The 230686-nt window shown below is 71.8% G+C and carries 198 protein-coding genes, 1 tRNA gene and 1 riboswitch (2 of these 200 running past the window's edge); of the genes, 71 read left to right on the top strand and 128 right to left on the bottom strand.

The window, feature by feature from the left end; translation table 11 throughout:
• The 5 genes in view from tkt to pgl are tightly spaced (at most 34 nt apart) and all read left to right on the top strand, a layout consistent with a single transcriptional unit that may run on beyond the window.
• A protein-coding gene (tkt, locus tag OG927_RS07580) for a transketolase (protein ID WP_056783613.1) crosses the window boundary here: on the top strand, nucleotides 1-1854 show its 3' portion. The gene continues 234 nt to the left of window position 1, outside the view; the window shows 1854 of its 2088 coding nt (coding positions 235-2088); its start codon lies off the left edge, out of view; it ends in the stop codon at nucleotides 1852-1854.
• Between the two features lie 34 nt (nucleotides 1855-1888).
• Complete coding sequence (gene tal, locus OG927_RS07585) at nucleotides 1889-3007, top strand: transaldolase (RefSeq protein ID WP_056783618.1); 1119 nt, start codon at nucleotides 1889-1891, stop codon at nucleotides 3005-3007.
• Between the two features lie 5 nt (nucleotides 3008-3012).
• Nucleotides 3013-4545, top strand: a complete 1533-nt coding sequence (zwf, locus tag OG927_RS07590; RefSeq protein ID WP_056783621.1) for a glucose-6-phosphate dehydrogenase — start codon at nucleotides 3013-3015, stop codon at nucleotides 4543-4545.
• Complete coding sequence (gene opcA / locus OG927_RS07595) at nucleotides 4542-5573, top strand: glucose-6-phosphate dehydrogenase assembly protein OpcA (RefSeq protein WP_056783626.1); 1032 nt, start codon at nucleotides 4542-4544, stop codon at nucleotides 5571-5573. The genes zwf and opcA overlap by 4 nt, the downstream gene beginning before the upstream one ends.
• Entirely contained in the window at nucleotides 5570-6352 is a 783-nt protein-coding gene (gene pgl, locus OG927_RS07600) for a 6-phosphogluconolactonase (RefSeq protein WP_056783629.1), read from the top strand. The genes opcA and pgl overlap by 4 nt, the downstream gene beginning before the upstream one ends.
• A 202-nt stretch (nucleotides 6353-6554) precedes the next feature.
• Here the strand turns inward: pgl and OG927_RS07605 are convergent, their stop codons facing one another.
• The 15 genes from OG927_RS07605 to uvrA form a co-directional block, all read right to left on the bottom strand.
• Nucleotides 6555-8063, bottom strand: a complete 1509-nt coding sequence (locus OG927_RS07605) for a PH domain-containing protein (protein ID WP_056783632.1) — start codon at nucleotides 8061-8063, stop codon at nucleotides 6555-6557.
• Entirely contained in the window at nucleotides 8060-8563 is a 504-nt protein-coding gene (locus tag OG927_RS07610) for a PH domain-containing protein (protein ID WP_056783635.1), read from the bottom strand. The genes OG927_RS07605 and OG927_RS07610 overlap by 4 nt, the downstream gene beginning before the upstream one ends.
• 4 nt (nucleotides 8564-8567) lie before the next feature.
• Nucleotides 8568-10220, bottom strand: a complete 1653-nt coding sequence (pgi, locus tag OG927_RS07615; RefSeq protein ID WP_330319878.1) for a glucose-6-phosphate isomerase — start codon at nucleotides 10218-10220, stop codon at nucleotides 8568-8570.
• A 239-nt stretch (nucleotides 10221-10459) separates the two neighbouring features.
• A complete protein-coding gene (locus OG927_RS07620) occupies nucleotides 10460-10795 on the bottom strand; it encodes an RNA polymerase-binding protein RbpA (RefSeq protein WP_079099553.1) in 336 nt (111 codons plus the stop codon).
• Between the two features lie 109 nt (nucleotides 10796-10904).
• Nucleotides 10905-11141 (bottom strand): preprotein translocase subunit SecG, encoded by a 237-nt coding sequence (gene secG, locus OG927_RS07625; RefSeq protein WP_056783645.1) that lies wholly within the window; start codon nucleotides 11139-11141, stop codon nucleotides 10905-10907.
• A gap of 115 nt (nucleotides 11142-11256) precedes the next feature.
• On the bottom strand, nucleotides 11257-12033 hold the full coding sequence (gene tpiA, locus OG927_RS07630) for a triose-phosphate isomerase (protein WP_056783649.1): 777 nt from the start codon (nucleotides 12031-12033) through the stop codon (nucleotides 11257-11259).
• A 6-nt stretch (nucleotides 12034-12039) separates the two neighbouring features.
• Nucleotides 12040-13251 (bottom strand): phosphoglycerate kinase, encoded by a 1212-nt coding sequence (locus OG927_RS07635; RefSeq protein WP_056783653.1) that lies wholly within the window; start codon nucleotides 13249-13251, stop codon nucleotides 12040-12042.
• Nucleotides 13252-13361: 110 nt separating this feature from the next.
• Nucleotides 13362-14372: a type I glyceraldehyde-3-phosphate dehydrogenase gene (gene gap / locus OG927_RS07640; protein WP_056783657.1), complete on the bottom strand. Its 1011-nt coding sequence runs from the start codon at nucleotides 14370-14372 to the stop codon at nucleotides 13362-13364.
• 224 nt (nucleotides 14373-14596) lie between these two features.
• Nucleotides 14597-17533 carry a M14 family metallopeptidase gene (locus OG927_RS07645; protein WP_330319879.1) on the bottom strand — a complete coding sequence of 979 codons (2937 nt, stop codon included), beginning with the start codon at nucleotides 17531-17533 and terminating at the stop codon, nucleotides 14597-14599.
• Between the two features lie 219 nt (nucleotides 17534-17752).
• A complete protein-coding gene (whiA, locus tag OG927_RS07650) occupies nucleotides 17753-18742 on the bottom strand; it encodes a DNA-binding protein WhiA (protein ID WP_024494235.1) in 990 nt (329 codons plus the stop codon).
• Nucleotides 18733-19767, bottom strand: coding sequence for a gluconeogenesis factor YvcK family protein (locus OG927_RS07655; RefSeq protein ID WP_124282672.1), 1035 nt, complete (start codon nucleotides 19765-19767; stop codon nucleotides 18733-18735). The genes whiA and OG927_RS07655 overlap by 10 nt, the downstream gene beginning before the upstream one ends.
• Nucleotides 19764-20723, bottom strand: a complete 960-nt coding sequence (gene rapZ, locus OG927_RS07660) for an RNase adapter RapZ (protein WP_056783667.1) — start codon at nucleotides 20721-20723, stop codon at nucleotides 19764-19766. The genes OG927_RS07655 and rapZ overlap by 4 nt, the downstream gene beginning before the upstream one ends.
• Complete coding sequence (gene uvrC, locus OG927_RS07665; RefSeq protein WP_330319880.1) at nucleotides 20720-22930, bottom strand: excinuclease ABC subunit UvrC; 2211 nt, start codon at nucleotides 22928-22930, stop codon at nucleotides 20720-20722. The genes rapZ and uvrC overlap by 4 nt, the downstream gene beginning before the upstream one ends.
• Nucleotides 22931-23113: 183 nt before the next feature.
• Nucleotides 23114-23542, bottom strand: coding sequence for a Rieske (2Fe-2S) protein (locus OG927_RS07670; protein ID WP_209470731.1), 429 nt, complete (start codon nucleotides 23540-23542; stop codon nucleotides 23114-23116).
• A 213-nt stretch (nucleotides 23543-23755) separates the two neighbouring features.
• Entirely contained in the window at nucleotides 23756-26779 is a 3024-nt protein-coding gene (gene uvrA, locus OG927_RS07675) for an excinuclease ABC subunit UvrA (RefSeq protein ID WP_056783678.1), read from the bottom strand.
• Nucleotides 26780-26954: 175 nt separating this feature from the next.
• On the opposite strand from uvrA, the gene OG927_RS07680 reads away from it, so the two are divergent.
• Entirely contained in the window at nucleotides 26955-27644 is a 690-nt protein-coding gene (locus tag OG927_RS07680) for a maleylpyruvate isomerase family mycothiol-dependent enzyme (RefSeq protein WP_124282670.1), read from the top strand.
• Nucleotides 27645-27654: 10 nt separating this feature from the next.
• Nucleotides 27655-28308, top strand: coding sequence for an MBL fold metallo-hydrolase (locus OG927_RS07685; RefSeq protein ID WP_056783687.1), 654 nt, complete (start codon nucleotides 27655-27657; stop codon nucleotides 28306-28308).
• 229 nt (nucleotides 28309-28537) lie between these two features.
• On the opposite strand, the gene OG927_RS07690 is transcribed toward OG927_RS07685, so the two are convergent.
• From OG927_RS07690 to OG927_RS07710, 5 genes are all read right to left on the bottom strand, one after another.
• On the bottom strand, nucleotides 28538-29548 hold the full coding sequence (locus OG927_RS07690) for a TerC family protein (protein WP_056783693.1): 1011 nt from the start codon (nucleotides 29546-29548) through the stop codon (nucleotides 28538-28540).
• A gap of 249 nt (nucleotides 29549-29797) precedes the next feature.
• A complete protein-coding gene (locus OG927_RS07695; protein WP_330319881.1) occupies nucleotides 29798-31768 on the bottom strand; it encodes a TerD family protein in 1971 nt (656 codons plus the stop codon).
• Nucleotides 31769-31952: 184 nt separating this feature from the next.
• Entirely contained in the window at nucleotides 31953-32531 is a 579-nt protein-coding gene (locus tag OG927_RS07700; RefSeq protein ID WP_056783702.1) for a TerD family protein, read from the bottom strand.
• Nucleotides 32532-32667: 136 nt separating this feature from the next.
• On the bottom strand, nucleotides 32668-34788 hold the full coding sequence (gene uvrB / locus OG927_RS07705) for an excinuclease ABC subunit UvrB (protein ID WP_056783706.1): 2121 nt from the start codon (nucleotides 34786-34788) through the stop codon (nucleotides 32668-32670).
• Nucleotides 34789-34827: 39 nt separating this feature from the next.
• A complete protein-coding gene (locus OG927_RS07710) occupies nucleotides 34828-35697 on the bottom strand; it encodes an MHYT domain-containing protein (protein ID WP_056783710.1) in 870 nt (289 codons plus the stop codon).
• Nucleotides 35698-35911: 214 nt separating this feature from the next.
• On the opposite strand from OG927_RS07710, the gene OG927_RS07715 reads away from it, so the two are divergent.
• The 5 genes from OG927_RS07715 (at nucleotide 35912) to OG927_RS07735 (ending at nucleotide 40676) form a co-directional block, all read left to right on the top strand.
• A complete protein-coding gene (locus tag OG927_RS07715; RefSeq protein WP_330319882.1) occupies nucleotides 35912-36784 on the top strand; it encodes a glycerophosphodiester phosphodiesterase in 873 nt (290 codons plus the stop codon).
• A gap of 37 nt (nucleotides 36785-36821) precedes the next feature.
• Entirely contained in the window at nucleotides 36822-37367 is a 546-nt protein-coding gene (locus OG927_RS07720) for a methylated-DNA--[protein]-cysteine S-methyltransferase (protein ID WP_330319883.1), read from the top strand.
• Between the two features lie 81 nt (nucleotides 37368-37448).
• Nucleotides 37449-38765 carry an MFS transporter gene (locus OG927_RS07725; protein ID WP_330319884.1) on the top strand — a complete coding sequence of 439 codons (1317 nt, stop codon included), beginning with the start codon at nucleotides 37449-37451 and terminating at the stop codon, nucleotides 38763-38765.
• 58 nt (nucleotides 38766-38823) lie between these two features.
• Nucleotides 38824-39774 (top strand): pseudouridine-5'-phosphate glycosidase, encoded by a 951-nt coding sequence (locus OG927_RS07730; protein ID WP_330319885.1) that lies wholly within the window; start codon nucleotides 38824-38826, stop codon nucleotides 39772-39774.
• On the top strand, nucleotides 39771-40676 hold the full coding sequence (locus tag OG927_RS07735) for a carbohydrate kinase family protein (RefSeq protein ID WP_330319886.1): 906 nt from the start codon (nucleotides 39771-39773) through the stop codon (nucleotides 40674-40676). The genes OG927_RS07730 and OG927_RS07735 overlap by 4 nt, the downstream gene beginning before the upstream one ends.
• A 67-nt stretch (nucleotides 40677-40743) precedes the next feature.
• On the opposite strand, the gene OG927_RS07740 is transcribed toward OG927_RS07735, so the two are convergent.
• The 10 genes from OG927_RS07740 to OG927_RS07785 are packed head-to-tail and all read right to left on the bottom strand — an operon-like array spanning nucleotide 40744 to nucleotide 49661.
• Nucleotides 40744-41385, bottom strand: a complete 642-nt coding sequence (locus OG927_RS07740) for a nucleoside/nucleotide kinase family protein (RefSeq protein WP_056783736.1) — start codon at nucleotides 41383-41385, stop codon at nucleotides 40744-40746.
• Between the two features lie 55 nt (nucleotides 41386-41440).
• Nucleotides 41441-42805, bottom strand: a complete 1365-nt coding sequence (locus OG927_RS07745) for an ammonium transporter (RefSeq protein WP_056783739.1) — start codon at nucleotides 42803-42805, stop codon at nucleotides 41441-41443.
• A gap of 56 nt (nucleotides 42806-42861) precedes the next feature.
• The gene (locus tag OG927_RS07750) at nucleotides 42862-43827 is read right to left on the bottom strand and encodes an urease accessory protein UreD (RefSeq protein ID WP_056783744.1); all 966 of its coding nucleotides are present in this window, start codon (nucleotides 43825-43827) and stop codon (nucleotides 42862-42864) included.
• Nucleotide 43828: 1 nt separating this feature from the next.
• The gene (gene ureG, locus OG927_RS07755; RefSeq protein WP_056783747.1) at nucleotides 43829-44449 is read right to left on the bottom strand and encodes an urease accessory protein UreG; all 621 of its coding nucleotides are present in this window, start codon (nucleotides 44447-44449) and stop codon (nucleotides 43829-43831) included.
• Nucleotides 44450-44488: 39 nt separating this feature from the next.
• Nucleotides 44489-45256 (bottom strand): urease accessory protein UreF, encoded by a 768-nt coding sequence (locus OG927_RS07760; protein ID WP_124282662.1) that lies wholly within the window; start codon nucleotides 45254-45256, stop codon nucleotides 44489-44491.
• A gap of 4 nt (nucleotides 45257-45260) precedes the next feature.
• The gene (ureC, locus tag OG927_RS07765; RefSeq protein WP_056783755.1) at nucleotides 45261-46985 is read right to left on the bottom strand and encodes an urease subunit alpha; all 1725 of its coding nucleotides are present in this window, start codon (nucleotides 46983-46985) and stop codon (nucleotides 45261-45263) included.
• Entirely contained in the window at nucleotides 46985-47452 is a 468-nt protein-coding gene (locus tag OG927_RS07770) for an urease subunit beta (protein WP_056783759.1), read from the bottom strand. The genes ureC and OG927_RS07770 overlap by 1 nt, the downstream gene beginning before the upstream one ends.
• On the bottom strand, nucleotides 47449-48342 hold the full coding sequence (locus OG927_RS07775; RefSeq protein WP_330319887.1) for a cobalamin biosynthesis protein CbiX: 894 nt from the start codon (nucleotides 48340-48342) through the stop codon (nucleotides 47449-47451). The genes OG927_RS07770 and OG927_RS07775 overlap by 4 nt, the downstream gene beginning before the upstream one ends.
• A complete protein-coding gene (locus OG927_RS07780) occupies nucleotides 48339-48644 on the bottom strand; it encodes an urease subunit gamma (protein ID WP_056783767.1) in 306 nt (101 codons plus the stop codon). The genes OG927_RS07775 and OG927_RS07780 overlap by 4 nt, the downstream gene beginning before the upstream one ends.
• A gap of 54 nt (nucleotides 48645-48698) precedes the next feature.
• Nucleotides 48699-49661: an urea transporter gene (locus tag OG927_RS07785; RefSeq protein ID WP_330319888.1), complete on the bottom strand. Its 963-nt coding sequence runs from the start codon at nucleotides 49659-49661 to the stop codon at nucleotides 48699-48701.
• Between the two features lie 201 nt (nucleotides 49662-49862).
• On the opposite strand from OG927_RS07785, the gene OG927_RS07790 reads away from it, so the two are divergent.
• Both OG927_RS07790 and OG927_RS07795 read left to right on the top strand, forming a co-directional pair.
• A complete protein-coding gene (locus OG927_RS07790) occupies nucleotides 49863-50330 on the top strand; it encodes a fluoride efflux transporter FluC (protein ID WP_330319889.1) in 468 nt (155 codons plus the stop codon).
• Nucleotides 50330-50704, top strand: coding sequence for a fluoride efflux transporter FluC (locus OG927_RS07795; protein ID WP_330319890.1), 375 nt, complete (start codon nucleotides 50330-50332; stop codon nucleotides 50702-50704). The genes OG927_RS07790 and OG927_RS07795 overlap by 1 nt, the downstream gene beginning before the upstream one ends.
• A 98-nt stretch (nucleotides 50705-50802) precedes the next feature.
• Here OG927_RS07795 and OG927_RS07800 read toward each other — a convergent pair whose 3' ends face one another.
• Complete coding sequence (locus OG927_RS07800; protein WP_330319891.1) at nucleotides 50803-51300, bottom strand: cupin domain-containing protein; 498 nt, start codon at nucleotides 51298-51300, stop codon at nucleotides 50803-50805.
• 79 nt (nucleotides 51301-51379) lie between these two features.
• Nucleotides 51380-52051: a winged helix-turn-helix transcriptional regulator gene (locus OG927_RS07805; protein ID WP_241191933.1), complete on the bottom strand. Its 672-nt coding sequence runs from the start codon at nucleotides 52049-52051 to the stop codon at nucleotides 51380-51382.
• Between the two features lie 86 nt (nucleotides 52052-52137).
• On the opposite strand from OG927_RS07805, the gene OG927_RS07810 reads away from it, so the two are divergent.
• A complete protein-coding gene (locus tag OG927_RS07810; protein WP_056783791.1) occupies nucleotides 52138-53349 on the top strand; it encodes a pyridoxal phosphate-dependent aminotransferase in 1212 nt (403 codons plus the stop codon).
• A 359-nt stretch (nucleotides 53350-53708) separates the two neighbouring features.
• On the opposite strand, the gene OG927_RS07815 is transcribed toward OG927_RS07810, so the two are convergent.
• The 3 genes from OG927_RS07815 to OG927_RS07825 form a co-directional block, all read right to left on the bottom strand.
• On the bottom strand, nucleotides 53709-54992 hold the full coding sequence (locus OG927_RS07815; protein WP_319104074.1) for an SWIM zinc finger family protein: 1284 nt from the start codon (nucleotides 54990-54992) through the stop codon (nucleotides 53709-53711).
• A complete protein-coding gene (locus tag OG927_RS07820; RefSeq protein ID WP_330319892.1) occupies nucleotides 54989-57955 on the bottom strand; it encodes a DEAD/DEAH box helicase in 2967 nt (988 codons plus the stop codon). Before OG927_RS07820 ends, OG927_RS07815 begins: the two co-directional genes overlap by 4 nt.
• Nucleotides 57956-58108: 153 nt before the next feature.
• A complete protein-coding gene (locus tag OG927_RS07825) occupies nucleotides 58109-59191 on the bottom strand; it encodes an SPFH domain-containing protein (protein WP_330319893.1) in 1083 nt (360 codons plus the stop codon).
• Nucleotides 59192-59401: 210 nt separating this feature from the next.
• On the opposite strand from OG927_RS07825, the gene OG927_RS07830 reads away from it, so the two are divergent.
• A complete protein-coding gene (locus OG927_RS07830; protein WP_056783800.1) occupies nucleotides 59402-59770 on the top strand; it encodes a hypothetical protein in 369 nt (122 codons plus the stop codon).
• On the opposite strand, the gene OG927_RS07835 is transcribed toward OG927_RS07830, so the two are convergent.
• The 3 genes from OG927_RS07835 to OG927_RS07845 all read right to left on the bottom strand — a co-directional run bounded on the left by OG927_RS07835 (nucleotide 59764) and on the right by OG927_RS07845 (nucleotide 62291).
• Nucleotides 59764-60231: a DoxX family protein gene (locus OG927_RS07835; RefSeq protein ID WP_274922957.1), complete on the bottom strand. Its 468-nt coding sequence runs from the start codon at nucleotides 60229-60231 to the stop codon at nucleotides 59764-59766. The two genes, OG927_RS07830 and OG927_RS07835, sit on opposite strands and share 7 nt — an antisense overlap.
• A 139-nt stretch (nucleotides 60232-60370) precedes the next feature.
• Nucleotides 60371-61105: a class I SAM-dependent methyltransferase gene (locus OG927_RS07840; protein ID WP_056783804.1), complete on the bottom strand. Its 735-nt coding sequence runs from the start codon at nucleotides 61103-61105 to the stop codon at nucleotides 60371-60373.
• A gap of 58 nt (nucleotides 61106-61163) precedes the next feature.
• The gene (locus OG927_RS07845) at nucleotides 61164-62291 is read right to left on the bottom strand and encodes an ADP-ribosylglycohydrolase family protein (protein WP_056783809.1); all 1128 of its coding nucleotides are present in this window, start codon (nucleotides 62289-62291) and stop codon (nucleotides 61164-61166) included.
• 131 nt (nucleotides 62292-62422) lie between these two features.
• Between OG927_RS07845 and OG927_RS07850 the strand changes: the two genes are divergently transcribed.
• Entirely contained in the window at nucleotides 62423-62656 is a 234-nt protein-coding gene (locus OG927_RS07850; RefSeq protein WP_242413196.1) for a DUF6343 family protein, read from the top strand.
• Nucleotides 62657-62741: 85 nt separating this feature from the next.
• Here OG927_RS07850 and OG927_RS07855 read toward each other — a convergent pair whose 3' ends face one another.
• The 4 genes from OG927_RS07855 to rpsA form a co-directional block, all read right to left on the bottom strand.
• Nucleotides 62742-63110: a tetratricopeptide repeat protein gene (locus OG927_RS07855; protein ID WP_079099567.1), complete on the bottom strand. Its 369-nt coding sequence runs from the start codon at nucleotides 63108-63110 to the stop codon at nucleotides 62742-62744.
• A 197-nt stretch (nucleotides 63111-63307) separates the two neighbouring features.
• Nucleotides 63308-63910: a dephospho-CoA kinase gene (coaE, locus tag OG927_RS07860; RefSeq protein ID WP_056783816.1), complete on the bottom strand. Its 603-nt coding sequence runs from the start codon at nucleotides 63908-63910 to the stop codon at nucleotides 63308-63310.
• Between the two features lie 43 nt (nucleotides 63911-63953).
• A complete protein-coding gene (locus OG927_RS07865) occupies nucleotides 63954-64892 on the bottom strand; it encodes a PAC2 family protein (RefSeq protein WP_079099549.1) in 939 nt (312 codons plus the stop codon).
• A 532-nt stretch (nucleotides 64893-65424) separates the two neighbouring features.
• Entirely contained in the window at nucleotides 65425-66942 is a 1518-nt protein-coding gene (gene rpsA, locus OG927_RS07870) for a 30S ribosomal protein S1 (protein ID WP_056783819.1), read from the bottom strand.
• Nucleotides 66943-67332: 390 nt separating this feature from the next.
• Between rpsA and OG927_RS07875 the strand changes: the two genes are divergently transcribed.
• A complete protein-coding gene (locus tag OG927_RS07875; RefSeq protein WP_056783823.1) occupies nucleotides 67333-68157 on the top strand; it encodes a class I SAM-dependent methyltransferase in 825 nt (274 codons plus the stop codon).
• An 89-nt stretch (nucleotides 68158-68246) separates the two neighbouring features.
• Nucleotides 68247-70745: an ATP-dependent helicase HrpB gene (gene hrpB / locus OG927_RS07880; RefSeq protein ID WP_330319894.1), complete on the top strand. Its 2499-nt coding sequence runs from the start codon at nucleotides 68247-68249 to the stop codon at nucleotides 70743-70745.
• 82 nt (nucleotides 70746-70827) lie between these two features.
• Here hrpB and OG927_RS07885 read toward each other — a convergent pair whose 3' ends face one another.
• Nucleotides 70828-72531, bottom strand: coding sequence for a lytic transglycosylase domain-containing protein (locus tag OG927_RS07885; RefSeq protein WP_330319895.1), 1704 nt, complete (start codon nucleotides 72529-72531; stop codon nucleotides 70828-70830).
• Nucleotides 72532-72719: 188 nt separating this feature from the next.
• On the opposite strand from OG927_RS07885, the gene OG927_RS07890 reads away from it, so the two are divergent.
• The gene (locus OG927_RS07890; RefSeq protein WP_330319896.1) at nucleotides 72720-73598 is read left to right on the top strand and encodes a DUF4184 family protein; all 879 of its coding nucleotides are present in this window, start codon (nucleotides 72720-72722) and stop codon (nucleotides 73596-73598) included.
• A 9-nt stretch (nucleotides 73599-73607) separates the two neighbouring features.
• On the opposite strand, the gene polA is transcribed toward OG927_RS07890, so the two are convergent.
• Nucleotides 73608-76322, bottom strand: a complete 2715-nt coding sequence (polA, locus tag OG927_RS07895) for a DNA polymerase I (protein WP_330319897.1) — start codon at nucleotides 76320-76322, stop codon at nucleotides 73608-73610.
• A 184-nt stretch (nucleotides 76323-76506) separates the two neighbouring features.
• Here polA and OG927_RS07900 point away from each other — a divergent pair, with 184 nt between their 5' ends.
• From OG927_RS07900 to OG927_RS07930, 7 genes are all read left to right on the top strand, one after another.
• Nucleotides 76507-78804, top strand: a complete 2298-nt coding sequence (locus tag OG927_RS07900; RefSeq protein WP_330319898.1) for an FdhF/YdeP family oxidoreductase — start codon at nucleotides 76507-76509, stop codon at nucleotides 78802-78804.
• Between the two features lie 62 nt (nucleotides 78805-78866).
• Nucleotides 78867-79337, top strand: a complete 471-nt coding sequence (locus OG927_RS07905) for a PaaI family thioesterase (protein WP_056783843.1) — start codon at nucleotides 78867-78869, stop codon at nucleotides 79335-79337.
• 596 nt (nucleotides 79338-79933) lie between these two features.
• Nucleotides 79934-81169 carry a branched-chain amino acid ABC transporter substrate-binding protein gene (locus OG927_RS07910; RefSeq protein WP_056783847.1) on the top strand — a complete coding sequence of 412 codons (1236 nt, stop codon included), beginning with the start codon at nucleotides 79934-79936 and terminating at the stop codon, nucleotides 81167-81169.
• A gap of 99 nt (nucleotides 81170-81268) precedes the next feature.
• The gene (locus tag OG927_RS07915; RefSeq protein ID WP_056783852.1) at nucleotides 81269-82201 is read left to right on the top strand and encodes a branched-chain amino acid ABC transporter permease; all 933 of its coding nucleotides are present in this window, start codon (nucleotides 81269-81271) and stop codon (nucleotides 82199-82201) included.
• 5 nt (nucleotides 82202-82206) lie between these two features.
• Nucleotides 82207-83943: a branched-chain amino acid ABC transporter permease gene (locus OG927_RS07920; RefSeq protein WP_330321302.1), complete on the top strand. Its 1737-nt coding sequence runs from the start codon at nucleotides 82207-82209 to the stop codon at nucleotides 83941-83943.
• Nucleotides 83944-83948: 5 nt separating this feature from the next.
• The gene (locus OG927_RS07925; protein ID WP_330321303.1) at nucleotides 83949-84914 is read left to right on the top strand and encodes an ABC transporter ATP-binding protein; all 966 of its coding nucleotides are present in this window, start codon (nucleotides 83949-83951) and stop codon (nucleotides 84912-84914) included.
• On the top strand, nucleotides 84911-85627 hold the full coding sequence (locus OG927_RS07930) for an ABC transporter ATP-binding protein (protein ID WP_056783862.1): 717 nt from the start codon (nucleotides 84911-84913) through the stop codon (nucleotides 85625-85627). The genes OG927_RS07925 and OG927_RS07930 overlap by 4 nt, the downstream gene beginning before the upstream one ends.
• A 79-nt stretch (nucleotides 85628-85706) precedes the next feature.
• Here OG927_RS07930 and OG927_RS07935 read toward each other — a convergent pair whose 3' ends face one another.
• On the bottom strand, nucleotides 85707-86363 hold the full coding sequence (locus tag OG927_RS07935; protein ID WP_056783866.1) for an ANTAR domain-containing response regulator: 657 nt from the start codon (nucleotides 86361-86363) through the stop codon (nucleotides 85707-85709).
• A gap of 97 nt (nucleotides 86364-86460) precedes the next feature.
• On the opposite strand from OG927_RS07935, the gene OG927_RS07940 reads away from it, so the two are divergent.
• Both OG927_RS07940 and OG927_RS07945 read left to right on the top strand, forming a co-directional pair.
• Nucleotides 86461-86535, top strand: a tRNA-Leu gene (locus OG927_RS07940).
• 109 nt (nucleotides 86536-86644) lie between these two features.
• Nucleotides 86645-87403: a transcriptional regulator gene (locus OG927_RS07945; protein WP_206431837.1), complete on the top strand. Its 759-nt coding sequence runs from the start codon at nucleotides 86645-86647 to the stop codon at nucleotides 87401-87403.
• Between the two features lie 11 nt (nucleotides 87404-87414).
• On the opposite strand, the gene pyk is transcribed toward OG927_RS07945, so the two are convergent.
• A complete protein-coding gene (gene pyk / locus OG927_RS07950; RefSeq protein WP_330319899.1) occupies nucleotides 87415-88848 on the bottom strand; it encodes a pyruvate kinase in 1434 nt (477 codons plus the stop codon).
• Between the two features lie 304 nt (nucleotides 88849-89152).
• On the opposite strand from pyk, the gene OG927_RS07955 reads away from it, so the two are divergent.
• Nucleotides 89153-90964: a bifunctional metallophosphatase/5'-nucleotidase gene (locus tag OG927_RS07955; RefSeq protein WP_124282808.1), complete on the top strand. Its 1812-nt coding sequence runs from the start codon at nucleotides 89153-89155 to the stop codon at nucleotides 90962-90964.
• A 210-nt stretch (nucleotides 90965-91174) separates the two neighbouring features.
• Here the strand turns inward: OG927_RS07955 and OG927_RS07960 are convergent, their stop codons facing one another.
• The 3 genes from OG927_RS07960 to pepN all read right to left on the bottom strand — a co-directional run bounded on the left by OG927_RS07960 (nucleotide 91175) and on the right by pepN (nucleotide 96952).
• The gene (locus OG927_RS07960) at nucleotides 91175-92629 is read right to left on the bottom strand and encodes a lysine N(6)-hydroxylase/L-ornithine N(5)-oxygenase family protein (protein WP_330319900.1); all 1455 of its coding nucleotides are present in this window, start codon (nucleotides 92627-92629) and stop codon (nucleotides 91175-91177) included.
• Nucleotides 92626-94023 carry a pyridoxal phosphate-dependent decarboxylase family protein gene (locus tag OG927_RS07965; protein ID WP_124282646.1) on the bottom strand — a complete coding sequence of 466 codons (1398 nt, stop codon included), beginning with the start codon at nucleotides 94021-94023 and terminating at the stop codon, nucleotides 92626-92628. The genes OG927_RS07960 and OG927_RS07965 overlap by 4 nt, the downstream gene beginning before the upstream one ends.
• 376 nt (nucleotides 94024-94399) lie before the next feature.
• Nucleotides 94400-96952 carry an aminopeptidase N gene (gene pepN / locus OG927_RS07970; protein WP_124282645.1) on the bottom strand — a complete coding sequence of 851 codons (2553 nt, stop codon included), beginning with the start codon at nucleotides 96950-96952 and terminating at the stop codon, nucleotides 94400-94402.
• A gap of 312 nt (nucleotides 96953-97264) precedes the next feature.
• Here pepN and OG927_RS07975 point away from each other — a divergent pair, with 312 nt between their 5' ends.
• Entirely contained in the window at nucleotides 97265-98158 is an 894-nt protein-coding gene (locus tag OG927_RS07975; protein WP_056783889.1) for an MHYT domain-containing protein, read from the top strand.
• 22 nt (nucleotides 98159-98180) lie between these two features.
• Here the strand turns inward: OG927_RS07975 and OG927_RS07980 are convergent, their stop codons facing one another.
• Both OG927_RS07980 and OG927_RS07985 read right to left on the bottom strand, forming a co-directional pair.
• The gene (locus OG927_RS07980) at nucleotides 98181-98513 is read right to left on the bottom strand and encodes a chorismate mutase (protein ID WP_056783893.1); all 333 of its coding nucleotides are present in this window, start codon (nucleotides 98511-98513) and stop codon (nucleotides 98181-98183) included.
• Between the two features lie 21 nt (nucleotides 98514-98534).
• On the bottom strand, nucleotides 98535-99413 hold the full coding sequence (locus tag OG927_RS07985; RefSeq protein ID WP_330319901.1) for a helix-turn-helix domain-containing protein: 879 nt from the start codon (nucleotides 99411-99413) through the stop codon (nucleotides 98535-98537).
• Between the two features lie 124 nt (nucleotides 99414-99537).
• Between OG927_RS07985 and OG927_RS07990 the strand changes: the two genes are divergently transcribed.
• Entirely contained in the window at nucleotides 99538-101343 is a 1806-nt protein-coding gene (locus OG927_RS07990; protein WP_124282643.1) for a glycoside hydrolase family 35 protein, read from the top strand.
• Nucleotides 101344-101349: 6 nt separating this feature from the next.
• Here OG927_RS07990 and OG927_RS07995 read toward each other — a convergent pair whose 3' ends face one another.
• A complete protein-coding gene (locus OG927_RS07995) occupies nucleotides 101350-102123 on the bottom strand; it encodes a S1 family peptidase (protein WP_056783903.1) in 774 nt (257 codons plus the stop codon).
• A gap of 256 nt (nucleotides 102124-102379) precedes the next feature.
• On the opposite strand from OG927_RS07995, the gene OG927_RS08000 reads away from it, so the two are divergent.
• Nucleotides 102380-103288: a hypothetical protein gene (locus OG927_RS08000; RefSeq protein ID WP_319103314.1), complete on the top strand. Its 909-nt coding sequence runs from the start codon at nucleotides 102380-102382 to the stop codon at nucleotides 103286-103288.
• A 38-nt stretch (nucleotides 103289-103326) separates the two neighbouring features.
• A complete protein-coding gene (locus OG927_RS08005) occupies nucleotides 103327-104466 on the top strand; it encodes an ankyrin repeat domain-containing protein (protein ID WP_330319902.1) in 1140 nt (379 codons plus the stop codon).
• 52 nt (nucleotides 104467-104518) lie between these two features.
• Here the strand turns inward: OG927_RS08005 and OG927_RS08010 are convergent, their stop codons facing one another.
• The 6 genes from OG927_RS08010 to OG927_RS08035 all read right to left on the bottom strand — a co-directional run bounded on the left by OG927_RS08010 (nucleotide 104519) and on the right by OG927_RS08035 (nucleotide 109975).
• On the bottom strand, nucleotides 104519-106210 hold the full coding sequence (locus OG927_RS08010) for a DEAD/DEAH box helicase (protein ID WP_124282641.1): 1692 nt from the start codon (nucleotides 106208-106210) through the stop codon (nucleotides 104519-104521).
• Nucleotides 106211-106408: 198 nt separating this feature from the next.
• Nucleotides 106409-106612 carry a cold-shock protein gene (locus tag OG927_RS08015; RefSeq protein WP_015607926.1) on the bottom strand — a complete coding sequence of 68 codons (204 nt, stop codon included), beginning with the start codon at nucleotides 106610-106612 and terminating at the stop codon, nucleotides 106409-106411.
• A gap of 503 nt (nucleotides 106613-107115) precedes the next feature.
• Entirely contained in the window at nucleotides 107116-107763 is a 648-nt protein-coding gene (locus OG927_RS08020) for a TetR/AcrR family transcriptional regulator (RefSeq protein ID WP_056783912.1), read from the bottom strand.
• A gap of 210 nt (nucleotides 107764-107973) precedes the next feature.
• Nucleotides 107974-108474, bottom strand: a complete 501-nt coding sequence (locus tag OG927_RS08025; protein WP_056783916.1) for a pyridoxamine 5'-phosphate oxidase family protein — start codon at nucleotides 108472-108474, stop codon at nucleotides 107974-107976.
• Nucleotides 108475-108668: 194 nt separating this feature from the next.
• Nucleotides 108669-109235, bottom strand: coding sequence for a HutD/Ves family protein (locus OG927_RS08030; protein WP_330319903.1), 567 nt, complete (start codon nucleotides 109233-109235; stop codon nucleotides 108669-108671).
• On the bottom strand, nucleotides 109232-109975 hold the full coding sequence (locus OG927_RS08035; RefSeq protein WP_330319904.1) for a vWA domain-containing protein: 744 nt from the start codon (nucleotides 109973-109975) through the stop codon (nucleotides 109232-109234). The genes OG927_RS08030 and OG927_RS08035 overlap by 4 nt, the downstream gene beginning before the upstream one ends.
• A gap of 165 nt (nucleotides 109976-110140) precedes the next feature.
• Between OG927_RS08035 and OG927_RS08040 the strand changes: the two genes are divergently transcribed.
• Complete coding sequence (locus tag OG927_RS08040) at nucleotides 110141-111055, top strand: rhomboid family intramembrane serine protease (RefSeq protein WP_124282639.1); 915 nt, start codon at nucleotides 110141-110143, stop codon at nucleotides 111053-111055.
• Between the two features lie 180 nt (nucleotides 111056-111235).
• Here OG927_RS08040 and OG927_RS08045 read toward each other — a convergent pair whose 3' ends face one another.
• The 3 genes from OG927_RS08045 to OG927_RS08055 all read right to left on the bottom strand — a co-directional run bounded on the left by OG927_RS08045 (nucleotide 111236) and on the right by OG927_RS08055 (nucleotide 118367).
• Nucleotides 111236-112696: a glutamate synthase subunit beta gene (locus OG927_RS08045; RefSeq protein WP_056783935.1), complete on the bottom strand. Its 1461-nt coding sequence runs from the start codon at nucleotides 112694-112696 to the stop codon at nucleotides 111236-111238.
• Nucleotides 112689-117248, bottom strand: coding sequence for a glutamate synthase large subunit (gene gltB, locus OG927_RS08050; protein ID WP_056783940.1), 4560 nt, complete (start codon nucleotides 117246-117248; stop codon nucleotides 112689-112691). Before gltB ends, OG927_RS08045 begins: the two co-directional genes overlap by 8 nt.
• A gap of 384 nt (nucleotides 117249-117632) precedes the next feature.
• The gene (locus OG927_RS08055) at nucleotides 117633-118367 is read right to left on the bottom strand and encodes a VIT1/CCC1 transporter family protein (RefSeq protein WP_056783944.1); all 735 of its coding nucleotides are present in this window, start codon (nucleotides 118365-118367) and stop codon (nucleotides 117633-117635) included.
• Nucleotides 118368-118615: 248 nt separating this feature from the next.
• Between OG927_RS08055 and OG927_RS08060 the strand changes: the two genes are divergently transcribed.
• From OG927_RS08060 to OG927_RS08090, 7 genes are read left to right on the top strand one after another with little or no spacing between them, the layout of a single operon-like run.
• Entirely contained in the window at nucleotides 118616-119794 is a 1179-nt protein-coding gene (locus OG927_RS08060) for an ADP-ribosylglycohydrolase family protein (protein WP_330321304.1), read from the top strand.
• A complete protein-coding gene (locus OG927_RS08065) occupies nucleotides 119791-121176 on the top strand; it encodes an ADP-ribosylglycohydrolase family protein (protein WP_330319905.1) in 1386 nt (461 codons plus the stop codon). The genes OG927_RS08060 and OG927_RS08065 overlap by 4 nt, the downstream gene beginning before the upstream one ends.
• The gene (locus OG927_RS08070) at nucleotides 121112-122305 is read left to right on the top strand and encodes an ADP-ribosylglycohydrolase family protein (protein ID WP_056783950.1); all 1194 of its coding nucleotides are present in this window, start codon (nucleotides 121112-121114) and stop codon (nucleotides 122303-122305) included. Before OG927_RS08065 ends, OG927_RS08070 begins: the two co-directional genes overlap by 65 nt.
• Nucleotides 122302-123669, top strand: a complete 1368-nt coding sequence (locus tag OG927_RS08075) for an ADP-ribosylglycohydrolase family protein (RefSeq protein WP_330319906.1) — start codon at nucleotides 122302-122304, stop codon at nucleotides 123667-123669. Before OG927_RS08070 ends, OG927_RS08075 begins: the two co-directional genes overlap by 4 nt.
• Nucleotides 123666-124550, top strand: a complete 885-nt coding sequence (gene rbsK, locus OG927_RS08080) for a ribokinase (protein WP_056783957.1) — start codon at nucleotides 123666-123668, stop codon at nucleotides 124548-124550. Before OG927_RS08075 ends, rbsK begins: the two co-directional genes overlap by 4 nt.
• Nucleotides 124547-125743 (top strand): CaiB/BaiF CoA transferase family protein, encoded by a 1197-nt coding sequence (locus tag OG927_RS08085; protein ID WP_056783962.1) that lies wholly within the window; start codon nucleotides 124547-124549, stop codon nucleotides 125741-125743. The genes rbsK and OG927_RS08085 overlap by 4 nt, the downstream gene beginning before the upstream one ends.
• Nucleotides 125740-126561 carry an HpcH/HpaI aldolase/citrate lyase family protein gene (locus tag OG927_RS08090; RefSeq protein ID WP_319100738.1) on the top strand — a complete coding sequence of 274 codons (822 nt, stop codon included), beginning with the start codon at nucleotides 125740-125742 and terminating at the stop codon, nucleotides 126559-126561. Before OG927_RS08085 ends, OG927_RS08090 begins: the two co-directional genes overlap by 4 nt.
• Before the next feature lie 89 nt (nucleotides 126562-126650).
• Here OG927_RS08090 and lgt read toward each other — a convergent pair whose 3' ends face one another.
• The 11 genes from lgt to hisI all read right to left on the bottom strand — a co-directional run bounded on the left by lgt (nucleotide 126651) and on the right by hisI (nucleotide 135490).
• Nucleotides 126651-127631, bottom strand: a complete 981-nt coding sequence (lgt, locus tag OG927_RS08095; protein ID WP_330319907.1) for a prolipoprotein diacylglyceryl transferase — start codon at nucleotides 127629-127631, stop codon at nucleotides 126651-126653.
• A 73-nt stretch (nucleotides 127632-127704) separates the two neighbouring features.
• Nucleotides 127705-128526, bottom strand: a complete 822-nt coding sequence (locus OG927_RS08100; RefSeq protein WP_330319908.1) for a DsbA family protein — start codon at nucleotides 128524-128526, stop codon at nucleotides 127705-127707.
• A gap of 75 nt (nucleotides 128527-128601) precedes the next feature.
• Complete coding sequence (gene trpA, locus OG927_RS08105; protein WP_056783975.1) at nucleotides 128602-129414, bottom strand: tryptophan synthase subunit alpha; 813 nt, start codon at nucleotides 129412-129414, stop codon at nucleotides 128602-128604.
• A complete protein-coding gene (gene trpB / locus OG927_RS08110) occupies nucleotides 129411-130691 on the bottom strand; it encodes a tryptophan synthase subunit beta (RefSeq protein ID WP_124282635.1) in 1281 nt (426 codons plus the stop codon). Before trpB ends, trpA begins: the two co-directional genes overlap by 4 nt.
• Nucleotides 130692-130827: 136 nt before the next feature.
• Nucleotides 130828-131016: a tryptophan biosynthesis modulator TrpM gene (gene trpM / locus OG927_RS08115; RefSeq protein ID WP_107103173.1), complete on the bottom strand. Its 189-nt coding sequence runs from the start codon at nucleotides 131014-131016 to the stop codon at nucleotides 130828-130830.
• A 32-nt stretch (nucleotides 131017-131048) separates the two neighbouring features.
• Nucleotides 131049-131858: an indole-3-glycerol phosphate synthase TrpC gene (trpC, locus tag OG927_RS08120; RefSeq protein ID WP_209470698.1), complete on the bottom strand. Its 810-nt coding sequence runs from the start codon at nucleotides 131856-131858 to the stop codon at nucleotides 131049-131051.
• 115 nt (nucleotides 131859-131973) lie between these two features.
• Nucleotides 131974-132492 (bottom strand): DUF2752 domain-containing protein, encoded by a 519-nt coding sequence (locus OG927_RS08125; protein WP_079099546.1) that lies wholly within the window; start codon nucleotides 132490-132492, stop codon nucleotides 131974-131976.
• A gap of 79 nt (nucleotides 132493-132571) precedes the next feature.
• Nucleotides 132572-132823, bottom strand: coding sequence for an HGxxPAAW family protein (locus tag OG927_RS08130; RefSeq protein WP_056783989.1), 252 nt, complete (start codon nucleotides 132821-132823; stop codon nucleotides 132572-132574).
• A 94-nt stretch (nucleotides 132824-132917) separates the two neighbouring features.
• Nucleotides 132918-133577: a TIGR02234 family membrane protein gene (locus tag OG927_RS08135; protein ID WP_056783992.1), complete on the bottom strand. Its 660-nt coding sequence runs from the start codon at nucleotides 133575-133577 to the stop codon at nucleotides 132918-132920.
• Between the two features lie 6 nt (nucleotides 133578-133583).
• Nucleotides 133584-135098, bottom strand: a complete 1515-nt coding sequence (locus OG927_RS08140; RefSeq protein WP_056783995.1) for an anthranilate synthase component I — start codon at nucleotides 135096-135098, stop codon at nucleotides 133584-133586.
• 11 nt (nucleotides 135099-135109) lie between these two features.
• Complete coding sequence (gene hisI, locus OG927_RS08145; RefSeq protein WP_056785856.1) at nucleotides 135110-135490, bottom strand: phosphoribosyl-AMP cyclohydrolase; 381 nt, start codon at nucleotides 135488-135490, stop codon at nucleotides 135110-135112.
• An 85-nt stretch (nucleotides 135491-135575) separates the two neighbouring features.
• Between hisI and OG927_RS08150 the strand changes: the two genes are divergently transcribed.
• Nucleotides 135576-136208, top strand: a complete 633-nt coding sequence (locus OG927_RS08150) for a TIGR03085 family metal-binding protein (protein WP_056783999.1) — start codon at nucleotides 135576-135578, stop codon at nucleotides 136206-136208.
• A gap of 51 nt (nucleotides 136209-136259) precedes the next feature.
• On the opposite strand, the gene OG927_RS08155 is transcribed toward OG927_RS08150, so the two are convergent.
• The 3 genes from OG927_RS08155 to OG927_RS08165 form a co-directional block, all read right to left on the bottom strand.
• Nucleotides 136260-137858: a sodium/solute symporter gene (locus tag OG927_RS08155; protein ID WP_274922959.1), complete on the bottom strand. Its 1599-nt coding sequence runs from the start codon at nucleotides 137856-137858 to the stop codon at nucleotides 136260-136262.
• Between the two features lie 224 nt (nucleotides 137859-138082).
• Complete coding sequence (locus tag OG927_RS08160) at nucleotides 138083-139432, bottom strand: PucR family transcriptional regulator (RefSeq protein ID WP_124282633.1); 1350 nt, start codon at nucleotides 139430-139432, stop codon at nucleotides 138083-138085.
• Nucleotides 139433-139632: 200 nt separating this feature from the next.
• Nucleotides 139633-142383, bottom strand: a complete 2751-nt coding sequence (locus OG927_RS08165) for a LuxR family transcriptional regulator (protein WP_330319909.1) — start codon at nucleotides 142381-142383, stop codon at nucleotides 139633-139635.
• A gap of 161 nt (nucleotides 142384-142544) precedes the next feature.
• Here OG927_RS08165 and OG927_RS08170 point away from each other — a divergent pair, with 161 nt between their 5' ends.
• Nucleotides 142545-143318: an alpha/beta fold hydrolase gene (locus OG927_RS08170; RefSeq protein ID WP_056784011.1), complete on the top strand. Its 774-nt coding sequence runs from the start codon at nucleotides 142545-142547 to the stop codon at nucleotides 143316-143318.
• A gap of 114 nt (nucleotides 143319-143432) precedes the next feature.
• Here OG927_RS08170 and OG927_RS08175 read toward each other — a convergent pair whose 3' ends face one another.
• The 11 genes from OG927_RS08175 to hisD form a co-directional block, all read right to left on the bottom strand.
• Nucleotides 143433-143897, bottom strand: coding sequence for a hypothetical protein (locus OG927_RS08175; RefSeq protein ID WP_056784014.1), 465 nt, complete (start codon nucleotides 143895-143897; stop codon nucleotides 143433-143435).
• Nucleotides 143898-143918: 21 nt separating this feature from the next.
• Nucleotides 143919-144098 (bottom strand): hypothetical protein, encoded by a 180-nt coding sequence (locus OG927_RS08180; RefSeq protein WP_056784018.1) that lies wholly within the window; start codon nucleotides 144096-144098, stop codon nucleotides 143919-143921.
• A gap of 160 nt (nucleotides 144099-144258) precedes the next feature.
• Nucleotides 144259-145140: a bis(hydroxyethyl) terephthalate hydrolase gene (gene bdeA, locus OG927_RS08185; protein WP_056785866.1), complete on the bottom strand. Its 882-nt coding sequence runs from the start codon at nucleotides 145138-145140 to the stop codon at nucleotides 144259-144261.
• 234 nt (nucleotides 145141-145374) lie between these two features.
• Nucleotides 145375-146130 (bottom strand): imidazole glycerol phosphate synthase subunit HisF, encoded by a 756-nt coding sequence (hisF, locus tag OG927_RS08190; protein WP_056784022.1) that lies wholly within the window; start codon nucleotides 146128-146130, stop codon nucleotides 145375-145377.
• Nucleotides 146127-146525: a RidA family protein gene (locus tag OG927_RS08195; protein WP_056784027.1), complete on the bottom strand. Its 399-nt coding sequence runs from the start codon at nucleotides 146523-146525 to the stop codon at nucleotides 146127-146129. Before OG927_RS08195 ends, hisF begins: the two co-directional genes overlap by 4 nt.
• On the bottom strand, nucleotides 146522-147247 hold the full coding sequence (gene priA, locus OG927_RS08200; RefSeq protein WP_056784032.1) for a bifunctional 1-(5-phosphoribosyl)-5-((5-phosphoribosylamino)methylideneamino)imidazole-4-carboxamide isomerase/phosphoribosylanthranilate isomerase PriA: 726 nt from the start codon (nucleotides 147245-147247) through the stop codon (nucleotides 146522-146524). Before priA ends, OG927_RS08195 begins: the two co-directional genes overlap by 4 nt.
• Nucleotides 147247-147888, bottom strand: coding sequence for an imidazole glycerol phosphate synthase subunit HisH (gene hisH, locus OG927_RS08205; RefSeq protein WP_056784037.1), 642 nt, complete (start codon nucleotides 147886-147888; stop codon nucleotides 147247-147249). The genes priA and hisH overlap by 1 nt, the downstream gene beginning before the upstream one ends.
• Before the next feature lie 10 nt (nucleotides 147889-147898).
• Nucleotides 147899-148066, bottom strand: coding sequence for a hypothetical protein (locus tag OG927_RS08210; protein WP_056784041.1), 168 nt, complete (start codon nucleotides 148064-148066; stop codon nucleotides 147899-147901).
• Entirely contained in the window at nucleotides 148063-148656 is a 594-nt protein-coding gene (gene hisB / locus OG927_RS08215) for an imidazoleglycerol-phosphate dehydratase HisB (protein ID WP_031098999.1), read from the bottom strand. The genes OG927_RS08210 and hisB overlap by 4 nt, the downstream gene beginning before the upstream one ends.
• Nucleotides 148653-149780 (bottom strand): histidinol-phosphate transaminase, encoded by a 1128-nt coding sequence (locus OG927_RS08220; RefSeq protein ID WP_330319910.1) that lies wholly within the window; start codon nucleotides 149778-149780, stop codon nucleotides 148653-148655. Before OG927_RS08220 ends, hisB begins: the two co-directional genes overlap by 4 nt.
• The gene (gene hisD / locus OG927_RS08225; RefSeq protein WP_330319911.1) at nucleotides 149777-151099 is read right to left on the bottom strand and encodes a histidinol dehydrogenase; all 1323 of its coding nucleotides are present in this window, start codon (nucleotides 151097-151099) and stop codon (nucleotides 149777-149779) included. Before hisD ends, OG927_RS08220 begins: the two co-directional genes overlap by 4 nt.
• A gap of 160 nt (nucleotides 151100-151259) precedes the next feature.
• Between hisD and OG927_RS08230 the strand changes: the two genes are divergently transcribed.
• From OG927_RS08230 to ybaK, 4 genes are all read left to right on the top strand, one after another.
• Nucleotides 151260-152861, top strand: a complete 1602-nt coding sequence (locus tag OG927_RS08230; protein ID WP_056784051.1) for a hypothetical protein — start codon at nucleotides 151260-151262, stop codon at nucleotides 152859-152861.
• A 219-nt stretch (nucleotides 152862-153080) separates the two neighbouring features.
• Entirely contained in the window at nucleotides 153081-154115 is a 1035-nt protein-coding gene (locus tag OG927_RS08235; RefSeq protein ID WP_330319912.1) for a hypothetical protein, read from the top strand.
• 11 nt (nucleotides 154116-154126) lie between these two features.
• Nucleotides 154127-154906 (top strand): LON peptidase substrate-binding domain-containing protein, encoded by a 780-nt coding sequence (locus OG927_RS08240; RefSeq protein WP_056785870.1) that lies wholly within the window; start codon nucleotides 154127-154129, stop codon nucleotides 154904-154906.
• A 17-nt stretch (nucleotides 154907-154923) separates the two neighbouring features.
• Nucleotides 154924-155424: a Cys-tRNA(Pro) deacylase gene (ybaK, locus tag OG927_RS08245; protein WP_330319913.1), complete on the top strand. Its 501-nt coding sequence runs from the start codon at nucleotides 154924-154926 to the stop codon at nucleotides 155422-155424.
• Nucleotides 155425-155566: 142 nt separating this feature from the next.
• Here the strand turns inward: ybaK and OG927_RS08250 are convergent, their stop codons facing one another.
• From OG927_RS08250 to OG927_RS08265, 4 genes are all read right to left on the bottom strand, one after another.
• The gene (locus tag OG927_RS08250) at nucleotides 155567-156343 is read right to left on the bottom strand and encodes an ABC transporter permease (protein WP_330319914.1); all 777 of its coding nucleotides are present in this window, start codon (nucleotides 156341-156343) and stop codon (nucleotides 155567-155569) included.
• A gap of 45 nt (nucleotides 156344-156388) precedes the next feature.
• Entirely contained in the window at nucleotides 156389-157240 is an 852-nt protein-coding gene (locus OG927_RS08255; RefSeq protein ID WP_319100766.1) for an ABC transporter permease, read from the bottom strand.
• Between the two features lie 37 nt (nucleotides 157241-157277).
• Nucleotides 157278-158261, bottom strand: a complete 984-nt coding sequence (locus tag OG927_RS08260; protein ID WP_330321305.1) for an ABC transporter ATP-binding protein — start codon at nucleotides 158259-158261, stop codon at nucleotides 157278-157280.
• Between the two features lie 117 nt (nucleotides 158262-158378).
• Nucleotides 158379-159638, bottom strand: coding sequence for an NYN domain-containing protein (locus OG927_RS08265; RefSeq protein WP_056784073.1), 1260 nt, complete (start codon nucleotides 159636-159638; stop codon nucleotides 158379-158381).
• Nucleotides 159639-159911: 273 nt separating this feature from the next.
• Here OG927_RS08265 and OG927_RS08270 point away from each other — a divergent pair, with 273 nt between their 5' ends.
• Entirely contained in the window at nucleotides 159912-160091 is a 180-nt protein-coding gene (locus tag OG927_RS08270; protein ID WP_056784074.1) for a hypothetical protein, read from the top strand.
• A gap of 79 nt (nucleotides 160092-160170) precedes the next feature.
• Here the strand turns inward: OG927_RS08270 and dnaE are convergent, their stop codons facing one another.
• The gene (dnaE, locus tag OG927_RS08275; protein WP_056784077.1) at nucleotides 160171-163707 is read right to left on the bottom strand and encodes a DNA polymerase III subunit alpha; all 3537 of its coding nucleotides are present in this window, start codon (nucleotides 163705-163707) and stop codon (nucleotides 160171-160173) included.
• A 222-nt stretch (nucleotides 163708-163929) separates the two neighbouring features.
• Between dnaE and OG927_RS08280 the strand changes: the two genes are divergently transcribed.
• The 4 genes from OG927_RS08280 (at nucleotide 163930) to OG927_RS08295 (ending at nucleotide 168689) form a co-directional block, all read left to right on the top strand.
• Nucleotides 163930-165255, top strand: a complete 1326-nt coding sequence (locus tag OG927_RS08280; RefSeq protein WP_330319915.1) for a DUF2252 domain-containing protein — start codon at nucleotides 163930-163932, stop codon at nucleotides 165253-165255.
• Nucleotides 165256-165312: 57 nt separating this feature from the next.
• A complete protein-coding gene (locus OG927_RS08285) occupies nucleotides 165313-166029 on the top strand; it encodes a hypothetical protein (RefSeq protein ID WP_330319916.1) in 717 nt (238 codons plus the stop codon).
• 50 nt (nucleotides 166030-166079) lie between these two features.
• Entirely contained in the window at nucleotides 166080-166895 is an 816-nt protein-coding gene (locus tag OG927_RS08290; protein ID WP_056784088.1) for a DsbA family protein, read from the top strand.
• Between the two features lie 123 nt (nucleotides 166896-167018).
• The gene (locus OG927_RS08295) at nucleotides 167019-168689 is read left to right on the top strand and encodes an alkaline phosphatase D family protein (protein WP_330319917.1); all 1671 of its coding nucleotides are present in this window, start codon (nucleotides 167019-167021) and stop codon (nucleotides 168687-168689) included.
• A gap of 75 nt (nucleotides 168690-168764) precedes the next feature.
• Here OG927_RS08295 and OG927_RS08300 read toward each other — a convergent pair whose 3' ends face one another.
• Complete coding sequence (locus OG927_RS08300) at nucleotides 168765-169343, bottom strand: dienelactone hydrolase family protein (RefSeq protein ID WP_199862846.1); 579 nt, start codon at nucleotides 169341-169343, stop codon at nucleotides 168765-168767.
• A gap of 38 nt (nucleotides 169344-169381) precedes the next feature.
• On the opposite strand from OG927_RS08300, the gene OG927_RS08305 reads away from it, so the two are divergent.
• Nucleotides 169382-170524: a mechanosensitive ion channel family protein gene (locus tag OG927_RS08305; RefSeq protein ID WP_056784094.1), complete on the top strand. Its 1143-nt coding sequence runs from the start codon at nucleotides 169382-169384 to the stop codon at nucleotides 170522-170524.
• 108 nt (nucleotides 170525-170632) lie between these two features.
• Here OG927_RS08305 and OG927_RS08310 read toward each other — a convergent pair whose 3' ends face one another.
• The 5 genes from OG927_RS08310 to OG927_RS08330 form a co-directional block, all read right to left on the bottom strand.
• Nucleotides 170633-172219, bottom strand: coding sequence for a Na+/H+ antiporter (locus OG927_RS08310; RefSeq protein ID WP_056784096.1), 1587 nt, complete (start codon nucleotides 172217-172219; stop codon nucleotides 170633-170635).
• A 112-nt stretch (nucleotides 172220-172331) separates the two neighbouring features.
• Nucleotides 172332-172808: a GNAT family N-acetyltransferase gene (locus OG927_RS08315; protein WP_056784099.1), complete on the bottom strand. Its 477-nt coding sequence runs from the start codon at nucleotides 172806-172808 to the stop codon at nucleotides 172332-172334.
• The gene (locus tag OG927_RS08320; protein ID WP_124282625.1) at nucleotides 172805-173746 is read right to left on the bottom strand and encodes an RluA family pseudouridine synthase; all 942 of its coding nucleotides are present in this window, start codon (nucleotides 173744-173746) and stop codon (nucleotides 172805-172807) included. Before OG927_RS08320 ends, OG927_RS08315 begins: the two co-directional genes overlap by 4 nt.
• Before the next feature lie 23 nt (nucleotides 173747-173769).
• Complete coding sequence (gene lspA, locus OG927_RS08325; RefSeq protein ID WP_330319918.1) at nucleotides 173770-174381, bottom strand: signal peptidase II; 612 nt, start codon at nucleotides 174379-174381, stop codon at nucleotides 173770-173772.
• A 57-nt stretch (nucleotides 174382-174438) separates the two neighbouring features.
• On the bottom strand, nucleotides 174439-175242 hold the full coding sequence (locus OG927_RS08330) for a TraR/DksA family transcriptional regulator (protein WP_056784107.1): 804 nt from the start codon (nucleotides 175240-175242) through the stop codon (nucleotides 174439-174441).
• Nucleotides 175243-175818: 576 nt separating this feature from the next.
• Here OG927_RS08330 and ileS point away from each other — a divergent pair.
• Entirely contained in the window at nucleotides 175819-178968 is a 3150-nt protein-coding gene (ileS, locus tag OG927_RS08335; RefSeq protein ID WP_209470687.1) for an isoleucine--tRNA ligase, read from the top strand.
• Nucleotides 178969-179403: 435 nt separating this feature from the next.
• Here the strand turns inward: ileS and OG927_RS08340 are convergent, their stop codons facing one another.
• From OG927_RS08340 to rsmH, 16 genes are all read right to left on the bottom strand, one after another.
• Nucleotides 179404-180582 carry a DivIVA domain-containing protein gene (locus OG927_RS08340; protein WP_330319919.1) on the bottom strand — a complete coding sequence of 393 codons (1179 nt, stop codon included), beginning with the start codon at nucleotides 180580-180582 and terminating at the stop codon, nucleotides 179404-179406.
• Between the two features lie 49 nt (nucleotides 180583-180631).
• A complete protein-coding gene (locus OG927_RS08345; RefSeq protein ID WP_014045410.1) occupies nucleotides 180632-180928 on the bottom strand; it encodes a YggT family protein in 297 nt (98 codons plus the stop codon).
• A gap of 91 nt (nucleotides 180929-181019) precedes the next feature.
• On the bottom strand, nucleotides 181020-181631 hold the full coding sequence (locus OG927_RS08350; protein ID WP_056784116.1) for a cell division protein SepF: 612 nt from the start codon (nucleotides 181629-181631) through the stop codon (nucleotides 181020-181022).
• Nucleotides 181632-181758: 127 nt separating this feature from the next.
• On the bottom strand, nucleotides 181759-182478 hold the full coding sequence (locus tag OG927_RS08355; protein WP_056784119.1) for a YggS family pyridoxal phosphate-dependent enzyme: 720 nt from the start codon (nucleotides 182476-182478) through the stop codon (nucleotides 181759-181761).
• Nucleotides 182479-182484: 6 nt separating this feature from the next.
• Nucleotides 182485-183216, bottom strand: coding sequence for a peptidoglycan editing factor PgeF (gene pgeF / locus OG927_RS08360; protein ID WP_372450643.1), 732 nt, complete (start codon nucleotides 183214-183216; stop codon nucleotides 182485-182487).
• A 17-nt stretch (nucleotides 183217-183233) separates the two neighbouring features.
• The gene (ftsZ, locus tag OG927_RS08365) at nucleotides 183234-184448 is read right to left on the bottom strand and encodes a cell division protein FtsZ (RefSeq protein ID WP_056784125.1); all 1215 of its coding nucleotides are present in this window, start codon (nucleotides 184446-184448) and stop codon (nucleotides 183234-183236) included.
• Nucleotides 184449-184724: 276 nt separating this feature from the next.
• Nucleotides 184725-185519: a cell division protein FtsQ/DivIB gene (locus OG927_RS08370; RefSeq protein ID WP_056784128.1), complete on the bottom strand. Its 795-nt coding sequence runs from the start codon at nucleotides 185517-185519 to the stop codon at nucleotides 184725-184727.
• A 49-nt stretch (nucleotides 185520-185568) separates the two neighbouring features.
• Nucleotides 185569-186663 carry an undecaprenyldiphospho-muramoylpentapeptide beta-N-acetylglucosaminyltransferase gene (gene murG / locus OG927_RS08375; RefSeq protein WP_056784131.1) on the bottom strand — a complete coding sequence of 365 codons (1095 nt, stop codon included), beginning with the start codon at nucleotides 186661-186663 and terminating at the stop codon, nucleotides 185569-185571.
• 6 nt (nucleotides 186664-186669) lie between these two features.
• A complete protein-coding gene (gene ftsW, locus OG927_RS08380) occupies nucleotides 186670-188139 on the bottom strand; it encodes a putative lipid II flippase FtsW (protein WP_206431833.1) in 1470 nt (489 codons plus the stop codon).
• 116 nt (nucleotides 188140-188255) lie between these two features.
• Nucleotides 188256-189698: a UDP-N-acetylmuramoyl-L-alanine--D-glutamate ligase gene (murD, locus tag OG927_RS08385; RefSeq protein WP_330319920.1), complete on the bottom strand. Its 1443-nt coding sequence runs from the start codon at nucleotides 189696-189698 to the stop codon at nucleotides 188256-188258.
• Nucleotides 189680-190750 (bottom strand): phospho-N-acetylmuramoyl-pentapeptide-transferase, encoded by a 1071-nt coding sequence (mraY, locus tag OG927_RS08390; protein ID WP_056784138.1) that lies wholly within the window; start codon nucleotides 190748-190750, stop codon nucleotides 189680-189682. Before mraY ends, murD begins: the two co-directional genes overlap by 19 nt.
• Entirely contained in the window at nucleotides 190747-192168 is a 1422-nt protein-coding gene (locus tag OG927_RS08395; protein WP_330319921.1) for a UDP-N-acetylmuramoyl-tripeptide--D-alanyl-D-alanine ligase, read from the bottom strand. Before OG927_RS08395 ends, mraY begins: the two co-directional genes overlap by 4 nt.
• 4 nt (nucleotides 192169-192172) lie before the next feature.
• Nucleotides 192173-193903: a UDP-N-acetylmuramoyl-L-alanyl-D-glutamate--2,6-diaminopimelate ligase gene (locus tag OG927_RS08400; protein ID WP_079099544.1), complete on the bottom strand. Its 1731-nt coding sequence runs from the start codon at nucleotides 193901-193903 to the stop codon at nucleotides 192173-192175.
• Nucleotides 193904-193918: 15 nt separating this feature from the next.
• Entirely contained in the window at nucleotides 193919-195922 is a 2004-nt protein-coding gene (locus OG927_RS08405; protein ID WP_124282620.1) for a peptidoglycan D,D-transpeptidase FtsI family protein, read from the bottom strand.
• 4 nt (nucleotides 195923-195926) lie between these two features.
• The gene (locus OG927_RS08410; protein ID WP_056784152.1) at nucleotides 195927-196427 is read right to left on the bottom strand and encodes an FtsB family cell division protein; all 501 of its coding nucleotides are present in this window, start codon (nucleotides 196425-196427) and stop codon (nucleotides 195927-195929) included.
• A gap of 49 nt (nucleotides 196428-196476) precedes the next feature.
• Complete coding sequence (gene rsmH, locus OG927_RS08415) at nucleotides 196477-197442, bottom strand: 16S rRNA (cytosine(1402)-N(4))-methyltransferase RsmH (RefSeq protein WP_056784155.1); 966 nt, start codon at nucleotides 197440-197442, stop codon at nucleotides 196477-196479.
• A 408-nt stretch (nucleotides 197443-197850) separates the two neighbouring features.
• Between rsmH and OG927_RS08420 the strand changes: the two genes are divergently transcribed.
• The 4 genes from OG927_RS08420 to OG927_RS08435 all read left to right on the top strand — a co-directional run bounded on the left by OG927_RS08420 (nucleotide 197851) and on the right by OG927_RS08435 (nucleotide 203442).
• Nucleotides 197851-198414, top strand: a complete 564-nt coding sequence (locus OG927_RS08420) for a beta-class carbonic anhydrase (protein ID WP_056784158.1) — start codon at nucleotides 197851-197853, stop codon at nucleotides 198412-198414.
• Nucleotides 198415-198623: 209 nt separating this feature from the next.
• Nucleotides 198624-199670, top strand: a complete 1047-nt coding sequence (locus OG927_RS08425) for an AAA family ATPase (protein ID WP_056784162.1) — start codon at nucleotides 198624-198626, stop codon at nucleotides 199668-199670.
• Complete coding sequence (locus OG927_RS08430) at nucleotides 199670-201022, top strand: DUF58 domain-containing protein (protein WP_056784164.1); 1353 nt, start codon at nucleotides 199670-199672, stop codon at nucleotides 201020-201022. The genes OG927_RS08425 and OG927_RS08430 overlap by 1 nt, the downstream gene beginning before the upstream one ends.
• The gene (locus OG927_RS08435; RefSeq protein WP_056785880.1) at nucleotides 201019-203442 is read left to right on the top strand and encodes a transglutaminase TgpA family protein; all 2424 of its coding nucleotides are present in this window, start codon (nucleotides 201019-201021) and stop codon (nucleotides 203440-203442) included. The genes OG927_RS08430 and OG927_RS08435 overlap by 4 nt, the downstream gene beginning before the upstream one ends.
• A 774-nt stretch (nucleotides 203443-204216) precedes the next feature.
• Here the strand turns inward: OG927_RS08435 and OG927_RS08440 are convergent.
• The 3 genes from OG927_RS08440 to OG927_RS08450 form a co-directional block, all read right to left on the bottom strand.
• A complete protein-coding gene (locus OG927_RS08440) occupies nucleotides 204217-204624 on the bottom strand; it encodes a DUF3040 domain-containing protein (protein ID WP_056784168.1) in 408 nt (135 codons plus the stop codon).
• Between the two features lie 278 nt (nucleotides 204625-204902).
• Nucleotides 204903-205661, bottom strand: coding sequence for a class I SAM-dependent methyltransferase (locus tag OG927_RS08445; protein ID WP_056784171.1), 759 nt, complete (start codon nucleotides 205659-205661; stop codon nucleotides 204903-204905).
• A 156-nt stretch (nucleotides 205662-205817) separates the two neighbouring features.
• Nucleotides 205818-206339: an SAV_6107 family HEPN domain-containing protein gene (locus OG927_RS08450; RefSeq protein WP_056784174.1), complete on the bottom strand. Its 522-nt coding sequence runs from the start codon at nucleotides 206337-206339 to the stop codon at nucleotides 205818-205820.
• Nucleotides 206340-206627: 288 nt separating this feature from the next.
• On the opposite strand from OG927_RS08450, the gene OG927_RS08455 reads away from it, so the two are divergent.
• The 4 genes from OG927_RS08455 (at nucleotide 206628) to OG927_RS08470 (ending at nucleotide 212099) form a co-directional block, all read left to right on the top strand.
• Nucleotides 206628-207413, top strand: coding sequence for an ATP-binding cassette domain-containing protein (locus OG927_RS08455; RefSeq protein WP_330321306.1), 786 nt, complete (start codon nucleotides 206628-206630; stop codon nucleotides 207411-207413).
• Nucleotides 207385-209472 (top strand): YhgE/Pip family protein, encoded by a 2088-nt coding sequence (locus OG927_RS08460; protein ID WP_209470682.1) that lies wholly within the window; start codon nucleotides 207385-207387, stop codon nucleotides 209470-209472. The genes OG927_RS08455 and OG927_RS08460 overlap by 29 nt, the downstream gene beginning before the upstream one ends.
• A 29-nt stretch (nucleotides 209473-209501) precedes the next feature.
• On the top strand, nucleotides 209502-210113 hold the full coding sequence (locus tag OG927_RS08465; protein ID WP_056784181.1) for a TetR/AcrR family transcriptional regulator: 612 nt from the start codon (nucleotides 209502-209504) through the stop codon (nucleotides 210111-210113).
• A gap of 468 nt (nucleotides 210114-210581) precedes the next feature.
• Nucleotides 210582-212099: a phytoene desaturase family protein gene (locus tag OG927_RS08470; protein WP_330319922.1), complete on the top strand. Its 1518-nt coding sequence runs from the start codon at nucleotides 210582-210584 to the stop codon at nucleotides 212097-212099.
• Between the two features lie 34 nt (nucleotides 212100-212133).
• Here the strand turns inward: OG927_RS08470 and OG927_RS08475 are convergent, their stop codons facing one another.
• From OG927_RS08475 to OG927_RS08500, 6 genes are all read right to left on the bottom strand, one after another.
• Entirely contained in the window at nucleotides 212134-213105 is a 972-nt protein-coding gene (locus OG927_RS08475) for a hypothetical protein (RefSeq protein ID WP_330319923.1), read from the bottom strand.
• Nucleotides 213106-213155: 50 nt separating this feature from the next.
• Nucleotides 213156-214073: a methylenetetrahydrofolate reductase [NAD(P)H] gene (gene metF, locus OG927_RS08480; protein WP_079099543.1), complete on the bottom strand. Its 918-nt coding sequence runs from the start codon at nucleotides 214071-214073 to the stop codon at nucleotides 213156-213158.
• 167 nt (nucleotides 214074-214240) lie between these two features.
• The gene (gene thiE, locus OG927_RS08485; protein WP_330319924.1) at nucleotides 214241-214891 is read right to left on the bottom strand and encodes a thiamine phosphate synthase; all 651 of its coding nucleotides are present in this window, start codon (nucleotides 214889-214891) and stop codon (nucleotides 214241-214243) included.
• Between the two features lie 105 nt (nucleotides 214892-214996).
• A complete protein-coding gene (locus tag OG927_RS08490) occupies nucleotides 214997-215362 on the bottom strand; it encodes an Rv2175c family DNA-binding protein (protein WP_056784195.1) in 366 nt (121 codons plus the stop codon).
• 69 nt (nucleotides 215363-215431) lie between these two features.
• Nucleotides 215432-216664 carry an NAD(P)/FAD-dependent oxidoreductase gene (locus OG927_RS08495; protein WP_330319925.1) on the bottom strand — a complete coding sequence of 411 codons (1233 nt, stop codon included), beginning with the start codon at nucleotides 216662-216664 and terminating at the stop codon, nucleotides 215432-215434.
• A gap of 28 nt (nucleotides 216665-216692) precedes the next feature.
• On the bottom strand, nucleotides 216693-217034 hold the full coding sequence (locus tag OG927_RS08500) for a hypothetical protein (RefSeq protein ID WP_056784199.1): 342 nt from the start codon (nucleotides 217032-217034) through the stop codon (nucleotides 216693-216695).
• A 51-nt stretch (nucleotides 217035-217085) separates the two neighbouring features.
• Nucleotides 217086-217198, top strand: a riboswitch (TPP riboswitch).
• Between OG927_RS08500 and thiO the strand changes: the two genes are divergently transcribed.
• From thiO to OG927_RS08525, 5 genes are all read left to right on the top strand, one after another.
• Nucleotides 217196-218389: a glycine oxidase ThiO gene (gene thiO, locus OG927_RS08505; protein ID WP_330319926.1), complete on the top strand. Its 1194-nt coding sequence runs from the start codon at nucleotides 217196-217198 to the stop codon at nucleotides 218387-218389. It overlaps the preceding riboswitch by 3 nt.
• Nucleotides 218386-218628 (top strand): sulfur carrier protein ThiS, encoded by a 243-nt coding sequence (thiS, locus tag OG927_RS08510; protein ID WP_124282609.1) that lies wholly within the window; start codon nucleotides 218386-218388, stop codon nucleotides 218626-218628. The genes thiO and thiS overlap by 4 nt, the downstream gene beginning before the upstream one ends.
• 2 nt (nucleotides 218629-218630) lie before the next feature.
• The gene (locus OG927_RS08515) at nucleotides 218631-219425 is read left to right on the top strand and encodes a thiazole synthase (RefSeq protein WP_330319927.1); all 795 of its coding nucleotides are present in this window, start codon (nucleotides 218631-218633) and stop codon (nucleotides 219423-219425) included.
• Between the two features lie 128 nt (nucleotides 219426-219553).
• Nucleotides 219554-221479 (top strand): Stk1 family PASTA domain-containing Ser/Thr kinase, encoded by a 1926-nt coding sequence (pknB, locus tag OG927_RS08520; RefSeq protein WP_330319928.1) that lies wholly within the window; start codon nucleotides 219554-219556, stop codon nucleotides 221477-221479.
• A gap of 3 nt (nucleotides 221480-221482) precedes the next feature.
• On the top strand, nucleotides 221483-222376 hold the full coding sequence (locus OG927_RS08525; RefSeq protein ID WP_330319929.1) for a deoxyribonuclease IV: 894 nt from the start codon (nucleotides 221483-221485) through the stop codon (nucleotides 222374-222376).
• Between the two features lie 61 nt (nucleotides 222377-222437).
• On the opposite strand, the gene OG927_RS08530 is transcribed toward OG927_RS08525, so the two are convergent.
• Complete coding sequence (locus tag OG927_RS08530) at nucleotides 222438-223070, bottom strand: sulfite oxidase-like oxidoreductase (protein ID WP_056784216.1); 633 nt, start codon at nucleotides 223068-223070, stop codon at nucleotides 222438-222440.
• A 156-nt stretch (nucleotides 223071-223226) separates the two neighbouring features.
• On the opposite strand from OG927_RS08530, the gene bfr reads away from it, so the two are divergent.
• Nucleotides 223227-223706 (top strand): bacterioferritin, encoded by a 480-nt coding sequence (bfr, locus tag OG927_RS08535; protein WP_030583510.1) that lies wholly within the window; start codon nucleotides 223227-223229, stop codon nucleotides 223704-223706.
• Between the two features lie 51 nt (nucleotides 223707-223757).
• On the opposite strand, the gene OG927_RS08540 is transcribed toward bfr, so the two are convergent.
• Together OG927_RS08540 and OG927_RS08545 are read right to left on the bottom strand one after the other, a co-directional pair.
• On the bottom strand, nucleotides 223758-224027 hold the full coding sequence (locus OG927_RS08540) for a (2Fe-2S)-binding protein (protein ID WP_056784221.1): 270 nt from the start codon (nucleotides 224025-224027) through the stop codon (nucleotides 223758-223760).
• Between the two features lie 159 nt (nucleotides 224028-224186).
• Nucleotides 224187-225533, bottom strand: a complete 1347-nt coding sequence (locus tag OG927_RS08545) for a class II 3-deoxy-7-phosphoheptulonate synthase (RefSeq protein ID WP_056785886.1) — start codon at nucleotides 225531-225533, stop codon at nucleotides 224187-224189.
• A 103-nt stretch (nucleotides 225534-225636) separates the two neighbouring features.
• On the opposite strand from OG927_RS08545, the gene OG927_RS35975 reads away from it, so the two are divergent.
• Nucleotides 225637-225693, top strand: coding sequence for a trp operon leader peptide (locus OG927_RS35975; protein WP_124282800.1), 57 nt, complete (start codon nucleotides 225637-225639; stop codon nucleotides 225691-225693).
• 96 nt (nucleotides 225694-225789) lie between these two features.
• Nucleotides 225790-227733, top strand: a complete 1944-nt coding sequence (locus OG927_RS08550; RefSeq protein ID WP_056784222.1) for an anthranilate synthase family protein — start codon at nucleotides 225790-225792, stop codon at nucleotides 227731-227733.
• Between the two features lie 33 nt (nucleotides 227734-227766).
• Here the strand turns inward: OG927_RS08550 and OG927_RS08555 are convergent, their stop codons facing one another.
• The 3 genes from OG927_RS08555 to macS form a co-directional block, all read right to left on the bottom strand.
• Nucleotides 227767-228774 carry a 2-hydroxyacid dehydrogenase gene (locus OG927_RS08555; protein ID WP_124282606.1) on the bottom strand — a complete coding sequence of 336 codons (1008 nt, stop codon included), beginning with the start codon at nucleotides 228772-228774 and terminating at the stop codon, nucleotides 227767-227769.
• A 140-nt stretch (nucleotides 228775-228914) separates the two neighbouring features.
• Nucleotides 228915-229607: a response regulator gene (locus tag OG927_RS08560; RefSeq protein ID WP_056784228.1), complete on the bottom strand. Its 693-nt coding sequence runs from the start codon at nucleotides 229605-229607 to the stop codon at nucleotides 228915-228917.
• Nucleotides 229604-230686, bottom strand: the 3' portion of a protein-coding gene (gene macS, locus OG927_RS08565) for a MacS family sensor histidine kinase (protein ID WP_056784231.1). Its footprint extends 147 nt past the window's final position; the window shows 1083 of its 1230 coding nt (coding positions 148-1230); the start codon falls outside the window, past its right edge; it ends in the stop codon at nucleotides 229604-229606. Before macS ends, OG927_RS08560 begins: the two co-directional genes overlap by 4 nt.

Raw genomic sequence — 230686 nt, forward strand, 5'->3', positions numbered from 1 at the left:
TCCAGCCTGACGCTGTACATCCAGCTCTACCTGGCCGGGTACGGCCTGGAGCTGGACGACCTCAAGGCGTTCCGCACCTGGGGCTCCAAGACCCCGGGCCACCCGGAGTACGGCCACACCACGGGTGTCGAGACGACGACCGGCCCGCTGGGCCAGGGTGTCGCCAACGCCGTGGGCATGGCGATGGCCGCCCGCTACGAGCGCGGCCTGTTCGACCCGGAGGCGGCCCCCGGCACCTCCCCGTTCGACCACACCGTCTGGGTCGTCGCCGGTGACGGCTGCCTCCAGGAGGGCATCTCGGCCGAGGCGTCCTCGCTGGCGGGCCACCAGAAGCTCGGCAACCTGGTGCTGCTGTGGGACGACAACCACATCTCGATCGAGGGCGACACGGAGACCGCGGTCTCCGAGGACACCCTCAAGCGGTACGAGTCCTACGGCTGGCACGTCCAGCGGGTGGACCAGTCGCCCACCGGCGACCTGGACCCCGAGGGTCTCTACAACGCGCTGCAGGCCGCCAAGGCCGAGACGGAGCGCCCCTCGTTCATCGCGGCCCGCTCGATCATCGCCTGGCCCGCCCCGAACGCCCAGAACACCGAGGCCGCGCACGGCTCGGCGCTCGGCGACGAGGAGATCGCGGCCACCAAGCGGGTCCTCGGCTTCGACCCGGAGAAGACCTTCGAGGTCTCCGACGAGGTCATCTCGCACACCCGTGAGGCCCTGGACCGCGGCCGTGAGGCCAAGGCCGAGTGGGAGAAGTCCCTCGCCGCGTGGCGCACCGCCAACCCGGAGCGCGCGGCCGAGTTCGACCGGATCTCCGCGGGCGAGCTGCCCGAGGGCTGGCAGGACGCGCTGCCGGTCTTCGAGGCGGGTCACTCCGTGGCCACGCGTGCCGCCTCCGGCAAGGTCCTCCAGGCGCTCGGCGGCATCATCCCCGAGCTGTGGGGCGGCTCCGCCGACCTCGCGGGCTCGAACAACACCACGATCGACAAGACGTCGTCGTTCCTCCCGGTCGGCAACCCGCTGCCCGAGGCCGACCCGTACGGCCGGACGATCCACTTCGGCATCCGCGAGCACTCCATGGCCGCGGCCATGAACGGCATCGCGCTGCACGGCAACACCCGCATCTACGGCGGCACCTTCCTGGTGTTCTCCGACTACATGCGCAACGCCGTGCGCCTGTCCGCGCTGATGCACCTCCCGGTGACGTACGTGTGGACGCACGACTCGATCGGCCTCGGCGAGGACGGTCCGACCCACCAGCCGGTGGAGCACATCGCCTCGCTGCGTGCGATCCCGGGCCTCAACGTCGTCCGTCCGGCCGACGCGAACGAGACCACGATCGCCTGGCGCGAGATCCTGCGCCGCTGGACCAAGGTGTTCGGCGAGGGCGCCCCGCACGGTCTGGCGCTGACCCGCCAGGGTGTGCCCACCTACCCGGTGAACGAGGACGCGGCCAAGGGCGGCTACGTGCTCCTCGACGCCGAGGGCGGTGAGCCCCAGGTCGTCCTGATCGGGACGGGCTCCGAGGTCCAGCTGGCCGTCGAGGCCCGCGACGAGCTCCAGGCTGCCGGTGTGCCGACCCGTGTGGTGTCGATGCCGTGTGTCGAGTGGTTCGAGGAGCAGGACCAGGCGTACAAGGACAGCGTGCTGCCGCCGTCCGTGAAGGCCCGGGTCGCCGTCGAGGCGGGCATCGGCCTGACCTGGCACCGGTACGTGGGCGACGCGGGCCGGATCGTCTCGCTGGAGCACTTCGGTGCCTCGGCCGACGCCAAGGTCCTCTTCCGCGAGTTCGGCTTCACCGCCGGGCACGTGGCCGCTGCCGCCCGGGAATCTCTCGCCGCCGTCGCGCGCTGACCCGGTTATACGACTAGTAGGAGATGCAATTCTCATGACAGACGCACTCAAGCGCCTCTCCGACGAGGGCGTGGCGATCTGGCTCGACGACCTGTCCCGCACGCGGATCACCTCCGGCAACCTCGCCGAGCTGATCGACCAGAGTCACGTCGTGGGTGTCACGACCAACCCGTCGATCTTCCAGAAGGCGATCTCGCAGGGCCACGGTTACGACCAGCAGCTCACCGACCTCGCCACCCGCAAGGTGACGGTCGACGAGGCCATCCGCATGATCACGACGGCCGACGTCCGTGACGCCGCCGACATCCTGCGTCCGGTCTTCGACGCCACCGGCGGCCAGGACGGCCGGGTCTCCATCGAGGTCGACCCGCGCCTGGCCCACCACACCGAGGCCACGATCGCCGAGGCCAAGCAGCTGGCCTGGCTGGTGGACCGGCCGAACACGCTCATCAAGATCCCGGCGACGAAGGCCGGCCTGCCGGCGATCACCGAGGTCATCGGCAAGGGCATCAGCGTCAACGTGACCCTGATCTTCTCGCTGGAGCGCTACCGCGAGGTCATGGACGCCTACCTGGCGGGCCTGGAGAAGGCGAAGGCCGCGGGCCTGGACCTCTCCAAGATCCACTCGGTGGCCTCCTTCTTCGTGTCCCGCGTGGACACCGAGATCGACAAGCGCCTGGACGCGATCGGCGGCGACGCGGCGAAGGCCGCGAAGGGCAAGTCCGCCCTCGCCAACGCGCGCCTGGCCTACGAGGCGTACGAAGAGGTCTTCGCGGGTGCCCGCTGGGCGGCCCTCGACAAGGCGCAGGCCAACAAGCAGCGTCCGCTGTGGGCCTCCACCGGCGTCAAGGACCCGGACCTCAAGGACACCCTGTACGTCGACGAGCTCGTCGCCCCGAACACGGTCAACACCATGCCCGAGGCGACCCTGGACGCCGTGGCCGACCACGGCGAGATCTCCGGCAACACCGTCGCCGGTTCCTACGACCAGGCCCGTGCCGACCTCGACGCGATCAAGGAGCTCGGCGTCGGCTACGACGACGTCGTCCAGCTGCTGGAGGACGAGGGCGTCGAGAAGTTCGAGGCGGCCTGGATCGACCTGCTCAACTCCACCGAGGCAGAGCTCAAGCGCCTCGCTCCTTCGGAGGGCTGACCACCTTGTCTGGTGTTCCCGGAGCCAACCCGCTCCGTGACGCCCAGGACCGACGGCTCCCGCGCATCGCGGGGCCGTCGGGCCTGGTGATCTTTGGCGTCACGGGCGATTTGTCCCGCAAAAAGCTGATGCCCGCCGTCTACGACCTGGCCAATCGCGGCCTGCTGCCACCGGGCTTCTCACTCATCGGCTTCGCGCGCCGCGACTGGGAGGACGAGGACTTCGCCCAGGTCGTCCACGACGCCGTCAAGCAGCACGCGCGCACGCCGTTCCGCGAGGAGGTCTGGCAGCAGCTCATCCAGGGGATGCGCTTCGTCCAGGGCAACTTCGACGACGACGTGGCCTTCGAGACGCTGAAGTCCACGATCGAGGAGCTCGACAAGGCGCAGGGCACGGGGGGCAACTTCGCCTTCTACCTGTCCGTACCGCCGAAGTTCTTCCCCAAGGTCGTCCAGCAGCTCAAGAAGCACGGGCTGGCGGACCAGAAGGAGGGCTCCTGGCGGCGTGCCGTCATCGAGAAGCCGTTCGGCCACGACCTCACGAGCGCGCAGGAGCTCAACCAGCTCGTGCACGACGTGTTCCCGCCGAACGAGGTCTTCCGCATCGACCACTACCTCGGCAAGGAGACGGTCCAGAACATCCTGGCGCTGCGCTTCGCCAACACGATGTTCGAGCCGATCTGGAACAGGTCGTACGTCGACCACATCCAGATCACGATGGCCGAGGACATCGGCATCGGCGGCCGGGCCGGCTACTACGACGGCATCGGCGCGGCCCGTGACGTCATCCAGAACCACCTGCTGCAGCTGCTGGCGCTGACCGCGATGGAGGAGCCCGGCTCCTTCCACCCGAAGGCCCTGGTCGCCGAGAAGCTCAAGGTGCTCACGGCGGTGGAGCTGCCCGAGGACCTGGGCAAGCACACGGTGCGCGGCCAGTACGCGCACGCCTGGCAGGGCGGCGAGGAAGCGCTCGGTTATCTGGAGGAGGACGGCATCGACCCCAAGTCGAAGACCGACACCTTCGCCGCGATCAAGCTGACGATCAACAACCGCCGCTGGGCGGGCGTGCCGTTCTACCTGCGTACCGGGAAGCGGCTCGGCCGCCGGGTCACGGAGATCGCGGTCGTCTTCAAGCGCGCCCCGTACCTGCCCTTCGAGTCGGGTGCGACGGAGGAGCTGGGCGGCAACGCCCTGGTCATCCGGGTTCAGCCGGACGAGGGCGTCACGGTGCGCTTCGGCTCCAAGGTGCCCGGTACCTCCATGGAGGTACGGGACGTCACGATGGACTTCGCGTACGGCGAGTCCTTCACGGAGTCCAGCCCGGAGGCGTACGAGCGGCTCATCCTGGATGTCCTGCTCGGCGACGCCAACCTCTTCCCCCGCCACCAGGAGGTCGAGCTCTCCTGGAACATCCTCGACCCGATCGAGGAGTACTGGGACAAGCACGGCAAGCCCGCCCAGTACGCGGCCGGCACCTGGGGTCCGGCCGAGGCCGACGAGATGCTCGCACGCGACGGACGGAGCTGGCGCCGGCCATGAAGATCGATCTCACGGAAACCACGTCCAGCAAGATCAACCAGGCCCTGGTGTCGGCCCGGCGTTCCATCGGGACCCCGGCCATCGGCATGGTGCTCACCCTCGTCGTCGTCACCGACGAGGAGAATGCCTACGACGCCCTCCGGGCGGCGGCCGACTCCTCGCGCGAGCACCCCTCGCGGATCATCGCGGTGATCAAGAGGGTCAGCCGTTCGCCGCGCAGCCGGCGCGACGCGCGGCTCGACGCCGAGATCCGGGTCGGTTCCGACTCGGGCTCCGGCGAGACCGTCGTCCTGCGTCTGCACGGCGAGCTGGCCAACCACGCCCAGTCGGTCGTCCTGCCGCTGCTGCTGCCGGACGCCCCGGTCGTGGTGTGGTGGCCGGAGGACGCCCCGGCGGACCCGGCGAAGGACCCGCTGGGCGCGCTGGCCCAGCGCCGCATCACCGACACGTACTCGGCCGAGCACCCGCTCGACGAGCTCGCGGTGCGCGCGGCGACGTACAACCCGGGTGACACCGACCTGGCCTGGACCCGCATCACGCCGTGGCGCTCGATGCTGGCCGCGGCGCTCGACCAGCAGCCCGCGCAGGTGATCTCGGCGACGGTCGAGGGCGAGTCGGACAACCCGAGCTGCGAGCTGCTGGCCATGTGGCTCGCGGACCGGCTCGGGGTCCCGGTGGAGCGCGCCCTGTCCGGCGGTCCCGGCCTGACGGCGGTCCGGCTCGAGACCAAGAACGGCGTGGTCGTCCTGGACCGGGCCGACGGCTCGCTGGCGACGCTCTCCATCGTGGGCCAGCCGGACCGTGCGGTGGCGCTGAAGCGGCGGGAGACCGCCGAGCTCCTCGCCGAGGAGCTGCGGCGCCTGGACCCGGACAACATCTACGAGTCCACGGTGAAGTTCGGGGTCGAGCGTCTCGGCGGCCCCGCCGAGGCGTCGTCGGTCGGTGCCGGGCACAAGCCGTCGTCCCCGGCCGGGGCAGCGGCCCCGGCGGCGAAGAAGGCCGCGGCCAAGAAGGCGGCCTCGAAGTGAGTGCTCCGCAGCTCGTCGTGCACCGCGACAAGGAGCTGATGGCCCAGGCCGCGGCGGCCCGGCTGATCACGAAGATCGTGGACGCCCAGGCCGCCCGCGGTTCCGCCTCGGTGGTCCTGACCGGCGGACGCAACGGCAACGGCCTGCTGGCCGCGCTCGCCGGGTCGCCGGCGCGGGACGCGATCGACTGGTCGCGCCTGGACCTGTGGTGGGGCGACGAGCGTTTCCTGCCCGGGGGCGACCCGGAGCGCAACGTCACGCAGGCCCGCGAGGCCCTGCTGGACGCGGTGGCGCTGGACCCGTCCCGGGTGCACGCGATGCCCGCCTCGGACGGTCCTCACGGGGGCGACGCGGATGCCGCCGCCGCGGGGTACGCCGCCGAACTGGCCGCCGCGGCGGGCCCGGAGGACCACGGGCCCGTGCCGACGTTCGATGTGCTGATGCTGGGCGTCGGCCCGGACACGCACGTGGCCTCCCTCTTCCCTGAGCTGCCCGCGGTGCGGGAGACCGAGCGCACCGTCGTCGGTGTGCACGGCGCTCCCAAGCCGCCGGCCACCCGGGTCTCGCTCACGCTGCCCGCCATCCGGGCGGCCCGCGAGGTGTGGCTGCTGGCCGCGGGTGAGGACAAGGCCGAGGCGGCGGAGATCGCGCTGTCCGGTGCCGGGGAGATCCAGGCCCCGGCGGCGGGCGCGTACGGCCGCAGCCGCACGCTGTGGCTGCTGGACGCCGCGGCGGCCTCCCGGCTGCCGCGCGCGCTGTACCCGCCGGCCTCCGCGTAGGCACGGTCGACGTCAGGCCCGGTCCGCTCCCTCGAGCGGACCGGGCCTGACGTCGTACCGGGGGCCGTCCTGCGCACAGGGCCCGTGGGGACGCGCGCGCCGGACGTACCGTGCGGCGAGTCCCGGCAGGAGACGACGCCGGGCCGTCCCGAACGGACGACCGCTCCTGCGCCATCGGTGCGGCGCCGGGCCGGCGCGTCCCTCAGGAACGCTCCAGGAACGGCTCCAGCAGGCCCGGGACGGCCTCCGCGGCGAAGGCGAGCCCCTCGGACGCATCGGTGTCGTACGCCGTGTATGCGCCCCCTCCGGCGGCCGTCGTCGCGGTGACGCTGAGCAGCCCGGCCCGGCGCTGGAAGCGGGACTGCTTCACCGTCCAGCCGATGACCCCGGTCCGCTGCAGGGCGGCCGTGGAGCGGCGGAGGCTCCCGGACCGGGTCACGAGGTAGTCGCCGGAGACGGTGTGCCCCAGGGACCGGTAGGCGTCGACGGCCGACAGCACGGCGAGCGGCAGGAACACCACCGCGCAGACCAGCGCGGTCCACAGCAGCACGGGCGTCAGCAGGGCGCCCAGGAGTGCCATGGCCAGCACGGGGAGCAGAACGGCCGCCAGCGCGCGGCGCAGCCGCCGGCCGCGGGCGGAGCGGGGGTGCGCGGTGAGCGGGGCGCCGGTGGGGGCGGCCGGTTCGCGCAGCACCTCGGCGGCGATCGTGTCGGCGAGGGGGCGGGGCACGACCGGGAGCAGGGTGTCGTGGTCGGCGCCCTGCGCCTGTTCGTCCTTGGCCAGGCCCGTGGTGATGGCGTCCACCCGTGCGGCGCCGAACAGCCGTACGCCCAGGGGCTCCACGAGGTCCACACCGCGCAGCCGTCGTTCCTCGACGGAGAGGGAGCGTGAGGTGAACAGCCCGCGCCGGACGCGCAGGGTGCCGCCGGGTTCGCGTTCCAGCCGGTAGTTCCACCACATCTCGACCCAGAGCCCGAGTGCCCCGACGATCCCGGCGGCCAGGGCCACGACGGCCAGGGCCGTGATCGTCCAGAGCAGCGGGGTGTCCCGGAACCGGTCGGTGACCCAGGCGATCACCTCGCCCTGCGCGCCGGCCCATTCGCTGATCTGCAGGACGCCGCCGACTGCCGCGCCGCCGAGCATGGGCGCGACGAAGGAGAGGGGCGCGTAGCGTATCCAGCGCGGGTCGAGGGCTGCCAGCTCGCCCTCGCGGTGCGTCCCCGGGGCCTCGACGGCGGTGCGGTCGAGGAGTTCACGGCGCAGCCGCTCCCCCTCGGCCCGGCTGACGGGGTCGAGCTCCAGGGTCGATTCACCGCCCGTGTGCTCACCGGTGCCGATGCGGACCGTGACCAGTCCGAGCACCCGCAGCAGCGGGTGGGCGGTGAGGTCGACGCTGCGGATCCGTTCGCGGGCCAGGGAGCGCCGTTTGGCCAGCAGGAGCCCGGTGCGCAGGTCGAACTGCCCGGCGCCGACGCGGTAGCGGGTGCGCCGCCAGCGCACGTAGTCCCCGGCGGCGGCGCCGCCGATCAGGAGGACGGCCCCGGCAAGCGCCCAGCCGATGGCGAGCGGGTAGCCGAACCGGCCGGACAGCGCGACCACGGCCGGTACGGCGGCGCCCGCCGCGACCCCGGCCGTGACGAGCGCGGTGACGAGCACCGTGCGCGGGTGGATCCGCAGCCAGCCGGGGTCCTCGGCCGCCGCGGTGCTCATGTGGCGTCCCCCGGGGTGCCCTGCGTGATCCTGGTCAGCCGTTCGGCCAGTTCCGCCGCCACCCCGTGCGCGAGGCCCTCGATCCGCACGGCACCCTTGGCGGACGCCGTGGTGACGGTGACCGTGGCGAGCCCGAAGAGCTGCTCCAGCGGGCCGCGCACGGTGTCCACGGTCTGGATGCGGGACATCGGCGCGATGCGCCATTCCTGCAGGAAGAACCCGGTCCGTACGTAGACCGCGTCGTCGGTGACCTCCCAGCGATGGGTGCGGAACCACCAGAGGGGGAGGAGGACGGCGCACAGCAGGCCCGCGGCCGCCAGGCCGGCGGCGGACGCCAGCAGCCAGGTCCTGGCCGGAGCGATGAACGCCCCCGCCAGGCCCAGCACGGCCACCGGCGCCGCCGTCAGCAGCAGCCACTGGGTCCGCCACCAGCCCGCGGCGCGGGGATCCAGCCTGTTGCGCGGCGGCCGCAGCCGTATCGTCCCCTCCCCCTTCGTCATCGGCTCAGCGCCCCCGCAGCGTGCGGTAGGTCGCGACGAGTGCGGCGGTGGAGCTGTCCAGCTGCTCTGCGCCGGTTCCGTCGGTCAGCACCGGCGCGATCTCCCTGGCGAGGACCTTGCCGAGCTCGACGCCCCACTGGTCGAAGGAGTCGATGTTCCAGACGGCTCCCTGGACGAAGACCTTGTGCTCGTACAGCGCGATCAGCTGGCCGAGCACCGACGGGGTGAGCCGGTCGGCGAGGACCGTCGTCGTCGGGTGGTTGCCGCGGAACGACTTGTGCGGCACGAGTTCCTCGGCGACGCCCTCGGCGCGGACCTCGTCGGGCGTCTTCCCGAAGGCGAGCGCCTGGGTCTGGGCGAAGAAGTTGGCCATCAGCAGGTCGTGCTGCGCGATCAGGCCGGGCAGGAGGTCGCCGACGGGCGCGGCGAAGCCGATGAAGTCGGCCGGGATGACCTTGGTTCCCTGGTGGATCAGCTGGTAGTAGGCGTGCTGCCCGTTGGTGCCGGGAGTGCCCCAGACGACCGGCCCGGTCTGCCACTCGACCGGATCGCCGTCCCGGTCCACGGACTTGCCGTTGGACTCCATGTCCAGCTGCTGCAGGTACGCGGTGAACTTGGACAGGTAGTGGCTGTAGGGCAGGACGGCGTGGGACTGGGCGTCGAAGAACGCGCCGTACCAGACGCCCAGCAGGCCCAGCAGGAGCGGGGCGTTCTCCTCGGCGGGGGCGGTGCGGAAGTGCTCGTCGACGAGGTGGAAGCCGTCGAGCATCTCGCGGAACCGGTCCGGGCCGATGGCGATCATCAGTGAGAGACCGATCGCCGAGTCGAAGGAGTACCGGCCGCCGACCCAGTCCCAGAACTCGAACATGTTGGCCGTGTCGATGCCGAAGTCCGCGACCTTCTCCGCGTTGGTCGACAGCGCCACGAAGTGCTTGGCGACGGCTTCCTGACCGGCCCTCAGCTCGGTGAGGAGCCAGTCGCGCGCGGAGGTCGCGTTGGTGATGGTCTCGATCGTCGTGAAGGTCTTGGACGCGACGATGAACAGCGTCTCGGCCGGGTCGAGCCCCTGCACGGCCTCGTGCAGGTCGGCACCGTCGACGTTCGACACGAAGCGGACGGTGAGGGAGCGGTCGGTGAAGGAGCGCAGCACCTCGTACGCCATGGCGGGACCGAGGTCGGAGCCGCCGATGCCGATGTTGACGATGTTCTTGATGGGCCGGCCGGTGTGACCGGTCCACTCCCCCGCCCTGACCCGGTCGGAGAAGGCGGCCATCCGGTCGAGGACGGCGTGCACGGCCGGCACCACGTTCTCGCCGTCGACCTCGATCACGGCGTCGCGCGGGGCGCGGAGCGCGGTGTGCAGGACGGCGCGGTCCTCGGTGGTGTTGATCTTCTCGCCGCGGAACATCGCGTCCCGCAGTCCGGCGACGTCCGTGGTGACGGCGAGCTCGCGCAGCAGGCGCAGCGTCTCGTCGGTGACCAGGTTCTTGGAATAGTCGATGTGGAGGTCGCCGACCCGGAGGGTGTACGCGGTCCCGCGGTCCGGCGCATCCGCGAACAGCCGGCGCAGATGGGTGTCGCCGAGCTCCTCACGGTGCTTGCCGAGCGCCGCCCACTCGGGCGTCTGGTTGAGCTTGGTTCGGCTTTGTGCGTTCATCCGGGAAATCGCCCACTTCTTCTCGTACCTGCAACATGCCCCGCTGCCCCTCCAACCTAATTGATCCGGGGGGCGCGACGGGCAAGGGCGGGCGGGGCGGACGGCCTACGGATTCCGGCCGGGCACCCCAGGGGTGACCGGCCGGTGAACAGCGTTCAGGAATGGTGCAGGGAGCGAGGGCTCTTCATTGTGCGTACACGGCCCCGCGAGCCCGGCACGAGCCGAACGGGAGAAGACCCTCAGATCTCTCCGCGGAGTTTCGCGAGGGCCTCGGCGAGAATCGCCTCACCGTCGGCATCGCTGCGCCGCTCGCGCACGTACGCGAGGTGCGTCTTGTACGGCTCGGTGCGGGGCGGGGCGGGCGGGTTGTCCCGGTCCTGGCCGGCCGGGAAACCACAGCGCGGACAGTCCCAGGTCTCCGGGACCTGCGCGTCATGGGCGAAGCTCGGCTGCGTCTCGTGCTCGTTCGAGCACCAGAAGGAGATGCGGAGGCGCGGCGCGGACTCGCCGCGCTCGGCCTCCCCCATCGGGCCCGCTCCGACCCGGCTTCCCCGGATCGCGTTGCCACTTGCCACGGTCGTAACTCCCTGCGTGATGGTGCTCGAAGATGCCCCAGTCTACGTAAGGCCCAACGCGCGTCCGGTGTAAGGAGTTACACCCTCACCGGGAATCGCTGACGACGGGTCAGTTGTCCAGCTTGATGAGCAGACCGAGGACCACGATGCACGCGAACCAGACCAGACCGACCACGACGGTAATGCGGTCGAGGTTGCGCTCGGCGACCGAGGAACCACCCACGGAGGACTGCATTCCTCCACCGAACATGTCGGAAAGGCCGCCGCCCTTTCCCTTGTGCATCAGCACCAGCAGCATCAGCAGCAGGCTGAAGACGATCAGGGCGATCTCGAACGCCAAAATCACGGCTGGTCCCTACTTTCCGGAATTCTTCTTGACTGCATGTACGAACAGCGGGGGCCAAGGGGTGATACCCCCTTCGGCCCCCGCTAGGGTACGACGGATCCGCGCTACCGCATACTCACTGGTCGCGGAAGCGAACGATCTTGACGAACTCGTCGGCGTCGAGCGCGGCGCCGCCGATCAGGGCACCGTCCACATCGGGCTGCGCCATGATGGCCGCGACGTTGCCGGACTTCACCGATCCGCCGTACTGGATACGGACGGCGTCGGCCAGCTCCTGGGAGTACAGCTCGGCGAGCCGGCGGCGGATCGCGCCGCAGACCTCCTGGGCGTCCTCGGGGGTGGCGACCTCGCCGGTCCCGATGGCCCAGACGGGCTCGTACGCGATCACGATGGACTCGGCCTGCTCGGCCGGGATGTCCTTCAGGCCTCCGTCGAGCTGCGCGAGGGTGTAGGAGACCTGGTCACCGGCCTTGCGGATGTCCAGGCCCTCGCCGACGCAGAGGATCGGGGTCAGGCCGTGCTTGTACGCGGCCTTCACCTTGGCGTTGCAGATCTCGTCGGTCTCGTTGTGGTACTGGCGGCGCTCGCTGTGGCCGACGGCCACGTACGTGCACTTCAGCTTGGCGAGCATGAGGCCGGAGATCTCGCCGGTGTAGGCGCCGGAGTCCTGCGCCGAGATGTCCTGGGCGCCGTACTTGATCTTCAGCTTGTCGCCGTCGATCAGGGTCTGCACGGAGCGCAGATCGGTGAAGGGCGGCAGGACGGCGACCTCTACGGCGTCGTAGTCCTTGTCGGCCAGGGCGAACGCGAGCTTCTGGACGTGGGCGATGGCCTCGAGGTGGTTGAGGTTCATCTTCCAGTTGCCCGCCATGAGCGGGGTGCGGGTGGTCATTGGGGGTCAGTCCTCCAGTGCGGCGAGGCCGGGAAGCGTCTTGCCCTCGAGGTATTCGAGGCTGGCGCCGCCACCGGTCGAGATGTGGCCGAATGCGTTCTCGTCGAAGCCCAGGATGCGGACGGCGGCTGCGGAGTCCCCGCCGCCGACGACGCTGAAGGCCGGGGAGTCGACGAGGGCCTGGGCGACCGCCTTGGTGCCCTCGGCGTAGTCGGGGTGCTCGAAGACTCCCATGGGGCCGTTCCAGAAGACGGTGGCCGCGTCGGCGAGCTTCGAGGCGTAGAGCTTGTTGGTCTCCGGGCCGTTGTCCAGGCCCATCACACCGGCCGGGATGGCGTCGGCGGCAACGGTGGCGGGGTGGCCCGGGGTCTTGGCCTTGAGGTCCGGGAACTGCGCCGAGACGACGACGTCGACGGGGAGCACGAACTCCACGCCCTTCTCCTCGGCACGCTCGAGGTAGCCGAGCACCGCCGGGATCTGGTCCTCCTGGAGGAGGGAGCTGCCGACCTCGTGGCCCTGGGCCTTGAGGAAGGTGTACGCCATTCCGCCACCGATGAGGATGCGGTCGGCCTTCTCCAGCAGGTGGTCGATCACACCGAGCTTGTCGGAGACCTTGGAGCCGCCGAGGACCACGACGTAGGGCCGCGTGACGTCCTCGGTGAGCTTCTTGAGGACGCCGACCTCGGTGGCGATCAGGCCGCCGGCCGCGTGCGGAAGGCGGGCCGGAAGATCGAAGACCGAGGCGTGCTTGCGGTGGACGGCGCCGAAGCCGTCACCCACGTACACGTCGGCGAGCTCGGCGAGCCGATCGGCGAAGGCGCCGCGTTCGGCGTCGTCCTTCGACGTCTCCCCGGCGTTGAAGCGGAGGTTCTCGATGACGGCGACCCGGCCGTCGGTGAGGGCGGCGACCGTGGCGCGGGCGGACTCGCCGACGGTGTCGGTCGCGAAGGCGACCTCCGTACCGAGCAGCTCACCGAGGCGCGCGGCGGCCGGGGCCAGCGAGAAGGCCGGGTCCGGGGCGCCCTTCGGGCGGCCGAGGTGCGAGGCGACGATGACCCGCGCACCGGCCTCGGCGAGCCGGGCGACCGTCGGCCGGACGGCGCGGATGCGGCCGTCGTCGGTGATCGTGGTGCCGTCCAGCGGCACGTTGAGGTCGGCGCGGACGAATACCCGCTTGCCCGCGACCCCTTCGGCGAGAAGTTCGTCGATCGTCTTCATCTGTTCCGGTACTCCTTGGAAGGACGCATGAGCATGCAAGGGGCTCGGACGGTGCCGCGTTGCGCCGTCCGAGCCCCTTGCTCACATCGAGATGCCTGCCGATCCGAGGATCAGAGCTGGCCGCCGACGAAGACGGTCAGGTCGACGAGGCGGTTGGAGTAGCCCCACTCGTTGTCGTACCAGCCGAGGATCTTCACCGTGCTGCCTTCCTGGACCATGGTCAGGGAGGAGTCGAAGGTGCAGGACGACGGGTCGCCGACGATGTCCGAGGACACGATCGGGTCCTCGGTGTACGTCAGGAAGCCCTTGAGGTCGCCGTCGTCGGACGCCTTCTTGAACGCGGCGTTGACCTCGTCCTTGGTGGTCTCACGCTGCAGGGTCACGACGAGGTCGGTGGCGGAACCGGTCGGGACCGGGACACGCATCGCGATGCCGTCGAGCTTGCCCTTGAGCTGCGGGAGGACCAGGGCGGTCGCCTTGGCGGCGCCCGTCGTGGTCGGAATGATGTTCTCGGCGGCGGCGCGCGCGCGACGCAGGTCCGAGTGCGGGAAGTCCAGGATCCGCTGGTCGTTCGTGTACGCGTGGACCGTCGTCATCAGGCCCTTGACGATGCCGAAGTTCTCGTCGAGAACCTTGGCCATCGGCGCCACACAGTTGGTGGTGCAGGAGGCGTTGGAGATGACGTGGTGGTTGGCCGCGTCGTACTTGTCCTGGTTGACGCCCATCACGATGGTGATGTCCTCGTCCTTGGCCGGAGCCGAGATGAGGACCTTCTTGGCGCCACCCGCGATGTGCTTCTCCGCGTCGGCCTTCTTGGTGAAGATGCCGGTCGACTCGATGACGATGTCGACGCCCAGCTCACCCCAGGGGATGTCGGCCGGGTTGCGCTCGGAGAGCACCTTGATGGTGTGACCGTCGACGGTGATGGTGTCGGCGGTGTGGCTGACCTCTGCCTTGAGACGACCCAGAATGGTGTCGTACTTCAGGAGGTGAGCCGTGGTCGCAGTGTCACCCAGGTCGTTGACAGCCACGATCTCGATGTCCGCACCCTGCTCCAGCAGCGCGCGGAAGTAGTTACGACCGATGCGGCCAAAGCCGTTGATGCCTACGCGGATCGTCACGAACCGATCTCCTCGTTAGGTACGCCGGTTTTCGACGCCGGCGAGTTGTATGGGATGTCCCCGACCGCCTCCGACCCTACCTCTCCGGAGGCCCGGGGGTGACATCGAGTAGGGGCGGAACGGACGGCGAGGCCCGTACTCCCGAGTAGGAATACGGGCCTCCGGTCCTGCGGCCGGGGGACGGGCGGCGACCGTCACCCGCCCCGTACCGCGTCAACGGGGCTTCAGCGCCCCAGACTTCTGAGCGCCCTCCCGATCAGCTGCTTCCGTTCGGCGGCACCGGCCACGTGTTCGAGACCGAATCCGAGGAGCACGGTGTCACGCGTCGTGACGGAGGCCTGCGAGTGGAACAGCGGTCCCGAACGCGTCCAGTCGGCCGTGTTCTCGGGGCTGCCGGCCGGCGCCCCGGGGGTGCTCCAGGGGCCGAGGGCCGTCTCGAAGCCCTCGGTGTCCCGCGCGGTCCCGCCGATGACCAGCTCGGTGTCGTCCACGAAGACCCCGATGCCGCCGGAGCCGGGGTCGGTGACGTACGAGACCGAGAGCTCGACCTGCTTGCCCGCGTACGCGCCGAGGTCCACGGCGACCTGCTGCCAGCCGTTGGAGCTGCCCGTGAACCTGTTCCAGCTGCCGGTGGTCCCGGTGGCGGTGCAGGAGTCGCCGCCGACGGTCAGGTAGCGCGTGAGGAAGGGGTGGAGCTGGGCGTAGTAGCCCTCCTCGCAGTCCGCGGGCACACCGGTGTCGGTTCCGCCGTTGGCGTCGGGCAGGGTCGTCCAGTCGTCCTGGCCCGCGGTGCGGGCCTCGACGACGACGTTGTCGTACCCCTCCTCGGTGTCGTAGCTGAGCTGGAAGCGCAGCCCGGGTGTGTCGGCCGCCCCGGTGCCCGTCAGGTCGACGGTGCGCGAGAGTCTCTTCCAGGAGGCGTCCTGGTGGGTGGCCGCGGCGAACCAGGAGCCCCCGTACGGTTCGAAGGGGGTGCGCACCCCCGGGTAGTCGCCCGCGGCCGCGCTGCGGAACTGCGGGAACTCCTTCGGGTCCAGCGTGTCGGAGGTGACGGTGTACGCGCCCGCCGCGTCCAAGACGTTGCCGGGGGCGTCGGCGAGCTGGACGCCCGTGCCGGCCAGCCGTCCGGCACCGGCGAACGCGGGCGGGGACTTCAGCCCGACCCTGTTGTACGCGCCGAGGTAGTACTGCGAGAAGTCGTCGGTGCCGCCGGCGCCGGTGACGGCCCCGCCCGCCTGCTCGCCCGCGGTGATCAGCTTGCCGCCCTCGTTGACGTAGGACCGCACGGAGAGCATGGTCGTGGCGGCCGGGCGCTGGGCCCCGGTGTACCAGAGGACGGTACGGAAGTGGCTCAGCACCCCGAGGGCGTGCGGGGTGCCCCGGGTGGCGACGTCCCAGACCGCGGCGCGGTGGCCGTTGGCCCCTAGCGCCCCGGTGTACGCGGCGGTGTGCCGGGCGGTGCCGCCCTCCTCGGCGATCACCAGGGTGTCGCCGCGGGGCCGGTCGGCGACCGTGTACGTGAACGGGTCGCTGGAGGTCCGCGCGCCCCCGGCCGTGCGGCCGGTGAACCAGACCGTGACGCGGTCCCCCGCGCCGGCGTCCTCGACCTCGGCGCGGTACTGGTCGAAGTGGAGGTTGTCCTCCCCGCCGTACGTCTCGCCGCCCTTCCACGCCGTCAGCCGCTCGGTGTGCGTACGGCCGCCGTCGATCCGGTAGTTGAGACGCTTGTCGCGGACGGACCGGCGGGCGGTGACCGCCACTTCCTGGTCGCCGCCGCGGGCGTAGGAGGTGGTGAAGGCGTCCGGGGTGAAGTCCGGTGTCGCGATGCCGACCGGGGAGACCGGACGGTCGGGGTGTGCCGCGGACTCGGCTACGGCGAGTGCGAACGGGACGTTCTTGGCGAACTCCTGCTGGACGAGCTTCTCGTCGTCCGGGAAGCGGAAGACCGACGCGCAGTCGGCCGGTTCCCAGGCGTCGTCCGGATCGACCCGGGAGGCCGTGGCGCAGGTCGACATCTCCGGCGTGAACATCATCATCCGGTTGACGTTGGCCGCATGCCCGTCGGCCTCGCCGTTGGTGACGTAGAGCTCGGAGGAGACCTGCGGGCGGTATCCGGGGACCGCGGAGTTCCCGGGTGTTCCGGCGAGTGCCCGGTAGACGATGTCGTCGGGGGTGTCCGTGGCGACCTGCCAGCCCACCCCGTACAGCAGCAGCTGCGCCGCGGAGTGGTAGTTGATCCCGTACTGGAAGCCGATGCGCTTCTGGAAGGCGTCCAGTGCCCGGGTCTCGGGCTCGGAGGCGGGGGCGGTGCCACGGAAGGTCTCGTCGCCGGGGTCCGGCGACGAACCCTCGTTGTCGTGACCCCACTTGTAGGGGAAGTTGCGGTTGAGGTCCACGCCGTCGCCGCCGGTGATCTCGCCGTCGCCGTCGTTGTCGCGGAGGTTCTTGCGCCAGTCCCGCTCGCCGGTGAACGTGTGGTCGTATCCGTCGGGGTTGGCGGAGAGCACGAACCACAGCTCGGTGGTGTCCACGATCTCGGTGATCCGCGGATCCTTGCCGTACCCGTCGAGGTAGTGGTGCATCAGCCGGCGCGTCATCTCCGGGGTGATCCACTCCCGGGCGTGCTGGTTGGACAGGTACAGCGTGGCGGGCCTGGAGCCGTCCCGGATCTTCCCGGCACCCTTGGTGATCTTGAGGGCCAGGATGTCCTGGCCCTTGACGGTCCTGCCGATGCTGACGGCCTTGGTGAGGCCGGGGTTGGCCTGCGCCGTCGCGAGGATCTCCCTCTTCAGGCCGTTCTCGCCGCTGTACGGGCGGAAGACACCGTCACCGGCAGCAGCGACGCGCTTGGCGGCCGCGGCGGAGAGCGTGTGCTCGGTGATCTCCACACCCTTGCCGCGCAGCTCCCCGGCCTGCCGGTCGGTGAGGTACAGCTCGACGGTGGCCGAGCCGCGGTCGGGCACCTGCTCGCTCAGTTCGTGGCCGTCCGTGCCCGCCTCGGCCAGCAGCGGCACCTGGGCCGCGCTCACCTCCGCGTGCCAGACGGACAGCCCGTCGTCCGCGCCGCCGCCCCTCCCCTGGTCGGCCTGCGCCACGGGTACCGCCAGTCCGGCCATCAGCAACGAAGCCGCGGCGAGGATCGCTCGCGCTCTGCGTCTCATGAGCCCCCCATGCAGTTGTCTGCCACTTCCGTCCGCCGGACCGACGGACAGAGGACAGGGTCGTGATGGTCCATGCCCATGTCAATAGGCCCGTGGGGCGGAACGGAGACCGTGCACCGGGCACGGAGACGGGCCGCCGCAGGCCGGGGGGAGATGCCGGGGAAATGCCGCCGCCGGCGCCCTCGCGAGGTACGCCGGCGGCACGAGGTGTGGGGACGCTCAGCCGACGAGGCCGTCGGCCAGCTCCTCGCTGAGGGTGGATTCGGTGCTGGGGATACCGAGGTCTTGGGCACGCTTGTCGGCCATGGCCAGCAGACGCCGGATGCGGCCCGCGACCGCGTCCTTGGTCAGCGGCGGGTCGGCGAGGGCTCCCAGCTCCTCCAGGGATGCCTGCTTGTGCTCCATGCGCAGCCGCCCGGCCGCCGCGAGGTGCTCCGGGACCTCCTCGCCCAGGATCTCCAGCGCGCGCCCCACACGGGCGCCCGCGGCCACCGCGGCGCGTGCCGAGCGGCGCAGGTTGGCGTCGTCGAAGTTGGCGAGCCGGTTCGCGGTGGCGCGGACCTCGCGCCGCATCCGGCGCTCCTCCCAGGCCAGCACCGATTCGTGGGCGCCGAGACGGGTCAGCAGCGCGCCGATCGCGTCGCCGTCGCGGACGACGACACGGTCCACCCCGCGCACCTCGCGGGCCTTGGCGGCGATGGAGAGCCTGCGGGCGGCGCCGACCAGGGCGAGGGCGGCCTCCGGGCCGGGGCAGGTCACCTCGAGGGAGGAGGAGCGGCCCGGCTCGGTGAGTGAACCGTGGGCCAGGAAGGCGCCGCGCCAGGCGGCCTCGGCATCGCAGGTGGCCCCCGAGACCACCTGCGGGGGCAGTCCGCGGATCGGCCGGCCCCGGCCGTCCACCAGACCGGTCTGGCGCGCCAGCTGATCGCCGCCCGCCACCACCCGTACGACGTAGCGGGAGCCGCGCCGCAGGCCTCCGGGAGCCATCACGATCAGCTCCGAGCTGTGCCCGAAGATCTCCAGGATGTCCCGCTTGAGCCGGCGCGCCGCCATCGCCGTGTCCAGCTCAGCCTCGATCACAATCCGGCCGCTCACCAGGTGCAGCCCGCCCGCGAACCGAAGAATCGCCGAGACCTCTGCTTTCCTGCAGCAGGTCCGGGTCACGGGAAGCCGAGAGATTTCGTCCTTCACCGCTGGCGTCATCGCCATGGGCCGATCCTTCCATGCATCCGAAAAATACGGTCGTACGCGGCGGCCAACAGCTCCGGATCATGAATCGGAACACCGTCGGGCGAGGCCACCGGGGCCAGCTCGACCGCGGCTCCGAGCCGCTTGGCGGCATCGGCGAGGGACTCACGGTCGGGCACCGCAGCCTCGTCGGCCAGCACCACGTCCAAGGCGAGTTTAGGGGCGTGTCGTCCCAAAACCTCCAAATGACGCTGCGGTGAGAAGCCTTCTGTTTCACCGGGTTGCGGCGCGAGGTTCAGCGAGAGGACCTTCCGGGCCTTCGTGAGGACCAGTGCGTCGAGCAGTTCGGGCACCAGTAGATGCGGAATCACGGAGGAGAACCAGGACCCCGGGCCCAACACCACCCAATCGGCGTCGAGGACGGCCGCGACCGCTTCCGGGACGGCGGGCGGGTCCGCCGGCACCACGTGGACGGACTGCACCTCGCCGGGGGTCAGCGCCACGGTGGCCTGCCCCCGCACGGTCGCTATGTCCTCGGGGCGCTCCGGGTCGTGCCCCCGCACCAGCGCCTGGAGCTCCAGGGGCACGGCGGACATGGGCAGCACCCTGCCGTGCGCGCCGAGCAGCTTGCCGACCAGGTCGAGCGCCTGGACGTGGTCTCCCAGCTGCTCCCAGAGGGAGACGATCAGCAGGTTGCCCACGGCGTGGCCGTGCAGATCGCCCTTGGACTCGAAGCGGTGCTGGATGACCTGCGCCCAGGTCTGGCCCCAGTCGTCGTCCCCGCAGAGCGCGGCCAGCGCCTTGCGCAGGTCGCCCGGCGGAAGGACGCCCAGCTCCTCCCGCAGCCGGCCGCTGGAGCCCCCGTCGTCGGCGACGGTGACGACGGCCGTGAGGTCGCCGGTGATGCGGCGCAGTGCCGTGAGCGACGCCGAGAGGCCCATGCCGCCACCGAGGGCGACCACCTTGGGCTGTGCGCCCCGCTTGCGGCCGGAGAGCGCCGAGGTGGCTCTGCTCAGCCTGCGCAGGCGCAGATTGCGACTGGTCACTCGCGCCCCATGTCCCGGTGCACCAGCACCGTCTCGATCCCTTCCGTGGCCAGCCGGGCGGCCAGCTTCTCCGACATGGCGACGGAGCGGTGCTTGCCGCCCGTGCATCCGACCGCGATGGTCACGTAGCGCTTGCCCTCACGGCGGTAGCCCGTGGCGATCAGCTGGAGCAGCTCCGTGTACTGGTTGAGGAACTCCTTGGCACCGGGCTGGTCGAAGACGTAGCCGGACACCTCCTCGTTGAGCCCGGTGAAGGGGCGGAGCTCCGGTACCCAGTGCGGGTTGGGCAGGAAGCGGCAGTCCACGACCAGGTCGGCGTCGACCGGCAGGCCGTACTTGTAGCCGAACGACATCACCGTGGCCCGCAGCTCCGGCTCCTCGTCACCGGCGAACTGGGCGTCCATCTTGGCCCGCAGCTCGTGCACGTTGAGGCTGGAGGTGTCGATCACCAGGTCGGCGTCGCCGCGCAGCTCGCGCAGCAGATCGCGCTCCGCCTCGATGCCGTCGACGATCCGGCCGTCGCCCTGGAGCGGGTGCGGGCGCCGAACCGATTCGAATCGGCGTACGAGTGCGTCGTCGGAGGACTCCAGGAAGACGATCCGCCGGGTGACGTGCTTGGACGCCAGGTCCGCGAGGGAGTCCCGGAGGTTGTCGAAGAAGCGGCGGCCCCGTACGTCGACGACGACGGCGATCCGGGCCACGTTGCCCTGGGACCGGGCGCCGAGCTCCACCATCGTGGGGATCAGCGCGGGCGGCAGGTTGTCGACCACGAACCAGCCGAGGTCCTCCAGACACTTGGCGGCGGTGCTGCGCCCCGCGCCCGACATACCCGAGATGATCACCAGCTCGGGGATGGCCGGCACGGCGGCCTCGGCCTTCTCCTTGGTGCTTCCCGTACTCACGTCTGCTGCTCCGTCTGCTCGGTCGTCCTGGCGTTCGTGCGCGTGCTCGGTCATGGCGTGCTGCCCCCGTCGTCCTCTTCGATGATCTCTCCTGTGGCCGTGTTCACGGCCGGTGCGGCCGGGGCGGCCGCGGCGAGGGCGACGGCCACCGATTCCGCTGTCCTGCGGCCTATCCCCGGAACTTCGCAGATCTCGTCGATTGTCGCCTGCCGCAGGTTCTTCACGGAGCCGAAATGCTTGATCAGCGCCTGCTTGCGGGTCCCACCGAGGCCGGCGACGTCGTCCAGGGGGCTGCTGCGGATGCGCTTGGCCCGTTTGGCGCGCTGGTAGGTGATGGCGAAGCGGTGGGCCTCGTCGCGGATGCGCTGGAGGAGATAGAGGCCCTCGCTGGAGCGGGGCAGGACCACCGGGTCGTCGTCGTCGGGCAGCCAGACCTCTTCCAGGCGCTTGGCGAGCCCGCAGACGGCGACGTCGTCGATGCCCAGCTCGTCCAGGGCCCGCTTGGCCGCGGCGACCTGGGGCTGCCCGCCGTCGACCACGACGAGCTGCGGAGGGTAGGCGAAACGCTTGGGCCGCCCGTCGTCCTCACGGGCGTCCTCACGGGTGTCCTCACGGGCGTCACCGGGCGGAGCCGCCTCCGTGGGCGCGGGGGCTCCGGGCTCGGTGCCCGTGGAGGGGGGAGCGTGCGTGGCCACCGTCGCGGCCGGGGACACTCCCGGCGCGGGCACGGGCGCGGGGCCGGGGGCGGCCGCGGACGGCGTCGCTGCGATCGACGGGGCCGCGGACGGGGCCGGTGCGGTCGCTCCCGGCGCGGGCACGGGGCCCGTCCCGGCCGGGGTCTCCTCCCACTCCCCCGTCCGCTCCTTGTCCTGGAGATAGCGCTTGAAGCGGCGGCCGATGACCTCGTGCATCGACCGCACGTCGTCCTGGCCCTCGAAGCCCTTGATCTGGAAGCGGCGGTATTCGCTCTTGCGTGCGAGCCCGTCCTCGAAGACCACCATGGACGCGACCACGTCATCGCCCTGCAGGTGCGAGATGTCGAAGCACTCGACGCGCAGCGGGGCGGTGTCCAGGCCGAGCGCCTCGGCGATCTCCTCCAGGGCACGGGAGCGGGTCGTGAGGTCGGAGGCACGCCTGGTCTTGTGCAGCCCCAGCGCCTGCTGGGCGTTGCGCTGGACGGTGCCCATCAGGTCCTTCTTGTCCCCCCGCTGCGGGATGCGGAGGCTGACCTGGGAGCCCCGGCGTCCCGCGAGCCACTGGGAGACGGCTTCGGGGTCCTCGGGAAGCGCCGGGACGAGCACCTCCTTGGGGACGGAGTCGCCCGACTCCTCCCCGTAGAGCTGCTGGAGCGCGTGCTCGACGAGACCCGCCGTGTCGACGGCCTCGACCTTGTCGGTGACCCAGCCGCGCTGGCCGCGCACCCGGCCGCCGCGGACGTGGAAGATCTGGACGGCGGCCTCGAGCTCGTCCTCGGCGACGGCGATGAGGTCCGCGTCGGTGGCGTCGGCGAGGACGACGGCGCTCTTCTCCATGGCACGCCTGAGCGCCTCGGCGTCGTCGCGCAGCCGGGCCGCCCGCTCGTACTCCATCTCCTCGGCCGCCTGCGTCATGTCCTTCTCGAGGCGGCGGATGTACGTACCCGTCCGGCCCGCCATGAAGTCGCAGAAGTCCTCCGCCAGGTCCCTGTGTTCGTCGGGGGTCACCCGGCCCACGCAGGGCGCGGAGCACTTGCCGATGTAGCCGAGGAGGCAGGGGCGCCCGGTCCGCTCCGCGTTCTTGAAGACACCGGCGGAGCACGTGCGCACGGGGAAGACCCGGAGCATCAGGTCGACGGTCTCGCGGATCGCCCAGGCGTGCCCGTACGGACCGAAGTAGCGCACGCCCTTCTTCTTGGCGCCGCGCATGACCTGGACGCGGGGGAACTCCTCGTTGAGCGTGACCGCGAGGTAGGGATAGCTCTTGTCGTCGCGGTACTTGACGTTGAACCGGGGGTCGTACTCCTTGATCCAGGTGTACTCCAGCTGGAGCGCCTCGACCTCGGTGGAGACCACCGTCCATTCGACGGAGGCGGCCGTGGTGACCATCGTGCGGGTGCGCGGGTGGAGGCCCGCCAGGTCCTGGAAGTAGTTGGCCAGGCGCTGGCGCAGGTTCTTGGCCTTGCCGACGTAGATCACCCGGCGGTGCTCGTCGCGGAACTTGTAGACCCCCGGGGAGTCGGGGATCTGTCCCGGCTTGGGGCGGTAGCTGGAGGGGTCTGCCATGTCTTACACCCTACTTGCGGGCTGTGACAGACCGGCATTCCCCGAGGCCACCGCCCCGGGCCGGCACGGTGGTCCCGAGCGGGCACGGACGGGCACGGCCGACGGGCGTGGGCCCGGTCCGCCCGGACCGTCCGCGGGGCCGGCCGAGGCCCGCCCGCCGGGGACCGCGGGGGGTCCGCCCGGTCAGGCCCCGGGGCCTGCGACGAGCTTGCCGCCCTCCACCGTGACCGGGACGGCGGGAAGCGGCACGGTGGCCGGCCCCTGCAGTGCCTTGCCGGTCGTCATGTCGAAGCGGCTGCCGTGGCACGGGCAGTTGCCCTCGTTGCCCTCGACCTTGTCCAGGAGACAGCCGGCGTGGGTGCACTGCGCGCTGAACGCCTTGTACTGGCCCGCGGCCGGGCAGCTCACGACGACCCGCTGCTCACGGTAGAGCTTCGCCCCGCCGACCGGGACCTCGTCAGCGGCACCGAGCTCGACGGGCGCGGTGGGTGTCGGCGTCTGCGCGTGGCCCAGCTTCGAATCGGTCGAGCAGGCGGCCGCTCCCAGCCCGGCGGCACCGGCGAGAGCGGCGCCCTTCAGTACGGTACGGCGGGCGGCGGGCAGGCCGGACATGCGGTCTCCACTGGTCGGGGGGACAGAGAGCCGCCGTTCCCGCCCGGGCGCCGGGCGCCCGTGGACATCGGGCACAGGCCGCACCCGGAGGCATCGGCGACAGACCCGACGATACCGACGGAGAACGCCGCACCTTCGACCGGCCCCGCCCCCGGGGGCCGGACAACACGGAGGCGGCCCCCGGGTCACCGGGGGCCGCCTCGTAGGGACCTGTCAGGCCTTCCGCGTGCGGGTGGCCTTCTTCGCGACGGCCTTCTCGGCCGCCGCCTTCTTCGTGGTCCTGGCCGTGGCCGAGGCGCGCGCCGGGGCGGTCTTCGCGGCGACCGCCTTCTTCGCGGGCGCCCTGCGGGCCGGCTTGCGGGTCGCGGGGATCCCCGCGGCCTCACTGATCCGGTCCGCCCCCAGCACCGTCTGGAGGAACTTCCCGGTGTGGCTGGCCGGCTCCGAGGCGACCTGCTCCGGGGAGCCCTCGGCGATGACCAGGCCGCCGCCCTTGCCCCCTTCGGGGCCCATGTCGATGACCCAGTCGGCGGTCTTGACGACATCGAGGTTGTGCTCGATGACGATCACCGTGTTGCCCTTGTCGACCAGCCCCGAGAGCACGCTGATGAGCTTGCTGATGTCCTCGAAGTGCAGACCGGTGGTCGGCTCGTCCAGCACGTAGACCGTGCGCCCGGTGGAGCGCTTCTGCAGCTCGCTCGCCAGCTTCACGCGCTGTGCCTCACCGCCGGACAGCGTCGGCGCGGACTGACCGAGCCTGACGTATCCGAGGCCCACCTCGTTGAGCGTGCGCAGGTGGCGGGCGATCGTCGGGACGGCCTCGAAGAACTCCAGCCCCTCCTCGATCGGCATGTCCAGGACCTCGGCGATGGACTTGCCCTTGTAGTGGACCTCCAGGGTCTCCCGGTTGTACCGCGCGCCGTGGCAGACCTCGCACGGGACGTACACGTCCGGCAGGAAGTTCATCTCGATCTTGATCGTGCCGTCGCCGGAGCAGTTCTCGCAGCGTCCGCCCTTGACGTTGAAGGAGAAGCGGCCCGGCAGGTAGCCGCGCACCTTCGCCTCCATGGTCTCGGCGAACAGCCTGCGGACGTGGTCGAAGACTCCGGTGTACGTGGCCGGGTTGGACCGGGGTGTGCGTCCGATCGGCGACTGGTCGACGTGAACGACCTTGTCGACCAGATCGTCCCCGTCGACCCGGGTGTGGCGCCCGGGCACGGACTTGGCGCCGTTGAGCTCGCGCGCGAGGTGGGTGTAGAGGATGTCGTTGACCAGGGTCGACTTCCCCGAACCGGAGACACCGGTGACCGCCGTGAGCACGCCCAGCGGGAAGGAGACGTCGATGTCCTGGAGGTTGTTCTCGCGGGCACCGTGCACCGTGAGCAGGCGCTTCGGGTCCACGGGGCGCCGGATGTCGGGCATCGCGATCGCCCGCTTGCCGGAGAGGTACTGACCGGTGATCGACTCCTTGTTGGCCAGGAGCTCGTCGAGGGAGCCGGAGTGGACGACCTTGCCGCCGTGCTCACCGGCGCCCGGGCCGATGTCGACGACCCAGTCGGCGACCTTGATGGTGTCCTCGTCGTGCTCGACGACGATCAGCGTGTTGCCCATGTCCCGGAGCCGGACCAGGGTCTCGATCAGCCGGTGGTTGTCGCGCTGGTGCAGGCCGATGGACGGCTCGTCCAGCACGTACAGCACGCCGACGAGGCCGGAGCCGATCTGGGTGGCGAGCCTGATGCGCTGGGCCTCGCCGCCGGACAGGGTGCCCGCGGCGCGGTTCAGCGAGAGGTAGTCGAGGCCCACGTCGACGAGGAACTTCAGCCGCTCGTTGACCTCCTTGAGCACCCGCTCCGCGATCTTCTTGTCCCGGGCGTTCAGCTTGAGACGGCCGAGGAATTCGGCGCACTCGCTGATCGACATCGCGGCGACCTCGGCGATGGACTTCTCCATCACCGTCACCGCGAGGACGATCGGCTTGAGCCGGGTGCCCTCACAGGTCGGGCACGGCACCTCGCGCATGTAGCCCTCGAAGCGCTCCCTGCTGGAGTCGCTCTCGGCCTCGGAGTGGCGCCTCTTGACGAACTGCACCGCGCCCTCGAAGGAGGGGGTGGTGTAGGCGCGCTCGCGCCCGTACCTGTTGCGGTAGCGCACCTCGGTCTGGATCTTGTGGCCGTGGAGCAGCGCCTTCTTGGCGCGCTGCGGCAGTCCGGCCCAGGGGATGTCCGTACGGAATCCGAGGGCGTCGGCGAGCGCGCCGATCTGGCGTCCGAAGTACTCCTTGGTGTGGCCGTGCGACCAGGGGTGGATCGCGCCCTCGTCGAGGGACTTGTCCTCGTCCGGGACGATCAGCTCCGGGTCGACCTCCATCCGCGTACCGATGCCCGTGCAGTCGGGGCAGGCGCCGAAGGGGGAGTTGAAGGAGAAGGAGCGGGGCTCCATCTCCTCGAAGGAGAGGTCGTCGTACGCACAGTAGAGGTGCTCGGAGTACATCCGCTCACGCTCGGGGTCGTCCTCGTCCAGGTCGACGAAGTCGAGCACGACCATGCCGCCGGAGAGGCCCAGCGCGGTCTCGACCGAGTCGGTGAGCCGGCGCTTGGCACTGTCCTTCACCGTGAGGCGGTCGATGACCACCTCGATGGTGTGCTTCTCCTGCTTCTTCAGCTTGGGCGGCTCGGACAGCTGGATCGTCTCGCCGTCGACCCGGGCCCTGCTGTAGCCCTTGGTCTGGAGATCGGCGAAGAGGTCGACGAACTCGCCCTTGCGCTCGCGCACGAGCGGGGAGAGCACCTGGAAGCGGCTGCCCTCGGGCAGGCCGAGCACCTTGTCGACGATGGCCTGCGGGGACTGGCGGGAGATGGGCCTGCCGCACTCGGGGCAGTGCGGCTTGCCGATCCTGGCGAAGAGCAGCCGGAGGTAGTCGTAGACCTCGGTGATGGTGCCGACCGTCGAGCGCGGGTTGCGCGAGGTCGATTTCTGGTCGATGGAGACAGCGGGCGACAGGCCTTCGATGAAGTCGACGTCCGGCTTGTCCATCTGGCCGAGGAACTGCCGGGCGTACGAGGAGAGCGACTCCACGTAGCGCCGCTGGCCCTCGGCGAAGATCGTGTCGAACGCGAGGGAGGACTTGCCCGACCCCGAGAGCCCGGTGAAGACGATGAGCGAGTCACGGGGGAGGTCGAGCGAGACGTTCTTCAGGTTGTGCTCGCGCGCGCCACGGACGATGAGACGGTCGGCCACGCCGGTCCGCACCTTTCTGGAGAGAAGTGGGGGAACTGAGCCCCTGACCCAGGGTATGGGCGGTGCCACAGCGATGTACGAAGCTTTCAACTCCGAGCGTATAGCACGCGCATTCGATTTATGGTCGGCTGCCAAGGGCTTCACCCGATCGAGTGGACAGGGCTACGCTCGGCTCATGATTGATCATGCGCACGACCTGGAAGCCGTACGTGAAGCGACCGGTCGACTGCTCCGAGCGACGGGCGAACTGGACGACGCCTCGCTCGCCGAGCCGTCGCGTCTGCCGGGCTGGAGCCGCGGCCATGTTCTCGCCCACCTGTCACGTAACGCCGACGCCCTCGAAAATGTTCTCCGAGGACGCCCGATGTACGCGAGCAGCGAAACCCGGGACGCCGACATAGCGCGCGACGCCCCCCGGCCGCTCGCCGAGCAGCTCGCCGACCTGCGCAGCAGCGCGGCAGCCTTCCTGGCGGCGGCCACCGTGCCCGCCGACTGGTCCCGCACCGTCACGCTGCGCAACGGCGTCACGGACTCGGCCTCCCAGCTCCCGTTCCGCCGCTGGGCCGAGGTCGAGCTGCACCACGTCGATCTGGGGGTGGGCTACGAGCTGGAGGACCTCCCCGAGGAGTTCGTGATCCGGGAGAACGACTTCCTGGCCGAGCGGTTCGCCGGGCACCCCGGCGTGGTGCCCACGACGGCGGTGACCGGGGACGGCCGGCTCTGGACCACGGGCGGCGGCGCCGATGGCGGATCGGTCGTCGTCCGGGGCACGGCGCGGGACATCCTCGGCTGGCTCTGCGGACGCCGTGACGGCTCCGGACTGACGGCGGAAGGCGGCCCCCTGCCCGAACTGCCCCCGCTATAGGCTGAGGCGCATGACGTACAGCGGAACGGTGAAGGTCGGCGGACCCGCGGATGTGCACGAGCTGACGGACCTGATGATCTCCAAGGTCGCTGTCGGCCCGATGAGCAACAACGCCTATCTGCTGCGGTGCCGGGCCACCGGTGAGCAGCTCCTGATCGACGCGGCCGACGAGGCCGGGATCCTGCTGCGGCTGATCGGGGCGGACGGCATCGTGTCCGTCGTCACCACGCACCGGCACGGCGACCACTGGCAGGCGCTCGGCGAGGTGGTGGCCGCGACCGGCGCGCGCACCTACGCCGGGGCGTACGACGCGGAGGGCATCCCGGTCCCGACGGACGTACGCGTCGAGGACGGCGACACGGTCCGGGTGGGCCGGGTCCGCCTGACCGCCCGCCATCTGACCGGGCACACCCCGGGGTCCATCGCGCTGGTCTACGACGACCCGCACGGGGCACCGCACCTGTTCACCGGGGACTGCCTCTTCCCCGGAGGCCCCGGGCGGACCCTGGGTCCCACGGATTTCACGTCGCTGATGGACGGCCTCGAGGAGAAGATCTTCGGGACGCTCCCGGACGAGACATGGGTCTACCCGGGCCACGGGAACGACACCACCCTCGGTGACGAGCGCCCGCACCTCGCGGAGTGGCGGGCGAGGGGCTGGTAGACGCCGGAGCCCGGTCGCGTCGGGCGGAGGCACCGGCCGGGCACCGGGTGCGGAGCCGCGCTCCGGGTCTCCCGTCACCGGCGGCGAGACCCTCACCCGGATACCTCCGGGAGCAGGACCGGATACCTTCCGGCAGCACGAAGGACGGCGGCGGCCGGGACCCTCCAGGTCCCGGCCGCCGCCGTCCGTGCGCTCTACCTCCGGGCTGTCGCCCTCGGGCCACTGCCGGCTACTTCTCCGCGCCGACGTTCTCGTTGTCGTCGTCGGCCGCCTTCGCCGGCTCGGCGGCCGCGGCCGCCTCCTGCTTCTTGTTGGCGATCAGGCTGGTGATCGTGGTGATCACCAGGACGCCGCAGATGACGGAGAGCGAGAACGGGATGGAGATCTCGGGCACGTGCACGCCGGACTCGTGCAGTGCGTGGAGCACCAGCTTCACACCGATGAATCCGAGGATCACCGAGAGGCCGTAGCTGAGGTGGACCAGCTTCTTCAGCAGACCGCCGATGAGGAAGTACAGCTGCCGCAGGCCCATCAGGGCGAACGCGTTGGCGGTGAAGACGATGTACGGGTCCTGGGTCAGGCCGAAGATCGCGGGGATGGAGTCCAGCGCGAACAGCACATCGGTGGTGCCGATGGCGAGCATGACCACCATGAGCGGGGTCAGGACGCGCTTGCCGTTGTTCCGGATGAAGAGCTTCGTCCCGTGGTACCTGTCGGCGACACCGAAGCGGTGCTCGATCGACTTCAGGAGACGGTTCTCCTCGAACTCGTCCTCCTCCTCGCCTGCCCGCGCCTCCTGGATGAGCTTCCAGGCGGTGTAGATCAGGAACGCGCCGAAGATGTAGAAGACCCACGAGAAGTTGGCGATGACCGCGGCACCCGCGGCGATGAAGATCGCTCGCAGCACCAGGGCGATCAGTACACCGATCAGCAGCACCCGCTGCTGGAGGTGGGAGGGCACCGAGAACTTCGCCATGATCAGGACGAAGACAAAAAGGTTGTCCACGCTGAGTGACTTCTCGGTGATGAAGCCGGCGAAGAATTCGCCCGAGGCCTGGCTCTCGCCGAAGACCAGCAGTCCGAGCCCGAAGAGCACGGCCAGCGTGATCCAGACGATGGTCCAGATCCCGGCTTCCTTGGTCGACACGTCATGGGGCTTGCGCCCGATGAAGAAGTCGACGGAGATGAGGGCGACGAGACCAAAGATGGTCAGCGTCCAAAGAGTCCATGAAACGTCCACTGCGCCTCCGGCAGTTCGCTACGGCTATAGATCAGCGTCGTCGCTGCCGGAGGTCTCTTCCACCCAGAGCGCGCGGGATGCGCGCCGGGCCGGCGCCCCGGGACCGGTCACAGTCCGTACTGACGGGAACGCCGCGATCGGGAGTACTCCCCTCCGCACAAAGAACAGTACAGGAAACACCAAGAGTAGGTAAAGTCGCAGGCAAAGGAAGGCCAAAACCCCAGGTCACAGCCTCATCGGAGGCTTTTCTCAGCGGTAGCCCGCGCGGCGCGCCGCGGCGACCAGGGCGAGGACCTGCTGCAGGACGCGGCTCCCCTGCGGCGCCCTCAGCGGCTCGTACGTCCAGGCGTGGCCCACCCACGGGTCCGCGAGGTGGTCGTCGGCCACGGGGGTGATCCGCAGCAGGGACCGCCACAGCGGGTCGAGCACCGGGCCATAGGCACGGGCGTCCTCACGGTCGGCGATCATCAGCAGGTGGACACCCACGGCGGGGCCCTCGTCGGCGAGGTAGCGCAACTGGGTGACGGCCCGGTCGTCGAAGCCGTGCGGGAAGTCGTTGACGATCAGCAGCTGCTCCCCGGTGTCCAGGTCCGGGGGGAGCGAGTCGGCCGCACCGGCCCTGACCGCCATCTGCACGAGGTCGACGCGCCGGGTGAGGTGGGCGAGGACCGAGGCCACTCCCCCGGCTCCGGCGGCGGGCGGCCCGGCGAGCACCCCGGAACCGACCAGCGGGGCGAGCCCGCCGGCGGCGGAGCCGGCGGGATCGATGACGTGGACCGAGAACTCGTCCGCCGGGTAGACGGCGAGCAGCCGGGCGGCCATGGCCACCGCGGTCTCCACGGCCGCCGCGCGCAACTGGTCGCCGTCCGTCGAGGCGGCGGCGTCGGAGGCCGTACGGCCGCTGTCGATCCAGATCCCGCGCTCCAGGGGAAGCCGCACCAGCAGCGGGATGCGCAGGTCGGCACGCTCAGGAAGATGGAGGTCGCCGATGCGCAGCGCCATGGGAATCTCCATCGGCACGCGGTAGCCGTGCCAGACGGGGTTGTCCCAGCCCGCGTACGCGGCGGGGAGGGCGGGCTCCACCACGGCGGACTCGGCGGCGAGCTGTGCCAGGTCGCGGTCGAGGGCCTCCCGGGCCCGGGTGGTGAGTTCGTCCCGCCTGGCCCTGGCTTCCTCCCGGGCCCGGTCGCCCGTGCCGCCTATCCGGCTGCGCGGGTCGGAGAGGGTCCGCTCGAGCTCCTGGTCCATCCGGGACTCGGCGAAGTCGACGGCGCTGCGGTAGGCGGCGACGGCACGGGCGAGGTCCTCGAACATGCCCCAGATCTGGTTGTAGAGGCGCTCGTCCATGGACCAGCCGGTCGCGTCACCAGCGACGGGCTGCGCGGGCTGTCCCGGAGCGGTGGGCGGCGCAGCCGGAGGGGGCGGGGGCGGGGCGGACGTCTGGCGGCGCGGGTGCGCGTAGTTGATGGGGCCGCCCTCCGTGGTGTCCGCGGCCGGTGCCGGGGACGGCTCTGCGAGCGGCTCGGAGCCCGGGGCGGGGGCGGGGTGCCGGTCGCCGGTCACGGGGCCTGCGTCCGGCGTCCCGCTGCCCGCCGACGGCGCGGGCCGGGCGGGGTGGCGAACGCGTTCGCCGTCCGGCGTGCGGGGCGGGGGTGCCACGGAACGGGCGAGCCCGGAGGCCACGGCCCCCTGTATCGACGCGGCCAGCTCGGCGGCGGCTGTCACACCCTGGTCCGCGAGCATCTCGGCGAGTCCGGCGGCGTACCCCTGGCCGACCGCGCGCACCTTCCAGACGCCCTGGCGGCGGTAGAGCTCCAGGGCCGTGACGGCTGACTCGGCGTCCAGGCCGGTGAGGGTGAAGGTCGCGATCTCGGTGCCGTCGAGCCCGGTGACGGCGACGAACGGCGCCGCGACCGCGCCGAAGCTGACGGGCCGGCCGCTCCCCGGCGGGAGGGCCAGGAACACGGTGACGCGGTGCACCGCGTCGGACAGGGCGTCGAGGTCCACAGCGAGCCTGTGGTCGGCCGCGGCCTGCCGGGAGACCTCCAGCCCGGGAAGCTGAGGTGATCCGGGGTGGGCGACCCATTCCGCGCCGTGGACCGTGCCCCGCTCGTCCCCGAGGGTGGCCCCGGCCACGACGGGGGATGCCGCCGAGACCCTGATCTCCAGACGGGTCTGGGGCAAGGTGTGGTTCTGCCCCCGGACCAGCTCGGCCGTCATTGCCCTGTCCCCTCGACGTTCGGTGTGGTGCCCTGCCATGGGCGCAGCTCCCGGCGGCGGGTGCCTCCGGGAGCTGCTCGTGCGGATGTGAACCAGGGTCCGGCCGTGCCCCGGCCTGCCCCGGAGTCCTCGTCCGGGTCACGCCGGAACCGCGTGCCGGGCACGCGGGGCCGGCCTGAGGGCCCTAGAGGTGCGGCAGGATCGACGGCATCAGGTCCTGGAAGGTCCGGCCGTTGGCCGGGTTGCCGAGGGCGGTCATCTGCCAGCCACTGCCCGCGCGGTGCACCTTCGCCATGATCTGCGCCGTGTACTGTCCGCCGCCGTCGAGCGTGTAGCGGGCGAGCTCCTGGCCGTTGGTCTCGTCGACGATGCGGCAGAAGGCGTTCTGGACCTCCTGGAACGTCTGCCCGGTGAAGGAGTTCACCGTGAAGACGATCTGGTCGATGTGGACCGGGACGCGCTGCAGGTCGACCAGGATCGCCTCGTCGTCGCCGCCCGAGCCGGCGCCGCCGACCAGGTTGTCACCGGTGTGCTTGACCGAGCCGTCGTCGCTGACGAGGTGGCGGAAGAACACGACGTCCACGGGCTGCTTGTCGGCGAAGAGCACCGCCGAGGCGTCCAGGTCGATCTCCCGCGTGCGCGAGCCGAACAGTCCGCGCCGCGGAGCCGCCTGCCAGCCGAGCCCCATCCGTACCGAGGTCAGGGTCCCCCCGTCGCTCTTCTGCAGGCTGATGGCCTGACCCTTGGTCATATTGACCGTCACGCGCTGTCCCCTCTCCGCATTTTTGCCCCGCAACCGTCCGTGTGCGGTTTCCCCGAACCCTACGCAGTCCCGTGAGGGCGGATGGAGGGCCGGGTCGTTTTTGTGTCGTTCTTGCAACACACCCGGTGCGCGGGGGTCAGGCCAGGCCCGCCTCCCTCATCTGTCGCAGTTCCTTCTTCAGCTCCCCCACCTCGTCGCGCAGCCGGGCGGCCACCTCGAACTGCAGATCGGCGGCGGCGGCCCGCATGCGGTCCGTCATCTCCTCGATGATCCCGGCGAGCTCCGTGGCGGGCCGGTCGGTGACGGCCTCGCTGTCCTTCTTGGTCCTGCCACCGGGTGCGGTCTTCCCGCCGAGCGCGGGGACCGGGGCCTTGGCACCCTTGCCCTGGCGGTAGCCGGAGCCGAGGAGCTGCTCGGTGTCGACCTCCTCGCGGGCGATGGTCGCGACGATGTCGTTGATCTTCTTGCGGAGCGGCTGCGGGTCGATCCCGCGTTCGGTGTTGTAGGCGATCTGCTTCTCCCGACGGCGATTGGTCTCGTCGATCGCCTGCGCCATCGCCGGCGTGATCTTGTCCGCGTACATGTGGACCTGCCCCGAGACGTTCCGGGCGGCGCGTCCGATGGTCTGGATCAGTGAGGTGCCCGACCGCAGGAAGCCCTGCTTGTCGGCGTCGAGGATGGCCACGAGCGACACCTCGGGCAGGTCGAGGCCCTCACGCAGCAGGTTGATGCCGACCAGGACGTCGTACTCGCCGGAGCGCAGCTCGCGCAGCAGCTCGATGCGGCGCAGGGTGTCGACGTCGCTGTGCAGGTAGCGGACCTGGATGCCGAGCTCCAGGAAGTAGTCGGTGAGGTCCTCGGACATCTTCTTGGTGAGGGTGGTGACCAGGACCCGCTCGTCCCTCTCGGTCCGCTTGCGGATCTCGTGCACCAGGTCGTCGATCTGGCCCTCGGTGGGCTTGACGACGACCTCCGGGTCGACGAGCCCGGTGGGGCGGATGATCTGCTCGACGAAGCCGTCGCCCCGGGAGAGCTCGTACTTCCCGGGGGTCGCGGAGAGGTAGACGGTCTGGTCGATCCTTCCCAGGAACTCCTCCCACTTCAGCGGGCGGTTGTCCAGGGCGGACGGCAGCCTGAAGCCGTGGTCGACGAGGGTCCGCTTGCGGGAGGCGTCGCCCTCGTACATCGCGCCGATCTGCGGCACCGTGACGTGCGACTCGTCCAGGACGAGGAGGAAGTCCTCGGGGAAGTAGTCGAGGAGGGTGTGGGGGGCTGTCCCGGGGTCGCGGTCGTCGAAGTGCATCGAGTAGTTCTCGACGCCGGAGCAGGTGCCGATCTGGCGGAGCATCTCGATGTCGTACGTCGTGCGCATGCGCAGCCGCTGGGCCTCCAGCATCTTGCCCTGCTTCTCCAGCTCGGAGAGGCGCTGCTCCAGCTCCCTCTCGATGCGGCCGACCGCCCGCTCCATGCGCTCGGGACCCGCGACGTAGTGGCTGGCGGGGAAGACGTGGAGCGACCTGTCCTCGCTGATGATCTCGCCGGTCAGCGGGTGGAGCGTGGAGAGGGCCTCGATCTCGTCACCGAACATCTCGATGCGGACGGCGAGCTCCTCGTAGACCGGGAAGATCTCGATGGTGTCGCCGCGCACCCGGAAGGTGCCGCGGGTGAACGCCAGGTCGTTGCGGGTGTACTGCATCTCGACGAAGCGGCGCAGCAGCTGGTCGCGGTCGATCTCGTCGCCGATTTTGAGCTGGACCATCCGGTCCACGTACTCCTGCGGGGTGCCCAGGCCGTAGATGCAGGAGACGGAGGCGACCACGACGACGTCGCGCCGGGTGAGCAGCGAATTCGTGGCGGAGTGCCTCAGCCGTTCCACCTCCTCGTTGATCGAGGAGTCCTTCTCGATGTAGGTGTCCGACTGCGGGACGTACGCCTCGGGCTGGTAGTAGTCGTAGTACGAGACGAAGTACTCGACGGCGTTGTTCGGGAGGAGCTCGCGGAACTCGTTGGCCAGCTGGGCGGCCAGCGTCTTGTTCGGCGCCATCACCAGGGTGGGGCGCTGCAGCTTCTCGATCATCCAGGCCGTGGTCGCCGACTTCCCGGTGCCGGTCGCGCCGAGCAGCACGATGTCCTTCTCCCCGCCGCGGACTCGCCGCTCCAGCTCGGCGATGGCCGCGGGCTGGTCACCGCTGGGCTGGTAGGGACTGATGACCTCGAAAGGCGCCATCGAACGTTCGATCTTCGAAACGGGCCGCATGCAACCACCGTACGGCGCGCCACTGACAACAGCGCCGTGTCAGCGGTTCCGGGGCTGCCGGTACTCCCCGCCGGCGGAGGTCCGGGAGGCCGTGCGGCGGCGCTGGACGGGGATGGGCGCGGTCTGGGCGCGGGGGCCGTGTCCGGGGCCGTGTCCGGGGCGGTGGCCGGGGCCGTCGTCCGTGACCGCCAGGGGGTCGAACAGCACGATCACCCCGGCGAGGAGCAGGAAGCAGCCCGGGCCGATCATCATCGGGAGGAGCAGCGAGGTGGGTGCGTCACCCACCGCTCCGGGCGCGGCGGCGGGGTGCAGGTGCACCCGGAGCGCGGCCATGCCGGTGTAGTGCATGCCGCTCACCGCGACGCCCATGACCACGCTCGCGCCGAGGCTGGGCAGGAAGCCGTGGACGGAGACGGCCGCCCACAGTGCCACGGTCGCGGCCACCACGGCGATGACGACGGAGAGCGAGACCGTGATCGTGTCGTACTCGAACTCCCCCTCGAAACGCATTCCGGCCATGCCCAGGTAGTGCATGGAGGCGACGCCGAGACCGGTGATCGTCCCGCCGGTGACCAGCGCCATACGGGTCGCGCCCCGGTAGCCGACGAGGAAGATTCCGATCCCGACCATGAGGACGGCCACGGCGAGGCTGGCGAAGGTGAGCGGCCTGTCGTAGCTCACCGTCGTCTGCTCGACGCTGAAGCCCACCATCGCGATGAAGTGCATCGTCCAGATGCCCGACCCTATGGAGGTCGCCCCGAGGGCGAGCCAGCCCGCCCTGGCGGTACGCCGCGTACGCAGGGACCGCGTGGTGCAGCGCAGGCCGAGTGCCGCGCCGAGGCACGCCATGAGGAATGCCGCGACCGGGGTCACGAGGCCGTAACTGAATCCGTCAACTGTGCCCTGCATGCTGGTACGCCCTTCGCGGAGGCCCGGGTTCGGGGGTGACCCTATGGGGCAAGGCCCGGCAAGCAAACATAAGAACGGCATTTTATCCGCCCGCGTGGCGGCCGGTGCTCCGGTACCGAACAATGCGTTCACATCATGGTCATCACCGGCCCGCCGCCCGTTGGGCATCGGCTGGGAGCCTCTTCCTGTCCCCACCCCGACGCGAGGAGTACACGTGTCCGCACGCACAGCAACCACCTCCACCGCGGTCGCCGCCCTGCTGGCCGGCTGCGTCCTGCTGCCCGCCACGCGGGCGCAGGCGGAGGGCCACGAGCCCGGCCCGGTCGTCCTCGCCCATCGGGGGGCCTCCGCCTACGCCCCGGAGAACACGCTGGCCGCCGTGGACGCGGCGGCCCGCCTGGGCATCGCCTGGGTGGAGAACGACGTGCAGCTCACCAGGGACGGTGTGCCGGTCGTGGTGCACGACACCAGCCTGAGGCGGACCACCGACGCGGAGGAGGTCTACCCCGGCCGCGCGCCCTGGGCGGTCAAGGACTTCACCGCGGCGGAGATCGCGGAGCTGGACGCGGGCAGCTGGTTCGGGGAGCGGTTCACGGGAGCCGGGGTGCCGACGCTCACGCAGTATCTGCGCCGCGTCGAGCGCAACCGCCAGAATCTGCTCCTGGAGATCAAGAGCCCGGAGACGTACCCGGGGATCGAGCGGGAGACCCTGCGCGTACTGCGTGCGGAGGGCTGGCTCGACCGCGCCCACGTCACGCACCGGCTGGTCGTCCAGAGCTTCGGTGCAGAGAGTGTGAAGACTGTCCACGCGCGGCGTCCCGACGTGGTGACGGGCTTCCTGGGCACCCCCTCACCCGCCGACCTGCCGTCGTACGCGGCGTTCACCGACCAGATCAATCCGTCGTACACGACGATCGACGCCGGCTACGTCGCCGCGGTGCAGAAGCTGAAGGGCGCCCACGGCAGACCGCTCCGGGTGAACACCTGGACGGTCAACGACGCGGCGAAGGCCGCCGAGGTGGCGGGCTTCGGTGTCGACGGCGTCATCACGGACACCCCCGACGTCGTCCGGGACGCCACCCGCTGAGAGCCGGGCTGTCGGTGGCCGCCCGTACGGTGGTCGCATGGACAGTGACGAGCGGGACGTGCAGTGGTCCGTCGTGCCCAGCGACATCGGGCCACTGCTGCTCGCGGCGACGGGCACGGGGCTGGTGAACATCGCCTTCCACGCGCGCCCCGCGGTCCGGGAGACGGTGCTCGGGCGACTGCGGACACGACTGGGCGCGGACCCCGTGGAGGCACCCGGCTCCGCCCGTCTCGCCGAAGCCGAGCGCCAGCTCGCCGCGTACTTCGCGGGCGGGCTGCGGACGTTCTCGCTGGACCTGGACTGGTCGCTGGCCTCCGGGTTCAACCGCGAGGTGCTCCGGGAGCTCGCGTCCGGGGTGCCGTACGGCACGGTCGTCGGATACGGCGACCTCGCGGGCCGGGTCGGGCAGCCCGGGGCCGCACAGGCCGTGGGGGCCGCCATGGGTTCCAACCCGCTGCCGGTGGTGGTGCCGTGCCACCGGGTGGTGGAGAGCGGCGGAGGGCTCGGCGGTTTCGGCGGCGGGCTGGAGACGAAGCGGCGGCTGCTCGCCCTCGAGGGGATACTCCCGCAGCCACTCTTCTAGAGGCGTGCGCGCCGGTCCGGGAGCCGCTCCGCCCACCGCGCCCCGTCCCGGCAGGTCCGCTGCGCAAGGGCCTGATACCCGATGTCGCATCCGGTTGCGAGCTGGCACACTGCGGCGGTGACGACCGCCCTTCCCCCCTCCAGGATCACAGCCGCCGACCTTCCGGCCCTGCGACGCCGGACATCCGCCGTCCTCATCGGCAGCCAGATACTCGGCGGCCTCGGCGTGGCCATCGGGATCGCCCTCGCCCCCGTCCTGGCGGCGGAGGTGAGCGGCTCGGAGGCGCTGTCCGGGCTCGCCCCGACCGCCTCCGTGACGGGTACGGCTCTGCTGTCACTGCCGCTGGCCGCCCTGATGACCTCGCGGGGCCGGCGACCCGGGCTCGTCCTCGCCTATCTGATCGGTTCGGTGGGCGCGGCGCTGGTGGTGACCGCCGCGGTGGTGGGCAGCTTCCCGCTGCTGCTCCTCGGCATGGCCGGGTTCGGCGCCGGCTCGTCGGCCAATCTCCAGGCCAGGTTCGCCGCAGCCGACCTGGCCGAGCCGGACCGGCGCGGCCGGGCGATCTCCACCGTCATCTGGGCGACCACGATCGGTTCGGTGCTCGGCCCGAACATCGCCGCTCCCGCCGGCCGGGTCTTCCGGGGCACGTCCGTACCCGAGACCGCCGGGCCGTTCGCCTGGGCCGCCGTCATCTTCCTGCTCACCGGTCTCGTGGTCGCCGTGCTGCTGCGCCCCGATCCGCTGCTCACCGCGCGGGCGCTCGCTCCGCAGGACACCGGCACCGCCACGAAGCGCTCCCTGCGCGCGGGCGTCGCGGCGGTGCGTGCCACCCCGATGGCGCGGCTGGCGCTGGTGACCGTCGCCGTGTCCCACACCGCCATGGTCTCGGTCATGGTGATGACCCCGGTCCACCTCGGACACCACGGCGCGGACATCCAGCTGATCGGGCTGGTCATCAGCGGTCACATCGCGGGCATGTACGCGTTCTCCCCCGTCATGGGCTGGCTCTCCGACCGGGTGGGGCGGCTGTCCGTCATCGGGCTGGCCGCCGGGCTGCTGTGCTGCGCCACGGTGCTGGCCGGCACCTCGGGCGCGGGCCACGGCAGGACCGCGGCGGGCCTGTTCGTCCTGGGACTCGGCTGGTCGGCTGGGCTGGTCGCCGGTTCGGCGCTCCTCACCGACTCCGTGCCGCAGGCCGCCCGCGCCGCGGTGCAGGGCCTCTCGGACCTCACGATGAACACGGCGGCGGGCATCGGCGGCGCGGTCGCCGGACTGATCGTCTCCCGGCTGGGTTACGGCTGGCTGAACACGGCCGCCGCCTGCCTGTTGCTGCCGATGGCCGCGCTCGCCCTGCGGCGGGCCCTCGGCCCGCCTCCGCAGCCGGCCGGGAAGACCTGAGGGGCCGACGGGGACCCGTGCGGGTTTGCGGGCGCCGCGCCTGCGACAGGGATGGGGCATGCATCGGAACCCATCGGCATCCACGTCGCAGGAACCCGGCCGCCACACCCCCGTCCTCTCCGCCGAGGTGCGGGAGGCCCTCGCCGCAGGGCGCCCCGTCGTCGCCCTGGAGTCGACGATCATCGCGCACGGTCTGCCCCGTCCACGCAACCACCAGGTCGCCCAGGAGCTGGAGGAGCTCGTGCGCGAGGCCGGTGCCGTGCCGGCCACCGTCGCCCTTCTGGACGGCCGGGCCCATGTGGGCCTGCTGCCCGACCAGTTGGTGCGGGTGGCGGAGGATCCGGCGATGCGGAAGCTGGGCCATCGCGACCTGGCGCCCGCCCTGGCCACGGGCGCGAGCGGGGCGACGACCGTCTCCGCGACCGCGTTCCTGGCGGCACTGGCCGGGCTGCGCGTGTTCGCGACCGGAGGGCTCGGCGGCGTACACCGGGAGTGGACCGAGACCCAGGACGAGTCCGCGGATCTCCGGCTGCTCGCCCGGACCGGCATCACGGTGGTCTGCGCGGGCGTGAAGTCGATCCTGGACGTGCCGGCCACCCTCCAGCGCCTCGAGACGCTCGGCGTCGGCGTCCTCGGCTACGGCACCGGGCACTTCCCCGGCTTCTATCTGAGCAGCTCGGGCGAGCCGGTCGACTGGACGGTCCGTACGCCGCAGGAGGTGGCGGACGTGATGCGGGCCCGGGAGGAGCTCGGCGGCCCCGCCGCGGCGCTGATCGTCGCCAACCCCGTGCCCGAGAAGGAGCAGTTGGACCCCGCGGTGCACGACCGGGTGCTCGCCCGGGCCCTGGACGCCTGCCGGGAGCGCGGGATCGTGGGACAGGCCGTCACACCGTTCCTGCTGGAGTTCCTGATGCGGGAGACCGACGGCGCGTCCCTGGAGGCCAACCTGGCCGCCGTACGGGGAAACGTGCGGCTCGCCGCGCTGATCGCGGCGGCGGCGGCACGGTGACCGGGGGCGCGTTGCTCATCGTCGGCGACGTGGTGACCGACGTGGTCGTACGGCACGGCTCGGCCCTGGTCCACGGCACGGACACGGCCGCGCGGATCAGTACGCTGCCGGGCGGGGCCGGGGCCAACGTGGCCTGCTGGGCGGTGCGTTCGGGGGTGCGGGACGTGCGGCTGCTGGCCCGGGCCGGGGCCGACTCCGCAGCCTGGCACCGGGGTGCGCTGGAACGGGCGGGGGTACGCCCGCTGCTGGCCGTGGACGAGCGGACGCCCACCGGCACCGTGGTCGCCCTGGTCGACTCCTCGGCCGAGCGCACCTTCCTCACCGACAGCGGTGCGGTCCTGCGCCTCTCCCCCGGCGACTGGTCGCCGGCGCTGCTCGACGGCGTCGCCCGGCTGCATCTCTCCGGCTACCTCCTCTTCGCGGCGACGAGCCGGGCGACGGCGCTCCTCGCACTGCGGGAGGCCGGGCGCCGGGGCGTCCCGGTGAGCGTCGACCCGGCGTCGGCGGGATTCCTCGCCGTGCTGGGCGCCGGGGCCTTCCTGGACCTGGTCCAGGGCGTGGACCTGCTGCTGCCGAACGCGGACGAGGCCCGCGAGCTGACCGGTCTGCCGGACACCGCCGACGCGGCGGCGAAGCTGAGCCACCACGCCGGCCGGGTCGTGGTCACCCTCGGGGACAGGGGAGCCCTGCTGGCGGCGGGAGGCGCGGTGACCGCGCGCGTGCCCGCCCCTGCCGTCCGGGACCCCGTCGACTCGACGGGCGCGGGGGACGCCTTCACGGGTGCGTTCCTCGCGGCGCTCCTGGCGGGGGCGGACGACGCCGCGGCTGCCGTGGCCGGCTGCCGGGCCGGGGCCGAGGCGGTCGCGACCGTCGGCGGCCGCCCCGGACCGTGCCCCTCGTAGCGGCGGGTGCCGGGTCCGGGCGGGGGCCGCGACACGCTCCCGTCCGGGCGGGACGGCGGGCCCGCGGCTACGCCCCGATGCCCGTCCAGGCGGGCCGGTGGGGGTCGTCGGTCCGGACGACCACGTCCGCGCTCTCCGCGGGCGCCACCTCGTCCTCGTACCGTGCGAAGGCGGGCAGCGTCCACTGTTCGGCCTCCTCCGTGCGCCGTCGCAGCGCACCCGCCGACAGGCTCAGATGGACGCGGAGGTCGAACGGGAACCAGTGCCCGAGGAGCAGCGGGCCGTGCAGGATCAGCACCCCGCCCTCGGGCAGCACCCGGTACGGGCTGCGGGTCGCCCGGTCCGTCACCGGGTCCCAGAGGTCGGGCAGCACCCGGCCGCTGCCGCCGGGCTCGAGCGGCCGGAACACCTCGCGCCACAGCGCACCGGTGTCGAACCAGCCTTCTGCGTACGCGTCCGGGTCCTGCTTGCCGTACTCGTAGCGCAGACTCGCCGGGCGCAGGAATCCGCCGGTGGACACGGTCAGGACCGTGCGTCCGCGGGCCCGCAGCGCTCCGGCGACGTGTTCGGCCCGATCGCCGGGGAGGGCGGCCGGGGCTCCGTCGACACCGATCCTGAGCCAGGGCCCGCCGTCTGCCGGATGCAGCCCGTCGGCGTGCTCGGCGAGGGTTTCGGACAGGCGTTCCCAGGTGATCGGTTCGAATCGCACGCGTCCATCATCGCCCGCCACCGGCCGGAGCCGCGCGCTCCGGGTCTGCGGGCGGTCAGAGCCGCGAACCTCTGTCACGCAGCAGCTCGGTGATCTCCCGGACTAGCTCGGCGTCGTTCTTCCTGGCCGTGCCGGGTGCGGTGGTGCCGGACACGAGTGCGTCGAGCTGCTCGGCGGTGCGGAAGTCGTAGGCCCGCTCCTCCTCCTCGCCGGGGACGTTGTCGTACGCGTCCTCGGCACGGAATCCGACGGTCAGGTCGACGGCCTTCGCGATGAGCCAGGTCAGGATGAAGGAGAACGCGATGACGGACACGATCGCGACGAGCTGCTTGCCGAGCAGGGCCCAGCCGCCGCCCTCGAAGAGGCCCTTCTGGCCGCTGATCCGCGCGGTGGCGAACAGGCCGACCATGATCAGTCCGACGAACCCGCCGACTCCGTGCACACCGACGACGTCGAGGGTGTCGTCCACGTTGAAGCGGTACTTGAGCGTGATCGCGAAGGCGCAGACCGCGCCGACGACGAGCCCGGTGATGACGGCACCCAGGGTGTCGATCTCACCGCAGGCGGGGGTGATGGCGACCATGCCCGCGACGGCGGACGAGACGACGCCCATGGTCGTCACCTTGCCGGTGCGCCATTTCTCGACCAGCGGCCAGGTGACCATGGCGCCCGCGGCGCCCAGTTGCGTGTTGATGAACGCGGCGGCTGCGGTGCCCTGGTCGCTCAGTGCGGAACCGGAGTTGAAGCCGAACCAGCCGAACCAGAGGAGTCCGACGCCGATCACGACGAGCGGGATGTTGTTGGGCCGTTCCTCCCGGCGGGCGAAGTCCCGCGGTGCCCGCAGGACGAGTGCCACGGCCAGGCCGGCGACTCCGGAGTTGAGCTCCACGGGCAGACCGCCGGCGAAGTCGAGCGCGCCGAGGTGCTTGACGATCCAGCCGTCCTGGTCGAACACCCAGTGCGCGAGCGGGACGTAGACGATCAGCAGCCACAGGACGACGAAGACGAGCCAGCCCTTCATCGTGGCGCGGTCGGCGATCGATCCGCTGATCAGCGCGACGGTGATGATCGCGAAGCCCATCTGGAACGTGCTGTAGACGTAGGTCGGGATGTGGCCGGTCAGCGTGGTCAGCCCGATGTCGTTCATGAACACGTGGTCGAGGTCGCCGATGAGTCCCGCGCCTCCGACATCGGGGCCGAACGCCAGCGTGTAGCCGATCACCCACCAGACGAGCGTGCCGAAGGCGAGCGCGGCGAAGCTCATCTTGATCATCACCAGGACGTGCCGGGTGCGCACCATGCCGCCGTAGAAGAACGCCAGTCCCGGCGTCATCAGCAGCACCATGGCGGTGGAGGCGAGCAGCCAGGCGGTGTCTCCGGAGTCGTACGCGGGTGGCATCGGCGCGGGTGCGGTGTTCATCGGCGGTACCTCGCGGGTGTCGTCGGGACGTCGTCCCGGTAGGTCGGGGAGAGGCGCTACGGCTTACGGGTGGCGGGCGCCGGCCGGCCGGTGAGGAGCCGGTGCGCGGCGTGCCAGGCGGCGGTGTGCGCGGCGGCGACCCGGACGGGGCTGTCGTCCAGGAGCCGCAGCCAGGCGCCGCAGTCGTGCGGCAGCACGCTCACCCCGTACAGGACTCCGTACCCGGCCAGTGCCGTGTGCAGGGTGTCGGCGATCTCGGCGGCCGGGGCCCGGTCGCTGACGACGAAGAGCGAGGAGACGTGGTCGTGGCCGGCGAACACCCCGGGCCCCGTGACCCGGCTGCCCGGCGTCGCCGCGCCTGTCTCCAGTCGCAGGGTGTCGAGGGCGAGGAGGGCACCGTCGGGCCGGGCGATGCGCAGATCCGCCGCGACGACCCGGTAGTCGTGGCGTTCCCCACGGGCGAGCCGCCCGGCCGTGACGGTGTCCCCGAGGAGGACGGTGGCGCCGGGCGCGACCGTGACCTCGGTGCGCTGGTAGAACCGCGCGTCCTTGAAAGGGATGACGGGGTCCGGCAGGTACTCGACGTAGGAGCCCTCGTCCGCCGTGATGTGGACGCGCTGGCTCGCGTAGTCGTGCTCCATCCGGAAGACCTTGGTGGCGGCCTGGGTGGTGAGGTGGACCTCGCTGCCGGGGCCGCAGCGGAAGTCCATCCGGTACCGGTCCGCCTGGGCGACGCCGCCGCCGGTCGCCATCAGGCAGACGTAAGCCATGTCCGGCATGGCGGGGTCGGTCCACAGCGGCCGCATGATCTGCAGGGGGGCCTTCTGGTAGCGCTCCACGAGTTCGGTGCGCCCACCCCGTACGGCGAAGGCCAGGTCGAGGATGCCCACCTTGGCCGGGGAGCCGGGGGCGAGCGTGTCCGGTTCGGATGCCAGGGCCGCCACCTCGGGAGGGAGGCGGACGGCGTTGTAGTACCCGGGGTCGAGACGGTCGGACCTGGTCCGGAGCGGGGTGGGCGGCACGTCAGATCAGCACCTTGCGGCGCGACTCGATGAAGCCGAGGACGTCGTCGACGCCAACTCCGGTCAGGCAGTCCGTCAGCACGACCGGGCGGTTCTCGCGGACCCGGTGGGCGTCGGACTCCATGATGCCGATGTCGGTGCGCACGTACTTGGCGATATCGATCTTGTTGATGACGAGCAGGTCCGAGTCGGTGATGCCCGGCCCTCGTTTGCGGGGCATCTTCTCGCCCTCGGCGGTGTCCAGGACGAAGAGGAAGATGTCGACGAGGGCGGGGCTGAAGGTGAGCGTGAGGTTGTCGCCGCCGGACTCGTAGAAGAGCGTGTCCGTGTCGGGGAAGCGCTCCAGCATCTCGGCGCCGGCCGCGAGGTTCATCGTGGGGTCGTCGCGCACGGCGGTGTGCGGGCAGGCTCCGGTCTCGACGCCGACGACGCGTTCCGGTTCGAGGATTCCCTCCAGGGTGCGCCGGATGTGCTGGGCGTCCTCCTGCGTGTAGATGTCGTTGGTGATGACCGAGGGGCGGTGGCCGCTCCTGATCAGCAGCGGCACCAGCGCCTCGATGAGCGCGGTCTTGCCGGATCCGACCGGTCCGCCGATGCCGACCCGCAGTACGTTGTCGTCCATGGTGATCCCTTGCTGGAGTGTGTGGGGGGATGGTTGTGGTCAGCTGGCGAAGAGGCGTGCCTCGGCACGTTCGTGACGGCCCGACATGATGTCCGAGGCGAAGACGGTGGCACCGACGTCGGGAAGTTCCCGGCGCAGCGCCGCATCGACGGCCGCCTCGATGACGGGGGCGGCTCCGTGGAGCAGGGTCTGCGCCTTGCGGTGGTCGGTCAGCCGCAGGCGGAGGGCGGCGCCCGCGAAGCTCGCGCAGAAGGCGAAGAGGTCCGAGGCCACGGCCTGGCGGACGGGTACGCCGGTGGCCGCGTAGATGACCCCCGCCGCGACCGCCTGGGTCCCGGGGGCCTCGCGGCGTACGACCCGTGCGAAGTAGTCGTCGATCTCCGGCCGGTCGAAGACCTCGCTCGCGAGGTCGAGGAGCTGGCGTCCGGTCCGGGTGGCGGCCTGGCGCATCTCCCGTCCCAGCTTGGTGGCGAAGAGGTGTGCGTCGACGGTGACCACGGCTTCCGGGTCACCGGCCCGGCAGGCCCGGTGGGCGAGGGCGAGCGCGGTGGCGTCGGCCGGGCCGACGCCGTGCAGCAGGAGGGATTCCAGCAGGTGGGGCAGGGCGCCGGAGTCGACGGCCTTGGCGTGGGCGAAGCCCTCCAGGCTGTGCGACAGCGTGTAGAAGCCGCTCGGGAAGGCCGAGTCGGTCAGCTGGAGGCTGACCAGCAGGTGTTCGAGCCCGGGTGCCGTGGTGACCGGCCCGGCGACGGTCCCCGTCCCTGCACCGGGACCGCCGCCCACGATGTCGCCCTCTTCCTGGTACATCCGCCTAGACCAGGAAGAACAGGTGGTTGAGCGGGAGCTTCTCGGCCGGGTCGATGGTGGCGACCTTGCCGTTGAGGGTGACCTTGAACGTCTCCGGGTCGACCTTGATGTCCGGCAGCGCGTCGTTGCGGACCATGTTGTGCTTGCCGATGGTCCGGGTGCGCAGGACCGGCAGGACCCTCCGGTCCAGGCCGAGCTCGGCGGGTACGCCGGCGGCGATGCCCGCCTGCGACATGAACGTGACGTGGGTGGCGTGCCGGGCCTTGTCGTACTGGCCGAACATCGGGCGGTAGATCACCGGCTGCGGGGTGGGCAGCGAGGCGTTGGGGTCACCCATCTGCGCCCAGGAGACGATGCCGCCCTTGATCACCATCTTCGGTTTGGCACCGAAGGAGTGGATGGGCCAGAGCACGATGTCGGCGAGCTTGCCCTTCTCGATCGAGCCGATGTGGTCCGAGATGCCGGTGGCGATCGCCGGGTTGATGGTGACCTTGGCGAGGTAGCGCAGCACCCGCTGGTTGTCGTTGCGCTCGGAGTCGCCGTCCAGCGGGCCGAGCTTGTCCTTGCAGTGGTGGGCGGTCTGGAAGGCGCGGGTGACGGATTCACCGACGCGTCCCATGGCCTGCGAGTCGGAGGAGAACATGCTGATCACGCCGAGGTCGTGCAGCACCGTCTCGGCGGCGATGGTCTCGGCACGGACGCGGCTGTCCGCGAAGGAGACGTCCTCGGGGATGTCGTGGCTGAGGTGGTGGCAGACCATGACCATGTCCAGCAGCTCGTCCACCGAGTTCTTGGTGTACGGCAGCGTCGGGTTGGTCGAGGACGGCAGGACGTTCGGCTCGCCCGCCACACGCATGATGTCGGGGGCGTGGCCGCCGCCCGCACCCTCGCTGTGGAAGGTGTGGATGGTGCGCCCGTCGATCGCCGAGCGGGTGTCCTCGAAGAATCCGCCCTCGTTGAGGCTGTCCGTGTGGATGGCGACCTGGACGTCGTACGCGTCGGCGACGTTGAGGGCGTTGTCGATCACGGCGGGGGTGGCACCCCAGTCCTCGTGGACCTTCAGGGCGCAGGCTCCGGCGACGACCTGCTCGTTCAGCGCCTCGGGGAGGCTGCCGTTGCCCTTGCCCATGATCCCGACGTTGACCGGCATGCCCTCGGCCGCCTGGAGGAGCCGGGCGATGTTGAACGGGCCGGGCGTGCACGTGGTGCCGTTGGAGCCGTCGGTCGGTCCGGTGCCTCCGCCGATGAGTGTGGTGATGCCGTTGGTGAGGGCCTGCTCGGCCTGCTGGGGCGCGATCAGGTGGACGTGGGTGTCGATGGCACCCGCCGTGGCGATGAGGTGCTCGCCCGCGATCGCCTCGGTGCCGGGCCCGATGACCAGGCCCGGGTGGACCCTGTCCTGGGTCTGCGGGTTGCCGGACTTGCCGATGCCGACGATGAAGCCGTCCTTGATCCCGATGTCGCACTTCACGACGCCGACGACCGGATCGATGACCACGACGTTGGTGATGACGGTGTCGAGGGCGCCCTGGGCGCTGGTGGCCTGGGGGTCGGAGGCCATGCCGTCGCGCATGGTCTTGCCGCCGCCGTAGAGGACCTCGTCACCGTACTGACCCTCGCTGTAGTCCTTCTCGACCTCGACGACGAGATTGGTGTCGCCGAGGTGGAAGCGGTCGCCGACCGTCGGGCCGAACATGTCGGTGTACTGCTTGCGCGGCAGGATGGGCATCAGCGCGACCCCTTCTTCTTCTGCTTCGAGTTCTTGCTCTTCTTGGTCGTGTCGGCGTCCGCCGTGTGCGTCGCGGTCTCGCCCGTTCCGGCGTCCTGCGCGCCCTGGAATCCCTGCTCGATCGCCTTGCGGACGGCTTCGACGCGGGCCGGGTGCGAGGCGAGGCTGCCGTTGAGCAGCCCGCTGAATCCGACGAGCCGTCCGGTACCGGCGTAGGCGCACAGTTCGACCTCGCGCGTCGAGCCGGGTTCGACGCGTACGGACGTGCCGGCGGGGATGTTGAGATGCATGCCCAGGGCCTTCGGGCGGTCGAAGGACAGTGCCGAGTTGACTTCGAAGAAGTGGTAGTGCGACCCGATCTGGATGGCGCGGTCGCCCGTGTTGCTGACGGTGAGCCCGATGGTCCGGCGGCCCGCGTTGATCTCGATCGGTTCGTCGCCGTACAGGTACTTCTGCCGGAATGTCATGCGCTACTCCTGATGGCTCGGCCCGCGTCGTGGACATGCGGGTGCTGATGCGTGTGTGCGTGGTCGTCGTCGTGGCCCTCGCCGGGTGCGTGCGTGTGGGAGGGGCCGTCGCCCGTCGGGTGCGTGTGGGAGGGGAAGTGGCCGTGGCCCTCACCGGGGGGATGCGTGTGGGAGTGGCCGTGGTCGTCGGCGGCGGTGAGTCCGGCCGCGATGCCGTCGTCGCGTCGCTCGCTCCACCGCCGTCGTGCGTCGGACACCCGCTCGGCGAGCACACGGACGAGCGCCGCGGGAGGGATCAGCGGACCCGCCGCGGTGACGTCCGCGTCCGCCGCACGGGGTGTCTCCGGCAGCCCGAACGCGGCGGGCAGCAACGTCACCCGGGAGGCACCGAGCAGCGCACAGCGCCGGATTCCCTCGGCGGGGTCCGGGGCGCCCCCGGTGAACGCGACCTCGACCACCGAATGGCTGCCGTACCGGTGCACCAGGCTCGCGACCCGGTACAGCTCGGCGTCGTCGAACGGGTCGCCGACGGGAGCGGTGACCAGCAGCGCGGACGTCTCGGGCGTACGGTTCGCGGCGGCGCGCAGCCAGGCGATCAGGTGCTGCGAGGTGCCGAACGGTTCCGCGAGCAGTGTCCCGGGACGTTCGGCGACGGGCAGCGCGCGAAGGGTGCGGGCGGTGTCCGCGACGAGTCCGGGGTCCCTGCCCAGGGTCATCGGGACGACGCACGCCTCCTCGCCCGAGCGCCGCAGACGGCCGAGGGCGCGGATCAGCTCGCGCCCGCCGGGGACGACGAGGACACCGGGACCCAGGTCGCGCAGCGCCTCTCCGTACCCGGCCTCGTGACCGCATACGGCGATCACCGGGCCGTGGCCGGTCGACGGGCTCATCCGCCGATGGGGTCGTGGCAGGAGACCAGCTTGGTGCCGTCCACGAAGGACGCCTCGACCTGCAGCAGCCCGAGCATTTCGCGTACGCCCGGCATGGTGTCGTCCTCGCCGACGATCTGCCGGCCCAGTTCCATGCAGTCGGCGACGCTCATGCCGTCCCGGGCCGCCTCCAGGATGGCCTCGGTGATCAGCGCGACGGACTCGCTGTAGTTGAGCTTGAGCCCGCGGCCCTGGCGCTTGCGGGCCAGGTCGGCCACCACGTACACCAGCAGCTTGTCGATCTCGCGAGGGGCCAGGTTCATCGTCGGTGCCTTTCTCAGGATGCGGGGAGGGGAGGGGATTCCGGGGACGAGGGGTCAGCCGCTGCGGCGGAGGCGGGGCAGCAGGGGGACGGCCGCCATGAGCACCCAGGTCGTGAGGATGAACGGCCAGGTGAAGGTGTGGCCGCCGAACGGCTTGAACAGCGAGGTCAGAGAGGCTGTCAGCCCGGTGGTCGCGGCGGCGCCGAAGAGTGCATAGGCGCCGTTCCAGACCGTGCTGGTGAGGAAGACCGCGCCGACGGCGATGGCCACGAGCACGGCGTTGTACCCGTAGATTCCGTTGGAGATCAGCGAGGTGGGGGCGCCGAGTGCCCACGCGGCCACGATGCCGGCGACGCTGCCCGCCGCCGCGAACAGGACCACGCGGACTCCGGCGAAGGCCAGGCCGACGAGCATGATGAGCCCGACGTACCACTCGTCGACCAGGAAGACCTGCGACACATTGGTGAAGAAGGCGTGCCACAGGTCGTCCCAGGAGATCCCGGTGTCTCCGCCGGTGGTGCTGGAGACGGCGTTCGGGGCGCCGTGCCAGATCCGGTCGAAGGACGGGGCGCCGAGGACCATGACGCCGGAGACCAGACAGAACGGTGCGGTGAGCGCGGTCAGTCCGTACGGGGCCAGGAAGGTGGTCAGCGCCGCCATCAGGAGCGTGCAGACGATCGCGCCGACCACGGCGAGCACGTAGGTGGCGGCATGGTCGCCCAGCGATGTGACGAGTGCGATGCCGGTGAGACAGCCGCAGTAGCCCTGCAGACCCAGTGCGATGCCCGACCGGTCCGCGCCGAGCGCGTAGGCGGTCGCCGTCGAGACGAGGGTGCCCAGGGTCGAGAAGAGGCCGATGCGCCAGCCCGCGCTCCAGAGTCCGGCCAGGATGATCAATCCGGTCCACAGGGTGGGCTGGAGGTCGACCTGTCCCACTCCGCGGGCGGAGGCCAGGAGAAACGCGGAGGGCTGCCGCCGCTCGAGCTTCCCGACGAGTTCCGGTTCTGCGACGGGCACGGAGCACTCCAGCGTTCGGTGACACGAGGGCGGGACGCCGACCACTCACCTCGGGCCGACCGGCGCCCGGAATGGACGACAATGATCACTGAAGTCCATTTCCCGGCAATCGGCGAGGCCTATTGCTCCATCCAGGGCCCGGCACACCCACCCGCCCACGCCTATCCCCTATCGCCGGATTTAGCCCAATACGGTGTCGGCATGCTCCAGAAGATGGCGTTGCACACCCACTCGCACCCCGATCACCATCCCGGCGTCCAGCTCTCCGTCGTGGGAGCGGTCGCCGTCGGCGGAGCCGCAGGGGCCGCCGCCCGCTACGGCGCCGAGCTCCTCTGGCCCACCGGCCCGTCGGACTTCCCCTGGACGATCCTGCTCGTCAACACCGTCGGCTGCTTCCTCATGGGTGTCCTCATGGTCACCCTGAAACTGCGCTTCCCCACCGCGCCCCGGCTCATCAGCCCGCTGCTCGGCACCGGGGTGCTCGGTGGTTTCACGTCGTTCTCGCACTACACCGACAACGTGCGCCAGCTCTTCGACGAGGGCAGTCCCGGTTACGCGGTGGGCTGCATGCTGCTGACGGTGGTGGCGGCCCTGGCCGCGGTGACGGCGGGTGCCGTCGCCACGCACGCCGCCTTCGGACACGGCTACCGCACGCGGGACGGTGCGTGATGACCGACTGGCTGCTCGTGCTCGCCGGCGCCCTCGTCGGGGCACCGCTGCGCTACCTGCTCGGGGTGGACGCCAAGTTCCGCCTCCACAGCGTCTTCCCGTGGGGCACGTTCGCCGCCAACGCGAGCGCGGCCCTGCTGCTGGGGTTCGTCGCACAGGGGGCCACGGACGGCGATCTCGGACCGCGGCTCCAGCTTCTCCTGGCCACGGGGTTCTGCGGCGCTCTGTCGACCTGGTCGACCTTCTCCTACGAGTTCCTGACGCTCGGCTCCGCCCGCAGGCTGGGACTGGCGGGGGGCTATCTGCTGCTCAGCGTCGGGGCTGGGGTCGGGCTCTCCTTCGCCGGTGCGGCGGTGGCGGACGCGGTCTTCTGAGCCGGGCACGGCGGACGCGGGCACGGCGGTGACGTCCGTCGACGCGGCGGCCGCGCCCCGTCCCGGGCGAGGGGCTGCCGGTCACCGTGCGGGGCCGGTCACGGCGAGGTTCCCGGGCAGTCCGCCTCGTCGGCGTCGTCGGAGAGTGCGCTGCCCTCGGGGAGCAGGTAGGTCACCCACAGCACGACGGGTTCCGTGCCGAGGTTGCGCCCGATGTGCCGGTGGTCGACCCCGGACGGTTCGATGAACGACGTCCCCGCGGGTGTCACCTCGACCGAACAGTCGTCGAGGGTCCGTGTCAGCGTCCCGGACTTGACGACAGCGATCAGCTGTCCGCGATGGGTGTGCCAGCCGGTGGAGCCGCCGGGCTCCACCGTGATCCGCCGGAAGGTCACGTCCGTGGGGCCCTTGGGGGTCTTCACCTTCAGCCTGCCCTCGGACGTCCCCTCGGCGACGACCGTGCCGCTCACACCACTGCCCGGTGTCGCGACCGCCGCTGCCGGCACGAGGCCGAGCGCAGCCACGCAGATCCCCACGAGCACGACCTTGCGCAGCGCGACCCGCTTCCTCGCACCGCCCGTACCGCAGAACCTCATGACCGACTCCCTCCGCACCCGGGCCCATCGAACATGCCCACGCTACGCGCGAGTTGCCCGCATAGCGCCGACGGCGCGGTCATCGGCCGCCACGGAGCTCGACGGCGAGCGGACCCTCGCCCAGGACTTCGGCGCGGCCCTCCCGGACCGCTTCGGCGAGGGTCAGCTCGCCGCGCCCGAGTGCGAGGCAGAGAGCGGAACCGAGGACGAGGCGGGCGTCCGGGTCCGCGGCGGGACCGTACCCGTACGCATCCTCCCCCACCGCGCCCCCGCCCGTACGGATGTGGAACTCCCCCTCGTCCACCCCGACCTCGACGACCCCCTGATGCGTGAGGCCGTCCAGGGCGCGCAGCAGCGGCAGGGCGAACCAGTGGGCCCGCACCGCGTCCGTGGGGCGGCGTTCGGCGAGCGCGGGCGCACCCCACCCGGCGAGCGCGGTGAGGACCGGGAGCAGTCCGCGGCCGTGCTCGGTCAGCTCGTACACCGAGGCCGCGGCGGGCGGCGGCAGCCGGCGGCGCACAGCCAGCCCGCCCTGCTCCATGTCCTTGAGCCGGGAGGCCAGCACGTCGGTGCTGACCCCGGGCAGGTCGGCGTGCAGATCCGTGTACCGGCGCGGACCGCCCAGCAGTTCACGCACGATCAGCAGCGTCCACCGGTCCCCGACGGAGTCGAGGGCCCGGGCGGTGGCGCAGAACTGGTCGTAACTCCGGCGGCGGACGGGGCGTGTCGCTGGCTGCTGCTGACGTGGCATGCGACGCAGTCTAGACATGTTGTTGGACTTTCCAAGCTCCAGCTTGGTAAAACCAAGTATCGCAATTCGGGTCGGGGAGGCACCGCATGGAGTTCCGGCAGTCCAGCAAGCTCAACGAGGTCTGTTACGAGATCCGGGGTCCTGTCATCGAACAGGCCAACGCCCTCGAGGAGGCGGGCCACAGCGTGCTCCGCCTCAACACGGGCAATCCGGCACTGTTCGGGTTCGAGGCCCCCGAGGAGATCGTCCAGGACATGATCCGGATGCTCCCGCAGGCGCACGGCTACACCGATTCGCGCGGCATCCTCTCCGCGCGCCGTGCCGTGGCTCAGCGCTACCAGGCGATGGGCCTGACCGACGTCGACGTCGACGACGTCTACCTCGGGAACGGTGTCTCCGAGCTGATCTCCATGTCCGTCCAGGCACTCCTGGACGACGGCGACGAGATCCTCATCCCGAGCCCCGACTTCCCCCTGTGGACCGCCGTCACCACCCTCGCGGGCGGCAAGGCCGTGCACTACATGTGCGACGAGGGCGCGGACTGGAACCCGGACCTCGCCGACATGGCCTCGAAGATCACCGACCGCACCAAGGCCGTGGTGATCATCAATCCGAACAACCCGACGGGCGCCGTCTACCCCCGCGAGATCCTCGAAGGCATGCTCGATCTGGCGCGCAGGCACGGCCTGATGGTGTTCGCGGACGAGATCTACGACCAGATCCTGTACGACGACGCGGAGCACCACTCCGTGGCGGTGCTGGCCCCGGATCTGCTCTGCCTCACCTTCAGCGGGCTGTCCAAGACGTACCGCGTCGCGGGGTTCCGGTCCGGCTGGATGGTGGTGTCGGGTCCGCAGCAGCACGCCCGCAGCTATCTGGAGGGGCTCACCATGCTCGCTTCCATGCGACTGTGCCCCAACGCCCCCGCGCAGTACGCGATCCAGGCGGCACTCGGCGGGCGTCAGTCGATCCGGGAACTCGTCGCTCCCGGGGGCCGGCTCCACGAGCAGCGCGACCGGGCCTGGGAGCGGTTGAACGAGATCCCCGGGGTCTCGTGCGTGAAGCCGAAGGGCGCGCTGTACGCGTTCCCCCGCATCGACCCGAAGGTGCACGACATCGTCGACGACGAGCGGTTCGTGCTGGACCTGCTCCTGCAGGAGAAGATCCAGGTGGTGCAGGGCACCGGCTTCAACTGGCCGCGCCCGGACCACTTCCGGATCCTGACCCTCCCCCACGCCGACGATCTCGACGCGGCGATCAGCCGCATCGGCCGCTTCCTCAGCGGATACCGCCAGTGAGCCGCGCGACCTGCCGGCCCCCGTCCACACACGGTTCGCCTCGCCCGAGCCGGTCGGGGCCACCGTGGAGGAGGGCGGTCCCGGCCCGGCGGAGGGCCCCGGCCGGGCCGGGCCGGGGGCGGCGTCGCACGCGGTGTGCGGGCGCCGAGCAGGTCGTCCGTGCGGTGTGACCTGCCCGCGCAGGGTGCTGGGCGACCGGTGCTCCGAGCCCGTGCGCACTGCGCGACGGCCCCGGTGTACGGCGCGTGCACCGCAGACTCCCGAGGGGCGATCCGCGGCGTTGTCCACGCCCCGTTCGCCGCGTAAGCGGCCGAGGTGCGGTCTCCTTCCCTCCCCCCGCGCACAGAGCTGACCGCGCGTCAGCCCCGCAGCGCCGTGAGCGCGCCCACCGGGTCGGTGTCCGGGGTCGCACGGGGCCACCAGTCGTCCGCACCCGGGTCCGACTCGTAGCCGTACCAGCGGCCGTCGTGACCGAAGCGGAGCTGCAGGGTGCCCCCGGCGTTGGTCAGGTGGTTGCGCCAGGGCTGGAAGCGTGGGAAGTCGGCCGCGGCGAGGGCGGGGCGGGCGCGGTCGAACGGGCCGGCCGGTGGATCCCATGGGCTTTCCAGCAGGGACAGTCCCTCCGCTCCGCCCTGGCGCCAGGCGGCGACGGCACGCGCCAGGTCGGTGGTGGTGCGGCCGGTGGCGAAGGCCAGCTCGCGGTAGAGCGCCCGGGTGGTGGCCGTCAGCCCGGCGGTGGGCCGGGACGCGGCGATGCGCACCGCGTCCTGCCAGGTGCTGAGCCCGGCGAGCGGATCGTCGCCGGTGGTCAGGATCGTGTGGGCGCGGGCCGCCGCGTCCGAGGCGAGGTGGTCCAGGGACAGCGGGTCGTGGGCGCCGGGCAGGTCCGGGTAGGAGGGTGGCTGCCCGGGATGCGGCGGCACGGGCAGCGGTGCGGGGAGCGGGGGCAGGAAGCGGTCGGCCAGGGCCTCGACCGCGGGGACCGAGGGCATGGCGGGGGCTGCGGGTCGCTCGCGGGCGGAGTGCTCGGCGTTGCGGCGGCCGAGCTCGTCGAGGAGTTCGCGCTCGCCCCGGCCGCGCATCAGCAGGAGGACGAACGGGTCGCTGTCCAGGAGCCGGGCCGTCTGGAAGCAGAGCGCCGCCACGTGCTTGCAGGGCCAGCCCCGGTCCGGGCAGGAGCAGTCGGGGTCGAGGTCGCCGGGGGCTGGCAGCAGCCGGATTCCGGTCTCCCCCGCCGTGTCGACCAGGGAGTGCGGCATCTCCTTGTCGAGCAGGGCGGACAGATGCCCGGGCCGTGCCGCTGCGGCGTCCAGGAAGGTGTCCCAGTCGGAGGCCGAGAACGTGCGCAGGCGCAGCTCCGCGCGGTACGGGCGGGGGCGGCTGCCGTGGACGTAGGCGATGACCCGGCCGGGTGTCACGGTGATCGCCGCGACATGACCGCCGTCGGCGTACGTACGCCCGCGGGCGAGCCTGCCCTCGTCCATCGACAGGGATTCCAGGGCGTCCACCCAGGCCCGGCCCCACCAGCTGTCCGCGAAGGAGCCGTCGGCGTGTGCCGCACGGGCGGGCACCGCCTCGAAGGTGCGCCGCAGGTCGTCGGGGCCGGGGCGGGCCGCCGGACGGGGACCCGCCCCGGGGCTCATGCCGTCCTCCGCAGTGAGACGAGGTCGGCCAGGTCACGGTCGCTGAGCTCGGTCAGGGCGGCCTCGCCGGAGCCGAGCACCGCGTCGGCGAGAACCCTCTTGGACTCCAGCAGTTCGCTGATCCGGTCCTCGACCGTGCCCTCCGCGATCAGCCGGTGCACCTGCACGGGCTGGGTCTGGCCGATGCGGTAGGCGCGGTCGGTGGCCTGCTCCTCGACCGCCGGATTCCACCAGCGGTCGTAGTGGATGACGTGGGCGGCCCGGGTGAGGTTCAGTCCGGTGCCCGCCGCCTTGAGGGAGAGCAGGAAGACGGGGACCTCGGCGGACTGGAAGCGGTCCACCATCTGCTCCCGTTCGGGCACCGGCGTACCGCCGTGCAGCAGCTGGGAGGGGATGGCGCGGGAGGCGAGGTGGGCGGAGAGCAGGCGGGCCATGGAGACGTACTGGGTGAAGATCAGGACGGAGCTGCCCTCGGACAGGATCGTGTCGAGGAGTTCGTCGAGCAGGGCGAGCTTGCCCGAGCGTCCGGCGAGCCGGGTCGGCTCCTCCTTCAGGTACTGCGCGGGGTGGTTGCAGATCTGCTTGAGCGAACCCAGCAGCTTCATGATCAGTCCGCGCCGGGCGATGCCTTCCGCCTGCTCGATGAAGGCCATCGTCTCGCGGACGGCCGCCTCGTAGAGCGTCGCCTGCTCACGGGTGAGGAAGACGGGGTGGTCCGTCTCCGTCTTGGGCGGCAGCTCGGGCGCGATGCCCGGGTCGGACTTCTTCCGGCGCAGCAGGAAGGGGCGGACCAGCCGTGAGAGCCGTTCCACCGCCTCCTCGTTGCCCAGCCCTGCCGCGGTGCCGGTGTTCTCGACGATCCGGGCGTGCCGGGCGCGGAAGGCCTTGAGCGGACCGAGCAGCCCGGGGGTGGTCCAGTCGAGCAGGGCCCACAGCTCCGAGAGGTTGTTCTCCACGGGCGTGCCGGTCAGTGCGACGCGGGCCGGGGCCGGGATGGTGCGCAGCGCCTTGGCGGTGGAGGAGTGCGGATTCTTCACGTGCTGCGCCTCGTCGGCGACGACGAGTCCCCACGTGTGCCCGGCGAGCCGGTCCGCGCTGGACCGCATCGTGCCGTAGGTCGTGAGGACGAAGCCGCCGTCCGGGTCGGTGAGGGTCCGGTCGGTGCCGTGGAAGCGGCGTACGGGGACGCCGGGCGCGAAGCGGTTGATCTCGCGGTGCCAGTTGCCCAGGAGGGAGGCGGGGCAGATGACGAGGGTGGGGGCCGGGTGGGCGCGGTGCAGATGGAGCGCGATGACGGTGATGGTCTTGCCCAGCCCCATGTCGTCGGCGAGGCAGCCGCCCAGGCCGAGCGAGGTCATCCGGTCGAGCCAGGCCAGGCCGCGCAGTTGGTAGTCGCGGAGGGTGGCGTCGAGGCCGGGAGGCGGCGGCAGGGTGGCGTCCTCGTCGAGGATGCGCGCGCGGAGCGCGGCGAGGGCGCCGACCGGAACCGCGTCGACCTGCTCGCCGTCGACCTCGGCGCTGCCGGTCAGGGCGACGGCGAGCGCGTCCACCGGGTCCAGCAGACCGAGCTCCCGCTTACGCGCCTTCCTCACGAGCGCCGGGTCCACGACCACCCACTGGTCACGCAGCCGCACCACCGGCCGGTGGGCCTCGGCCAGTGTGTCCATCTCGGCCTCGGTGAGCTGCTCGTCGCCCAGGGACAGCTGCCAGTTGAACGCGAAGAGGTGCTCGGCGTCGAAGAAGGAGGTGCCGTCGGTGGCCGAGCCCGGCGCGGTCCGGACGACGGCCGCGGCGGTGAGCGAGCGGGCGAGCTCCCGGGGCCAGTGGACCGCGACGCCCGCCGCGGCCAGTCTCACCCCGGCGTCACCGATCAGCTCGTACAGCTCCTCCTCCGTGAGGGCGAGGACGTCGGGTACGGGCTGGTCGAGCAGCCTCTCCAGCGGGGGCCAGACGCGGGCCGCGCGGCGCAGCGCGAGCACCGCGTCGATCCTGGCCCGCGGCCCGAACGGCTCGCCGGCCCCGCCGCTCCACAGGGTGGCCGCGTCGGTGACGTACGTGGGGTCGGCGAGGCTGTGCACCTGCGTGACAGCGGCGGCGGCGTGCCGCGCGGCGGCCGGAGGCCGGTGTCCCTCCTCGTCCGCGCCGTGCTCCCGGGTGCCGGAAGCGTCCGCGGAGTCGGATCCACCCGCGGAGTCGGCGGTGACTGCGGAGTCGAACAGGTCGTACGCGGACAGGTCGAGCCGCAGGGAGACTCGGACTCCGGCGTCGAGGCCGGCGGCCACCTCGACGGCCCAGGCGCGGGCGTCGGTCAGCTGCTGTGCCTCACGGGCGGCGAACGCCGGCCCCATCGCATGGGCCGCGGCGGGCGTCCGGGGCAGGGTGTCGGCGACGGCGTCGAGGAAGGCCCCGAGCAGGGCCTGGGGCTCGGGGACGCGCAGGGGCGTGCCGTCCAGCGGGGCCGCGTGGCCCTCGGGCGGCATGGCGGCGGCGACGGCCCGCAGATGGGCTATGTCCTCGGCATCGCGCGGGCCGGCCCGCCAGGCGTCGTGGTCGTCGGCCGTCAGGCCGGGCAGCAGCCTTCCGCGCGCCACCAGGGTGAGCGCGTGGAGTGCGGCGGCGCCCCATGCGCGGGTGGCGGGATGGGCCACGGCGCGGTGCCGGGCGCGGGCGAGCAGCGGAACGGCGTCGGAGACGGACAGCACGACGGCGGGCACCGTGCGGCGGCGGGCACCGTGCGCGCCGTGCCGCCCGACGACCGTCAGCTCGCCGGCCGTACCGGTGGGCTCGCCGGGGCCGGCCGGCCGCTCCACGGAGAACGAACCGTCGAAACCCGTGAGGTCGGCGGTGCCTTCGGGGTCCCAGAAGGCGACCCGCCCGTCCCGGGGCAGCGCCGCCGGCAGGAACACCGCCGCGCACCGCAGCAGCCGGTCGACGGCCGCGTCCTGCCGCACCTGCTGTGCCATGCCGCCCGCCCCCTTCCGCGTCCGCCCGGCCGTGCTTCGTCTGTGGTCGCCTGTCCTCGCGAGTCTAGGCGGGAGGTACGACAACGCCCGCCCCGGCCAGGTGTTTGCACAGGTCGGGGCGGGCGAAGGGACACAGGACAGGGCCGTGGTGGGTCAGTGCGGTGTGAGGGGCTTCGTCGTGTGCGCGCCGCTGTACGACTGCTCCCCCTCGGGCCCGTGCGACGGCTCCGGCCGCTTCGGCTCGTCCCCGTACGGGGAGGGCTCGTACGGGGACGGTTCGTACGGGGAGGGACCGGCCCGCTGCGGCTCCTCGGGTGGCGACCCCTCCCCCGAGGGCTCTTCCCCGGAGGGCTCCCCGCCCGGCAGGTCTCCCTCCGGCGGCTCTCCTCGCTGCTGCGCCCGCGTCGGCGGCCGTTCGTCGAACGGCGGCTTCTCCATCCGCTCGGGCTGCCCCGCGGGAACCTGCGGCGGAGAGTCCTGATGCGCCCGCTCCAGGAAGCGGAGCAGCTCGACGGGGAACGGCAGCACCAGGGTGGAGTTCTTCTCGGCCGCGACCGCGACCACCGTCTGCAGCAACCTCAGCTGCAACGCGGCGGGCTGGCTGGACATCTCCTGGGCCGCCTGGGCCAGCTTCTTCGAAGCCTGCAGCTCCGCGTCGGCGTTGATGACCCTCGCGCGCCGCTCCCGGTCGGCCTCGGCCTGCCGGGCCATGGAGCGCTTCATGGTCTCCGGAAGCGACACGTCCTTGATCTCCACACGGTCGATCTGTACGCCCCAGCCGACCGCCGGACTGTCGATCATCAGCTCCAGCCCCTGGTTGAGCTTCTCCCTGTTCGAGAGGAGGTCGTCCAGGTCGCTCTTGCCGATGATCGACCGCAGGGACGTCTGCGCCATCTGGGAGACCGCGAACCGGTAGTCCTCCACCTCGATCACGGCGCTCGGCGCGTCCACGACCTTGAAGTAGATGACGGCGTCCACTCGCACGGTGACGTTGTCCCGCGTGATCCCGTCCTGGGCGGGCACGGGCATCGTCACGATCTGCATGTTCACCTTGCGGAGCCGGTCGATGCCCGGAACGATCATGGTGAAGCCCGGGGCGCGCACCTGGTGGTGGAGCCTTCCGAGCCGGAGCACGACACCCCGCTCGTACTGTTTCACCACCCGGGCCGCCGCCATCGCGTACACCGCGCAGCCCGACACGGCTGCCACCGCTGCGATCACCACGTCCTCGACCATCACGGCCCCTCATGTCGGAGAGCGCCTTACATCACGCTCTACTAACACGATATGCCCGGTATGTACACCCGTCGAACCCCTGTCCGGGTGCCCGTGGCCCCGACCGGCCGCGCACCGGATGCCGGGGCCGCGGGAAGCGGGCAGGGTGGCCAGCGCCAGCACGTCCCCGTGACGTACCGATGAGCCGGACGAGCAGACGAGGACCCGCCCATGTCCGTCACCGCGACCGCGAGCCCCATCGATCCCCGACGGCGCCGCCGCGTCGGCATCGCCGTCGGGGCGGCCCTGCTCACCCTCACCGTCACCGGATGCTCCGGTCTCGGCCGTACCGCCGTCGGTCCGGTCACCTACACCACCGAGCGGGACCGGATCGTCAGTGAGAACAGCCCGTCGGTGAAGGGATGCCACCGCATGGCGCCCGCGGGTGCGGACAAGGTCGCCAACGGGACGCTGATCGACATGATCCTTTACCCCACCCGCGACTGCACCGGCAGAGGTACCGCCTATGTGGCGACCACGTTCACCGACACCAATGCCCCGCGGAGCCTGCCCTGGCGCAGTTACCGCTTCGTTCACTGACCGCCGCGCCGCGCAGCCGTCAGGCCGCGGAGCAGCGCGGCCAACTCCGCGGTCCGGTCCTTCCGGTCCCGGGCGATGAGTACGACCACGGCGATGAGCAGGGCGGGCATGACCGCGTTCGGCGGGTCGAGCAGGGTCAGCTGGACGATCGAGGCACCGGCCAGCAGCCCGGCGAGGGCCATCGCCGCCACACCGGCCAGGAGGGGGACCAGCAGGGCCACGGCGCCGGCCGTCTCCAGACCGCCGATCGTGTACATCGCCCCGCTGCCCCAGCCCATCCGGTCGAAGGACTGCACGGCGGACTCATGGGCCATGATCTTGGCCACCGCGCTGAATCCGAAGAACAGCGCGAGGACGACGCGGGCCGTGTCCAGGGCGACGCGCCGGCCGCCACTCGGCGCGGCGGCGGGTGCGGCTACGGATGCGGTGGGAGCGGCGACGGCAGCGGTGGTCTCTGACACGGAGGTCTCCTCGAAGGTCGTCATGGGGGACGTACGCCGGTACCGGCTGGAGGCGGAACGGGCCGCTTCGCCTTTCCGGCGCATTCACAGAGGCAGACCGCACCCGGGCCGGAATCTCATCGGCTTCCGGGCCGCCGCTTCACCCTTCTTCAGGGCGGGTCGGGCTTCTTCGGGGTAGGTCGGGGCGGGCTCTCACCCAGACACCGTCGTCGGTGAGATAGCGCTCCACACCGAGTCCGGCCTCTGCCAGATACCCCTCGAACTGCTCCACGGAGAGCTTCCGCGACCGGAACGTCTGGGTCCACCGCGCGTCCTCGAAGACGTACTCGGCGCGCACCTCGCTGATCCCGTCACCCACGGGCTCCGCCGAGACGAGCCGTATGGTGCAGCCCGCCGGCCGGTCCTCACGCTCCCGCGGCAGATCGGAGTGGTAATCGGCGCCCTCCCGCTGGATGAGCACGACCCCGTCGTCCTTGACGTACGTACGGCAGGTCCGCAACAGCCCCTCCCTGACCCGGTGATCGCTCGTGTGCACCAGGAACGACGCGAGGACGACCGCGTCGAACCGCTCCTCGCCGAGGTCCAGCGACTCGATCGGGCTCTGCACGGTGCGGGCGCCGCGGATGCGGTCCAGCATCTGCGGCGACTCGTCCACCGCGGTCACCGAGAAGCCCCGCGCGACCAGAGGGTGCGTCACCCGGCCCGCACCGCAGCCCAGTTCCAGCACGCTCGCTCCGGCGGGCAGTGCCGCCGCGATCACGTCCGGTTCGCTCCCGGCCGACAGCCGCGCGTACAGCTCCACCGCGCAGCCGTCCGGCGTGATGGAACCCGGTCCCGTCCCCGTATGTCCCTGACGTATCAGTTGTCCGCTCATACCGGCGGAACGTGCGGGCGCCCGGCGCCGTTCCCGGATCGTGACGGACAGTGCCCCGTCAGCACTCCGGGTAGCGGCCTTCGGGCCACGCCACCGGCTGCTCGAGCTCCAGGCACAGGTCGTCGGCGAGCTCGGCGATCACGGACCGGCCCTCGGTACGGGCCAGCCACGCGGCCGGCAGCCGTACGTCGCCGTGCCGCGCGCCGAGGAGGTTGCCGCAGACCGAACCGGTGGAGTCGCTGTCGCCCGAGTGGTTGACGGAGAGCAGCAGCGCTTCGCCGACGTCGTCCGCGCCGGGCAGTGCGAGCGCGCAGTAGACGGCGATGGCGAGAGCTTCCTCGGCGACCCAGCCCGCTCCCAGGGACTCCACCCGCTCGGCACTCGGACCGCCGAGGGCGGCCAGGTCGACCGCCGCGCGCAACGCGGCCGTCGTCTCCTCGTGGCCGCGGTGGCGCGCCAGCAGGTCCATGGCGCGCAGTACCGCGCCCTCCAGGGAGTCCCCGGCCAGCAGATGCGTGACGATCGCGGCGAGTGCTCCTGCCGCGTACACCCCCGTGGGGTGCCCGTGCGTGATCTGCGCACACCGGGCGGCCAGCTCGAAACCCGTCCCGGCGTCCTCGCCCAGCAGCCCGAAGGGGGCCGACCTCATCACCGTGCCGCAGCCCTTGGACTGCGGATTGACCGGCCCGGGCACCTCGAACGGCGTGCCGGCGACGGGCACATGACCCACCGCGAGCCCCGTCAGACAGGCGTTGCCGGGAGCCCTGCGCGCGTACAGCCAGGGCTGCTGCCTGAGCCATCCGGTCCGCACGGTGTCCGTCCCGCCGCGCACGGGCGGCGCGGGGTGGTTCTGGGTGTCGAGCCAGCGCAGATAGGCGTTGCGCACGAGCTCGGCCTCCGCGCCCCCGATGCCCTTGGACCGGGCCCGGGCACGGGCCCTGATCAGCCCTTCGACGGTGAAGAGCGTCATCTGGGTGTCGTCCGTGATCCGGCCGACGACACCGTCCGCGTCCGCGACGGGTCCCCGTACGCCCCCTTCCCCGTGGGCGCGGCGGATCCCGCCGAGCGAGAGGAACTCCACCGGGTTGCCCAGCGCATCCCCGATCGCACCGCCCAGCAGGACGCCGCGTACCCGGGCCCGGCGAGCGACCCTGTCACCCCATGCCGCGTTCCCCTGCTCCGCCATGTGCACTGCCCGCTCCCCGTCGTCCGTCCCGTATGGATTTCCGTGCGCCGCGCCGCGGGGTCATGCTGGGAGGGGAGGAGATGCCGATGCGTACCGGGAGTGAACCGTCCACTGCACGCAGTCCCCTGCGGATGCGACTCGTACTGAGTCTATGGGGCATGGGCTGGGCGTTGTTCGGTCTGGTGGCCTTCGTGATCACCGGACGCCCCGGCTGGGCGATCGCCTGCGGGGTGCTGCTGGCCGTCGCGGTCACGGACCTCTGCGTCATCGTCCACCGCATCCGCCAGGGCCCGCACTATCAGCCGGGGCGCGACGTTCCGCCGTACGAGCCCGACCGGGGCGGACCGGGCCCGCCGGAGCACTGACCGGACCCGGCGGCACCCCGAACCCGAGGCGTGCGGGCCCGGTGCGGGCCCGGGCGGCCTCCGAGGGCCGGACGCCGGCCCCGGGTCAGGGGCGGTCGTCGAAGCGGGCCGCCTGCAGGTACTCCGGGTTGGGGTCGAGCGCCGCGGCCAGCCGGAAGTGCCGGGTGGCCTGTTCGGACCGGCCGGCGCGCTCGAAGGTGCGGGCCAGCGCGAAGTGGGCGAAGGCGTTGTCCGGCTCCCGCTCCAGGACCAGCTCGAATTCGAGCTCGGCCGGGCGCAGTTGGGCGGCGGCGAAGAAGGCGCGGGCGCGCAGCAGCCGGGCGGCGGTGTTCTCCGGGTGAGCGGCGATCACCGAGTCGAGGAGTTTGACGGCACCCCGCGGATCCCGCGCGGCCAGCAACTGCTCCGCCGCACGGAAATCGATGACGTGCGTCTCCGGGTTCATTTCGGGCACGGTCACATCCTTCCCTTCACGCTCCGCACTTCAACGTCCGCCCGACACCCGGTATTCCGGGCCGGGCAGCGCCTCGACGGACACCACCCGTACAGCCACGGCCGGGCAGAGCCCCGGTGGGCAGCGGCCCCTACGGCCATGGGCCCCGCAGCGCGTCACCAGGCAACGGCCCGTACGGCCACGGGCCCGGCCGCACCTCAGTCGGCGGCGGCCCGTTCGGTCAGTTCCGACCAGACCTTGCGGACCTGCGGTTCCAGGTCCTCCAGTGGTCCGTCGTTGTCGACGACCAGATCGGCGACGGCCAGCCGCTCCTCGCGCGCCGCCTGCGCCGCCATCCGGGCGCGGGCGTCGGCCTCGGTCATGCCCCGCAGCCGCACGAGCCGGTCGAGCTGGGTCTCCGGGGACGCGTCCACGACCACGACCAGGTCGTAGAGCGGTGCGAGACCGTTCTCGGTGAGGAGCGGGACGTCATGGACGACCACCGCGTCGGGGCCGGCGGCCTTCTCCAGTTCGGCGGACCGGGCACCGACGAGCGGATGGACGAGGGCGTTCAGCGCGGCCAGGCGCGCGGGGTCGGCGAAGACGATCGCGCCGAGCGCGGGCCGGTCCAGGGTCCCGTCGGCCGCCAGGATGCCGGGACCGAAGGTCTCGACGACGGACGCGAGCCCCGGGGTGCCGGGCTCGACGACCTCACGCGCGATCCGGTCCGCGTCGATCAGCACGGCCCCGTAGCTCACAAGCAGCCGTGACACTTCGCTCTTGCCGGCGCCGATCCCGCCGGTCAGGCCCACTTTCAGCATGCGCCGAGCCTAGCCGTCGGTCCGGACGGCCGTCCTTCACCCCTCAGGAATCGCCCTCGCGTTCGGCAAGGAAACGTTCGAATTCAAGACCGATCTCGTCCGCCGAGGGAAGATCGGCGGGTTCCGCGACGAGATTGCCCCGGGTCTCGGAGCCCGCGACCGCGTCGTACTGGTGCTCCAGCCCTTCGACCAGCGCCACGAGCTCCTCGTCGCCCTGCCCGATCTGCCGGTCGATCTCTGTCTGGGTGCGGTGTGCCTCGGTGCGCAGCGTGTGCGCGACGCCCGGCAGGACCAGACCGGTCGCCGCGGTGACCGCCTCCAGGGCGGTGAGCGCCGCGTCCGGGTACGCGGACCGGGCGACGTAGTGCGGCACGTGGGCGGCGACACCGAGGACGTCATGACCGGATTCCATCAGCCGGTACTCGACGAGGGATTCGGCGGAGCCGGGCACCTGTGCCTCGTCGAAGGGGCTGCGGTGTCCGGGCATGAGATCGGTCCGGTTGCCGTGCGGGGTGAGGCCGACCGGCCGGGTGTGCGGAACGCCCATGGGGATGCCGTGGAAGTTGACCGCGAGACGCACACCGAGCCGCTCCACGATCTGCTCGACGGCGGCGGCGAACCTCTCCCACTCCACGTCGGGCTCGGGACCGGACAGCAGCAGGAAGGGCGCACCCGTGGCGTCCTGCACCACCCGGACGTCCAGCGTCGGCGCCTCGAACGCCGTCCAGCGGTCGCGCCGGAAGGTCAGCAGCGGGCGTCGCGCCCGGTAGTCGACCAGCCGGTCGTGGTCGAAGCGGGCCACGATCTGGTGCGGCAGCGTCTCGAGCAGGCCGTCGACGATCTGCTCGCCGGTCTCACCCGCGTCGATGTACCCGTCGAAGTGGTAGAGCATGACCAGGCCGGCCGACTCCTGGGCGAGCGCCATGTCGACGACGGCCAAGCCCTTCGGCTCCCATTCGTACAAACTCTGCGGATCAGGCACGGTTACCGCTCCTCCTCGTGTTCCTGCACAAGAACACCCCGTGGGTCCCGGGCATTCCCGGCCGTCCCACTTTCCGCGGCGCGGGGCCGACCGGCCCGCGCGCCCACCGGCGTGTGTCCGGCCGTCAGACACCCGCTCCGCACGCCCTGTTCACCCCGCGGCCGGGGCAGCGGTCCAGACCCTGATGCGCCCGTGGCCCACCCCTGCCGTCTCGGGCAGCCGATTCAGGGACTCGCCCCACATGCGTATCCGTGCGCGAGACCCTCCGGTCCTTCGACGGGAAGGCACCCCCATGCACATCCGCGCGCCGCTCCCGCCCTGCCGGCCCTCGCGCTCTCCACCGTGCGGGACCGGCCCTCGCCACGGCCGGCGGCGCACGGGCCGGTGGCCCCTGAGCGGGCCGCCGTACGCAGGGCCGGACCCGCACGGCATGCGGCCCCGGAGACATGAGTGAGGCCCGCCCCCCGAAGGGAGCGGGCCTCACTCACAGCTCTACAGCTACTGCAGCCGATGAGCGGCTGGGGTCAGAGCGTCAGCTCTGGCCGCCGGCCAGCTTCTCGCGCAGGGCGGCCAGGGCCTCGTCCGACGCCAGGGCGCCGGAGTTGTCCGCGGACTCCGAGGAGTACGAACCGCCGCCGCCACCGCTGCCGCCGGAGGCAGCCGGGGCAGCGCCGGCCGGGGCGGCTGCGCCCTCGGCCGCAGCGGCCTCGTCGGCCTCGCGGGACTTGATGACCTGGGCCTGGTGCTGCTCGAAGCGCGTCTGCGCCTCGGCGTACTGGGTCTCCCAGACCTCACGCTGCGACTCGAAGCCCTCGAGCCAGTCGTTGGTCTCGGGGTCGAAGCCCTCGGGGTAGATGTAGTTGCCCTGGTCGTCGTAGGACGCGGCCATGCCGTACAGGGTCGGGTCGAACTCGACCGAGGCCGGGTCCCCACCGAAGGCCTCGTTGGCCTGCTTCAGCGAGAGGCTGATGCGACGGCGCTCGAGGTCGATGTCGATGACCTTGACGAAGATCTCGTCGTTGACCTGGACGACCTGCTCCGGGATCTCCACGTGGCGCTCGGCCAGCTCGGAGATGTGGACCAGGCCCTCGATGCCCTCGTCGACGCGCACGAACGCACCGAACGGAACGAGCTTGGTGACCTTACCGGGAACGACCTGCCCGATCTGGTGCGTACGGGCGAACTGCTGCCACGGGTCTTCCTGCGTCGCCTTGAGCGACAGCGAGACGCGCTCGCGGTCCATGTCGACGTCGAGGACCTCGACGGTGACTTCCTGACCGACCTCGACGACCTCGGAGGGGTGGTCGATGTGCTTCCAGGACAGCTCGGAGACGTGCACGAGACCGTCGACGCCACCCAGGTCCACGAAGGCACCGAAGTTGACGATCGAGGAGACGACGCCGGAGCGGACCTGACCCTTCTGGAGGGTCGTGAGGAACGTCTGGCGCACCTCGGACTGGGTCTGCTCGAGCCAGGCACGGCGGGACAGGACCACGTTGTTGCGGTTCTTGTCCAGCTCGATGATCTTGGCCTCGAGCTCCTTGCCCACGTAGGGCTGGAGGTCGCGGACACGACGCATCTCGACGAGCGACGCCGGGAGGAAGCCACGGAGGCCGATGTCGAGGATGAGACCACCCTTGACGACCTCGATGACGGTACCGGTGACGATGCCGTCTTCTTCCTTGATCTTCTCGATGGTGCCCCAGGCACGCTCGTACTGAGCGCGCTTCTTCGAGAGGATCAGGCGGCCTTCCTTGTCCTCCTTCTGGAGAACCAGGGCCTCGATCTCGTCGCCGACCTTGACGACCTCGTTCGGGTCGACGTCGTGCTTGATCGAGAGCTCGCGGCTCGGAATGACACCTTCGGTCTTGTAACCGATGTCGAGGAGGACCTCGTCGCGGTCAACCTTGACGATGACTCCGTCAACGATGTCGCCGTCGTTGAAGTACTTGATCGTCTCGTCGATCGCCGCGAGGAACGCGTCCGCGTCGCCGATGTCGTTGACCGCAACCTGCGGAGTGGTGGCGGTGGTCTCGGTGCTGCTCGTCATGTGGGAAAGGGCTCCGGTACGGACAGTGAGTCGTAGGTACTGCTACGCCGAAAGCCCGTATCGCCTCTGCAGAAGCCGGACAGCCTGGAGAACACCCAACCTGGACCGGAAAGGCGCCTCGACAACCGAGGGGACATGCAACAGACGCGAGCGCGGCCTGCTAGGTCTGAGGCGCGCAGGCTCGCAGCGCAACTTGTAGCATACGGGGGCAGCCGGACAGGGTCAATGCGCGAAGGCGCACACCCGGGGCGCAACGCCCCGATCCCGGTACAACTCACGTCCACCGGGGCCACATCGGCCCCTCGGTGTGTCGCACACGTCCGGACGTACCCGTACGGCCGGGAGGACACCGCGCGCGACGGGTGAAGGCAAACTACAACGACGGGCACGATGAGCCAAGAGACCTACGACTCCGAACCTGAAGCGACGCGCCGGGAAGCCGGTGAAGCGGAGAGCAGCCGGGCAAGTCGCGGCTGGTGGGACCGGAACGCCGACGAGTACCAGAGCGACCACGGGGCCTTCCTCGGCGACGACCGCTTCGTCTGGGGCCCGGAGGGGCTCGACGAGGCGGACGCCGCCCTGCTGGGCCCCGCGTCCGCACTGAAGGGCCGGGACGTCCTGGAGATCGGCGCGGGCGCCGCCCAGTGTTCACGCTGGCTGGCCGCGCAGGGCGCCCGCCCGGTGGCCCTGGACCTCTCCCACCGCCAGCTCCAGCACGCGCTGCGGATCGGCGACGGCGTCCCGCTCGTGGAGGCGGACGCCGGCCTGCTGCCGTTCCGGGACGGCTCCTTCGACCTGGCTTGCTCCGCCTACGGCGCGGTGCCCTTCGTCGCCGACCCCGTACAGGTGTTCCGCGAGGTCCGCCGGGTGCTGCGACCCGGGGGCCGCTGGGTGTTCTCGGTGACGCACCCGATCCGCTGGGCGTTCCCCGACGAGCCTGGCCCCGAGGGGCTCTCGGTCGCCGCCTCCTACTTCGACCGGGTGCCGTACGTCGAGCAGGACGAGCGGGGCGACGCGGTGTACGTCGAGCACCACAGGACGCTCGGCGACCGGATCCGGGACGTGGTGGCGGGCGGTTTCCGGCTGGTCGACCTGGTGGAGCCGGAGTGGCCCGCGTGGAACCACCAGGAGTGGGGAGGCTGGTCCCCCCTGCGCGGCCATCTCATCCCCGGGACGGCGATCTTCGTCTGCGAACGGGACGAGCCGCAGGTGTGACGGGACGACCGGCAGGTGTGAGGGGCCCCGGTCGTCAGGTGTGAGGGACCCCCGGCCCGCGTGAGGGGCGGGCGTACGAGACTGGGGGCGTGATCCGCACCGACGCCCTGGACCAGCTGCCCGTACGCACCGCCCTGCCCGCCCTGGAGCGGGCGCTCGACGACCGGGGGGTGGCCGTGCTCTGCGCACCCCCCGGGACCGGCAAGACGACCCTCGTCCCGCTGGTGCTCGCCGGACTGGCCGGCGGCGGCCCGGTGCGCCGGGTCCTCGTCGCCGAGCCCCGGCGCATCGCGGCCCGGGCGGCGGCACGCCGGATGGCGTGGCTGCTCGGGGAACGGACCGGCGAACGGGTCGGCTTCACGGTGCGCGGGGAGCGCGTCGTGGGGCGCGACACGGTGGTGGAGGTCGTGACCACCGGGGTGCTGCTCCAGCGGCTGCAGCGCGACCAGGAGCTGGCCGGCGTCGACGTGGTGATCATCGACGAGTGCCACGAACGGCATCTGGACGCGGACACGGTCGCCGCGTTCCTCCTCGACGTACGGGGCGCGATCAGGCCCGATCTGCGTCTGGTCGCGGCGTCGGCGACGACGGACGCGGAGGGCTGGTCCCGTCTGCTGGGCGATGCCCCGGTGATCGAGGCGCAGGGTGTGTCCCATCCGGTCGAGGTGGTGTGGGCGCCGCCGGCCGGCTCCGTGCGCCCGCCGCACGGGATGAGGGTCGATCCCGCGCTGCTGACGCACGTGGCCGCCGTGGTGCGCCGGGCGCTCGCCGAGCGGGAGGGCGACGTGCTGTGCTTCCTGCCCGGCGTCGGGGAGATCGGCCGGGTGGCCGGGCAGCTCGCCGGGGTGGGCGCGGAGGTGCTCCAGGTGCACGGGCGGGCGCCCGCGGCCGTCCAGGACGCGGTGCTGGCCGGGTCGTCGGACCAGCGCCGGGTGGTACTGGCGACGTCCGTGGCGGAGTCCTCCCTCACCGTGCCCGGCGTGCGGGTGGTCGTGGACTCCGGGCTGGCCAGGGAGCCGCGCACCGACCACGCCCGGGGCCTGAGCGCGCTGACGACCGTGCGGGCGTCGCAGGCGGCCGGGCGGCAGCGGGCGGGCCGGGCGGGGCGCGAGGCGCCGGGCGCCGTGTACCGCTGCTGGGAGCAGGCGGAGGACGGGCGGCTCGCCCGGTTCCCGTCACCGGAGATCAGGGTGGCCGATCTGACGGCGTTCGCACTGCAGGCGGCGTGCTGGGGCGATCCTGACGCCACCGGCTTGGCGCTGCTCGATCCACCGCCCGCCGGGGCCATGGGCGCCGCCCGGGAGGTACTGACGGCGGTGGGCGCGGTGGACGCGGCGGGGCGGGTCACCGAGCGGGGTGTGCGGATGTCCCGGCTCGGCCTGCACCCGAGGCTGGCACGGGCCCTGCTGGACGGCGCCGACGAGGTGGGCGGGCGGCAGGCCGCGGAGGTGGTCGCGCTGTTGAGCGAGGAGCCGCCGCGGGAGTACGGCGACGATCTGGCCGCGGCCCTGCGGACGGCGCGGCGCGGCGGGGACGGTTACGCGGCGCGCTGGCGGCAGGAGGTGCGGCGGCTGTCGTCCTCGCTCGACCGGCCCGGCGGCCCGGGGGCTTCGGCCGACACGGCCGCGGGGCTGGTAGCGGCGCTGGCGTTCCCGGAGCGCGTGGCGCGGGCCCGGGGCGAGGGGACGTTCCTGATGGTCTCCGGCACGGGCGCTGAGCTCCGGGACGGATCGGGGCTGCGCAGTGCGCCGTGGCTGGCCGTCGCGGTGGCCGACCGGCCCGCTCACGCGGCGTCCGCCCGGGTGCGGCTGGCGGCGGTCGTCGACCAGGACACGGCGCGGCTGGCCGCCGGGCACCTGCGGTTCTCGGGGGAGGAGGTCCGCTGGGTCGACGGCGACGTGGTGGCCCGTTCCGTGGAGCGGCTCGGGGCCGTCGAGCTGTCGGTCCGCGCACTGGAGCGGCCGGCGCCGGAGCTGGTGCGCGGGGCGCTGCTGGAGGGGCTGCGGCGCGAGGGCCCCGAGCTGCTGCGGTGGACCCGGGACAGCGAGCAGCTGCGGCTGCGGCTCGCCTTCCTGCACCGGGTGCTGGGGGCGCCGTGGCCCGATGTGTCGGACGGCGCGCTGCTGTCGCGTGCCGGGGAGTGGCTGGAGCCCGAGCTGTCGCGGGCGCGGCGCCGTCCGGATCTGGCGCGGATCGACGCCGGGCAGGCACTGCGCCGGCTGCTGCCGTGGGCGACGGGCGATGCCGCCCGGCTCGACGAGCTGGCCCCGGAGCGGATCGCGGTGCCGAGCGGGTCGAGGATCCGGGTGGAGTACGGCGGTGAGCAGCCCGTCCTCGCGGTGAAGCTGCAGGAACTGTTCGGACTGCGGGAGACGCCCAGGGTGGCCGGGGTGCCCGTCCTGGTGCACCTCCTCTCCCCCGCCGGACGCCCCGCGGCGGTCACCGCGGATCTGGCGTCGTTCTGGCGCGAGGGCTACCGGGCGGTCCGGGCCGAGCTGCGCGGCCGGTACCCGAAGCACCCGTGGCCGGAGGACCCGACGACGGTGGAGGCGACCCGCTTCACGTCGGCGCGGCTGCGCAGGGACTGACGGGGCTGAGCGGTACGGAGCAGCCCCCGGCCGGACGGCCGGGGGCTGCTCCCACGGTGGTGCGGGTCGAGCGGCGTACCGGTCAGGCGGCCGGCGCCGCCTCGACCGTGAGCTCGACGTCGAGCGTCACGCCGCTCGCGGTGGTGAGCCGGAGCGTGTAGGTGCCCGCGGCGCCGTCGGCGAAGATCTTCGGGAGCTTCAGGACTCCGTCGGCGCCGGTCCTCAGGCCCGTCAGCGTGCGGACGGGTTCACCGGCCGCGTCCTCGAAGTACGGGCCCTTGTCGTTCTCGGCGGGCTCGTCCCCCTCGGTGATCATCGTGGCGGTGACCGCGGTGTCCGCGAGGCCCGTCCCCTTGTACGTCGCCCTGACCTCGACCGTGTCGGCGAACTCGGTGCCTGCGACGGTGCTCAGGGCCTTGTCGTCGGTACGGGTGAGGGCGTCCGCCTGCCGGGCGGTGACAGCGGCGGCGTAGGTGAGGGTGCGCGGCTTGGCGGTGCCCGCGACCGCCGTCACCTTGAATCCGCCCGTCTTCTCGCCCGCCGTCAGGACGGGGGCGGTGGCGGTGCCGTCCGCGCCGGTGGACAGCGTGACCGTGGTCCGGCCGCCGGCGAAGCGGGCGTCGGTGTCACCGGTGATCGCGAAGGTGACCGAGATCTTGGCCAGCGGGGCGCCCGCGGTGTTCTTCGCCCGTACCCTGACGCGCTCGGCGAAGGCCTCGCCCGCCGTGGCGGAGAGGGTGCCGGTGCCCGCGTTCTCGATGCCGCCGAACGTCTCGGACGGAGCGGGGGGAGTCGTCGGAGGCTTGGTCGGCGGTGTCGTGGGGGGCTTCGTCGGCGGTGTGGTCGGCGGCTTGACCGGAGGCTTGGCCGGAGGCTTCGGCGGGGTGGGGTCCGGGCTCGGGGTCGCACCGCCGCCGGAGGGGGGTGTCGGGGTCGGCACGGGTGACGGGCCGGACGATCCGCTGCCCGGTCCGGCCGGAAGGACACCGGTGCCGTCCGGGACCTCGTGGGTGCCGCGCTGGTAGAAGTCGAACCAGGAGCGCACCGTCCGCAGGTACTCCCGCGAGTGGTTGTAGCTCAGCACCGCACGGTCGAGGTCCGCGGCGGTGCCCAGGTCGCGGGTGCCCGCGCAGAGGTAGCGCCCGGCGGCCAGCGCCGCGTCGTAGATGTTGTTGGGGTCCTTGCGTCCGTCGCCGTTGCCGTCCTGGCCCCAGGTGGCCCAGGTCTGCGGGATGAACTGCATCGGGCCGACCGCGCGGTCGTGCGTCGAGTCCCCGTCGTACGCGCCGCCGTCACTGTCCCTGATCAGGGCGAAGCCCTGCCCGTTGAGGGCCGGCCCGAGGATCGGGGAGAACGTGGTGCCGTTGTCGTCGACCTTGCCGCCGCGCGCCTGGCCGGACTCGACCTTGCCGATCGCGGCGAGGAGCTGCCACGGCAGGCGGCAGGCGGCGTCGGTGCTCGCGAGATCCTGCTCGGCCTTCTTGTACGCCGCCAGGATCGTGGCGGGTATGCCCGCCTCCGCACTGCCCGTCACCGGTAGATTCACGGACGAACCGGGCTTGTTGGGCGTCGTGAGCGGCGGCAGGTCCGTGTGGTAGGGCGAGTTGCCCGTGGCCGCGCTGTCGCCGGACGGGGTCGTCCCGGCTGCCGCCGGGTCACCGCCCGCCGTGCTCCCTGCCAAGGGCGCCGCGGGAGCTTGCGAGGCGGAGAGGGCTGCCACCGCGGCGGCGGCCACCGCGGTGGTGGTGGCCCCCCTGCGCAGCCGGCGGCCGAATTGCGCTGCCATACGTTCTGGTCCCTCCCCGTCGACGGCTGTTCGCGCTCCCCAGCGCGAGGACTCAGGCGACCCTACGGCAACGGGCGCCGCCCGAACACCGGCCCATGAACGGTTCTTACCGTATTTTCACCTTCCCGTCGGCACGTTGTACGACGACCCGGACGGAACGGTGACGAAGACTCAGTGATACTGCCGTCGTGCCCTTCACCCTCAGCCACGCCGTAGCCGTCCTCCCGGGGATCCGCCGGTCCGGAGCGGGCCGGGGCCCGCTGTTCGCCTCCGCCCTCGTCGCGGGCTCGTTCGCCCCCGACATGACGTACTACGCGGACACGGTGATCCCGGGGGCGATGGAATTCGGGGCAGTGACACACTCCGTGCCGGGTGTGTTCACCGTGGACGTACTCGTCACCGCCGCGGTCGTGGCGCTGTGGCTGCTGCTGCGCGAACCCCTGGTGGCCCTGCTGCCGGCCGCGCGGCGGGGGCGCGTGTACACCTTCGTGCGGGGCAGACGGTGGGACCCGGGGGCTCCCGTCCTCCCGGCGGCGGTGTGGTTCGTGGTGTCCGCGGCCATCGGGGCGGGCACGCACGTCGTGTGGGACGCCTTCACCCATCACAGCCGGTGGGGCACCGAGTTGGTGCCGGTGCTGAGCCGGAGCGTCGGCGGCCACCCGGTGTTCCAGCTGGTCCAGTACGGCAGTTCGGCCGTGGCGCTGACGGTCCTGGTCCGGTTCGTGCACACGGGGCTGCGCCGGACCGTCCCCCTGCCGGTACCGGCGTCCGTACCCGTGCTCGGCCGGACGGAACGCCGCTCGGCGATCGCGCTCCTCGCCGGGTGCGGCCTGCTCGGCACCGCCCACCGGTGCGCACGCTGGTGGGCCTCCTCCGGGGGCACCGGCAGCCCGCTCGACATCATCCCGACCGCGTGCTTCGGTGCAGGGGCGGGGCTCGCCGTCGGCCTCGTGCTCTTCGGGGCGTGGATGCGGCTGCGGGCCCGCACGGCCGCCCTCCCGCCGGGCGGGCCGGGTGCGGAAAGCGCACCGGGCCGCCCCGCGGGCGAGGACGCCGGGCGTACCTGACGGGGCCCGTCAGTGGGCGGCCGACTCCCAGTCCGTGCCCACACCGACCGAGACGTCCAGCGGAGCACGGAGCTCGACCGCCGTGGACATCTCCCTGCGGAGGATCTCCTCGACCTGATCGCGTTCCCCCCGGGCGATCTCGAGGACGATTTCGTCGTGGACCTGGAGCAGCATCCGTGAGGTCAGCTTCGCCTCGGTGAGCGCCTTGTCCACCTTGAGCATCGCGACCTTCACGATGTCGGCCGCGGTCCCCTGGATCGGCGCGTTGAGCGCCATCCGCTCCGCCATCTCGCGTCGCTGACGGTTGTCGCTGGTCAGGTCCGGGAGATAGCGGCGGCGGCCGAAGACCGTCTCCGTGTAGCCGGTGGACCTGGCCTCCTCCACGACGCGGTGCAGGTAGTCACGGACCCCGCCGAACCGCTCGAAGTAGGTGTCCATCAGGCCGCGGGCCTCGCCGGGCTCGATGTTCAGCTGCTGGGAGAGCCCGAACGCGGAGAGCCCGTAGGCGAGTCCGTACGACATCGCCTTGATCTTGCGGCGCATCTCAGCGTCGACGGCGGACTTCTCGACGCCGAACACCTGTGAGGCGACCGTGGTGTGCAGGTCCTCCCCCGAGGTGAACGCCTCGATCAGACCGGCGTCCTCGGAGAGGTGCGCCATCACCCGCAGCTCGATCTGGCTGTAGTCGGCCGTCATGAGCGTCTCGAAGCCCTCGCCGACGACGAAGCCCCGGCGGATGGCCCGCCCCTCGTCCGTCCGGACGGGGATGTTCTGCAGGTTCGGGTCGGTGGAGGAGAGCCGCCCCGTCGCCGCGACCGTCTGGTTGAACGTGGTGTGGATGCGGCCGTCCGCACCGATGGTCTTGACCAGGCCCTCGACCGTGACCCGCAGCTTCGCCTGCTCGCGGTGGCGCAGCATGATCACCGGCAGCTCGTGCTCGGTCTGCGCGGCCAGCCAGGCCAGCGCGTCGGCGTCCGTCGTGTAGCCCGTCTTCGTCTTCTTCGTCTTCGGGAGTGCCAGCTCGCCGAAGAGGACTTCCTGGAGCTGCTTGGGCGACCCGAGGTTGAACTCACGGCCCACCGCGGCGTGCGCCTCCTTCACCGCCTGCTGCACGGCGCCGGCGAACTGCTGCTCCATGCCCTGCAGATGTTCCCGGTCGGCGGCGATCCCGTGCCGCTCCAGACGGGCCAGCAGGATCGAGGTCGGGAGCTCCATGTCGTGGAGCAGCTCGGCCGCGCCGACCTCCCGCAGACGGACCGTGAACGCCTCACCCAGATCCAGGACCGCCCGGGCCTGCGACATCAGGGCGTCCGCCTCGGCCCGGTCGTCGGCGCCGAAGGCCAGCTGGCCGTCGGACGCCGCGGCGGGGGCCAGCTCCCGGCCCAGGTACTCGATGGACAGGGCGTCCAGGGCGAACGACCGGCGTCCGGGCTTGACCAGGTAGGCGGCCAGTGCGGTGTCCATGGTGACACCGTCGATCCGCCAGCCCTGCTCGGGGAAGACCCGCATGGCGCTCTTCGCGTTGTGCATGACCTTGGGCCGCTCCGGGTCGGCGACCCACGACGAGAACGCCCGGTCGTCGGCCTCGTCGAGCTGCGACGGGTCGAACCAGGCCGCGGCCCCGTCGGCGGCGGCCAGCGCCACCTCGGTCACACTCCCCGCGCCCAGCGCCCACGTGTCGACCGTGACGACTCCGAGCGGCTGGGCGCCGTGGGCCTCCAGCCAGGCCGCGACCTCGCCCGAGCCCAGCACCGAACCGTCCAGCTCGACACCGGACGCGGGCACGGGAGCCGCCTCCTGCCCCGCCGCACCCGGGTCCACGGCCATCAGCCGCTCGCGCAGGCTCGGATTACGGATCTCCAGGACGTCCAGCACACCGGTCACCGCCGTGCGGTCGTACGGTGCGCGCTCCAGCTCCTGCGGTGCCTTCGGCAGCTCCACGTCCCGGACCATCTCGGTCAGCCGGCGGTTCATGCGGACCGCGTCCAGGTGGTCGCGGAAATTCTGCCCGGCCTTGCCCTTGACCTCCTCGGCACGCGCCACGAGGTCGTCGAACGAACCGAACTGGTTGATCCACTTCGCGGCGGTCTTCTCACCGACGCCCGGGATGCCCGGCAGGTTGTCCGACGGGTCGCCCCGCAGAGCCGCGAAGTCGGGATACTGCCGCGGCGTGAGCCCGTACTTCTCCTCGACCTTGGCCGGGGTGAAGCGCGTCAGCTCGGAGACACCCTTCGTCGGGTACAGCACGGTCACGTTGTCCGTGATCAGCTGGAAGGAGTCCCGGTCGCCCGTGACGATCAGCACCTCGAAGCCCGCCGCCTCGGCCTGCGTGGCCAGCGTCGCGATGACGTCGTCCGCCTCGAAGCCGTCGACCGCGAACCGGTCGGCGTGCATCGCGTCGAGCAGCTCGCCGATCAGCTCCACCTGCCCCTTGAACTCGTCGGGGGTCTTGGAGCGGTTCGCCTTGTACTCCGGGAACTCCTGCGAACGCCACGTCTTGCGGGACACGTCGAACGCCACCGCGAAGTGCGTGGGCGCCTCGTCACGCAGGGTGTTCGCCAGCATCGACGCGAAGCCGTACACGGCGTTCGTCGGCTGCCCCGTGCCGGTCGTGAAATTCTCCGCGGGGAGCGCAAAGAACGCCCGGTACGCCAGGGAGTGCCCGTCCATCAGGAGCAGGCGCGGTCGGTTGTCTGCCGTCTTCTTCGATGCCGTCTCAGCCACGCCCCCGATCCTGCCACGGACCACTGACAATCCGGACCGGCCGCCGCTCGCCCCGCACTCGCGCGCGGGTCGAGCCCCGGTGGCGCGGCGCCGGACCGCCCGGGCCCGGCTTCCCCCCGGGCGGTCCGGCACCGGTACATGACACGATCGAGGGCAGGAACGAAGCGCTCGAAGGGGAGCAACCATGGCCACCAAGCCCCCGACCGGTGACCCGGTCCAGGACGCGCCGCAGGTCGAAGCGGTCCAGCACGCCGCCGCGGGTCTGCCCGCCGTCGCCCACAGCCTGCGCATCGCCCAGCAGCAGATGGGAGTGCGGCGCACCGCCCGAACCCTCCTCAAGGTCAACCAGAAGGACGGCTTCGACTGTCCCGGCTGCGCCTGGCCCGAGGGCGACAAGCGGCACACCGCGGAATTCTGCGAGAACGGTGCCAAGGCCGTCGCCGAGGAGGCGACCCTGCGCCGCGTCACTCCCGACTTCTTCGCCGCGCACCCCGTCGCCGACCTCGCCACCCGGAGCGGCTACTGGCTCGGCCAGCAGGGCCGCATCACGCAGCCCGTGTATCTCCCCGAGGGGGCCGACCGGTACCAGGCGGTGACCTGGGAACGCGCCTTCGAGATCCTCGCCGAGGAGCTCACGGCGCTCGCCTCCCCCGACGAGGCGCTCTTCTACACCTCGGGCCGCACCAGCAACGAGGCGGCGTTCCTGCTCCAGCTCTTCGCCCGGGAGTTCGGCACGAACAACCTTCCGGACTGCTCCAACATGTGCCACGAGTCGTCGGGGTCGGCGCTCACCGAGACCATCGGCGTCGGCAAGGGCAGTGTCAGCCTGGAGGACCTCCACCAGGCCGACCTGATCATCGTCGCCGGGCAGAACCCGGGCACCAACCACCCCCGGATGCTCTCCGCGCTGGAGCAGGCCAAGGCGGCCGGAGCGAAGATCATCTCGGTGAACCCGCTGCCCGAGGCCGGCATGGAGCGCTTCAAGAACCCCCAGACCGCCCGCGGCATGGTCAGGGGCGCCGCCCTCAACGACCTCTTCCTGCAGATCCGCATCGGCGGCGACCAGGCCCTCTTCCGCCTCCTGAACAAGATGGTCCTGGAGACCGAGGGAGCCGTCGACACCGCGTTCGTCGGTGAACACACCCACGGGTACGAGGAGTTCGCAAAGGCGGCCCGCGCCGCCGACTGGGCGCGGACGCTCACCGCCACCGGCCTGGAGCGCGAGGACATCGAGCAGGCCCTCGCCATGGTCCTCGCCTCGAAGCGGACCATCGTCTGCTGGGCCATGGGCCTCACCCAGCACAAGCACTCCGTGCCGACGATCCGCGAAGTGGTCAACTTCCTCCTGCTGCGCGGCAACATCGGCAGGCCCGGCGCCGGGGTCTGCCCCGTGCGCGGCCACTCCAACGTCCAGGGCGACCGCACCATGGGCATCTTCGAACGGCCCTCGACGGCCTTCCTCGACGCCCTGGACAAGGAATTCGGCATCACCTCGCCGCGCCACCACGGCTACGACGTCGTCCGGTCCATCCAGGCACTGCGCGACGGCGACGCCAAGGTCTTCTTCGCCATGGGCGGCAACTTCGTCGCCGCGACACCCGACACCGCCGTCACCGAGGCCGCGATGCGCCGCGCGCGCCTCACCGTCCACGTGTCCACCAAGCTCAACCGCTCGCACGCCGTGACCGGCACCCGCGCCCTGATCCTGCCCACGCTCGGACGCACCGACAAGGACGTCCAGGCGGGCACGAAGCAGTTCGTCACCGTCGAGGACTCCATGGGCCTGGTCCACTCCTCGCGCGGCAACCTCGCCCCCGCGAGCCCGCACCTGCTCTCCGAACCGGCCATCGTCGCCCGGCTGGCCCGCGCCGTCCTCGGCCCCCGCTCCGCCACGCCCTGGGAGGAGTTCGAGAAGGACTACGGGACGATCCGCGACCGCGTCTCGCGCGTCGTGCCCGGCTTCGAGGACTTCAACGCCCGCGTCGCACGGCCGGGCGGGTTCTCGCTGCCCCACGCCCCGCGCGACGAACGCCGCTTCCCCACCGCCACGGGCAAAGCCAACTTCACCGCCGCACCGGTCGAGTACCCCGAGCTCCCCGCGGGCCGGCTGCTGCTGCAGACCCTGCGCTCCCACGACCAGTACAACACCACGATCTACGGCCTCGACGACCGCTACCGCGGCATCAGGGGCGGCCGCCGCGTCGTCATGGTCAACCCCGAGGACGCCCACGCGCTCGGCCTCCCCGACGGCTCGTACACCGACCTCGTCGGCGAGTGGAAGGACGGGGTGGAACGCAGGGCACCGGGCTTCCGCGTCGTCCACTACCCGACCGCACGCGGCTGCGCCGCCGCGTACTACCCCGAGACCAATGTGCTGGTCCCCCTCGACTCCACCGCGGACACCAGCAACACCCCCGCCAGCAAGTCGGTCGTCGTCCGTTTCGAGAAGGCCCGGGACGACGGCCGGGACACCGGCCACTAAGCGTTCGCTCAGTCATCTGATAGGAACAGGGCACACAGCAACGAACGATCGGAGCCGGACCCATGGGCGAGCACACCGCACCCACGTTCCCCCAGGAGATCATCGACGAGTACGCCGCGCTCGGTGTCGACCTCCCCGCCCTCTTCTCCGCCGGGCACCTCGGCGAGCGCATGGGCGTACGGATCGTCGAGGCCTCCGCCGAGCGCGTCGTGGGCACCATGCCCGTCGAGGGAAACACCCAGCCCTACGGCCTGCTCCACGGCGGCGCCTCGGCCGTCCTCGCCGAGACCCTCGGCTCCGTCGGCAGCATGCTGCACGGCGGAGCCGCCAAGATCGCCGTCGGCGTCGACCTCAACTGCACCCACCACCGGGGCGCCCGCAGCGGTCTGGTCACCGGAGTCGCCACCCCCGTGCACCGCGGGCGCTCCACCGCCACGTACGAAGTGGTCATCACCGACGAACAGGACAAGCGAGTCTGTACCGCCCGACTCACCTGCCTCCTCCGCGACATGGAGCGCCCCACGGCCGGCTGACCGGCCCGCCCCGACACCTGCCGCCCGGCCCGGAACGCGCACCGCATTCCGGACCGGGCGGACCCATATCCGAAGCATTTCCGGAATGTTGCCGGATACGCACCGTCAACACCCCTGACCGGTGCACATGCCCCAAGAGGCACCTCAGCAGCGACTCCGGCCGCCGCCGCGAATCGAACACACACCCCAGATGTAACACTGCGTAACAAGTGTGCAATACACGAAAACGGTCACGCGCCCACCCCCCGAGTCGCCGCGGCGGCGACACCGCGCCCCTTGCGCCCCGATTCGCGCGACAGCACCAAGATCCGCTCAAGCCCCTTAGCGGAGCTGCGCGTTCTCACGATGCGGTCACTTCGCCACCCGCGGAAATGCCGCACATGCGCACTCTGCGGCCATCAAGTCTTCCCCATGGCATAACAAGACAGTCACATCATCAGCTGACCTGTCCCAGACCCCCTCACCTGCCCATAGAGTCACGGCCAGTCACCGCGCCGCCGGGCGTGTCTGCTGCACGGCCCCTGTATCGACCAGTACAGCCCGGCGTAGTCACGGCACCTCATGCAGAGGAGGCCGCGCCAGGGAAAGGACCTTTCGTGCGACACCGTTCTTTGATCATCCTCACCACAGTGCTCACCACCGGTGCACTCACTCTCACCGCCTGCGGGTCGCGCGACGACGACAGCAAGGGCAGCGGCGACAGCGGCGGCAAGACCACCGTCGTCATCGGTGTCGACGCCCCGCTGACCGGATCCCTCTCCGCACTCGGCCAGGGCATCAAGAACTCCGTGGACCTCGCGGCCAAGACCGCGAACAAGAACAACGAGGTCCCCGGCATCGAGTTCAAGATCGAGGCCCTCGACGACCAGGCCGTCCCCGCCTCCGGGCAGGCCAACGCCGCCAAGCTCGTCGGCAACAAGGAAGTCCTCGGAGCCGTCGGCCCGCTGAACTCGGGCGTCGCCCAGTCCATGCAGGGCGTCTTCGAGAAGGCCAACCTGGCCCAGGTCTCCCCGGCCAACACCAACCCCGCCCTCAGCCAGGGCGACAACTGGGGCAAGGGCGACTCCAAGCGCGTCTTCAAGACGTACTTCCGCACCTGCGCCACCGACGTCGTCCAGGGCAAGTTCGCCGCCCAGTACCTGTACAACGACGCCAAGAAGAAGAAGGTCTACGTCGTCGACGACAAGCAGACCTACGGCGCCGGCCTCGCCGCGATCTTCTCCGCGGAGTTCGAGCGCCTCGGCGGCAAGGTCGTCGGCACCGACCACGTCACCGTGAAGGAGACCGACTTCTCCAGCACGGCCGACAAGGTCAAGAGCTCCGGCGCCGACTCCGTCTACTACGGCGGCCAGTACCCCGAGGGCGGCCTCCTCTCCGACCAGATCAAGAAGACCGGCGCCAAGATCCCCACCATGGGCGGCGACGGCATCTACGACCCGGCCTTCATCAGCGCCTCCGGTGAGGCCAACGACGGCGACTTCGCCACCTCCGTCGGCTACCCCGTCGAGGCCCTCCCGACCGCCAAGCAGTTCATCGCGGACTACACCGCCGGCGGCTACAAGGACCCCTTCGCTGCCTACGGCGGCTACTCCTACGACGCCGGATGGGCCATCATCCAGGCCGTCAAGGCCGTCGTCGCCGAGAACGACGGCAAGCTCCCCGAGGACGCCCGCGCCAAGGTCACCGAGGCCATGGCCAAGGTCTCCTTCGACGGCGTGACCGGCAAGGTCTCCTTCGACGAGTTCGGTGACACCACCAACAAGCAGCTCACCGTCTACGAGGTCCAGAAGGGCGCTTGGAAGGACGTCAAGAGCGCCACGTTCGAGGACTGATCACCCAGCACACCCCCAGCACATGCTCCTGACCGCGCGAGGACGCAAACAGCGCCCTCGCGCGGTGTCATATCCGACAAGCTCATCGGAGGCACTGCGGTGAACGAACTGCCGCAACAGCTGGCCAACGGTCTCGCACTCGGCGCGCTCTATGGCCTCATAGCCATCGGGTACACCATGGTGTACGGCATCGTCCAGCTCATCAATTTCGCCCACGGCGAGATCTTCATGATCGGGGGCTTCGGCGCCCTCACCACCTACCTGGCACTCCCCAGCGGCACCTCGCTCATGGTGGTCATACCCCTCATGATCATCGGTGGCGCGATCGCCTCCGTCGCCGTAGCCACAGCGGCAGAACGCTTCGCCTACCGCCCCCTGCGCGGCGCACCCCGCCTGGCCCCGCTCATCACCGCGATCGGCCTCTCGATCGTCCTCCAGCAGCTTGTCTGGGGCTTCTACCCCGACGCGAAGAAGCCGCGCAGCTTCCCGGAGTTCCAGGGCGAGTCGTTCAAGATCTTCGACAACCTCTACCTCCAGCGCGCCGACGCCTTCATCCTCGTCCTCGCCCCCCTCTGCATGCTCGCCCTCGGCATGTTCGTCGCCAAGAGCCGCAGCGGCCGCGCCATGCAGGCCACCGCGCAGGACCCCGACACGGCCAAGCTCATGGGCATCAACACCGACCGCATCATCGTGATGGCCTTCGCCATCGGAGCCGCGTTCGCCGCCATCGCAGCCGTCGCCTACGGCCTCGACAAGGGCCAGATCAACTTCGAGATGGGCTTCCTCCTCGGACTCAAGGCCTTCACCGCAGCGGTACTCGGCGGCATCGGCAACATCTACGGAGCCATGGTCGGCGGAGTCGTCCTCGGCCTCGCCGAAGCCCTCTCGATCGCCTACATCGAAGAGATCCCCGGCATGCAGCAGCTCGGCGGCGGCGCCTGGGCCAACGTCTGGGCATTCGTACTTCTCATCGTCGTCCTCCTCGTCAGGCCACAGGGCCTGCTCGGTGAGCGCGTCGCGGATCGGGCGTGAGAGCCATGACAACCGACACCACCAAGACCGCCGCCGTCACCACCCCGGCCGGCACCGGCTCCCGGACCACCGGACTGCGCCGCCTCACCGCCCTCGGCGGCATCGCGACCATCGCCGCCACCTTCCTGTCCTGGACCTACACGGACGAGTTCCCCGGCGACCTCACCGTCTACGGCTACCCCGGCGGCCTCCAGGTCCTCTCCCTCGTCGCAGGCGCCCTCGTACTCCTGTACGCACTCGCCGCCCTCGGCATCCGGGGCCTCCGCTGGCTGGCCCCCACCGGTACCACCAAAGCCCTCCGGTTCCTGGCCCTCGGCGCCTTCGGTACCACCTGGTTCACCGTCATCGCCATCGCCGTCGAACTCGGCGGCGTCGTCAACCTGGAGCCCGGCGGCTTCGTCGCGGCGGTGGCCTCGGCCATCCCGCTCGTCGCCTTCCTCCTCCCCGACGACACCCGCAAGGCGTCCCGCCCCAAGGAGATCCCCTCCTGGGCCGAGATCCTCATCATCGTCCTCGCCTTCGGCATCGGCCTCTTCGTCGTCACCTACGGCATCGACACCGAATACGCCGAGCTCTTCACCGGCTACATGATCACCGCGGGCTTCGCCGTCGGCGCCCTGTTCAAGTCCGGCATCATGGCCCGGCTCTCGGTGCTCACCACCAAGTACCGCTCCATCGCCGTGGCCGCCGCGTTCGTCGCCGCCGCGGCGTTCCCCTTCACCCAGAACACCGACCAGTACACCCTGATCGCGGTCAACATCCTCATCTTCGCGACCGTCGCACTCGGGCTGAACATCGTCGTCGGCCTCGCCGGACTCCTGGACCTCGGATACGTCGCCTTCCTCGGCGTCGGCGCCTACACCGCCGCGCTCGTCTCCGGCACCACCGCATCCGCGTTCGGCGTCCAGTTCCCCTTCTGGGCATCGGTCCTCACCGGCGCAGCCGTCTCCCTGATCTTCGGTGTCGTCATCGGAGCGCCCACCCTGCGCCTCCGCGGCGACTACCTCGCCATCGTCACCCTCGGCTTCGGCGAGATCTTCCGCATCACGGTCGGCAACCTCGACGGCGTGTCGGGCCCCCGGGTCACCAACGGCCCCAACGGTGTACCGAACATCCCCGACCTCGTCTTCTTCGGATACGACTTCGGTGAGTCCCACACCATCCTGGGCATCGAGCTCGGCGGATACGCCAACTACTACCTGCTCATGCTGCTCGCGATGATCCTCGTGGTCCTCGTCTTCAGCCGCGCGGGCAGCTCCCGCATCGGCCGCGCCTGGGTCGCCATCCGCGAGGACGAGACCGCCGCCACCGCCATGGGCATCAACGGCTTCCGCGTCAAGCTCATCGCCTTCGCCCTCGGCGCGACCCTCGCCGGGATCGCCGGAACCGTCCAGGCACACGTACAGAGCACCGTCGTCCCGGAGATGTACGTCTTCGCCGGCCCCGTGCCGCCCAACTCCGCCTTCCTCCTCGCCGCCGTCATCCTCGGCGGCATGGGGACGATCAGCGGACCCCTGATCGGCGCCACCCTCCTCTACATGATCCCCGCGAAGCTGCAGTTCCTCCAGGACTACCAGCTCCTCGGCTTCGGCCTCGCGCTCATCCTGCTGATGCGCTTCCGCCCCGAAGGCCTCATCGCCAACAGGCGGGCCCAGCTCGAGTACCACGAGACCGGCCAACTCGACACGCCCGAGGGCACACTGCCCGACTCCGGCGTCGGCACCGTGAAGGCGGGGGCGTGAACGACATGACGACCACCACCGAAACCACCACGCCCGTCCTGGATGCCGGCGGCGTCACCATGCGCTTCGGCGGGCTCACCGCCGTACGCGACGTCGACCTCAAGGTCAACGCGGGCGAGATCGTCGGTCTCATCGGCCCCAACGGCGCCGGCAAGACCACCTTCTTCAACTGCCTCACCGGCCTCTACGTCCCCACCGAGGGAACGGTTCGCTACAAGGGCACCGTCCTGCCGCCCAAGCCCCACCTCGTCACCCAGGCAGGGATCGCCCGCACCTTCCAGAACATCCGGCTCTTCGCCAACATGACCGTCCTGGAGAACGTCCTCGTCGGACGGCACACCAGGACCAAGGAGGGCCTCTGGTCCGCCCTGGTGCGCGGACCCGGGTTCAAGAAGGCCGAAGCCGCCTCCCACGCACGCTCCATGGAACTCCTCAAGTTCATCGGCCTGCAGGACAAGGCCGACCACCTCGCGCGCAACCTCCCCTACGGGGACCAGCGCAAGCTGGAGATCGCGCGCGCCCTCGCCAGCGACCCGGGCCTCCTCCTCCTGGACGAGCCCACCGCAGGCATGAACCCGCAGGAAACCCGCGTCACCGAGGAACTCATCTTCGCGATCCGGGACATGGGCATCGCCGTACTCGTCATCGAGCACGACATGCGCTTCATCTTCAACCTCTGCGACCGGGTCGCCTGCCTCGTCCAGGGCGAGAAGCTCGTCGAGGGCACCCCCTCCGTCGTCCAGGGCGACGAACGCGTCGTCGCCGCCTACCTCGGCACGCCCTTCGAGGCGGACACCCCCGAGAAGGCCGAAGCGCCCGCGCCCACCGAGGCACCCGAGCCGAAGGCGGCCCCCGAAGCCGAGGCGCCGGCGGGGACGGACGGCACGGCCAAGGGCGCAGAGCCCGCGGCCGAGACCCCCGGGGCGGACAAGGCACAGCGCACCACCAGCACAGAAGGGGAAGGCCAGTGACCGCACTGCTCGAGGTCGAGGACCTCAGGGTCGCCTACGGCAAGATCGAAGCCGTCAAGGGAATCTCCTTCCGCGTCGAGGCCGGCCAGGTCGTCACCCTCATCGGCACCAACGGTGCGGGCAAGACCACCACCCTGCGCACCCTCTCCGGCCTCCTCAAGCCCTCCGGCGGCCGCATCCTCTTCGAGGGGAAGCCCCTCGCGGGCATCCCCGCCCACAAGATCGTGGCACTGGGCCTCGCCCACTCCCCCGAGGGCCGCCACATCTTCCCCCGCCTCACCATCGCGGAGAACCTCCAGCTCGGCGCCTTCCTCCGCACCGACAAGGCAGGCATCGAGAAGGACGTCCAGCGCGCCTACGACCTCTTCCCCATCCTCGGGGAACGCCGGAAGCAGGCCGCGGGAACCCTCTCCGGCGGCGAGCAGCAGATGCTCGCCATGGGACGCGCGCTCATGTCCCAGCCCAAGCTGCTCATGCTCGACGAGCCCTCCATGGGGCTCTCCCCGATCATGATGCAGAAGATCATGGAGACCATCGTCGAGCTCAAGGCGTCGGGCACCACGATCCTGCTCGTCGAGCAGAACGCGCAGGCGGCCCTCTCCCTCGCGGACCAGGGCCATGTCATGGAGGTCGGCAAGGTCGTCCTCTCCGGCACCGGCGCGGACCTCCTCCACGACGAGTCGGTCCGCAAGGCCTACCTCGGCGAGGACTGACCCCTCCCGTACGTACGAAGGAGGCCCGCCCCCGGTTCGTCCCGGGGGCGGGCCTCCTTCGTACGTACGCGGTACGGCGTTACTCGGCCGCCCTCTTCTTCTCCTCGGCGTCCTCGATCAGCGCCTCGGCGAGCTGCTGCATCGACAGACGGCGGTCCATCGACGTCTTCTGGATCCAGCGGAACGCGGCCGGCTCGGAGAGCCCGTAGTCCGTCTGCAGGATGCTCTTCGCCCGGTCCACCAGCTTGCGGGTCTCCAGCCGCTGCGAGAGGTCGGCGATCTCGCTCTCCAGCGCCTTCAGCTCCGCGAACCGCGACACGGCCATCTCGATGGCCGGCACCACGTCGCTCTTGCTGAACGGCTTCACCAGGTACGCCATCGCCCCGGCGTCACGGGCGCGCTCGACGAGGTCGCGCTGCGAGAAGGCGGTGAGCATCAGGACGGGGGCGATGGACTCCTCGGCGATCTTCTCGGCGGCGGAGATCCCGTCGAGGACCGGCATCTTCACATCGAGGATGACCAGGTCGGGCCGGTGCTCCCGCGCCAGCTCGACGGCCTGCTGCCCGTCCCCGGCCTCGCCGACTACCGCGTAGCCCTCCTCCTCCAGCATCTCCTTGAGGTCGAGGCGGATGAGCGCCTCGTCCTCGGCGATGACGACGCGGGTCGTCAGCGGCGGGACGTGCGACTTGTCGTCGTCGGCGTCGTCTACGGGCTGGGGCGACTCGGGGGTGGTCACGGGGCTCCTCGTTACGGGGCAGATGCAGCTCCCTTGAGCCTACCCAGCTGCGGTATGGTGTCACTACGCGGGGCACTCGTGGCCCTTCCTTTCTAAGGCCCCAGTACTCCAACTGGTTAGAGAGGCGGCTCTCAAACAGCCGACAGTGTGGGTTCGAATCCCACCTGGGGCACTTTTCCTTCGATTCGAAGGTTTCAGCGGAACGGCAGGCATTCACGTGATCGTGTGACTGCACCGCTGTTTCCACCTCTGCACACGGCAGTCCGAGCATGCTCGGAAGTGTGTACGACCTCGAAACGCGCAAACGCACGCTGGCCCTTCTCGATCAGGGCTTCAGCCAGAACGCGGTGAGCAGGAGGACCGGCATTTCCCGTGCCGCGATCCGCTCATGGCGTGTCCGGACAGAGCCCCTGGACCGCTCCGCAGCGTGCCCCAGATGCGGCGATACGCCCCTCGCACCCCAAGACCCCGTTGCCTACAGCTACTTACTCGGCTTGTATCTCGGAGACGGCTGCATCAGCGCCGATCGACGGGGCGTGTACTGCCTGCGGATCGCGTGCGCCGACGCATGGCCGGGCCTCATCGACGCCTGCGCCGCAGCCGTTCTGAAGGTGCGGCCGACCAACAAGGTGTGCCGGGTGTCGCGTCCCGGCTGCCAGTACGTCACCTGCTCGAGCAAGCACTGGCCATGCTTCTTCCCTCAGCACGGGCCCGGCAAGAAGCACGACCGGGAGATCGTCCTTGAACCCTGGCAGCGAACCGTCGTCGATGCCCACCCTTGGGACTTCGTCCGGGGCCTGATCCACTCCGACGGCTGCCGGATCACGAACTGGACCACCAGACGCATCGGTGGAGCGCTGCGCCGCTACGAGTACCCGCGCTACTTCTTCACCAACCTGTCCACCGACATCCTGGCGCTCTTCACCGGCGCGCTGGACCTGGTCGGCGTCGAGTGGAAGCAGGCCAACTCACGTAACATCTCCGTCGCCCGACGGGCATCCGTAGCACTGATGGATGCGCACGTCGGGCCGAAATACTGAGCCGCTCCGCCCTACTCCGGGCTGTCGTCCTCGCCGATGCGGTGCACCCGGACCAGGTTCGTGGAGCCGGCCACTCCGGGCGGTGAGCCCGCCGTGATGACCACCATGTCACCCTTCTCGCAGCGGCCGATCCGCAGCAGCTCCTCGTCCACCTGCGCCACCATCGCGTCCGTCGACTCCACGTGCGGCCCGAGGAACGTCTCCACACCCCAGGTGAGGTTGAGCTGCGCGCGGGTGGCCTCGTCCGGGGTGAAGGCCAGGAGCGGGATCGGGGAGCGGTAGCGGGAGAGCCGCTTGACCGTGTCGCCGCTCTGAGTGAAGGCCACCAGGAACTTCGCGCCGAGGAAGTCGCCCATCTCGGCCGCCGCGCGGGCGACCGCTCCGCCCTGGGTGCGGGGCTTGTTCCGGTCGGTGAGGGGCGGCAGCCCCTTGGCGAGGATGTCCTCCTCGGCCGCCTCGACGATGCGCGCCATCGTGCGCACCGTCTCGACGGGGTACTTCCCGACGCTGGTCTCGCCGGACAGCATCACCGCGTCCGTCCCGTCGATGACGGCGTTGGCGACGTCGGAGGCCTCGGCGCGGGTGGGCCGGGAATTCTCGATCATCGAGTCGAGCATCTGCGTGGCGACGATGACCGGCTTGGCATTGCGCCTGGCGAGCTTGATCGCGCGCTTCTGGACGATCGGGACCTGCTCCAGGGGCATCTCGACGCCGAGGTCGCCGCGCGCGACCATGATGCCGTCGAAGGCGGCGACGATTTCGTCGATGTTCTCGACGGCCTGGGGCTTCTCGACCTTGGCGATGACGGGGAGGCGGCGGCCCTCCTCGTCCATGACGCGGTGGACGTCGTCGATGTCCCGTCCGGAGCGCACGAAGGACAGGGCGACGATGTCCGCACCGGTGCGCAGGGCCCAGCGGAGGTCGTCGATGTCCTTCTCCGAGAGCGCGGGGACGGAGACCGAGACTCCGGGGAGGTTGAGCCCCTTGTGGTCGGAGACCATGCCGCCCTCGATGACGGTGGTGCGGACGCGGGGTCCGTCGACGCCGGTGACTTCGAGGGTGACCCGGCCGTCGTCGATCAGGATGCGCTCACCGGTGGTGACGTCGGTGGCGAGACCGTCGTAGGTGGTACCGCAACGGTGGCGGTCGCCTTCCACGGATTCGACGGTAATGGTGAACTCGTCGCCGCGTTCGAGGAGTACGGGCCCTTCGGCGAATCGGCCGAGGCGGATCTTCGGGCCTTGAAGGTCGGCGAGGATTCCTACCCCGCGTCCGGTCTCTTCGGAGGCTTTCCGTACACGGTGGTACCGCTCTTCGTGTTCGGCATAGGTGCCGTGGCTGAGGTTGAGGCGGGCAACGTCCATTCCCGCTTCGACCAGTGCCTTGATCTGCTCGTATGTGTCGGTTGCGGGTCCCAGGGTACAAACGATTTTCGCTCGGCGCATGGTCCGAGCCTAAACCTTACCTACGGGTAGATATTTGGCCTCGCATGACTGCCCAACAACCTTTGGATGAAGGGTTATTGACAAGTGTTTAATTGTGCGGCCCCGCGCTCCGATGAGCATGGTCCGCATCGAAGCGACAGCCTGTTCCGGTGGCGTTCCGGCGCAGCCCCCGGGCCTCCGGGGCGTCCGGCGCCGGAGTGGCGGGCACGGGTGGTCACCAGATCGAAACCTGCGCGGGGTGTCGCCGGGCGCGGTGGCTGAGCCAGAATCTACGCGCGTTGTTCGTCTGGACGAGGAGTCAAGAATGCCGTTGAACCGTAGGACGTTTCTGGGCCGGTCGGCTGCCGCCGGTGCGGGTGTGGCACTGGCGGGCGGGGCTGTCGCCGGGCCGGCGGAGGCCGCGGAGGCGAAGGGGCACGGGCACGGGCGTCCGGCGAAGCGGTACTCGTTCACCGTGATGGGGACGACCGACCTGCACGGCAACGTCTTCAACTGGGACTACTTCACGGACAAGGAGTTCGACGACAAGGCGCACAACGATGTGGGCCTGGCGAAGATCTCGACGCTGGTGGAGCAGATCCGTGAGGAGCGGGGACGCCGGAACACGTTGCTGATCGATGCGGGTGACACGATCCAGGGCACCCAGCTGTCGTACTACTACGCGAAGGTCGATCCGATCACGGCGAAGCGCGGGCCGGTGCATCCGATGGCGCAGGCGATGAACAGGATCGGGTACGACGCCGCGGCTCTCGGCAACCACGAGTTCAATTACGGTATTCCGGTGCTGCGGAAGTTCGAGGAGCAGTGCGATTTCCCGCTGCTGGGTGCGAACGCACTGGACGCGAAGACGTTGCGGCCGGCGTTCGCCCCGTATGTGATCAAGCGTTTGCGTACCCCGCACGGCCGTGATGTGCGGGTGGCTGTCCTCGGGCTGACGAATCCTGGTATCGCGATCTGGGACAAGGCGAATGTGGGCGGGAAGATGGTGTTCCCGGGCCTTGAGGAGCAGGCGGCGAAGTGGGTGCCGAAGCTCCGTTCGATGGGTGCCGATGTCGTGATCGTGTCCGCGCACTCGGGCTCGTCCGGTACGTCGTCGTACGGGGATCAGTTGCCGTACGTGGAGAACGCGGCGGGTCTGGTGGCGGAGCAGGTGCCGGGTATCGACGCGATTCTGGTGGGTCATGCGCACTCGGAGATCCCCGAGTACTTCGTGACGAACAAGAAGACGGGCAAACAGGTCGTTCTCTCGGAGCCGTTGAAGTGGGGGCAGCGGTTGACGTTGTTCGACTTCGACCTGGTGTGGGAGAAGGGCCGCTGGTCGGTGGAGAAGGTCGGCGCCGAGGTGCTGAACTCGAACACGGTGGCGGAGGATCCGCGGATCACCTCGCTGCTCGGGGACGAGCACACGAAGGTGGTGGCCTATGTGAATCAGGTGATCGGTACGTCGGTGGCCGCGATGTCGACGGTGGACGCGCCGTGGAAGGACGAGCCGGTCATCGATCTGATCAACCTGGTGCAGGCGGACACGGTGAAGGGGGCACTGGCCGGCGGGGAGTACGCCGCGCTGCCGGTGCTGTCGCAGGCGGCGTGCTTCTCGCGTACGGCGGCGATCCCGGCGGGCGAGGTGACCATCAAGGATGCTGCGGGCCTGTATCCGTTCGAGAACACGCTCGAGGCGCGGTTGCTGACGGGCGCGCAGCTGAAGGACTACCTGGAGTACTCGGCGCAGTATTACGTGCAGACGGCCTCGGGTGGGCCCGTGGACACGTCGAAGCTGACGAATGCCGGTGGTATTCCGGACTACAACTACGACGTGGTCTCGGGGGTGTCGTACGACATCGACATCGCGCAGCCGGTGGGTTCCCGGATCGTGGGTCTGTCGTTCGAGGGGAAGCCTGTGGACCCGGCTGCGCGGTTCGTGTTCGCGGTGAACAACTACCGGGCGAGCGGCGGGGGCAATTTCCCGCATGTTCCGGGTGCCGAGCAGCTGTGGGCGAATTCGGACGAGATCCGGAACACGATCATCGGTTGGGTCAGGGCGAAGGGCTCGGTGGATCCGGCCGAGTTCGCTTCGGTGGACTGGCGGCTGACGCGTGAGGGCGTGCCGGTGTTCTGAGTGTTCCGGGTGTGCTGATCTGTCGGCCGGTGGGGCCGCCCGTGGTCGTCGCGGGTGGGTGGTCCTGCCGGCGGGGCGGGGGCGGTCCGCGGGTGCGGGCCGCCCCCGCCCTTTTTTCGGCGGGGGCGTCGTCATCGCGTCAGCGGCGCCGGGCACCGCGTCGGACGGTGGCTGCCGGTCCCCCGGCGCGCTTCGGGGTGGTTCGCGGGCTCACCGGTACTCGTCCTGGGGTGAACGGGCGGCGCCCTGGCCGGGGACGCGTGGGGCGGGGCGGGGGGCGAGGCCGAACGTGGTGAACGCGGTGCGCTGCGGGAGGGGGTAGGGGGTGGTTCCGGTGAGGTCGTTGAGGATGGTGGCGCTGCGCCAGGCGGCGAGGCCGAGGTCGGGGGCGCCGACTCCGTGGGTGTGGCGTTCGGCGTTCTGTACGTAGATGTGGCCGGTGACCGTCGGATCGAGGTCGAGTCGGAACGCCTCGTCGATGCGGGGGCGGCCGGAGGCGTCGCGGCGGATGCGGGGGGCGAGGCCGGCGAGCAGGGTGTCGAGGGGGCGTTCGCGGTAGCCGGTGGCGAGGACGACGGCGTCGGTGGTGAGGCGGGTGCGGGTGGCCTGTTGGGTGTGTGAGAGGTGGAGTTCGATGCGGGTGCCGGAGAGGCGGCCCGCGATGCGGCCCGCGGTGCGGCCCGCGGTGCGGACGGTGACGCCGGGAGTGAGGGTGGCGTCGGGCCAGGTGCCGTGGAGTGTGCGCCGGTAGAGCTCGTCGTGGATGGCGGCGATGGTGTCGGCGTCGATGCCTTTGTGGAGCTGCCACTGGCCGGGGACGAGGGTGTCGCGCACGGCTTCGGGGAGTGCGTGGAAGTAGCGGGTGTAGTCGGGGGTGAAGTGCTCGAGGCCGAGTTTCGAGTACTCCATGGGGGCGAAGGCCGGGGTGCGGGCGAGCCAGTGGATCTTCTCGGCTCCGTGGGGGCGGGTGCGCAGGAGGTCGAGGAAGATCTCGGCGCCGGACTGGCCGGAACCGATGACGGTGATGTGCCCGGCGTCCAGGAGTTCCTGTCGGTGGTGGAGGTAGTCGGCGGAGTGGATCACGGGGAGGCCGCCGGCGTCGGTGAGGGGGCGCAGGGGTTCGGGGACGAAGGGTTCCGTGCCCACGCCGAGGGCGATGTGGCGGGTGTAGGCGCGGCCGAGCGCCTCGGCTTCGCCTGCGGGGTCGAGTTGGGTGAAGTCGACTTCGAAGAGGTGGCGGTCGGTGTTCCAGCGGATCGCATCGACCTGGTGCCCGAAGTGGAGGCCGGGGAGCTGTCGGCTGACCCAGCGGCAGTAGGCGTCGTACTCGGTGCGTTCGATGTGGAAGCGCTCGGCGAAGTAGAAGGGGTAGAGGCGGTCGTGGGCGCGGAGGTAGTTGAGGAAGGTCCAGGGGCTGGCGGGGTCGGCGAGGGTGACGAGGTCGGCGAGGAAGGGGACTTGGAGGGTGGCGCCGTCGATGAGGAGCCCGGGGTGCCAGTGGAAGGCGGGGTTCTGTTCGTAGAAGGTGGCGGCGAGGGGGTGGGGGTGGCCGGGGGCGGCGGGGACGCCGTGGGCGAGTGCGGCGAGGGAGAGGTTGAAGGGGCCGATGCCGATGCCGACGAGGTCGTGCGGCCGGTCGGGGGTGACCGCGGGCTGGTCGGTCATCGGGGGGTGCTGCCTTCCCTGAGGCCGGTGACGGCGTGGGTGACGAGGGTGGTGAGCCGGCGCAGGTCCTCGGGGGTGGTGTGGGGGTTGAGCAGGGTGGCTTTGAGCCAGAGGCGGTGGTCGGTGCGGGCGCGGCCGAGTACGGCGTGTCCGCGGGTGAGGAGGGTGCGGCGGATGGTGGCGACGGTGGTGTCGTCGGCGCCGGTGGGACGGAAGAGGACGGTGCTGATGGTGGGGCGTTCGTAGAGCTCGAGGTGGGGGGTCGCGGTGATGAGGTCGGCGAGCTGGTGGGCTGCGGCGAGGGTGCGGTCGATGAGGTCGGCGAGCCCGTCGCGGCCGAGTGCCTGGAGGGTGACGGCGATCTTGAGGGCGTCGGGGCGCCGGGTGGTGCGCAGGGACCGGCCGAGGAGGTCGGGGAGGCCTGCGTCGGTGTCGTCGCCTGCGTTGAGGTAGGGGGCGTGGTGGTGGAGTACCGCGAGGTCCTGGTGGTGGGGGACGGCGAGGATTCCGGCTGACGCGGGTTGCCAACCCAGTTTGTGCAGGTCGAGGGTGACGCTGTGGGCGCGCTGCAGCCCGTGGACCAGGTGGCGGTGGGTGGGGCTGAAGAGGAGTGGTCCGCCGTAGGCGGCGTCGATGTGGAGTTCGGCGCCGTGGGCGGCGGTGAGGTCGGCGATGGCGTCGAGGGGGTCGATGTGGCCGGTGTCGGTGGTGCCGGCGGTGGCGGTGACGAGGAGGGGGCCCTCGTGCCGGATGAGGGCCTCACGGAGGGCGGGAAGGTCCATGGTGCCGGTGGGGGCGGGGATGACGACGGGGGCGGGGAGGCCGAGGATCCAGGCGGCTCGGCCGATGCTGTGGTGGGCGTTGGCGGCGCAGATGGTCTGTACGGGGCCGTGGCGTTCGCGGGCGAGGAGGAGGGCGAGTTGGTTGGCCTCGGTGCCTCCGGTGGTGACGAGGGCGTCGGGGTGGGGGGCGTGGGGGTAGATCTCGGCGGCGAGTGCGGCGGTGAGGGAGGCTTCGAGGGCGGAGGCGGCGGGGGCCTGGTCCCAGGAGTCCATCGAGGGGTTGAGCGCGGACGCGGCGAGGTCGGCGGCTGCGGCGACGGCGAGCGGCGGGGTGTGCAGGTGGGCGGCGCAGTGGGGGTGTGCGGGGTCCGCGGCGCCTTCGGTGAGTGCGGTGACGAGGGTGCGCAGGGCGTGGTGGGCGCCGGTGCCGTGGTCGGGGATGAGGGGGCCGGTGGCGCGGTCCGTGCGGTGGGTGACGGTGTCGGGGCCTCCGGCGGGGAGGGGGCCGTTGCGGCGGGCCGCGCCGTCGTGGAGGGCGGTGAGCACGGTGTCGAGGAGGGGGCGCAGGTGGGTGGGGCCTGCGGTGCCTCCGGCCAGGGGCGGGGTGGGCATGGGTGCGGTGGTCCTTCGGGTGCGCGGGGGCGGGCGGGCCGGCTTGCCCGGGTTTCGGAGGGAGCGGCCGAAGAGCCCAACGATCCGGACCCGAAAGGGGTACTGCTGCCGCGGGTGGGCGGGGTGCCGTGGGGTGCCTGGTGGGGGCGTGGGGTGCCTGGTAGGGGCGTGCGCCGCCCGCACGGCGGTGCCCGGCCCCCTCGGTGCGAGAGGGCCGGGCACGGTGGTGGTGCGGGTCGGTCGGTGGGCGTCGCGTACGTCGAGGGCGCGGCGCAGGTCGTCGAGGCCGGCCGCACGCGGCGGGTCGGTCAGTGGGCGTTGCGTACGTCGAGGGCGCGGCGCAGGTCGTCGAGGCCGGCCGCACGCGGCGGGTCGGTCAGTGGGCGTTGCGTACGCCGAGGGCTCGGCGCAGGTCGTCGAGCTGGTCGGTGAGCTTGCGTCGCAGGGCGGGGAGGAGCTCGTGGTCGTCGAGCGCGTCGGTGCCGAGGCGGAGGCTGTGGGGGTCGATGGCGTAGGCGGGGAAGGCGTGGCGGCCGGCGGCCTCGGCGATGGCGGCGCCGCGGCGTTCGGCGAGTGCGGTGGCCTCGGGGTAGTAGCGGGTGACGTAGTCGTGGAGGAGGTCGCTCTGTTCGGGCTGCCAGAAGCCTCGGGCGGTGGCGGTGAAGAGGTAGTTGGAGAGGGTGTCGTCGGTGAACATGGCCTGCCAGGCGGCGGCCTTCGCCTCGGGGGTGGGGAGGGCGGCGCGGCAGCGGGCGGCGCCTTCCTGTCCTGTGGCGCTGGGGTCCTGGGCGAGTTCGCGGGCGATGGCCGCCTCGTCGGTGGCGCCGAGGACGGCGAGGCGGGTGAGGATGCGCCAGCGGAGTTCGGGGTCGAGTTCGGGACCGCCGGGGACGGTGCCGTCGTTCAGCCAGTCCTGGATGGCGTCGGGCTGGGTGGCCGCGTCGATGAAGTGGCGTACGGCGGTGAGGCGGAGGCCGGGTGCGGGGTTGCCCGGGCCGGCGCCGTCGGAGCGCTGCTCCCAGTCCTTGGCGGTGAGGCCCTCGGTGCGGCGGAGCAGGTCGCGGCAGAGCGAGGTGAGGCAGGCGAGGGCTGCTGGGCGGTCGCCGGGGGCGGTATAGCGGTCGGCGATGTGGGTGGCGGCGAAGTCGAGGACGCCGTGGACGACGGCGAGGTCGGTCTCGTGGGGGAGGTGGGTGCGCGCGGCGGTGAGGTAGGCCGCGGGGTGGAGTTCGCCGTCGCGGACCATGTCGCGGGCGGTGTTCCACAGGAGTGCGCGGGTGAGGGCGTCGGGGACGCCGGAGAGGCGGGTCAGGGCGGTGTCCCAGGAGACGGGATCGAGCCGGATCTTGGCGTAGGTGAGGTCGTTGTCGTTGAGGACGACGAGGGCCGGGCGGCGGCCGGGCAGGGTGGCGGGGGTGTCGTCCTGGGGGATGTCGAGTTCGAAGCGGTCGCGCAGGACGAGCTGGTCGGCGCCCGACTGGGTGTCGAGCATGTGGTCGTAGGTGCCGACGGCGATGCGGTGGGGGCGGTCGCCGGTGTGTTCGACGCCGAGGGTCCAGGTGTTGCCGGTGTCCTGGGTGCGGGCGGTGAGGGTGTCGATGCCGGTGGTGCGGAGCCAGGTTCCGGCCCAGGCGTGGACATCGCGGTCGGTGGCGGACGCGAGGTTGTCGACGAAGTCGGCGAGGGTGGCGTTGGCGAATCTGTGCCGGGCGAAGTGCGTGTTGATTCCGGCGAGGAAGTCCTTCTCACCGAGCCAGGTGACGAGTTGGCGGAGGGCGGAGGCGCCCTTGGCGTAGGAGATGCCGTCGAAGTTCAGCAGGGCGGACGCGGTGTCGGGGACGGCGTCGGGGTCGGGCGCGACGGGGTGGGTGGAGGGGCGCTGGTCGGCGTCGTAGCCCCAGCCCTTGCGGTCGACGGCGAAGTCGACCCAGGTGCCGGTGAAGCGGGTGGCTTCGGTGAGGGTCTGGTAGCCCATGTACTCGGCGAAGGACTCGTTGAGCCAGATGTCGTCCCACCAGGTGAGGGTGACGAGGTCGCCGAACCACATGTGGGCCATCTCGTGGGCGATGACCACGGCGCGGGTCTGGCGTTCGGTGTCGGTGACGGCCGAGCGGTAGACGAACTCGTCGCGGAAGGTGACGAGCCCGGGGTTCTCCATGGCACCGGCGTTGAACTCGGGGACGAAGGCCTGGTCGTAGGAGTCGAAGGGATAGGGCTCGTCGAACTTCTCGTGGTAGCGGTCGTAGCAGTCGCGGGTGACGGAGAGGATCTCGTCGGCGTCGGCGTCCAGGTGGGGTGCCAGCGAGCGGCGGCAGTGGATGCCGAAGGGCAGTCCGGCGTGCTCGGTGGTGACGGAGTGCCAGGGTCCCGCGGCGACGGCGACCAGGTAGGTGGAGATCGGGGGTGTGGGGGCGATGGTCCAGCGGCCGGGGGCGGTCCGGGCGGCGATGCCGTTGCCGAGGACGGTCCAGGCCTCGGGCGCGGTGACGGTGAGGTCGAAGACGGACTTGAGGTCGGGCTGGTCGAAGGCGGCGAAGACGCGTTGGACGTCGTCCATGAAGAGCTGGGTGTAGACGTACGTCTCGCCGTCGGCGGGGTCGGTGAAGCGGTGCATGCCCTCGCCGGTGCGGGAGTAGCGCATGGCGGCGTCGGCGGTGAGTTCGTGGGGGCCCGGGCCGAGGCCGGCGAGCGGGTAGCGGTTCCCGTCGAGGAGGGCGGGGTCCAGGGGCTGTCCGTCGAGGCTGATCGAGCGCAGGGTCTCCGGCTTGAGTTCGACGAAGGTGTCTCCCGCCGCGTGGGCGGTGAACCGGATGACGGTCCGGGAGTCGAAGGTCTCCTCCCCCACGGTGAGATCGAGGTCGACCGTGTACCGGTGTACGTCGAGGAGCTGGGCACGGGTCTGCGCTTCGTTGCGCGTCAGTACGGACATGGCGCCCATGCTGCCGTACCGGCCCGGGGCTGTGCAGTGGGGTTCTCGCAGGGCTGACGGGCTGGGGCGGGTGGGGCCCGGGGGTGTCGCCGCGGGTGTTCGCGGTGGCCCGATCCCGCCGTTCCCCGGCCGACGCATCTTGATCTTGAGGGTGAAATCTGCAAAATCTCCCTCAACAACCCCTTGGACGATCACTTTTATACACTTTGCGGCAATTTTCAGGATCGAGATTTGGCCAAATAGTAAGGCGAACCTAAAGTCACTTCACACACCCTTTCTCCACATCCTTCACGCGTCAGGGAGCGGCTTGCTGTGCAAGGCACGATCGACGGTTTCAACTACGGCGCCGTGACCCCCGTGGTGGCGTACGTGATGGCATGTCTGGGCAGCGCGCTGGGACTGCGCTGCACGATCCGCTCGCTGCGCAACGACAGCGCGTGGAAGCCCGGCTGGCTCGCGCTCGGCGCGGCCTCCATCGGCTCGGGGATCTGGACGATGCACCTCATCGCGATGATGGGCTTCGACGTGGCGGAGGCCCCGGTCACGTACGACCTCCAGCTGACGATCCTCAGCCTCGTGGTCGCGGTCCTGGTGGTCGGCGTGGGTGTCTTCATCGTGGGGTACCGGGGGGCGACCCGCCCGGCGCTGATATCCGCGGGCCTGATCACCGGTCTCGGCGTCGCGGCAATGCACTACATCGGCATGGAGGGCATGCGGCTGAACGGACAGATCGAGTACGACACCGTGTCCGTCGTGCTCTCCGTCGTGATCGCCGTCGCCGCCGCGACGGCCGCGCTCTGGGCCGCGGTGTCCGTCCACGGTTTCCTGGCGAGCCTCGGCGCCGCCCTGGTCATGGGCGTCGCCGTCACCGGCATGCACTACATGGGCATGAGCGGCATCGCCGTACACCTGCACGACATCGACAACTCCCAGGCGGTCGCCGGTGAAGCCGCGACCTCGATCATGCTGCCGCTGCTGATCGGGCCCGTGACGTTCCTGATCCTGGCCGGCGTCATCGTGATGTTCGACCCGCTCCTCGTCCTCGGCGAGGGCGAGTGGAACGGAAAGGGCGCCCCGATGCGGCCCGCGGGCCGCACGCAGCCGCCCCGGGGCACCGGCGCGGCCCCGTTCCGGAGCCGGCCCACGGACCCCGGGACGCCGAACCCGCCGCGGTCCGGCGCCTCCCGGGACACCCCCACCTGGTGACGCGCCCGGACCGGTGCGTGCCTCAGGCTCCGGGGGGCGGGGCCTCCGCCGACTCCTCGGCGATGCGCTCGTGGTGCCGGATGACCTCCGCGACGATGAAGTTCAGGAGCTTCTCGGCGAACGCGGGATCCAGCCGGGCGCTCTCCGCGAGCTGCCTCAGCCGGGCGATCTGACGGGCCTCGCGGGCCGGGTCCGCGGGCGGCAGCTGGTGTGCCGCCTTGAGGTGGCCCACCTGCTGGGTGGCCTTGAAACGCTCGGCGAGCATGTGGACGACTGCGGCGTCGATGTTGTCGATGCTCTCGCGCAGCCGGTTCAGTTCCGCTCGTACGGACTCGTCGATGTCGCTCGTGGTCATGGTCAGCGAGCCTAGCCGCACCTACGGGCGCGGGATCATCGGCGGGTCCCGCGGGTCCGGCACCCGGTCGCTCCAGCCGCCCGGCACACTGCGCCCCTGCTGCGCGCGGAAGCGGACCGGTGCCGTGCCGACCCGGCGGGCGAACAGCCGCGAGAAGTACGCCGGGTCCTCGTAGCCGACGCGGCGGGCCACGGACGCCACCGGCAGATCGGTGGTGGCGAGCAGTTCCTTGGCACGGCCCAGCCTGATGCCCAGCAGGTAGTCCTTGGGGCTGCACCCCGCTCCCCGCCGTACCGCCGTGCGCAGTTCGGCGGGTGTCATGCCGTGCCGGGCCGCGTGCTCCGCGACGGAGAGCGGCTGGAAGGCGTCCCGTGCCAGGGCCTGCAGCACCGGGTCGCCGTCCGGTCCCACGTCGGCGCGCGCCCGGCGCAGCGAGACGAGGAGTTCGTGGACGGCGGCGCCCGCCTCCACCTCCAGCAGCGGATTCCCCCGGCGTGCCGAGCGCACGATGCGGGCGATGGCGGCCCGCGGCGCCGAGGTGTCGGAGAGCGGCACGAGGGGGCGGTCCGGTTCGATGTAGCCCAGCTCGGTGTAGGTCGTGGTGGCGGGGCCGGTGAAGTCGACGAAGCTCTCGTCCCACCCGCCCGGGCCGGCACCGTAGTGGTGCGGGGTCCCGGGGGTGAGCCAGATCAGGCTGGGACCGGTGACGGGCAGCCGGCGGCCGTCCGGAGCGCCGAACCAGCCGCTGCCCGCGTTGATGACGACGGCCACGTGGTGGTCCAGCGTGCGCGGCCCGACGGCGGGCAGGGCGCCGTGCTGAAGGCCCACCCCGAGACAGGCCAGTCCCAGGCGGTGGTGCAGCGGGCTGGGTGAGAAGAAACGCATCCAGGTGTCGTACATCGGCCCTTCACCTCCGGGTCGGGCGGTGCGTCCAAGCACCGGTGATCTTTCTCCATGGACCGGCCGGACACCGGAAGCGATGCTGATGGCCCGCGAGGATCGCACACAGGAGCGTACGAGCACGATGGCTGACTTCACGGTGGGGGACGACCACTTCCGGCTGAACGGCGAGCCCGTACGGCTGCTGTCGGGAGCCATGCACTACTTCCGGGTGCACGAGGAGCAGTGGGAGCACCGGCTGACGATGCTGCGTGCGATGGGCCTCAACTGCGTCGAGACGTACGTGCCGTGGAATCTCCACGAGCCCCGGCAGGGGCGCTTCCGGGACGTGGGGGCGCTCGGCCGGTTCCTGGACGTGGCGCACCGGGTGGGGCTGATGGCGATCGTGCGCCCCGGGCCGTACATCTGCGCCGAGTGGGAGAACGGCGGGCTGCCCGCCTGGGTGACGGGCCGTTTCGGCCGGCGGGTGCGGACCCGGGACGCGGGGTACACGGCGGCGGTGGAGCGGTGGTTCGGGGAGCTGCTGCCCCAGGTGGTGCAGCGCCAGATCACCGGCGGCGGTCCGGTGATCATGGTGCAGGTGGAGAACGAGTACGGCAGTTACGGTTGTGACCGGGTCCATCTGGAGGAGCTGGCGGGGTTGCTGCGCCGGTGCGGTGTCACGGTGCCGCTGTTCACGTCCGACGGACCCGAGGACCACATGCTGACGGGCGGTTCGGTGCCCGGTCTCGCGGCGACGGCGAATTTCGGTTCGGGGGCGCGCGAGGCGTTCGGGGTGCTGCGCCGGCATCGTCCGCGGGGGCCCCTGATGTGTATGGAGTTCTGGTGCGGCTGGTTCGAGCACTGGGGCGCCGAGCCGGTCGTGCGGGATCCCGCCGAGACGGCCGGCGCGCTGCGCGAGATCCTGGAGTGCGGGGCCTCCGTCAACGTCTACATGGCGCACGGGGGGACGAGTTTCGCGGGCTGGGCCGGGGCCAACCGTGCCGGACCGCTGCAGGACGGCCCGCTGGTGGCGACGGTGACGTCGTACGACTACGACGCGCCCGTCGACGAGTACGGGCGGCCCACCGAGAAGTTCTGGCAGCTGCGGAAGGTGCTGGCCGAGTACGCGGGGGAGCCGCTGCCCGATCTGCCGCCGGAACCGGTGGGGCCGGCGCGGCCGGTGCGGGTCGCGTTGACGCAGGGGGCGCCGCTGGCCGGGGTGCTGGAGGCGCTGGGCGATCCGGAGGGGCCCGAGTGCGGTGTTCCGCCGACGTTCGAGGACCTGGACGTCGACCGGGGCCTGGTGCGGTACCGGGTGGCCGTACCCGGGCCGCGGCAGCCGTACCCGCTGCGCGCGGCCGGGCTGCGGGACCGGGCGGTGGTGTACGTGGACGGGGTCCGGGCGGGGGTGCTCACGGAGGAGGACGACACCCTGGAGGAGCCGGTCGCGGGGCCGGCCGAGGTGGAGCTGTGGGTGGAGTCCCTGGGTCGGGTCAACTACGGGCCGCGGCTGGGTGAGCCGAAGGGCATCACGGGCGGGGTGCTGCACGAGCGGCAGTTCCTCCACGGGGTGCGCGCGAGGGCACTGCGGCTGGACGCCTTCGAGGAACCGGGGGCGATGGCGCGGGTGCGGTTCGGGGGCGTCGCGGAGGCGGGGCGGACGGGTCTGTTCCGGGGCTCCTTCGAGGTGGCCGGTGCGGCGGGTACCGGTCACGCGGGTCTGGAACTGCCGGGCTGGACGCGCGGATTCGTGTGGGTGAACGGCTTCTGCCTGGGGCGTTACTGGTCAAAGGGCCCGCAGCGCACGCTGTACGTCCCGGGACCGGTGCTCCGCGAGGGCTCCAACGAGGTGTGGGTGCTGGAACTGGAGGAGGCCGGGGCCCCGTTCGTGGATGTGGGCCCGGGGGCGCCCGTCAGGACGGGCGCCCCCGGGGATGCTCGGGTGTGACTCGGGTCAGAGGGTCGCGGCCGCGGACGCGATGGCCGCGGCGAAGGTCGACACCTCGGTGTACACGCCCGGGTAGCCGGCGCGCGCGCAGCCCTCGCCCCAGCTGACGATGCCGACCTGGATCCAGGCTCCGGCGTTGTCCTTGCGGAACATGGGACCGCCGGAGTCGCCCTGGCAGGTGTCCACGCCGCCCGTGCTCACGTAGCCGGCGCAGAGCTCCTCGGCGGGGACGAGGTCGCTGCCGTAGGCCTGCCGGCAGACGGTGTCGGAGACGTACGGAACGGTGGCCTTGAGCAGGTAGCGCTGCTGGCCACCGCCCTCGGTGGCCGCGCCCCAGCCCGCGACGGTGAAGTTGCCGGTGTTGTAGGCGGTGGTGGTGGCGATCTTCAGGGTGGGCTGGCTGATGGGCTTGGCGAGCTTGATCAGCGCCCAGTCCTTGCCCTTGCCGTTGTAGCCGGGGGCCTGGAGGACCTTGGTGGACTTGACCTTGACGGCGCTGGTGGACTGCAGGTCGACGACACCGCCGGTGGCGGTGATCGAGGTGTTGTTTCCGGAGCCGTTCACGCAGTGCGCGGCGGTCAGCACGATGTCCTGTGCGTAGAGCGCGCCGCCGCAGCCCATGGAGAGCCGGACCATGAAGGGGAATTCACCCTGGGCGGCCCGGGTTCCGCCGACGACGGGGGCGGGGGCGGCGGAGGCGCTGGGCTGGAGGCTGAGGGCGGCCAGGGCCACCGCGGCGACGACGGAACATCTTTTGAGGGTGCGCAGAAGCTGCTTCAAGGGACTGCCTGCTTTCGGGTGGGGGGTTCAGCGGGGGGTTCAGGTGCAGGCGTGCGGACGTGCCGGTCCAGGTCAGGGCTGCAGCCGACGCAATTCTCGACATGCTCCCGACAAGACCGATCCGATTATCGGGAAGCGATCACCGCTGCCACAAGGCAGGAATTCCGGCCAAGATCAGTGGGCCGTCAACCGGCCGGCTCCCCCGCGCGTCCGCCTAGAGTGAGATCGGCCGGGCACGATCGACGGGGGTGGGGACGTGAGTGACGGCAGGAGCGTCGACGGGAGTCCGGTCGTCCACGGGTTTCCGCATCTCGACACCGTCAGGGCCTCGATCACCGCGCTCTACCGGCGGATCTCCCCCGACGGGGTGCGCAGGTACGCCACGAGCCTCGCCCCGGCCGACGCGGCCTTCTCCGACGCGGACGACCTGCACCTCGGCGCCCAGCGGGTGGCGCGCGCCCTGGTGCAGCACCTGCACCTGCCGGAGGCCCGCGTCATCGTCGGATTCCGGCCCATGGAGCATGCCGCCAGTGTCGAGCTCGCCGCGGGCCCCGAGTACTTCATCGAGCTCAACGACCGCTTCCGTACGCACCGCAGGGACATCGGGGCCGCGCTGGCGCACGAGATCACCCATGTCCTGCTGCACCGGCTGGGACTGGAGTTCCCCGGCACCCGCGACAACGAGATCCTCACGGACACGGTGACCGCGTACCTCGGCGCGGGCTGGCTCCTGCTGGACGCCTTCCGCGAGGACGCGACATCGAGCCAGAAGCTCGGCTATCTCACCCCCGAGGAGTTCGGGTACGTACTCGCCGAGCGCGCGCTCGTCTTCGGTGAGGACCCGTCCGTGTGGTTCACCAGCCCCCAGGCCTACACGGCGTACAGGAAGGGCCGGGACCGGGCCGGGCACGACCACCACCGGCCGCCGCTGGCGTCGGCCGGGTGGGCGGGCCGCCGGCGCTACGCCAAGGACCGGCGCCATGCCGGGGAGCACCCGGGGGCGGGCCCGGACCCGTCCGTCCCCTACGCCTTCGAGAACGGGTCCGCCGGCCTCCGGGTCTCGTTCGCCTGCCCCACCTGCCACCAGCGCATCCGGGTCCCGGTCCGGGGCCGGGTGCGCGTCCGGTGCGGACTGTGCCGCACGGTCCTGGAGTGCGACACCTGAGTTTCGGGCAGGGTCAGGGACCGCCGTAGGGTCGTTGTATGACGAACGATCCGGCCGGGGACCCGAGCAGCCTCTTCGAGGCGTTGTACGACGGCGACAACGCCGTCGTGCGGGCGCTCCGCGCGGGTGCGTCCGCCGAGTCGAGCGACGAGGAAGGGACGACCGCGCTGTATCTGGCTGCCGTGCAGGACCTTCCCGGCGCGGTCCGGCTGCTGCTGTCCGTGGGCGCGGACCCGAATCGGGCGAGCGGCCCGGAGGCCGGTGACCTGCCGCTGTGCGGGGCGGCGTGCGGCGGGCACACCGAGGTCGTCGAGGCGCTGCTGGCCGCCGGGGCCTGGCCGGACCTGCGCGAGGAGTTCGGTTTCACCGCACTGCGCTGGGCGTGCGGGCTGGGCCATGCGCGGATCGCGGAACTGCTGCTCGACCACGGTGCGGACCCCGGCCTGCCCGGGCCCCGGGGCGAGTCCCCGCTGGTGGTCGCGGCCCGCCGGGGCTCGGCGCGCACCGTACGCGCGCTTCTCGGGCACGGCGCCCCGGACCCGGCCCCGGCGCTGGAGGAGGCCCGGCGCGTGCTGGCCCTGGACGTCGAACAGGAGCTGCGTGACGCCCTGGCCGAGCTGTACGGGGACGGCGCGCGGCACGGTATGGCCGTGCGCCGCACGGCCGTGGACGGCGGGCTGACCGTCACCGTCGAACTGCTGCGGGACGGCGAGCCGTTCGCGGGCCAGGACCAGCAGACCGGGCACGGCGCGATCGCGACGCTCCTGGAGCACGCGCTGGGGCTGCGGGCCTCCTTCGAGGAGCTGGCGGCCAGGGCCCTGCGGTACGGGGACCCCGAGCTGGACAACTGGCACGAGTCGGTGGGGGCGTTGTGGCTGCGCGGCGACGAGGAGACGTTCCAGGCGGCAGCCGCCTGGACGGCGGGCGACGATCCGCTGCGCCGGGCGTTCGGTGCGCAGGTGCTGACGCGGCTCGGATTCGACAGCGGCGCGAAGCCGTTCGCGGGGCGTGCGGTGCCGCTGCTGCGGGAGCTGGCGGGGGAGGCCGGGGACACGGTGCTCGGCACGTCGGCGGAACGGGCGCTCGCCCACTACGAGGCACCGGTCGCCCTGCCGCGGGAACCGCACGGCACCGCCGATCGGGGCACGGACCGGGAACGGTGGCGGGGGCGGACATGACGACGGGCACGGCGGCCGGCCGAAGCCGGTCACCGTGCCCGGGAGTCCTGGGTTACGCGGCCCGCCGTCCGCGCCCGGCGCCACCGGCCCGGCCCGCTCCGGCCCCGCGGGCGGATCCGCCCGCGCCACCGGCACCACCACGCCCGGCACCGCCGCCCGCACCACCACGCGCGGCACCGTTACCGGCACCACCGCGCGCGGCACCGCCGCCCGCACCACCGCGGGCCGTGCCGCCGCCGCCCTGGGCGGCGCCGGCACCCGCGCCCGTACCGCCGCGACGTCCACGGCCCCGGCTGCCCGAGCGGAAGGCTCCGCCGGCTGCCGAGCCGGAGCCGGATCCCGTACCCCGGGTACGCGGCTTGGGCTGCGTCGGCTGCGGCACCTCGATGACGATCGCGACACCGGACGGTTCACGGGCGCCCGTGATCCGGCTGAGCTCCTCGTCGCTGGACTTGATCCGGGTGGTGCGCGGCGCGATGCCCGCGTCCGACATCAGCCGGGTCATCTCCCGCTTCTCCTCGGGCAGCACCAGCGTGACGACGCTGCCGGACTCCCCGGCGCGCGCCGTGCGCCCGCCGCGGTGGAGGTAGTCCTTGTGGTCGGTCGGCGGGTCCACGTTGACGACCAGGTCGAGGTCGTCGATGTGGATGCCCCGGGCCGCGACGTTCGTCGCGACCAGCGCCGTGACCTCGCCGTTCTTGAACTGGTCCAGCGTCCGGTTGCGCTGCGGCTGCGAACGGCCGCCGTGCAGGGCCGCGGCCCGCACACCGCTGGCGAGCAGCCGCTTGGCGAAGCGGTCGGCGGCGCGCTTGGTGTCGACGAACATGATGACCCGGCCCTCGCGGGCGGCGATCCTGGTGGCGACGGCCTTCTTGTCCGTCTCGTCCGCCACGTGCAGCACATGGTGCTCCATGGTGGTGACGGCACCCGCCGACGGGTCGACGGAGTGCACGACCGGGTCGGTCAGGAACATCTTGACCAGCCGGTCGATGTTCTTGTCCAGGGTCGCGGAGAACAGCATCCGCTGCCCGTCCGGCTCGACCTGCTTGAGCAGCGCGACGACCTGCGGCATGAAGCCCATGTCCGCCATCTGGTCGGCCTCGTCGAGGACGGTGATGGCGACCTCGTCGAGGCGGCAGTCGCCCCGCTCGATGAGGTCCTTGAGCCGTCCCGGCGTGGCGACGAGCACCTCGGCGCCGCGGCGCAGCGCGTTGGACTGCCTGCTGATCGACATGCCGCCGACGACCGTGGCCACGCGGAGGTTCACGGACGTCGCGTACGGCGTCAGCGCGTCGGTCACCTGCTGGGCGAGCTCACGGGTCGGGACGAGGACGAGGGCCAGCGGGGCGTGCGGCTCGGACCGGCGTCCGGCGGTGCGCGCGAGCAGGGCCAGGCCGAAGGCCAGGGTCTTGCCGGAGCCGGTGCGGCCGCGGCCGAGGATGTCCCGGCCGGCCAGCGAGTTCGGCAGGGTGGCGCCCTGGATGGGGAAGGGGTCGGTCACACCCTGGGCGGCGAGGGTCTTCAGCAGCGCGGCGGGCATGTCCAGCTCCGCGAACGCCTCGACGGCGGGCAGCGCGGGGGTCATGGTCTCCGGCACGGCGAATTCGCCGCCCTGCGACGGTGCGGGCCTGCGACGGGCCGGCGCCTTGCCGGAGCCTCGGGTGTTCGCCTGCGGCCGGTCCGTGCCGCGCCCCCTTATCGGGCGGTTGCGGGTGGGACGGTCCTGGCGTTCGGAGCGGGTCATACGGAATTGCCCTCCTGGGGGGATTCCTGGGGTTACTGCCGACTGCTGCGGACTGCTTGATGTGCGCCCCAGGATGCAAGCACAGAGCAGGTGTCCCGGACACGGAGCGTGTGGGGGACGGTACGAGCTGGAAACAGCACAAACCGGGGCCCGCACCTTCACGGTGCGGGCCCCGGCTGCGAGGTACGCGTCCGGCAATTAGGCCGGGACGATGTTCTCCGCCTGCGGGCCCTTCTGGCCCTGCGTGACGTCGAAGGAGACCTTCTGGCCCTCCTGGAGCTCACGGAAGCCCTGGGTGGCGATGTTGGAGTAGTGGGCGAAGACGTCGGCGCCGCCGCCGTCCTGCTCGATGAAGCCGAAGCCCTTTTCCGAGTTGAACCACTTCACGGTTCCAGTAGCCATGTCATTCTCCTAAAAGAGGTGCAGTGCCGGAAATCCGCACTTTACGAATTCCAAGTCGCCGCATTGAGCCCCATCCGGAGAAAGCCGGAAAACAATAAAGCGCCTGAGGAGGGTTCCCGTCAGGCGCACATAAAGTTCATGGGTACCAAAACTGCAACTGGGCAACCGTAGCACGTTCTGTCGCCGAGCGGCAGGGTCCGCCGGTCCGCCACGCGGAAGGGTTCGCTGACCAGGGCGGTCGCCGGGGCCGCAGCGGAGGGGTTCCGGAATCGTTTCCGCGGCCTTACCGCACTGTTCTCCCATGGGTTGCGCGCCCTTCGGCGGGGTCCCGGAACCCCTGGGCCCACCGGCACGGCCGGCCGCACCGGCATTCACCCGAATGCGACATCCGGGCGAGTCGCGCGAGCCCGCACGGAGCGGACGGACTCGGCAGGTTCACCGTACGGGTTGGTCCGGCCGGGTGCCTTCGGGCGACGCCTTCCGGCGGCTCCCGGGCGGATTCATCACGTACGCGAGGCAATGCCGTCGTTCATCAGGGAAAGGCACCGGCGGGCGAGCTCCTCGGCACCGGGTTCGTCCCCCGGCCGGTACCAGGAGGCTGCGCCCCAGACCATGTCGCGGAGGAAGCGGCCCGTGGTGCGGACGTCCAGGTCCGCACGGAAGGACCCGTCGGCGACGCCCCGCTCGAGTGCGCGCAGCCAGGGGTCCTCGAAGGCCGCCCGCGCGTCTGTGAGGTAGGCGAAGCCCGGCCGCGTGGAGAGGTGCTCGGCCTCCTTCCGGTAGATGGCGACGGCGGCCCGGTTCCTGTCGATCTGCCGGAACGACTCGGCCACCAGAGCTTCGATCGTCTCCCACGGACCCGGACCTGGAGCGGCACCGGGACCGGCGGTGGTGGCGGGACCGGCGCCGAGCACTTGGTCGTACCCGGCCCGGAGCCCGGCGAGGAAGGTGGAGAGGATCTCGTCGACCATCGACTCCTTCGAGTCGAAGTGGTGGTAGAGGCTGCCCGCGAGCATCCCCGCCTCGTCGGCGATCCTGCGGACGGTGGTGGCGTCGTATCCGTGTGCGGCGAAGACCTCTGCGGCGATGGAGAGCAGTTCGCTGCGGCGCTCGGGTGAGGAGGCCGCCGGGGACTTCTTCTTGATAGGCACCCGTCCATTGTCCGTCCGGCCGGGCCCGGGCCGGACGGACCGGGGTCTCGCGGACCGGGCGCCCGGCCGGGCCGCGGAGCCGGGGCGTGCCCGCCTTCCGGGGCGGCCGTTCAGCGCGTCTCAGCACAGGCGGCGTTCAGCGCCGTCTCCGCGGAGGCGGGCCGTTCAGCGCCCCGGGGCAGCCGGACGCCCGACCCCCGCCCCCGACGCTCAGGCCTCGCGGGGCGGGCTGTCGTCGTTGCCCCTGCGGAGGGTGCGCAGCGGCAGTCCGGGGCGCCAGACCTGGACGACCAGGTCGTCCCCGTCGAGCCCGGTGCGGACCACTTCCGCGGGCTCGGCGCGGAACAGGAGGAAGGGTTGCGGCGGCGTGACCGCCTCGACGAAGCGCGCCAGCACGGCCGGATCGGTGATCTCCACGGCGCGGCCGGAGATCCGGACGTCGCCGTGGGCCATCTCCGCGTCGGGCCCCGGATTGGCCTGGAGGGCGAAGCGGGGGTCCCGCCGCAGGTCCAGGGCCTTGCGGGAGTTCGGCATCATGCCGAGCCACATGTCGTCCAGCCGGAATTCCACCTCCAGTCCGGTCACCCGGGGCGACCCGTCCTTGCGGAGGGTGGCCAGGACCTGGTGCTTGTACTGCTGGAACCGCTTCTGGACGGTGTCGGAGAAGGCCGGTTCGGCCGCCCGGAAGTCTTGCCACGTACTCGATGTCATGCGGCCATCGAATCCCGGAATCCCGACATCCTCTGTCGGGATTCCCAGGATTCTCGAGACGTCACCGGATCGGGTGCCGCCCTGGTGCGGTCGCGGTGTCCGGGACGGAGCAGGGACGAGGGCAGGACAGGGAGACGAGCGGGTGCAGGCCGGCACGAGGACAGGGCAGAGGCAGGGCAGGCCGTACCCCTGCCTCACCCGCCGGGCAGGGTGACGACCACCGCGTAGCCCCGGGTCCGCAGGATGCCGGGCGACTCACCGACGGCCAGGACCGCGTCGTAACGCGCCAGTTCGACGTCCGTGGCGCCCGCCAGCACCGCACCGTCCTCCAGGGAGACGGCAACGACCGCGCCGCCCTCCGGCGGGATCAGCCGTACGGTCCCTCGGACGACGGCGGTCGACGCCGGCGGGCGGTCCCGCCGGTACATGACGTTGAGGTTGACGACGGGGCCGGCCAGGAGACGGCCTTCCGTGCGGAGGTCACCGGGGAAGTCGTGGGGCCACAACGGTTCGTCGACGATGTGGTGTTCACCGCCGACCATCAGGTCCATGCCGTCGCCCTCGACGACGGTCAGTGTGCGGTCCAGGCCGGGGAAGTGGGAGAACGGGCCGTCGCGGGCCACCTCCGCCAGGCTGATCCGCCAGTCGGCGGTGCCGGCCGCCGCGTCCTCGGGGGCCGCCGCGATCTGCCGGGTCACTCCCCCGCCGTTGTGCCAGGGCACGGCCGTGCGCCCGGCCGCCCTCAGTACGCGCAGGGTCACCGCACGACCCCCTGCGCCCTCGCCGCGGCGAGCCAGTGGGGGAATTCGGCCACCAGCCGGTCGTACAGCTCGGCGTCCGGGACGGTCCGGGGGTCGGAACCGGCGTGGAAGAAGCCGGCGTTGTCGAGGGGGCGCTTGTCGGGTACGGCCAGTTCGTCGAGCCTGCGCAGGAAGTCGAACTGCGAGCTCCGTCTGTCGCCGAAGCCGACGAACTGCCAGAACAGCGGCAGCTTCGCCGCCTTGCAGAGGTAGCGTTCCGCCGCGTGCTTGCTGACCGGTCCGCCGTCCGTCTGGAAGACGACGAGGGCGGGCGCGGTCGAACCGCTGTCGAGGTAGTGGTCGATGACGGCGTCCATGGCCAGGTGGTAGCTGGTCCTCCCCATGTGCCCGAGACCGGCCACGATCGCGTCGATACGGCCGTGGTGGCTGTCCAGGGCGATCTCGGTGACCGCGTCGACGTCCGTGGAGAAGAACACGACGGGCACCCGGCCGTCGTCGTCCAGATGGGCGGACAGGCCGAGCACCCGGTCGGCGAGCGCCTGGACGGTGCCGTCCCGGTAGTACTCCCTCATCGAACCGGAGTAGTCGAGCACCAGGTAGACCGCGGCCCGTTGGCCGCTCACCCCGTACTTGTCCAGCGACACACGCGCGTTCTCGTACGGGCCGACGAGCGCGGGTGCCCGCTCCCGCACCTTGCTCAGGCTGATGGCCGGACCCGGGGCGGCGGACGAGCCTGCCATGTCGGTCTCCGATCAGGGGTTCTCGGCGGCTGCGGTGCCGGCCGCGGGGCCTTCGAGCCTACGGGCTGCCCGACCCAGGTGTGCCCGTCGCCCCCGGCGTTCGCTATCTTGAGCGCCGCCGCCCCGGCGGCCCCTCCTCCCCGTCCACGAATGAAGGAGCCGGCCATGGAGGCCGCCGCCACCACGTGTTACCGCCACCCGTCGTACGAGACGTATGTGCGCTGCACGCGCTGCGACCGGTACATCTGTCCGGACTGCATGCGGGAGGCCTCGGTCGGTCACCACTGCGTGGAGTGCGTGAAGGAGGGGCAGCGTTCGGTCCGCCGGGCGCGCTCCCTGTTCGGCGGCGAGGTGCCGACGGCTGCGACGCCGGTGGTGACGTACACGCTGATGGTGCTGAACATCGTCGCCTACGTCGTCGAGGTGGTCCGGTCCGGGACGGTGGACCGGTTCGGGATGCTCGGCGCGGTGCTGGTCGACGCGGAGGGCGGGCGCTACTACTACGAGGGCGGGTCCGTTCCCGGACTCGACCTGATCGGGGTGGCCGGCGGCGAGTGGTACCGGCTGCTGACCGGGGCCTTCCTCCATCTGCCGCCCGACGCCTCGTTCGGTGTGATGCACCTCGTCTTCAACATGTTCGCGCTGTGGAACCTGGGACGGGTCGTCGAGGGGCAGCTCGGCCGGGCGCGGTATCTGGCGCTGTACCTGCTGTCGGCGGTGGGGGGTTCGGTGCTGGTGTACCTGGTCTCGCCGGAGACCACGGCGGTCGGCGCCTCGGGGGCGATCTTCGGTCTGGCCGCGTCCTTCTACGTCATCAACCGGCGGCTGGGCCGGGACATGCGGGCGGTCAACCGCTTCATGGCGGGATTCCTGCTCTGGATGGTCGTCTCCGCCGCGTTCACCTCGTGGGAGGGCCACCTCGGCGGTCTCGTGACCGGCGGTCTGGTGACCTACGGACTCGCCTACGCCCCGGCGAAGCTGCGGACGTCCGGGGTGCAACTGGCCGGGGGGATGGTGCTGGTCGCGCTGCTGGCCCTGGTGGTGGCCGTGAGGACGGCTTCCCTGACCGGCGCCGTCTGAGCCGGGTCGGCGGTGCCTGCCGAGGGCGGACCGGCCGGTCCGCCCTCGGCAGGCACGCCTTGACCCCCCGGGGCGGGCCCCGGGACGCGTCACGGCGCCCGCCATGGTCCGGTCGGGGACGAGGCGGGCGCCGTGTTCAGTTCCGTACGCCGTTGTACGGGACGTCTGTGTGTGCCGTGATCAGACCGTCAGTGAACGGTCCGTCGGGCGGATCGGGGCCGGCAGTGCGCTGGCCCCGGTGAGGAAGCGGTCCACGCCGCGTGCCGCGGAGCGGCCCTCGGCGATGGCCCACACGATCAGGGACTGGCCGCGGCCCGCGTCACCGGCGACGTAGACGCCGTCGACGTTGGTCGCGTAGTCCTCGTCGCGCGCGATGTTGCCGCGCTCGTCGAGGCCGAGGCCGAACTGCTGGACGAGGCCGTTGGCCTGGTCGGTGCCGGTGAAGCCCATGGCCAGGGTGACGAGCTGGGCGGGGATGACACGCTCGGTGCCGGCCTTCTGCTCCAGCTTGCCGTCCTTGAACTCCACCTCGATGAGGTGCAGGGACTGGACGTTGCCGTCCTCGTCGCCCTCGAAGTGGGTGGTGGAGACGGAGTAGACCCGCTCGCCGCCCTCCTCGTGCGCGGAGGTGACCTTGTAGAGCATGGGGAACGTCGGCCAGGGCTGGTTGGCGTTACGGTCCTCGCCCGGCTGCGGCATGATCTCCAGCTGGGTGACGGAGGCCGCGCCCTGCCGGTGTGCGGTGCCGACGCAGTCGGCGCCGGTGTCGCCGCCGCCGATGACGACGACGTGCTTGCCCTCGGCGGTGATCGGGGTGACCGTCAGGTCGCCCTCCTGCACCTTGTTGGCGAGCGGGAGGTACTCCATCGCGAAGTGCACGCCGTTGAGCTCACGGCCCGGGACGGGCAGATCGCGGGAGACGGTGGCACCGGCGGCGATGACGATCGAGTCGTAGCGGCGGCGCAGCTTCGCCGCGTCGATGTCCGTGCCGATCTCGATCTCCGTGCGGAACTTGGTGCCCTCCGCGCGCATCTGCTGGATGCGGCGGTTGATGTGCGACTTCTCCATCTTGAACTCGGGGATGCCGTAGCGCAGCAGGCCGCCGATGCGGTCGGCACGCTCGTACACGACGACCGTGTGGCCGGCCCGGGTGAGCTGCTGGGCGGCGGCCAGGCCGGCCGGACCGGAGCCGATGACGGCGACGGTCTTGCCGGAGAGGCGCTCGGGCGGCTGCGGGGTGACGTCGCCGCTGTCCCAGGCCTTGTCGATGATGGAGACTTCGACGTTCTTGATGGTGACGGCCGGCTGGTTGATGCCCAGCACACACGCCGACTCGCAGGGAGCGGGGCACAGCCGCCCGGTGAACTCCGGGAAGTTGTTCGTGGCGTGCAGGCGCTCGGACGCGGCCGACCAGTCCTCGCGGTAGGCGTAGTCGTTCCACTCGGGGATGAGGTTTCCGAGGGGACAGCCGTTGTGGCAGAACGGGATGCCGCAGTCCATGCAGCGGCCGGCCTGCTTGCTGATGATCGGGAGCAGCGAGCCCGGAACGTAGACCTCGTTCCAGTCCTTGACGCGCTCGCCGACGGGCCGGGTCTGCGCGACCTCGCGGCCGGTGGTCAGGAAGCCCTTGGGGTCAGCCATTGGTCGCCGCCTCCATCATCTTCTCGGTGGTCTCCTGCTCGGAGAGACCGGCGAGCTCAGCGGCGTCCTTGGCGGCGAGCACTGCCTTGTAGGCGGACGGGATGATCTTGCTGAACCGGGCCACCGAGGTGTCCCAGTCGGCAAGCAGCTTCTCGGCGACCGTGGAGCCGGTCTCCTCCTGGTGGCGGCGCACGACGGCGTGCAGCCACTGCGTGTCGGAGTCGTCGAGCGCGCAGACGGCGCCGAGGTTGCCGGTGTTGACGTTGTCGGGGTCGAGGTCGATGACGTAGGCGATGCCGCCGGACATGCCTGCCGCGAAGTTGCGCCCGGTCTCGCCGAGTACGACGGCCCGGCCACCGGTCATGTACTCGCAGCCGTGGTCGCCCACGCCCTCCGAGACGACGGTCGCACCGGAGTTGCGGACGCAGAAGCGCTCGCCGGTCCGGCCGCGCAGGAACAGTTCGCCGCCGGTAGCACCGTAGGCGATGGTGTTGCCCGCGATGGTGGAGTACTCGGCGAGGTGGTCGGCGCCGCGGTCCGGGCGGACGACGACACGGCCGCCGGAGAGGCCCTTGCCGACGTAGTCGTTGGCGTCGCCCTCCAGTCGCAGCGTCACACCGCGCGGTACGAACGCTCCGAAGGACTGGCCGGCGGAGCCGGTGAAGGTGATGTCGATGGTGTCGTCGGGCAGGCCCGCACCGCCGAACTTCTTCGTCACCTCGTGGCCGAGCATGGTGCCGACGGTGCGGTTGATGTTGCGGATCGCGATCTGGGCCCGGACCGGCTGGGCGGCCTCGGCGCTGTCGGCGCCGAGGGCGTCGGCGGCGAGCTTGATCAGCTGGTTGTCGAGCGCCTTCGCCAGGCCGTGGTCCTGCTCGGCGATCTGGTGGCGCACCGCGCCCTCGGGCAGCTCGGGCACGTAGAAGAGGGGGGCCAGGTCGAGGCCCTGCGCCTTCCAGTGCGTGACGGCCCGATCGGTGTCGAGGAGCTCGGCGTGGCCGACGGCCTCCTCGATCGTGCGGAAGCCGAGCTCGGCGAGGATCTCGCGGACCTCTTCGGCGATGAACTCGAAGAAGTTGACGATGTACTCGGCCTTGCCGGAGAACCGGTCGCGCAGGACCGGGTTCTGGGTGGCGATGCCGACGGGACAGGTGTCGAGGTGGCAGACGCGCATCATGACGCAGCCGGAGACGACGAGGGGCGCGGTCGCGAAACCGAACTCCTCGGCGCCGAGGAGCGCGGCGATGACGACGTCGCGGCCGGTCTTGAGCTGGCCGTCGGTCTGGACGACGATGCGGTCGCGCAGGCCGTTGAGCAGCAGGGTCTGCTGGGTCTCGGCGAGGCCGAGCTCCCAGGGGCCGCCCGCGTGCTTGAGCGAGGTCAGCGGGGACGCGCCCGTTCCGCCGTCGTGGCCGGAGATGAGGACGACGTCCGCGTGGGCCTTGGACACACCGGCCGCGACCGTGCCGACGCCGACCTCGGAGACCAGCTTCACGTGGATGCGGGCCGCCGGGTTGGCGTTCTTGAGGTCGTGGATCAGCTGGGCCAGATCCTCGATGGAGTAGATGTCGTGGTGCGGCGGGGGCGAGATCAGGCCGACGCCCGGGGTGGAGTGCCGGGTCTTGGCGACCCACGGGTAGACCTTGTGGCCGGGCAGCTGGCCGCCCTCGCCGGGCTTGGCGCCCTGCGCCATCTTGATCTGGATGTCGTCCGCGTTGACCAGGTATTCGCTGGTCACACCGAAGCGGCCGGAGGCGACCTGCTTGATGGACGAGCGGCGTGCCGGGTCGTACAGCCGCTCCGCGTCCTCGCCGCCCTCACCGGTGTTGGACTTGCCGCCCAGCTGGTTCATGGCGATGGCGAGGGTTTCGTGCGCCTCCTGGGAGATGGAGCCGTACGACATGGCGCCGGTGGAGAAGCGCTTGACGATGTCGGAGACGGACTCGACCTCGTCGAGGGGGACCGGCTCGCGGCCCGACTGGAAGCCGAAGAGGCCGCGGAGCGTCATGAGGCGCTCGGACTGCTCGTTGACCCGGCCGGTGTACTTCTTGAAGATGTCGTACCGGCGGTTGCGGGTGGCGTGCTGGAGGCGGAAGACCGTCTCCGGGTCGAACAGGTGCGGCTCGCCCTCGCGGCGCCACTGGTACTCGCCGCCGATCTCCAGCGCGCGGTGCGACGCGGAGATGCCGGAGGCGGGGTACGCCTTGGCGTGCCGGGCGGCGACCTCCTTGGCGACGATACCGAGTCCGGCGCCGCCGATCTTGGTGGCGGTGCCGTTGAAGTACTGCGCGACGAAGGCCTCGTCCAGGCCGACGGCCTCGAAGACCTGGGCGCCGCGGTAGGACGCGACGGTCGAGATGCCCATCTTGGACATGACCTTCAGGACGCCCTTGCCGAGCGCGTAGATCAGGTTGCGGATGGCCCGCTCGGGCTCGATGCCCTCGATGAACGTACCGGCGCGGACGAGGTCTTCGACGGACTCCATCGCGAGGTACGGGTTGACCGCGGCGGCGCCGTAGCCGATCAGCAGCGCGACGTGGTGGACCTCGCGGACGTCACCGGCCTCGACCAGCAGGCCCACCTGGGTGCGCTGCTTGGTGCGGATGAGGTGGTGGTGGACGGCCGAGGTGAGCAGCAGCGAGGGGATCGGTGCGTGCTCGGCGTCGGAGTGCCGGTCGGAGAGGACGATCAGGCGGGCGCCGTCCTCTATGGCGGCGTCGACCTCGGTGCAGATCTCCTCGATCCGGGCTGCGAGGGCGTCGCCGCCGCCGCTGACCCGGTAGAGACCGGCCAGGGTGGCGGCCTTCATGCCCGGCATGTCGCCGTCGGCGTTGATGTGGATGAGCTTGGCCAGCTCGTCGTTGTCGATCACCGGGAAGGGCAGCGTCACGGCGCGACACGCTGCGGGGCTCGGTTCCAGGATGTTGCCCTGGGGGCCCAGCGTGGAGCGCAGTGAGGTGACGAGCTCCTCGCGGATGGCGTCCAGCGGCGGGTTGGTGACCTGGGCGAACAGCTGGGTGAAGTAGTCGAAGAGCAGCCGGGGGCGCTCGGAGAGCGCGGCGATCGGCGAGTCGGTGCCCATGGAGCCGAGGGGTTCGCCGGCGGTGCGGGCCATCGGGGCGAGGAGGACGCGGAGCTCCTCCTCGGTGTAGCCGAAGGTCTGCTGGCGGCGGGTGACCGAGGCGTGGGTGTGGACGACGTGCTCGCGCTCGGGGAGGTCCTCGAGCTCGATCTCACCGGTTTCCAGCCACTCGGCGTAGGGCTGCTCGGCGGCGAGGGACGCCTTGATCTCGTCGTCCTCGACGATGCGGCGCTCGGCCGTGTCGACGAGGAACATCTTGCCGGGCTGGAGACGGCCCTTGCGGACGACCTTCGCGGGGTCGATGTCCAGGACACCGACCTCGGAGGAGAGGACGACGAGGCCGTCGTCGGTGACCCAGTAGCGGCCGGGGCGCAGACCGTTGCGGTCGAGGACCGCACCGACCTGGGTGCCGTCGGTGAAGGTGACGCAGGCCGGGCCGTCCCAGGGCTCCATCATCGTGGAGTGGTACTGGTAGAACGCGCGCCGGGCCGGGTCCATGGACCGGTGGTTCTCCCACGCCTCGGGGACCATCATCAGCACGGAGTGCGGCAGCGAGCGTCCGCCGAGGTGGAGCAGCTCCAGGACCTCGTCGAAGGAGGCCGAGTCCGAGGCGTCCGGGGTGCAGACGGGGAAGATCCGGTCGAGCTGCGCGGCACCGAACAGGCTGGAGGCGAGCTGGGACTCGCGGGCCTTCATCCAGTTGCGGTTGCCCTTGACCGTGTTGATCTCGCCGTTGTGCGCGACGAAACGGTACGGGTGTGCGAGCGGCCAGCTGGGGAAGGTGTTGGTGGAGAAGCGGGAGTGGACGAGCGCGACCCTGGTCGCGAAGCGACGGTCGGAGAGGTCCGGGAAGAACGGCTCCAGCTGCCCGGTGGTCAGCATGCCCTTGTAGACGATCGTGCGTGCGGAGAGCGAGGGGAAGTACACCCCTGCCTCGCGCTCGGAGCGCTTGCGCAGCACGAAGGCCTTGCGGTCGAGGGCGACGTCGGTGCTCGTGCCGTCCGCGACGATCAGCTGGCGGAATTCGGGCATCGTGGCGCGGGCGCCGTTGCCGAGGAGGTCCGGGGCGACCGGGACCTCGCGCCAGCCGAGGACGTCGAGGCCCTCTTCGCCGGCGATCTTCTCGATCTGCCGGACGGCCCCGGTGGAGCCGTCGGCGGGCAGGAACGCGATTCCGACGGCGTAGGACCCCGCCTCGGGGAGGTCGAAGTCGACCTCGTCGCGGAGGAAGGCATCCGGGACCTGAAGCAGGATGCCGGCGCCGTCGCCCGAGTCGGGCTCGGAACCTGTGGCACCACGGTGTTCGAGGTTGCGCAGTACGGTCAGCGCCTGCTCGACCAGCTCATGGCTGGCCACACCGGTCAGAGTGGCCACGAACCCGACGCCACAGGCGTCGTGCTCGTTACGGGGGTCGTACATCCCCTGCTGGGCGGGGCGACCGTCCATGGGCGACCAGGCGTCGGAACGCATCGGCTCTCCCGTCGTCGTCGTGGCATGTGCTGTGCCGAGGGACGACGTTGGCCCTCTGCGAAATTTCGTGCAGGTTACATGATGGAACGCTTCTCAAAAAGCGAATAGGACGTTCCACGATGCGGACACCACGGATACGTGGTGCGGGTGGGTCACGATCGGGCGGATCCTTGTGGATCACCGCTCGGGAGACCGGAGAGCACAGGCGTCGTTGCCCGCGGTGTCTACGGCTCTTGCCCCGCGGTCATGGAATCGAAACCGCCGAGTAACGGCTACTTATGTGTAGCGCCGTATAGGAACTCATTTTACGGCCGCAGGGGCCCATCCGCCCAGTGACGTGCGCCAAGACGTATGTCACACCGGCGCAACGTCCGCGGACCCCGTTCAGCTTCCCGCTGCCACGCCGAAGAGCGTGCCCAGGCCGTAGGTGAGCGCCGCGGCGGCGCCGCCGAGCACGAGCTGGCGCAGTCCGCTGAACCACCAGCTGCGTGCGGTCACCCTGGACACGACCGCGCCGCAACCGAACAGGCCGGTCAGGGCGAGCAGCACGGCGGGCCACAGCGCGGTGGCGCCGAGGAGGAACGGCAGTACGGGCAGCAGGGCTCCCAGGGCGAAGGCGCCGAAGGAGGACACGGCCGCGACGAGCGGGGACGGCAGGTCGCCCGGGTCGATGCCGAGCTCCTCACGGGCGTGGATCTCCAGGGCCTGCTCGGGGTCCCTGGACAGCTGGCGCGCGACCTCCCGGGCGAGTGCGGGCTCGACGCCGCGGGACTCGTAGAGTGCGGCGAGCTCCTCCATCTCGTCCTTGGGGTGCTTGCGCAGTTCGCGGCGTTCGACGGCGAGCTCGGCCTCGACGAGCTCGCGCTGCGAGGCGACGGAGGTGTACTCGCCGGCCGCCATGGAGAACGCGCCGGCGGCCAGACCGGCGAGGCCCGTGATGACGAGGGTCTGCTGGGACACCGCTCCGCCGGCGACCCCTGTCATCAGGGCGAGGTTGGACACGAGGCCGTCCATGGCACCGAACACCGCGGGCCGCAGCCAGCCGCCGTTCACGTCGCGGTGGGTGTGGTTGTCCCGGTGCGCCTCGTGCAGTACGGCGTCGGTCTCGATGATGGACACAGCTCTCCCCTTCTCCGGAAGCGGGCTCCCTGCAATCCCGCCCCCGCTCAACGTGATCGAAAGTACGCGCGAAAAAGGCCTCCCGCCAGCAAGGAAGGCCGTACTTACCTGCCTCCGGGACTCCCTGCCCGGGGTCATCCGTGTGGCCCTTTTGTTGCCGTGATCAGGCTCGCGGGGGCCTTCGCGTGGCACAGATCGCTCAGTCGGCGACCGCCGGCGGCGAACGAAGGGGCGACGCGATGGAGCCGATGGCGGACGGTCCGGCACGACCGCGGGCGGGTGCGGATCCCTGCGGTACGGGTGACCGGGCCAGGGGGGCGCTGCTGGGGCTCGCGGTGGGTGACGCCCTCGGTGCCCCGGCGGAGAACATGCGGCCCTCCGAGATCCGCCGTCGCTGGGGCCGGATCGAGGGCTTCGTCAGCGACGACCCGGCGGGCACGGACGACACCGAGTACGCGATCTTCTCCGGGCTGCTGCTGGCCCGGCACGGTTCGGCACTGACGGTCTCGCACGTCGAGCGGGCGTGGCACCACTGGATCGCCGACCTCGACGAGGGCCCGTTCCGGGGGGCGGGCTTCAGCGAGCGCGGCACGCTGGAGAATCTGCGGCGCGGTCTGGCCGCTCCCATCTCGGCCCAGCACCGGCACGCGTGGAGCGACGGCCTCGCAATGCGGGCGGCGCCTTTCGGCGTGTTCGCCGCCGGCCGCCCGGCCGAGGCCGCACGGCTCGTGGCGGTGGACGGCCGGGTCAGCCATGAGGGGGAGGGCATCTACGGCGGCCAGGCGGTCGCGGCCGGGGTGGCCGCCGCGATGGTGGGGGCCGGGCTCGCCTCCGTGATCGCCGCCGCGCTCTCGGTGGTGCCGATGGACTCCTGGACGGCCCGCTCGCTGCGGCGCGCGGTCACCGCCGCGCAGCGCCCGTACCCGGACCGGCTGACGAGGGAACGCGCGGTGCGCTCCGCGGTGGTGATCGGCGGCTATCCGTGGACGGATCTGGCCCCGGAGGCGGTGGGCCTGGCGTTCGGCGCGTTCACGGCGGCGCGCGGCGACTTCCGTACGGCGGTGCTGACGGCCGTGAACATGGGCCGGGACGCCGACACGACGGCGGCGGTGGCCGGAGCGCTGGCCGGCGCCCTGCACGGTGCGTCGGCGATCCCTCGGGACTGGGCGTCGGCGATCGGCCCGGTGCGGGGCAGTTGCCTGCCGTCGATGCGGGGCTACCACGTCCTGGACATCGCGGAGCTGCTGACGCCGGACGACGCGGACGGCACGGACGGCACGGACACGGAGGACGCGCGGACCGGCCGGGGCGACGACCGCCGGGCCGGAACCCCGCTGCGGCGTGCCCCCGGCCCTCCCGGTTCCCCCGGTTCCCCCGGCTCCCCGTGGGGCGAACCGGCGGCCACCGGCCACGGAGCCGCCCGATGACCGCCGCACAGGGGCCCGCCGCCGCCCCCGCCCCGGAGACCCCGCCCCACCCGGCGCCGGACCCCGGCCTGGAGGATCCCGCTCCCCTGCCGGACACGTCCCCCCGCGTCGCCATCCGCATCACCGCCGAACCGGCCGGCCAGCCCCGCCCCGGCACACCCGCCACGCCGGGGGCACCGACCCCCGGGCGGCAGGCCAGGATCGAGGGGCTGCTGCTCGGGCTGGCGGCCGGGGACGCCGCCGGGTGGCCCGCCGCGCGGCACCGGGCCGCGCGGATGCCCGAGTGGACCCGGCGGCTCACCAGGGAGCTGGACACCTTCGCCGAGCAGAACGCGACGACGACGCTGCCCGTGCCCATCGCCCTCAACCAGCCCCCCGAGCCGCTCCGGCTCGGTCCCTCCGACGACGCCGAGTGGGCCGCGTTCGCCGCCCGGACCGTGCTGGCCGCCGCCGCCGACCACGCCCCCGGCCTCTCACCCGGCCACCGGATGCGGGATGCGATCGACCGGTCGTGGAACGCGCTGGCCGCGAAGGTGGCCGCGGCCAGCGCACGGGCCCCGGAGGTCGAGTCCGCCGTCCTCCCGCTCCGGGCCCGGATCTCCGTACGGGCCGGGCTGGGAAACCTCGCCGCCGGGCTGCGCCCGCCCGCGACCGGTCACGACAATCCGCACTACTTCGACGACGCGGCCTGCGTCAGGGCCGCCGTGCTCGCGGTCGTGCACCCGGGCGATCCCACTGCCGCCGCCGGGCTCGCCGAGTTCGACGCCCGGTACACCCAGGACGGAGACGGGGTGCACGGTGCCCGCGCGATCGCCGCCGCGATCGCCGAGGCACTTGCCGGGGCGGACGTCGACACGATGGTGAACGCGGCGCTCGACCGGCTTCCCGAGGGGACCGAGATCGCCCGCAACGCCGCCCATGCCGTGCGGCTGGCGCGGGAGTTCGCGGACGAGGCTGCGGGTGCCTTCGCCCTCGTCCCCGTGCTGGAGCACCAGATCGTCGACCACGTGTACAGCTACGGGATCGCCGCGGCCGAGACCGTGCCGGTCGCCCTGGCCCTGACCACCGCCGCCCGGGGCGAGATCGCCCAGGCCGTGCCCGCGGCGGCCTGCCTGTCCCGGGTCGCCGACTCGGCGCCCGCCCTCGCCGGGGCGCTGACCGGTGCGCTGGGCGGGATCGGCACCGTTCCGTCGGGCTGGCGCGAGGCCTGCCGGACGCTGGCCGGGTGTGCGCTGCCGCGACTCGCCGGCACGGATCTCATGGAACTCGCCGCACTGTTGGCGGCCACGGACGTCGCCTCGGGTGGACAATTCCGGCATGACTCCCAAAACGTCCGCACCGAACGCGGCAGGCACGACCCCCACGACGCTCACCCTGGATGAGCGGATCACCGGCGCACTCGTCGGGGCGGCCGTCGGCGACGCCCTCGGCGGCCCGGTCGAGGGCTGGACCCCGGAGCAGATCGCCGAGCGCCATGGCGGCCGGGTGACCGGGATCGTCGGCCCCTGGCACGGCGACGACTGGCGCACCGCACGGCCCATCGCGCCGTACCACAAGGGCGACGGACACGTCACCGACGACACCCTGATGACCCATGCGCTGATCCGGGTGTACGAGACGGTGCGCGGCCACCTCGACGCGTACGCCGTCGCCGACCACCTCGTACCGGATCTGATGTCCCGTCCGCGGTGGATCCCGGAGCTGGAGGCCGAGGCGCTGCCCCTGCAGCGGATCTTCCTCGCCGAGAAGTGGATCGTCACACGGCTGCACTACGGTCACGCCGACCCGCGCGAGGCCGGCTCCGGGAACATCGTCAACTGCGGGGCGGCGATGTACATGGCCCCGGTCGGGCTGGTCAACGCGGCCCATCCCGAGGCCGCGTACGCGGAGGCGCTGGATGTCGCGGGCGCCCACCAGTCCTCGTACGGGCGGGAGGCGGCCGGTGTCCTGGCCGCCGCCGTGGCCGCCGCCTGCGCCCCCGGCGCCACGCCCGGGTCCGTCGTCGGGACCTGTCTGGCGCTCGCCAAGGACGGCACCCGGTCAGCGATCGAAGCGGTGTGCGAGGTGGCCTCCCGGCACACCGACTCCGAGTCCGCACTGGCTCCGCTGCGCGCCGCCGTGGCCCCGTTCGACACGGTGGGCCCGCACTACCGCGACCCCTCCCTCGGTGCCCGGCGGCCCTCCCGGCTGCACTCCATCGAAGAGCTGCCGGTGGCGCTCGGGATGCTGCTCGTCGGGGGCGGCGACTACCGGCGCACGGTGCTCGGCTCGGTCAACTACGGCCGTGACTGCGACTCGATCGCGACGATGAGCGGCGCGATCTGCGGCGCGCTCCACGGCGAACGGGCGATCCCCGCCGCCTGGGTGAAGACGGTCTCCGAGGCCAGCCGCCTCGATCTGCACGCCCCGGCGCGGGCCCTGGCGGACGTCGCCCGCGAGGTCTTCTTCCGGGACACGGCACGGCGCCGCGCGCACGAGACCGCGTTCACGGCACTGGCCGGCGTCCGATGACCGTACGGCTGACGTGGGTTCAGCCGGAGGACCTCGTGGGGCACGAGCTGCGCCAGGCCGCCCAGGACGGCCGGGACGCCGGGGACGTCGGGCGGCGCTGGCACGAGGCCGGGGGCCTTCCCGCACCGGAGCGTGCGGGGGCGGCGGACTCCCCCGCGTCGCCCGGACTGCGGACGCTGGCCGCGCGCCTCCTGGACGAACTCGCCCTGCTGGAAAGCCCGTTGGCGGCTGACGAGCCGACCGGCCTGGAAGCGGTCCGGGCAGCCTGCCCGCGCTGGCCCGCTCCCCGGGACCGGCCCGCGGCCCTCGGGCCCGAGCGGCTGCACGCCGCCTGGCTGGGCAGGGCCGCCGGATGCCTGCTCGGCAAGCCCGTCGAGAAGCTGCCCCTGGCCGGCATCCGCGCACTGGCCCGCGCCACCGGCAACTGGCCGCTCACCACCTGGTTCACCGCCCGCGGGCTGCCTGCCGGGCTGGCAGCGGAGTACCCCTGGAACCGGCGCTCGGCAGCCACCTCCCTCGCCGAGAACATCGACGGCATGCCGGAGGACGACGACCTCGACCACCCGCTGCTGACCCTGCTGCTGCTCCGGCGTCACGGACCTGGATTCAGCACGTCCGACCTCGCACGGCTCTGGCTCGACGAGCTCCCGGCAGGCCGGGTGTTCACCGCCGAGCGCGTCGCCTACCGCAACCTGCTCGACGGCATCGAGCCGCCGGACACCGCACGCCACCGCAACCCGTTCCGGGAGTGGATCGGCGCCCGGATCCGGGCCGACGTGCACGGCTGGACCCACCCCGGCGACCCGGGGGCCGCCGCCGCACAGGCCCACCGGGACGCGGTGCTCTCCCACACGGCCAACGGGGTCTACGGAGCGATGTTCACCGCCGCCGCGCTCGCCGAGGCGGCCGGCGGCGAGACGGACGTCCACGGGTGCCTGGCGGCGGGACTGCGCGTGGTGCCGCCCCGCTCCCGCTACGCGCACGCGGTGCGCCTGGGCATCGAGACGGCCCGCGCCGAACCGGACTTCGACACGGTCGTGGACCGGCTGCACACCGTCTACGCGGCCACCCACCACTGGGTCCACGTCCTGCCGAACGCGGCGCTGCTGGCGGCCGCCCTCACCCACGCCGACGGCGACTTCGGCCGCTCCGTCTGCTGCGCGGTGTCGGGCGGCTGGGACACCGACTCGAACGGCGCGACGGCCGGATCGCTCGCCGGCCTGCTGGCCGGGCGGCCCGCCGCGCTGCCCGACCGGTGGACGGCCCCGCTCAAGAACCGGCTCGCCACGTCCGTGAGCGGATTCGACTCCATCGGCTTCGACACCCTCGCCGAACTGACCTACCAGGAGGTACGCCGCCCATGACAGCGATCGCCGTACTCGGCAGCACCAACATGGACCTGGTCGCCTACGTCGCCCGGGCGCCCGGGCGGGGGGAGACCGTCACCGGCAGGGAGTTCAGGACCGTCCCCGGCGGCAAGGGGGCCAACCAGGCCGTCGCCGCGGCCCGCGCGGGCGGGGAGGTGGTGATGATCGGTGCGGTGGGCACCGACGAGTACGGCTCGCTGCTGCGCGCGAACCTGGAGCACGCGGGCGTCGACACGGATCTGCTGCACACCGTCGCAGGACCGAGCGGCACGGCGCACATCGTCGTCGACGACGAGGGGTCCAACGCGATCGTCGTGGTCCCCGGCGCCAACGCCACCGTCACCGCCCTCGGCCCGGGCGAGCACGCCGCCATCGCCGCGGCGGGCCTGCTGCTCCTCCAGCTGGAGCTCCCGCCGGCCGTCGTGAGGGAGGGAGCACGCGCCGCGAGGACCCGCGGCGTACGGACGATCCTGACACCCTCCCCCGTGCAGCCCCTGCCGGCCGGACTCCTGGACGCCGTCGACCTCCTGGTCCCCAACGAGCACGAGGCCGCGGCGCTCTCCGGCTACGGGGACCCGCACGCGGCGGCGGAGATCCTGCTCCGGCAGGTCCCGGAGGTCGTGATCACCCTCGGCGCGAAGGGGTGCCTGTACGCGGCCCGGGGCGGTGAGGCGATCGTGTTCCCGGCCCCCGAGGTCACCGCCGTCGACACGACCGGCGCCGGCGACACGTTCGTCGGCACGCTCGCCGTGGCACTCGCGGAGGGCCGGGCGGTCCCGGAGGCACTGGCCTGGGCGTCCTCGGCCGCGGCGCTCTGCGTGCAGAGACCCGGCGCGTCGACGTCGATGCCGTACCGAAGCGAGATCGATGCCGCATGAGCACGACGACCGCACCCCTCGCCGGCCTCCGGGTCCTGGACCTCGCCACCCTGTTCGCCGGACCGCTCGCGGCCACCATGCTCGGCGACTTCGGCGCCGAGGTCATCAAGGTCGAGCATCCGCGCAGGCCCGACCCCTCGCGCGGGCACGGTCCCGCGAAGGACGGGATCGGCCTGTGGTGGAAGCTGCTCGGCCGCAACAAGCGCAACCTGACCCTCGACCTGTCCAGCACCGGCGGCCGGGACGTGCTGCTGCGGCTCGCCGCGGACACCGATGTGATCATCGAGAACTTCCGGCCCGGGACGCTCGAACGCTGGGGCGTGGGCTGGGAGGAGCTCCGTGCCGTCAACCCCCGGCTGGTGCTGGCCCGGGTCACGGGCTTCGGCCAGTCCGGCCCGTACGCGCACCGGCCCGGCTTCGGCACGCTCGCCGAGGCGATGAGCGGCTTCGCCGCCGTCACCGGGGAACCGGACGGCCCGCCGACCCTGCCGCCGTTCGGGCTGGCCGACTCGATCGCGGCGATCACCACGGCGTACGCGGTGATGACGGCCCTGGCCGGGCGCGACCTCACCGGACAGGGACAGGTGGTCGACATGGCGATCATCGAGCCGATCCTGACCGTGCTGGGGCCGCAGCCGCTCTGGTACGACCAGCTCGGCTACGTGCAGCCGCGCACCGGCAACCGCTCCCGCAACAACGCCCCGCGCAACACCTACCGGACCTCCGACGGTCACTGGGTGGCCGTCTCGACCTCGGCCCAGTCGGTCGCCGAGCGCGTCATGCGCCTGGTGGGACGCCCGGACCTGATCGACGAGCCGTGGTTCGCGGCCGGGACCACGCGCGCCGAGCACGCCGACGAACTCGACGAGGCCGTGGGGTACTGGATCGCCCGGCGCACCCGGGAGGAGGCGCTCTCCGCGTTCGAGAAGGCGGAGGCGGCCATCGCGCCCATCCACGACGTGCGGGACGTGATGGAGGATCCCCAGTACCGCGCGCTGGGCACGATCACCGAGGTCGACGACCCCGAGCTGGGCCCGCTGCGGATGCAGAACGTACTGTTCCGGCTCTCGGGGACACCTGGGTCGGTCCGCTGGGCCGGCCGGCCGCACGGCGCGGACACGGACGAGATCCTGGCCGGACTCGGTCTGTCGGCACCGAAGATCGCGGCGCTGCGGGCCGAGGGGGCGCTGTGAGCGCCCCGGGGGTGGCACTGACCTGGCTGTACGTCCCCGGGGACCGGCCCGCGGTGGTCCGCAAGGCGCTCGGCTCGGGGGCGGACGTGGTGATCGTGGACCTGGAGGACGCGGTCGCCCCGGAGCGCAAGGAGTACGCACGGGCGGCGACCCTGGAGCTCCTGACGGATCCGGTCACGGCCGGCCAGACGGCGGTGCGGGTCCATGTCCGGGTCCACGGCGAGGACGACGTGAAGGCCCTGAAGGAGCTGCCGGGACTGTCCGGGATACGCCTTCCCAAGATCACCCATGCGGCGTCCGTGCACCATGTCGCGGCGCTGGCACCGGGGGTTCCGCTGTATCCCCTGCTGGAGTCGGCACTGGCGATCGAGCACGCCTACTCGATCGCCGGTGCCCATCACGAGGTGCGGGGCATCGCGCTGGGCGAGGCCGACCTGCGCGCGGATCTGGGCGTACGGGACGACGCCGGGCTCGACTGGTCGCGCAGCCGTGTCGTCGTCGCCGCCAGGGCGGCCGGGCTCGACCCGCCCGTGATGTCGGTGTTCCCCGACATCCGGGACCTGTCCGGGCTGCGGTCGTCGTGTGCGCACGGACGGAGGCTGGGGCTGCTCGGCCGGGCGGCGATCCACCCCCGCCAGCTGCCGGTGATCGAGCGGGCGTTCCGGCCGACGGCACAGGAGGTCGAGGCGGCGGAGCAGATCATGGAGGCGTCGATGACGGAGGCGGGCGCACAGGCACTCCCCGACGGCAGGTTCGTCGACGCGGCAGTGGTGGCGACCGCACGGCGCACCCTGACCCTGGCGGGCCGCCCGGCGTGAGCCGCACGTGAAGGGGCCGGCCCCCGGTCACCGCACGCGAAGGGGCCGCCGGACCTCTCGGTCCGACGGCCCCTGTCCGTTCGGGTGCGTCAGCTCTTGTCGGCCTTCTGCGGAGACCCGTCGCCCTCCGGCGCCTTCGCCTCCGCATCGGTGTCCCGCACGTCGGCGTCCGGTGCGTCGGTGTCCTCCGCGGGGGCCGCCCCGGTGCCGTCCTCGCGTGCCTCGCCGTCCGCCTCGCCGGTCCCGGCGGGTTCGGCGGCGGCGGGCTCGACGATCTCCTCGCGGCCGGGGCGCATCCTGGCCGAGACCACGATGTACGTCACCGCCAGCACGAAGACGATGATCGCCGTCCAGACGTTGAGCCGCAGGCCCAGCACGTGGTGCGCCTCGTCGACGCGCAGGTACTCGATCCACGCGCGGCCCGCGCAGTACGCCGCGACGTACAGCGCGAACGCCCGGCCGTGTCCGAGCTTGAAGCGGCGGTCCGCCCAGACGACCAGCAGCGCGACGCCGAGGCACCACAGCGACTCGTACAGGAACGTCGGGTGGTAGGTGCCCGCCACCCGGTTCGCGCCCTCGCTGATCTCCACCGCCCACGGCAGATCCGTCGGCTTGCCGTAGAGCTCCTGGTTGAACCAGTTGCCCCAGCGGCCGATCGCCTGGGCGATGGCGATGCCGGGCGCCAGGGCGTCGGCCCAGGCGGGCAGCGGGATCCCGCGCCGGCGGCAGCCGATCCAGGCACCGACCGCGCCGAGCGCGATCGCGCCCCAGATACCGAGGCCGCCTTCCCAGATCTTGAAGGCGTCCACCCAGTTCTCACCGTCGCTGAAGTACAGCTGGTAGTCGGTGACGACGTGGTAGAGCCTGCCGCCGACCAGGCCGAAGGGCACGGCCCAGACGGCGATGTCGGCGACGGTGCCGGCTCTGCCGCCCCTGGCGATCCAGCGCTTGTTGCCGAACCAGACGGCGACGAAGACACCGATGATGATGCAGAACGCGTAGCCGCGGAGCGGGATCGGGCCGAGCTCGATCACCCCGGTCGACGGGCTGGGAATGAAGGCAAGGTTCATGACGGGGTCGACGCTACCCTGCCGGACGGGACGAGCGGCAAGCCGTCGGACAACTTCTGGGTAACGAGGCGGCTCATGGGGAGGGTGTAGCCCCTGCCGTGGCCGGTTTTCTGCCCTTGTTGGCCTCGGCCACCCACTTCTTGAGATGGGCGACGGAGATCTCCTCGTCCCCCTTCTTCGGGAAGATCGACTCACCGTTGAGCAGGGCGGTCGGCGTCCCCTGGAAGCCGCCCTCCCCGAAGGCGGTGTTGGATTTCTCGACCCAGCTGTCGTAGGTGCCGTCCTCCACGCAGTTGCGGAAGGCGGGCGTGTCCAGGCCGTCCACGGATCCCGCCAGCTCGATCAGCCTGCTGTTGTCGGCGAAGGAGTCGTCCGACTCTGCGGGCTGATTGCGGTAGAGCACGTCGTGGTAGGCGGCGAACTCTCCGGCGTCCTGGGCGCAGGCAGCCGCGTTGGCCGCCCGCAGGGATCCGCTGCCGCCGAGATTGCCGTCGATGATCGTGGCCAGGTGGTAGTCCACCTTGATCTGCCCGCTGTCCGCCAGCTCCGCGATCGTGTCGCGGAAGGCGTCCTCGAACTGGGCGCAGACCGGGCAGCGGAAGTCCTCCCAGACCGTGAGCGTGGACGGTGCGTCGTCCGCCCCCACCTGGAGGGTGAGGCCGTCCTTGCCGGTCGCGCCGGACGGGGTGGCCACGGGGCCCGCCTGGCTGTCGTTGTCGTCCTTGCCCGCGTTGGCGGCGATCAGGCCGACGACGGCGGCCAGCGCCAGCACCCCCACCACGGCGGTCGCGACGATCAGCGTGCGCCTGCGGCGCTCGCGCGCCCGGTCCAGCTCGCGCTGCTGTTCGAGCCGGTCGCGCGCGGCTCTCTTTCGCTCATCGTTCTTGTCACTCACACCGCGCAAACGAACCGGGGAGGCGCGTCAGCGCCTCCCCGGACCGAGGTCCACCCGTACGGATGACGACCGGGGTCAGCGCTTTCGAACGCCCTCGGCGAGTGCGCCGGCCAGCTCGCGGACGGCGAGGAGGCCGGCGGCCTCGTCCGGGGCGTCCAGCATCCGCTTGACGAAGGCCGAGCCGACGATCACGCCGTCGGCGAAGGCCGCGACCTGCCGCGCGTGCTCGGGCGTGGACACGCCGATGCCGACACAGACCGGCAGGTCCGTGGTGGCGCGGGTTCGCCGCACCAGTTCCTGGGCCTGCTCGCCGACCGACTCACGGGTACCGGTGACGCCCATGAGGGAGGAGGCGTAGACGAAGCCGGAGCCGGCCGCCGTGATGGCGGCGAGGCGTGCGTCCCGGCTGCTCGGCGCGACGACGAAGACGGTGGCGAGTGAGTGCTTCTCGGCGTGCTCGCGCCACAGTGCGGACTCCTGGACCGGCAGGTCGGGCAGGATGCACCCGGCGCCGCCCGCCTCGGCGAGCTCGGCGGTGAAGCGTTCCACGCCGTAGCGGTCGATCGGGTTCCAGTACGTCATGACGAGGACCGGGACGCCTGTGGCCTCGTGCGCCTCCCGGACCGTGCGCATGATGTCGGCGATCCTGACGCCGCCGCGCAGCGCGATGTCGTCGGCGGTCTGGATGACCGGCCCGTCGAGTACCGGGTCGCTGTGCGGGAGGCCCACCTCGACGATGTCGGCGCCGCCGGCGACGACCGCCTTGACCGCCTCGATGCCGCCGTCGACCGTCGGGAAGCCACCGGGAAGGTAGGCGATGAGCGCGGCCCGGTCCTCCGCGGCCGCCCTCGCCAGTGCCGATTCGAGAAGCTCTCGGTTGCCGCTCACCTGGTGACCTCTTCCTCTCCGTCGGCCACATCGGCCTCGACGACCCCGTCGGCGCCGTCGTACAGCCCGAAGTACCGCGCTGCCGTGTCCATGTCCTTGTCACCGCGGCCGGACAGGTTGATCAGGATCAGCCCGTCCCCGCCCAGTTCCCGCCCGACCTCCAGGGCTCCGGCCAGCGCGTGCGCGCTCTCGATGGCCGGGATGATCCCCTCGGTGCGGGAGAGGAGGCGCAGCGCCTGCATGGCGGCGTCGTCGGTGACCGCACGGTACTCGCCGCGGCCGATGTCCTTGAGGTAGGCGTGCTCCGGGCCGATGCCCGGGTAGTCGAGGCCCGCCGAGATGGAGTACGGCTCGGTGATCTGGCCCTCGTCGTCCTGGAGGACGTACGAGCGTGAGCCGTGCAGGATTCCGGGCTCCCCCGCGGTCAGGGTCGCCGCGTGCTCGCCGGTCTCCACACCGTGTCCGGCGGGTTCGCAGCCGATCAGCCGGACGCCGGCGTCCGGGATGAAGGCGTGGAAGAGGCCGATGGCGTTGGAGCCGCCGCCGACGCAGGCGATCGCGGCGTCCGGCAGCCGGCCGGTCCGCTCCAGGATCTGGCGGCGGGCCTCGACGCCGATGACACGGTGGAAGTCGCGGACCATCGCCGGGAACGGGTGCGGCCCGGCGACCGTGCCGAAGAGGTAGTGCGTGCGGTCCACGTTGGCGACCCAGTCGCGGAACGCCTCGTTGATCGCGTCCTTGAGCGTCCTGGAACCGGACTTCACGGCGATGACCTCGGCCCCGAGCATCCGCATCCGCGCCACGTTCAGCGCCTGGCGTTCGGTGTCGATCTCACCCATGTAGATGGTGCATTCGAGCCCGAAGAGGGCGCAGGCGGTCGCCGTGGCGACGCCGTGCTGGCCGGCTCCGGTCTCCGCGATGATGCGGGTCTTGCCCATGCGCCTGGTGAGCAGGGCCTGGCCGAGCACATTGTTGATCTTGTGGGAGCCGGTGTGGTTCAGGTCCTCGCGCTTGAGGAAGACACGGGCCCCTCCGGCGTGCTCGGCGAAGCGCGTGACCTCGGTCAGCGCACTGGGCCGGCCGGTGTAGTCGACCATGAGCGCGTTGAGCTCGGCGGCGAAGGCCGGGTCCGCCTTGGCCTTGTCGTACTCGACGGCCACCTCGTCCACGGCGGCGACCAGCGCCTCCGGGATGAACTTGCCGCCGTACGCGCCGAAGTACCCCTCGGCGCTGGGGATCAGACCCTCGGGGTCCGGGATGAAGAAGTCGGACGACATGCGACGTGCTCCTCGAATCGCAACGGGTGGTGTCACCGTATGCGCCGTGGGCGGAGCGCCGCGCCGGCCGGTGGACGGTCGGTGCGGTGGGGCGTGCGGATCCCCGCGGTACGGCGGGGACGACGGCCGGGGCTCGCTACGGCGCGGACCCCGTGCGCCATCGCATGCCGTTGACCTGTCCGGGCTCGTCACCGATCACGTACCGCACGCGCCGGCCGTGCACGCGCCGGGCGGGGGCGCGGCATCCGCGGGGGCGGCAGCCGCGCGCCAGCGGCGCGTGCGGGTCCCGGGCGCTCGCCCCGGCGGGGCGCAGGCCCGGCCGGATGCGGGGTGCGGGACGGACGGGCACGGGTGCGGTCAGCCCCGTCCGTGCCGGAGCGCCGGGTGGGTGCCGGCGGCGACCAGGTCGGCGACGGCGGCCCGCGGGTCGCGGCCGGTGACGAGGGACTCGCCGACCAGCACCGCGTCGGCGCCCGCATTGGCGTAGGCGATGAGGTCGTGCGGGCCGCGGACACCGGACTCGGCGACCTTGACGATGTGGTCGGGGATCTCGGGGGCGACGCGTTCGAAGGTGGAACGGTCGACCTTGAGGTCCTTCAGGTTGCGCGCGTTGACACCGATGATCTTCGCTCCGGCGTCCACGGCACGCTCCGCCTCCTCCTCGTCGTGCGCCTCGACGAGCGGCGTCAGGCCGATCGACTCGGCGCGCTCGATCAGCGAGACCAGCGCCTCCTGGTCGAGGGCGGCGACGATCAGCAGGGCGAGGTCGGCGCCGTACGCCCGTGCCTCCCACAGCTGGTACGAGGTGACGATGAAGTCCTTGCGCAGGATCGGGATGTCGACCTTGGCGCGGACGGCCTCCAGATCGGCGAGCGAACCGCCGAAGCGGCGCTCCTCGGTGAGGACCGAGATGACGGACGCTCCGCCGGCCTCGTAGTCCGCGGCGAGCGCGGCCGGGTCGGCGATGGCGGCCAGGGCGCCCTTGGAGGGGCTGGAGCGCTTCACCTCGCAGATGACGGTCACGCCCTCGCCGCGCAGGGCGGCGACTCCGTCCTTGGCCCGGGGAGCGCGCGCGGCGCGTTCCTTGAGCTCGTCGAGGCTGACACGCGTCTGCCGCTCCGCGAGGTCGGCGCGAACGCCTTCGATGATCTCGTCGAGCACACTCACGCGAGCGGCCCCCTTCCGGAACGGTGATGAGGGAACAGGATCAGCCGTTCCGATGGTATCCGCAGGAGGCCGCGGGGCCCGCATCCGGTGACGTGCCGTCCCACTACCTGGGCGGTCACGGCGCCAGCCCTGACCCGAACGGCAGATTCCGGACGACCGTGAAGACCAGCAGTACGGCGCCCAGGCCCCACAGGTAGGCGGGCGCGAGGCCGATGCGCAGGGGCTGTCCCCGGCCGGCGCGGACCATCCAGAGCAGCCACACCGCGGCGAAGGCGACGTAGCCGAGGACCGCCGGGGCGTTGGAGCCCAGCGCCGCGACGAGGTCGCCGTGGGCGAAGGCGTGCGCGCTGCGCAGCCCTCCGCAGCCGGGGCAGAGCAGTCCGGTGAACCGGAGCATGGGGCAGACCGGGTAGTGGCCGGGTTCGTTGGGGTCGACGGTGGCCACGTAGCCGAAGGCCGCGACGACGGCCGCCATGGCCCCGACGGGCGGGGCGAGCCGCCGCAGCCGGGAGAGGGGGACGGGCGCCGTGGGGACCACGGGTCCGTGTCCGGGCGGGGGTGCCGGGGCGTCCCCACCGGGCTCTGCCGCTGAGGGGGCCGGGCCCGGGTCGGCGGGTGATGCTGAAGCGTCCACCCGCCGATTGTCCCCGCTGACGCGGGAAGGCGCAGCCCGGTCCGGGCCGCGCCTCGCGTCGTGTCCCTGCACCGGCACGTCAGGAGGAGATCTGCGCCTGTCCGGCGCGGGCCCTGGCCGCGGCCATCTCGGCCGACTCCTTCGGCATGCCGAGGCCGGCGATCTTCATGGCGAGACCGACGGCCCCGCCGAGGAGGGTGACGACGATTCCGGCCCAGAAGCCGAGCGGGTTCGCCGCGACCATGAAGACGCCTGCGATGCAGAAGCCGATGAAGCAGATGATGACACCGGTCCAGGCGGCCGGGGTGTGTCCGTGGCTGCTGCCCGCCATGAGTTGCTCCTCGTTGGTGTTGCGCTAAAGGTATCGCTGTTCAGAAAGCTCGGTGCCATTGTCCCGTACGTGCCGTGGGACCCGAGCCCGGGGGTCATGCCTCGCGCGTCGGATCCTCGCCGCGGTCCAGGGCCTTCCACAGGTCCTCGGGCCGGCCGGGGTCCGGTGCGGTGCGGGGGGCCCGGCGGGGCCGGGGTGCGCCCTCGCGGTCGTACCGTCCCGACATGGCGGGCCAGCGGCTGCCGTAGCGCAGGGCGAGCAGCCCCGCGAGCAGGATCAGCAGTCCGCCGACGGCCGTGACGTACGGCCACGCGGTGTGGCTGAGGGCCTCGATGCCGGCCGAGGCGTCGCCGGTGGTCTGCGCCGCCTTCTCGTCGAGCGCCTCGCTGTCCGACGCTCCGGCGTAGGCGCTCAGCCCGGCGCCGAGGCCGCTGAGGGCCAGCAGCCCGGCGACGACCACGCGTCCGCCGCGGCGGACGGCGAAGACGGCGACGAGGGCGGCGAGGCCGACGACGGCCAGGGCCGCCGGGAGGCCGGTGACGTCCTGGCCGTCCGCGCTCAGCGGCAGCGTGCCGCCGCCGACGGCGGCCCTGCCCTCCGCCCAGGTCTGCCCGGACGCGAGCAGTACGACGGTGGCGCCGGCGGCCCCGAGGAGCAGGCCGGCGCCGAGGCTGCGGCGGCTTCCTGCGCTGTCGGGCGCGGAGGCGGCTCGGGCACGGGGCTGGGGTACGGGTACGGCGCTCACGTACTCCACTATCCCCTACCGCGTCGCCGGCCCGTCCCGGTGGGCCCCGAGCCGGTTCGCCGTGTGGACGGCGCGCAGGACCGCGGCGGCCTTGTTGCGGCACTCGGTGTCCTCGCCCACCGGGTCGGAGTCGGCCACGACGCCCGCTCCGGCCTGGACATAGGCGGTGCCGTCACGGAGCAGGGCGGTCCGGATGGCGATGGCGGTGTCGGAGTCCCCGGCGAAGTCGAGGTAGCCGACGCAGCCCCCGTACAGGCCGCGGCGGGTGGGTTCGAGCTCCTCGATGATCTGCATGGCCCGCGGTTTGGGGGCTCCCGAGAGGGTGCCGGCGGGAAAGCACGCGGTGAGGACGTCGAAGGCGCTGCGGCCCTCGGCGACGCGCCCGGTGACGGTGGAGACGATGTGCATCACGTGCGAGTACCGCTCGACGGACATGAAGTCGACGACCTCGACGCTGCCGGGTTCGCAGACCCGTCCCAGGTCGTTGCGGCCGAGGTCGACGAGCATCAGGTGCTCGGCGCGCTCCTTCGGGTCGGCGAGGAGTTCGTCGGCGAGCGCCTGGTCCTCCTGCGGAGTGGCGCCGCGGTGCCGGGTCCCGGCGATCGGGTGGACCATGGCCCGGCCGTCCTCGACCTTGACGAGCGCCTCCGGGCTGGAGCCGACGACGTCGAAGCCGTCGAAGCGGAAGAGGTACATGTACGGCGACGGGTTGGTGGCGCGCAGGACCCGGTAGACGTCCAACGCGGTTGCCGTGCAGGGCGTTTCGAAGCGCTGGGAGGGCACCACCTGGAAGGCCTCGCCGGCCCTGATGCGCTCCTTGATGTCGTCGACGGCGTCCTGGTAGGCCGGGCCGCCCCACAGGGCGGTGTACGGCGGGAGTTCGGAGGGCGGCAGGACTGCGGGGGCGTTCTCGACGGGCCTGGACAGGTCCCGCTCCATGGCGTCGAGCCGGGCCACGGCGTCCGCGTGGGCCTCGTCGACGCCGGAGTCCAGGTCGTTGTGGTTGATCGCGTTGGCGATCAGCAGGACCGTGCCGTCCCCGTGGTCGAGCACGGCGAGGTCGGAGGTGAGCAGCATCGTCAGCTCGGGGAGCTTCAGGTCGTCGCCGCCGTGCTCGGTGATCTTCTCCAGCCGGCGCACGACGTCGTAGCCGAGATAGCCGACCATGCCTCCGGTGAACGGGGGCAGGCCTTCTCCGCCGACCAGGTCGCGAGGGGTGTGGAGGGTCTCGACGGTGGCGCGCAGCGCCTGCAGCGGGTCCCCGTCGAGGGGGACGCCGACGGGCGGGGTGCCCACCCAGCGGGCCTGACCGTCGACGGCCGTGAGGGTGGCCGCGCTGCGCACCCCGATGAAGGAGTAGCGGGACCAGGTGCGGCCGTTCTCCGCGGATTCGAGGAGGAAGGTGCCGGTGCGCTCGGCCGCGAGCTTGCGGTAGAGCCCGACCGGGGTGTCCCCGTCCGCGAGGAGCCGGCGGCTGACGGGGATGACGCGGCGGTCGACGGCGAGCTTGCGGAACGTCTCGAGATCCATGGCGGCTGACCTTACTGGGGCGCGGAGAGCGGGAGGACGTCTGCGTCGAAGCAGGTGCGGTCGCCCGTGTGGCAGGCGGCACCGGTCTGGTCGACCTTCACCAGGACGGTGTCGGCGTCGCAGTCCAGGGCGACGGACACGACCTTCTGGATGTGGCCGGACGTGTCACCCTTGACCCAGTACTCCCGGCGGCTGCGTGACCAGTAGGTGCAGCGGCCCGTGGTGAGGGTGCGGTGCAGCGCCTCGTCGTCCATCCAGCCGAGCATGAGCACCTCGCCGGTGTCGTACTGCTGCGCGATGGCCGGGACCAGTCCGTCGGGGCCGCGCTTGAGGCGGGCGGCGACGGACGGATCGAGGCTGCTGGCGGGCGGGGTGCCGGGCGTGCTGGTCATGCGCTCCATTGTGCCGCGCCGGACGGGGCCGTCCGGGTGGGCGTCCATTGGGCGGACCATGGGGGACGGTCGTACGCTGGCGTGCATGTCGACCCATGCGAAGCGTGAACGTCTTCTGCTCGCCGACCTGTTGGAAGCGGCGGGTCCTGAGGCACCGACCCTGTGCAACGGCTGGAAGACCCGTGATCTGGCCGCCCATGTCGTGGTGCGCGAGCGCCGTGCGGACGCGGCCGGCGGGATCGTGCTGGGTGTGCTGAAGAACCGGCTGGAGCGGGTGCAGGCCGAATTCGCCGCGAAACCTTACGAGGAACTGATCCAGCTGCTCCGCACGGGACCGCCGCGGATGTCACCCTTCGGGCTGAAGCAGCTGGACGAGGCGGCCAACACGGTCGAGTTCTACATCCACGCCGAGGACGTGCGCCGGGCCCAGCCCGACTGGTCCCGGCGCGACCTGGACCCGGTCTTCGCCGATGTGCTGTGGTCCCGTACCGAGAAGACGGCCAGGATGCTGGGCCGCCGGGCCCCGGTCGGTGTGGTGCTGCGGCGCCCCGACGGCCAGACGGTGGTGGCGCACAAGGGCACCCCGGTGGTGACGGTCACCGGGGAGCCGGGTGAGCTGCTGCTGTTCGCCGCGGGCAGGCAGGACGCGGCACGGGTGGATCTGGACGGCGACAAGGACGCGCTGGCCCGGCTGCGTACGGCGGAGCTCGGGCTGTAGGACCAATCGTCGAGCTGCCGGGGCCGGGCGGCACCGCCCGGCCCCGGCGGCTCAGGCGCCGCCACCCGCCCGCGCGGGCGGGTGGCGCGTCCGGTGGCGGGGCCCGTCGTGCGGTGTGTCCCGTACGGGTCTCGACCCCAGAAGTCCGAGGAGGAATCCGGCGGGAATCGTGACCAGGCCCGGCGTCTGGAGCGGGAACACGTCGAAGTCCCACTCGGGGAAGAGCGCGACGGGGGTGCCGGAGAACGCCGGCGAAAGGATCATCAGGGCCACGATCAGCGGCAGCGTTCCGTATACCGTCCAGCGCACCCCCCGGGCGTTGAAGCCCGGCCGGAAGAGGGCGTACAGCAGGACGGGCGGCAGGACCGAGGCCGCCGCCGCGAACGACAGGGAGAGCAGCACCTGGGGGTTGCGGTCGTGGGTGTACGCCGAGAGGAGCACGGCGAACGCCCCGATGGCGAGGACGGCCCAGCGGGCCCGGCGGATCTCCCGGCCTGACGCCTTGCCGGTGCCCTGGGCGCCGGACTTCACCGCGAAGTCGCGGGCCAGGGAGGAGGCGGCGGCCAGGGTGATGCCGGCCACCGCGGCCAGGGTGGTGGCGAAGGCGGCGCAGGCCACGAGCGCGAACAGCGGGCTGTCCCGCGGACCGTCGGCGCCGGGGTCCAGGGCACTGGTCACCATCAGCAGCGCGGTGCCGCCCGCCGGATCGGCGGCGCGCAGGAGGTCCCGCCCGATCAGGGCGGAGGCGCCGAGTCCGACGATGACGATGCCGGTGCACAGGAGGGCGACCGGGGCCACCGCCCAGACACCGGCCCGGCGCGCGGTCAGGGCGTCGCGTATCGGGTGCAGCCGCATCGTGATGTGCGGCATGCAGGCGGCGCCGAGGACGAGGGTGAGCTGGAAGCCGATCAGGTCGAGGCCCCCCGCGAGGCCGTGGCCGAACTGCAGGCCGGGCATCGCGTAGTCGCCGCCCGCCTTACTGCCCACTTGGGCGGCGTCGAAGAGGGCGAACGGGGACCAGTCGAAGCGGGCGAGGACGAGCCCCGCGAGGAGGGTGACGGCGGCCAGCACCACGGCGACCTTGAGGATCTGGATGAAGCCGGTCCCGCGCATGCCGCCGAACGCCGAGTAGCAGACCATCAGGGCGCCGCTGGCGACCGTGCAGCCGGTGAGCGCACCGTCGGGGAGCCCGAACATCGCCGTCATGACGTGCCCGGCGGTGGTCAGCTGGACGAGCAGCAGGGGGGCGAGGACGACGAGCGTGGCGATGCCCAGCGCGCGGCGTACGGAGCCGTCCCCGAGCCGGTCCGCCAGGAAGTCGCCCAGGGTGAACACCCCCTGGCGGCGCAGCCGTTCGGCGAAGAGGCGCATGACCAGGACCAGCGAGGCGACGGTGGCGAGGGCGAACAGGACGCCGTCGAATCCGGCGAGCGCGACGGATCCGGTGGTGGAGAGCAGGGTGGCCGCGGACACGTAGTCACCGGCGATGGCGAGCCCGCCGCCTACGGGGCCGAGGGAGGCACCGCCCGCGTAGAAGTGTTCCGGGTCGTCCTGGTCCGCCGCGGCCAGACCGCACAGCAGCAGGGACACCGCGACGAAGCCGAGGAAGATGACCACGGCCAGGGACCGTGCGTCGATCGCGCCGCTCACCGGGTTCGCTCCGCCGGTTCGGCCGTACAAGGGGCAGCTGATGGCATGCGCGCCAGGGCATCAGGCGCGAAGGGCGCGGTACAGGGGGCGGGGCGTGGGCGCGGCGCCCGTACAGCCCTCCCGGCCCGGTCGTGTGCGTCCGCACAACGTCACCGCCGGACCTGGGAGTCGTGCGTTGCGCGGGGACGGGCCGGCGCGGCGCCCCGTGCGGCGCCGGCCCCGTCTCAGCCGCCCAGGAGCCGCCGCGCCGCCAGGGCCAGCGAGACCTCGACGGCGTCCGAGGGCCGCGTCAGGCAGCGCCCCGTCAGCTGCTCGAACCGCCGAAGCCGGTTCAGCACCGTGTTGCGGTGGCAGTACAGCCGCGCGCCGGCCCGCTGCGCCGACCCGTCGGAGTCGAGCCACGCGGTCAGCGTCTCGATGATCACGTCCCGGTCCGAGGGGTCGAGCCGGTCGAGCGGCCCGAGGACCCGGTCGGCCAGCGCGGTGCCGAGGCCGGGTGAGGATACGACGAGCGCGGTCGGCAGGTGCTCGTCGAGCAGGACGGTGCCGCCGGACGCCGGGCAGGCCCGCAGCGCCGTCTCCGCGAGGCGCCGGGCGTCGCCCACCGAGGCGAGCCCGTCGACCACGGAGCTGATCCCGATCCGGGTGCCGGGCGGCGCGGTCAGGTCCGCGGCCACCGAGGCGAGTGCGTCCCGCCCCGGGGTCCCGGACGGCCCGCCGTTGGCGTCGGCGTCCCCCTCGCTCGGGACGGCCTCGTGGGCCGCGGCCGGTACGGCCTCCAGCGGCAGGACGGCCAGTTCCGTATCACCCGCCGTGTGCCAGAGCACGTGCGTCCCCTCGGGCAGGGTCAGCGGCGGCCGGTCCGTGCCGTGCGGCGCGCGGCGCGCGGTGGCGACCGCGAGCACCGCGTACCGCCCCTGCACGGGGAGCCCCAGCATCGCCGCGGCGTCGGGCAGGTCGGCGATCCGGGCGGTGCCGTCCAGCAGCGCCGCCGTCATCAGGCGCTGCTGGTTCTCGCGGCGCCAGGTGAGGCGCCGCTCGGCCTGCCGGTACGCCTCGGCGACGACCCCGCAGTGCTCGTCGACGAAGTTCCAGACGTCCGCCGCGACATGGACGAGCAGCCGGATGTCCTCGGGGTGGCGGCGGGCGGTGTCGTCGACCAGGTCCTGCCAGACCATGGCCCCGCCCATCCGGAAGGCGTGCATGACCGCGTCGAGCGGTACGCCCTGCTCGGCGCGGGTCTCGCCGATCCACCGGGAGGTGCGGTGGGCGGCGTCGCGGAACTCCCGGGGCTGGATCAGGGAGGCGACGTTGTGCCGCAGCGAGTGGTGGACCTCCTGCCAGATCTCGGCGGGCTCGGCCTCGATCGCGGTGCGGTAGGCGGGCTCCTGCTCCCGCAGCGCCTCGACGAGCCGGTCCGTGAGCTCCGGCAGCGACTCCAGGAGCACGCGGGCCGCCCGGTGGAGCACGGCGACGGCCTCGCGGTCGGCCAGGGAGCGGAAGCGGTGCGGCAGCGGGGCGACGGGGGGCGGTCCGTGCAGCGCCCTGATCCGTGAACGTACGACCTGTGGCATGGCGGCCTCCACCGGGAATCGGCCGGCTCCGGATAAGCCGGCCCGGTGCGCGGCCGGCCCCGGCATTGGGCAGGCGCACACCGAATGATCCTGACGACCGCAGAATGGCATACCGCCCGGTCGGTACCTAGGGGTGTGCGCCGTTCTTCTCATCACGGTCCTGCAACCTCGCCGTAACAGCCGGTGCCCGCCGGGTCCGGTCAGCGGTCCAGCAGCCGTGCGAGCTCGGTCCGGGACCGCACTCCGAGCGCGGCGAAGACGTTGCGCAGATGGTGGTCGACCGTCCGCGGGCTCACCGAGAGCCGCAGCGCCACCTCGCGGTTGGTGGCGCCCTCCGCCACGCAGCGGGCTATCCGCTGCTGCTGCGGGGTCAGACCGGCCAGCGGCCCCGCGGCGCCCTGGTCCGGCACGTCCACCGCCTCACCGGCCGCCCGCAGTTCCCCGCCCGCCCGGTCGGCCCAGGCGCGGGCGGAGCAGCGCTCGAAGGCGACCAGGGCGTCGCGCAGCGGGCCGCGCGCCTCACGGGTGCGCCGGCGCCTGCGCAGGGACTGGCCGTGGAGCAGCTGGGTGCGGGCCCGCTCGAAATCGCCTCCCGCCCGGTCGTGGTGGGCGAGCGCAGCCTCGTAGTGCGCGGCGGCCTCGTCCGGGGGCGCCAGCAGCGCGCGGCAGCGGGCCAGCTGGGCGGGGACCTGCGGGTCGGTGGTCCGGTCCGCCCACAGCGCGAACTCGGCGACGGCCGCAGCGAGATCGCCGGCTCCTTCGTCCGCGCGTCCGGAGAGGACCACGGCCTCGACGTAGCACGGTACGGCGAGCAAGCGGGTCGCGAAGTGCCCCGCCCTCGGGCCCGGCCTGACGAGCGGTCCGAGCCTGGCCGCCGCCGCGCCGGGCCGTCCGGCCGCCAGGTCCGCGCGGGCGACCGCCCAGGTGGCGAGCATGGCCGCCTGGGTCAGGCCGTGCGGCCCCGCACCGGCGAGGGCGGCGTCGGCATGGGCGGCGCAGGCCTCGGCGGGCCCTTCGACGGAGGCGGCGAGCGCGAGCACGGCGTGCAGATGGGTGGCCCCGTTGGGCTGCCCCGTGCGCCGGGCGGCGTGCAGGCCCTCCAGCGCGTGGGCGCGGGCCCTGGCGTGCTGCCCGGCGCGAAGTTCGGCGTAGGCGAGCTGCTCCAGGGCCTGCGGGAGCAGGGCGTCCGGCCCCCGGGTGCGTACGGCGGCGAGGGCGCGGGCCCCGGTCCGGCATGCCTCGTCGACCTCGCCGAGCACCAGGGCGCAGACGCCCGCCCGCAGCAGCTCGCCCGGACTGTCGGATCGTTCCGCGGTGTCCAGGCAGCACCGCAGCAGCGCGTGGCCCCGCTCGGTGCGCCCGGCGAGCACGGCGCACATCCCGGCCCGGTACTGCGCCATGGTCCGGTCGCTGGCGGGGACGGGTACGCGGGTCATGGCATCCAGGTAGGCGATGGCGTCCCCCATGTCCCAGGCGGCCTCCGCGGCACCGAACAGGGCATCCAGGGTTCGGCGCGCGTCGTGCGGCGCCAGCAGGGACGCCGCGGTCAGGAGGGCCTCACGGGCGTCGGCGGCCGGCCCGTCGCGCAGTGCCAGCATGCCGCGCACGTAGGGCGCGGCGCCCCCGGCGAGGTGGGCGCCAACGCGGGCCATCAGGGCGCGGGCCCGGCCGGCGTCCCCGGCCAGCCTGGCCTGGTCTGCGGCGGCGGTGAAGCGCGCGGCGCGCACCGCGTCGTCGGTGGAGAGCGCGGCGGCACGGGCCAGTGCGGCCGACCGCTCGGCGTGCGGGTGCGGGGCGGCGGCCGCCGCCTCCAGCTGTCCGGCGAGCGCGGCGTCCGGGCCGGGTACGGCGCAGGACAGCTGGACGAGTGCGGGCAGCGAGGGTGCGCCCGGCCCGGCGAGCAGCGACGAGAGGAGCTCGTGCACGGCCCGGCGCCGTCCCGGCGGAGCCCGGTGCAGGACCGCGCGGCGCAGCAGCGGATGGCTGAAGTGCACCCGGCTGCCGGATCGTTGGAGGGCTCCGGCGCTACCGGCGGGGGCGAACAGGACCCGGTCGAGGTGGGCGGCCGACAGCCCGGCACCGGCTCCGGCCCGCAGCAGCAGGGCGGCGTCCGTCCCCGCCCCCTCCGGCTCGTGCTCCTCCGCCGCGGCGGCCAGCAGGAGGAGGGTGCGGGTGTCCGGGGAGAGCCCGTCGAGCTGTGCGGCGTGGGCGTCCAGGACGCTCTCGCCGCCGGGCAGCGGATAGGGCAGCGCGGTGCGCCCGGCCAGTTGGTCGGGGGTGAGGCGGCCGACGAGTCCGGCCAGCAGCCGCGGGTTGCCGGCCGCCTCCCGGACGAGTTCGCTGCGCACGACGGGGTCGACGTCGCCGGTGCCCTCGGTGAACCGGTCCAGGAGGGCGGCGGTCGCGTCGGCGTCGAGCGGGCCGAGGCGGAGCGCGGGCAGCCCTGCGAAACAGGTCTCGTCGGCGGCGCCGATCACCACGGCGACCCGGCTGCCCGCGCCGAGCCTGCGGGCCACGAAGCCGAGTGCGGCCCGGGAGTCGGGATCCCAGGCGTGCGCGTCGTCCACGCAGACCAGCAGGGGCTGTTCGGCACCCATCGCGCGCAGCAGCGTGAGCAGGCCGCCGGGGCTGATGCCGGAGCGCAGGACCCGGTCGGGCGGGACGGGGAGCGGGCCGGGGGCGGAGCAGAGCAGGGCGTGCAGCCCGCTGTAGGGCAGTCGTTCCTCGGCGGGGGACGCGGCGGCGTACAGTACAGGCCCGTCACGTCCCGCGCGGTAGACGGCGGCGGTCCGGTCCAGCAGGGCGGTGCGGCCGAGGCCGGGCGGTGAGCTCAGCACGAGCGCTCCGCCGTCCCCTGCCCGCAGCCGTCCCAACAGGGCTTCCAGGATGGCGAGTTCACCGCTGCGGCCGTACAGCCGGAGCGGACTGTGCACGGTCGTCGATGGGGTCACGCTCTCACGTTACTTCCGCGTAAACAGCGTCGGAAGGTTCGCGTCCGCCCCCCGTCCCGGGGTGGCCCGGTGCGGTGCGCGCTCCCAACAGAAGGCGGTCCGGACTGTGCGGGGGCACAGTCACGGCACGGTCCGCGGCGCCACGCCCGTAACGTCGGTGCATGACTGATGAATTCCGTACACACGACGGTCTGACCCTGCGGTACTGGTCCTGGTCGCGGAACCCGGACCGTGCCCTGCCCCCGGTCGTGCTGCTGCACGGCTTCGCCGTCCACGCACGGCTGAACTGGGAGGGCCCCGGGACGGTCGAGGCCCTGGTCGCGCGGGGCCGCCGGGTGTACGCCCTGGATGCGCGCGGTCACGGCGAATCGGACAGGCCGCACGACGACACGTTCTACGGGGAGTCGCTGATGGCCCGCGACGTCCGTCTGCTGATCGACCGCACGGGGGCGGACCGCGTGCACCTGGCGGGCTATTCCATGGGGGCCGTGGTGGCGCTGCTCGCGGCGGCCGACGACGCCCGGGTCAGCCGGCTCGTGGTCGGCGGGATAGGCGCGGGCGCGGTGGAGGTCGGCGGTCTGGACACCCGGGCGATGCCGCCGGAGCTGGTCTCGGCGGCGCTGACGGCCGAGGACGCGGCGGACGCACCCGAGCGGACGCGCGGCTTCCGGGTGCTGGCCGACGTGTCGGGCGCCGACCGGCTGGCGCTGGCCGCGCAGATACGGGCCGTGCACCGGGACGCGCTGCCGCTGGACCGGATCACGGTCCCGACGCTCGTCCTCGCCGGTGCGGGCGACCCCCTCGCGACCCGGCCCGAGGTGCTGGCCTCGGCGATCGCGGGGGCGGAGCTGACCGTGCTGCCGGGTGACCATCTGACGGCCGTGCGCGACCCCGGGTTCGCCGAGGCCATCGCCTCGTTCCTCGCCCGGGACTGAACGGCGCGAAGGTCCCGCGGCGGCGGACGCCGGCTGCGGGAAGGGGCCGGACCCCACGGCCCCCGGCTCGGCTCCGCCGGGGTACCGGCGCCGCCCCCTCCCTCGGTGCGGTACTCAGTCGCGTACCGGGCAGTCCTCCTTAGCGGGTCGCCGGGCGGCCTCGGTGGCCGGTCCCAGGGGGGCGGGGAGGGTGAACTCCGTGCACGACGCGGGCTCGTCGGCCAGGGCCGGGACCGTCGTGACGAGGATGCGTACGGCACCGTCGTCCGGCCGGTCCACCCGCCAGGGGTCGGCCCGCGCGATGCGGTCGATCTCGGAGTCCGCGAGTTCCCCGTCACGGGCCGCGTCCGCCAACTGCCGGGCGAGGCCCGCCACCTGGAGGCGCTGGTTCTCCGTACGCGTGCGGTCGGCCCCCTCGGGCAGCCGGTCCCCCAGCCACCACAGGAGCGTTCCCGCGGCTGCCAGGACGAGCGCCGCCAGGGCGGCCAGGACGACAACGACGACGACGCCTGCCGACCGGCGCGCCTTCGCGCGTCCGGCCGGCAGGCCCGTCGGAGGGTGTTCCGTGTGAGCGGTCATGTCACCAACGGTCGTACCGCATCACGAGCCGGTGTATCCGAGTGCCGTCAGTCTCGACTTCATCACGTCCGCGTACCCGGTGGTGCCGTCGGACTTCGGGTGGAAGGCCTCGCGGCTCAGGCACCCCTCGGGCAGCCAGTCCGCCGTGCAGGACCCGCTGACCTTGGTGACCGGGTCACCCTGATGAGGACGTCCGCACACCGGATGTGTGCGGACGTTCCGGCAAACGGGGCGAAGTGCCGCGGCGGCACCCGGTGCCCGCCGCGGGGCGGACCACGGGCCGGGCGGTGTCACGCGGCGGAAGCCGCCCGGCCGGCAGGGGGTCCGGACCACGCGTCCGGAACACCCCCGCCGCCCTCGGTCAGGAGGTGTGCGGGCAGTTGCCCCTGTACGCCGCGATCGTCAGGCTGGTCGACGGCAGCGGGCAGAGGAACTGCTCGTAGCGGGTGTCGTTGTCGATGAAGCGCTTCAGCCACGAGATGCTGTACTTGGCGATCGTGGTGTTGGAGGAGTTCGGGGTGAAGTGGGTGGCTCCCCGGAGCTCCAGGTACGCCTTGTCCAGCGAGCTGGGCAGGGAGTTGTAGAACGGCACCGAGTGCGAGGCGACGGGAGCGACCGTGTCCCCGTCCGAGCCGACGATCAGGGTGGGGGTCTTCACCTCGGGCCAGGTCTTGTCGGTGTTCCACCCGGTCAGCGGGATCGCCGCCTGCAGCGAGGGCCGGCTCTTCGCGGCTTCCAGGGTTCCGCCGCCGCCCATGGAGTGGCCCATCACGCCGAGCCGGGAGGAGTCGACCCGGCTGCGCACGGAGCTCTGCTGGGTGAGGTAGTCCAGTGCGGACAGCAGTTGCCGGCCGCGGCTGTCGGGCTGGTCCACCGTGGTGTTGGTGTCGATGGTGAAGACGACGAAGCCCTGCGAGGCCAGGCGCGGTCCGAGCCAGGCGATGCTGGACTGGTAGGCCGTGAAGCCGGGCGAGATGACGACCGCGCCGAAGGTGCCGTCCGCGGTGGACGTCGGGTAGTAGATGGTGCCGCCGCCGAAGCCGCTGACGCCGAGTGAGGACACGGTCGTCTGGGACGTGGCGTAGGAGCCGCGGCTCGCCTCGATACTCGAATTGCTGGGTGCGGGACCGCGCTCGTACGGGTTGGCCGCGGCCTGGGCACCGCCGGGGATGAGGGCGGTGACGAGACCTGCGGTGGCGGCCGCGGCGGCCAGGCCGAGCCTGACGGAGCGGCTCTTCGACATCCGGTGGCGGCGCGTGGAGGTGTCGCCGGAGGGGAGGTGCTGCACGGGGGGGGTCCTCTCGGTCGTGGCGGAACCACGACACGGCAGCCCTGGGCCCCCGTCGTCCCGGGGCTTTCGGGGTGCACCGCGTGGGTACGCCGTCATTCGCTGACGGTCGTCACTCTCGCGGTGCACCCCGTGCGCGCACATCGGCGAGATCACCGGTCTTCGCGACCGGCCCCTCCCCCGTCCGGGTCAGCGGACCGGGTGTCCGGCTTCCCGGAGAGCGCCCTTGACCTCGGAGATCCGCAGGTCGCCGAAGTGGAAGACGGACGCGGCCAGGACCGCGTCGGCGCCCGCGTCGACGGCCGGGGAGAAGTCCGCGAGCCGGCCCGCACCGCCGGAGGCGATGACGGGGACGGTGACGTGCGCCCGTACCGCCTTGATCATCTCGGTGTCGTAGCCGTCCTTCGTACCGTCGGCGTCCATCGAGTTGAGCAGGATCTCCCCCGCACCGAGCTCGGCGGCCCGGTGCGCCCACTCGACGGCGTCGATGCCGGTGCCCCGGCGGCCTCCGTGCGTCGTCACCTCGAAGGTGCCCGCCGGGGTGCGCCGGGCGTCGACGGACAGCACGAGCACCTGGCGCCCGAAGCGTTCGGCGATCTCCCGGATCAGCTCGGGGCGGGCGATGGCCGCGGTGTTGACGCCGACCTTGTCGGCCCCGGCCCGCAACAGCTTGTCCACGTCGTCGGCGGCGCGGACTCCGCCGCCGACGGTGAGCGGGATGAAGACCTGCTCGGCGGTGCGGCGCACCACGTCGTACGTGGTCTCCCGGTCACCGCTGGAAGCGGTGATGTCGAGGAAGGTCAGCTCGTCGGCGCCCTCGGCGTCGTACAGCTTGGCCATCTCGACGGGGTCGCCGGCGTCCCGCAGGTTCTGGAAGTTGACGCCCTTGACGACGCGGCCGTTGTCCACGTCCAGGCAGGGGATGACCCGTACGGCGAGCGTCATCGTGTACCTGCCCGGTATGCCTCGATCTCGACCTCGACGACCAGGGAGGGGTCGACGAGACCGGAGACGATGACCATGGACGCGGCGGGGCGCACGTCGTCGAAGAGCTCCTTGTGGGCGCGGCCCACCTCGTCGACGTCGCGGGCGTGGGTGAGGTACATCCGCGTACGGACGACGTCCTCACGGCCGAGTCCGACCTGCTTGAGCGCGTCGAAGGCGGCCTGGAAGGAGGCGACGGCCTGCTCGTGGGGACCGCCCGCGGAGATCTGGCCGTCGACCACCGACGTGCAGCCGGAGACCAGGACGAGTCCGCCGGGCAGCTGGACCGCCCGGGAGTAGCCGAACCTCTCCTCCCAGGGCCCGCCAGAGGAGACGCGGCGTACGGAGTCCGTCATGCGGCGACCGCCTTGAGGGCCTCCTCGAGGGTGAACGCCTTCGCGTACAGCGCCTTGCCGACGATGGCTCCCTCGACCCCTTCGGGAACGAGCAGGGAGATGGCGCGGAGGTCGGCGAGCGACGAGACGCCACCGGAGGCGACGACGGGCCGGTCGGTCGCGGCGCAGACGTCGCGCAGGAGCCCCAGGTTGGGGCCTTCCAGCGTGCCGTCCTTGGCGATGTCGGTCACCACGTAGCGGGCGCAGCCCTCGGAGTCGAGGCGGGCGAGCGTCTCGTAGAGGTCGCCGCCGTCGCGGGTCCAGCCGCGGCCCCGCAGCGTCGTACCGCGGACGTCGAGGCCGACCGCGATCTTGTCGCCGTGCTCGGCGATGACCTTGGCGACCCACTCGGGGGTCTCCAGGGCCGCGGTGCCGAGGTTGACCCGGCGGCACCCGGTGGCGAGGGCGGCGGCGAGCGAGGCGTCGTCGCGGATGCCGCCGGAGAGCTCGACCTTGATGTCCATGGCGCCGGCCACTTCGGCGATCAGCGCGCGGTTGTCGCCGGTGCCGAAGGCGGCGTCCAGGTCGACGAGGTGCAGCCACTCGGCACCGGAGCTCTGCCAGGCGAGGGCGGCCTCCAGCGGGGAGCCGTAGGAGGTCTCGGAGCCGGACTCGCCGTGGACGAGGCGGACGGCCTGGCCGTCGCGGACGTCGACGGCGGGGAGCAGTTCAAGCTTCGGCATTACAGCGTCTCGATCCAGTTGGTCAGCAGCTGGGCGCCGGCATCGCCGGACTTCTCGGGGTGGAACTGGGTGGCCCACAGCGCGCCGTTCTCCACGGCAGCCACGAACCGCTCTCCGTGTGTCGCCCAAGTGACCTTGGGGGCACGGATCTTGGCGTTGGTCACTTCGAGGGACCAGTCGTGCGCGGCGTAGGAGTGCACGAAGTAGTAGCGGGACTCGGGGTCGAGGCCGGCGAAGAGCTGGGAGCCCTCGGGGGATTCGACGGTGTTCCAGCCCATGTGCGGGACGACGTCGGCCCTGAGCGGTCCGACGGTGCCGGGCCACTCGTCGAGGCCCTCGGTCTCGACACCGTGCTCGATGCCTCGCTCGAACAGGATCTGCATGCCGACGCAGATGCCCATGACGGGCCGGCCGCCGGACAGCCTCCGGCCGATGATCCATTCGCCGCGTGCCTGCTTCAGCCCTTCCATGCAGGCCGAGAAGGCACCGACGCCGGGGACGAGCAGCCCGTCGGCGTTCATCGCGGTGTCGAAGTCGCGGGTGATCTCCACGTCCGCGCCGACGTGGGCGAGGGCCCGCTCGGCGGAACGCACGTTGCCGAAGCCGTAGTCGAAGACGACGACCTTCTTGGTTTCGCTCACAGTCCTGCCCTCAGTCCCAGATTCCCTGGATCCGCATGATGCCTGCGACCAGGCACATCACGGATCCGATCCCGAGGAGCACGACGACGCCCGTGGGCATGCCCTGCTTCCGGAAGGAGTACACGCCGCCGGCCAGGAAGAGGCCGACGAGGATCAGTACGGTGTTGAGGCCGGTCACAGGGCGCCCTTCGTGGAGGGAAGGATTCCTGCCGCGCGCGGGTCGTGCTCGCTGGCGTACCGCAGGGCGCGGGCCAGGGCCTTGAACTGGCACTCCACGATGTGGTGGGCGTTGCGGCCGTACGGGACGTGGACGTGCAGGGCGATCTGCGCCTGGGCGACGAAGGACTCCAGGATGTGCCGGGTCATCGTCGTGTCGTACTCGCCGATCATCGGCGCCATCTTCTCGGGCTCGGTGTGCACCAGGTAGGGGCGGCCGGAGAGGTCGACGGTGACCTGGGCGAGCGACTCGTCCAGCGGGACGGTGCAGTTGCCGAAGCGGTAGATGCCGACCTTGTCGCCGAGCGCCTGCTTGAACGCGGCACCGAGTGCGAGGGCGGTGTCCTCGATCGTGTGGTGCGAGTCGATGTGCAGGTCGCCCTCGGTCTTGACCGTGAGGTCGAAGAGGCCGTGGCGGCCGAGCTGGTCGAGCATGTGGTCGTAGAAGCCGACCCCGGTCGCGACATCGACCTTGCCGGTCCCGTCGAGGTTGATCTCGACGAGTACGGAGGTCTCCTTGGTGGTCCGCTCCACCCTGCCTACGCGGCTCATGCGTCGTGCTCCTTCTTCAGTTCGCGCACCGCATCGAGGAACGCGTCGTTCTCGGCTGGGGTTCCCGCGGAGACCCGCAGCCACCCCGGTACGCCGTTGTCCCGGACCAGCACGCCCCGGTCGAGGATCTGCTGCCAGGCGGTACGGCTGTCGGCGAAGCGGCCGAACTGGACGAAGTTGGCGTCCGAGTCGGTGACGGCGAAGCCGAGCTCCCGCAGTCCGTCGACCAGCCGGTCGCGCTCGCTCTTGAGCTGCGCGACATACCCGAGCAGCGTATCGGTGTGCTCCAGGGCGGCGAGCGCGGTGGCCTGGGTGACGGAGGACAGGTGGTACGGCAGGCGCACCAGCTGGACCGCGTCGACGACGGCCGGAGCGGCGGCGAGGTAGCCCAGTCGCAGGCCCGCCGCGCCGAACGCCTTGGACATGGTGCGGGAGAGCACCAGGTTCGGGCGGCCCTCGATCAGGGGGAGCAGCGAGGGGTGGTGGCTGAACTCCCCGTACGCCTCGTCGACGACGACCATCGAGGGGCGGGCGTCCTGGGCCGCTTCGTACAGGGCGAGGACGGTGGCGGCGTCGACGGCGGTGCCGGTGGGGTTGTTGGGCGAGGTGATGAACACCACCTCGGGGCGGTGCTCGGCGATGGCCTTCCTCGCGGCCTCCACGTCGATGGTGAAGTCCTCGTTGCGCGGCCCGGAGATCCAGCCGGTGCCGGTGCCGCGGGCGATGAGGGCGTGCATCGAGTACGAGGGCTCGAAGCCGATCGCGGTGCGCCCGGGGCCGCCGAAGGTCTGCAGCAGCTGCTGGAGCACTTCGTTGGAGCCGTTGGCCGCCCAGACGTTGGCCGTTGCGACCTCGTGCCCGGCGGTGCGGGTGAGGTAGCGGGCCAGCTCGGTGCGGAGCTCCACGGCGTCGCGGTCGGGGTAGCGGTTGAGGTCGCGGGCTGCCTCGCGGACCCGTTCGGCGATGCGGTCGACGAGCGTGTCGGGCAGCGGGTAGGGGTTCTCGTTGGTGTTCAGCCGCACCGGTACGTCGAGCTGGGGCGCCCCGTACGGGGACTGGCCGCGCAGCTCGTCGCGGATCGGCAGGTCGTCCCAGGGGCGGTGCGTGGTGCTGTCGTCGCTCACTGCTGCGGAACCTTCCACCCGAACCTGGCCTTGAGCGCGGCGCCGTGGGCGGGCAGGTCCTCCGCCTCGGCGAGGGCCACCACGTGGTGGGTGACCTCGGCGAGCGCGTCGCGCGTGTAGTCGACGATGTGGATGCCGCGCAGGAAGGACTGCACGGACAGGCCCGAGGAGTGGCAGGCGCAGCCGCCGGTGGGCAGGACGTGGTTGGAGCCGGCGCAGTAGTCACCGAGGGAGACGGGCGACCAGGGACCGACGAAGACGGCTCCGGCATTGCGGACCCGGTCGGCGACGGCGGCGGCGTTCTCCGTCTGGATCTCCAGGTGCTCGGCGGCGTACGCGTCGACGACCTTGAGGCCGTCCTCCAGGGTGTCGACCAGGACGATCGCGGACTGGCGGCCGGCCAGGGCGGGCTCGATCCGGTCCGTGACGTGCTTGGTCGCGGCGATCTGCGGCCTCAGCTCGGCCTCGGTGGCCGCGGCGAGCTCCTCGGAGTCGGTGACGAGCACCGCGGCGGCCATCGGGTCGTGCTCCGCCTGGCTGATCAGGTCGGCGGCGACGTGCGCCGGGTCGGCGCTCGCGTCGGCGAGGATCGCGATCTCGGTGGGGCCGGCCTCCGCGTCGATGCCGATGCGGCCCTTGAGGAGGCGCTTGGCCGCGGCGACGTAGATGTTGCCGGGGCCGGTGACGAGGTTCACGGGCGGGCACTCCTCGGTGCCGTACGCGAACATCGCGATGGCCTGGGAGCCGCCGGCGGCGTACACCTCGTCCACGCCGAGGAGCGCGCAGGCGGCGAGGATCGTGGGGTGCGGCAGACCGCCGAACTCCTTCTGGGGCGGGGAGGAGACGGCGATGCCCTCGACCCCGGCCTCCTGGGCGGGGACGACGTTCATGACGACGGACGAGGGGTAGACCGAGCGCCCGCCGGGCACGTACAGCCCGACGCGGTCGACGGGCACCCACTTCTCGGTGACCGTGCCGCCGGGGACGACCTGGGTGGTGTGCGTGGTGCGGCGCTGCTTACGGTGGACGAGGCGGGCGCGGCGGATCGACTCCTCCAGTGCCGCCCGTACGGCGGGGTCGAGGCGCTCGAGCGCCTCGGTGATCGCGTCGGCCGGGACCCGGAGCGCGTCGAGGCGCACGCCGTCGAATTTCTCCCCCCACTCGATCACTGCCGCGGAGCCACGATGGCGTACGTCCTCGCAGATGGGCCGCACCGTCTCCAGGGCGGCTTCCACGTCGAACTCGGCTCGGGGCAGCAGGTCGCGCAGGTCGCCGCCCTCGGGGAGGGCGGTGCCGCGCAGATCGATTCGAGAGATCACACCGCAATTCTCTCAGACCGGTTCCGGCGCCCGGTCGCCCGTATCACTGGCTGATACATGTCCCGGCCGTCACTGCTGACCGTTTGCGTTCACACCGTCACACAGTGGGAAGAACGGTTGTACGAAGCACGGGACGAACTGTGCAAGCGGAGGTGAGGCAGTGACCGAGCCGCACGACGGAGAGATCCCGGACGGCCTCAGCGCGGCGGAGCTGGGCATGTGGCAGTCCTTCCGGAACGGCACGACCTACGATCTGCGCGCCCACGACCCGGTGCGGGACGACCCCTTCGCCCCGCACGCCTGGGGGCCGGAGCGGAGCGTCGGCGCCCGGACGGTGGCGCGGCTCCTGCTGAGCGGCCCGCCCGCGCGGCCGGGGCGGGTGGCGGCGCTGAAGCTCCGGGGCGTGCGCGTCACCGGGAAGCTGGACCTGGCGGGCGGCCGGGTGTCCCCGTACGTGGAGCTGACCGGCTGCCGCTTCGAGCAGGAGGTGGTGCTCCCGGAGTGCCACTTCACCACGCTGCGGATGGTGGGCTGCGCGGTGCCGCGACTGGACGCCGCCCGGCTGCACACGGAGGGTGATCTGCATCTGCCGCGCTGCCGGGTCGAGCGCGGCATCCGGCTCACGGACGCGCAGATCGGCACGGACCTGCTGATCAACCAGCTCAGCGTCGGCCCCGACCGGCGCGGCCGGGCCTTCGTGGGCGACGGGATGTCGGTGGCCCAGGATCTGCAGGCCGAGATGATCGAGACGCGCGGCGAGGTGAGTCTGCGCGGGGCGAAGGTCGGCGGTTCGCTGAGCCTGCGCGGCAGCCGGCTGCGCGCCACGGACGGGCGGCGGGCGCTGAACGCCCCGCAGCTGAGCGTCGAGCGCACGCTGTACATGACCGAGGCCTGGGTGAGCATCGACACCGGGAACCAGGGCACCACTCCCCCGTACGGCATCGCGCGCGGCATCGGTCCGGCCCGCGGGACCCGCGCACAGGTCTTCGAGTGCCGGGGCGCGGTACGGCTCGACGACGGGCGCTTCGGCGACGCGGTGGACGTGCACAAGGCCCGTTTCGTCCTGACCGGCGACGAGGAGCTGTCGCTGCGCAGGATCGTCACGCCCGAGCTGCGGTTCAACGCGGAGCGCCCCGAGGAGGGCCGGGTCGTGCTGAACGGCGCGAAGGTCGTCACCCTGATCGACGTGTCGACCAGCTGGCCCGGTCCGGGCGGGCTGGCGATGGGCGGCTTCGTCTACGAGAACCTCGTCCCGTACGGCCACTTCCCGCTCTCCCGGCGCCTGGAGTGGGTGCTGGCCGCCACACCGGAGTACGTACCGGAGCCGTACGAGCGCCTGGCGACCGTGCTCCGCAGCTGCGGGGAGGACGCGGACGCCCGCGAGGTGCTGCTCGCCAAGCAGCGGCGCCGCCGCGAGACACTGCCGCCCGCGGCCAGACTGTGGGGCTACCTGCAGGACTGGACGGTGGCCTACGGCTACCGGCCGGGGCGCGCCGCGGTGTGGATGGCGGTGCTGTGGGCGGCGGGGGCGGTGGCCTTCTCGCAGTACCACCCGGCGCCGATCAAGGGTGAGGAGCATCCGCAGTGGAACGCCCCGCTGTACGCGCTGGACCTGCTGGTGCCGGTGATCAACCTCGGGCAGGACGGCTACTGGCGGATGGAGGGCGGCTGGCAGTGGGCCGCGGCGGCCCTCGTCATCCTGGGATGGATACTGGCCACGACGGTGGCGGCGGGCGCCTCCCGGCTGCTGCGCCGCAGCTGAGCCGGACCCCCGTCGCGGCCGGACGCCTCGGCGGGGACAGCGGTCGAACGGCCTGTCGAGGTCCGGCCCGGCAAGCGGGCCGCGTTGGCCGGAGCATCGGAAACAAGCCAGCCGCCGACGGATCCTTTGCCTTCTCTTGACCTCGCCCGGGGCAACCCTCCCACTCGCTACAGAAGCTTCACAGTGCTCCCCTGGCGCCACCCCCACCAGGGCTTTTCAATGGTCTGCACCATGGCCTTCCTCCGCGCACTGCTGAACCCCGCACGCGCGTTCCGATACGGCCCCGGACTGCCGGCCGGGCTGCCCGCGGACGACGCGGTGCTGCTCGACGCGCCCGACGGGCGGCTGTCGCCCGCACTGGTCGCGGCCGCCCTGGGAGAGTACGAGCCCGCCGCCAAGCTCCTGGCGACCACGCGCGACGCGGCCGAGTGGGAGACCCGCGACCGCTGTCTGTCCCGGCTGGTGGTCTTCGCCCGCAACCGCGACGGCTGGCTCACCGACTGGCTGGCCGCCGCCCCGCGCGACCCCGACGCCCTGCTCGTGAAGGCCGAACTGGCCGTGCACCGCGCCTGGGAGTCCCCGGCCCACGCCGAACTGCTGCGCGAGGTGGCCCCGCTCATCACGGCGGCCACCGAGGCCGATCCCCGCGACCCGGTGCCGTGGCGGCTCGCCCTCGACCACGCCCGTGGCACGCACGCCCCGCACACGGTCTTCGAGAAGCTGTGGGAACAGGCCGTGCGGAGGTCCGCGCACCACTACGGCTGCCATGTCGCCGCGCTCCAGTACCTCTCCGCCGCCTGGTACGGCTCGCACCGCGAATGCTTCGACTTCGCCGAGCGGGCGGCCGAGGACGCCGCGTCGGACTCCCTGGTGCAGGCGCTCCCGGTACGGGCCGCCTTCGCGCTGCTGTGCGACGAGGGGGCCGTCGTCCGGGCCACCTCCGTGCTGGAGGACCGGATCGACGCCGCCGCCGACCTGGCGATCGGTCTCTCCGCGCGCTTCGCGGCCGGTGATCCGTGGCCGGCGGAGGTCCGCAACCTCCTCGCCCACGTACTGGGCGCGCGGGGCCGCAGCGACGAGGCGCTGGAGCAGTTCCGGCTGATCGGGGCGCACGCCACGTCGTTCCCGTGGGCGTCCGTCTCGGACGACGCGCTCGGCGGTTTCCTCGACGCGCGAGCGGACGCACGGCTGCGCGTGGCCTCCTGGAAGCCCTCCCGTGGACGGCCGGAACACGACGGGCGCCGGGGCCATTAGGCTTGGCCGCTGTGACCACCGCTCGCCTTCCCCTCTTTCCGCTGAACGCGGTGCTGTTTCCCGGCCTCGTGCTACCCCTCAACGTCTTCGAGGAGCGTTATCGCGCCATGATGCGCGAGCTGCTCACGATCGACGAGGACGAACCGCGCCGCTTTGTGGTGGTCGCGGTCCGAGACGGCCGCGAGACCGCCCCGACGGCCACCGGGATGCCGGACACGCTCGCCGCCGCGCCCCCGGTCGAGCGGGCCCCGGCCGACGGTTTCGGGCCCGACCCGATCCAGACGTTCCACCGGGTCGGCTGCGTCGCGGACGCGGCGAAGATCCGTGAGCGCGCCGACGGCAGCTTCGAGGTCCTGGCGACCGGCACCACGCGGGTCCGGTTGCTCTCGGTCGACGCGAGCGGCCCGTTCCTGACGGCCGAGGTCGAGGAACTGCCGGAGAACCCGGAGGAGGCCGAGGGTGACGCAGCGTCCTCGCAGGAGGAGGCCGGAGCCCTCGCCGAGGGCGTCCTGCGGGCCTTCCGCAGCTACCAGAAGCGGCTCGCGGGGGCGAGCGAGCGCTCCCTGACGACGGGTGCGGACCTGCCGGACGACCCGTCGGTGGTGTCGTACCTGGTGGCCGCCGCGGCCGTCCTCGACGTGCCCTCGAAGCAGCGGCTGCTCCAGGCGCCGGACACCGCGACCCGGCTGCGCGAGGAACTGGCGCTGCTGCGCAAGGAGACGGCCGTCATCCGGCACCTTCCGTCGCTCCCGGCCACCGAACTGACCCGCGCCCCCACGCACCCCAACTGACCCGAGGACCCCGCCCCGTGGCGAAGAAGGCGAAGAAGCAGCAGCCCGGCGGCACCCCGGCCACGGTCGCGCTGACCGCGGCCGGCACCCCGTTCGCGGTCCACTCCTACGAGCACGACCCGTCGTCCCCGTCCTACGGCGAGGAGGCCGCGGAGGCCCTCGGGGTCTCGCCCGACCGGGTGTTCAAGACCCTGGTCGCGGAGGTCGACGGCGAGCTGGTCGTCGCGGTGGTACCGGTCGCCGGGTCGCTGGACCTGAAGGCCCTGGCATCGGCGGTCGGCGGCAAGCGGGCCGCCATGGCGGACCCGGCGGCGGCGGAGCGCACCACCGGCTACGTACGGGGCGGCATCTCCCCGCTGGGCCAGCGCAAGCGGCTGCGTACGGTGCTCGACGCCTCGGCGGGGGCGCACCCCACGATCTGCGTCTCGGCGGGCCGCCGCGGCCTGGAGGTCGAGCTGTCCCCGCAGGACCTGACCAGCCTGACGGACGCCGTACTGGCCCCGGTCGGCCGGGGCTAGGACCTCCCCTTCGGACCCTGCCGGCTCGCGAGGTCCGGACGGGGCCCGGGGCGGGGCGCCGAGGCCGTCCCCCGCCACCGGAACGCCCCTTCGCCCGCGGGCGCCGGTACGACAGGCGCCGCCACGGCGGGACCCGGTACGGCTATCGCCGCTCTTCCGCCGTACCGCCGTCGTCGGGCCCCCGCCCGCCGGCCGAACCCGGCCCCGCGGCGGATCCCTTCTCCGCGGTGGCACCCGGCCAGGACGCGGGTCCGGCCGCGGGGCCCCCGCCGAACGCAGCTCCCGGCTCCGGCTCACCGTGGGCATCCCACTCCGGCTCGGGGTCCCGCGGTCCGAACAGCGCCGTCAGCCCCAGGTGCACGATCATCGCCGCGATGGGCCAGGCGAGCATCGCGGCCCCCACCGCGTGCAGCTTCAGCGGCGCGTCGAACGTGACCCCCTTGCCGACCTCCCTGGCATGGGCCACCACGTCGGACGTCGGCCCGAGCCAGGTGCCGATCCCCCACGCCAGCAGCGAACCGAGCAGCCCTCCCAGGGCCAGTCCCACGACCAGCGGGATGCCCCCGCGCCTGCGGCAGAGGAAGACGGCGGCGGCCGACACGAGGCCGAAGGCCAGGCCGAGCAGGACGAAGGTGCCGTCGGCCCCGATCGCCTCCTCGCCCTCGCTGTTCTTGAGGAACACGGCCGTCTCGTCGGAGACCAGCGGCACCCGGGGCGCCAGCCACAGCCACAGCAGCCCGAGCGCGACGCCCGCGACGGTCAGGAGGGCGGCGACCACGGCGCCCTGCTTCAGCTCCGCGGCCCCGTCCGCCGCGTCCAGCGGCTCCCGGCCACCGGGTACGGCATGGGATCCCGACGGCGGGGCCTGCCAGGGGTCGTGGGGTCGTGGCTGGTGCGGCGGCGTCAACGGTGCGGTCACGGTGCCATCGTGCCAGGCCGTCCGGCCCACCGCCTCACCGGACCGTCAGCGGACCGCCGCCCGGCGGTACGCCCAGGTGGCCACGGCCAGCGACAGCACACCCACCGCCGCGCACACGGCCAGATCGAGAGCGACCACCGCCCAGTCCGGGTGCGCGTCGAAGGACCGGGCCAACGCCTCGACCCCGTACGTGGAGGGCAGCAGATCACGCGCCCAGCCGACGGGCCCGGGGAGCCGCTCGGCCGGCAGGACACCCAGCAGCAGCGCGGCGGACATGCCGAGCTGCCCCAGCAGCGTCGCCAGCTCCTGACGCGGCGCCAGCAGCCCCAGCGCGGCACCGAGCCCGGAGAGCGCGGCCCCGGACAGCGGGATGACCGCGACGAGCACCCACAGGTGCGTCATGGGCAGCCCGAACAGCACGCTTCCCGTCACCGCCGTGACGATCGTGCCGGGCACGGTGAACGAGGCGTACGCCCCCGCCGCTCCCAGCACCACCGCGGCGGGCGGCACCGGCAGCGTGGCGTAGTGGTCGAGGCCGCCGTCGGCGCGCAGCCGGCCGAAGTACTGCGCCAGCAGGTTCAGCGCCACGAAGGCCACGACCAGCACGCTGGAACCGGCGACCACGGCCCGCGCCTCGGCGCCACCGTCGACGACCCCGCGCATCAGCACCATGATCCCGATGGACTGGAACGTCGCCACGAACAGCAGCGGAATCCGGGCGACCCGAGCGCGCGACAGCTGCGCCCGGTACACGGCCGCCATCGAGGGCAGCAGCCGGGCCCGGGGTGCGAGGGCCGCGGGGGCCGTGCGGGCGGGACCGCCCGAGGCGGTCCCGACCACCGGGCCGGACGTCTCCGCCCTGGTCCCGGTGGCTTCCGCGGGAACGATGCTCGTCACCTGGCGCTGCTCCCCTTCGACTTCGACACGTTCATGATCACGCCTTCACCAGTCCCTCGGCCGCCACGGCCGAGTCCCCGCCGAGCGCCAGGTAGACGTCCTCCAGGCTGGGGGTGGCCAGCGTGAAGTCGTCCAGCGAGGAGAACGCGGCCCCGCCGGTCACCGCGGCCACCGCCGCCCGCGCCTCGTCGGGGCAGAGCCGCAGCACCCACCGCCGCCCCGACTCCTGCGCGGACGCGCGCAGCGCGGCCACCTCCGGGACGTCCAGCGGTGCCCTCTCGCGCCACACCAGCTCGACCCTGACCTCGCCCGCCACGCGTTCCTTGAGACCGGCCGGGGTGTCGCAGGCGATGACCCTGCCGCGTTCCATGACCGCGACCCGGTCGAGGACGGTCTCGGCCTCGATCACGTTGTGGGTCACGAGCAGGACGGTCACGCCGCGTTCGGCGCGCCGCCGGTCGACGGCGGACCAGACGGCGCGGCGGGCGACGGGGTCCATCCCCGTCGTCGGCTCGTCCAGGACGAGGACGGGGCGCTCCCCGACCAGCGCGGCGGCGAAGCAGGCGAGCCGCCGCTGACCGCCCGACAGTCTGTTCAGGGGGCGCCCGGCGAGCTCGGTGAGCCCCAGTTCCTCGAGTACGGCGTCGCGCTCGGCACGGGCCTCCCGCACCGGAAGGCCTCTGAGCCGCCCGGTGGTCTCGGCGGCGAGGGACACGGTCAGCTCGTCGAGCGCGGTGGACTCCTGCCCGAGGTATCCGATCAGCCGTGAAGCCCTCTCGGGGTGGCGGACCAGGTCGTGCCCCAGCACCTCGACGCTCCCGGAGTCGGGCCGCATCAGCCCGGTCAGCTGGCGTACGAGCGTCGACTTGCCTGCGCCGTTGGGCCCGAGCAGCCCGAAGATCTCGCCGCGCCGGACATCGAGGCTGATCCCGTCGGTGGCGCGCACCTCGGGGGTGGCTGCGCGGCCGCGTCGGCCGCGGACGGCGGGATAGGTCCTGACCAGATCACGCACCGCGCACACGGTCCCGGTCCCGGTCTGCGCCTGTGCTGTGCCCGTACTCACGAGGTACGAGAGTACGGGGTCGGACGCCCCGGACCGCGCCCGGGGGCGGGCAGCACCACCCCTCGGCCGCCCCGCCTACCCCCCTGCGGGGGCGTGCTCGGCGGCTGCCCGGACGTCGATCTCACGCCAGAACCCCGCCCGGATGGCATAGCGGTCGTGCTCGTCGATCTGGTCGTCCTTGTGCGCGAGCAGCCCGAAGCGTGCCGCGTACCGCAGGAGTTCGCCGTCGATGCGGTGCGGAATGCGGGGGTACATGGTGGACAGCTTCTGCAGCGGGACGGTCTCCGGCAGCCGTTCCATCCACCGCCGGGCGAAGACCTGGCCGACCTCGAAGGGGTCGCCGCCGACGGTCGTGATGTCCTCCTCCCGGTCCGCCCAGCGCTGCTCGGCGCTGGTGAGCTGGGCCAGGGTCGGCAGGGAGGCGCTCTCGGCCGGTTCGCCGGGGGATCCGCCGCGCTCGACCCAGCCCCGGTCGGACGACCAGCGCAGTGTCGCGTTGGCGGCGGGCGGCTGGACCGGGTGCTGGGCGGGCTGCGCCCCCGGCGCGCGCAGGCTCGCCAGGTCCTTGGGGGTGGGGACGCCCTTGTGTCCGGGGGCGGGCTGCGGGTGCGCGGTGGTCTCGTCGGCCGGTGCGCCGGTGCCGTTGCGGGCGGCCGCCGCCTGCGCCTCGGACGCCCGCTCGGCCGAGGCGGCGAGGGCCGCCTCGGGCAGCGGTGCGGAGAGGATCGCGGCGATCTCGGGACGCGGCACGGGGGACGGAGCGCACACCCCGCCGGTGTCCTTGGCCCGGACGGCCCTGGTGATCCAGGCCCGGTCCAGCACCCGCCGTTCGTCGGCCTCGGCGACGAGGTCCTCGGACTGGTTGTAGTCGCCGTCGGCGGCCTGGACGGCCCAGAGGTGGACGGCCACCCCGTGTTCCTTGGCGGACATCAGTCCGGGCAGCAGATCGCCGTCACCGGTCACGAGCACCACGTCGGAGCAGGCGCGATTTCTGGCCAGCTCGGTGAGCTCGGCGTGCATCGCCGCGTCGACACCCTTCTGCGCCCACCGCCCGTCACTGCGGGTGAGCGCCCCCAGCCGAACGGTCACCCGCGGCATGACGCGCAGTCTGCGGTGCTCGGGCTGGGGTACACGGTCGGGAGCGCCGTCGAACCAGTAGATGCGGAGCAGCGGCTGTTCCGTGTCGGCCTCGGCCCGCTCGCGCAGGCCCTGGATCAGGGCCGCGTGGTCAACGGTGATACGGGAACGGGCGGGCTCTCCGGCCAGCAGACTCGCGGCTGCGCCCAGCAGATAGCCGGCGTCCACCAGGACGACGCAACGGTCCACGCGCTCCACCCTCTTCCAGGAATTCGGGAACGGATCGGCGGACCCGGCCGTGGGGGGTGTGGGTCCGTTTCCTCGGGGTTCGCTTACTCAGGGTTTCCTTCGAGTCTGCCCGACCGCGGGAGGGTTAAGGTCCGGAACTCGATCATCGGCGTGGCGGATCCGGGAAACGGCGCATGATACCGCCCGCATTACACTCGGTAATGATCCAACATGCGGCATATGGGGTGTTATGTGAGTCTGACATCGGTCCTGGCCCCGAGATTCCCCACAGGAGGCATCACCATGGCCAAGAACAAGAACCGCAAGCAGGGCAGCCAGCACGACCGCGCGTCCGCCTCGGAGCGTGGTGCGGAGGAGGCGAAGTCGACGGCGTTCGAGTCGCAGACCCAGCCCCAGTCGCAGTCCCAGGGCAGCCCCGCCGATGTCGCCCGCAAGCACCAGCGGCGCTTCGGCCACAACTGACCCGGTTCGCAGGGCCGACAGGCCGAGAGGGGCGCCCCGCCAGTGGCGGGGCGCCCCTCTCGCTGTTCCCGGACGCTTCTCAGCCGGCCAGGCAGGACGGGCCGAGCAGCACCTTCAGGTCTCCGAAGAGCGCCGGGTCGGGCTTGACCCGGTGCCGGTCGAGCCGGAGCACGGTGGTCTTGCGGGGGCCCTGGAGCCTGATGCGCACCTCGGTGTCGCCCCGGTGGTTGCTGAGCACCTCACCGAGCCTGGTGACCATGGGCGGGGTGATCTTGACCGTGGGGATGGTCAGCACGACCGGCGCGTTGGTCCCGGCCGACGAGACGTCGGGGACCTGCATCTCCATGGCGACCAGGCGCGGCACGTCCTCACGCTTGTCGAGCCGTCCCTTCACGAAGACGACGGTGTCCTCGACGAGCTGGGTGGAGACCAGCTGGTACGTCGCGGGGAAGAACATGCACTCGATGGAGCCCGCGAGGTCCTCGACGGTGGCGATCGCCCAGGCGTTGCCCTGCTTGGTCATCTTGCGCTGCAGGCCGGAGATGATGCCGCCGACCGTGACGATCGCCCCGTCGGAGTGCTCGCCGCCGGTGAGCTGCGAGATCGAGGCGTCCGACTTGTCGGACAGGACGTGCTCCAGCCCGAAGAGCGGGTGGTCGGAGACGTACAGGCCGAGCATCTCGCGCTCCTGCGCGAGCAGGTAGGACTTCTCCCACTCGATGTCGGAGAACTCCACGTCGAGGCCGAAGCCCGGCTCGTCGCTGTCCTCCTGACCGCCGCCGAAGAGGTCGAACTGCCCTTCGGCCTCCTTGCGCTTGACCTGCACCACGTTGTCGATCATCGGCTCGTGGTGGGCGACGAGGCCCTTGCGGGTGTGGCCCATCTCGTCGAAGGCGCCGGCTTTGATGAGCGACTCGACGGTGCGCTTGTTGCAGACGACCGCCTCGACCTTGTCGAGGAAGTCCGGGAACGTGGAGTACTTCCCCTTCGCCTTGCGGCACCGGATGATCGAGTCGACGACGTTCTGGCCGACGTTGCGGATGGCGGTCAGGCCGAAGAGGATCACGTCGTCGCCCTGGGCGGCGAAGTTCGACTCGGACTCGTTGACGTTGGGCGGGAGCACCTTGATGCCCATGCGGCGGCACTCGTTGAGGTAGACCGCCGACTTGTCCTTGTCGTCCTTGACCGAGGTCAGCAGGGCCGCCATGTACTCGGCCGGGTAGTTGGCCTTGAGGTACGCGGTCCAGTAGGTGACCAGGCCGTACGCGGAGGAGTGCGCCTTGTTGAAGGCGTATCCGGCGAACGGCACCAGGACGTCCCACAGGGCCTTGATCGCCGCGTCGGAGAAGCCGTTCTTCTTCGCGCCCGCCTCGAACAGGACGAAGTTCTTCGCCAGCTCGTCGGCCTTCTTCTTGCCCATCACGCGGCGCAGGATGTCGGCCTCGCCGAGCGAGTAGCCGGCGACGATCTGGGCGGCCTTCTGCACCTGCTCCTGGTAGACGATCAGGCCGTAGGTGAGCCCGAGGACCTCCTTGAGGGGCTCCTCCAGCTCCGGGTGGATCGGGGTGATCTCCTGCCGGGCGTTCTTCCGTTCCGCGTAGTTCGTGTGCGAGTTCATTCCCATCGGGCCCGGCCGGTACAGGGCCGAGACGGCGGAGATGTCCTCGAAGTTGTCGGGCTGCATCTGGCGCAGCAGCGAACGCATCGGCCCGCCGTCGAACTGGAACACCCCGAGCGTGTCGCCGCGGCACAGCAGCTCGTACGTCTTGGGGTCGTCCAGCGGGAGCGCGAGCATCTCCAGGTCGACGCCCTTGTTGGCCTTCACCATCTTGATGGCGTCGTCCATGATCGTCAGGTTGCGCAGGCCCAGGAAGTCCATCTTGAGCAGGCCGAGCGACTCGCACTGCGGGTAGTCCCACTGGGTGATGGTCACACCGTCGGAGTGCCGCACCCAGATCGGCGCGTGGTCGACGATCGGCTCGCTGGACATGATCACGCCGGCCGCGTGCACACCCATCTGCCGGACCAGGCCCTCCACACCCTTCGCGGTGTCGATGACCTTCTGGACGTCCGGCTCGTTCTCGTACATCCCCCGGATCTCGCCCGCCTCGCTGTAGCGCGGGTGCTTGGGGTCGGTGATGCCGTTGAGGTCGATGCCCTTGCCGAGGACGTCGGCGGGCATCGCCTTGGTCAGGCGGTCGCCCATCGCGTACGGGTAGCCGAGGACGCGCGCGGAGTCCTTGATCGCGTTCTTGGCCTTGATCTTTCCGTAGGTGCCGATCATGGCCACCTTGTCGGCGCCGTACTTCTCGGTCACGTACCTGATCACCTCGACGCGCCTGCGCTCGTCGAAGTCGATGTCGACGTCGGGCATGGAGACGCGCTCGGGGTTGAGGAACCGCTCGAAGATCAGCCCGTGGGTGATCGGGTCGAGGTCGGTGATGCCCATGGCGTACGCGACGATCGAGCCGGCGGCGGAACCACGGCCGGGGCCGACCGCGATCCCGTTGTTCTTGGCCCACATGATGAAGTCGGCGACGACCAGGAAGTACCCCGGGAACCCCATCTGGATGATGATGTCCATCTCGTACTCGGCCTGCTTCTGCCGGTCGTCCGGGACACCGCCGGGGTAGCGGCGGCCCATGCCGACGCGGACCTCCTCCTGGAACCAGGTGATCTCCGTGAAGCCGTCCGGGATCTCGAACTTCGGCATAAGGTCGCGCTTCTCGAACATGCCCGTGGTGTCGATCTGCTGCGCGACGAGCAGGGTGTTGGCGCAGCCCTCCTGCCAGGCGTCCGAGGAGTCGACGGCGTACATCTCCTCCGTCGTCTTCAGGTAGTAGCCGGTGCCGTCGAAGCGGAAGCGGTCCGGGTCGGAGAGGTTCTTGCCGGTCTGGATGCAGAGCAGGGCGTCGTGCGCGGTCGCCTCGCTGGCGTAGGTGTAGTGCGAGTCGTTCGTCACGAGCGGCGGGATGCTCAGCTTCTTGCCGATTTCGAGGAGCCCGTCGCGGACCCGGCGCTCGATCTCGATGCCGTGGTCCATCAGCTCCAGGAAGTACTTGCCCTCGCCGAAGATGTCCTTGTAGTCGGAGGCCGCCTGGACCGCCTCGTCGAACTGTCCGAGCCGCAGCCGGGTCTGCACCTCGCCGGAGGGGCACCCGGTGGACGCGATCAGCCCTTCGGACCACTGGGCGATGGTCTCCTTGTCCATCCGCGGCCACTTCTGCAGCCAGCCCTCGGCGTAGGCGTCCGAGGAGAGCTTGAAGAGGTTGTGCAGCCCGGTGCTGTTCGACGCCCAGATCGTCTTGTGGGTGTAACCGCCGGAACCGGACACGTCGTCGCGCTTCTGGTGCGGCTGACCCCACTGGATCTTGCGCTTGTGCTTGCGCGACTCGGGGGCGACGTAGGCCTCGATCCCGATGATGGGCGTCACACCGGCCTTCGTCGCCGAGTGGAAGAAGTCGTACGCCCCGTGGAGGTTCCCGTGGTCGGTCATGGCGATGTGCGACATGCCCATCGTGTTGCACGCCTCGAACATGTCCTTGAGCCGCGCGGCACCGTCCAGCAGCGAGTACTGGGTGTGGACGTGCAGGTGCGTGAAGGGCGGCTTGGCCACGGCGCTGTGCCTCCGGGTCGTTGTCGGGGGCGGTGCGAAGCGCCCCGGGCGAGGGGTGGTGATCGGGCGACGGCCGGCAGATGACGGCTTGGGGGGACAGCGTGGAAGTCTACGTCTCCGAGGTGACAGGTGACGGGCACTCCGGGGTACGGTCGCGCGTTGGAAGGGCGGGGAGACCCGCCCCATTTGTCATGAACGCCATGTAGCAGGAGGCACCCAGCGATGTCGGACACGCAGACCCGCGCGGAGCAGCGCGGTGAGCAGATTCTCGCCGTTTTCGACACCGCTTTCGGCGAGCTCCTGGCCGCCGATCCCGCCGCCTTCCGGGTGAAGTTCCGCAAGATGGCCGGTTCGGCCTTCGCCTTCTACCGGGGTTCGGCGGGCCTGTTCTACGCCGATCTGGACCGTGAGCAGCACACCGGGCCGTACCTCGACGCGCGCACGAGCCGGGTGTGGATCCACGGCGATCTGCACGCGGAGAATTTCGGCACGTACATGGACGCCAACGGCCGGCTGGTCTTCAACGTCAACGACTTCGACGAGGCCTACGTCGGCCCGTTCACCTGGGACCTCAAGCGCTTCGCGGCCTCCGTCGCCCTGATCGGCTACGCGAAGGCACTCGGCGACGACCAGATCACCGAGCTGGTCGGGGTCTACGCCGCCGCGTACCGGGAGCGCATCCACGCCCTGGCCACGGGCGCGAAGAACGACGAGGTGCCCCCCTTCACCCTGGACACCGCCGACGGTCCGCTGCTGGGCGCCCTGCGTGACGCCCGTGCCCTGACCCGGTTCGGGCTGCTGGACTCGATGACGGAGATCCGGGACTTCGAGCGCAGGTTCGCCCCCGGTGGCGGTGCGATCGACCTGGACGCCGCGACGCGCTACAAGGTGCTCGCCGCGTTCGACGGCTATCTGGAGACGCTCCCGGAGTCGAGCCTGACCCGGCCCGACTCCTACCGGGTGAAGGACGTCGTCGGCCGCCGCGGGATCGGCATCGGCTCGGCCGGCCTGCCCTCGTACAACATCCTCCTGGAGGGCAACAGCGACGCCCTGGAGAACGATGTGGTGATCTACCTCAAGCAGGCGCAGACCCCGGCGGTCTCCCGGCACATCACCGACGCGGCCGTGCGGGACTACTTCCAGCACGAGGGGCACCGCACGGTGATCTCGCAGCGCGCCCTGCAGGCGCACGCGGACCCGTGGCTGGGCTGGACCGAGCTGGACGGGTCGGGCCAGCTGGTGGCCGAGGTCTCGCCGTACGCGGTCGACCTGGACTGGTCCGACATCGACGAGCCGGAGGAGATCGCGGCGGTCGTCGCCGATCTCGGCCGGGCCACGGCGACGATGCACTCGGCGGCGGACGACGAGAGCGGGCACTCACTGGTGCCGTTCTCCACGGAGCGCGCGATCGACGCGGCCATCGCCGCCGACGAGGAGGGCTTCCAGGAGCTGCTGGTGGACTTCGCGCACAGCTACGGCGCCCGCGCCCGCGCCGATCACCAGATCTTCGTGGACCTCTTCCGCAACGGCCGGATCCCGGGGCTGTAGACCGCGACCGACGGGCTTAGGGCTCGTTTACAGGGTCACATGACACACTCTGCGGCGATGGACGTATCAGGGAAGCAGATCAGGGCGGTACGCGCGGCGCTGTTCACCGCGCTCGTCGTCACGCTCTCCTCCGCCTCCCATGTCCTGCTCTCCCGGGTCCCGCTGCCGCTCACGGCGGTCGCGCTGCTGGCCGGGGCCGTCTTCGCCGTGGCGTTCGCGCTGGCGGGCCGGGAGCGCCGCTTCGGCGCGATCGCCGGCCTGCTGGTCCCGCTGGAGCTGGTCGCCGACACGGTGTTCACCACCGGTCAGCACCTCTGCTACGGGGCGGCCGGCGGCCCGATCACGGGCCCGCTGCGTTCCGTGGGTGTCGACCTGCTCTGCGGCGGCGAGGCGCCCGTGCCGCTCACCGGTGTCGCCTCGGCCGGGACACCGCTGGCCGGGGTGACCGCCACCGGCGACCGTGCGGCCGCCCTGCTGGCCTCCCCGGGCCCCGCGGTGCCGTGGCTGCTGCTCGCCGCGCACGTGGCGGTGGGCCTGCTGGCCGCGGCCTGGCTGCGGCACGGCGAGGCGGCGCTGGCGGGACTGCTGCGCGCGGCGGCCGCCGTCGCGTTCCGGCCGCTGCTGACCGCGGCCGCCGTGGCGGGGACCGCGCGGCTCCTCGTGCGCCGCGACGCCCGCTCCGCCGGGCGGACCGGCCCGCTCCTCCCGGCCCGTCTCCTGGTGCACTCCGTGGGTCGGCGGGGGCCGCCGAGCTCGGCCCCCGTCACGGTCTGAGTCCCGGCGCACCCGCCGCCACCACCCCCACGCACACCCGGAGAACACGCATGAGCAACCGCAACAGCCAGGCCAACAAGTCCGCCGCCCGCGAGCGGCTGCGCGTGGAGCGCGAGCGCCAGGTGAAGAAGGACAAGGCGCGCAAGCAGGTCGTCGTCGCCGTATCGGTGGTCGGCGTCCTCGCCGTCGTGGGCGCCATCGCCTTCGGCGTGGCGCAGCTGAACAAGCCCTCCGCCTGGGAGGCCGCCGCCGACGCGAAGAACGTCACCGCGCCGAAGAACACCTCGGGCGACGACGGCACGACCGTCGTGATCGGCGAGTCCTCGGCCAAGAAGACCCTGGAGCTGTACGAGGACTCGCGCTGCCCGATCTGCGCCACCTTCGAGCAGTCGGTCGGTGAGACGATCGCCAAGGACGTCGAGGCCGGCAAGTACAAGATCAAGTACGTCGGCGCGACCTTCATCGACAACACCGACAACGGCGAGGGCTCCAAGAACGCCCTGAGCGCGCTGGGCGCGGCGCTCGACGTGAGCCCCGAGGCCTTCCTGGACTACAAGGCCGCGCTGTACTCCGCGAAGTACCACCCGCAGGAGAGTGAGGACAAGTTCGCCAAGGACGACTACCTGGTCGAGGTGGCGGACTCGGTGGACGCCCTCAAGGGCAACGCGGCGTTCAAGAAGGACGTCGAGGACGGCACGTACGACGCGTGGGCCGTCAAGATGTCCAAGGCGTTCGACAAGAGCGGTGTGCAGGGCACGCCGACGCTCAAGATGGACGGCAAGAAGGTCACCGCCGAGGGCAGCGAGAACGCGCCCATGACGGAGGCCGAGTACACCGCGGCGATCACCAAGGCCCTGAAGGGCTGACGGGAGGTGCTCCGGCCGCCGGAGCACCTGGGGCACAACTTCTGGTGTCGGATCACCGACAGGCGGGCGAACTTCCCTGATTCGCCCGCCTGTTCGCTCTACGCGCCAGTAGGGTGCTGCTCCGTGACCAGTCGACAGTTCCCGCATCCCAGCCGCCGCACGGTGGTCAGAGCCGCCGCCGCGACCGCGGTCGCGGCCCCCGTGCTCGCCGCGGCCACGGCCACCGGCGCCCGCGCCGCCACCGTTCCGGCCTTCCTGCACGGCGTCGCCTCCGGCGATCCGCTGCCCGACGGCATCCTCCTGTGGACCCGCGTCACCCCCGGGCCCGACGCCGTGCCCGGCTCGGGCCTCGGCGCCGACACACCGGTGGTCTGGGAGATCGCCGAGGACAGGGCCTTCACCCGGATCGCCGCCCGGGGCACGGCCGTCGCCCGGGCCTCCGCCGACCACACCGTGAAGGCCGACGTGCGCGGGCTGCGCCCTGCGACGGCCTACTGGTTCCGCTTCTCGGCGGCGCCCGGCGGATCCCAGGGCGGGCACGGTGTCCTCTCCCCCGTCGGCCGTACGCGCACGGCGCCCGCCGCCGCCTCCGCCGCGCCCGGGATCCGCTTCGGCGTGGTCTCCTGCGCCAACTGGGAGGCCGGCTGGTTCTCGCCGTACCGGCATCTCGCGGCCCGCTCCGACCTGGACGCCGTGCTGCATCTGGGCGACTACATCTACGAGTACGCGTCGGGCAGTTATCCGACCCAGGACACGGTCGTACGCCCGCACGCCCCGGCACACGAGATCCTCACCCTCTCCGACTACCGGACCCGTCACGGCACGTACAAGACGGACGCAGACCTCCAGTCCCTGCACGCCGCCCACCCGGTGATCGCGATCTGGGACGACCACGAGTTCGCCAACGACGCGTGGGCGGGCGGGGCCGAGAACCACACCCCGGGCACCGAGGGTGCCTGGGCGGCGCGGGTGGCCGCGGCGAAGCAGGCCTACTTCGAGTGGATGCCCGTCCGGGCCTCCACCGAGGGCACCGTCTACCGCCGGCTGCGCTTCGGCAGCCTGGCGGAACTGCACCTGCTCGACCTGCGCAGCTTCCGCTCCGAACAGGCGTCGGTGGGCAACGGCGCGGTCGACGACCCGGAGCGCTCGGTGACCGGGCGGGCGCAGCTGGACTGGCTGAAGTCCGGCCTGGCCGCGTCGGATGCCGTCTGGAAGCTGGTCGGCACCTCCGTGATGATCTCCCCGGTCGCCTTCGGTGCGCTGCCCGCCCATCTGCTGGCACCGCTCGCGGAACTGCTGGGGCTGCCGGGAGAAGGGCTCGCCGTCAACGTCGACCAGTGGGACGGCTACACGGACGACCGCAAGGAGCTCATCTCCCACCTGCGGGACCGGTCGGTGACGAACACCGTCTTCCTGACCGGTGACATCCACATGGCATGGGCCAACGACGTGCCGGTGAAGGCGGCGACGTATCCGCTGTCGGCCTCGGCGGCCACCGAGTTCGTGGTGACGTCGGTGACCTCGGACAACCTGGACGACATCCTGCGGGTCGCCCCCGGGACCGTCTCGGTCGTCGCGACGGCGGCGGTCCGGGCCGCCAACCGCCACGTGAAGTGGATCGACATGGACTCGCACGGCTACGGCGTCCTCGACGTGACCGCCGAGCGCTCGCAGATGGACTACTACGTGGTCTCCGACAAGACGAGCAAGGACGCCACGTCGTCCTGGGTCCGCTCGTACCGCACGCTCAGCGGCACGCAGAGGGTCGAGAGGGCCGACGCCCCCGTGCGCTGACCTCTCCGTGGGCCCCGCACCCGCCCGCCGGCGTGGTGCGGGGTTCCGCCGGGGGCGTACGGCGTCCCGACGGGCCTACAGCGTGGCGAGGAATCCGATCCCGACCTTCCAGGCCAGCTCGGCCGCGGCCTCGTCGTGGTCGGGCAGACCGGGGTCGGTGAACAGGTGCCCGGCCCCGGGGTAGCGGTAGACCTCGACGTCCGCGCCGGTCCGCTGCATCTGGAGGTACCAGCTGTTCAGCCAGTCCTGCGTCTCGAACGGATCGGGGTCGGCGACGTGCAGCTGCACCGGCAGCTCCTCCACCGAGGCGTTCTCCGCGATGTCCGACGTGCCGTGGAGCAGCAGCAGCCCGCGCGCCTTCGCGTCCCCGAGCGCCAGGGTCTGTGCCACGGAGGCCCCGAGTGAGAAGCCCGCGTAGACCAGGCCCTGGTCGGAGTAGGGCGCGGCGGCCAGTACGGCGCGCTTGAGCAGCTCGTCCTTGCCGACCTCTTCCTGGAAGGCCATCGCCTCCTCGACCGTGTCGAAGGTGTGCCCCTCGAAGAGATCGGGCACGCGCACCTCGTGACCGGCGGCGCGAAGCCGGTCGGCAGCCGCGTGCACAGCGGGCCTCAGACCGTAGGTCGAGTGGAAAAGCATGATGTTCATGCGTCCCATGGTGCCAGCTGTGCCCTGATCACTCGGAGGACGACGGAATGGAGAACGTACTGCGACCGCTGCTGGTGGTGGGCGGATCGCTGATGGTCACACTGGTGGCGGGCTGGCTGGTCGACCGGCTGCTGAAGCGGGCCGACGGCCGGCACCACGAGACGCCGGTCTGGGGTCTGCTGCGCCTGTGCCGCCCGCCCCTGCAGGTGGTGCTCTGCACGGCGCTGCTGAGGGCCAGCTTCGGTCAGCTACGGCTCGACGTGGTGCGGGAGCACCGGGCGGGGATCGGCCAGGTCCTGACGCTGGTGCTGATCGGGGCCTCGGCCTGGCTGGTGATCCGTGCGGCCGCCACCATCGTCCAGTCCTCGTACGCCCGCTACGCGACGTCCACCCGTGACCCGGCCCGGGTCCGCCGGGTCCGGACGCAGGTCGCACTGATCCAGCGCGTGGTCACCGCGGTGGTGGCGACGGTCGCGGTCGCGGCGATGCTGCTGACGTTCCCGGCGATGCGCACCGTCGGTACGTCGATGCTGGCCTCCGCCGGTGTGCTCGGCATCGTCGCCGGTGTCGCGGCGCAGTCGACCCTGGGCAATCTCTTCGCCGGCTTCCAGATCGCCTTCGGCGACATGGTCAGGATCGGCGACACCGTGGTGGTGGACGGCGAGTGGGGCACCGTGGAGGAGATCACCCTCACCTTCCTCGCGGTCCGGACCTGGGACGAGCGCCGGATCACGATGCCCGTGTCCTACTTCACCAGCCAGCCGTTCGAGAACTGGTCGCGCGGCGGGGTGCAGATGTCCGGCACCGTCTTCTTCCACCTCGACCACTCGGCCCCCGTCGCCGCGATGCGGGACAAGCTCCGCGACATCCTCGGCGAGTGCGCCGCGTGGGACGGCCGCGACTGGTCACTGGCCGTCACGGACACCACGCCCACGACGATCGAGGTGCGGGCCGTGGTCACGGCGAAGGACGCGGACGACATCTGGACGGCGCGCTGCGCCGTGCGGGAGCAGATGATCGGCTGGCTCCGGGACCACCACCCGTACGCGCTGCCGCGGATCGTGACGGCTCCCGCCGCCCTGCCGCCTGGAGACCACTGGCGGGAGCTGACGGGTGCCGACACCCGCCGGCCCCGGTCCGAGGGTCACGTGCCGGTCCCGGAGAAGGCCCCCCGCACGGGGCGCGGCTGAGGACCTCCGCGGGTGGGACGAGGCGCAGAGGAGGTACGGGCCGGGCGTCCGGGTCAGGCGCCGGGCTCAGCGGTCAGCGGTCAGCGGTCAGCGGTCAGCGGTCAGCGGTCAGCGCAGGCTGCGCACGTCCAGGTGGCGCAGCACCCGGTCGACGATCTCGGGGTCGGACCCCGGCTCGCTCCGGGCGGCGAGCACCTCGTGGCGGGCGGCCGACAGCATCTCGCGCTGGACCCGGCCGACCGCCCTGAACCGCTCGGCGCGCTGCGCGTACGCCTCGCGCCGCTCCTCGTCGACCATGTCGGGGCTGATCCTCGCCCCGATGTCGTACGCCGCCCGCCGCAGCCGTTCCAGTACCTCTTCCGGCAGGTCCTCGGTGTCCTGGATCTCCCGGAGCCGGTGCTTGGCCGCCCTGGCCGCACGGATCGCGAGGTCTCGCTCCAGCGCCCCTTCGGCGTCCGTGTCCGCCCGGACACCCAGCTTCCGCACCAGCCACGGCAGGGTCAGGCCCTGGAGGACGAGGGTGGCCATGATGACGGCGAACGCGATGAAGACGATCTCGTCGCGGCCGGGGAACGGGCTGCCGTCGTCCGTCTCCAGCGGGATCGCGAGAGCCAGCGCGACCGAGGCGACCCCGCGCATGCCGGCCCACCACATGACCACGGTCTCCCGCCAGCTGGTGGGGATCTCCTCGCTGTAGTCACGGCGGGTGTGCAACCGCTTGGCGAGCCAGGTGGCGGGCAGCAGCCAGAGCAGCCGTACGCCGACGACCACCGCGACGACCACCAGCCCCCAGCCCAGCAGCTCCGGCAGCCGGCTGTCGGCGGTGCCGAAGACGCTGTGCAGTTCCAGGCCGATCAGGCCGAAGGCGACGCCGGTGACGAGCGTGTCGACGATCTCCCAGAAGGACCGGCCGGCCAGACGCCCGAGGACGTCGTCGGCGTCCGCGGTGTGCTCGGCGAGGAAGAGCGCGGTGGTCAGGACGGCGAGCACACCCGAGCCCATCAGCTCCTCGGCGAGCACATAGCTCGCGAAGGGCACCAGCAGCGTCAGGCCGACCTGGAGCGTGGCGTCGCCGAGCAGCCCCATCAGCTTGACGGTGAGCCAGCCGAGCGCCAGGCCGACCGCGACGGCGACGACCGCGGAGAGGACGAGCAGGCCGAAGGCCTCGGGCAGTGAGAACGTGCCGCTGACGGCGGCTGCGATCGCCACGTGGTACATGACGATGGCCGTGACGTCGTTGAACAGCCCCTCGCCCTCCAGGATGGACACGAGCCGGCGCGGCAGCCCGACCGAGCCCGCGACGGCCGTCGCGGCGACCGGATCGGGCGGGGCGACGAGTGCGCCCAGAGCCACGGCGGCGGCGATGGGCAGGCCGGGGACGACGGCGTTCGCCACCGTCGCGACCGCCGCCGTGGTGACGAAGACCAGGGCGACCGCCAACAGGAAGATCGGCCGTTTGTTGGCGGCGAACTGCCGCCAGGACGTCCGCTGCACGGAGGCGTAGAGGAGCGGAGGCAGCAGCGCGGGCAGGATGATCTCGGGCGGGATGTCCACGTCGGGGACGAAGCCGGCGAAGGCCAGACCGATTCCGGCGAGCGTCATCAGCACCGGCGCCGGCAGCCCCAGGCGCTCCCCGAGCGGCACCGTGACCACCGCTCCGAGCAGGAGCAGGAGCAGGAGTGCCATCTGGTCCACGTGGTGCCTTCCGCAGCGTGCCCTGCCCCGGGGCGCCCGGTGCTCGGCCGATCAGGTCCCCAGCGTGCCACGCGGGGGCTGCGGCCCCGGCGTCACCGCGACGGCGGACCGGTCAGAACGTCCGGCGCATGGCCCGGTGCGGCATCCCGGCGTCCGGGAACTCGGGACCGTACGCGACGTAGCCGAGACGCTCGTAGAAGCCGAGGGCATGGGTCTGGGCGTGCAGGTCGACGCCTGCCAGGCCCAGTGCGCGCGCCTCCCCCTCGATGGCGCGGACCAGTGCGGCGCCGACGCCGAGGCCTCGGGACTCCCTGGTCACGGCGAGCCGGCCCAGCGACCCGACGGTGGGGTCGCCCCCGGTCCGGCCGGCCGCCGCGGCTCCGTGCAGCAGGCGTCCCGTGCCGAGCGCGGAACCGTCCGCGGCCACGGCCAGGACATGGACCGCGTCGGCGTCGTGGATGTCGTACTCGATCTCCTCCGGTACCCGCTGCTCGCCGACGAAGACGTCCTTGCGCACCTGGAAGCAGGCGGCGAGATCGCTCTCCTCGACGGCTCTGCGGGTGCTGCAGGTGGCGGGTGCGGAGCTCATTCGCTCTCTGCCGCGATCGTGTCGAGGGCGTGGCGGAGGTCGTCCGGGTAGGTGCTGGAGAATTCGACCCAGCTCCCGTCCGAGGGGTGCTCGAAACCGAGCCGGACGGCGTGCAGCCACTGCCGGGTCAGGCCCAGGCGCTTCGCCAGCGTCGGGTCCGCGCCGTAGGTCAGGTCGCCGACGCAGGGGTGGCGGTGCGCGGACATGTGCACCCGGATCTGGTGCGTGCGCCCGGTCTCCAGCTTGATGTCGAGCAGGCTGGCCGCGCGGTAGGCCTCGATCAGGTCGTAGTGCGTCACGGAGGGCTTGCCCTCGGAGGTGACGGCCCACTTGTAGTCGTGCTGCGGGTGGCGCCCGATGGGGGCGTCGATGGTGCCGCTCATCGGGTCCGGATGGCCCTGCACCAGCGCGTGGTACTTCTTCTCGACGATCCGGTCGCGGAACTGGGCCTTGAGCAGGGTGTAGGCACGCTCGGACTTGGCGACGACCATCAGGCCGGAGGTGCCGACGTCCAGCCGGTGCACGACGCCCTGGCGCTCGGCCGCACCTGACGTGGAGATCCGGTAGCCGGCCGCCGCGAGACCGCCGATCACCGTGGTGCCGGTCCAGCCGGGGCTGGGGTGGGCGGCGACTCCGACGGGCTTCATGATGACGACGATGTCGTCGTCGTCGTGCACGATCTCCATGCCCTCGACGGGCTCGGCGACGACCTGGACCGGAGCGGGTGCCTGCGGCATCTCCACTTCCAGCCAGGCACCGCCGTGCACCCGCTCGGACTTCCCGGCCACCGCACCGTCCACCTGGACCTTCCCGGCAGCGGCCAGCTCGGCGGCCTTGGTGCGGGAGAAACCGAACATCCGGGAGATGGCGGCGTCGACACGCTCGCCTTCCAGGCCGTCGGGTACGGGCAGGGTGCGGACCTCGGGATACGTACTCACCTGTCGAGTATGCCTTGCGCCCACTAGTCCTTGTGCACGGTGCCGTCGGGGTCCAGGCCCTTGAAGGAGAGGATCACGATCAGGATGCCGCCGCAGACGATCGCGGAGTCGGCGAGGTTGAAGACGGCGAAGTGCGCGGGGGCGATGAAGTCCACCACCGCGCCCTTGAACACGCCGGGCGCGCGGAATATCCGGTCGGTGAGGTTACCGAGCGCTCCGCCGAGCAGCAGGCCCAGGGCGATGGCCCAGGGCAGGCTGTAGAGCTTGCGTGCCAGCCGGATGATCACGATGATCACCACGGCCGCGATGGCCGTGAAGATCACGGTGAAGGCCTCGCCGATCCCGAAGGCGGCGCCCGCGTTGCGGATGGCGTCGAACTTCAGCCACTCGCCGAAGATCTCGATGGGCTCCTCGTGCTCGAGCTTCGCGACCACGATCATCTTGCTGACCAGGTCCAGGGCGTAGGCCAGGACGGCCACCCCGAGCAGGACGAGGACCTTCTTCCTGCCCCGGCCGCCACTCGTCCCGTCGCCCGCCGGGCCCGCACCCTCGGAGGGCTGCTGGGGCGTCGCCCCGTCAGCCCCCTCGGCATCAGGGATGTCCGGCGTACCGATGACGCGCTCCGCCTCTGTCACGTGAGTCCCTCAACCTAGGTGCCTGACTGAAGACGAGGGTACGACACACCGCTGAGGTCAACCGCGCCGCTCCTGCTTCTGCTTGTCCTCCACGCAGAGGGTGGCCCGCGGGAAGGCCTGCATCCGGGCCTTGCCGATCGGGTTGCCGCAGACCTCGCACAGGCCGTACGTGCCCGCCTCGAGCCGGGCGAGTGCCCGTTCGGTCTGTTCCAGCATCTCCTGGGCGTTGGCGGCCAGGGACAGCTCGTGCTCGCGGGTGATGTTCTTGGTGCCGGTGTCCGCGTCGTCGTCACCGGCGCCGTCGCCGGAGTCACGCATCAGGCCGGCCAGCGCCGCGCCCGAGGCCTCCAGCTCGCTGCGCAGCCGCATGACCTCGCTGGTCAGCTCCGTCCGTGCCTCGGAGACCTCCTCCGGGGTCCAGGGGTCCTCCCCGGGCCGGACCGCGAGCTCCCCCGTGACCGTCGCGGCGCCCCCGCGGGCCTGCGGCACCGCGGTCGCGGCGCCCTTTCCTGCTGCCGTGCTCCGGCCGGCGCTCTTCTTCGCTACCACCGTGTGGGCTCCTGTCTGCTCGGCGGCCTGGGCCGCCCCCGTGGCCTTCTTCGAAGCCTTCTTGGCTGCGCTCTTCTTCGTCGCGCTCTTCTTCGCCGGCCCGTGGTGCGCCGGAGCCCGATCGGCCCGTTCCTGCTCGTCCGGCGGGTCAGCCGCCGTCTTCCTCGCCGCCGTCCTCCCGGCCGCCTTCTTCCGGTCCGCGTCCGGACCGGAGTCCGTGGCGGCCTCCTCGCTCCCGGCCGCCTCCCCGGCGGCCGCAGCCGTGGATCTCGCGGACGCCGTTCTCGTTACGGCGGTCTTCTTCGCCACCATGGCCGCGGCCCCTTCACATATTGTGATCTTGCACGCGAATCGTGCTGGGACGATAAGTCGACCCCGGCTCCGCGGCAACCGGGCACGCCGCCCGTCGGCCCTCCCCGTGCTCGCGTGGTGGCGCGCCTGCAACCGTTGTGCCCAGCTCCCCGCCGGGTAATCCGCCTGCCCGGACACCCGGGGGACCCCACCGGGGGCCCCACCCGCCCCGTCTGGCCATTCGGGTCACTCCGCGCCCCGCGGATAAACCGGTCGGCGGTCGCCCGTACGGCCCCGTACACTGGCCGCAGCGAGAGGCATGGATGGGACGAGTAGCGTCGTACGCAGCCGGCAGCGACCCGGGGACGGTGGGAGCCCGGGGGCGAGCGCGTCGTGAAGATCACCCCGGAGCCGCCGGAAGAAAGCCTTGGACTGTGGGCCCCGCCCACGGACCCAGGGCGAGTAGACCCGGCATCGCGACCCCAATGAGGGGGCCAAGGGCGCATGCCCGGGGCCAAGGAGGGTGGTACCGCGGGAGCCGGTCGGTTCTCGTCCCTCCGACGGAAGTGGAAGACGTCCGCCGGAGGAAGCCCGCACATGACATCGCCGCAGTACCGCCAGGTACCCGCCCAGGTCGACCTGCCCGCCCTCGAGCACGCCGTGCTCGACTTCTGGCGTGACAACAAGGTCTTCGCCAAGAGCCTCGAACAGTCCGAGGGCCGCCCCGAGTGGGTCTTCTACGAAGGGCCGCCGACCGCCAACGGCATGCCGGGCGCCCACCACATCGAGGCCCGCGTCTTCAAGGACGTCTTCCCGCGCTTCCGCACCATGCAGGGCTACCACGTCGGGCGCAAGGCCGGCTGGGACTGCCACGGTCTGCCGGTCGAGCTCGCGGTGGAGAAGGAGCTGGGCTTCAACGGCAAGAAGGACATCGAGGCGTACGGCATCGCCGAGTTCAACGCGAAGTGCCGCGAGTCCGTCACCCGCCACACCGACGCGTTCACCGAGCTCACGACCCGGATGGGCTACTGGGTCGATCTGGACGACGCCTACCGCACGATGGACCCGGAGTACGTCGACTCCGTGTGGTGGTCGCTGAAGGAGATCTTCAACAAGGACCTGCTGGTCCAGGACCACCGCGTCGCCCCCTGGTGCCCCCGCTGCGGCACCGGCCTCTCCGACCACGAGCTGGCCCAGGGCTACGAGACGGTCGTCGACCCGTCGGTCTTCGTCCGCTTCCCGCTGACCTCGGGCCCGCTGGCGGGCGAGGCCGCGCTGCTGGTCTGGACGACGACCCCCTGGACCCTGGTCTCCAACACCGCCGTCGCCGCGCACCCCGACGTCACGTACGTCGTCGCGTCGAACGGCGAGGAGAAGCTGGTCGTCGCCCGGCCGCTGGTCGAGAAGGCTCTCGGCGAGGGCTGGGAGCTCACCGGCGCGTCCTTCACGGGCCGCGAGATGGAACGCTGGACGTACGAGCGCCCGTTCTCCCTGGTCGACTTCCCGGCCGAGGCGCACTACGTCGTCAACGCCGAGTACGTCACGACCGAGGACGGTACGGGCCTGGTGCACCAGTCCCCCGCCTTCGGCGCCGACGACCTCGTCGTCTGCCGCTCCTACGGCCTCCCGGTCGTCAACCCGGTCCGCCCCGACGGGACGTTCGAGGAGGACCTCCCGCTGGTCGGCGGGGTCTTCTTCAAGAAGGCCGACGAGGCGCTCACCGAGGACCTGGCCGCCCGCGGCAAGCTCTTCCGCCACGTCCCGTACGAGCACAGCTACCCGCACTGCTGGCGCTGCCACACGGCGCTGCTGTACTACGCGCAGCCGTCCTGGTACATCCGCACGACGGCGGTGAAGGACCGACTGCTCGAGGAGAACGAGAAGACCAACTGGTTCCCGGACTCGGTCAAGCACGGCCGATTCGGTGACTGGCTGAACAACAACGTCGACTGGGCGCTGTCCCGCAACCGCTACTGGGGCACCCCGCTGCCCATCTGGCGCTGCGAGGACGACCACCTGACCTGTGTGGGCTCCCGCGCCGAGCTGGGTGAGCTCACCGGCACCGACCAGTCCGAGCTGGACCCGCACCGGCCGTTCATCGACGAGATCACGTTCACGTGCTCGCACGAGAACTGCCAACTGGAGGCGTACCGCGTCCCCGAGGTCATCGACGCCTGGTACGACTCGGGCTCGATGCCGTTCGCGCAGTGGGGCTACCCGTACAAGAACAAGGAGATCTTCGAGAGCCGCTACCCGGCGCAGTTCATCTCGGAGGCCATCGACCAGACCCGCGGCTGGTTCTACACGCTGATGGCGGTCGGCACGCTCGTCTTTGACAAGTCCAGTTACGAGAACGTGGTCTGCCTCGGCCACATCCTCGCCGAGGACGGCCGCAAGATGTCCAAGCACCTGGGGAACATCCTCCAGCCCATCCCCCTCATGGACCAGCACGGCGCCGACGCGGTGCGCTGGTTCATGGCGGCGGGCGGCTCCCCGTGGGCGGCACGCCGGGTGGGCCACGGCACCATCCAGGAGGTCGTCCGCAAGACGCTCCTCACCTACTGGAACACGGTCGCCTTCCAGGCCCTGTACGCCCGTACGTCGGCCTGGGCGCCGTCCGCGGCCGACCCCGCGCCGGCCGAGCGCACGGTCCTGGACCGCTGGCTGCTGAGCGAGCTGAACGCCCTCGTGGACCAGATGACCCGGGCCCTGGACGGCTACGACACCCAGCGCGCCGGCAAGTTGCTCTCGGCGTTCGTCGACGACCTCTCCAACTGGTACGTGCGCCGCTCCCGCCGCCGCTTCTGGCAGGGCGACAAGGCGGCTCTGCGCACGCTGCACGAGGTCGTCGAGACGGTCACCCGGCTGATGGCCCCGCTGACCCCGTTCATCACGGAGCGGGTCTGGCAGGACCTGGTCGCCCCGGTCACCCCCGACGCCCCCGAGTCGGTGCACCTCTCGTCCTGGCCGGAGGCGGACCCGGCGGCGATCGACCCGGCGCTCTCCTCGCAGATGGCCCTCGTACGCCGCCTGGTCGAGCTCGGCCGCGCCACGCGTGCCGAGTCCGGTGTCAAGACCCGCCAGCCGCTGTCCCGGGCCCTGGTCGCGGCGTCCGGCTTCGAGACCCTCCCGCCCGATCTCCGCGCCCAGATCACGGAGGAGCTGAACGTCTCCTCCCTGGCATCGCTCTCCGAGGTCGGCGGTTCGCTGGTCGACACCACCGCGAAGGCGAACTTCCGGGCGCTGGGCAAGCGCTTCGGCAAGGGAGTCCAGGCCGTGGCCAAGGCGGTCGCGAACGCGGACGCGGCGGCGCTCTCCCTGGCCCTGCGCGAGGGCACCGCGTCGGTCGAGGTCGACGGGGAGCAGATCACGCTCTCCCCCGACGAGGTCATCATCACGGAGACCCCGCGCGAGGGCTGGTCGGTGGCGTCCGACTCGGGCGCGACGGTCGCCCTGGACCTGGAGATCACCCCGCAGCTGCGGGCGGCGGGCCTGGCCCGTGACGCGATCCGCCTGATCCAGGAGGCCCGCAAGAACAGCGGCCTGGACGTGGCGGACCGGATCGCGGTCCGCTGGACCTCGACGTCCGCCGCGACCGCCGAGGCCCTGACCGAGCACGCGCCCCTCATCGCGGACGAGGTCCTGGCCCTGGACTACGCACAGGGGGAGGCGGACGACACGTACGGCACCCCGTTCGAGGACGAGGGCCTGGCCCTCACGTTCCGTCTCCGCAGGACGGAACGCTGACCGGCACCACCTGAGCGGCCCGCCCCTCCGGCAGGAGGGGCGGGCCGCTTCTGTGTCCGGCACGGGAGGGACCCACTTCCAGCTCCCGCCCGGCGGACTCCGGGCTCCCGGCCGCGAGACGCGCCCCGCCCTACCGCCACGCCCCCGCGAGACGCGCCCTCCCCCTCCGAGCGCCCTCCACCTCCGCTCCCGGCCTGTCCGGAGCGACCCCCTCCCGTCCCTCCCGCACAAGAGGCAAGCCCTTCACACCCTCCGGCGATCGAGGAGCGGAGGCCGGAGCCCCGGTTCCGGGAACAGGCGGGACGGGGGCCAACTGGGCCCCGGTCAGCGGCCCCCAGTCGCGAGGACACGCGAAAAGGGCCGGGCCCCGGGGAGAAACCCCGGGGCCCGGCCCTTTGCCTGCCGACGGCTACGCGCTCAGCGAGCGCGAACCGCTCAGTTGTCGTCCTCGTCGATCAGGAACCCGCGCATCGGCGAAGGCGCCTGCTGCATCGGCTGCGGAGCCTGCGGCCGCACCGGCGCCATCGGCTGCGTCATGGCGGGCGACATCTGCTGCTGGCCACCGTAGGACGGTCCGCCCATGGACGGGTTGCCGCCCATCTGCTGGTTGCCGTGACCACCGTGGTTCGAGCCCATGCCGTGTCCCATCGCACCGGCACCGGCCGGAGCCAGCGAGGGCGACGGCGGCAGCGAAGCGGCGGCAGGGGCACGCGGCGGAGCCAGCGAGTCGTCGGCCTGGGTCTCCAGCTGACGCAGCTGGCTCTCCAGGTAGGACTTCAGACGGGTGCGGTACTCGCGCTCGAAGCCGCGCAGGTCCTCGACCTTGCGCTCCAGCGTCGCGCGGGCCGACTCCAGCGAGCCCATCGCCACACGGTGCTTCTCCTGCGCGTCCCGCTCCAGCGCGTCCGCCTTCGCACGCGCGTCACGCTCGAGGCCCTCGGCACGGCTGCGCGCCTCGCCGACGATCTTGTTGGCCTCGGAACGGGCCTCCGCGATCGCCTGGTCGGCGGTCTGCTGGGCGAGGGAGAGGACACGGGCGGCACTGTCGCCACCGGGGCCCTGACCGGGCTGCTGCATCTGGGGCTGCTGCATCTGCTGCTGTTGCTGCTGCTGTTGCTGCTGCTGCATCTGCTGCATCTGCTGCTGCTGGGCGTGGCCACCCATGGGGCCGCCCATCGGACCGCCCATGGGGCCGCCCTGCATCGGGCCGGGGCCGTGGGGGCCCTGCGGACCGGGACCGTGGCCACCCTGGGGGCCATGGCCGCTGGGACCGGCAGGCAGCTGCGGAGCACCGCCGGGCAGCTGGGGGGGACCCATCTGCGGGGGCTGCTGCTGCTGCTGTACCGGCGGACCAGATATGGCGGCGGGCACGGGGGCGCCGGGCCGATCCTGCTGCTCCGGCGGTTTGCGCATACCCTGCTGTTGCTGGTTCTGCGCGGCCGCACGCGTGGCTGCAGCCAGCTTGGCGCGCAGGTCCTCGTTCTCACGGAGCAGACGGGTCAGCTCCGATTCGACCTCGTCGAGGAAGGCATCGACCTCGTCCTCGTCATAGCCTTCTCGGAGGCGGACGGTCGTGAACTGCTTGTTCCGCACGTCCTCGGGGGTCAGCGGCATCTCTTCTTCACCTCTACGTAGTCGTCGGCAGTCGGCAAGACCGTATCGTTCACACGCTGCTCGCAAGCTTGCCCACGATGTTGAGCAGAATGTAGACGATGATCATCAGAACGAAGAAGGACAGGTCAAGTGCCACGCCCCCGAGACGCAACGGCGGTATGAACCGCCGCAGAAGCTTCAGCGGTGGATCGGTGACAGTGTAAGTGCCCTCGAGAACGACCACCATCGCCTTGCCTGGCTGCCATGAACGTGCGAACTGGAAGACGTAGTCCATGACCAGCCGGAAGATCAGCACGATGAGGAAACACATCAGCGCGATATAGACCACATCCAGTGCGACGCCCATGTCTCGCGCTTCCCTCTCCCCTGGCTCTCGTTAGCTCCGGCCTCCCGGCCGGCACCGGCCTCACGGCCGGGTTGTTCCTGGTGTCGTGTTCTCAGCTCTGGTTGAAGAACCCGCCCTCTGCGATGCGGGCCTTGTCCTCCGCCGTGACATCGACGTTAGCAGGCGACAACAGGAACACCTTCTGCGTCACCCGCTCAATGCTGCCATGGAGACCGAAGACAAGTCCTGCGGCAAAGTCGACAAGTCGCTTCGCGTCCGTGTCGTCCATCTCCGTGAGGTTCATGATCACCGGAGTGCCCTCGCGGAAGTGTTCCCCGATGGTACGGGCCTCGTTGTAGGTCCTGGGGTGCAGCGTGGTGATGCGGTAGGGCTCCCGCTCGGACACGACCTTGGGCATGATCACCGGTGCGTTCTTCTCCATGTTCGGGCGGTCAGGTGTGATGGATGCCACGGGTGCGATTCGGGCGGGTCGTCCGCTTTCCGCCGGGAGCTGAACCGGCTCACGCTGTGCGGGCGGTTGCACCACTCGTACCGGTTCGTCCCTTTCCCGCTCCACCTGATGCGCGGGCTGGTGCCGCCGCCGGTCCCGCTCGGGCTCCGGCTCGGGTTCGAATTCGTCATCGGGGTCGAACCCCGGACCGTCGTACCCATCGTCCTCCACGAGGCCGAGGTAGACCGCCATCTTGCGCATCGCGCCGGCCATGCTCCGAGTCCTCCGCTCTGTGGTGGATCGGCATTCGTGTCACCAAGTGCCCGAGATCCACTCCGGCCTGCCCGCCCGAAGCGGGAATGACCATATTTTCTGCTGTGGTCCGACTTGCTTCGCGACGTTACCCGAGCCGGGGTCGGACTCCGAGTACCGCCGTACCGACGCGTACATGTGTCGCCCCGGCCGCCACCGCGTCCTCGAGGTCCGCACTCATCCCTGCGGAGACCATGTTCGCAGCCGGATGGTTCCCGCGCAGGCGGGATGAGAATTCCATCAGGCGCTCGAACGCGGCCCGTTGGCGGCCCGCGTACGGGCCGGTGAGCGGGGCGACGGTCATCAGGCCGCCGAGCCGGATTCCGGGGGCCGCCTCCACCGCCGCCGCCAACTCCTCGATCGCGTCCGGGGCGACACCGCCCCGGTCCCCGCGCTCGCCGCTCTCCGCGTCCAGGGCGACCTGGATGAGGCAGCCGAGTTCACGTCCGCCCTTCACCGCCGCGGCCGAGAGGGCGGATACGAGCTTGGCGCGGTCCACCGACTGCACCACATCGGCATAACCGGCCACGGAACGGACCTTGTTCGTCTGCAACTGTCCGACAAAGTGCCATGTGAGCGACAGATCCGCACACGCTACGGCTTTGGGTGCTGCGTCCTGGTCCCGGTTCTCCGCGACATGGCGCACACCGAGTTCGTGCAGAATCCTCACGTCGCTCGCGGGATACGTCTTGGTGACCACGATGAGGGTCACTTCGTCCCGTTCGCGGCCCGCCGAGGCGCAGGCGGACGCGATGCGTTCTTCCACCTGTGCGAGGTTTGCGGCGAGTTGAGCCCTGCGTTCCGTCATGCCCTCTCAGTCCAACCAGACGTATCCGGCCAGCCGACCCGTGGTGCGGTCGCGGCGGTAGGAGTAGTGGTCGCCCGATTCCAGGGTGCAGAACGACGAGCTGTGCCGGTCGCCGACCCCGAGGCCGTCGAGCTGGGCGTGCACCCCGGCGGTGACGTCCACCGCCGGTGTCCCCCAGCTGGTCTCCGACCACGAGGCCGGGACGGACCGGGAGACCTCGGCGCGCATCTCCTCCGGGACCTCGTAGCACCGTCCGCAGACGGCCGGCCCGGTGTGCGCGACGATGCGCGAGGGTTGGGCACCGAGCGCGATCATGGCCTCGACGGCGGCCGGCACGACGCCCGCGACCAGCCCCGGCCTGCCCGCGTGGACTGCCGCGACCACACCGGCCGTCGGGTCGGCGAGCAGTACGGGGGTGCAGTCGGCGGTCAGCACCGCGAGCGGAAGTCCGCGCCGGGCCGTCACCACCGCGTCCACGGCGGGGATGTCGACGTCGTCGCCCCAGGGCCCGTCCACGACGGCCACCTCGCGCCCGTGCACCTGGTTCATCCAGACGACCCGCGCCGGGTCCAGGCCGAGCCCCGCCGCGGCGCGTTCGCGGTTCGCACGGACGGCGGCGGGGTCGTCACCGACCGCGCCGCCGAGGTTGAGTTCCCCGTACGGAGCGGCGCTCACTCCGCCCCACCTGTCGGTGAAGGCGAAATGGGCGCCACCCGCCGAAGATTCCGCGGTCTTCACCGCGTGCTGCCGACCTATCACTTCAAGAAGTCCGGTACGTCCAGCTCTTCGGCCTGGGAGTCCTGGTAGGGACGAGCCGTCGGGACGTGCGGAGGGGAGACCGGCGGCAGCGAGCTCTCGTTCGCCGCCGGCACCGGCTCGGCCGGTGCCTGGGTCTCCTCACGCGGGGGCACGGAGCCCAGCGTGCTCGCCTGGCGCACCGGCTCCGCGTTCCGCGCCGACGGTGCCGGCTCCTCGCGCTTGCCGGCGCCCACCCCGAGGACGGTCTCGCGCCGGGTCGGCGGCTGTCCGCCGTCGAAGCCCGCCGCGATCACGGTGACCCGCACCTCGTCGCCCAGCGCGTCGTCGATGACCGCGCCGAAGATGATGTTCGCCTCCGGGTGGGCCGCCTCGCTCACCAGCTGTGCGGCCTCGTTGATCTCGAAGAGACCGAGGTCGCTGCCGCCGGAGATGGAGAGCAGGACACCGCGGGCGCCGTCGATGGACGCCTCCAGGAGCGGCGAGGAGATCGCCATCTCCGCGGCGGCCACCGCGCGGTCGTCGCCGCGGGCCGATCCGATGCCCATGAGCGCCGATCCGGCCTCGGACATGACCGACTTGACGTCGGCGAAGTCGAGGTTGATCAGACCCGGGGTCGTGATGAGGTCGGTGATGCCCTGGACACCCGAGAGCAGTACCTGGTCGGCCGACTTGAACGCGTCGAGCACGCTGACCTGGCGGTCCGAGATGGACAGCAGCCGGTCGTTGGGAATGACGATGAGGGTGTCGACCTCTTCGCGGAGCTCGGCGATGCCGTCCTCCGCCTGGTTCGCGCGTCGCCGGCCCTCGAAGGTGAACGGGCGGGTGACCACACCGATCGTCAGGGCGCCGAGCGAACGGGCGATGTTGGCGACGACGGGTGCGCCGCCGGTGCCGGTGCCGCCGCCCTCTCCGGCGGTGACGAAGACCATGTCGGCCCCCTTGAGGACCTCTTCGATCTCCTCACGGTGGTCCTCGGCCGCCTTGCGGCCGACGGCCGGGTTCGCCCCGGCGCCGAGGCCCCGGGTGAGCTCACGGCCGACGTCGAGCTTGACGTCGGCGTCGCTCATCAGCAGTGCCTGCGCATCGGTGTTGATCGCGATGAACTCGACGCCCTTGAGGCCGACCTCGATCATTCGGTTGATGGCATTGACACCACCGCCGCCGACACCGATGACCTTGATGACTGCGAGGTAGTTCTGCGGTGCTGCCACGTCGAAGGCCTCTCGCCTCGAGTTACGTGTCGTCGCTTCGCGGTAGTCCCGCCGCGACGACGGATGCCGATTGGGGCGGTCCGGACGCCGACCCGAACCCTAACGTTGAAGTTTAGGGTTACCAGTGTGTCTGCTTCTCGGACTCTTCCGAACAGGACACTAAGTCGACAAGTGGCGCACGTTCAACGAACACGCCGAACCTCCCGTTTTTCTTTTCACCCTATGTGATCACCCGTAGCGCTGACCAACCAGGGTGCTGGCCAGGCCGAATACGCGTCAACTCTTCGATGCCGCCGGGGCGGTGGGTGCGCTCACGTCGAAGTGCCCCGCTTTGGGCGAGGCTTTCATGAGAGCGGCGAGGACCCGCGCCTTCACGGGCCCTTCTTCACCACTGCCCCACATCACGGTCCGCCCCCGGCTCAGGTCCAGGACGACGGAGTCGTACGACGTGATCCGTACAGCCTCGGTCTCCCCGGCCAGCTTTTCGGGAAGGTCGCCCGCGACGTCGACCGCTTCCTGCAACAGACGGTCACCGCCGAAGCGCCGCAGACTCGCCGACCGGTCGGCGTCGAGCTTCAACAGAGGTACGTGCCGGGGCGCTTCGTCCACCGTGGCGAAGCGCACGCCCTTCGCGTCCACTTCAACGAACTTTGCACCTTTTTTCACCAGCAGAACCGGCTGCCGCTCGGTCACTTTAAGGCCGATACCGTGCGGCCATGACCGTACGACATCCACGGAGTCGATACGCGGCAACTTTTGGCGCAGTCCGTCCGCCATGGCGTCGAGGTCCACGGAGACCAGCGGAGCCCCGACCGGGGCCGCCGCCGCGGCCTCCACCTCGGCCCGGGTCAGGACATCGGTCCCGCTGACCGTCACCCGCTCGACCCGCAGCCAGGAGGAGCCGTAGAGCACCCAGACGGCACCCGCGGCGACCAGCACCACGACGACCGCGGCCAGGATCAGTCGCACGCGGCCGGTCAGCCGCCGTTCACCCGGGTCGATGTGCGGCGGGCGGGCCGGGGTGTCGGCCCGCTTGGCTGCGCCGCGCTGGGCGGTCGTCGGTCCGGCCACGCTCGCTCCTTCGCCGGACCCGGGGCACGCGCCCCGGGTCCGCACCGCCTCACGCCTGGCGGCGTGCGGCAATCGCCTCGTACACCATGCCGACGAGCAGGTCGTCGGCGTCCCGTCGCCCGAACTCCGCGGCGGCCCTGGACATCTCGTACAGCCGGTGCGGATCCGCCAGCACCGGGAGGACGTTGCCCTGCACCCACTCCGGGGTGAGAGCGGCGTCGTCCACCAGCAGCCCGCCGCCCGCGTTGACCACCGGCTGGGCGTTGAGCCGCTGTTCGCCGTTGCCGATCGGCAGCGGTACGTAGGCGGCGGGCAGCCCGACGGCGGTGAGCTCGGCGACGGTCATCGCGCCCGCGCGGCAGAGCATCATGTCGGCCGCGGCGTACGCGAGGTCCATCCGGTCCACGTACGGTACCGGGATGTAGGGCGGCATCCCGGGCATGTTGTCGATACGCGGCAATTCGTTCTTCGGGCCGACCACGTGCAGGATCTGGATGCCGGACCGCTGCAGCAGCGGTGCGACCCGCTGGACCACCTCGTTGAGGTGGCGGGCGCCCTGCGAGCCGCCGGAGACCAGCAGCGTCGGCAGGTTGGGGTCGAGGCCGAAGGCGGCACGCGCTTCCGGACGGACCCGGGCCCGGTCGAGGGTGGCGATGGTGCGGCGCAGCGGGATGCCGATGTAGCGGGCACCGCGCAGCTTGCTGTCGGGGGTGGAGACCGCGACCCCGTGGGCGTACCGCGAACCGATCTTGTTGGCCAGGCCCGGCCGGGCGTTGGCCTCGTGGACGACGATCGGGACCCCCGCGCGCTTGGCGGCGAGGTAGCCGGGCAGAGCGACGTAGCCGCCGAAGCCGACCACGCAGTCCGCCTTGGTGCGCTCCAGGATCTGCTCGGCCGCCTTGATCGTGCCGCGCAGCCGGCCCGGGACGGTGATGAGCTCGGGCGTGGGTTTACGGGGCAGCGGCACGGCAGGGATCAGGGCGAGTTCGTACCCCCGCTCGGGTACGAGCCTGGTCTCGAGTCCGCGTTCCGTGCCGAGGGCAGTGATTCCCACGGTCGGGTCCTGCCTGCGCAGGGCGTCTGCGAGGGCGAGCGCGGGCTCGATATGGCCGGCAGTCCCCCCACCGGCGAGTACGACATGCACCGAAATTCACCGCTCTCCGGACGGACGCTTCGTGACGCGCCGTCTCATCGTCTTCCATCTGACCCCGGGCCTCCGCATGGCCAGGGCCGCTTTCGCCGCGGGATCCTCTCGCGCGAAGGCGATCATGAGCCCGACCGCGAACATGGTCGGCAGCAGGGCCGACCCTCCGTAGGAGAACAGCGGGAGCGGGACACCGGCGATCGGCAACAGGCCGAGCACCGCACCGATGTTGATCACGGCCTGCGCCGTGATCCAGGTGGTCACGCCTCCCGCTGCGTACCTGACGAAGGGGTCCTCCGTGCGTCCGGCCACGCGGATACCCGCATAGCCTAGAGCCGCGAAGAGGGCGAGTACCGACAGCGTCCCCGCCAGACCCAGTTCCTCCCCGGTGATGGCGAAGATGAAGTCGGTGTGGGGCTCGGGGAGTTGACCCCATTTTTCCACACTTGCCCCCAGCCCGGAACCGAACCATCCGCCGGATGCCAGCGCGTAGATTCCGTGAACGGCCTGCCAGCACGAGTCGCCCGGGCCCGGTTCGGACGCGCCGATGCAGCCGAGCCGCGACATCCGGTTGGGGCTGGTCTTGATGAGCAGGAAGCCGATGAGGCCCGCGAAGGCGAGCACCCCGGCGAAGAGCCTGGTGGGGGCGCCGGCCAGCCAGAGCAGACCGAACAGGATCGCGGTGAGGATGATCGCCGTTCCCATGTCGCCGCCGAGCATGATCAGTCCGAGCAGCATGAAGGCGACGGGCACGAGCGGCACGAGCATGTGCTTCCACTGCGTCAGCAGGCGCTTGTCCTGTTTGCGGGCGAGCAGGTCCGCGCCCCACAGGACGAGGGCGAGCTTGCCGAACTCGCTGGGCTGCAGTTGGAAGGGGCCGCCCAGGTAGATCCAGTTCTGGTTGCCGTTGACCGACATCCCTATCCCGGGGACCTGGACCAGGACCATCAGGAAGACCGTGCCCGTGAGCAGCGGGTAGGCGAGCGCCCGGTTGAGCTTCACCGGCATGCGCGAGGCGAGCAGCATCAGTCCGGCGCCGATCACGGCGGCGAGGAACTGCTTGCGGAAGAAGTAGGTGCCGGGCTTGGCGAGCTCCAGGGCCTTGATCATCGAGGCTGAGTAGACCATCACGAGGCCGAGCACGGTGATCAGGAGGCTGGACCCGAGGATCAGGTAGTAGGCGGTCAGAGGGCGGTCCCAGGCCCTGCGTGCCCGCTCGTACATCCGCCGCACCCCGGCGCCCCTGGGCGGCCGGGGGGCCGTGCTCCGGCCGCCCCCTCCTCCGCGGGGCGCGGCGGGCCGCCGGGCGCCGGTGGCCGGGCGGTTCCGCAGGACGAGTCCCGCGGGCTCCGCACGGCCTGCGGGGCCTGCCGGGAGCGGTCCGGCGAGCAGGGGCGGGGTGAACGCCCGGCTGATCGCCGCTCCCGCCCGTGAGCGGTCCGCTCCGCGCGCGGCTGAGCTCTCGTCGGCCGGCATTGTCGCTGTCCCCTCCACTGCTCGTGCCCGGGGGTGTCGCCGGGGCCCGGGGGGGCCGCGGCGGTGCCGCTCGCGTCCCGGTGACCCGGTACGGTACGGCGCGGAGACCGGGCCCGTCAGGCGCTCTCGTCGGCGAGACGGCGGACCGCGTCCGCGAACGCCTCGCCCCGCTTGTTGTAGTTGACGAACATGTCCATCGAGGCACACGCGGGTGCCAGCAGGACGGTGTCGCCCGGCAGGGCGAGCCGTGCCGCCTCCCCGACCGCTGCGGACATCGCACCAGTGTCGGTCCGGTCGAGGTCGACCACCGGTACCTCGGGGGCGTGTCGCGCCAGGGCTTCGCGGATCAGGGCGCGGTCGGCGCCGATCAGCACGACGCCCCTCAGCCGCTCGGCCGCCCCGGTCACCAGTTCGTCGAAGGTCGCGCCCTTGGCGAGGCCGCCCGCGATCCAGACGATCGGGTCGTAGGCCGCGAGGGAGGCCTCGGCGGCATGGGTGTTGGTCGCCTTGGAGTCGTCGATGTAGGTGACGCCGTCGACGTCCGCGATGTGCTCGATGCGGTGGGCGTCGGGGCGGAAGGCCCGCAGCCCGTCGCGCACGGCCGTCGGCGGTACGCCGTAGGCGCGGGCGAGCGCCGCCGCGGCCAGGGCGTTGGCGATGTTGTGCGGTGCGGGCGGATTGACGTCGGCGACCTCGGCGAGCTCCTGGGCCTGCTTCTGCCGGTTGGTCACGAAGGCCCGGTCGACGAGGATGCCGTCGACCACGCCGAGCTGCGAGGGACCCGGAGTGCCGAGGGTGAACCCGATGGCGCGGCAGCCCTCCTCGACGTCGGCCTCGCGCACCAGGTCCTCGGTCGCGCCGTCCTGCGCGTTGTAGACGCAAGCGACGCTGTTGCCCTCGTAGATCCGGCCCTTGTCGGCCGCGTAACCGGCCATGGAGCCGTGCCAGTCGAGGTGGTCCGGAGCCAGGTTGAGGACGGCCCCGGAATGGGCGCGCAGCGAGGGCGCCCAGTGCAGCTGGTAGCTGGACAGCTCGACGGCGAGCACGTCGTACGTCTCGTCGCCGAGCACCGCGTCCAGCAGGGAGACCCCGATGTTGCCGACCGCGGCGGTGCGCAGACCGGCCGCTTCGAGGATCGAGGCGAGCATCCGCACGGTCGTGGTCTTGCCGTTGGTCCCGGTGACCGCGAGCCAGGGTGCCGGCTCCCTGCCGTCCTGCCCCCGCAGCCGCCAGGCGAGTTCGACGTCGCCCCAGACGGGGACGCCCGCCTCGGCGGCTGCCAGGAAGAGCGGCTTGTCGGGCTTCCAGCCGGGAGCCGTGACGACGAGCTCGGTGGACTCGGGCAGGGTGGCCCCGTCACCGAGGCGCACGGTGATGCCGAGCGCCTCCAGTTCGGCGGCCTGGGCGCGGGAGCGCTCGTCGTCGCCGTCGTTGACGACGGTGACGCGGGCCCCGCGCTCGTGCAGGGCACGGGCCGCGGGGATGCCGCTGACCCCGAGCCCGGCCACCGTGACGCGCTTGCCCTGCCAGTCCACGTTGCTCACTTCTTGGCTGCCCATCCCGCGTAGAAGAGGCCGAGGCCGACGATCACGCACATGCCCTGGATGATCCAGAAGCGGACCACGACAAGGACCTCGGACCACCCCTTGAGTTCGAAGTGGTGCTGGAGCGGTGCCATCCGGAAGACCCGCTTGCCGGTCATCTTGAACGAGCCGACCTGGATGACCACGGACATGGTGATCATCACGAAGAGGCCGCCGAGGATGGCCATCAGGAACTCGGTGCGGGAGCAGATCGCGAGGCCCGCGAGGGCGCCGCCGAGGGCCAGCGAACCGGTGTCGCCCATGAAGATCTTCGCGGGCGAGGTGTTCCACCACAGGAAGCCGAAGCAGGAGCCCATCAGCGCGGAGGCGACGACCGCGAGGTCGAGTGGATCGCGTACCTCGAAACACGCCTGTGGGTTGGTCAGCGTGGTCGCGTTGGCGCAGGACTCCTGGAACTGCCACAGCCCGATGAAGGTGTACGCGCCGAAGACCATCACCGAGGCGCCGGTGGCCAGGCCGTCCAGACCGTCCGTCAGGTTCACGCCGTTGGACATGGCGAGAATCATGAACAGCGCCCAGACGCAGAACAGCACCGGGCCGATGGACCAGCCGAAGTCCTCGACGAACGAGAGCCGGGTGGACGCCGGGGTGTTGCCCCGGATGTCCGCGAACTGGAGGGAGAGCACGGCGAACGCGACGCCGACGATCAGCTGGCCGGCCAGCTTCGCCTTGGCCCGAAGGCCCAGCGAACGCTGCTTGACGATCTTGATGTAGTCGTCGAGGAAGCCGACGAGGCCCATCCCCGCCATCAGGAACAGGACGAGGACGCCGGAGAAGCGCATCTCCTCGCCGGTGATCACCTTCGCCAGGACGTACGCGATGATCGTCGCCAGGATGAAGGCGATGCCACCCATGGTGGGCGTGCCCTTTTTACTGCCGTGGGTACGCGGGCCGTCGTCCCGGATGAACTGCCCGTAGCCCTTGCGGGCCAGAAGTTTGATCAGCAGCGGAGTGCCGACCAGGGTCAGGAAGAGCCCTATGGCTCCCGCGAAGAGGATCTGCCTCATCGGACGGCGACCTCACCCTCGGTCGCGTTATCCAGCAGTGCCAGGGCGACCCTCTCCAGGCCGACCGACCGGGACGCCTTCACCAGCACGACGTCTCCCGGGCGCAGTTCACTGCGCAACAGGTCGACGGCCGCCTCTGCGTCGGACACGTGCACCGACTCCTCACCCCACGAACCCTCGTTGTATGCGCCCAGTTGCAGCCAGGAGGCTTCTCTGCCCCCGACAGCGACGAGCTTGCTGACGTTGAGCCGGACGGCGAGCCGTCCGACGGCGTCGTGCTCGGCGAGCGACGCGTCACCGAGCTCGGCCATCTGACCGAGCACCGCCCACGTGCGCCCCCCGTCTGCCCGTCGGGCCTTGCCCATGGCGGCCAGCGCACGGAGTGCGGCTTTCATGGATTCGGGGTTCGCGTTGTAGGCGTCATTGACGACCGTCACACCGTCCGGACGCTCGGTGACCTCCATGCGCCAGCGGGAGAGGGTGCCCGCCTCGGAGAGCGCCTCGGCGATCTCAGTCACGGACATGCCCAACTCATGGGCGACGGCGGCCGCGGCGAGCGCGTTCGACACGTGGTGCTCACCGTACAGGCGCAAGGTCACGTCGCTGCACCCGGTGGGTGTGTGGAGCGCGAAAGCGGGCCGGCCCTCGTCCGTGAGCCGGACGTTCTCTCCCCGTACGTCCGCATCCGGGGCCTCTCCGAAGAGGAGTACCCGGGCTTTTGTACGGGACGCCATGGCCCGCACGAGCGGGTCGTCGGCGTTGAGGACGGCGAGACCGTCCTCGGGCAGGACCTCCACGAGCTCGCCCTTCGCCTGGGCGATCGCCTCGCGGCTGCCGAACTCCCCGAGGTGGGCGCTGCCGACGTTGAGGACCAGACCGATCCGCGGAGGCGTCAGGTCGGCGAGGTAGTGGATGTGGCCGATGCCCTTCGCGCCCATCTCCAGCACCAGGTGGCGGGTTTCCGCCGTGGCGCGCAGCGCGGTGAGCGGCAGACCGATCTCGTTGTTGAGGGAGCCGGGCGTCCAGACCGTGGGCGCCCGGCGCTCCAGGAGCTGGGCGATCAGGTCCTTCGTGGACGTCTTGCCGGCCGATCCGGTCAGCGCGACGACGGTCGTGCCGAGGCGTTCGACGGCGGCGCGTGCGAGGGCGCCCAGCGCGGCCACGACGTCGTCGACGACGATCGCCGGGACTCCGACGGGGCGGGAGGCGAGCACGGCCACCGCGCCCGCCTCGACGGCGCGCTGCGCGTAGTCGTGGCCGTCGACCCGCTCACCCGCGAACGCGGCGAAGAGCGAGCCCTGCCGCACCTCCCGGGAGTCGATGACGACGGGGCCGGTGACGACGGCGGACGGGTCCGGAACGTCGTGCGGCTGCCCACCGACGATTCCGGCGATCTCGGCGAGGGAAAGGGGGATCACTTGGTCATCCCTGACTGTTGTTCTCGTGGGTGTGTACGCGGTCCTCCGGGGCGTGCACGGCGCGCGTGCGACCCAGGGAGCGCTCGATGGCCTCGCGCAGGACCTCGCGGTCGTCGAAGGCGCGAACGACTCCGTGGATGTCCTGCCCCTGCTCGTGTCCCTTTCCGGCCACCAGCACGGTGTCGCCGGGCTCCGCCCGGGCGACCGCGGCGGCGATGGCCGCGGCCCGGTCGGCGTCCACGAGCACGTCACCGCGCTCGTGGACGGGCACCTCGGCGGCGCCGGCGAGCATCGCGGCGAGGATCGCCAGGGGGTCCTCGGAGCGGGGGTTGTCGGACGTCAGCACGGCGGTGTCGGCGAGCCTGGCCGCGGCGGCGCCCATCGGGCCGCGCTTGGTCGTGTCGCGGTCGCCGCCGCAGCCGAGCACGATGTGCACCCGGCCCTCGGTGACCTTCTGCAGGGAGCGCAGGACGGATTCGACGGCGTCGGTCTTGTGCGCGTAGTCGACGACCGCGAGGTACGGCTGTCCGGCGTCGACGCGTTCCAGCCGCCCGGGGACACCGGGGACGGACGCGACGCCGTCCGCGGCGGTCTGCGGGTCGATACCGGCGACGGCCAGGGTGACGATCGCGGCGAGGGTGTTGGCGACGTTGAACGGGCCGGGCAGCGGGGCCCTGGCGGTGATCCGCTCGCCCTTGGGGCCGATCACGGTGAAGCGGCTGTCCCGGGGCCCGACTTCGACGTCGTCGGCCCGCCAGTCGGCGTCCGGGTGGCCTTCGGCGGAGAAGGTGACGACCGGGACGGACGCCTCGTCGACCAGCCTGCGGCCGTACTCGTCGTCGAAGTTGACGACCCCGAGCCTGCTGCGCCGCGGGGTGAACAACTGCGCCTTCGCCTGGAAGTAGTCCTCCATCCCGGAGTGGAACTCCATGTGCTCCGGGCTGAGGTTGTTGAACACGGCGACGTCGAAGACACAGCCGTCGACGCGGCCGAGCACCAGGGCGTGGCTGGAGACCTCCATGGCGACCGCCTCGACGCCGCGCTCGCGCATGACGGCGAACAGGGCCTGGAGATCGGTCGCTTCCGGGGTGGTGCGCTCCGACTTGATGCGCTCGTCGCCGATGCGCATCTCGACGGTGCCGATCAGCCCGGTGCTGCGACCGGCGCCGCGCAGCCCGCCCTCGACGAGGTAGGCCGTGGTGGTCTTGCCGGAGGTCCCGGTGATGCCGATCTGCAGGAGCCCGATGCCGGGCCGCCCGTAGATCTCCGCGGCGATGTCGCCCATACGGCCGCGCGGGTCCTCGGTGAGCAGCACCGGGAGGCCGGTGGCGGCGGCGCGGTCGGCCCCTGCCGGGTCGGTGAGGATCGCGGCCGCGCCGAGGCCTGCGGCCTGGGCGGCGAAGTCGGCGCCGTGGAAGCGGGCGCCGGGCAGAGCCGCGTACACGTCACCGGGGCGCACGGCCCGGGAGTCGTGGGTGATTCCGGTGACCTCACCGGGTTCCTGCGGTCCGGCGCCGAGCCTGGCTGCCAGCTCTCCGAGGGAGGTCGGCCGCAGCCGGTCCGGTCGGGGCGCTCCCGGATAGGTCACAAGCGCGTCCTTCTGAGTGGTTTGGAACTGATCAGCGTGGGGCACGGCGGTGAGCGTACCGGGCCGACCCGGCCTCCCGCGAAGCGAGGGGCCGGGTTTGCGGTACTTCTCGTTCCGGTTCCCGGGATCGGGCGTGATGGTCGTCACTGGGCGTTTCCCGGGTCACTCGCCGGGATCGAAGGACACCGGCAGCCGGGCGGGGTCGCTGCCGGAGGGCGCGGTCTGGAGGGTCTTCAGGGCGAACTCCATGACCTTCTTGTAGATCGGACCGCAGATCTGCCCGCCGAAGTAGCTGCCCTTGGTGGGGTTCTGGATCGCGCAGTAGACGGTGACCTGCGGGTTGTCGGCCGGGGCGAAGCCCGCGAAGGACGCCGTGTAGCCCTTGTAGACGCCGCGTACGGGATCGACGCGGTTGGCCGTCCCGGTCTTGCCCGCGACCCGGTAGCCCTGGATGTGGGCCTTGGTCCCGGTGCCCTCCCGGTCGTCGACCACGGACTCCAGCATCTTCGCCAGGGTCCTGGCCGTCTTCTCGCTGACCACGCGGGTGCGTTCGGGGGCCTCGGACGCCGCGTAGCGGCCGTCGGCCCCCTTGGTGCCGCGGACCAGGGTCGGCTCGATCCTGACGCCGCCGTTGGCGATGGTCTGGTAGACCGACGCGGCCTGCATGGCGTTGAGCGACAGGCCCTGGCCGAACGGGATCGTGTACTGCTGCGAGGTCGACCAGTCCTTGGGCTTGGCCAGGATGCCGGGCGACTCCCCCGGGTAGTCGAGCCCGGTGGTGCTGCCGAGGCCGAATTTGCGCAGGTAGGAGTGCAGGACCTCGTTGGCCTCCGACTGCGTCTTCCCGAGCTGTCCGGTGGCCAGGATGGTGCCGATGTTGCTCGACTTGGCGAGCACCCCGTTGAGCGTGAGGTACCAGGTGGGGTGGTCGATGTCGTCCCTGAACGCCCGGTCCCCGCGCCGCAGCCGGTTGGGGACGGTGACGTGCGTGCCGGGGGTCGCGACCCCCTCCTCCAGCACCGCCGCCATAGACATGACCTTGCTGGTGGATCCGGGCTCGTACACGTCCTGGAGCGCCGCGTTGCCCAGGGCCGCCGAGTTGACCTGCGAGAGGTCGTTCGGGTCGAAGCCCGGGGCGTTGGCCATGGCCAGCACCTCGCCGGTCCTCGTATTCTGGACGATGACGTAGCCGCGGTCCGCCTCGGACTTCTTCACCTGGTCGGCGATGGCCCGCTGGGCCGCCCACTGGATGTCGCGGTCGATGGTCAGCTCGATGTCCGTGCCCTCGACGGCCGGGATCTCCTTGGATCCGGCGGTCGGTACGGGACGGCCTCCGGCCTGGGCGTACCTGATCTTGCCGTTCTCGCCCTGGAGCTGCTTGTTCAGCTGTGCTTCCAGGCCCCCGCCGCCCTTGCCCTCGGCGTTGACGAACCCCAGTATCCCGGCGGCGAGATCACCGTTCGGATAGACCCGCCTGGTGGTCGGCTCCTGAAGGACGCCGGCGAGCACGTTGGCGCCCGGGCCGCCGTCGGCCTTGTCCTCGGCCGCCTTCTCGGCGAAGACGGACTTGAGGTCCTTGATCTGCTTCCAGACCTGCGGGGTCTGCCGGGTGGCCAGCACGGTGTATCGGCTGGCGGGGGCCGACAGCTTCTTCGTCAGCTCCGCCACGTCCTTGTCGAGGATCGGGGCCAGTAGCGCCGCGGCCTGCTGCGGCGCGTCCGGGGCCTTGCTGTCCTCGGGGGTGAACATCTTCGGGTCGGCGGTGATGTTGTGCGCGTCCACGCTGGTGGCCAGGGCGATGCCGCCGCGATCGGTGATCTCCCCGCGTTCGGCCGCGATCGTGTACTCGAGGTAGCGGTTCTTCTCGGCCTTGGCCGCGTACGCGCCGGCGTCGACCGCCTGGACCTGGAGGAGCCGGATGACGAACGCCAGCATGACGAGCGTCAGACAGAGGCTGATCAGGCGCAGGCGCGGGCGCGGGCTGCCGAGCCGGATGGCCTGGGGGGCCCCGCCGCGCGAGCGCCCGTTGCGCGGCCGGCCGGGCGAGGACCCCGGCCGCCCGGATTCCCGGCGTGCGGAGGGCCGTGGCCGCCCGGAGCCGCTCGCGCCACTGCGGGGGCGCGCGGGGCCGGGGACACGGCGGCGCGGCGGTTCCTTGGACGGCACTGCGTCACCTGCCGGGACTCGTCGGGGGCGGAGTGGTGGATGTCGCGGTCGGCGACGGGGCAGCCGCGGAGGGCTCGGCGGGGGCGGTGGTGGCGGCATTCGCCTCAGGTGTGGGCGCGACCGCGGGGGACGGCCCGGCGGTGGCCCGCTCGGGCACCCCGCGGACGGTGCCGTCCGGGTTCAGGAAGGCGGGGTTGCCGCCGGGCACCATGCCGAGCTGCCGGGCGCGCCGCTCCAGCGCGTCCGGCTGGGAGTAGCTGTCGACGTCCCGCTGCAGGGCCTGCTGCTCGTCGGTGAGTTCGGTGGTCTCCCTCTTCAGCTTGCTCAGCTTGAAGGATCCCTCGTTGAGCGCCGAGTTCAGCAGCAGCAGCGAGATCAGGCCACCGGCGAGGAGCAGCACGACCAGCAGGACGAAGGGGGTGCGGGCGGCGGTGCTCGGACCCGCCGGCATCAGCCGGGTGAGCCGGCCGGCCCGCCCCTTCGTCTGCTCGGCCGTCCTGGTCACCGGCCCTCCCCCGCCCTTCCCGGCCTCCGGCCGGCCCGGCGGGGCGCGCTCACCGCTCCTCCGCTCGGATCCGCTGGGCGCCGCGCAGCCGGGCGGGGGCGGCCCGCCGGTTCTCGGCGACCTCCTCCTCGGTGGGCAGTTCGGCGCCGCGGGTCAGCAGCTTCAGACGGGGCTGGTAGCGCTCGGGGACGACGGGCAGTCCGGGCGGCGCGGTGTTGGCCGCGCCGGCCGCGAAGACCTGCTTGACCAGCCGGTCCTCCAGCGAGTGGTACGAGAGGACGGCGATCCGGCCGCCGACGGCGAGACTCTTCACCGCGGCCGGGACGGCCCGCTCCAGGACGGTGAGCTCGCCGTTGACCTCGATGCGCAGGGCCTGGAAGGTCCGCTTGGCCGGATTCCCTCCGGTGCGCTTGGCAGCCTGCGGCAGGGAGTCGCGGATGAGCTCCACGAGGCGGGCGCTGTTGCTGAAGGGTTCCCTCTCGCGCTCGCGTACGACGGCGGAGACGATCCGCTTGGCCTGCTTCTCCTCGCCGTAGGCGCGCAGGATCCGTACGAGCTCGCCCGGCGGGTAGGTGTTGAGCACCTCGGCGGCGCCGATGCCGGTCGTCTGGTCCATGCGCATGTCGAGCGGGGCGTCCTGGGCGTACGCGAATCCGCGGTCCGCCTCGTCCAGCTGCATGGAGGAGACGCCGAGGTCGAACAGGACTCCCTGGACCTCGGGGACCTCCAGCCGGTCGAGGACCTCGGGCAGCTCGTCGTAGACGGCGTGCACCAGGGTGGCCCGGTCGCCGTAGGGGGCGAGGCGCTCGCCGGAGAGCCGCAGCGCCTCCTTGTCGCGGTCCAGCGCGATCAGGCGGACGTCCGGGAAGGCGGCGAGGAGTGCCTCGCTGTGGCCGCCGAGCCCGAGGGTGCAGTCCACGACCACCGGCGGCCGGGGTCCTGTCGCCTCCAGAGCCGGGGCCAGCAGGTCCAGGCACCGCTGGAGCATCACCGGGACATGTCGGGTCTGGCTCAATGCGCCCTCTCAGGCTCTGCCCCGTGTGGCTGCACGTGCGGTCTGGTCCCCGCCCGCTCGGAAGGGGAGGTCCGCCGGCGCCGGGGAAGGGGCGTCGGCCGACCGACGAGCGGGAGAGGGCCGGGCCGCATGTACGCCGCACATCACGGGGAATTCGAAAACATGCGAACTGTGCACAATGTGCGGGCGTGTCGGTAACTTCGCGTCACTTTAGTCCACCCTGCCATTCGATCGATTCCTGATCAACGAACCCGGCAGCGCGTCGCACCACTCGCACGGTCCGGAACGCTCACCCGGGCGGACGCGGGACTGTGAGGCTTGTGGTTTACCTCACAACAAGTCTTGTTGAGGTTCTTTGTCCCCTTCCACAGGACGCCGGGAGACGCCATGACGGTTAACGTCATAGCCATGTCGACTTCCGCGCAGTCCTCCGCCGAGACCGATGCTCCCGTCGCAGGTGCGGCCCGATCCGGAGGGACGGTCACCGACCGGCTCGTCGAGGCGAACGCCCTCTACGCGGGCGAGTTCCGCGATCCCGGTATGGACGCCCGGCCCGTGCTCCGCGTCGCCGTGGTCGCCTGCATGGACGCCCGTCTCGACCTGCACGACGCGCTCGGCCTGGAGCTGGGCGACTGTCACACCATCCGGAACGCGGGCGGTGTGGTCACCGACGACGTCATCCGGTCACTGACCATCAGCCAGCGTGCGCTCGGCACCCGCAGCGTCATACTCATCCACCACACGAACTGCGGCCTCGAGAGCATCACCGAGGAGTTCCGCCAGGAGCTGGAGCACGAGGTCGGGCAGCGGCCCGTGTGGGCGGTGGAGGCCTACAAGGACGCCGACCAGGACGTACGTCAGTCGATGCAGCGCGTGCGCACCTCGCCGTTCCTCCTGCACACGGACGACATCCGCGGTTTCGTCTTCGACGTGACGACCGGTCTGCTGCGCGAGATCCTCCCCGCTTCCTGAAGCTCCGCCCTCCCGTGACTTCGCACCGACATACGCCCCACACCCGGCATTTCGCCCCTGGTTGTCCACAGGCGAGTGACACGAAGCGGTAACGGCAACAAGAATGTGGGTGTGACGGTCTCCGGGTCCTCCGGAGAGTGTCCGTATTTCGGGGCGGTCCGGGCATCTCTGTGCCTCGGCCCGTGCGCAAAAGGGCCGAGGAGGGCCGGGTGACGACCTATGACGATCGAGCGAGCCTCACAGATCTGACCACCACAGCGGAGCGGGTGCGCAGGTCGGTGGAGGGTGTGATCGAGGGCAAGCCTGAGGTCGTACGGCTTTCGCTGACCGTGCTGCTCGCTGAGGGGCATCTGCTGATCGAGGATGTGCCCGGGGTCGGCAAGACGATGCTGGCCAAGGCGCTGGCGCGGTCCATCGACTGCTCGGTGCGGCGTATCCAGTTCACGCCGGACCTGCTGCCTTCGGACATCACCGGGGTGTCGATCTTCGATCAGCAGCGGCGGGACTTCGAGTTCAAGCCCGGGGCGATCTTCGCCCAGATCGTGATCGGCGACGAGATCAACCGCGCGTCGCCGAAGACCCAGTCGGCTCTGCTGGAGTCGATGGAGGAACGCCAGGTCACGATCGACGGCGAGACCTACGAGCTGCCCAATCCGTTCATGGTCGTCGCCACCCAGAACCCGGTGGAGATGGAGGGCACGTATCCGCTGCCCGAGGCTCAGCGCGACCGGTTCATGGCCCGTGTGTCGATCGGCTACCCCAGCGCGGAGGCCGAGCTCCAGATGCTCGACGTGCACGGCGGGGTCTCGCCGCTGGACGACCTGCAGCCGGTGGCGCACGCCCACGACATGGTGAAGCTGATCGACGCGGTGCGCATGGTCCATGTGGCCGAATCCGTGCGGCGGTACGCGGTGGAGCTGGTGGGGGCCACCCGTGGTCACCCGGACCTCAGGCTCGGGGCCTCGCCGCGTGCGACGCTGCACCTGCTGAGGGCGGCCAAGGCCTCCGCCGCTCTCAGCGGGCGCGACTACGCCCTGCCGGACGACGTCCAGGCACTCGCGGTGGCGGTGCTCGCGCACCGGCTGCTGCCGACCGCGCAGGCGCAGCTCAACCGCCGTACGGCCGAGCAGGTCGTGCTGGAGATCCTGCAGCGCACGCCCGTGCCCACGTCGGGCACCTCGGCAGCGCACGCGCCGCCGCAGCAGCAGCCCGGCCGCCCGGTCTACGGCCAGCAGCCCGGCGCACGGCGGCTGTGATGGCGGCCGGAGCGCCCGGCCCCGTGGACGACGGTGACGACAAGGGCGGCCTGCGGGCGGCGCTGAGCGGTCTGACGACACGGGGCCGGTCCTTCCTCGCCGCCGGTGTCGCCGCCGCGGTCTGTGCCTATGTGCTGGGCCAGGGTGACCTGCTGAGGGTCGGACTGCTGCTCGCGGTGCTGCCCCTCGTCTGCGTGACCGTGCTCCACCGCACCCGCTACCGGGTCGCCGGCAGCCGGCGGCTGTCGCCGTCGCGGGTCCCCGCGGGGTCGGAGGCGAGGGTCCATCTGCGCATGGACAACGTGTCCCGGCTGCCCACCGGTCTCCTGATGCTCCAGGACCGGGTTCCGTACGTGCTCGGCCCCCGGCCCCGGTTCGTACTGGACCGGGTGGAGGCGGGCGGCCGGCGTGAGGTGTCCTACCGGGTCCGGTCGGATCTTCGCGGGCGCTACCCGTTGGGGCCGCTGCAGCTGCGGCTGAGCGATCCGTTCGGGATGTGCGAGCTGACCCGCTCCTTCAGCGCGTACGACACCCTCGTCGTCGTGCCCCGCACCGAGGTCCTTCCGACGCTGCGGCTGGCGGGCGAGGCCTCCGGGTACGGCGACGGGAGGCAGCGTTCGCTGGCCCTGGCCGGCGAGGACGACATCATCCCGCGCGGCTACCGGCACGGGGACGACATGCGGCGGGTGCACTGGCGCTCCACCGCACGGTACGGCGAGCTGATGGTGCGCCGTGAGGAGCAGCCTCAGCGGGCCAGGTGCACCGTGCTGCTGGACACCCGGCGCGGCGCGTTCCAGGGGGCCGGGCCGGACTCCGCGTTCGAGTGGGCGGTGTCGGGGGCGGCCTCGGCACTGGTGCACATGCTGGAACGCGGCTTCGCCGTGCGGCTGCTGACGGACGACGGGCACTCCGTGCCGGGCGAGAGTGCCGACGGGTTCGCCGGAGCCGCCCAGGAGTCCGCGGAAGCGGCGGGCCTGATGATGGACGCCCTCGCGGTTGTCGAGCACTCCGACGGGGGTGATCTCTCCGGTGCGTACGACGTCCTGCGCGGGAACAACGAAGGGCTGCTGGTGGCGTTCTTCGGCGATCTCGACGAGGGGCAGACGGCTGTGGCGGCCCGCATGCGGCAGCGCAGCGGTGCCGCCGTCGCGTTCGTGCTCGACGGCGCCGACTGGGCGCGCGGCAGGGACGGAGCCCCTCCGCCGGCTGCCGACCGGCTGCGGCTGCTGCGGGAGGCGGGCTGGACGGCCGTGGCGGTCCGGCCGGGGGCGGATCTCGTCCAGCTGTGGCAGCGGGCGGGCGAGGAGCGCACGGCCGGTGCGACGACAGGTTTCCCCGGGGGATGGTCATGAGCGGGCGTACTCGGCTGGCGCTGTGCGCCTTCGCTGCGACGATGATGACGGCGGGGGCCCTGCTGCCCCTGGTCGAGCCGTCGAAGTGGATCGTGCAGGCGGCCTTCCTGCTGGCGATCCAGGGCGCCGTCGGGGTGCTGGCCCGCCGGGTGCCGCTGGCCCGGATCCTGACGGTCTCCCTGCAACTGCTGGTCACCCTGCTGCTGCTGACCGCGTCGTTCGCCCGGGAGCACGCCCTGTTCGGCGTACTGCCCGGCCCGCAGGACATCCAGCGGCTGGCGGAGCTGCTCACCTCGGGCGCCGACGACGTCAGCAGGTACGACACACCGGCGCCCGCGACGGACGGCATCCGGCTGATGCTGATCGGCGGGGTGCTGCTGATCGGGCTCGCCGTGGACGTCCTCGCGGTGACGTTCCGTACCGCGGCGCCGGCCGGTCTGCCGCTGCTGGCGCTCTACTCGGTCGCGGCCGGGCTCTCCGACGGAGGGGCGGGCTGGGTCTGGTTCCTTCTCGCTGCGTGCGGTTATCTGCTCCTTCTGCTGGCCGAGGGCAGGGAACGGCTGTCCCGGTGGGGGCGGGTCTTCGGCGGTTCCTCGCACTCCCCGGGCGGCCCGGCGTCCGGCATGGACGGACCGTCCGGGCACGCCTTCGCACCGGTCCGCACCGGGCGGCGCATCGGGGCGGTGGCGCTGGGCATCGCACTGGTGGTTCCCGCCGCGCTGCCCGCGCTGGACGGCGGCTTGCTGAGCGGTACGGGCGGCGGCAGCGGCCGGGGCGGCGGCGGAGGCACGATCTCCGCGGTGAACCCGCTGGTCTCGCTGCAGAACAACCTGAACCAGCCGGAGAACCGGGAGGTGATGTCCTACCGCACCAACGCCACGAACCCGCAGGACATGTACCTGCGCATCCTGGCCCTGGACCAGTTCAACGGGAGCGAGTGGCGGCCGTCGACCCGCCGGCTGAGGGATGTGCCGGAGAGGCTGCCGCAGCCGGCCGGCCTGGGCGGGGACGTCGACGTCACCGAGATCAGGACGAACATCTCCGCGTCGGCCTCGTACCAGCAGACGTATCTGCCGCTGCCCTACCCGGCGAGCGAGGTGGACGTCGAGGGCCGCTGGCGGTACGAGCCCGAGGGGCGCACGCTCGTGGGCGACGACGGCCAGACGACGCGCGGTTCCCGGTACGAGGTCGGCAGCCTGGTGGTGGAGCCGACCTCCGGGCAGCTCGCCGGGGCGCCGGCACCCCGTCCGGATCTGGCACGTGAGTACACGCGGGTTCCCGCTTCGCTGCCCGAGGTGGTCCAGGAGACCGCCGAACGGGTGACGGAGGGGGCCTCCAACGACTACGAGCGTGCGGTCGAGCTGCAGGACTGGTTCGCCTCCGGGGGCGGTTTCCGCTACGACACGACGGTGACGTCGGGGACCGGCACGGCGGCCATCGAGCGCTTCCTGAAGGACAGGGAAGGCTTCTGCGTCCACTTCTCGTTCACCATGGCCGCGATGGCCAGGACGCTGGGCATTCCGGCCCGCGTCGCCGTGGGCTTCACACCGGGTACCGCCCAGGCGGACGGTTCCCTGTCCGTGGGCCTGCGGGACGCGCACGCGTGGCCCGAGCTGTACTTCGAGGGCGTGGGCTGGACCCGCTTCGAGCCGACCCCGTCCCGGGGCTCCGTCCCGTCGTACACCCTGCCGGACCTCCCCGAGGAGGGCCCGAGCAGTCCTGCACAGCCGTCGGAGGGTGCCTCCGCGGCGCCCACGGCCGCCCCGTCCGTCTCGGAGACCTGCCCGGATCAGCAGGCGCGCCAGGGTGAGTGCGGTGCGTCGGCTGCGCCCGCACCGGCGGAATCCGGCGGTCCGTGGACCACGGTGAGGACCGTGCTGCTGGTCGGGCTCGGTGCCCTGGTGGTGCTGGCCCTCCCGCTGCTGCCGATGTTCTGGCGGCTGCGGGCCGGCTCGCGGAGGCTGGGCCACTCGGAGGGCCGGACGCCGGCGGACGCCGCGGTCAGGGTCCTGGCCGCGTGGCGGGAGATCACCGACACGGCTTGGGACCACGGCATTCCGCCGGACGAGTCGCAGACCCCCCGCAAGGCGGCGGCGCGCGTCGTGCGGCTGGGGCAGCTCGACGGCACCGCGGCCGCCGCGGTCCATCGGGTGGCGGGGGCGGTGGAGCAGGTGCTGTACGCACCCGAGCCCCGCGCGACCACCGGTCTGTCCGAGGACGTACTGGCCGTCCGGGCGGGACTGCGCGCGGCCACCGGCCGTATGGGACGCCTGCGTGCCACGCTCGCGCCGCGTTCGGCCGTTCGGGTGATCTGGGCGCTGTCGGAACGCCGTGCGGCCCTCACCTCACGGTGGGCGAACCGTCCCGCCCGCGACCGCTGGTCCGCTCGCCTGCGCCGCCCGTCCCGCCAGCGGGGCTGACCCCGCCCCGGCCCGCGCACGTCCCGCCCGGACCGGGCGGGACTGCTCGTCACGAGGCGGTACCGGGCGACGGCCCACCGGTCGCGAGCCCCGCTCCCGGCCGCCCCGCCCGTCACCGGGAGGGGCGGCCGGACGGCCGCCTGCCTGCCTGCCTGCCGCACGGCGCGGGACTCGGGGAAGCCCGGCCCTCCACCCGGCCGGGCACGGGCGAGCAGCTCACCGCTGGGACCGCACGCCCGGCAGCCCGCCCGTCCTGCAGCCCGATCATGGCGGGGCAGCCTCCGGAGGGACTACGCGGCGCGGGCTCGTCCCCCCGTGCCCAGCGTTGCAGCGGCCTTCATCAGGGGCCCTCCCCCGTGCCCGCCGTCGCGGGGCCCGCCCCCCGCCCGCCATCGTAAAAGCGCCTCCGGCAGCCGCTCGCCGCACGGGGCGGGACAGCCCCGCCCCGTCACACGGCCGGCCCCGGGCCGGTCCGCGCACCGCAGGGCCGGTGGGGCAGTGGGCTCGCCGCGGGGCCGGTCGGGGCGGCGTGCTCCTCGCAGGAACCGCTCGGCCCGCGCGTCACGGAGGTCCTGCCCGGTGGCCGGGTTCTCCTGGCGGCGGTCTGCGCCGTCCGGGTGGGCGCGGGGCGGTGGGCGCGCCAAAACGTGAGGGGCGGTCGCATTGCTGCGACCGCCCCTCACGCATGAGGTCCCACGTCACGTGGCCGGAACACGCGGGCCGGACCCGGGTCGGGCGGTGGTGCCCCGCGCCGACCAGGGAACGGTGGTACGTTCATTGGCCCTGTTCGTCGCGGCGGCGCTGCCACCGCTGCTCGATCCGGTTCATCATCGACCGGCGTTGCCTGGGATGTCGGCGTTCGCCGCCGTCCCCGCTCCCGCTCCCTGCCGACTGCTGCTGCTCACCGGGCTTGGGCGCTTTGCGCCACCCGGTGACCGCCAGCACGGCGCAGCCCAGCATGACGAGGAATCCCACCACGCTGATCCAGATCTGCTGGGCGACCATTCCGGCCATGAGGAGCGCGATACCCACCAGAAAACCGGCCACCGCCTGGTAGACCCGTCGCCGGGTGTACCTGCGCAGCCCGCTTCCCTCAAGCGCTGTAGCGAACTTGGGATCTTCGGCGTACAGCGCTCGCTCCATCTGCTCGAGCATTCGCTGCTCGTGCTCCGAGAGCGGCACGGAGTCCTCCTCGTCGTCGGCCGCGGGGGGCGACCGGTATGCGGCCCTTCCAGGATAGGCAGGGATTCGCCCCCGTGAAACCCGCCCTCTAGCCATAGCCAGTCCGGACCGCCATGTCGGCTCGGCTGCTGAGGCGTAGATTCCCCGACCTCCGATCCGTCATGCCGGATGGTGTCACCCGATCATACGGGGCCCGCGCCCCGATCGGGTGTTCCGGGCGGTACTCCGTCTGCAGCTGCGTTGCTGATCAGCCGTGCTCCGGCTGCCCGCGCCACGGCTCAGACGCGCTTCTCGCCCAGAACGTGCAGCTGGGTCGCCACCGCGTGGAAGGCCGGCAGTTCCGCGACGGCTGCCTCCAGGCGCAGGAGCGCCTCCACGGCGCCGGGCTCGGTATCCACCAGAACGCCCGGTACGAGGTCGGCGAAGACCCGCACCCCGTGGACCGCGCCGACCTCGACGCCCGCGGCGGTGACCAGCTCGGTCAGCTGCTCGGCGGTGAACCTGCGGGGCACGGGGTCACCCTCGCCCCAGCGTCCTGCCGGGTCCGTCAGTGCCTGCCGCGCCTCGGTGAAGTGGCCCGCGAGCGCCCGGGCCAGGACCGCACCGCCCAGTCCGGCACCGAGCAGGCTGAGCGCGCCGGACGGACGCAGCGCCTCGACCGCGTGCCGTACGCCCTCTGCGGGGTCGTCCACGTACTCCAGGACCCCGTGGCACAGGACCGCGTCGTAGCCGGCGCGGTCCACCACCTCGAACAGGCCCAGGATGTCGCCCTGGACTCCGCGGACCCGGTCGGCGACCGCGGCCTCGGCGGCGCGCCGCTCCAGGGCGAACAGGGCGTTGGGGCTGGGGTCCACCACGGTGACGCGGTGCCCGAGCCGGGCGACGGGCACCGCGAAGTTCCCGGTGCCGCCGCCGGTGTCCAGCACGTCCAGGGCATCCCTGCCGGTCGCCTTGACCCGACGCTCGAGAGCGTCCTTGAGGACGTCCCAGACCACAGCGGTACGGAGGGAGGCACGGGGGCGCAGCTGGTCCGACACGGCAGTTGACTCCTCGGCACGGTGCCGCCACGGACGGCGGAGCGTGAACAGTGCAGGTGGTTACGGGTGCTGTCCACCCTATTGCCTCGCACCGCCGTCCCGGCCCCCGCCTCGCGCCACCGGCGCGGGGGCCGTTCCCTTCACCGCCCGGGGCCGCTACCGGGGCCGGTCCCTCCGCGGCTGCGGCAGGACCGGCTGGAGCACCAGAAGCCGTTCGACCAGGCGGAGGAACATGGCCGCGTCGCGCAGCAGGTCGTCGGCGTCGCGGATGGTGGCCGCGCCGGGTATGCCCGCTTCCGCGCGGGCCCGGCGCCCGGCCCCGGAGGCGAACAGGGCGCTCCATTCGGTGAGTTCGGGGGCGATTTCCGGGAGGACCTCCCAGGCGCTGCGGATCCTCTCCCGGCGGCGCCTGCTGGTTTCGGGCCGGCCACGGGCGGCCAGCACGGCTGCTGCGGTGCGCAGCGCGGCCAGATGAGCGGTGGCGTAACGCTCGTTGGGCACGTCGAGGACGGCGGCCTCGTCCAGGCCGCTGTGGGCCTGGGCGAGCAGATCGAGAGCGGCGGGCGGCGCCGTGGTGCGGCGCAGAACGGGGTGGACGTCGGTTGCCGGACCGGTCAGTGAGGGTGCAGGGCTGCCTGCGCGGCGCCGCGGGGCAGCGGCTGCGGACGAGCTGGCCATGACGAACCTCCTGTCGTCGTGTGACGGCTTCGTGGCCGTATGCATCCATCGTGACGGACACCACTGACAATCCCTCAGAAATACCCTCTGACCTGGCATTCCATGCATCCGGCCGACCGATTGCCCACCGGAGGGCAGGCCTGCGGGCCCGCCCCGCCCGGTGCGCGGCCGCCCGGCCCGCGGGAGCGGGGGCACCCGGCGTTGTGCATCGCCCGCGAGTTCGGGTAACTTTTTGCACTGACTGGTCAGTGCAAAAGATCGATGGTCGGACAGAGGGGTGGGGTCGTCGTGGACAGCCCGCACGGGGCGGCAGTGAGCGCCGAGGACTTCGGACTGGAGGGGCCCCGCGGCTGGGCCTTCCAGGGAGTGGACTTCACCGCGGATCCCGGATCGCTGGTGGCGGTCGAGGGCCCGTCCGGCTCCGGCCGCACCTGCCTGCTGCTCGCGCTGACCGGCCGGATGCGTCCCACCCGGGGCCATGCGGAGGTGGGCGGCCACCGCGTGCCCGGCCGGCTCGCCGCCGTCCGCGGGATCAGCGCGCTGGGACCCGTCCCCGGGGTGAACGACCTCGACCCCGCCCTCACCGTCGCCGAACACCTGCGGGAACGGGCACTGCTGCAGCGCCGCTTCGACGGTTCGGTGCGCTCCCTGCTGCGCCCCCGCGCCGAACGGGCCGCCACCGCACGGGCGGTGATCGACACCGCGCTGGAGGCCGCGGGGCTGGACCCGGCCGCGCTGCCGAAGGCCGGACGCACCTCCGTGCGGGACCTGGAGCGCATCGAGTCCCTGCGGCTGTCCGTGGCCCTCGCGCTGATGGGCCGTCCGCGGCTCCTCGCCGTGGACGACACCGACCTCAAGCTCTCCGCGGCGGACCGCGCCGCGGCCTGGAAGCTGCTGCGCGCCCTCGCGGACGGCGGGACCACGGTGCTCGCCGTGTGCAGCGAGGCCCCCGAGGGCGCGCTGACCGTCCGTACCGGAGCCCCGGCGGGGAACGAGAAGGCCGCCACCGAGGCGGACGACGACACGACCGAGGAGGAGACGGCCGATGCGATCGCCGAAACTGGCCGCGCTTGAGCTCAGGCGGTTCGGCAGGGGCCGGATGCCGCGTGCCGCACTGGTGGCGCTCCTGCTGCTGCCCCTGCTGTACGGCGCCCTGTACCTGTGGTCGTTCTGGGATCCCTACGGGCGGCTCGACAGGATCCCCGTCGCGCTCGTCAACGAGGACAGGGGCACGAGCACCGGGGGCGAGCACCTCACGGCCGGTGACGACATCGCCGGCCGGCTGCTCGACTCCAAGGTCTTCGACTGGCACGAGGTCGGCCCGGAAGAGGCCGGGAGAGGAGTGGAGGACGGGACGTACTACCTCTCGCTGACCATGCCCGCCGACTTCAGCAGGCGGGTCGCGTCCAGCGCGGGCGACTCCCCCGAGACCGGCGCCCTCCAGGTCCGTACGAACGACGCCAACAACTACATCGTCGGGCAGATCTCCCGGACGGTGTTCGCCGAGGTCCGCAGCGCCGCCTCGACGCAGGCCTCGCGCGGCTTCCTCGACCGGATCTTCATCAACTTCTCCGGCCTCCACGACGCGACGGCCAGAGCAGCCGCGGGGGCGGACGACCTCGAGAGCGGTGTCACCAAGGCGAAGAAGGGGTCCGAGGACCTCGCGGACGGGCTCAAGGACGCCAAGTCCGGCAGCGGCACGCTGTCCGGCGGGATCATCAAGCTCGACAAGGGCGCGGGCGATCTGGAGACGGGGTCCCGGCAGGTCGCCGGCGGCACCCAGCTGCTCGCCGACGAGGTCAACAAGGTGGCCGCCGACGTACGTCCGTTCCTGAAGGACAACGGCAAGGCGATCGGCGACACCGCCCGGCTGGTCTCCGACTCGTCCGAGGCCGTACGGGACAATCTCGACCTGCTGGCCGAGACGGCGCCCACCGCTTCCGCCGCCGCCCACACGGCCTCCGACGACCTGGCGGAGGTGTACCGCGTCCGCTGCGAGGAGCAGCCGCTGCCCGACCCGGGGGTGTGTCCCCAGCTGAAGCGCGCGACGACCGCGGCGGCCGATGTCGCCGGGGTCGCCGACGACGTGAACACGCTGGTCACCAAACAGAACGGCGATCTGACGAAGCTCCGCGCGCAGCTGACCACCCTGCAGAAGCAGGCGGACGCCCTCGCGAAGCGGTCACCGGACCTGGACACGGACCTGGAGTCCGCCGTCGCGAAGATCAACGCGCTCAACACGGGTGCCCACAAGGTGGCCAAGGGCGCCGACACGCTCCACACCGGGCTGGGCACGGCCAAGACCGGTGCCGGAGACCTGGACACGGGACTGGGGAAGCTCAAGAAGGGCGCGAAGAGCCTCGACAGCGGGCTGTACCGGCTCGGTGACGGCTCGGCGACGCTCGCCCAGGGTCTGAACGACGGCGTCGGCAAGATCCCCGACTACGACAAGAAGGACCGCGACGACCGTACCGGCGTCATGGCCGACCCCGTGCGGCTGGCCTCCTCGTCGCTGCACGCGGCCCCCAACTACGGCACCGGCTTCGCCCCGTACTTCATCCCGCTCTCGCTGTGGGTGGGAGCGATGGTGGCGTACATGCTGATCCAGCCGCTCAGCCGGCGGGCGCTGTCGGCCGGGGCGCCGGCCTGGCGCATCGCGTTCGCGGGCTGGCTGCCGGTCGCCGCGATCGGCCTGCTCCAAGTCGTCGCCCTGATGTCCGTGCTGCACTGGCAGCTCGGCCTGGAGATGACGCACCCAGTCGGCACGATCGCTTTCCTCGCCCTGGTGACCTGCTGTTTCGCCGCGATCGTGCAGTGGCTGAACGCCCGCTTCGGCGCGGCGGGACGCATCCTCGTCCTGGCGGTGCTGATGCTCCAGCTGACCTCGGCCGGGGGCACGTACCCCGTGCAGACCAGCCCGGGCTTCTTCGGCGCGATCCACCCCTACCTGCCGATGACGTACGTCGTGGACGGGCTGCGCAGGCTGATCACGGGCGGCGGTCCCGGCCCGGTGTGGCAGGCCTGTGCCGTCCTGCTGGCCTTCACCGCGGGGGCCCTGGCCCTGACCGCGCTCTCGGCCCGCCGCAAGCAGGTGTGGACCCTGGACCGGCTGCATCCGGAGCTCAGTCTGTGAGCGCGCCCGGACCTGTGAGAATCGTCGGTATGGACAGCAGTAGCACCACGCGCCGCCAGGCCACGCGGCAGAAGCTCTACGAGGCGGCGGTGACCCTCATCGCGGAGAAGGGCTTCTCCGCGACGACGGTGGACGAGATCGCCGAGCGTGCCGGGGTGGCCAAGGGCACGGTCTACTACAACTTCAAGAGCAAGACCGAACTCTTCGAGGAACTGCTGCGGCACGGTGTCGGGCTGCTGACGGCGTCGCTGCGTTCCGCCGCCGAGGAGACCGACGCGCGCGAGGGCACCCGGGTCGAGGCGCTGGACGCGATGATCAGGGCAGGGCTGGTCTTCATCGACCGCTACCCGGCCTTCACCCAGCTGTACGTCGCCGAGCTCTGGCGTACGAACCGCGCCTGGCAGTCGACCCTCCTGGTACTGCGCCAGGAGGCCGTCGCCGTGGTCGAGGAGGTGCTCCGGGACGGTGTGGCCAACGGTGAGCTCAGCGACGAGATCGACATCCAGCTGACGGCCGCCGCGCTCGTCGGGATGGTGCTGGTGGCGGCCCTCGACTGGCAGGCCTTCCAGCCCGAGCGGACCATCGACGACGTGCACTCGGCCCTGTCCCTGCTGCTGCACGGCCGTGTCAGCGGGCGCTGAGGCCCCCCGGGGAACACGACGGCGCACGAAGACGCCGGGCCGGTGGAATTCGATCCCCCTCGAATTCCACCGGCCCGGCGTCCTGGTGACTCCGCAGAACCCTCCCCGTGACCCCGTTCCCCCGTGGTCCCCGGGCTCTCCGTCGTACCCCCGTCGCGTCCGGAGCGCCGCACCGTTCCGCCGCCCCGTGCCGGCGGTCCCGGCGCTGCGCCCCTTCCGTGGTCCCCACTCTTCCGTCCGCAGCGGGCCCGGCCCATCCGTATCCGTACTCATCTCCTCCACTGGGTAGGGATACTCAGACCTGTGTGCCGGGGCCCACCTGCCCGGCCCGCGACGGGTCACGATCGTGTCCTCGGCCCTGCTCCCCCGGTGGTCACCGGACTTCCCGGGTTCACCGGCGCCCCGGCGGAACGGTCCGGCACCGGCCTCACGGACGACCTGCCGGCTCCACCCCTTAGGGTCTCTGACATGGCACGAATTGCGGTGATCGGCGCCGGGACGGGCGCGATGGCGGCGGCTGCGCGGCTCGCCGTGGCAGGCCACCGGGTGACGGTGTACGAGCGGTCCGGCACGCACGGCGGCTCGCTCGGCCGCCATGCCCGGGACGGCTTCGTCTTCGACACCGGCCCCTCGCTGCTCCATCTCCCGGCGGTCTACCGCGATCTGTTCGTGAAGACGGGCAAGGAGCCCCTGGAGCAGTGCGTCACGCTCACCCAGGTCGATCCGGCGAGCCGCCATCTCTTCGCGGACGGCACGGCGGTGTCGCTGCCCAACGCTTCACGGGCCGGCGTGGTCGGCGCGCTGGACGAGGCACTCGGGGCGGGCGCGGGGGCCCGCTGGGGGGAGTTCATGGACCGGGCGGGAACCGCCTGGGACCGGTCGCGCAGGCCCCTCCTGGAGGAGCCCCTGCGCGACGACCGGCAGGCGCTGGGCCGGGACCCCTACCCGGCGGTGCGCCGGCGGAGGCTGCTGCGTCCCGCCCGGCAGGCGGGGACGGTGGCGGAGGTGGGCCGCCTGGAGCTGACGGATCCCCGGCTGGCGGCCCTCCTGGACGGATACGCCCTGTCGTACGGCCTGGACCCCCGCCACGCACCGGCCGCCGCGGCCCTCCTGCCGTACATGGAGGAGACCTTCGGAAGCTGGTACGTCGCCGGGGGGATGCGGGCGCTCGCCGACGCGGTCCACGAGCGGTGTCTGGCCCGTCGTGTGACGTTCGTCTTCGGCGCCGAGGTGGTCCGGGTCGCCGAGAAGGACGGCCGGGCCGCGGGCGTCGAGCTGGCGGACGGCACGGGCGTGGAGGCCGACCACGTCGTGCTGGGTGCGCAGCCGCGCCCCGGGCTGCTGCCCGGTCAGGAGCGATGGCCGGGCGCGGTGTCCGGGGATCTGCCGGGCGCGCGGCGCCACGGGGCGCCGGGCCGCTTCCTGGTCCTGCTCTCGCTGCGCGGCGCCCGGGAGCCCGGTGCCGTGCACCGGACCGTGGTGCACCCGGCGGACGGGGCGTCGGAGCAGGAGGCGGTGTTCGGGGGCCGGACCGCGGAGCGGCCCACGGTGACGGTCCTGCGTCCGGACGACCCGGCCACCCGCCCGGACGAGGAGCACGAGGCGGTGACACTGATGGCAACGGTGGCTCCGCACGGACCGGTCGACTGGACGGACACCGCGCTGTGCGAGCGGTTCACGGACACGATGATCGGCCGGGCCGCCGAGGCCGTACCGGGCCTGCGAGAGCGGATACTCCGCTCCGAGGTGCGCACCCCGGTGGACACCGAGGCCGACACGGGCGCCGAGGGCGGTTCGGTGCCCGCTCCGGCCCTGGCGGGGGCGGGCGGCGCCTACCTGCACGCCGGGAACCGCACACCGCTGCCCGGCCTGTACCTGGCCGGCGGCTGGTCACATCCCGGTGGCGGACCGGCCCACGCGGGGATGTCGGGTGCCCTGGTCGCCGGACTCGTCGTGGAGGGCGACGGCTTCCGCGGCTCGCAGTGAGCCGCGGACCGCGCGTCGGGGTCCGGCCGGCCGGTCAGTAGCGGTACTGCTCGTTCTGACCGGTGTCGTACCCGTTCCCGTACGGGGCGGGCCGGGTCGGCGCCTCCGGGGGCAGCGGGGGGTACTGCTCGCTCTCGCGCTGCTGCGGGACCCAGACGCCGCCCGGCGGGGTGTCGGAGGCGTACTGGTCGGAGTGGGCGTCGGTGGGCTGCTGCGCGCCGTCGTAGGTGTCGTAGGCGTTGCCGTAGCCGTCGTACGCGGCGTACTGCCCGGTGCCCGTGGTGGTGCCCGACCCGATGTACGGGTCCGAGTAGGCGGCGTAGCCCGCCTGTTCGCTGCCGTAGTCGTACTGCCCGGTGGCGTAGCCGTCCTGGCCCTGGTGGACCTCCTGGCCCTGACCCTGGTACGTCTCCTGGCCCGGATAGGTCTCCTGGGGCTGGTAGGCGCCCTGGCCGCTGTACGTGTCCTGGGCGGGCTGCGCGTAGCCGGTGTACGGGTCGTAGGGGGCGTACTGCGGCTGCTGTTCGCTCTGCGGGTCCTGCTGGTCCCTGGCGTCCCTGGCGGAGTGGGCGGCATCGGTGTAGATGCCGTACTGGCCGGTATCGTCCGGCAGCGGCTGCGGTTCGTAGACGGCGGAGGCCGCGGTCTCGGGGGCGGCCTCCTCGTACTCCAGGCCGGAGACCTCGAGTACGGGCTCCCGGCCGGCGGACCGCTCGTTGCCACCGCGGCGGCGACGACGGCTCTCACCGGGGCTGCCGCCTATGGCCCAGCCGGTGGAGAAACCCTTCCGGAAGGAGAGCGTCACATACGTCTGCCCCGTCGCGAAGGCGATCGCGCCGAGGGCGATCACCGGCACGGACGCGATCAGCACACCCAGGACCACACCGAGGAAGCCGCCGAAGGCGAGCAGCCGCCAGCGCAGGCGCGCCTTGTACTGCAGCAGCACCTCGCCCAGCAGCCACAACGCCACGATGCCGAATGCGATGTAGAGGACCGTCCAGCCCACGCCCGCCCCCTCCTGCGGCCACCGCCCCGGTTGGTGGCGGGTACGGCCGGTCACGACTGCTTGTGCAGTCCGAGATTCTCGTAGATCTCGAGCGTCGCCGTCGAGTTGTTGAGCGTGATGAAGTGCAGCCCCGGGACACCCTCGGAGAGCAACTTCGCGCAGAACTCCGTGGCGAACTCGATGCCAATGGAGCGTACAGCGGCGGGGTCGTCCTTGGCGGCGAGGATGCGGTCTTTCAGTGCCGGAGGCAGGGACGCGTTGCTGAGCTGGGCGAATCTTTCCAGCTGTTTGACGCTGGTGAGCGGCATCACCTCGGGAATGACCGGGGTTTCGCAACCCGCAGCGACCACGCGGTCACGCATCTGCAGATAGCTCTCCGGATGGAAGAACATCTGGGTGATCGCGTAGTCGGCCCCGGCGCGGCACTTGTCCACGAAATTCCGGACGTCGGAGTCCCAGTCGGCCGACCGCGGGTGCATTTCGGGAAAGGCCGCGACGCCGACGCAGAAATCACCGGATTCCTTGATCAGTCGGACGAGGTCGGCGGCGTACCGCACGCCCCGCGGGTGCTCGACCCACTCGCCCATCGGGTCGCCGGGCGGGTCTCCGCGCACCGCGAGGATGTTGCGGATCCCCGCGTCGGCGTACTGCCCGACCATGTTGCGCAGTTCGGCGACGGAGTGGTCGACGGCGGTGAGGTGCGCGACCGGGATGAGCGTCGAGTCGGCGGCGATCTGCTGGGTCGCCCGCACGGTCCCGGCACGGGTCGAACCACCGGCCCCGTACGTCACGGAGACGAAACTCGGACGCACCGCCTCGACCCGGCGCAGGGCGTTCCAGAGGTTCCGCTCGCCCTTTTCGGTCTTGGGCGCCCAGAACTCGAACGAGTACGACGTCTTGCCGGTCGCGAGCAGCTCACGCACGGTGCGAGCGTGATCCGTCCTGGTGGAAGGTGTGCCAAGGGCCATACTGGGAGGTTAACCAGGGCTCGGCGGTACCCCAACCGGACAGCGCGATTTGACCGGAATGAGACGGTTGTTGTCCACCCTTCGGACAGCCGGCCCTCTGGGTGGGCGGCCCCGCGGTGGACCGCCCCGCGGTGGACCGCCCCGCGGGGCGCGAGGTCCGCTCCGGCTCAGACGGCGCGCGCCCGGACGCGCGCGGCGAGTGCCGCCGCCGCCCCGGCAGGATCGTCCGCCTCGGTGATCGCCCGCACGACGACGACGCGGCGCGCGCCGGCGTCCAGCACCTCGTCCAGGTTGCCCGCGCCGATCCCGCCGATGGCGAACCACGGGCGCGGCTGTCCGAGCGAGGCGGCGTAGCGCACGAGGCCGAGGCCCGGCGCGTGCCGGCCGGGCTTGGTCGGGGTGGGCCAGCAGGGGCCGGTGCAGAAGTAGTCGACGCCCGTCTCGGCGACGGCGGCGTCGACCTCGGACTCGGCGTGGGTGGAGCGGCCGACGACCACATCGCCGCCGATGACGGCGCGGGCGGCGGGCACCGGGAGGTCGCCCTGTCCGAGGTGCAGCACGTCGGAACCGATGGCGTGGGCGACATCGGCCCGGTCGTTCACCGCGAGCAGCTTGCCGTGGCGCTTGCAGGCGTCGGCGAACACGGCGAGGTGGTCGAGCTCCTCCGCGGCTTCCATGCCCTTGTCGCGCAGCTGGACGATGTCCACCCCCGAGGAGAGCACGGCGTCGAGGAAGTCCGGCAGGTCGCCCTGCCGCTTCCTGGCGTCCGTGCACAGGTAGAGCCGGGCGTCGGAGAGCTGCGAGCGAGGCGTGGACATGTGGTGTTCCCCCGTCGGTGCGTCAGTGGTCACTGTGTCGGTGCAGCCGTGAGCGGAGTGCGGGCCGTGTCTGTCACGGCCCGCACTCCGCTCACGGTCGTACGGTCAGACGGCGAGCGCCTGGGCCCGGCGCTTCACCTCCGTACCGCGATTCTCACTCAGGGCCTGCGCGGGTGTTCCGGGCAGGCTCGGGTCGGGGGTGAAGAGCCACTCCAGCATCTCTTCGTCCTTGTAGCCGTCGTCCCGCAGGAGCGTCAGGGTCCCTGGGAGACCCTTGACCACCTTGTCGCCGTCGATGAAGGCGGCGGGCACCTGCAGCGTCCGGTTCTCACCACGTCGTACGGCGATCAGCTGGCCCTCCTTGACCAGCTGGCGTACACGCGTCACCTCGACATCGAGCATTTCCGCGATGTCGGGAAGGTGGAGCCATGCGGGGACGAGAGCATCGATCTTTGCGTCAATCTCGGTCACAGGGACAAGCGTGCCATCCCGGACCGGCAGTCGGTAGCCGGGCCGACCGTACGGGGCCCCCGCCCGGTCCTAGAGCACCGCCGATCTCAGCGGTACGGAGGGGTCGGCGGCGCGCACCGGATCGATCCGCGCGCCGGCCTCGACCAGCTTGCGCCCCTGGGCGAGGTCGCGCGGCCTGCCGACGGCAAGGACCGCGACCAGGACGCCCGCGCGCAGCCAGCAGACGGTCCAGGCGGCCTCGGCGGGGTCTCCCCGCCACAGCAGCGTGTCGGCGCCGGCGTGGTGGCCCGCGTACTGCACGAAGCGGCCGAACTGCTCGGACCAGAAGTAGGGCACCGGGTCGTACGTCCGCGGCAGCCCGTCGGCTACCGCGGCGGCGACCGCCCGGGGCCCCTGGAGGGCGTTGTCCCAGTGGTGGACGAGCAGACGCTCGCCGTAGCGGGCGGAGGGGAAGGACGCGCAGTCGCCCACGGCGTACACGTCGGGCAGCGAGGTGCGCAGGGAGCCGTCGGCGGTGACCGAGCCGTCCGGACCGAGCGCGATGCCCGAGCCGGCCAGCCAGCCGGTGGCGGGGCGGGCGCCGATGCCCACGATCACCGCTCCGGCGGGGACGGCCCGGCCGTCCGTCAGGTGGACGGCGCCCGGTTCGACGCGTGCGACCCGGGCGCCGGTGAGGAGTTCCGCCCCGCTCTCGGCGTACCAGGCGGCCATCGGAGCGGCGACCTCGGCGGGCAGGGTGCCCGCGAGGGGGCGTCCGGCGGCTTCGACGACGGTGACCGCGCAGCCGGCGGCGCGGGCCGCGGTGGTGAACTCGGCGCCGATCCAGCCGGCCCCGACGACCACGACGTCGTGCTGCCTCTCCAGTACGGGCCGCAGCCGTTCGGCGTCGTCGAGGGTGCGCAGCAGGTGCACCCCGGGGACCCCCTCCGAGCCGGGCAGGACGAGGGGCTCGGCCCCGGTGGCGAGCACCAGGACGTCGTACGGGACGGGGCCCTCCGGGGTGTCCAGCTCGTGTGCCGCGGCGCGCAGGCCGGTCACGTCGAGGCCCAGGCGCAGGGTGATGTCCAGCGCCTCGAAGTCGACGTCGAACGCGGAGTCCTCCGCCTTGCCGAGCAGGACCGCCTTGGACAGCGGCGGCCGGTCGTACGGCTGGTGCGGTTCGGCGCCGATCAGGGTGACGGGGCCCGCGAAGCCCTGTTCGCGAAGTGCCACGGCCGTCTGGACGCCGGCCATGCCCGCGCCGACGACCACGACGCGGCGCGGCCGCTCTCCCGCTGTCCGGTCCCACGTCTGCTCGCTCACCGGGCCAGCCTAGCGACCTGACGGGACGTCAGGAGACGGCCTCCTCCACGACGCTCGTCCCGCTGCCCTCCTGGGACTCCCACTCCCACCGCTCGTCCAGCCGCACCCGGCCGTCGGGAAGGTCCGTGACGACGGACACGCAGTGCCCCGCGGAGGTCGTTCCGTCCTGCTTCAGCTGGACGTACCGGAAGTCCAGCCGGTCCGCGTCCCGGGTGCCGACGAGATGGCCGCGGACGACGTCGCCGCCCGCGTACTCGGCCCAGACCCGCCCCTCCCGCTCGTGGTACGTGAACCGGGTGCGGGTGCCGACCTGACCGGGGGCCTGGTCGGCGACGGGCGCGAGGACGAGACCGTCGAGTGAACGGGCCACGGTGGCTGCTCCCTTACTGGCCGTGGGCGGCGGGGTCTAGGCTGGCCACCGTAAGGCACTCGCGGGAGCCCGGGCGCACCGGGCTGAGAGGGAGGCTGACCGGCCTCCGACCGTACGAACCTGATCCGGGTCATGCCGGCGAAGGGAGGGGCTGGACGCCCATGCGCACCTGCGGGAACACCTCTGACGTCCTGGTCGTCGGGGGCGGCATCATCGGCCTGGTGACCGCCTGGCGGTCGGCCCGGCTCGGCCTGTCCACGGCGGTGATCGATCCGGAGCCCGGCGGCGGCGCCGCCGGGGTCGCGGCCGGAATGCTGGCCGCCGTCACCGAGCTCCACTACGGCGAGCAGATGCTGCTCGGCCTCAACCTCGCCTCCGCCGCGCGCTATCCGGAGTTCGTGGCCGAGCTGGAGGAGGCCAGCGGTCAGGGGACCGGCTTCCGCACCTGCGGCACGCTGTCCGTCGCGCTGGACTCCGACGACCGGGCCCATCTCCGGGAGCTGCACGCGCTGCAGCAGCGTTCGGGGCTGGACTCCGAGTGGCTGAGCGGCCGCGAGTGCCGCCGTCTGGAACCGATGCTCGCGCCGGGGGTACGCGGCGGACTGCGGGTCGACGGCGACCACCAGGTGGATCCGAGGCGGCTGGCCTCCGCCCTGGTCACCGCGTGCGAGCGGGCCGGGGTGGTCTTCCACCGGGTCTGGGCGCAGCGCCTCCTCGTCGCGCGCGGCCGCGCGACGGGGGTCGTCCTGGCGGAAGGTACGGAGACGTCGGCCGGTCAGGTCGTCCTGGCCGGAGGCAGCCTCAGCGGCCGGTTCGAAGGGCTGCCCGAGGCGGTCGTGCCGCCGGTCCGGCCGGTCAAGGGGCAGGTGCTGCGTCTGACCGTGCCGCCCGCGTACGCCCCCTTCCTCAGCAGGACCGTGCGCGCCGTGGTGCGCGGCAGCCATGTCTATCTCGTGCCCCGGGCCAACGGCGAGCTGGTCGTGGGCGCCACCAGTGAGGAGCTGGGCTGGGACACCACGGTCACCGCGGGCGGGGTCTACGAACTCCTGCGCGACGCCCACGAGCTGGTGCCTGGCATCACCGAGCTGCCGCTGACGGAGACCCGGGCCGGACTGCGCCCCGCGTCGCCGGACAACGCGCCGCTGCTGGGTCCGACCGCGCTGCCCGGTCTGCATCTCGCCACCGGCCACCACCGCAACGGGGTGCTCCTGACCCCCGTGACCGGCGACGTGATGGCCCAGGTGCTGACCACCGGCGAACTGCCCGAGGTGGCCCGCCCCTTCACACCGGGCCGCTTCGGCCCGTCCCCCGCAGCCCTCTCCCCCGCCCCCGCGTCCCAGGAGCAGCCCGCATGACAGAGCCCGCCCCCGCCCCCGTGCCCGGTTCCGTGTCCGTCTCGGTGTCCGTCAACGGGGAGCGCCGCAGCGTCCCGGCGGGGACCCCGCTGGACGCCCTGGTCGCGACGCTGACCACCGCCCACGCCGGGGTCGCCGCCGCGGTCAACGAGGCGGTCGTCCCGCGCGGCCAGTGGTCCGCCACCGCTCTCGCCGACGGTGACCGGGTCGAGGTCCTCACCGCGGTCCAGGGAGGCTGACCGTGTCCGACGATCTCCTCGCCCTCGGCTCCACCGCCCTGTCGTCCCGACTGATCATGGGAACGGGCGGGGCGCCGAGCCTCGACGTGCTGGAACGCTCACTGATCGCTTCGGGCACCGAGCTGACGACCGTGGCGATGCGGCGGCTCGACCCGACCGTCCAGGGTTCGGTGCTCTCCGTACTGGAACGGCTCTCGATCCGCGTCCTGCCGAACACCGCGGGCTGCTTCACCGCGGGTGAGGCCGTTCTGACCGCGCGGCTGGCCCGGGAGGCCCTGGGCACCGACTGGATCAAGCTGGAGGTCGTCGCCGACGAGCGGACCCTGCTGCCCGATCCGATCGAGCTGCTGGACGCCGCCGAGGTCCTGGTCGACGACGGCTTCACCGTCCTGCCGTACACCAACGACGATCCGGTCCTGGCCCGGAAGCTGGAGGACGTGGGGTGCGCGGCGGTCATGCCGCTGGGGTCCCCCATCGGTTCCGGGCTCGGCATCCGCAATCCGCACAACTTCCAGCTGATCGTCGAGCAGGCCGGGGTGCCGGTGATCCTGGACGCCGGTGCGGGGACCGCCTCGGACGCGGCGCTGGCGATGGAGCTGGGGTGCGACGCCGTGATGCTCGCCTCGGCGGTGACCCGGGCCCAGGAGCCGGAGCTGATGGCCGCTGCGATGCGGCACGCGGTGGACGGCGGGCGTCTGGCGTACCGGGCCGGCCGGATCCCGCGGCGCCACTTCGCCGAGGCGTCCTCGCCCACCGGGGGCCGGGCGGCGCTGGATCCGGAGCGCCCGGCCTTCTGACGTCGGCGTCCGCGCGACCGGCCCCCGTGTCACCGCACGCACATGTCCCTGTCACGGCTCGGCCCCAGAACGGCCCCGGGCGCACCGGGGCCGTCCGCCGTGTCCGTGGCGGCTCGTAGACTCGTCCTGTGGACACGACCCTCCAGGACCCTCTCGTCGGGCAGCTGCTCGACGGCCGCTATCGCATCGATGCGCTCATCGCCGTCGGCGGTATGGCCACGGTCTACCGGGCCACGGACACCCGGCTGGACCGGGTGCTCGCCCTCAAGGTGATGCACCCCGCGCTGGCGACGGACGCGGCGTTCGTCGAGCGCTTCATCCGTGAGGCCAAGTCGGTGGCCCGGCTCGCGCACCCCAACGTGGTGGCCGTCTTCGACCAGGGCGCCCAGGGCGCGTACGTGTACCTGGCCATGGAGTACGTCGCGGGGTGCACGCTGCGCGACGTGCTGCGCGAGCGCGGGGCCCTGCAGCCCCGGGCGGCGCTGGACATCCTGGAGCCGGTCCTGGCGGCGCTCGGCGCCGCGCACCGGGCCGGCTTCGTGCACCGTGACATGAAGCCGGAGAACGTCCTGATAGGGGACGACGGCCGGGTGAAGGTCGCGGACTTCGGCCTCGTCCGGGCGGTGGGCACCGTGACGGACACCACCGGTTCGCTCCTGGGCACGGTGTCGTACCTCGCCCCCGAACAGATCGAGCACGGCACGGCGGACACCCGCTCGGACGTGTACGCCTGCGGCGTCGTGCTGTACGAGATGCTGACCGGCGGCAAGCCGCACACCGGCGGGACCGCCGCCCAGGTCATCTACCAGCACCTCAACGAGGACGTGCCCGCCCCGTCCGGTGCCGTTCCCGGTCTGGCGGCCGGGCTGGACGAGCTGGTCGCCGCCGCCACGGCCCGGGCCCCCGAGGGCCGGCCCGACGACGCGGTGGCCCTGCTGGCGATGTCCCGCGTGGTGCGTGCCGCCCTCACCGAGGAGCAGTTGGACGCACTGCCCCCGCAGGCCCGCGCGGAGGTGCACGACGCCGCCGAGGACCGTACGAGCGTGATCCCGCGGGTGATCCCGGCCGGCCAGGGCACCGCGCACCACACCAGCCGTCTGGAGATGCCGCCGCCCCTGCCGCCGGAGTCGGGCCGGGGCGGGCGGCGGGGGCGCTTCGCGGCGAATCCCCGGCGCGGGATGCTCGCCGCGCTGGTCGCCCTCCTGCTGGTGCTCGGGGTCGGCGCGGGTGTCTGGTACATCAACGCCGGACAGTTCACCCACGTCCCCTCGCTCATGGGCCAGACCCAGAAGACGGCGGAGGGGCGTCTCTCGGACGCCGGTCTCGGCCTCAGGGGCGTCGAGCGCGCCTACAGCGACACGGTGAAGCGCGGCACGGTGATCAGCAGCGATCCCGCCTCGGGCGAGCAGATCCGGGGGAACGGCACGGTGGAGCTGGTGGTGTCGCGCGGCCCCGAGACCGTGAAGGTGCCCGACATCGAGGGCCTCTCCGTCCCCGACGCCCGGCGCGAGCTGAAGCAGGCGGGCCTGGAGCAGGGCATGGTCACCCGGGAGTTCGACGAGGAGGTCGCCCGGGGTGACGTCATCCGTACGGATCCAGCCGTCGGCACCGCGCGTCACGCCGGTTCCGCGGTCGCGCTGGTCATCAGCAGGGGCAGCCCGGTCGACGTCCCCGACGTCTCGGGGCTCAACGTCGAGGACGCCACCGCCGAGCTGGACGAGGCGGGACTGAAGGCGAAGGTGCTGCCCGGCCGGGTGGATTCCTCCGAGGCCGCGGGCGACGTGGCCGAGCAGACACCCGGCAGCGGCGAGGAGGCGGCCGAGGGAGACACCGTCGAGCTCACGATCTCCAAGGGCCCGCGGATGGTCGGCGTCCCCGATGTGACCGGTCAGGACGTCGACGAGGCCCGGAGCGCGCTGGAGGAAGCGGGCTTCGAGGTCGAGGTCGACCGGCCGTTCCTCTCCTTCAGTGACACGGTCGCGAGCCAGTCGGTCGAGGGCGGACAGAAGTCCCCCGAGGGCTCCACGATCACGATCAGGACCAAGGGTCTCTAGAACATGCGCAATCCTGTGGGCGGACATGTCCCGGTGGCCGGCGGTCTCGCCAAGGTCGGTCTCGGCTACGCGCGGGAGCTGGCGGCGGAAGCCGTGCAGGTCTTCGTCGCCAATCCGCGCGGCTGGGCGACACCGCCCGGGAATCCGGCGCAGGACGACCTGTTCCGCGCGGAGTGCGCGGCGGCGTCGCTCCCCGCGTACGTCCACGCCCCGTACCTGATCAACTTCGGCTCGCACACCGAGGCCACGGTGAAGCGGTCCGTCGACTCCCTGCGGCACTCGCTGCGCCGGGCCAGGGAGATCGGCGCCCTCGGCGTCGTGGTCCACACCGGTTCGGCGACGGGCGGCCGGCCGCGGGCCGAGGCCCTCGCACAGGTCCGTACGCACCTGAGGCCGCTGCTGGACGAGCTGACCCACGACGACGACCCGTTCCTGCTGCTGGAGTCGACCGCCGGACAGGGCTTCTCGCTCTGCTCACGGACCTGGGACTTCGGCCCGTACTTCGAGGCCCTGGACTCCCACCCCAAGCTGGGTGTCTGCCTGGACACCTGCCACATCTACGCGGCGGGTCACGACCTGGCGGGTCCCGCCGGCATGCGGCAGACACTCGACCTGCTGGTGGACACGGTCGGCGAGGGACGGCTGAAGCTGATCCACGCCAATGACTCCAAGGACGTGGTGGGTGCCCACAAGGACCGGCACGAGAACATCGGAGCGGGCCACATCGGCGCCGAGCCGTTCCGCGAGCTGTTCTCGCATCCGGCGACCGACGGCGTACCGCTGATCATCGAGACGCCCGGTGGCAAGGAGGGGCACGCGGCGGACGTGGCACGCCTGAAGGAGCTGCGGGGCGACGGCGTTCCCTCGGTGACCGGGCCCGGGCTCCCCGCGGCATGACCGGCACCGCGGGACACCCCGGGGCGGCAGAGGCCCGCCAGGGTGCACCGCTGTCGCGGGATCAGAGCTCGGGACCGTCCCCGGGCTCCTCCTGATAGGAGTAGCGCTGCTCGCTCCACGGGTCGCCGATGTTGTGATAGCCGCGCTCTTCCCAGAAACCGCGGCGGTCGGCCGTCATGTACTCGATGCCGCGGACCCATTTCGGGCCCTTCCAGGCGTACAGGTGCGGTACGACGAGCCTCAGCGGGAATCCGTGTTCGGCGGTGAGCAGTTCGCCGTCCTTGTGGGTGGCGAAGAGCGTCCCGTCCGAAATGAAGTCGGCCAGTCGAAGATTCGAGCTGAATCCGTATTCGGCCCAGACCATCACATGGGTGACATGGGGCGCGGGCGGTGCCAGTTCGACGACCTCGCGGGCGAGGATTCCGCCCCATTCGGCGCCGAGCATGCTGAATTTCGTCACGCAGTGGAGGTCGGCGACGACGGAGGAGAACGGCAGTGACGAGAATTCCTGGTGATTCCAGCAGTGCTTCTCGCCGTCGGCGGTGGCCCCGAAGACCCGGAACTCCCAGCGGTCGGGCTTGAACTTGGGCACCGGCCCGTAATGGGTGACCGGCCAGCCACGCTGCAGTCGCTGCCCCGGCGGTAGCCCGGACTGCTCTGCTGTGCCGCGTTCCCGGCTTTCCGGCTGACCCATGCCTCCATGGTGACAGACAGGCAGGGGTGGTCATGACCAGGGGAGAGTTGATTCGGGCAACTCATACTAAGCGTGCACTTACTGGACGACCGCCGGGTGCGATGCGAGGATGCGGCGCACACGTGCCCAGTCCACCGGTTGGAAGGAGCCTCTGCGATGCAGGGCGACCCCGAGGTCCTCGAGTTCCTCAACGAACAGCTGACCGCCGAATTGACGGCCATCAACCAGTACTTCCTCCACGCGAAGATGCAGGACAACTTCGGCTGGACGAAGCTCGCCAAGTACACCCGGGCCGAGTCGTTCGACGAGATGAAGCACGCCGAGATCCTCACCGACCGGATTCTCTTCCTGGACGGCCTGCCCAACTACCAGCGGCTCTTCCATGTGCGGGTCGGCCAGACGGTCACCGAGATGTTCCAGGCCGACCGCCAGGTCGAGGTGGAGGCGATCGACCGCCTCAAGCGGGGCATCGAGGTGATGCGCGGCAAGGGCGACATCACGTCGGCGAACATCTTCGAGTCCATCCTGGCGGACGAGGAGCACCACATCGACTACCTCGACACCCAGCTGGAGCTGGTGGAGAAGCTGGGGGAGCCGCTCTACATCGCCCAGCTGATCGAGCAGCCGGAGAGCTGATCCGCCCGGGGCCACCCGTACCCGGAAGGTGCGTCGTCGTCCGGCGGCCGCTCAGGCGGCGTCGGAGAGCCGGACGTCCGGTGTGGTGCCGAAGAGGGAGGGCGCGCCGGCCGGTGTGCCCGTCGACTCCGTACGTGCCTTCAGGAGCTCCCCGCGCGTGCAGTCCCCGCGGCCCAGCAGCGCCTGGATGCGGCGGACGCAGCCGCCGCAGTCCGTGCCGGCCTTGCAGGCGGAGGCGATCTGGCGCGGTGTGCACGCACCGTCGTCCGCATGTTTCTTGACCTGCTGCTCGGTGATGCCGAAGCAGGAGCAGACGTACATGCGGTTCACCTCCCGGCGGGTTCGATCGCTGCGCCGTCCCGACTTTCGGTGAGGCTAACCTAACCTTACCCGTCACCAGCGGTGCGGAAAAGCCCCGGGAACGCCTGTGGGGCACGGATCACATCGATCCGTGCCCCACAGGCGTCTCTCCGGTGGTGCCTACTGGTCGCGGTACATCTCGGCGACCAGGAACGCCAGGTCGAGGGACTGGCTGCGGTTGAGGCGCGGGTCGCAGGCCGTCTCGTAGCGCTGGTGCAGATCGTCCACGAAGATCTCGTGGCCGCCGCCCACGCACTCGGTGACGTCGTCACCGGTGAGCTCGACGTGGATGCCGCCCGGGTGCGTGCCGAGGCCCTTGTGCACCTCGAAGAAGCCCTTGACCTCGTCCAGGACGTCGTCGAAGCGGCGCGTCTTGTGGCCGGACGCGGCCTCGAAGGTGTTGCCGTGCATCGGGTCGGTCACCCACACCACGGTGGCTCCGGAGGCCGTGACCTTGTCGACGAGCTCGGGGAGCTTGTCGCGGACCTTGTCGGCGCCCATGCGCACGATGAAGGTCAGCCGGCCCGGCTCGCGGTCGGGGTCGAGGCGGTCGACGTAGCCGAGCGCCTCGTCGACGGTGGTCGTCGGGCCGAGCTTGATGCCGATGGGGTTGCTGACCTTCGACGCGAACTCGATGTGGGCGCCGTCCATCTGCCGGGTGCGCTCACCGATCCAGACCATGTGGCCCGAGGTGTCGTACAGCCGGCCGGTGCGCGAGTCGGTGCGGGTCAGCGACGACTCGTAGTCCAGGAGCAGTGCCTCGTGCGAGGCGTAGAACTCGACGGCCTTGAATTCGGCCGGGTCCGTGCCGCACGCCTTCATGAAGTTCAGCGCGTTGTCGATCTCGCGGGCCAGGGCCTCGTAACGCTGGCCGGACGGCGAGGACTTCACGAAGTCCTGGTTCCAGGCGTGCACCTGGCGCAGGTCGGCGTAACCGCCGGTGGTGAAGGCGCGGACCAGGTTCAGCGTGGAGGCGGACGCGTGGTACATCCGCTTCAGCCGGTCGGGGTCGGGGATCCGGGCTTCCTCCGTGAAGGCGAAGCCGTTCACCGAGTCGCCGCGGTAGGTCGGCAGCGTCACGCCGTCGCGGGTCTCGGTCGACTTGGAGCGCGGCTTGGAGTACTGGCCCGCGATCCGGCCGATCTTCACGACGGGCACCGAGGCCGCGTACGTGAGGACGGCGCTCATCTGGAGCAGCGTCTTCAGCTTGGCCCGGATGTGCTCGGCCGACACGGCGTCGAAGGCCTCGGCGCAGTCACCGCCCTGCAGCAGGAACGCCTCGCCCTTGGCGACGGCTCCCAGGCGGGCACGCAGCTGGTCGCACTCACCGGCGAAGACGAGCGGCGGATACGACTCGAGGTCCGCGAGTACATCGCGCAGAGCCTCGGCATCGGGGTACTCGGGCTGCTGCGCCGCGGGAAGGTCTCGCCAGGTGTTGCCACCGGCGACGGAGGTATTGGCGTTCACGGTCACGCCCCCAACATTACGGGGTCGGTGACCCCGCCCCTCCGCGCGCTCAACCAATGAGACGCACGCTCGTTTGTCCGGTGCATCCGCTAGGGTTCGGGACATGTTCGCGCAGAAGACCCAGAACTGGTGGTGGACCGCTCATCCGGCGGCCCGCTGACTCATCGCGCGTACAGACTTCGCGAAGGCCGCCCGAGGGGCGGCCTTCTCTGCGTTTCGGAGCCGGGAGCCGTTCCTCCATCAGGAAGGAACACCCATGTCCGACCGTGCCGAGCACGTCCCCGCCACCGATCTCGTCCAGCGGCTGCTCCGGGACGACTCCCCGCCCTTCGCGCTGCTCCGGAGACGGACACCGGGACGCGACCACGACACCGTCGAGGTCCTCATCGGCGAGGTGCGCGAGGTGGACCGGCTCGCCGCGATCCCGGTGGACGAGCGGCCCTCGCTGGCCCTCGTGCCCTTCCGGCAGATCGCCGAGCGCGGTTTCGACGTGCGCGACGACGGCACCCCGCTGGCCGTGCTGGTCGCCGACGAGATCCACGAACTGCCGCTGGCCGACGTCCTCGCGCAGCTGCCCGCCCACGAGGTCCGGGTCGAGGACGGTGCCTTCGACGTGCCGGACGAGGAGTACACGGACATCGTCCGGCGGGTGGTCGAGGACGAGATCGGGCAGGGCGAGGGCGCCAACTTCGTGATCCGGCGGACCTTCGGCGGGGAGATCCCCGGGTTCGGCAGGGCCGACGCACTGGCGCTGTTCCGGCGGCTGCTGGCCGGTGAGCGGGGCGCGTACTGGACGTTCGTCGTGCACACGGGCGACGGACGGGGCGGGCCCTCCTCACCCGGGCGGGCGACGACCGGGCGGACGCTGGTCGGGGCGAGCCCCGAGGTGCACGTGCGGATGTCCGGCGGGACGGTCGTGATGAATCCGATCAGCGGGACGTACCGCTACCCGGCCGGGGGGCCGACCGCCGAGAGCCTGCTGGCCTTCCTCGGCGACCGCAAGGAGACCGAGGAGCTCTCCATGGTGGTCGACGAGGAGCTCAAGATGATGTGCACCGTCGGCGACATGGGCGGTGTGGTCGTCGGCCCCCGGCTCAAGGAGATGGCCCACCTCGCCCACACCGAGTACGAGCTGCGCGGGCGTTCCTCGCTGGACGTGCGCGAGGTGCTGAAGGAGACCATGTTCGCGGCGACGGTCACCGGCTCCCCCGTGCAGAACGCCTGCCGGGTGATCGAGCGGTACGAGCCCGGGGGCCGCGGCTACTACGCGGGAGCCCTGGCCCTGCTGCGCCGGGAGCCGGGCGGGACGCAGACGCTGGACTCGCCGATCCTGATCCGCACGGCCGACATCTCGGCCACCGGCCGGCTGCGGGTCCCGGTCGGGGCGACCCTGGTGCGCCACTCCGACCCGGCGGGCGAGGTCGCCGAGACCCATGCGAAGGCGGCCGGTGTGCTGGCGGCGCTGGGTGTCCGGCCGGGCAGGCCCGAGGCGGAGGCGGGCCGTCCGCAGCTGGCCTCCGATCCGCGGGTGCAGGCGGCCCTGGACGACCGGCGCGGCGGCCTCGCCCCGTTCTGGCTGCGGATGCAGGAGCGGACGCGGGAGCTGTCCGGCCATGCCCTGGTGGTGGACGGTGAGGACACCTTCACCGCGATGCTGGCGCATCTGCTGCGTTCCTCTGGCCTCACGGTCTCGGTGCGCAGGTACGACGAGCCCGGGCTGCGCGACACCGTACGGGCGCACGTGGGCCCGGTCGTCCTGGGCCCGGGGCCCGGCGATCCGGGGGACGCGTCGGATCCGAAGATGCGGCTGCTGCGCGGGCTGACCGCCGAGCTGGTGCGGGACCACCGGCACGGCCTGCTGGGCGTCTGCCTGGGCCATGAGCTGATCGCGGCGGAGCTGGGCCTGGAGATCGTCCGCAAGGACGTGCCGTACCAGGGGGCACAGACCCGGATCGAGCTGTTCGGCCGCCCGGAGACCGTGGGCTTCTACAACAGCTTCACCGCGCGGTGCGACGGGGCGGCGGCGGCCGAGCTGGCGGCCCACGGCATCGAGGTGAGCCGGGAGGCGGCCTCCGGCGAGCTGCACGCCCTGCGGGGGCCGGGGTTCGCGTCGGTGCAGTTCCACCCGGAGTCGGTGCTGACGCTGAGGGGCGCCACGATCGTCACCGAGCTGCTGGCGGCGCTGCCGGTGCCCGGCTGAGGAACGGCTCCGCGGGGCCCCGGGACCGGGGTCCTACGGAGCGGCCACAGGCGCCGGGACCAGGACGTTCTCGCTGCGGCGGCCCGCGAGGTAGTCGGCGACGTTCCGCACCGTCGCGTCGATGATCTGGCCCACGGCGTCCCTCGTGTAGTACGCCTGGTGCGAGGTCACGATGACGTTGGGGAAGGTGACGAGCCTCGCGAGGGTGTCGTCGTCGATGCCCTCCATGGACTTGTCGACGTAGAAGAGTCCCGCCTCCGCCTCGTACACGTCGAGTCCGACCCCGGTGAATCGGCCGGCCCGCAGCGCGGCGACGAGCGCGGTGGAGTCGACGAGGCCGCCGCGGCTGGAGTTGACCAGGATCGCGTCGTCCTTCATCGCGGACAGGGCGTCCTCGCCGATGATGTGGTGGGTCGCGGGCAGCAGCGGGACGTGGAGGCTGATCAGATCGGCCTCGGTGAAGAGCCGCTCCTTCTCGACGTACGTCATGCCGAGTGCGGTGCAGGCGGGGTTCTCGGCGATGTCCCAGCCCAGCAGGTTCATCCCGAAGCCGTGGGCGATCCGGGCGAACGCCTCGCCGATCTTGCCGGTGCCGACCACACCGGCGGTGCGGCCGTGCATGTCCCGCCCGAGCAGCCCGTCGAGCCGGAAGTCGAAGTCCCTGGTGCGGCTCACCGCGCGGACGATGCGGCGGTTGACGGCCATGGCCAGGGTCCAGGCGAATTCGGCGACCGAGTGGGGCGAGTAGTACGAGACCCGTGCGACCTGCAGCGCGAGCCGTTCGGCCACGTCGAGGTCGATGTTGTTGAAGCCGGTGGAGCGCTGGGCGATCATCTGCGTGCCGCCGGCCGCGAGGGTCTGCAGGACCGAGCCGCCGAGGTCGGCGTTGACGCTGGTGGAGATGACCTCGTAGCCGGCCGCGATCGGGGCGGTGTCCTCGGTGAGGAAGACGTCCAGGCAGCGCACGTCGTGCTGCCCGGCGAAGGCCTTCTCGATCAACGGCTTCTCGTCCGACTGCACACCGAATGCCAGGATTTCCACGACGTCTCCCGGGATGGAGGTACGGGCTCTGGCGAATATACGGCCCGTACCCCCGGAGCGCCGCTCGGCCGGGGAAACCCCGGCCCGCGTGTACCGGGGCCGGGCCGGCGCTCCTCCCGTTGTCCGCCTCCGCCGCCCCGTCAGTCGTCGTCGAGGCCGGCCTGGATCGCGTACCGCACGAGCTCCACCCGGTTGTGCAGCTGGAGCTTGCCCAGGGTGTTCTGGACGTGGTTCTGCACGGTGCGGTGCGAGATGACGAGGCGCTCGGCGATCTGCTTGTACGAGAGCCCCTTGGCGACCAGCCGCAGCACCTCGGTCTCGCGCTCGGTGAGCTGCGGGGCCTTCGGCTCGTTCGAGGCGGCCGGGGCCGGGTCGGAGGCGAGCCTGCGGTATTCGCCGAGGACCAGTCCGGCGAGGCCGGGGGTGAAGACCGGGTCGCCGGCCGCGGTGGCCCGCACCGCGTCGGTCAGCTCCTGGGTGCTGGCCGATTTGAGCAGGTAGCCGGTGGCGCCGGACTTCACGGCCTCCAGCACGTCGGCGTGCTCGCCGCTGGCCGAGAGGACCAGGACGCGCAGCCCGGGGTGGGAGCCGACGAGCTCCTTGCAGACCTGGACACCGGGCATGCCCGGCAGGTTGAGGTCGAGCACGAGGACGTCGGGGCCGGCGGCCCCGGCCCGGCGGACGGCCTGCGGGCCGTCCCCGGCCGTCGCCACGACGTCGAAGCCGGACTCGGCCAGGTCGCGGGCCACGGCGTCGCGCCACATCGGGTGGTCGTCGACGACCATCACCTTGATGGGCCGCGCCTCGGACGCCTGTGTGTTCGGTGTGCTCATCGGACCGATCCTGCCTTCCCCCGGGAAACCTTCGGAACCTTCAGTTCGACCTCGGTGCCCTGCCCCGGTACCGAGATCAGTTCTGCTGTGCCGCCGAGATCGCGCAGCCGCCCGCGGATCGACAGGGCCACGCCGAGGCGCCCCTCGCCCTCCGCCTGGTCGAGCCGGCCCTCCGGGATGCCGGGCCCGTCGTCCCGGACCGTGACGATCACCTCGTGCGGCTCGTCCTCGACCAGGATCCAGGCCTGCGCGTCCGGTCCGGCGTGGACCCGCACATTGTCCAGGGCGGCGCTCACCGCGGCGGCGAGCTCACGCGCGGCCCCGGGGGCGAGCAGCACCGGGGCGCCCGGCTCGGCGAAGCTGACCCGGGAACCCGCGTGCGGGGCGAGGAGGGTGCGCAGGTCGCGGTCGGAGGGCCCGGCGCCCTCGTCGTCGGGGTCGACGTCCACGGTGCGGACCACGGCGCCCTCGGCGCTGTCCTCGGAGACCCGGGTGGTGGGCACCAGGCCGCTGGAGACCAGGGTGCGCAGGGCGACCTCCTGCTCCCCCGCCATCCGGCCCAGCTCGGCGGCCTCGCCGCCGAGCGCGTTGCCGCGGCGCTGCACCATGGCGAGGACCTGCAGGACGCTGTCGTGGATGTCGCGGGCGAGCCGCTCCCGCTCGCGGGTGGCCGCCTCGATCTCCAGGGCGCGGGCGAGGGTGCGCTCACTGGCGCGGGCGACCTCGACGACGTACCCGATGGCGATGGAGGCGACCCAGACCAGCAGGACGTTGTGGAAGGTGTCCCGGCTGGGCTCGCCGCGCTCGATGATGTTGGCGGCGGCGACGAGGGTGGAGGCGACGGCGGCCCAGCGCCAGCCGCCCTTGAGCGCGAACGCGAGGACCGCGCCGGCGGTCCAGATCGACGGGAGGGTCGTGCCGTCGGTGTGCCGGGCGCTGAAGTCGGCCAGGGGTGTCAGCAGGATCCCGGTCAGGGCTATGGCCAGGTCGGCGCCGAGGAACCGCTTGGTGCAGTTCGCCGCGTTGGCCACCCGGGGGAGCGTGGCCAGCGTCCACAGGGCGAGGAACGCGAGGAACGC

This window comes from Streptomyces clavifer (assembly GCF_036345975.1).
Lineage (GTDB): Bacteria > Actinomycetota > Actinomycetes > Streptomycetales > Streptomycetaceae > Streptomyces > Streptomyces clavifer.

Bases quoted from the DNA above. Each gene is read 5' to 3' on its own strand.
- tal (WP_056783618.1), top strand. From the start codon at position 1,889: ATGACAGACGCACTCAAGCGCCTCTCCGACGAGGGCGTGGCGATCTGG.
- opcA (WP_056783626.1), top strand. From the start codon at position 4,542: ATGAAGATCGATCTCACGGAAACCACGTCCAGCAAGATCAACCAGGCC.
- OG927_RS07605 (WP_056783632.1), bottom strand. From the start codon at position 8,063: ATGAGCACCGCGGCGGCCGAGGACCCCGGCTGGCTGCGGATCCACCCG.
- OG927_RS07610 (WP_056783635.1), bottom strand. From the start codon at position 8,563: ATGACGAAGGGGGAGGGGACGATACGGCTGCGGCCGCCGCGCAACAGG.
- pgi (WP_330319878.1), bottom strand. From the start codon at position 10,220: ATGAACGCACAAAGCCGAACCAAGCTCAACCAGACGCCCGAGTGGGCG.
- tpiA (WP_056783649.1), bottom strand. From the start codon at position 12,033: ATGACCACCCGCACCCCGCTCATGGCGGGCAACTGGAAGATGAACCTC.
- OG927_RS07635 (WP_056783653.1), bottom strand. From the start codon at position 13,251: ATGAAGACGATCGACGAACTTCTCGCCGAAGGGGTCGCGGGCAAGCGG.
- OG927_RS07645 (WP_330319879.1), bottom strand. From the start codon at position 17,533: ATGAGACGCAGAGCGCGAGCGATCCTCGCCGCGGCTTCGTTGCTGATG.
- whiA (WP_024494235.1), bottom strand. From the start codon at position 18,742: ATGGCGATGACGCCAGCGGTGAAGGACGAAATCTCTCGGCTTCCCGTG.
- rapZ (WP_056783667.1), bottom strand. From the start codon at position 20,723: ATGACCGAGCACGCGCACGAACGCCAGGACGACCGAGCAGACGGAGCA.
- uvrC (WP_330319880.1), bottom strand. From the start codon at position 22,930: ATGGCAGACCCCTCCAGCTACCGCCCCAAGCCGGGACAGATCCCCGAC.
- OG927_RS07670 (WP_209470731.1), bottom strand. From the start codon at position 23,542: ATGTCCGGCCTGCCCGCCGCCCGCCGTACCGTACTGAAGGGCGCCGCT.
- OG927_RS07680 (WP_124282670.1), top strand. From the start codon at position 26,955: ATGATTGATCATGCGCACGACCTGGAAGCCGTACGTGAAGCGACCGGT.
- OG927_RS07685 (WP_056783687.1), top strand. From the start codon at position 27,655: ATGACGTACAGCGGAACGGTGAAGGTCGGCGGACCCGCGGATGTGCAC.
- OG927_RS07695 (WP_330319881.1), bottom strand. From the start codon at position 31,768: ATGACGGCCGAGCTGGTCCGGGGGCAGAACCACACCTTGCCCCAGACC.
- uvrB (WP_056783706.1), bottom strand. From the start codon at position 34,788: ATGCGGCCCGTTTCGAAGATCGAACGTTCGATGGCGCCTTTCGAGGTC.
- OG927_RS07710 (WP_056783710.1), bottom strand. From the start codon at position 35,697: ATGCAGGGCACAGTTGACGGATTCAGTTACGGCCTCGTGACCCCGGTC.
- OG927_RS07720 (WP_330319883.1), top strand. From the start codon at position 36,822: ATGGACAGTGACGAGCGGGACGTGCAGTGGTCCGTCGTGCCCAGCGAC.
- OG927_RS07725 (WP_330319884.1), top strand. From the start codon at position 37,449: ATGTCGCATCCGGTTGCGAGCTGGCACACTGCGGCGGTGACGACCGCC.
- OG927_RS07730 (WP_330319885.1), top strand. From the start codon at position 38,824: ATGCATCGGAACCCATCGGCATCCACGTCGCAGGAACCCGGCCGCCAC.
- OG927_RS07745 (WP_056783739.1), bottom strand. From the start codon at position 42,805: ATGAACACCGCACCCGCGCCGATGCCACCCGCGTACGACTCCGGAGAC.
- ureG (WP_056783747.1), bottom strand. From the start codon at position 44,449: ATGGACGACAACGTACTGCGGGTCGGCATCGGCGGACCGGTCGGATCC.
- OG927_RS07760 (WP_124282662.1), bottom strand. From the start codon at position 45,256: ATGTACCAGGAAGAGGGCGACATCGTGGGCGGCGGTCCCGGTGCAGGG.
- ureC (WP_056783755.1), bottom strand. From the start codon at position 46,985: ATGCCCATCCTGCCGCGCAAGCAGTACACCGACATGTTCGGCCCGACG.
- OG927_RS07770 (WP_056783759.1), bottom strand. From the start codon at position 47,452: ATGACATTCCGGCAGAAGTACCTGTACGGCGACGAACCGATCGAGATC.
- OG927_RS07775 (WP_330319887.1), bottom strand. From the start codon at position 48,342: ATGAGCCCGTCGACCGGCCACGGCCCGGTGATCGCCGTATGCGGTCAC.
- OG927_RS07780 (WP_056783767.1), bottom strand. From the start codon at position 48,644: ATGAACCTGGCCCCTCGCGAGATCGACAAGCTGCTGGTGTACGTGGTG.
- OG927_RS07790 (WP_330319889.1), top strand. From the start codon at position 49,863: ATGCTCCAGAAGATGGCGTTGCACACCCACTCGCACCCCGATCACCAT.
- OG927_RS07795 (WP_330319890.1), top strand. From the start codon at position 50,330: ATGACCGACTGGCTGCTCGTGCTCGCCGGCGCCCTCGTCGGGGCACCG.
- OG927_RS07800 (WP_330319891.1), bottom strand. From the start codon at position 51,300: ATGAGGTTCTGCGGTACGGGCGGTGCGAGGAAGCGGGTCGCGCTGCGC.
- OG927_RS07805 (WP_241191933.1), bottom strand. From the start codon at position 52,051: ATGCCACGTCAGCAGCAGCCAGCGACACGCCCCGTCCGCCGCCGGAGT.
- OG927_RS07810 (WP_056783791.1), top strand. From the start codon at position 52,138: ATGGAGTTCCGGCAGTCCAGCAAGCTCAACGAGGTCTGTTACGAGATC.
- OG927_RS07815 (WP_319104074.1), bottom strand. From the start codon at position 54,992: ATGAGCCCCGGGGCGGGTCCCCGTCCGGCGGCCCGCCCCGGCCCCGAC.
- OG927_RS07820 (WP_330319892.1), bottom strand. From the start codon at position 57,955: ATGGCACAGCAGGTGCGGCAGGACGCGGCCGTCGACCGGCTGCTGCGG.
- OG927_RS07825 (WP_330319893.1), bottom strand. From the start codon at position 59,191: ATGGTCGAGGACGTGGTGATCGCAGCGGTGGCAGCCGTGTCGGGCTGC.
- OG927_RS07830 (WP_056783800.1), top strand. From the start codon at position 59,402: ATGTCCGTCACCGCGACCGCGAGCCCCATCGATCCCCGACGGCGCCGC.
- OG927_RS07840 (WP_056783804.1), bottom strand. From the start codon at position 61,105: ATGAGCGGACAACTGATACGTCAGGGACATACGGGGACGGGACCGGGT.
- OG927_RS07845 (WP_056783809.1), bottom strand. From the start codon at position 62,291: ATGGCGGAGCAGGGGAACGCGGCATGGGGTGACAGGGTCGCTCGCCGG.
- OG927_RS07850 (WP_242413196.1), top strand. From the start codon at position 62,423: ATGCGACTCGTACTGAGTCTATGGGGCATGGGCTGGGCGTTGTTCGGT.
- coaE (WP_056783816.1), bottom strand. From the start codon at position 63,910: ATGCTGAAAGTGGGCCTGACCGGCGGGATCGGCGCCGGCAAGAGCGAA.
- rpsA (WP_056783819.1), bottom strand. From the start codon at position 66,942: ATGACGAGCAGCACCGAGACCACCGCCACCACTCCGCAGGTTGCGGTC.
- OG927_RS07875 (WP_056783823.1), top strand. From the start codon at position 67,333: ATGAGCCAAGAGACCTACGACTCCGAACCTGAAGCGACGCGCCGGGAA.
- OG927_RS07885 (WP_330319895.1), bottom strand. From the start codon at position 72,531: ATGGCAGCGCAATTCGGCCGCCGGCTGCGCAGGGGGGCCACCACCACC.
- OG927_RS07900 (WP_330319898.1), top strand. From the start codon at position 76,507: ATGGCCACCAAGCCCCCGACCGGTGACCCGGTCCAGGACGCGCCGCAG.
- OG927_RS07905 (WP_056783843.1), top strand. From the start codon at position 78,867: ATGGGCGAGCACACCGCACCCACGTTCCCCCAGGAGATCATCGACGAG.
- OG927_RS07920 (WP_330321302.1), top strand. From the start codon at position 82,207: ATGACAACCGACACCACCAAGACCGCCGCCGTCACCACCCCGGCCGGC.
- OG927_RS07925 (WP_330321303.1), top strand. From the start codon at position 83,949: ATGACGACCACCACCGAAACCACCACGCCCGTCCTGGATGCCGGCGGC.
- pyk (WP_330319899.1), bottom strand. From the start codon at position 88,848: ATGCGCCGAGCGAAAATCGTTTGTACCCTGGGACCCGCAACCGACACA.
- OG927_RS07955 (WP_124282808.1), top strand. From the start codon at position 89,153: ATGCCGTTGAACCGTAGGACGTTTCTGGGCCGGTCGGCTGCCGCCGGT.
- OG927_RS07960 (WP_330319900.1), bottom strand. From the start codon at position 92,629: ATGACCGACCAGCCCGCGGTCACCCCCGACCGGCCGCACGACCTCGTC.
- OG927_RS07965 (WP_124282646.1), bottom strand. From the start codon at position 94,023: ATGCCCACCCCGCCCCTGGCCGGAGGCACCGCAGGCCCCACCCACCTG.
- pepN (WP_124282645.1), bottom strand. From the start codon at position 96,952: ATGTCCGTACTGACGCGCAACGAAGCGCAGACCCGTGCCCAGCTCCTC.
- OG927_RS07980 (WP_056783893.1), bottom strand. From the start codon at position 98,513: ATGACCACGAGCGACATCGACGAGTCCGTACGAGCGGAACTGAACCGG.
- OG927_RS07985 (WP_330319901.1), bottom strand. From the start codon at position 99,413: ATGTACGACACCTGGATGCGTTTCTTCTCACCCAGCCCGCTGCACCAC.
- OG927_RS07990 (WP_124282643.1), top strand. From the start codon at position 99,538: ATGGCTGACTTCACGGTGGGGGACGACCACTTCCGGCTGAACGGCGAG.
- OG927_RS08005 (WP_330319902.1), top strand. From the start codon at position 103,327: ATGACGAACGATCCGGCCGGGGACCCGAGCAGCCTCTTCGAGGCGTTG.
- OG927_RS08010 (WP_124282641.1), bottom strand. From the start codon at position 106,210: ATGACCCGCTCCGAACGCCAGGACCGTCCCACCCGCAACCGCCCGATA.
- OG927_RS08015 (WP_015607926.1), bottom strand. From the start codon at position 106,612: ATGGCTACTGGAACCGTGAAGTGGTTCAACTCGGAAAAGGGCTTCGGC.
- OG927_RS08025 (WP_056783916.1), bottom strand. From the start codon at position 108,474: ATGACATCGAGTACGTGGCAAGACTTCCGGGCGGCCGAACCGGCCTTC.
- OG927_RS08035 (WP_330319904.1), bottom strand. From the start codon at position 109,975: ATGGCAGGCTCGTCCGCCGCCCCGGGTCCGGCCATCAGCCTGAGCAAG.
- OG927_RS08040 (WP_124282639.1), top strand. From the start codon at position 110,141: ATGGAGGCCGCCGCCACCACGTGTTACCGCCACCCGTCGTACGAGACG.
- OG927_RS08045 (WP_056783935.1), bottom strand. From the start codon at position 112,696: ATGGCTGACCCCAAGGGCTTCCTGACCACCGGCCGCGAGGTCGCGCAG.
- gltB (WP_056783940.1), bottom strand. From the start codon at position 117,248: ATGCGTTCCGACGCCTGGTCGCCCATGGACGGTCGCCCCGCCCAGCAG.
- OG927_RS08060 (WP_330321304.1), top strand. From the start codon at position 118,616: ATGGCGGACGGTCCGGCACGACCGCGGGCGGGTGCGGATCCCTGCGGT.
- OG927_RS08065 (WP_330319905.1), top strand. From the start codon at position 119,791: ATGACCGCCGCACAGGGGCCCGCCGCCGCCCCCGCCCCGGAGACCCCG.
- OG927_RS08070 (WP_056783950.1), top strand. From the start codon at position 121,112: ATGACTCCCAAAACGTCCGCACCGAACGCGGCAGGCACGACCCCCACG.
- OG927_RS08075 (WP_330319906.1), top strand. From the start codon at position 122,302: ATGACCGTACGGCTGACGTGGGTTCAGCCGGAGGACCTCGTGGGGCAC.
- rbsK (WP_056783957.1), top strand. From the start codon at position 123,666: ATGACAGCGATCGCCGTACTCGGCAGCACCAACATGGACCTGGTCGCC.
- OG927_RS08085 (WP_056783962.1), top strand. From the start codon at position 124,547: ATGAGCACGACGACCGCACCCCTCGCCGGCCTCCGGGTCCTGGACCTC.
- lgt (WP_330319907.1), bottom strand. From the start codon at position 127,631: ATGAACCTTGCCTTCATTCCCAGCCCGTCGACCGGGGTGATCGAGCTC.
- trpB (WP_124282635.1), bottom strand. From the start codon at position 130,691: ATGTCGTCCGACTTCTTCATCCCGGACCCCGAGGGTCTGATCCCCAGC.
- OG927_RS08130 (WP_056783989.1), bottom strand. From the start codon at position 132,823: ATGGCGGGCAGCAGCCACGGACACACCCCGGCCGCCTGGACCGGTGTC.
- OG927_RS08140 (WP_056783995.1), bottom strand. From the start codon at position 135,098: ATGGATCTCGAGACGTTCCGCAAGCTCGCCGTCGACCGCCGCGTCATC.
- hisI (WP_056785856.1), bottom strand. From the start codon at position 135,490: ATGACCAGCACGCCCGGCACCCCGCCCGCCAGCAGCCTCGATCCGTCC.
- OG927_RS08150 (WP_056783999.1), top strand. From the start codon at position 135,576: ATGTCGACCCATGCGAAGCGTGAACGTCTTCTGCTCGCCGACCTGTTG.
- OG927_RS08160 (WP_124282633.1), bottom strand. From the start codon at position 139,432: ATGCCACAGGTCGTACGTTCACGGATCAGGGCGCTGCACGGACCGCCC.
- OG927_RS08170 (WP_056784011.1), top strand. From the start codon at position 142,545: ATGACTGATGAATTCCGTACACACGACGGTCTGACCCTGCGGTACTGG.
- OG927_RS08175 (WP_056784014.1), bottom strand. From the start codon at position 143,897: ATGACCGCTCACACGGAACACCCTCCGACGGGCCTGCCGGCCGGACGC.
- bdeA (WP_056785866.1), bottom strand. From the start codon at position 145,140: ATGTCGAAGAGCCGCTCCGTCAGGCTCGGCCTGGCCGCCGCGGCCGCC.
- hisF (WP_056784022.1), bottom strand. From the start codon at position 146,130: ATGACGCTCGCCGTACGGGTCATCCCCTGCCTGGACGTGGACAACGGC.
- OG927_RS08195 (WP_056784027.1), bottom strand. From the start codon at position 146,525: ATGACGGACTCCGTACGCCGCGTCTCCTCTGGCGGGCCCTGGGAGGAG.
- priA (WP_056784032.1), bottom strand. From the start codon at position 147,247: ATGCCGAAGCTTGAACTGCTCCCCGCCGTCGACGTCCGCGACGGCCAG.
- hisB (WP_031098999.1), bottom strand. From the start codon at position 148,656: ATGAGCCGCGTAGGCAGGGTGGAGCGGACCACCAAGGAGACCTCCGTA.
- OG927_RS08235 (WP_330319912.1), top strand. From the start codon at position 153,081: ATGGTCTGCACCATGGCCTTCCTCCGCGCACTGCTGAACCCCGCACGC.
- OG927_RS08270 (WP_056784074.1), top strand. From the start codon at position 159,912: ATGGCCAAGAACAAGAACCGCAAGCAGGGCAGCCAGCACGACCGCGCG.
- OG927_RS08280 (WP_330319915.1), top strand. From the start codon at position 163,930: ATGTCGGACACGCAGACCCGCGCGGAGCAGCGCGGTGAGCAGATTCTC.
- OG927_RS08285 (WP_330319916.1), top strand. From the start codon at position 165,313: ATGGACGTATCAGGGAAGCAGATCAGGGCGGTACGCGCGGCGCTGTTC.
- OG927_RS08290 (WP_056784088.1), top strand. From the start codon at position 166,080: ATGAGCAACCGCAACAGCCAGGCCAACAAGTCCGCCGCCCGCGAGCGG.
- OG927_RS08300 (WP_199862846.1), bottom strand. From the start codon at position 169,343: ATGGGACGCATGAACATCATGCTTTTCCACTCGACCTACGGTCTGAGG.
- OG927_RS08305 (WP_056784094.1), top strand. From the start codon at position 169,382: ATGGAGAACGTACTGCGACCGCTGCTGGTGGTGGGCGGATCGCTGATG.
- OG927_RS08315 (WP_056784099.1), bottom strand. From the start codon at position 172,808: ATGAGCTCCGCACCCGCCACCTGCAGCACCCGCAGAGCCGTCGAGGAG.
- OG927_RS08330 (WP_056784107.1), bottom strand. From the start codon at position 175,242: ATGGTGGCGAAGAAGACCGCCGTAACGAGAACGGCGTCCGCGAGATCC.
- ileS (WP_209470687.1), top strand. From the start codon at position 175,819: ATGACATCGCCGCAGTACCGCCAGGTACCCGCCCAGGTCGACCTGCCC.
- OG927_RS08340 (WP_330319919.1), bottom strand. From the start codon at position 180,582: ATGCCGCTGACCCCCGAGGACGTGCGGAACAAGCAGTTCACGACCGTC.
- OG927_RS08345 (WP_014045410.1), bottom strand. From the start codon at position 180,928: ATGGGCGTCGCACTGGATGTGGTCTATATCGCGCTGATGTGTTTCCTC.
- OG927_RS08350 (WP_056784116.1), bottom strand. From the start codon at position 181,631: ATGGCCGGCGCGATGCGCAAGATGGCGGTCTACCTCGGCCTCGTGGAG.
- OG927_RS08355 (WP_056784119.1), bottom strand. From the start codon at position 182,478: ATGACGGAACGCAGGGCTCAACTCGCCGCAAACCTCGCACAGGTGGAA.
- ftsW (WP_206431833.1), bottom strand. From the start codon at position 188,139: ATGCCGGCCGACGAGAGCTCAGCCGCGCGCGGAGCGGACCGCTCACGG.
- murD (WP_330319920.1), bottom strand. From the start codon at position 189,698: ATGGGCAGCCAAGAAGTGAGCAACGTGGACTGGCAGGGCAAGCGCGTC.
- mraY (WP_056784138.1), bottom strand. From the start codon at position 190,750: ATGAGGCAGATCCTCTTCGCGGGAGCCATAGGGCTCTTCCTGACCCTG.
- OG927_RS08420 (WP_056784158.1), top strand. From the start codon at position 197,851: ATGTCGACTTCCGCGCAGTCCTCCGCCGAGACCGATGCTCCCGTCGCA.
- OG927_RS08430 (WP_056784164.1), top strand. From the start codon at position 199,670: ATGGCGGCCGGAGCGCCCGGCCCCGTGGACGACGGTGACGACAAGGGC.
- OG927_RS08435 (WP_056785880.1), top strand. From the start codon at position 201,019: ATGAGCGGGCGTACTCGGCTGGCGCTGTGCGCCTTCGCTGCGACGATG.
- OG927_RS08450 (WP_056784174.1), bottom strand. From the start codon at position 206,339: ATGGCCAGCTCGTCCGCAGCCGCTGCCCCGCGGCGCCGCGCAGGCAGC.
- OG927_RS08460 (WP_209470682.1), top strand. From the start codon at position 207,385: ATGCGATCGCCGAAACTGGCCGCGCTTGAGCTCAGGCGGTTCGGCAGG.
- OG927_RS08465 (WP_056784181.1), top strand. From the start codon at position 209,502: ATGGACAGCAGTAGCACCACGCGCCGCCAGGCCACGCGGCAGAAGCTC.
- OG927_RS08470 (WP_330319922.1), top strand. From the start codon at position 210,582: ATGGCACGAATTGCGGTGATCGGCGCCGGGACGGGCGCGATGGCGGCG.
- metF (WP_079099543.1), bottom strand. From the start codon at position 214,073: ATGGCCCTTGGCACACCTTCCACCAGGACGGATCACGCTCGCACCGTG.
- thiE (WP_330319924.1), bottom strand. From the start codon at position 214,891: ATGTCCACGCCTCGCTCGCAGCTCTCCGACGCCCGGCTCTACCTGTGC.
- thiO (WP_330319926.1), top strand. From the start codon at position 217,196: ATGCGCACCTGCGGGAACACCTCTGACGTCCTGGTCGTCGGGGGCGGC.
- thiS (WP_124282609.1), top strand. From the start codon at position 218,386: ATGACAGAGCCCGCCCCCGCCCCCGTGCCCGGTTCCGTGTCCGTCTCG.
- OG927_RS08525 (WP_330319929.1), top strand. From the start codon at position 221,483: ATGCGCAATCCTGTGGGCGGACATGTCCCGGTGGCCGGCGGTCTCGCC.
- OG927_RS08530 (WP_056784216.1), bottom strand. From the start codon at position 223,070: ATGGGTCAGCCGGAAAGCCGGGAACGCGGCACAGCAGAGCAGTCCGGG.
- bfr (WP_030583510.1), top strand. From the start codon at position 223,227: ATGCAGGGCGACCCCGAGGTCCTCGAGTTCCTCAACGAACAGCTGACC.
- OG927_RS08540 (WP_056784221.1), bottom strand. From the start codon at position 224,027: ATGTACGTCTGCTCCTGCTTCGGCATCACCGAGCAGCAGGTCAAGAAA.
- OG927_RS08550 (WP_056784222.1), top strand. From the start codon at position 225,790: ATGTCCGACCGTGCCGAGCACGTCCCCGCCACCGATCTCGTCCAGCGG.
- OG927_RS08560 (WP_056784228.1), bottom strand. From the start codon at position 229,607: ATGAGCACACCGAACACACAGGCGTCCGAGGCGCGGCCCATCAAGGTG.